This window comes from Pararhizobium sp. O133 (assembly GCF_051669845.1).
Classification (GTDB): domain Bacteria; phylum Pseudomonadota; class Alphaproteobacteria; order Rhizobiales; family Rhizobiaceae; genus Pararhizobium.
Window position 1 is genome coordinate 917,501 of record NZ_CP196426.1, and the last position, 230,686, is coordinate 1,148,186.

Genomic DNA, 230,686 nt, shown 5'->3' on the forward strand with positions numbered 1-230,686 from the left:
CCGCAAGTAGTGGCGAGCGAACGCGGACCAGGCCAGTGGCAATGATTGATAAAGTGGAACGGAATGGAAAGTCCGGCCGTAGCGGGTGATAGCCCCGTACATGTAGATGCAGTCATTGTCCTAGAGTAGGGCGGGACACGTGAAATCCTGTCTGAACATGGGGAGACCACTCTCCAAGCCTAAGTACTCGTGCATGACCGATAGCGAACAAGTACCGTGAGGGAAAGGTGAAAAGCACCCCGACAAGGGGAGTGAAAGAGAACCTGAAACCGGTTGCCTACAAGCAGTTGGAGCCATAATTGGTGACAGCGTACCTTTTGTATAATGGGTCAACGACTTAGTGTGACGAGCAAGCTTAAGCCGATAGGTGAAGGCGCAGCGAAAGCGAGTCTGAATAGGGCATTCAGTTCGTCGCATTAGACCCGAAACCGAGTGATCTAGCCATGAGCAGGTTGAAGGTTGGGTAACACCAACTGGAGGACCGAACCCGCATCTGTTGCAATAGATTGGGATGACTTGTGGCTAGGGGTGAAAGGCCAATCAAACTCGGAAATAGCTGGTTCTCCGCGAAAACTATTTAGGTAGTGCGTCGACCGAATACCCTCGGGGGTAGAGCACTGGATGGGCTATGGGGACTCACCGTCTTACTGATCCTAACCAAACTCCGAATACCGAGGAGTACTAGTCGGCAGACACACGGCGGGTGCTAACGTCCGTCGTGAAGAGGGCAACAACCCTGACCTCCAGCTAAGGTCCCCAAGTCATGGCTAAGTGGGAAAGGATGTGAGGATCCCAAAACAACCAGGATGTTGGCTTAGAAGCAGCCATCATTTAAAGAAAGCGTAACAGCTCACTGGTCTAAATAAGGGTCTTTGCGCCGAAAATGTAACGGGGCTAAAGCCATGCACCGAAGCTGAGGATACGTCGCAAGACGTGTGGTAGCGGAGCGTTCCGTAAGCCTGTGAAGGGAGACCCGTGAGGGCTCCTGGAGGTATCGGAAGTGCGAATGTTGACATGAGTAACGATAAAGGGAGTGAGAGACTCCCTCGCCGAAAGACCAAGGGTTCCTGCTTAAAGTTAATCTGAGCAGGGTTAGCCGGCCCCTAAGACGAGGCAGACATGCGTAGTCGATGGGAACCACGTTAATATTCGTGGGCCTGGTGGTAGTGACGGATTGCGTAACTTGTTCAGACTTATTGGATTGTCTGGGCGGGGAAGCGGTTCCAGGAAATAGCTCCACCGTATAGACCGTACCCGAAACCGACACAGGTGGTCAGGTAGAGTATACCAAGGCGCTTGAGAGAACTATGCTGAAGGAACTCGGCAAATTGCACGCGTAACTTCGGAAGAAGCGTGACCTCATCGTACGCAAGTATGGTGGGGTGGCACAGACCAGGGGGTAGCGACTGTTTATCAAAAACACAGGGCTCTGCGAAGTTGCAAAACGACGTATAGGGCCTGACGCCTGCCCGGTGCTGGAAGGTTAAAGGGAGAGGTGCAAGCTTTGAACTGAAGCCCCAGTAAACGGCGGCCGTAACTATAACGGTCCTAAGGTAGCGAAATTCCTTGTCGGGTAAGTTCCGACCTGCACGAATGGCGTAACGACTTCCCCGCTGTCTCCAGCATAGACTCAGTGAAATTGAATTCCCCGTGAAGATGCGGGGTTCCTGCGGTCAGACGGAAAGACCCCGTGCACCTTTACTATAGCTTTACACTGGCATTCGTGTCGGCATGTGTAGGATAGGTGGTAGGCTTTGAAGCGGGGACGCCAGTTCTCGTGGAGCCATCCTTGAAATACCACCCTTATCGTCATGGATGTCTAACCGCGGTCCGTTATCCGGATCCGGGACAGTGTATGGTGGGTAGTTTGACTGGGGCGGTCGCCTCCGAAAGAGTAACGGAGGCGCGCGATGGTGGGCTCAGACCGGTCGGAAATCGGTCGTCGAGTGCAATGGCATAAGCCCGCCTGACTGCGAGACTGACAAGTCGAGCAGAGACGAAAGTCGGTCATAGTGATCCGGTGGTCCCGTGTGGAAGGGCCATCGCTCAACGGATAAAAGGTACGCCGGGGATAACAGGCTGATGACCCCCAAGAGTCCATATCGACGGGGTTGTTTGGCACCTCGATGTCGGCTCATCGCATCCTGGGGCTGGAGCAGGTCCCAAGGGTTTGGCTGTTCGCCAATTAAAGCGGTACGTGAGCTGGGTTCAGAACGTCGTGAGACAGTTCGGTCCCTATCTGCCGTGGGTGTAGGAATATTGACAGGATCTGTCCCTAGTACGAGAGGACCGGGATGGACATATCTCTGGTGGACCTGTTGTGGCGCCAGCCGCATAGCAGGGTAGCTATATATGGAATGGATAACCGCTGAAGGCATCTAAGCGGGAAACCAACCTGAAAACGAGTATTCCCTTGAGAACCGTGGAAGACGACCACGTTGATAGGCCGGGTGTGGAAGTGCGGCAACGCATGAAGCTTACCGGTACTAATCGTTCGATTGGCTTGATTGTTCTCATTGCTCGTGCTCATCGAAGCGCCAAGGGCGCTTCAATGATCCTTTCTTCTGTCCTGACGCGCAATGCGCTCCGGACGGGCCGCGCTAACTAAGCGCGACGGCCGCTTGGCCTTGCGGAGCTCTGCTCCGATAAGTGCCTCAAGCAGCTTAGAAAAAGACGTGTTCAAATGACTAGTCACTAACGACTAATCCCTAATCACTCTCACGAGTGAACCAGCTTCTCATTTGGTTTGTCACCGTCGCCGGTGACATTCTTGCCCTTACTTGACCTGGTGGTTATTGCGGGGTGGCTGCACCCGTTCCCATTCCGAACACGGCCGTGAAACGCCCCTGCGCCAATGGTACTCCGTCTTAAGACGCGGGAGAGTAGGTCGCTGCCAGGTCTAGTAATGGCAAGAAATACCAAATCATGCGCCCGAAGCCGAAAGGCGAAGGAAAGCTGCATGATCAAACAAAATCTATCTTCTCTAAACACCTCCGGCCTAGCCGAAAACAACGGGCCGCCCTCAAGCGGCTTTTTTGCTTCGGTACAATCAAGCCGGAAAATAAACACAAATGGCTGCATTCTCGCTCGAAAGCAGCCAAATCCGCTAAAGGGCCCTGCCTGATACGGTACATCAAGGCGACAAATTCTGCGAATTTGCGCTGATGACGCGACATTTAGCGGCGCTAAATGCACGGTCGCGACAAATCCGGAGGGATTTGCACGGATGCGACAAGTCCATAGGACTTGCACAGACGCGATATTCGGCTTCGCCGAATACGCTGGTAACGCGGGGTGGAGCAGCCCGGTAGCTCGTCAGGCTCATAACCTGAAGGCCGCAGGTTCAAATCCTGCCCCCGCAACCAATCCTTCCAAAAAGCCCCACTGTGGGGCTTTTTGCGTTTCTCCGCCGTCAAACTCGCCGGCGCGACGCTTCTCAAGATAATCGTGCCGGCACAGCGCCTCGAATTATTTCTCCATGATCGTCGCCGCTTCCATGACCGCGAGGACGCTGGCGATTCCGCCGTGGACTTCCAGCGATGCCGGCTGGTGGCATGGGGTCTTGCCAACTACCACCTTCTGGATGAACTGGCGCACGATGTCGATAAAAGGTTGCTTCGTTTCCGTATCAGCGTGTTCGCGCATCTAATTGAAGGCACAATAGCCAAGAACGCGGAGCGTTTCCTCGATGGCAGTCCCCGAGATGGCGCTGATTAACGGGGCCGGGGATGGTGCATCCAAACTGCGCCGAAACAGACAAGGCAGCCGGCATCCATGCACGTATGCACGCGCGATATCGGCTCATGCAACCAAGCTCCCGAAGCGATCCCGCGCATCCGTGCCTTTCCTTCTGACGCGATGGTCAGCAGTGCACCGATGCAGCCACAACCCTTCCTCGACACTGCCGCAAGCCAAATGCAGGCCCCGCTTGGTGGCTGCAAATTTGAACCCAGAGCCTAGATTTCGGATTCCCTGCTCATCACAGAAGAGCCTGCGCCATTATAGTCGCAGGAATGCCACATGTGGCTTTTGGTGTTCTCTGGGGAATTTGCCTCCATCACAGGAGAGAGTGATGAAAATAGTGCTACTGGTTTCCTTGGCCGTTCTATCGCTTGCAAGTTGCACGCCCACTGAAAGGGGAGCGGGTATCGGCGCGGCATCCGGCGCTGTCATCGGCGGGGCGGTTACCAATGATTGGCGCGGCGCTGCCGTCGGAGCAGCCATCGGGGGCGCCTCAGGTGCCGTGATCGGCAATGTGGCGGGCCAGCCCGGCCGTTGCTACTTCCGGGATCGTCATGGCCGGCGTTATGTTGCGGCTTGCCCCCGCTAGTTTGAGGGAATGAGGCTGGACAGCCCTTTGGTTCTTGTAGCGACCGATTGACGATCACCGTCTGTGAATCTCCGCGAAGGATCTGCAGTCCACATGCCGTCAGGTAATGCGGAGCAGATCAACCAAGGGGGTAGCCTCTGGGCCAGTTGAAAAGAGGGAGATTTGCGCTCCAGTCCGACGGGGGCCCTTCCTGAATGAAATTCAACTCAGCCAGTAGGCGCCGGGAAGGTGTCTGTAGTGCGAGTGGCGCTCTGCTGATCGAACACTTGCCTACCCAGAACTGAATTCCGGCGCCTGCCAAGGGCGTAACTCTCAGACCTAACGGAGGCCAGACATGGCAGCTGCCAATGTCGCATCGAAGACCACGATGCAAAGATTCCTCGACGGTGTCGAGAAGGTCGGCAACATGGTCCCCCATCCCGTTGTCATCTTTCTGATCCTGATCGGTATCGTCATCGTTTTGTCGGCGATTCTGGGGGCGTTCGGGACCGCGGTCACGTTCGAGCAGATCAATCCCGAGACGCATGCGATCGAGACCGCATCTACGGGCATACGCAGTTTGCTGAATGTCGAGGGGATACGTTTCATGTATTCCTCGCTCATTCCCAACTTCATGAGCTTCACCGCGGTGGGGTTGATGATCGGTGCCATGATTGGTGCCGGGGTTGCCGAGGAATCCGGCATGGTCACGGCGCTTATCCGCAAGCTCGTCATCGTATCCCCCCGTTGGGCCTTGACCTACATCCTCGCTTTTGTCGGCATCCTGGCCAGCATCGCGGCGGATGCCGGCTACCTGGTCCTTATTCCTCTCGCCGGGGTCGCCTATCTTGCGGTCGGGCGGCATCCGCTCGCGGGCCTTGCCCTCGGTTTTGCAGCCGTGGCTGGCGCGTTCACGGTCAACATGCTGATCAAGCCGATTGATGCGGTCCTTGTGGAATTCACCAACGACGCCGCGCGTCTGGTCGATCCGGCGGCCTCGATCGGCCTGGCCTCCAATGTCTGGTTCTCTATCGCCTCGGTGCTATTTCTCACGGTCGTCATTGCTTTCATCACCGACCGTATGATCGCCCCGCGGCTGGGTGAATACAAGCCGGACACATCGAATGGTGCCGTTCCGGATCAGGGCGCGACACTGTCCGCCGAGGAATCGCGCGGATTGCGGTTCGCACTGTTCGGGCTTTTGGGCCTTGTCGTGGTTTTCGTCCTTCTGACGGTTCCCGCTGGAGCGCCGTTGCGCAATCCCGACACCGGTGAACTGATCGGCAATTCGCCCTTCATGAACGGCCTGATCGCGCTCATCATGCTGGTGTTTCTGGTAACAGGCTGGACCTTCGGCATTGGCGCGGGCACATTGCGTACCCTGGCGGAGGTGATCGCGGCGATCGAGAAGTCGATCAAGAACATGGGTGGCACCATCTTCCTGTTCTTTGTCCTTAGCCAGTTCGTCTCCTATTTTACCTATACCAATATAGGGACGGTCATGGCGCTCAGCCTTTCGGGCGTTCTCCAAGCCGCCAATATCGGTGCGCTCCCCTTGTTGCTCGGCTTCATCGTCGTCGTTGCCATTATCGATCTGTTGCTCACGGGCGCCATTGCGAAATGGGCGATCTTTGCGCCGGTCTTCGTCCCGCTCCTGATGAAGCTCGGGGTCGAGCCAGAGGCTGTCCTGGCAGCCTATCGCGTTGGCGATTCACCGATGAACGCGATTACTCCGCTCAACGCCTATTTCGCCCTCGTCGTCGGCTTTGCCCAGAAATATGACAAATCGGCGGGCGTAGGCACCATCGTCTCCCTGATGCTCCCCTATGTCGTGTGGATGTTCGTCCTCTGGACAGGTCTGTTTGCAATCTGGAAAGCGCTCGGTCTGCCTTGGGGGTTGTGACGACGGGTAGCATCAAGCCAATCAAACGAACGGAGACTATCATGAGCAGCTCCTCAATTCCCCTGGACGTCGCCGCGGCAGAAGACCATCTCATGCGGTTTCTCTCCGTCGAAGGCATCACCGGGCAGGAGGCAAATATCGGCGCATCTGTATCCGAGGCTTTACAGGCAATCGGCGTACCGAAGTCTGCAATCCGTTTCGATGAGGCCAACAAGCGTATCCCCCTTCCCACGGAAACGGGCAATCTTATCGTTGATCTTCCGGGAACGCGCCCGGGGCCGCGGCTTCTGTTCTCCACGCATCTCGACACCGTACCGCTCTGCGCGGGTGCAAAGCCGAGGCGCGAGGGTGACCGCATCGTTTCCGACGGCACCACCGCTCTTGGTGGAGACGCCCGCACCGGCGTTGCCGTGCTGGTTGTGGTCGCCGAGACGCTTCTCAAGCATAAGCTCCCACACCCGCCGATCACGCTGCTTTTCACCGTGCGGGAGGAGAGCGGGCTTCATGGGGCCCGCGAGTTGAACCCGGCCGACCTGAGTGGCGCGACAATGTGTGTCAATGTCGATGGCCAGATGGCTTCGGACCTGATCATTGGCGCCGTTGGGCAGGAAAATTGGGAAGCAGTGATCACCGGCCGCGCCTCCCACGCCGGCGTGGCGCCGGAAAGAGGTATTTCGGCGACAATGGTCGGCGCGGTTGCTCTTGCCGAGGCGCGGCGTGCCGGTTGGTTTGGCAAGGTGGTCAACTCGGATGGCCGGGGCACGAGCAATGTCGGCATCTTCGGCGGCAAGGATAACAAGCCGGCCGGTGACGCGACCAACGTCGTCACCGGCTATGCCTACATCAAGGGAGAAGCCCGTAGCCCGGAAGCCAGCTTCGCGACGAAAATCGCGAATGGATACAAGGAAGCTTTCGCGAAGGCACAGGCCGAGATAACTGATCACGAGGGAGAGACGGCGGAACTCGAATTCAGCCAGGTGGCCGCTTATCCCCCCTTTGAGCTGGGCAAGGACAGCCCGATCGTAAAACGCGCCGCCAAGGCGATGCAGATCCTTGGAATCGAACCCGTCTATGTTTTCTCAAATGGCGGACTGGATGCGAACTGGCTCGACAAGCACGGCGTGCCCACCATTACCATCGGAGCCGGGCAGGCCGAAATCCATACCATCAAGGAGTATGTAAACCTCTCGGAGTTCGAAAAGGGCTGCCGCCTCGGCATTCTCCTGGCCACGCTCGACGACCAGTAGCATGGCGAGGCCACGGCTTCCTGGGTGCGCGCTGCGACGTCGGGTGCCTTCGCGCTTTTCGACAAGACATGACCCCATCCGGATTTCGGGTGAGACCCGAGCGGCGGTTTCGTTGTGGGCATCGGACGTCAGGTAGCCAGCATCGAGCGGCCTCATTCCGTTGACGGTTTTGGTGGGCCGGCAAGTCAGAACAAGGAGCGGAACGTTTGAGCCCGATTGCATACACAGCCACCATCATCGCCGTCGTTGTCTTCCTGTTCGTCTGGAACAAGCTACCGGTCGTTGTCGTCGCCATGGCCACCGCTCTGGCGCTTTGGGGGACCGGAGTCCTCACGATTGGCCAGGCCCTCGGCGGCTTCGGTGATCCGGCAGTCATCTTCATAGCGTCGCTCTTCGTCGTCAGTTCCGGGCTCGAAGTCACCGGCGTCACCGCCTGGGCCGGCCAGCTTTTGATCCGAGGCGCAGGCGAAGAAAGCCGCACGCGCCTTCTGCTTCTCACCATGGGGCTGGTCGCGGTGCTGACCGCGCTGATTAGCGTCAATGGTGCCGTCGCCGCGTTGCTGCCGGTGGTGGTGGTTATCGCCGTCCGCCTCAAGCGGAACTCCTCGCAACTGCTGATGCCCCTGGTTTTCGCCGCCCATGCCGGTTCGATGCTGGCATTGACGGGAACCCCCGTGAACGTCCTTGTTTCTGACGCCGCGGTGGATGTCGGGATTGGCAGTTTCGGCTTTTTCGAGTTCGCATTGGTGGGCGTGCCGCTTCTGGCCGGCACGATGGCGATCATCATCCTGTTCGGAGAGAAACTGCTTCCCAAGCGTGATGGCGCGACCATGCCCGCTGATTTCAGCCGCCACGCCAAGACCCTGGTCGAGCAGTATGGCCTTGCCACCGGCATTTACCAGATGCGTGTGCGTGCGAGCTCGCCCTATGTCGGCACGCCGTCGTCCGGGATCGACCTTACGGCCACTCCCGGGCTGCAGCTTGTCGCCATGCAGGAAGGGGAAACCGCAGGGCCGCTGCGCGGACCACTGATTGCAGAGGGCGACCATTTGCTGATGCGTGGCGATGCCGAGACGGCCGCCGCTTTTGCTGCGGAGAAGCATCTCGCCTTTCGCGACGAGAAGGCTGTCGGCCAGGGTGAAGAAACATTGTTCAATCGCAGTTCGGGTTTGGCCGAAGTCGTGATCCCGCCGCGCTCGGGCCTTATCGGCGAAAGCGTGTTTGCAGGCATGGTCACGGAAAGCGGTGATCTCATCGTCCTCGCAGTGCAGCGGGCGGGTCAGGAAATCGCCGCACACAGCGCAACCAGAGATTCTGGTGCCGTTGTATTGCAGGCGGGTGATACGATGTTGTTGCAGGGAACGTGGAGAGCACTCGATATTCATCTCGATGACCCCGATGTCCTGGTGGTGAACTCGCCCGAACTGGTTCGCCGCCAGGCCGTTCCCATGGGGCCGGGCGCGTATCAGGCGATCGCCATCCTGATCGCTATGGTACTGCTTCTGGCAACAGGCATCGTGCCGCCGGTCGTGGCCGGCCTTCTCGCGGCCGGAGCCATCATTCTGACCGGGATCATGAGCGTCGAGCAATCCTATCGCGCCATCGGCTGGACAACCGTCATTCTTGTCGGTGCCATGATGCCGCTGTCCACGGCAATGGTCGAGACAGGTGCGGCCAAGCTGATGGCCGAGCACCTCGTGAATTTTGTCGGCGACGCCGGTCCGGTAGCCCTGCTTGCGGGACTGTTCGTCCTGACGGCGATCATGGGACAGTTAATCAGCAATACAGCGACTGCACTCATCGTGATCCCGATCGGGGTGGCCGCCGCGACAACAATGGGCATCTCGCCGCGCCCGGTACTGATGAGCACGGCGGTGGCTGCGGCCGCCGCGTTCCTGACGCCAATTGCAACGCCCACGAATCTGATGGTGATGGGGCCGGGAGGGTATGCGTTCAGCGACTATTGGAAGCTCGGACTGCCGCTCCTGATCTGGTTTTTCGTTGTCGCCGTCTTTCTCGTTCCGATGATCTGGCATTTCTGAAGGGGCAAGCTGCAATGGTCGGACCAACCGGCTTTTGGCGCTGCTTCGGATATGAAAAGCGGTGCGGTAAATCCTATTTTGATCTGACAAGTCCGGAGAACCCGGCGACCGCGAGCAGGCTCAGGGCCCAGCCAATCACCGACTGGAAAAAGTAGTAGTTCAGCGTGATCGCTCCAGACGGCTTCATCGGGTTCGGTCTCCAGAAGTCTTTTTGTCCGATCGACAATACCGGCAACAGAACGTCCAGTGAGTACATTACCGAATTGAACTCCGGGTAACTTGAAGCCTCGGGTTGATCGCGGAAACAGGAGAGCTGATTCTGACCGGCTGATGCACGTCCGGGAAAGGCTTGGCCGCTCGACGGCATGTAGCGGCTTTCACTTTGTTCAAGTCCGCACATCGTCCATTCAAGCGAGCGCAGGATAACCGGACTGTTGGGCTTTATCGCGCCGTTTTGCTGGGCGAAGGCGAACACCCCCGTGCCAATTGCCCAGAACAGGATCAGCCAAAGCAAAGCAAGGAGCGGCTGACGCCCATAGCGGACGGTTATGGCAAGGACGCCATCCCTGAATGCCAGGCCGGCACGCAACACCGGATTTTTTGCCCGTGCCCGTCTTGCGCGCCGTTGCAACCGCTCCTTCGCGATAAGGACGGCGCGAGCGTCTTCTTCATGGCCCATCTCTCCCAGAACCGTCGAAAGCTGCTCATAGGGCTGCGGCCAGAAATCCGCTTTCCACCGCTCCGGCGTCTGGCGCGACAGCCAGTCGAGCCTGCTGGCCGCATCCACAGGCCCGCCGATGATTGCACCGTACTGGCACCGGTTCATCAGCAGATCGCCGGTCTGCGGCCAGCTTTCCTGGTCATCGTCGATTGCACCGATCGTCGTTGCCGTGAGATCGAGCATGCCCGCGATAGAAGCACCCTGCCGTAGGAAGAATGCACCGTCGACGGCGGCATGATTGAGCCTCAGTGCATACCCGCCAGGCTGTGAGAGACTGGCCGAGGAGCAATCGATGTCTCCGCGGAAGCGAGCGCCAAGCAGCCTGGACTCGCCAACAATTGTTGCCCCTCTGAGAGCGAAGTCGCCGCCCGCCACGATCGCGTTGCCATTCAGAGCGACTTCACCGGGCCGCTCGATCCTGCCGCCGACCGCATTAACGTCTCCGCCGAGGCGCGCTGCCGACAGGTTGATGCCCCCTCGCACATTGGCGCCCCGCAAGAGAATGCCGCCCCTTACGTCCAGGCCGCCGGCATCAAGGGCTATTGTGTCAGGAGAGATAATCGAGACACCATCGGCCTCGAAGCTGGCGCCGATGCGAGCCCCGGAAAACTCCATCTCTCCAGTGACGGTCGCGCCACGAATCGAAATGCAGCCACGCGCCTCGAGCCGGTCGGCCTGCAGGCCTGGCAATACCGAGCCATCGAGGAACAAATTGTCGATTATCGCCGACCGAAAAATCGGAGAGGCTTCGAACCGGCAGTCCTTCAACCCGATGTCGCGCGGGATCCGGCAGCCCTCAAGGTCGAGTATGCCTGTCACCCAGGCTCCGCTGACCCTGACGCCCTTCTCGTGAGAATAGGAGTTGTTGTTGCCCAGGATAAGAAAGCGCAAAAGTTCCGCGCGCAACGTGCGCTCGGGATCGTCGCTCTCTGGCAGTAAGCCGTCACCCAGCCGGTCGAAATCACCAGAACTCAGATAGGCAACGATCTTGGCCTCGGCGGCGCTCAATGGCTCAAAATTGGCGAGCGTGGGCATAGCGGCTCCGGCGCCTGTCTTCTCGTTCATGAGTTGGATATCCCTCCGGTGCCGGTTAAAGCTCGCCCCAACAACCCGCGCGTTTGAGGGTTCCATTTGATCTCGTGACCCAAGAACCCGGCGATGACGGCCCATTTCACCATGTGAACTTCCTTTCGCCGTTGCAGCCTCCGGAACTGCGGTGCCTCAGCCTCCCGACGAGGTGACAAAATGTCCGCATTTTTCGCCAACGCTGCCAGCGAGCCGATTTACGTTGGGCTGCTTTGTCCTTGGACTCGATTGATTTATCCGTTTTCAGCGCGGGTCAAGAGGCATCGGTCGGATCATATCAGCCAGCGCCCTGAAAGCATTGCATCACAACGACATATCGGACTCGAGGCATATTTTCTGGATTCCATGCCGATCACAACGTGATGCGCGCGGTGTTAAGCTCGGCTTTAGAATTTGCACTTTGCCGCAACCGGGAACGCGTCGGGTTCGGCCAAAGTCAGAAGCACTCAAGAGACGAATTTCCGGCCTTGAATGGGCGTTTAACTGTGATCGCTTTATGAAAGCCTGGCGATGTCTGCACACCAAGGAAAAATGCGGAAGCATGTACTGGAACTGCCACGAGGACTGGTTTTTCTCTGGATTTTTCTGTTTGCCGTTTGGCTGGTGATCAATGCGTCCATGGAACTGCCGGTCGTTGCGAGCGGTGCGCTTGTATCCTTGGTCCTGTCGTGGATCTTCCTTCGAAGAAGCAATGTTTGGCGCATCGAGATGACGCCTCGCAGGGCCCTTCATTTCCTTGCTTATACGGGTGTGTTCTTTACTGAAATGGTGAAGGCGAACATCGAGATGTTACGCTATGTCTATGCTCCGCGCATCGATATCCGGCCGGGCATCGTGAAAATCAACGTTCGACTCACCTCGCCGATCGGCAGGCTGGCGCTGGCCAATTCGATTGCGCTCACGCCGGGTTCGCTTGTCCTGGATATCACTGACAATGCGATGTTCATTCATTGGCTCGACGTCAAGACCACTGATCCGGAAAAAGCCAGCGAGATGATCGCCGGAGCGTTCGAAAAACATTTGGGAGCGGCTTTTGGCTGACATCCTCCTCCAGATCGCGGCCGTTTTGATCTTTTTCAGCATTGTCCTTGGAGTGTTGCGCCTGATCATCGGGAAGACCGTCGTCGATCGCGTCGTCGCCATAGACATGCTGACGGTGGTTTCGATCTCGATGATTGCGCTCTACGCGCACCTGTCCGGACGCTTCCTCTATCTCGACGTCGCCCTCGTCTATGGGGTGCTGAGTTTTCTGGCTGTCCTCGCCATTGCGCGCTTTCTCGAAAAGGGGCCATAGTCGTGCTCGAGCTATTGATCCTGTTGGTCTGCGGCAGCATCCTGGTGAGCGGTTTATTGGCTGTTCTGCTGGATAATCTCATGGCCGCCATGATCAGCGGGGGGCTCGCAAGCCTGTTTGCAGCTGTTTCCTACGTGTTGCTTGCCGCGCCCGACGTGGCCATGGCCGAAGCGGCGATCGGTTCAGGCCTTGCGACCCTGATTTTTCTCTACGCCATCCGCAAAACCAACGGCGGAAAGGAATGAGACATGGCTGAGCTGATCGGTAGCATGGTGATCCTGGCCGGTGCGTTTTTCCTCTTTTCCGCCGGTCTCGGCCTCTTGCGCATGCCCGATACCTATACCCGGATTCAGGCCGGGACAAAGGCCTCGACCCTCGGAAACATCCTGGTTCTTGCAGGCCTCGGTATCTACCATCCCGACTGGGCGCTTAAGCTGCTGATCGTCGCCTACTTTATCCTGATGACCAATCCGCTGTCTTCACACGCCCTTTCACGGGCTGCCTATGCGATCCGGACCCCGATGACGCCGACCACGATGTTCGATGCGTTGCGTGATGAAAACAACAAGACGGAGAAGGAGGATATCGCGCCATGAAGCGTGCTTTCACTCTCCTGGTGCTCGTGGCATTCGGCCTCGTCTTCGCCGGTCTTGTCGGCGACTACAGCGAACGCCAGACGTTGTCCGCTCTGGCTCAATACTATCTGACCGAAGTGCCCCGCGAGCTTGGTGCGCCGAATATCGTCACGGGTATTTTGATCTCGTTTCGCGGCTTCGATACACTCGGCGAGGTCGCTGTGCTTTTCATGGTGGCGGCGAGTGTCGGTACGCTTCTTGACGGCACGAAGGGAGATCGGAAGTCTTCCCAAATCGCGACGGGTGAAAAGACCATCGGCCCGAGCGAACTCGTGCGAAACGGCGCGGAAGTGGTGCTGCCGCTGATTTTTCTTTTCGGCGCCTATGTCATCATGAACGGCCACCTTTCGGCAGGCGGCGGTTTCCAGGGCGGGGCCGTCGTCGCGTCTGGTGTCATGCTGTTCATGCTTGCCTATCCCCGCGGGTTGATCGACCATCGTTTTCTCAGCATTACGGAATCGCTCGCGGGCGTTTTCTATGTCTCCATCGGCATCCTGGGCATGATTCTCGCGGGAGGCTTTCTCGATAGCACAATTCTACCGCGCGGTGAGTTCGGGGCGTTTCTCAGCGCCGGTGCGATCCCGGTCATCTCAGCCTTGCTCGGGATTAAGGTCGGTGCGGAGTTGAGTGTCATCATCGACCGGTTCCGAAGCTAGGCGTCACGGGAGGAGGTAACATCATGGGATTGCCGATATCGCAGATACTTCTTGCCACAGGCTTTGTCCTGGTGCTGACCGGTCTCTGGGGCATCCTCACGCATCGCAATATCCTGCGCATCATCATCGGCTTTTCACTGGTAGACACCGGCCTGCACATCGTCATGGTGGCAACCGGCTACATCACCGGCGGGAGTGCGCCGATCATCGAAAAGCTTCTCGGCCCCGGAGATACAGCCCCGTTGTCGGTCGATCCAATTCCTTCGGCGCTGGTCGTGACAGCCATTGTCATCGGCTTTTCGGTCACCGCTGTCATGCTGTCCTTCGCAATCCGGCTCTACCAGACCAGCAAGACCCTTTCGATCGACGCTCTCACGGAGTCGAAATGGTAGACAGCTTCCTGCAACCGTTGAACATCTTTCTTCTCGGCCTCGGGGGCGGCTTTCTCATTCCGCTGCTTTACCGGACCGCCAAACCGCTGCCGGCGGCGGCGCTCGTCGTCTCGCTCACGGGAATGACGCTGATTTCCGCCGTCTGCCTCTGGAGGCTGCACAGCGGCGCTCCGGTCATCGAGGTGCTGACGGCCGGCAGCGTGCCGCCGTTCTCGATCAACCTGCGCTTCGGCCCCGCGGAAGGCTTCTTTTCCCTTTGCGTCAACATCATTGCGCTGCTTGGCGCATGGCATCTGTGGGACCGCCTGCGGTCGAGCTATCCGGCCCTGCTGCTTTACCTGATCCTCATCATGGGCATCAACGGCATGGTGATGACTCGCGACCTGTTCAACCTGTTCGTCTTTCTCGAAATCGTGTCGATTGGAACCTATGGTCTTTTGGGATTTGAACGGACACCCGCAGCACTTGCCGCAAGTTTCAAGTACATTATGGCGACGGTGCTCGCCTCGTCCTGCTTCCTGCTGGGGTCTGCTCTTCTCTACCACGTCACCGGGACGCTCAACATCGATGAGATGATCGCCAACCGGGCGATGATCACCGGCCCGATCGGAACGACGGCGTGCCTGTTCGTGCTTGCCTGCCTGGTGATCGAATTGAAGCCGTTCCCGGCAAACGGTTGGGGGCTGGATGTCTACGAGACGGCCAACAGCGGCGTTGCCGCGCTTGTTTCGGTTGGCGTTTCCGCGGGCGTGTTCTTCGCTCTGTACAAGTTGCTGCCACTCTTTGAAGATTACCTCGGTATCCTCGCCGTTTCAGGCGGGATAACCTTTTTCTTCTCCAACCTCGCCGGTCTGCGACAAAACAATGTTCAAAGAATGCTGGGCTACTCCTCGATTGCGCAAATGGGCCTGCTGTGCCTCGCGCTTTCGCTGATGCATCAACTGGGTGCCCAGGACACGCTGCCGCTGGTGGTTGGCGGCCTGTTTATCAATCATCTCTTCGCCAAGGCGGGGTTATTCTGGCTGGCTGGCGTGGTCAATCGCAAGGGAATCGGCGGCTGGTCCGACATTGCCGGCCGGCCGCTGCTTTTGTCCGTCTTCGCCCTTCTTCTCGTAGCGATTGCCGGCCTGCCGCCATTTCCCGGCTTCTGGGCGAAGTGGGAACTCGTCCTGCAGGTCGCTGCTGGCGAGCGGTATATCTGGATCGCCGTCATCCTTGCCGGGTCGCTGCTCGAAGCTGCCTACATGTTCCAGTGGTTCAAGCAGGCCATGCGGCCTACAAACGAGGGAATGCCGGTGACACCCGGCCTTGCAAGGTTGGCGCCGGTGATGAGCTGTGCGGTGTTGCTGGCGGCAAGCGGTTATGCGGCGGCGGCTCTTGCAGGCAGCGCATCCTTGCTGATTGTCACGCCGCTTTGCATCGGCGTCGTCCTTTATGCCGTCGACTGGCTTCCCGGCCGTGTCAAATGTGCCTTGCTGCTGCTGGCGGTGTCCTCGGCCGGCTTCTGGATCGCGCGCGACATCGAGGGTACGGGCCGGTTGTTCGCCATGCTCCTCCTGTCCAGCGGGCTCGTCATCGGCTTTGCCGGTTTCTACCGCGCGGATGCGCGACCCGGCTTCTATCCGATGATGGCGATCCTGCTGCTGTCGATCGTCAGCCTGCTACGCGCGACGACCAGCCTCGAATTTTTCTTTCATTGGGAAATCATAACCCTTTCCTCCTATTTCCTGATTACGCTCGGGCGTGGCGCCCATCCCTATGCGCTGCCGTTCCTGCTGTTTTCGCTGGTGTCGGCGTTTTGCCTACTCGCGGGCTTCGGCATGGCGGCAAGTGCGAACGGAACCACGGCGCTTGCGGCGTTTGCCACCGCAGGCCCTGCTGCTGCACCCGCCTTCATGCTGCTGACCGTCGGCTTTCTGATCAAGGCAGGTGCCGTCGGCGTTCACGTCTGGTTGCCCGGAGCCTACGCCGAGGCGGATGACGATTTGTCGGCTATGCTGTCGGCTGTCATCAGCAAGGTCGCCGTCTTCGGCTTGTTCATGACCACCTACCTCGCTATCCGCTCCGAAGTCGGGCTCGAAATGGCGCATGCGATGGGCTGGATCGGCGTCCTGACGACGATCGCCGGTGCGATGATGGCGCTTCAGCAGAGCGACATGAAACGTATGCTCGGCTATTCCAGCATGAGCCAGATCGGCTACATCATCACCGCAATCGCGCTGATGAGCCATCTCGGCTGGGTGACGGCCTTCTACCTTGTCGCCAATCATCTGATGGTCAAGGGGATCCTGTTTCTGGCCGTTGCCGGTGTCATCCTTCGAACCGGAACCAGGTCTCTGGAGCAGACCGGGGGCCTTGCCAGGAAAATGCCCCTTACGTTCGTGGCCGCTGTCGTTGCTCTGGTCTCCATGTCGGGACTTCCGCCTTTGGCCGGCTTCGGCGGAAAATGGCTGCTCATCAGCGCGATGATGGAGAAGGGCTGGTACGGGCTGGTGATCTGCGCCGTCGTGGCGACATTCCTCGGCTTCCTCTATATGTTCCGCTTGGGGCATGCCGTCTTCCTGGCTCCGCCGCGCGGGGGAGACCGGGACATCCGTGAGGCGCCCCTGCCTTTGCTGCTGCCGCAGTTCGTCCTGCTGGCAGGCATCCTGGCGCTGTCTTTCTTTCCCAAGCTCCTCATGAATCCCGTTTCCGAAGCGATCGACCCCTATTTTGCCTCCACGCTGGTATGGCAGGGCATGTCGCTCGAAACCATCTACGGTTACTGGAACCCCGTTCCGGTCATGGCCGTCACGGTGGCGGCTGCGGCAGCGCTGCTGGCAGTATTGCTGCTTCTCTACAAGACGGGACGGGCCCGGTTGGCTCCGGCCGGCATTGCGCGCTTCTACACGTTCTACCGTGTCGTCTTCACGCCTCTCGTGACACCGGTCGCCAACGCATTCTGGGGAGGGATATCCGACCTGACGATCGCTGCGGGAGGCGTTGTCCGTAGAAATTATTCCGGCAATGGCCAGACATATGCACTGCACGTGCTCTGCTATGTTATCGCCCTGTATGCGCTCGGCACATACGGTTTCTAGATCAATTGAACCGGCCCGAGAGCTTTTGAAGATCTTTCAGATTTGTTCGTGCACTTTTGGTCTTTGTTTGCGCATGGTAACGTTGCAAACCGCTGCACAGGTTTGCGCGACGTGCTCTAGCCCTGTAACCGGCGCAGGAGGGCTCCCAGCCGCTCCTCGGCTGCACAATCGTCAAGGGATCTGTCGCGAGGAAGTGGAATCACGTTTTGACCTCCCTTCCTGGCCTGGCTCGGGCTGTAGCCGAATTCGCGTTTGAAGGCCCGGCTGAACTCAGCACCGTCGGAAAAACCGTGCGCTTCAGCAATCCTCAGAATAAGACGTTGGTCGTCGGAATCTGCAAGGGCCGAATGGGCGTCGAGCAGGCGGCGATGCTGAATATAGTGTCTCACACCGCCAAAGGGCTCAAAGAGATTGTAAAGCCTTGTGCGGGAAACGCCGAGTTCCCGCCGCACCGATTCGACGCCCAGTTTCGGATCAAGCAGTTTTGCCTTCACGATTTTCCGCGCCCTCTCCAGAAGAGTTCTCGTGATTGGCTCCTCGGCGCTGTCGATATTGTCAGGTGACGGAGATACACAGGCGAGGATCATCGCGCGAGTGGCAGCAACCAGCCCAGGCAGATCGGCTTCAGTAAGCATTGGCAATCGATTGGCGACCCCTACCAGATAGTCCGAGAACAATCGGCCCATTCCAGTCCCCAGTTTCGAGAATTCCGCCGCGCCGAGAGCAACTGCCGTTTCGTGGCAGAAATCATGCGGCACAAACAGCGTGAGCAACTGGCTTTTTGAGATTTCGCCGGCAAACGGGCAGCCAAGGGGATGAATCTGAACCTCGCCGGGACCACCTGCAAACGTCCCTCTTTGAAAGTCTGTTCTGCTCTTTCCCGACTGCAACAGCGTTATCGCCCAGTGATCGTGCGGCTCCCGCCGGGCATGCCCGGGCAGGCTTGTGAAACCCATCGCGTCTGTGCCGATTTCTGCGAAGACGAGGTTGCCCAAATCCCAGAGTTTCTGCCTGCCATGGAATTCCACCGGCGTGCCATCGACCTCGTTAAGTTCGAGAATCGGCGCAAAACTATTATGCCAAGCGGCAAACCGATCGGATCGCTCGAGTGTCTCGGTCGAAAGTTCGAAGGATGGCAGGTAGGACACCTCCTCCTCCTCCATAGGCTCCGCCCGCAGTATTCCGGACTGCAAACCATGGTCATGTGCGAACATGACGTCGGCACCATTGGCATGTAGGCTGTATTCTTCGGTTCGCATCGTTCACTCCCCATCCGAAACCAAATATGCCGATTTTCAAAGCTCAGGCCGTATTCAGCCTGATGCAGACCATCATCATTCAATGCGAGAAGGGAACCATAGGCCGTTCTGTCGCTCTTATGGCAGCCGCAATCACGCTGAATAGGGCAGCAAACTGGGTCCGGATGAACCGCTTCAGAACAGACGAGAGAAGCGGTATGATGCGGCCATCTACAAAGCCTGCTGCGGAAGCAAGACAAGCACGAGGATCCGGTCGTCCACGAACCGATCAACGGTTTCGCAGCACTCGTCGTCATCGATCCGGAGGGCGTTCAGCAGCATCGGAACGGCGTAGCTGGGCGCCAGAACTCAGAGGAATTTGGCGCGTACCGATGCCTCCGTCAGCGAGCATGTGCCCGTCGACATCCCCAATAGTTTTGTTACTCTCCTGCAGCCAGTTTAGCTGCACCTCCGACCGACGCCGTTTCCGGGCGGGATGCTTGTGCTGAATAGCCGGAAGCGATTGGGCTACGCGATCTTTTGCAATGCGTCCCGCAAAACCTGTTCCTTGGTTTCGTCGAGGGACGTCTTGAGGACAACGCCGCCAAAGCTCGATATTTCCTTAAGTACCTTGTCGGCGGTCATTTCCCGGATCAGAACGAACAAAGCTGCATTGCCCGGCTGGAGGTTGCTCGCAAGATCCTTCATGAAAGCGTCGTTGATGCCAACGTCTGTCAGCGCACCGCCGATAGCGCCGGATGCAGCGCCGACAGCAACGCCCACGAGCGGATTGAGGAATAGCATGCCAACGAGCAATCCCCAGAAGCTACCCGACGTTGCGCCGGCAGCAGTGGCGTTGACCAATTGGTTCAATTTCACTTTTCCGTTGTCAGCCTTGACTGCAATGACGGCGTCACCGAGTTGAATCAGATATTCCTTTTGCAGTTCGAACAGGCGCTGCCGGACCTCCTCGGCCTTCGTTTCCGTGGGATAAACGATTGCAATCAAATCAGACATGGCTGCTCCAATGAACAAACTCTGACGATGCGCATTTGCGCAGGCCTCAGATCATATCGCTGAATGCTGCGAAAGAATTAGCGTGGAATCCCGCGACTGTGTATCGCGTCTCTTTTATGGTATTTTTTCAGTTCAGCCAGCACAGGCGCGCCACGCTGGCTAAGCAAGAATCTCAACCGGGTGCCCCATGTAACGCCCCATGGGTCCCCTTTGCGGCTTAGAATTAGGAACTTGCTGCTATTTCGCCGGTTGCCCCGGGATGCGGCAGTTCCTCCTTGACGGATTCAGCGTCAGCGGGGATTCGGAACCAGAGAACATAAAGCGCCGGCAGGAAAATCAGCGTCAGTGCCGCAGCCACCACCAGTCCGCCGATCACAGTGAAGGCAAGCGGCGACCAGAAGGGATCGCGGATAATCGGCAACATGCCAAGAATTGTCGATCCGGCAGTCAGGAAGACAGGCCGCAGCCGTTGAGCTGTAACATCTATGACCCCCTCCCATGACCGATCCTCTTCCATACGCATGTCGATCTGATCGATCAGTACGACGGAGTTTCGGGTAATCATGCCGATAAGTGCGATCATGCCGAGCACAGCAATGAAGCCCACCGGGGTATTGGTAATCAACATGATCAGCACGACGCCGATCAGCCCCAACGGCACGACACTGATGACGATCAGCAGACGCTGCACGCTCTGAAGCTGGAACATCAGCACGATCAAGATGATGATCCCCATCACCGGCAGCATTTCGACGACGGAGCCAAGGCCATCTTCGGCGCTTTCAACAGCGCCGCCGACAGAGATATTGTAATTCGGGTTTGCCCGGCGCAGTTCATCGATCTTCTCATTCGCTTCTTCGACGACACCGGCCGCCATGACACCGTCGGCCACATCGGCCTGTACGGTGATGGTGGTGGAGCCATCGCGACGCCAGATGATGGGCTGGGTCGTCTGATAGTCGATCGTGGCGATGCTGGAGAGCGGTATCGTATGGTTTGCACCCACGGGAATCTGCAGCTGGCGGAGTGTGTTGACGTCAATGCGCTCCTCTGCCGTTGCCCGCGCAATTAGGTTGACGAGATAGATAGAGTCCCGGACCTGGGTGATCGGCACGCCGGAGGCGGTCGCAAAAAGTGTCTGGGCGATCACCGAGGAATTCAACCCGACAAGTCGTGCACGGTCCTGGTCGACATTGATCACAATCTTGCGGACCGGCTCGTTCCAGTCGAGGTTCGGCTGAACCACTCCCGGTATCTTGGCAATGGTATCGGCGACCTGCCAGGCGAGGTTGCGCACGCCCGAAATGTCTGTGCCGCTGATCCGGTATTGAACCGGCCAGCCCACCGGTGGTCCCATTTCCAACGGGGATACGCGCACGATGATGTCTGGCAGTTTCTCGTCGAGTTCTTCCTGCAGACGCGCTTGCAGCGCATCGCGCGCCTGGACGCTTTTGGCGATCACGACCGCCTGGGCGCGCCAGGGCGCAGGCGCCTGAAGGTCCATCGAGAGGTAGAAGCGGACAGGGTCCGAGCCGATATAGAAGCTCCAGTCGGCCACGTCCTCATCGGCAGCGAGGATCTCCTCGGCCTTCGCGACAGAGGCCCCGGTTGCCTCCTGCGACGCGCTCTGCGGCAGGGTCAACTGTACTATCAGTTCGGGACGATCTGACGCCGGAAAGAACTGCCGGTTCATCGCCGACGACGCGAGAAGCGCGACAACGAACAGCGCGACGGTACCGAGAATGACGGCGAGGCGCAGACGCATGCATGTGTGGAGAACGTTCTTGAAGCCTCGGAGCACGGCGCCGTCATCTTTCTTGCCCGCTGCCGGAGCGGATTTCAGCACCGCAAGGCCAACCACAGGGGTCAGCAACACGGCGACCAGCCAGGAAACAATCAGCGCAAAGCCGATCACAAGAAACAACGAGCGCGCATATTCGCCGGAGGAAATGCTCGCGAAACCGACGGGAATGAAGCCCGCGATCGTTACCAGAGTGCCGGCCAGCATGGGGAATGCCGTCGAGGTGTAGGCATGGGACGCCGCCTTGACACGGTCATAGCCCTGCTCGAGTTTGGCCATCATCGTCTCTACGGTAACCATCGTGTCATCGATCATCAGCGTCAGCGCTATGATCAGAGCGCCGAGAGAGACGCGCTGCAGTGCGATGCCGGTGATGTCCATGAACAGGAATGTCAACGCGAGGACGAGCGGAATGGACACGGCAACGGCAAGACCGGCGCGCACGCCCAGCGCTAGAAAGCTGACGCCGAGAACAATCACGACAGCCTGAAGCAGCGATGTCGTGAAGCTGCGGATTGCCGTCGTGACGACGGCCGGTTGGCTCGCCACCTGCGTCAGGTTGATTCCTATCGGCAGGTCGTTCTCGAACGTCCGCATAGTCGCGGCGATGTTCTCGCCAAGCTGCAGGATATCGCCGCCCGATGCCATGGAGATGGCGATTCCTATGGCGGGTTTACCCTTGATGCGGAACCGCGGTTGGGCCGGATCGACCGTGCCGCGGACGACGCTCGCGATATCCCCGAGCCGAACGAAGCCGGAGGATGTGGGAATATTCAGTTTACGAATATCGTTCTCATCCGCGAGACTGCCGGACACCTGCAAGATCGTTCGATCCTGCGCGGAGGTCATCAGACCGGACGGCAGAACGGCATTCTGCGCCTGGATGGTGCTGATCACAGTCGAAGCACTGAGCCCGAGACTTGCGAGCCGCTCCGTCGAGAACTCCATGTAGATCGTCTCGTCCTGGGTGCCGATCAGTTGAACCTTGCCGATATTGTCGATCTTCAGCAGACGAGTGCGCGCCTCGTACGCCCAGTCACGGACCTCACGGTCACTGAAGCCCTCCGACGTGAAGCCATAGATAATGCCGAACGTGTCGCCGAAATCATCGTTGAAGAATGGTCCCCGCACGCCCGCCGGCAGCGTCGCCTGAATATCGCCGACCTTCTTGCGTGCCTGGTACCAGGATTCCCCGACGTGATCGGGCGGCGTCGAATCGTCGAGCGTCACGTAGATGACGGACTGGCCGGCGGTCGTCAGGCTGCGCAGATTGTCGAGATGGGGAACTTCCTCCAGCGTCCGCTCAAGCCGGTCGGTTATCTGATCGGTGGTTTGCTCGATCGTGCCGCCCGGCCAGGCGGCAGAAACGATCATCGTCTTGAAGGTGAATTCCGGATCTTCGTCGCGGCCGAGATTGATGTACGAAATGACGCCGGCGATCGCGCTGAGAAGGACGAGGAAGATGATGAGGCTTTGCCGCCGGATCGCCCATTCCGAGAGATTGAAACCCTCGTTCATTGAACAGTTCCTTCCAGGAGCCGCACCGTCATGCCCGGGCGCAACTGCTGAACGCCGGCGACGACGACCTGATCTCCGCTTGTCAGCCCCTTGGTGACGAGAAAGTCCTGCGCGTCGAAGCGTTGAACCTCCACCGGCACCAGCTTCGTCGTGCCGGTGGCGGCGTCAACGAGCCAGACGGCAGTCTGGTTATCCTGACTGAACAACGCGGCAATCGGCAACCGTGCGACCGACCCACCCGCGAGACGGATCGTGCCGCGGACAGCGCTGCCGAACCGGAAATCATCCGGCGCCGAATCGAGCCCGATACGGACCGTGAAGTTTCGAGTAATGGGGTTCGCGGTCGGCGCGATCTCGCGAACCGTTCCCGTCGCCTTGCTATTGGCGTTGCTCAGAAGTTGCACATCGACGCGCACGTCGCTGCCGCTCGACTGGATCGTGGTTTCCGGCACCTCGAAGACGGCGTCACGCTCTTCAAGTTGGGCGACGCGAACGACCATCTGGCCGCCACCAACGACTTGCCCGACTTCTCCACCGACCGCCGTGACGACGCCGTTGGCGTTTGCCTTGAGCACGCGATTGTCGAGGTTCGTCTGGGCGATCCGCAAGCCGGCCTGCGCGGCATCGACGCCGGCCTGCGCCACGCTGGCTTGCGCAATGGCATTGTCGAGGGCCTGGCGCGTGGAGGTGCGCGGGTAGAGTTGCTCATGGCGTGCCCGCTCGGTTTCGGCATTCAGCAACTGTGCCTGAGCCGAAAACACGTTGGCCTCGGCCTTGCGCAAGGCGTCCTGGGCATCCTCGGCGTCAAGTCGGGCCAGAACGGTTCCGACTTCCACAAGGTCGCCAACATCGACATCACGCTCTCGGACCTCGCCGCCTTGGCGGAAGCTGAAGCTCGTCTCCGTGCGCGGTCGAATTTCGCCCACGAGCGAACCGAACGTATCTTCCGGATTGAATGAAACGGCAACGGTTCTAACTGGCCTGGGCGGAAGGTCTTCGACCTCGTCCTCCCCTTGGCACCCAGCCAGAAACACGGCCACGATAACCGTTGTCGCCAAGCCAAGGAACGCGTTATTTCCCGAAGTCGCAAGGCGCTTTTTCATGACGAACCCCCAGGTGCAATAGCGCGACGGCCCGGTGCCGCGCATCGATTGTTAATGCAAGTCATTGGAATCGATAAAATTCGTCACCCAGGATCGCACTCGACTAGAACATTGGCCGATCTGACACCGATAACTAAGGACCGGTTGCAAAGGTTCGGACGATGAAAAATGAGTTCGCTTCAATCCTGGCGACGTCCTGATCACCGCGAATGATTTGGGTTTTGTGCAGAAGCTGAAAACATGGTGCTCTCCTCGACGTTTTGCAGTCTTTTCCCGTTGCTCCGGAACCGGGAACCGCAGTATCCCTTCTGGCACTATAGTGTGGTTCAAGCCGCGCTGTGATCAGCACGGAATCCCCCGCCCATGCCCTGCGTCCAGATTTCGCAGCTCATAACCGCAAGCATCGCGGGTCTTCGGACCGAAAACCCGTGCATCGCCGTGGCCGTAAAAACACATTTACTTTCCGGCAGTTGGGAAATGTAGAAAATAACACTTGGAGCCGGTTGCCTGCCCGACACATTACAGTTCATAAATTTTGAAGCTTGTCTGCTAACTCAAGCCGAGACGATTTCGCCATGCGACTGTACCCCCTTCTGATCGTGCTGATATCGCTCACCGGGTGCGGCGGACCGCGCGCAGTGATTGGCCCCCCTTTGGCCTCGGGTGCCGCGCCAAAGTCGATCGAAAGCATCTATGTCGCGACCACGCGCAATCGTGCCGATAATCCTTCACTACCCTATTCCTCGGGAAGATCGATGGCGTTGAATTTTGCGAAGTTCGACATCGGGATTCCCAGAAACCATATATCGGGGAGGATCGAGACAAGTAGCCGCTTGCCAAATCCGGACAGGCATTTTGCTGCGCAGGCATATCGGCCGATCGACGGAAGGCCGCAATTCATCGCACAACTCAATGCGGCGCTGGCTCAGCGTGCGCCGGAAGATCGCGAAATCGTCATCTTCATCCACGGCTACAACAACAACATCGCCGACAGCGTTTTTCGCAACGCACAGATCGCGCATGACTACAGTATCAGGGCGGTTTCACTCCACTATGCATGGTCGTCGGGTGGCTCACTCCCGCTCTACGTTTTCGATCGGGACAGCGCCATCTTCGGCCGGGCGGGGCTTGCCGAGACGATCGAAATCGCCGCACAGACGAAGGCGCGCAGAGTGCTGTTGATCGGACACTCGATGGGCGCTTATGTCGTGATGGAAGCCCTGCGCGATCTGGCGATGACCGGCCGTCGCAAGACCCTGGAGCGAATAGGCGGTGTGGTGCTTGCGGCCCCTGACATCGATGTGGATGTATTCCAGAGTCAGGTGCGCGATATTCGCACACTCCCCAAGCCGTTCACCATCGTTGTTTCGAGACGGGATCGGGCCCTCGGATTTTCCAGGCGTCTGACGGGGGGCCACCCGCGCGTCGGTAGCGGTTCCGACATCGCTATGCTGCAACAGAATGAGATCGCTGTAATCGATGCCTCCGACACTGACGGGGGTACGCACAACGTTTTTGCCAGCTCGCAGACGCTGATGGATGTGGTCAACAACAATGAGCTGATGCGCAGCTTGCTCCGGGATGATCACGGTCCTGCGAAACAGACCGTGCTGGCCGACGGCGCATCCGTCATCGAAGGCGCCGCATCGCTGGTGATTTTTCTCCCGGCGCGCATTCTGGGCGGCATGGCACAGGCTGCCACCACCCGCTAATTACGTCACAAATGAAGCGTCTGTGACGTAACCAGCGCCGTTTAAGCCCCTCAACAAAACCGGCTCACCGGACGCTCACACTTCATCCGAACGCCCAGCTATGCCCCGTTTCCTGGCGCTATCTCGATCATGCGGTTTGCGGCCTCGATGCCGCCCGTATCAGGGCAGGCGAAGTGCGCCAATTTCGCCATCTGCCATGCGCCCGGCATCGCCACGATCGATCCGGCCCTGCAAAAAAAAGGCGGGGTCCAAGCCCCGACCTGCGCGGTCTGGCGCCGTGTCGAGCCACCGGTGCGGTCCTTGCCGAGCCTTAAAATTCCTGCCAGTCGTCTTGCTTGACGGCAGCATTGCCCGAGAAGGCGCCGGCCAAACGGCGGCCGAGTTCACGTACCGGCGATTGGCCGGCGAGTGTGGTCACCCGATGGGCCGGGGCGAGTTGCGGAACATCGGAGAGCTTGAACAAAGTCAGAAGCTCGTTGAGCGAAACCACTTCGCGCGAGAGGCTGTGGGTGGCGGCTGTGGTTTCCTCCACCATGGCGGCATTCTTCTGCGTATCCTGATCCATCTGGTTGACGGCGGTGTTGATCTGCTGGAGTCCGGAGGACTGCTCCTGCGCCGCCTCGACAATGGCACTGACATGCCGGTTGATCTCCTGCACTTCCGTCACGATCGTCTCCAGTGCCCGGCCGGTGTCGCCGACGAGCTGTACGCCCTGCTGCACCTGCGTCTTCGAGGCAATGATCAGCAACTTGATCTCCTTGGCGGCATTGGCGGAGCGCTGGGCAAGTTCGCGCACTTCCTGCGCGACGACCGCAAAACCCTTGCCGGCTTCGCCGGCCCGCGCCGCTTCCACGCCTGCATTGAGCGCCAGCAGGTTGGTCTGGAACGCGATCTCGTCAATGACGCCGATGATGTTCGAAATCTCGCTGGAGGATTTTTCGATCTGCTCCATCGCATCCACGGCACGGCGCACGACGCTGCCCGACTGTTCGGCATGGTTGCGCGCGCCGGCGACAAGCTGGCCCGCCTCAAGGGCGCGCTTGGTGGAGTCCTTGACGACAGTCGTGATCTCCTCCAGCGCGGCTGCGGTTTCCTCGACGGCGGCGGCCTGTTGCTCGCTGCGCTTGGCAAGGTCGTCGATCGCCACCTTGATTTCGTTGGCCCCGGCGCCGATGCCGCAAGCGTTTTCGGCAACCCGCGTCAGGGCCGAATGCAGTTTTTCCGCCGAGCTGTTGAAGTCGCCGCGCACGCCGTCAAGCGTTGCCGTGAACGGCGTGTCGATACGGTGGGAGACGTCGCCATTCGCGAGCCTGGAGAGCCCCTCGGCGAGGTTATCGACGGCGAACTTCACCTCGGCCGCTTCCCGCGCCTTCAGGGCTTCCCGTTCAAGGCGGTCCTCTTCGCTCAGGATGCGGCTGGCTTCGGCGTCCTGCTCCAGACGCGCGCGCTCGATGGCATTTTCGCGGAACACCTGAACGGCTCCCGCCATCGCGCCGATCTCATCATGACGGCCAGTGAATGGAATGTCGCTCTCGATATCGCCGCCGGCAAGCCTGCGCATGGCGGCGGTAATGCGCTGGATCGGATCGGCGACGCGGGTCACGATGATGTAGATGCCGGCAAAGCTGATCAGCACGGCGACGGAGGCGGTGGCCAGCGATAGAAAGAAGGCATCACTTGCGGCCTTGTCGGCGGCGGTGACCTCCTTCTCCGTCTGCGTCATGATGAAGGCGACGAGCTCGGAGATCTTGTCGTTCGTCTGGCTGGCGATCGGCTTCAGCTCCGCCGTGAAGGCAATTCGCGCCGCCTCCAGGTCGCGGTTTCTTGTGTAACCGAGATAGGGTGTGCTGTGGTTGAGGTAGTCTGCAGAGAGCGCGCGAATTTCCGCGATGAGGGCGCGTCCGATCGGCGAGAAGAGGCCAGCCTCGTATTTGACGATCGAGGCTTCTAGCTGTGCCTTCGCAACCTCCAGCAACTGCATTTCGGCCTGGAATCCGGCGTCGTCGTTGACCATGGAAAAGCGCGCCAGCGCGAGGCGCACATCGGCGAAATCACTTTTCACCTCACGCGAGGAGAGCAATCGTTCGATCCAGAAATTACCGACCTTTTCCGCGGACGCGGTGATCGAGCGGATGCTCTGAAGGGCAACGAAGGACGAGATTGCGACAATGACGATGATGGCGCTGATCAGCGCGATCAGCGCGGTTTTGATGGTGAGTTTCTTCATGAGGAAAAGTTCCGAAAACACGATACAAGGCAACTTCTTCATGAGCCATGTGAAGGCCTTTACCCTGCGAATCAAAACAGACGACACGCACATTGAAGCATTCATGTGAGAAGGTAGCCGCGGCGGACATGCGGCTGGAACGTCAACGTGATGTTGAGCGGCTCTCGCTGCACGGCGTGATAAGCCGAGCACTCGATTGCAATCACAGACTAGAAGAATTCTGGCCGGGAACGTTGCGCGAGAACAAACAACGCACATTTTTCTGCGCCGGCATCCGTGACCTTTCGAAGCAGGCCTTCGCTTGTTCTACTGCGCCGCGCGTCAAGCATGACGCGCAAAGGTCGCTGTAACGCTTTAAATGTGCAGTAGCCCGGCGGCCCCGGAATCGGTTTGGGGGCTTCACGAAATTCGCTGTTCCGGAGATGGCGGGATCGCCGGGACCGACATCGACAAGAAGTGCATTGTCGCCGGGCGGCCGGGCAGTTTACGCCTTGTCCCGATCCTGTACCTTGTGCTTTCCTTTGACAAAACGGAAGCTTCGCGCATGGTCTGCACAACCGTTCCACGCTGCGACGACTGCCGTTCGATAGGGCAGCCGTCGCATTTCCCCTCTCAGTGGCCGGTCAGGACGAGCGTCTGTACCGGCATCAGCATGGCCTGGATGCGCAGGATCATTGCATGTACCAGCCCGACGGCATCGACGACATGCAGATAGGTCCACTTCAACGTGCCGATATTCGGATCGGCAAGGGCATCGTGATTGTTCGTATAGGCATTGGCGATGCAACTGCTGCCCGGCGGTACATCGTCCAGCGCGCCCGGATAGAGCGGTTGCAGGAAGACGGTGAGGGTTCCGGGTTTGCCCATCTGCTGGACGTCGATCAGTTGGTCGGTCGGCCGCAACTGGCCGGCGGCGATCACATCCTGGACCTCGGTGACGACAAGCGGGATGATGGTAAACGGCTTGCCGATGCAGGTTGCCTCGGCAATCATTCCCTGCTTCACCACTTGCGCCTCGATTTGCCCGAAGCCGGCAATCAGGGTACCTCGTCCCGCCAGTTCAGGCACGAGAATGCCGGCCGGGCGCAGCATCGAATTGACCACATCGCCGGGGCGAAGCGTGAATTGCTGGACTGTCCCTGCAATGCCGGCGCGCACGATCGTCTTGTCCAGATCGACCTGCGCCTGGGCGAGTGCGGCTTCGGCGCTCGCTTTCTGGGCGGGCAGCAAGGCAGAGATCTTGGTTTCCAGTGTTCTCTTGTTCGCGATCGTAGCGGCCACCGCGCTTTTGCGTCCTTCGATAGTCGTTTCGAGACGTTCGACTTCCCGCCTTGAGACGGCATCGGTTTTCAAGAGCTGAGCCTTCATCTCGTATTCGTCCACGGCCGTCTGATAGGCGCTTTCCGCCTCCTGGATCTGGGCGTCGGCCGTGACGAGTTCGGTCCTGGCGACCTCCATCTGTGCATCCAGTTCCGCGATCTGGCGACGGGCCGTTTCGATCGCGGCGTCCTGCTGGGCGCTGTCGAGCCTGAACAGCGGATCGCCGGCAGCGACCTTCTGATTGATGCCGACGAAGACCTCGTCGACGCGACCGACCGTTTCCGGCAGGATCGTCACCGTGCGGAATACCGCCGTGACGCTCTTGGTCGAGGGGTGGAAATAGAAGATCATGGTGATCAGCGAGATCGTCAGCAGCAGGCAGGCGGTGATGCCCCAGCGCAGTTCGTACCACATGGTATAAAGGGTGATTTCGACCCCGATCCGCTTTCCCTGCGCGTATCTGCGGAAGAGATAATCCGGCAGGACCGTGAGCATGGAGCATAAAATCAATTCAAGCATGTTCAGATACCTCCGCCATGCGCATCGGAACGGACTTCTGGTTCCGTTTTAGCGATCGGCACTCCGTGTCCTGTCTCTAGGGGCGCATCGATCTCGGTATCGACCGGAGGTCGCCCGGACATCTTCGCCAGCGAATCCGCGATGGAATAGATCGGCGTCGAGAAATCCGGAATATGCACGAAGGCGAGCAGCAGGCCGGCGATCCAGAAGAGGTGATTATGGGTGAACAACGAGATCAGCGCCAGGACGGCGACGATTTCCATCTGCACCTTGCTCGTCCGGTGGGCGAGGCGTTCCGGCACGGCGTGCAACTGAAAATACAGGTTGCCGATGACCAGAACGATCACGATCAGGAAGATGATGACCCCGATGAAAAGGTAGTCTGTTTGCCCCGGCGCGGTGACGAATGGGGGTAAGTGTTCAATCGCTGCCGGATGTATCGTATCGGCCATCCAAACTTTCCTTCCAACCTGTTGTCTGCGTATTCGTGAACTGGGCTTGTAAACTGCTGGAATCCTGATGAGCCATCAGGCTTGCCGTGACTGCAGGGATGTTGCATCGATGTCATCCGGCACCTCCGAGGCGGCCTGGCCGGGGCTGTCGTCCATCCAGGCGTTGAGCAGCGTATAGGCAGTCGCGAGGATGACGGGGCCGAGAAAGATGCCGAGGACGCCGAAGGCGATCAGCCCGCCGATGACGCCGGTGAGAATGAGCAGCAGCGGCAGGTCGGCGCCCCTCCGGATGAGGACCGGTCGCAAGAATCCGTCGAGTGTCACGGCAAGGATGGCGAACAGCAGCAGCACCGTTCCCCAGAGATTTTCGCCGGAATAATAAAGCCAGATGACCGCGGGGAAGAGCACCAGTCCCGGGCCGATCTGGATGAGGCAGAGAACGAACATCAGTGCCGTGAGCAAGGCCGCGAACGGCATGCCGGCGACGGCAAGACCGATTCCACCCAAGGCGCTTTGCGCTACCGCCGTTACCATGACACCGAGGGCAACGCCGCGGATGGCCTTGGCGCCGAGGCTGACGGCCATTTCACCGCGATCGCCCCCAAGTCGGCGGCCGAACCGCAGGGCCGTCGCGGCGCCCGTTTCTCCACCGGAATACATGACGGCTGCGATTGCGGTCGTGAGGACGAATTGCAGGAACATGCCGGAGAGATTACCGGCCGCGAGTGCGAACCATTGCACCGTCGCGCCGGCATAGGGCATCAGCTTCGGCGCAATATCGTTGAAGCCGGATGTGGCAAGGCGGGTCCAGGCATCGGTCAGCCGCCTGCCAACAAGCGGAAGCCCCGCCACCCAATCCGGCGGCGACGGGATATTGAAGGTCAGGACCTTCTGCGCGAGTTGGGTGAGGCTGTCGAGATTGGCAAGGATCGTGCTGACGGCGAGCCAGAACGGCACGATCAGAACGAAGAGCAGCGCAAGCGTCATGATCAGCACCGCGATGCCCCGTCGATGGCCGGTGTGGCGTTGAACCCAGAGCATCAGCGGCCAAGTGGCGATGACAAGCGTCATGGCCCAGAGAATGGCCGGCAGGAATGGCTGCAGAACCCAGAAACTGGCCGCGATCAGGCCGCTGACGAACATCACGCTCAGCGTAATCTGGGTGAGGTCTCTTTGTGCCATAGGTCTCTGCCTCATCGTTTCATTGACGAGGGGCGATATCCGGCCCTGGCGGTTTGCCGATATCCGCTCATGCGAGCCCGCAACTGAAAATTGTTTGCCGCTGCGCTCGTCGCGATGCTGGAGTCCGGCAGCGGCATCTCAAGGTCAAATGCCGCCCTGTCCGGAGAGGCGGGGAGCGTGCTTGCAAGCCAGACAATCATGAAAGAGCCCTCGAAGCCGACACAAGCGGCAATCATGGAAAATGTAGCCGGAAGTATATGTAAGCAATCAATTTAATGCGCCATTTTACCCGAAAGTCGTGCTCGATAGTTGAATAAGCTATTGAGAACATACACCCTTGCGCGTTCGTTGCAAGCTGCTAATCTCCTTGGGATGCTCGTAAAATCCGGTTGAAAGAGAGCGATATTTTTATTCGACACGGAAACATAAGCACTGTTTCGAAGGTTTTAGGTTAATCCGGATTTTATCGCAAAGTTGTTCTTGCTGTATTTCGTATATCGTCCACATATTGCTGAATATTTTGAAGTTAAAAATGAGTTTTGTGGGGATATCCAAGTGGGGTTCAGATGATGCGCTCATGGAGCGTTGGATGTAGGTCCGAGGTGTTGTCAACTCCGGGTATCGGATCAAAGGCGGTTCTTTTTGCCTAATGTGTACTTTTTGCAACCTTCATTCGGCTTGAAACTCGAAAATCTGCCGATTGACGGTCGCGTATCGGCTTGGTTGGTTCCCGCATTCGCGTCGACGCAAACGGTTGTTTTGCGGATGAGCCGTCGTTTTCAACTTGTTCGGTGAGGATCATTCATGTCGGGGGCATCCGGTTTCGATCAATCCACCGGGGCGTCGGGCACAACGCTGCGACCGGACATCATCGCCGGCCTGACGGCCTCCGCGGTCATCCTGCCGAAGGCGATGGCCTATGCGACCGTGGCCGGCCTGCCGGTGAGTGTGGGACTCTACACGGCCTTCCTCCCGATGGTCGTTTACGCCCTTTTGGGTACGTCCCGGGTGCTGAACGTCAGTTCCACGACCACTCTTGCTATCCTCACTTCGGCACAGCTTGCCTTGGTGGTTCCCGACGGTGATCCCGCCAAGCTGATCACGGCGACGGCGACGCTGACACTTCTCACCGGACTGCTCTTGTTTTCAGCCTCGGCGTTGCGGCTGGGTTTCGTCGCGAATTTCATTTCCGCACCGGTCCTGACCGGTTTCAAGGCCGGGATCGGACTGGTGATCGTGCTGGATCAGATTCCCAAGCTGCTGGGGGTTCACTTTGCCAAGGAAGGTTTCTTCCGCGATATCGTCAGTCTGGTTACTCATCTTCCGGAAGCCTCGACGATCACCGTCTTGACCGGAGCAACGGCCCTGATCCTGCTGATCCTGCTGGAGCGGGCCTGGCCGCATTCGCCCGCACCGCTGGCCATCGTCGGCGGCGGCATTGCGATTTCCTGGTTGGGCGGCCTGGCCGCGCATGGCGTATCCACCGTTGGCCATATTCCGCAGGCGCTCCCCTCGCTGACATTGCCGAGCGTCGATCTCGTCATTCACCTGCTTCCGGGTGCAATCGGCATCGCCCTTATGAGTTTTACAGAGACGATCGCCGCCGGACGTGCCTTCGCGGCGCTGAGGGAGCCGCCGATCCGAGCGAACCGTGAGCTGATCGCAACCGGTGCCGCCAATGTAGCGGGCGCGCTGTTCGGGGCGATGCCCGCCGGCGGTGGAACGTCGCAAACCGCCGTAGTCCGTGCGACGGGAGGACGCTCGCAGAAGGCATCGCTGGCGGCTGCGGCCGTCTCCGTCGCGACGATGCTGGTGCTCGCGCCATTGCTCGGCCTTCTGCCGCAGGCTGTGCTTGCGGCCATCGTGATCGTCTATTCCGTTGGCCTGATCCAGCCCGCCGAATTCGCATCCATCCGCAAGGTGCGCAAGATGGAGTTCCGGTGGGCCTTGGCTGCCTTCGTCGGCGTCCTGGTCTTCGGCACACTCCAGGGCATCGTCGTTGCCATCATCCTGTCGTTGGTTGGCCTGTCCAGCCAAGCCGCCAACCCTCGAATCCACGTCATCGGGCGCAAGCGCGACGAGGATCTCCTTCGTCCGATCGATGGCGAGCAGGACGACGAGACGTTCGAAGGGCTGCTGATCCTGCGTCCGGAAGGAAGGCTGTTCTTTGCCAATGCCCAGCAGTTCGCCGACCGTATCCGCGAACTCACCCGTGAGGCCAAGCCGCGTGTCCTCATGCTTGACCTGAGCCGTGTCGTCGATATCGAATATTCGGCACTTCAGATGATGATCGAGGGCGAACGCAGCCTCGCGCGGCAGGGTGTCGTGCTTTGGCTGGCGGGGCTCAACCCGGATGTCACTGAATATGTCAGAGCATCCGGATTTGCCGAAACGCTCGGACCGCAACGCCTGTTTTCCAACACGCGGGCAGGAATTCGCCACCACCAGGGTCGTGGCGAGCCGACTTGAGAGGGCCGGCGCCGATGGCCGCGCTTAGTATTTGCGGACTTCGCCCCAGGCCAGGAACAGGCCGACATCGCCGGGCATGCCGTGCGGCCATTCGACGATCATGGCCGATAGGCGGTAGCCGGCGGGCTTCAGCTTGTCACGCCAGATTTCATAGGCCTGGCGTGGAACGCCGGTCAGGGTTTCCGGCCAATCGGATTCGCTGTTGTTGATCGCCCGTCCACCATCGGTGCAAAGCTCGACCGGAAATTGCATGACTTTGAGATCCGTCCGGCCTTCGGTGGCCGCCTGTTTCAGTCGCGACAGGACCCGATTGCGGATTTCGTCGGTTACCTCGATCGGCTTGGAGAAGCGTTCCAAGAGTTCCTTGCGGGCCTCTTCCGCCGATTTCATGCCCTGAAAGGCCTTGGACGCCCGTGCGGTGTCGATCTTGTCGGCATAGTCGCGCAATTCATCCGCGGACATGAACAGCCCGTCTTTCGATTCTGCACCCTGTTGTTGATTCTGCGCAGACATACTTCCTCCAGTTCTGGCTTTCGGCCGTAAAAAGATGACAGTCCAACCGACGGTGGCATTTTACTAAGATGTTGACGAAATGACTTTTTTATCTACGAATGATAGCATCAAGATTGAAGCTGACAACTGTGAATTAGGCGGATCGAGCAAAACAAGCCAAGAGATCAGGGGCGTCACATGAAGATCGAAGTGGACCTGGACAAGAAGCGTGAGATCGCGGTCGGGGATGGAGGCAGCGTCAAATTCAGGCTGCGCGATATCGCCGTCGAGCCTGGCCGAAAGGTCAATCTCAAGAAGGATTTCGATCCCGACTTTACCGGCGGTTACGACGACAAGGCCGGCGCGCTGGAGCACGTGGCGAAGAACGTCCAGCGTCTGTCCGAGATGCAGGAAACGCTCTATGCGCAGGATATCTATTCCGTCCTGTTCATCTTTCAGGCCATGGATGCGGCCGGCAAGGACGGTGCGATCCGCCATGTCATGTCAGGCATCAATCCGCAAGGCTGCCAGGTCACCAGCTTTAAGGCGCCCTCGGCCGAGGATCTGGACCACGACTATCTGCGCCGGGCATCACTCGCCCTGCCGGGGCGCGGCATGATTGGCATTTTCAATCGGTCCTATTATGAGGAGGTCGCCGTCGTTCGCGTCCATCCGGAATTGCTGGTCAAGCAGAAGCTGCCGGCCAAGGCACGTGGAAAGGATGTCTGGGAGAAGCGTTTCAAGGAGATCAATAATTTCGAGAAATATCTGCGCCGCAACGGCACGATCGTCGTGAAGTTCTTCCTGAATGTTTCGAAGGCCGAGCAGAAACGCCGTTTTCTCTCCCGGATCGACGAGCCAGACAAGAACTGGAAGTTCTCGCCCGCCGACTTTGCCGAGCGTCAGCACTGGGACGATTACCAGATGGCTTTCGAGGACATGCTGTCGAACACCAGTACGGAATGGGCACCCTGGTTCGTCATTCCCGCCGACAACAAATGGTTCGCACGCCTTGCCATCTCGGAAGTGGTCACGGGCGTGTTTGAAAAGCTCGACTTGAAAATGCCTGCCGTCAGTGACGCCCGCAAGGCGGAACTGGCGACGATCCGGGAAGCGCTGCTGGCCGAGAAGGCCTGAGCGCAGGCCAGGCAGTTGCGTTTCATGCAGGAGGATGTCTTTGCGACCGGCCAAGGCAATCGCCGCAAGTATGGACGAGGCAGCCGATGGCATGGCTTACAGCGCCGTGCGTCAAATATGACGCGCAAAGGTCGCTGTAGCCCTTTAAACACGCCGCATGGACTGAGGATGTATAACGAATGCCGAAGCGCCGCGGAGAACCATTGTGCTGCTGGTGATTGTCGTCGCGACGGCCCTTCTGCTGGCCACCATCATCGTTCACGGCGGCGCGGTGCTGCTGCTCTATCGTATCGGCCTGACGCCGCTGATGAATGCAGCGAGCATGTCCCCGCTCCGGCGCCTGCACTGGAGCTATTTCTTCGTGGTCGGTTTCGTGGTCGCACATCTGATCGAGATCATGATCTGGGCCGTGGCATATCGGTTGACGGGCGAACTCAAGGATATGGAAGAGGCCATCTATTTCTCGGCGATCACCTTCGCCACAATCGGCTATGGCGACGTGACGCTCGGGGGCAAGTGGCGGCTTGCCAGCGCCATGGAAGGGGTCAACGGGATACTCTTGTTCGGCTGGACCACGGCGTTTCTATTCAAGGTGTCGGCGATGCTGTGGTTTCCCGGGAAGCAGCCCGATGGGGCCGCTGGCATGGATGGAGATTAGAGCATCGTTCCCTTAATACGACCCATTCTGCTGGAAGGAATTTTGGCCAGAACCAAGGCGGCTGGCGAAAAGCGCAGCAAAAGCTGCGGTTGAGACGGCCACCGCCGGTCGTGGCCAAAATTCATCCAGCCCTTCGGGTTGGCTGAAAACGGTCGCCCACTGCGGCGGATGGCTGGACCGATGGATGTCGCATCGCTCTGCGCCATCCTTCTTGTGGATCGGCCGTTTTGAGCCAACAGAATGGGGCGTATTAAGGGAACGATGCTCTAGCTTCGCTTGGCAGCAGAGGGCCTGCCGGACGGCTGGATCGCGTTCAGTAGCCCGGGCTCGTGCCGCCTGAGCGAATGGTGGCGAAATTCGGCTCTGGCGTAGCCCCTTGCCACTGGGCGTAGCTTGTGTTGCTTCCGGCTGTTGCGCATCCTGAAAGGGCAAGGAGCGCGACCGTGACGCCGGCCAACAGATATTTGCGAGACATTGTTTCCTCCAGATGCCGTGTGCACGCGGCCACTGGCCGCAAGAAGATTTTCTTTCAAAGCGTGCAGCACGGCAAGTTGGACCAAGGGCCATGTCAAGCATTCGGGCGCCATCGGGGCGCACGCAATGTGGGATCCCAGATAACAAGGCGCCTCCAGATACCCTAGTCGTGGATATTCCCTTGCGGCGAAGGCTCAGGGCAGGCCACATGTTCTTTCCGAATGATGTGCCAAATTAAAACCTCCCGCGTTGGTATCGCGTGAAAATATTGTCCGGAAATATCCACGTGCCTTGGTCGCTTGATTGCGAGTGCATCGCGGGTTGCGCGCAATAACGATAATCTCAAAGGATGTGAAACACCGAGCAATGCAGCGTCCGATAGAATCCGGCTCAGCCGATTGCTGTCATTGCATTGTCTCGTTTTGATGTTCGCCGGGTGCTTTTACACGGCCATATATTCGTTATAGTCGAAAGTCCGGTTACACGATTTCATGGCTGTTTTCAGTGCATCCTCGCGCACCTTTGTTTCGTTTGACGATATTTCTGGGACTGATCGTGGTTGTCTGCGCCGCCGTGCTTTTTGGCGCGCTGACGCAAAGGGCGATCGACATCCAGCCGGCGGACATCACCGGAGGCGAGGCTGTGGTGACGCGGGACGGGCAGCGCCTGCAGCTTCTGGCGTTATTGAAACCATCCGTCGATTCTACTGGGCTGACGGATCGGACGGCATTGGAGGCGCATCTGGCCTCCACGCCGGCTGACGGTATCCTGATCGATGCCAGCGACTTTATCGAAGAGCCGGACATGCTGCCGAGCTATGATGCGCTCAACGCGTTCTTCAATCACCAAGGTAGGATCAACGCTCTTCTGGAGGGCGACGAGATTTCCGTGGTGCTGCGCGACGCCACTGGGCCGGAGACCCGGCCTCTCCGGATCGAGGCCTTGCCGATTGCGCCGTCCCGAAACATCGGCTCCTTGCCGCCATCCTTCTGGATCCAGTTCGGCGCGGGATTTCTGACGCTGACGATCGCTGCCTTCTTCATGGCGCTGAAACCGTCGCATCCGCCTGTCATCGCCTTCGCGGTGGCCGGCGCCGGCGTGGCGGGCGCAGCGTTTTCCGCCGGGATCTACAGCACCCGCCACCTGGCGCTTGATCCCCCGCTGTTCCTGACGCTATCGACGCTCAACCAGTTTTCCACTTTCGCCTTCGGTGTCGCAACCATCTATCTCTTCGCGCTCTACCCGGTGGCGGTCGTGGCGCGGCGGCGGCTCTGGCCGGTTCCGGTCTTGAGCCTTGTATTCCTGCTGCTCTACCGGATGCAACTGGCGCCGCATGATCTGGTCGCCACGCAGAATGTCATCGTGCTGATGTTGGTTGCGATCATTGCCCTGGTGGTCGCGCAATACCGGGCGACGCGGCGGGATCCGGCAGGTCGAGCGGTGCTTCTCTGGCTCGGGCTTTCCATCATCATCGGTGCCGGCGCTTTCGTGGTGTTCGTCGCCCTGCCCGTGGTGCTCGGCTTCGATGTCCTGATCACGCAGAGCGTCGCTTTCATTCCGCTGGCGGCCATCTATGTCGGCACGGCGCTGGCGATCGCGCGGTTCCGGCTGTTCGATCTCGGCCGCTGGGCCTATCGCATCCTGCTCTACGCGGCGACGATCGGTCTCCTGTTCGCCATCGATGCGTCGATGATCACGCTTTTGAGGATGAGCCCGACGACCTCGCTTGCGGTCGCGGTGGCGCTGGCCGGCATCGCCTATCTGCCGCTGCGCGATTTCTTCTTCGATCGGATTTTCCGGTCCGGTACACCGGATCTCGCCGAACTGTACCGGCGCACCGTTTCGGTGGCGCTCCAGCCGAATGCCACTGCCAGGAATGCGGCCTGGATCGCGGCGCTCGATACGACCTTCAGCCCCATGCATATCGAACGGACCGCAAGCGGCGACCAACTCGCCGCGCCCATCATCATGGACGAGGGCGAGCGGATGCTGGTTCCGTCCGTCGGCGGGCTGCCGGCTTTGACGCTGAGCTATGCCGCGCACGGCCGCCGCCTGTTCAACCGGCAGGATGCTACTCTTGCCGGCGAACTGACGAGCCTGATCGTTCGCACGATCGCTGACCGCACATCCTATGAGCGCGGGGTGGAGGAGGAGCGACATCGCATCGCCCGCGACCTGCATGACGAGGTCGGATCCACGCTCCTCTCCGGCCTGCATGCGACCGAAGAAGCCCGGCGGCAGGAATGCATTGTCGATGCGCTGTCCGATATCCGCCAGATTGCCAGTGGGCTTGCCGGGCGTGATGTGACGCTGTCCAGTCTGGTGGCGCAGATGCGTCATGAAAGCCGCACACGCGCTGAGTTGCACGGCTTCACCCTGGACTGGCCGCTGAATGAAACGGATGAGGGCGTGCTGACCTTGCCCTATCGCCTGCACCGGAATTTCCACGCTATCCACCGCGAGGCGCTGTCGAACGCGTTGAGCCATGGTCTCCAGGGTGTCATCCGCGTGCGCTCGAGCCTGCACAACGATGTCCTGTCGCATGAGGTCGTCAATACTTGCAGCATAGGGGCACCAGTCGCGGAAGAGCGTGGCGATGCACAATTTCGACGCATGGGGTCGCCCAACATGCAGGCGCGCGCCGAGCAACTGGGTGGCGCGTTGCAAATCTGGCGGACCGGCGACCTGCATGGCGTCCGGCTTGAATTTGCCGTCGTGGAGACGGCGCAATGAGCACGGTGCCGCGTCTCTCCACCCAATCCGTTCTCGTGGTCGAAGATAACCGTGAGGTGCGGGCCTGGATTTGCGAGACGCTGAGGACGGCGTTCGAAGGGGTCGCCTGCACGTCGGTCGGGACCTGCATCGAGGCCGAATGTCTGCTGTTCGGGCGCGACGGCGTGCGGCAGGCCTTCGATCTGGTGCTGATGGATATCGGCCTGCCGGATGGCAGCGGTATCGACATCATTCGCAAGATCGCCGACAATCTTGCCCAGACGTTGCCGATCGTCATCACCATCTATGACGATGATCGGACCCTGTTCGATGCGCTTGCTGCCGGTGCCAAGGGCTATATCCTCAAGGGTGTCACCATGGCGAGCCTGGTGGAGCAATTGCGGCGCATCGACCGCGGCGAGCCGCCGCTTTCGCCGCAGATGGCCTTGCGGATGATGGCGCATTTCAAGGCGTTTTCACGGTTGCTGCCGCCGGATGCCGAAACCCCTGTCGATGGCGAGGCTCTCACCCATCGCGAAGAGGAGGTTCTGAGCCTGCTCGGCAAGGGGCTGACCGCGCAGGATATCGCCGGCAAGCTCGGCGTTTCGCGCAATACCTGCGCCACGCATATCAAGGCGATCTACCGCAAGCTCCGGATCGCCTCGCGTGCAGAGGCCGCCCTTGAGGCCGACAGGCGTGGCCTCCTGTAGCTGGCGGCTTCTGCTTTTTTAGCTTTGCCTCACCCATTCGGGGGATGGGCGTTGCCCGCGGTGTCGCCGATAAGTTCCACGGGATTTTCCGGATTCCCTGCTCATGCGGGATTCTGGAAATCGGGATGGGGGACATCATGCAATTTCCGGCTACAAACCCGCCGACACGGCGGATTTGCCTGTTCGCCGAGCGCCTCGGCCGACCTGGAGCGATTCCCCCTGCATTTCACGCATATTCTTAGCGATTTTGGACCGGCACCGCCGCATGGCGGAGCCATGGTCACCTGGCACACTGGAGATTGAAATGGCTTATAAATATGGTACCTCCAAGGGCGAAACGATCACCGGCACCGACGAGTATTTCGATTACATATATGGATATGCCGGCAACGACACGCTCAACGGTCGTTTCGGGCTGGACTACCTCTATGGTGGCGACGACAACGACGTCTTGAACGGTGGCTTTCAGGGCGACTCGCTCTACGGCGAGAGTGGCGACGATACGCTGAATGGCAACAGCGGCATCGACACGCTGTTCGGCGGTCTCGGCAAGGACAAGGTCAACGGCGGTAGCGGCGCCGATCTCATCGGCATAGGCACCTATACCGAAGGCAATGGTGACGTCATTGATGGCGGTTCCGGCATCGACCGGCTGACGATCGATTATTCCAAGTCCGCCACCAAGCTGACGATCAAGATCACCGACTGGATCTCGACACTCACCCTGACGGGCAATATCAAGGTCAAAAATGTCGAGGCCTTCTCCATTACGGGTTCGGCCAAGGACGACACGCTCACCGGAGGCGACTACGCCGATATCTTCACCGGCGGGCTCGGCAAGGACGTGTTGACCGGCGGACGCGGTTCCGACGTGCTGAGCGGCGGCGACGGCAACGATACGCTGCGCGGCGGCACTGGGCAGGACATGCTGAATGGCGACGGCGGCAATGATCTGATCTACGGCGACGGTGGCGTCGATACCCTGAACGGTGGGCTTGGCGACGACAAGCTCTACGGCGGCGACTTGAATGACACACTCTCCGGTGGAGAAGGCAAGGACGCGCTGGATGGCGGCACTGGCGACGACATCCTGAACGGGGATGCGGGCAACGATACGCTGACGGGCGGTTCCGGAAACGATACGCTGGCTGGCGGTCTGGGCGCCGATACATTGAATGGCGGTTCCGGCAACGACGTCTACACATACCTTTTCGGTGAAGGTAAGGACATCATCAAGGATACCAGCGGCAGCGACCGCATTCAGCTCTACGGCCTGAAGGGCAATTTCACCAGCAAGGCGGCGAGCGCAGTCACGACCCTGGCCGGCGGCACGACATTCACCGGCATCGAACATTATACGATCACCGTCGCCGACACGGCCGCCAACAAGATCACCACCGGTGGCGGTGACGATATCGTCTACAGCTACGACGGCAACGACACCCTGACAGGCGGGGGCGGCAATGACACGCTCGATGCCGGCAAGGGCGTGGATACCGTCTTGGGCGGCACCGGCGATGACGAGGTCAACTTTGCCGATGGCGGCAAGGACAAGGGCGATGGCGGCACGGGCATCGACCGCGTCACCCTCAATCGTTCGGCCGATACCGTGGCGCGGACCTTGACGATCACGGGCAGTACGGCAACCCTGTCGGATGGGACCAGCCTGAAGAACTTCGAAAATTACTGGGTCAGTTTTGGCAGCGGCAACGACGTCATCAAGTCGGTTGGTTCGGCCCTCAGCGTCAGTGCCTCTGGCGGCGACGGCAATGATACGCTGCTTGGCACCTCAGGCGCCGACCGGATCAACGGCGATAACGGCAATGACACGATCAAGGCCGGCGGCGGTGACGATTCCATCGATGGCGGGGCCGGTGACGACAAGATCGAAGGCGGCGCCGGCAATGACATGATCAACGACAATGGCGGCACGAACATAATCGACGCCGGCTCGGGCAACGACTCGGTCTATCTGCAGGATTACAATGCCGCAAAGCCCAGCAAGAACACGGTTCTGCTCGGCACCGGCGACGACAGCATGACCGGAGGTTATAACGGTGCGACCCTGACGGCCGATGGCGGAACCGGCATCGACATGGCGACCATCAATCTGGGCCTCTCCACCAAGAACCTGACCTTCACGATGTCAGCAAACGCCAAGGTCACCAATGCCCCGATCACGCTCAAGAACTTCGAGCGCATTTCGATCGCCGGTGGTTCGGGCGCCGACAAGTTCACCGGCGGCAAGCTGGACGACACCCTTAATGGCGGCGCCGGTGCCGATACGCTGAATGGTGGCGCCGGCAACGATGTCCTGACCGGCGATGAGGGCAACGATACGCTGAAGGGCGGCGCCGGCAATGACACGATCTACGGCGACAGCTATCTGATCAATGGCGGCCGCGACAAGATCTACGGCGAAGCCGGCGCCGACACCATCTTCGCGAGTGTCGGCGATACCGCCGATGGAGGCTCGGGCAATGACCGATTGGTCGTGCAACTCTCATACGAGACCAAGAATTTCACGCTGAAGTTTACGACTGGCACCATCGTGCTGAATTCCACAACGACCTTCAAGGCCTTCGAGTCGCTGCAATATCTCGGCGGCTCCGGCAAGGATACGGTGGCCGGTAGCGTCAACGATGACGTCATCGACGGCGCGGCCGGCAACGATATTCTTCGCGGCGGCAAGGGTGTCGACAACCTGACCGATGGCGAGGGCGCCGACCAGGTCTTCGGTGATGATGGCAACGACAATCTCTTCCGCATCGACAGCGGCGCCAACAAGGACATCTTCGATGGTGGCGCCGGCACGGACACGTTCACATTCTCCGGCTACACTACATCGGCCCTCCTCGACCTGGAAAACCAGGCCAAGAATGACGGTCTTGCCAAGGGGTTGACGCTGAAGAACATCGAAATCATCACTGGCAGCTATGCCGACGATGACCTGCGCGGCGATGCGAAGGCGAACGTTCTCAACGGTGGCGGCGGCGACGATGTCCTGCAGGGCCGCGGCGGCAACGATACGCTGAACGGTGGCGGCGGCGATGACTGGCTGACTGGCGGCACGGGCGCCGACAAGTTCCAGTTTTCCTGGGACAGCCGCGGCGGCGAGGGCGATGTCATCACCGACTTCAAGCGCGGGACGGACCACCTGCTGATCGATTCTTACACGTTTGGCGTCGTCAACAACAAGGTCTTGCTGGTCAACGGAGCCGACCCGGTTGCCACCGGCACGCAGGGCACGTTCCTGTTCGAAACCGACAATGGCCGGCTGTGGTATGACGCCGACGGCAAGGGCAATTATGCTGACAAGGAACTGATCGCGATCCTGCAGAACGTGACCAAGCTGTCGACGAGCGATTTCGTCTTTAGCTGATCGGTTTGCGTGCGCATTTGGATTGAACAGCCCCGGTAGACCGAGCAGGTCCGCCGGGGCTGTTGCGCGTCGTGGCAGTGGATCAGGCGCGGTGATCGAGGCGGGCGACGAGGCGGTCGCCCAGCCACTGGATGCCGCAGACCATGATGATCAGCACGATGACGACGGCGATCATGACATTGGTCTCGAAACGCTGATAGCCGTAGCGGATGGCGAGATCGCCGAGGCCGCCGGCCCCGATGGCGCCGGCCATCGCCGATGCACCGATCAGCGTCACCAGCGTCACGGTGAAGCCTGCGACGATGCCGGGAAGGGCTTCCGGGACGAGAACCTCGCGGATGATCGTCCAGCGGTTGCCGCCCATGGCGCGCACGGCTTCGATGAGGCCGCGATCGACGTCGCGCAGCGAAACCTCGGCGATGCGGGCATAGTACGGGGTCGCTGCGATTGCCAGCGGCACGATCGCCGCCCAGGTGCCGAGCGCCGTTCCGACGATCAGCCGCGTCACCGGGATCAGCGCCACCAGAAGGATGATGAACGGCACCGAGCGGAAACCGTTGACGATGGCGCCGAGCAGCCGGTTGACCCAGAGATTTTCCGCGATGCCGCCGCGGTCCGTGGCGATCAGCGCGAGGCCAAGCGGCAGGCCGGCGAGAAGTGAGATCAGCCCGGAGGCGCCGGTCATCAGCAGGGTTTCCCAGATCGAGCGGATGAGGAGATCAAAGAGAACGGGCGTCATAACCAAGGACCTCCACGCGGGCCAAGCGACCCTTCAGAAATTGCAGGACGGGATCGAGCCGGGCCGGATCGGTCACGCCGATGAAGAATCGGGCCACGGGCTGCTCCTGGATATGGTCGATACCACCATGGATCAGCCGGAACGAATTGGGCAGATGGGCCGAGAGATCGGCAAACAACGGCGTGTTGGCTTCAGGACCGGCCAGATCGACGCTCAGCACGGCTTCGCCGCTCGGCGTCTGGCTCAGGCGTTGGGCAATATGCTCGGGCAGTCTCGGCCGGATTGTATTGAGAAGGCTCTTCGTGGTGTCGTTTTGGGGATCGGAAAAGACAGACCAGACGGCCCCCTCCTCGATGATCCGTCCGCCATCGATCACGGCGACGCGGTCGGCGATGGTGCGCACGACTTCCATCTCATGGGTGATCAGCAGGATGGTGAGATCGAGCTTGCGGTTGATGTCCTTCAGGAGGGCAAGGATCGCATGCGTCGTTTCCGGATCGAGGGCGGATGTGGCTTCGTCCGAAAGCAGGAGCGCCGGTCGGCCGGCGAGCGCACGGGCAATGCCGACGCGCTGTTTCTGGCCGCCGGACAGCGACGACGGATAGGCCTTGGCCTTGTCCGACAGGCCGACGAGATCCAAGAGTTCTGCCGCGCGCTTCAGGCGGGCCGCCTTCGGCAGGCCTTCGATCTTCAGCGGCAGGGCGATATTTTCCTCGACTGTCTTTGCCGACAGAAGATTGAAGTGCTGGAAAATCATGCCGATCTTGCGCCGCAGCGGCTGCAACTGCTGTTCGGAAAGACCGGTGATATCGCGCCCCTCGATCTCGACGGAGCCGGAATCAGGCCGTTCCAGGCCGTTGAGGCAGCGAATGAGCGTGGATTTTCCCGCGCCGCTGCGGCCGATAATGCCGAGGATCTCGCCCTTCTTGACGGAGAGCGAGACGCCGTCGAGCGCTGCGGTCTTGCCGAAGTTGCGCCGGACATCCGTCAGCCGGACCACGTCGGGGCTGCCCTTGGCAAGTGGCGACGTGGTTGTGGGAACCACGGTACTATGGGGTTTCATGGAGCGTCCTTTTCCACTTTCGCGGCACTATCTGGTCAACGCCAAAGGCGGCCCGGACAAAAGTCCGAGGCCGCCTCCGCGATCTGCATGCTGGTTCGATCAGTAGGCGCTGATGCCCGTGCCCTTGTAGACCCGGTCGAATTCGGCCTTCACCGTATCGTTCTGGTAGGCGGAAACAAGCGTCTTGACCCAGGGCTCGTTTTCCTGGCCGACCTTCACGGCGATGAAGTTGCGGTACGGATTGTCGGCGACAGGCTCCTGCGCAATGCGATTTTCCGCCGACAGGCCGCTCTTCAGCGCCCAGTCGGTGTTGACGACGGCGGCATCGAGGTCGTCGATGGCGCGGCCGACGACGCCGGCGTCGAGTTCCTTGATTTCGATGTTCTTCGGGTTCTCAACGATATCGGCGATGGTCGCCAGGATGCCGGTACCGTCCTTCAGCTTGATCAAGCCTTCATTCTGCAGCACGCGCAACGCACGGCCTTCGTTCGACGGATCGTTCGGCACGCCGACGATCGCGCCGTCCTTGATCTCCTCGAGCTTGGCGAACTTCTTCGAATAGAGGCCGATCGGCCAGACGGCGGTATAGCCGACGGAAACGATCTTGTACCCATGCGTGTTGATCTGGTTGTCGAGATAAGGCTGATGCTGGAAGGCATTGGCGTCGATTTCGCCGCGCTCCAGCGCTTCGTTCGGCTGGGTGTAATCGTTGAAGACGACCGCCTCGATCGTCAGGTTCTGCTTGGCGGCCTCGGCGGCGACGACGCGCCAGACGTCTTCGTCCTCGCCGCTGATGATGCCGACCTTGATCGTCTTGGCATCTTCGGCAAGCGCGTTTCCGGGCATCGTTGCGAGGCCGGTTGCGAAGGTCGAGGCGAGCAGGGCTGCGAGCACGGCACGGCGCGAGAACGAGGCCGTCTTTAGGAGAGAGGAAACGATGCTGGTCATGGATGGTCCTATGAATTCCGAGGAGGATAAGATCAGAGGCGAGGGAGGATCGTCTCTGATCTCAAGATCGCAAATGCCCAAAGGATAAGCAAAGGATGATTATGTTCTGTGCAGGGTGATCAGGGAAAAAACTTCTGCCCATCTCTTCAGGCGCAAATCTATTTTCTACTGAATTTATATACTACTGTTCCAGTCGCCACTTGCTACGAACCTGCTCCCAGGTCAGCGCCGGCGCTCCAACCAGCGCCGTTTCACTGACGAGGTCTCAGGTGCAATGAAGCACGTTCAGCGGCTGACGGGTTCTGTCGCTGACCATTGGCGATCAGAGTTGGGCGAGAAACCGACCGTACTGGCCATTGTTGTAGACCAGCGAGTGGCCATCGCCGGCGATGATGGAAACAACCCGGCCGATGATGATGCCGTGGCTGTGGCGCTCGATGAGTTCCTCGACCTCGCAGTCGATGGCGGCAAGTGCGCCCAGCAGGACCGGAGCGCCGCTGGCAAGGGTGGTCCACTCGGCGCCGTCATAGCGTTCGACGCCCTTCAACCCGCCTTTTCCAGCGAAACGATCGGCAATGTGCTGGTGTTCGCCAGAGAGGATGTTGACGCAGAAATGGCCGTTTGCGCGGATAATTGGGTAGCTTGACGAGGTCCGATTGATATTGACGATCATCGTCGGCGGCTCGACCGACAGCGCCGTCGCCGAAGTGACGGTGGCGCCGGTGCGGTCATTGCCCCGGCCTGCGGTGATGACAGAAACGCCGCCCGACATACGCCGCATGGCGAGTTTCAGCGTGAGGTCTTCCACTGCGGATGCAACCACGGCGGCGGCGGGAACATCGGCTGTTCTGAGTGCAAGGGTCATCGGTTTTCCTTTTCGGCACTGAAAACTGGAGGTTTCCGCAGTCCGTCCGGGACGGCCGAAACACCTCAGGATGCCCAAGCCTGCATGCCGATTTTTCCATTGTCAACTAATTTTATAGATTAAGTTATTTTGATCGTTCTGGCGTTCCTGGTATGATCAGGCCTATCGATGATCTTGCCAGTGTTTTGAAAGAACGGAGTTTTTCCATGTCCTCGCCCCCGAAAAGATCGCACCAGTTTCCAGCCGGAATCGGAATATAGACATCTACAAACAGAGACGCCGGGAGCGGAGATCCCGGCGTCTCTCTCATGCTTCAATGTAAGATTTCACTTACACGATGACGAAATCGGCATTTGTGATGCCGAGGCCAGCTGTGACCTGGGCAAACAATGTCGAACCACCGGCGGCGTTGCCGTTGGTATCGTAGAAGATTTTTCCGGTGTCGGTTTCGTAGATGATGCGGTCATTGGCATCGCCGGCCGTGCCGCTGGCGTTGGCGACGAACTGCGCCGCCGTCAGGGTTCCGGTCCCGAGGATGGCGTTGAAGATGGCATTTTCCAGGCGGATCGTGTCATTGACGAAGTTGAAGTCAGTTATCGTATCCACGTTGGTGGCACCCAGCGCGGTATCGAACAGGAAGTTATCGTTGCCGGCGCCGCCGGTCATCGTGTCGTTGCCAGCCCGTCCGTTCAGGGTGTCATTGCCGTTGCCGCCAAGAATGACGTTGATGGCGCTGTTGCCGGTCAGTGTATCGTTGAACGCGGAACCGGTCAGGTTCTCGATCGACGAATAGGTGTCGCCCGCTGCATCGCCGGTGTTGGAAGCCGGTGTGGTGAGGCTTGCGATGACGGCTGCGGCTGCCGTCTCGTAGGAGGCGGTATCCGTTCCATTGCCACCGGAGAGGCTGTCAGCGCCGGCTCCACCGATGAGCGTGTCGTTGCCATCCTGGCCGAACAGGTTGTCGCTACCGGCCAAGCCAAAGATCTTGTCGTTACCGGTGCCACCGATGATGCTGTTGGTGCCGGAGGTACCAGTCAGCGTATCGTTGAAGTTGGACCCGGTCAGGTTCTCGATCGAAGCATAGGTGTCGCCTGCCGCTTCGCCAGTGTTGCTTGCAGGGGTCGTCAACGACGCAACGACTGCGGCTGCCGCTGTTTCGTAGGTTGCACGGTCGCTGCCCGCACCGCCGCTGAGGGCATCGGCGCCGGCTCCGCCGTTCAGGACGTCGTTGCCATCCTGACCGAACAGGTTGTCATTGCCGGCGAGCCCGATGACCGTGTCGTTGCCGGTTCCGCCGATGATGCTGTTGGTGCCGGTATTGCCCGTCAGCGTATCGTTGAAGGCCGACCCGGTGAGGTTCTCGACCGACGTGTAGGTATCGCCCGCTGCCTCGCCGGTATTGCCGGCGGGGGCCGACAGGGAGGCGATGACGGCTGCTGCTGCCGTCTCGTAGGTCACCCGGTCGCTGCCAGCGCCGCCGTTGAGAGCATCGGCACCCAGACCGCCGTTCAGGACATCGTTGCCATCCTGGCCAAACAGGTTGTCATTGCCCGCCAGACCAATAACGGTGTCATTGCCGGCCCCGGCAATGATGCTGTTGGTGCCGGTCGTACCGGTCAACTTGTCATTGAAGTCCGATCCCGTCAGGTTTTCGACCGAATTGTAGGTGTCGCCGGTGGCTTCACCGGTATTCTGGGCCGAATCCGACAGATCGACCGTCAGCCCCGTTGTCGAATGGATATAGGTGGCACGGTCGGAGCCCGTGCCACCGGACATGGCGTCGTTCCCGAGGCCGCCATCCAGAAGGTCGTTGCCATCCGTGCCGAACAGTTCATCTCTTTCGTCAGATCCGCGAATGCTATCGTTTCCGGTGCTGCCGATGACGATGATGCGGTCATTCTCGGAGCCGGCGGCATCGAAATCCAGGACTTGCAGTTGGGACAGATCAACGCTGGTGGCGTTGAGCATTTCGACGCGGAACCTGTCGACGGTATTGTTGGCATTGAAGTCGACGATCAGATTGCTGGCAAGGCCTGCTCCGAGCTGGGCCGCGGCAACGGTCACGGAGCGATCGGCGATGACGCTGGCATCGAATTCGATTTCCTCGATGTTGGCAAATGTCGCATCGACGAACGTGACATCCGATTGTGCGAGTACTTTGTCGCTATCTGCGCCGCCATCGATCGTTTCACCGGATTCTGCACCATCGGTGTTGTAGACGAACGTGTCGAAGCCGGTACCGCCATCGAGATCGTCTGCGCCGCTGCCGCCGTCGATCCGGTCGTCGTCTGCATCGCCATCAATGATGTCGCCGGCGACGGAACCGGTGATCGTATCATTGCCGTTGCCACCGGAAATAGTGTCGGAAACGCCCGAGCCATCCGGATCGGCCTGCGTCATCGCGAAGATCGTGTCATTGCCATCATCGCCGAAGATCGTGTCGCCGTTAAAGCCGCCTTCGATCAGGTCGTCGCCGCCGCGGCCATGGATGGTGTCGTCACCGTCTTCGCCTCTCAATGTATCGGCGAAGGCACTGCCGAAGATCGTGTCATTACCCGTTCCCGCATTGACGGTGCCGCCGTCAGCAAAGGCCGTAATGACCTCGCCGGTGCCATCACCGGTAATTGTCGTTTCCCGAGGATCGAAGATCGCGAACTGGACATCGTTGTCGCCACCGGAATTGGCCGTCCAGCCAACGAGCAGGCGGCCATCGTCGGTGAGCGTAATGGAAGGCGTATTATGCGTGACGCCGCCGCCATCGCTGACGACAATTTCCTCAACACCAACCAGGACGCCATTGGCATCAAACCGCTTCATCGCGATCGTGCCAGCTTCATTGTTGTCCCAGACGACGACGAAGCCGCCGTCGCTCAGGCTGACCACGTCGGGTGTACGGTCGTTGTCGGTGCCGCTGTCATCATCGACGTTCACCTGTCCGCCTACGGCGGCACCGGCTGCGTTGTAGCGCTGGAACAGGATATCCGTGTCGCTGGCATCCGTATTCTGCCAGACGACGACGAAGCCGCCGCCGGACAATGCGGTCACGGACGGAGCGACGTCGTTTTCGCCGTCACCAAGCGTGTTCGAGACTTCGGTAAAGCCAAGCACGTTGGCGCCCGCCGAATTGATGATGCGCATGTTGAAGCCGCTATCGCCAGCGATCTGGCGGGCAATAATCACATAGTTGCCGTTTGTGAGGGTCGTGACATCGACCTGTTGGCCGTTTACGCCGACATCGGTAGAGAGGCCTCCTGACAGCAGAAGGAAGGGCGAACCTGCCGTGCCGGACGAGTCGACGATCGTTGCAAACGTATCGGTCTGATTGTTGGGGACGTCGCGTTGCTGATAGGCGACGAGGAAGCTGCCATCCGTATTCACAGTGATCTTAGGGCCACCGATGATGTCGGTGCCCGGATCGAGCGCAATCGTTCCACTCGAAACAAAGCTGCCGTCGGCGCCGCGAATATTGAAGCGTATGGAGGTGCCGTTAGCGTCCGTGTCTTCGAAGACGACCGCGAAATTGCCGTTAGGAAGCCCTACTGCGTCGATTCTGCCTTCGTCATCCGCGTTGAAAGTATCGTTCGCGCGAAATTCGGCGCCGATCGCATTGCCTTCCGCGTCAAAGAGTTGGCCGATGACGTCATTGCCGCCGGTGAAGCCGGCACCGTCATCGGTGTTCGATTGCCACAGCGCGATGAAATTGCCGTTTGCCAGGGCAACCATTCTGATACCGATCTGGTCGTCTCCGTTGGTGCCGGTATCCGTGGTGTTCGCCTGCTGGAATGCTCGCCAAAGCTTCGGAGTCGTGGTCATGTGAATTCCTCCTCTGATCTATGAATGATTGTGTGATGCATGAGTATCTCGGTCACTGTGACGACGCACCGGTGCCGTAAGCATTATGTATCAGGCTATCTCATGGGCAGATGTAACGTTTGGAACAGCGGGAATATTCTGTTCGTGTATTCAGGATTTATGCTGAGAGGATATTTTGTGATTCACAATAATAATCAAACAATTATATAATTGTATTACATAATCCGCGAATTGGTTTTCACAGCTTTCTTATGTGTGGAAATATTGCTGTTTTAATCGGTCATCATATTTTTGAAATAATTAAATTATTAATATATGCTAAACTACTAAATAGATAAGCACAAGGGAATTGTTTCCAGGCGGTTTTTACCGGTCGCCGGCAAAGGCAGCGCAATAGCGCATTGCTAACGTCCTTTTGCTGCACAGATGCAATGCACTCGGTTAACAGGCGGATTTCGATATATTGAGCCTTCTCGTCGTATCTGACGACGATAGTCAATTATGTCGGAATTGTACCATTTCCGCGCGGTTTCGATTTCCGATGTCTCGGCGGGAGAGAAGACAAAATCCCGTGAATGACTGATGCCGACGGCGCGGCTCCGATGGGCCGGAGGCAGGCAAAGACAGGCCCGGACGCAAGCTGACCCGGGCCTGTTCCGATGTATCAGGCAGCGCGCTTCAGGGCTTCGCCGAGGATGGAAACAAGCTTGCCAATCTCTTCCTTTTCGATGATCAGTGGCGGCGACAGCGCTATAATGTCGCCGGTGACTCGGATCAGCAGGCCCTTCTGGAGGCAATCGACGAAGACGTCATAGGCGCGGGTTCCCGGCGCACCGTCGCGCGGCGTAAGTTCGACCGCGCCGACCAGGCCGAGGTTGCGGATATCAGCGACATGCGGCAGGCCCTTCAGCGAATGAAGCGCGTCCTGCCAGGTTTCCGCGAGACCGGCGGCCCGGGTCAGCAGGCCTTCTTCCTCGTAGATTTCCATGGTCGCAAGGCCGGCCGCGCAGGCAACGGGATGGCCGGAATAGGTATAGCCGTGGAACAGTTCGATCTGGTTGTCCGGTCCGGTCATCAGGCCGTCATGCACCTTGCGGCTGGCAAAGACCGCGCCCATTGGTATCGCACCATTGGTCAGGCCCTTGGCGGTGGTGATGATATCGGGGATGACGCCGAAATAATCAGTCGCGAATGGCGTACCGAGACGGCCGAAACCGGTGATGACCTCGTCGAAGATCAGCAGGATGCCGTATTTGTCGGCGATGGCGCGCAGGCGCTCCAGGTAGCCCTTCGGCGGCAGGATGACGCCGGCGGATCCGGACATGGGCTCGACGATCACGGCTGCGATCGTCTCGGCGCCGTGCAACGCCACCAGACGCTCCAGGTCCTCGGCGAGTTCGACGCCATGTTCGGGCAGCCCCTTGGAAAAGGCGTTGCGGTCGAGATCGAGCGTATGGCGCAGATGGTCGGCCGGAATCTGCGGGAAGATGCGGCGGTTGTTGACGAGACCACCGACTGAAATGCCGCCGAAGCCGACGCCGTGATAGCCCTTTTCGCGGCCGATGAGGCGCGTGCGGGTACCCTGTCCGATCGATCGCTGATAGGCGATGGCGATCTTCAGCGCGGTATCGACCGATTCAGAGCCTGAACCTGTAAAGAAGACGCGATCGAGCTGCGCTGCCGGGCCGCCGGGGGAATGTTCGGCCAGCTTGGCCGCGAATTCAAAGGCGATCGGATGTCCCATCTGGAAGGTCGGGGCGAAATCCAGCGTTCGCAGCTGCCGTTCGACCGCTTCGGTGATGCGTTTGCGGCCGTGGCCGACATTCACGCACCAGAGGCCAGCCGTGCCGTCGAGGATCTTGTTGCCATCGACGTCGGTGTAATACATGCCCTCGGCACCCGCCAGCATGCGCGGGGCGGCCTTGAACTGCCGATTGGCCGTAAACGGCATCCAGAAATTTTCGAGGGGCGGGCTGTTTCGCTTGCTGATGTGATCCATGACTCTCTCCTTGGGATTGCCGTCAATGTCTGCAATTTTCGATGTCGAACAAGTCCTTTTCTACTAACGAATAAGCTATTGAAATCTATAGATCGGGATGACAGTGTTTGTTGTATTCCGAACAACAGAAACGGGATGGCCATGTCCGTCGATATCGGTAGCCGCTTGCGTCATCTGCGAACTCTTCACAATCTTTCACAGCGGGAACTGGCAAAGCGCACGGGGGTGACGAATTCGACGATCTCGCTGATCGAGTCGAACGCGTCCAATCCGTCCGTGGGCGCGCTCAAGCGCATTCTCGACGGCATCCCGATCGGGCTCGCGGAATTCTTCGCCTTCGAGCCGGAGAAGCCGCGTAGGGCTTTTTATGCGGCCGAGGAACTGGTCGAGATCGGTAAGGGGCCGATTTCCTACCGGCAGATCGGCGACAACCTGTTTGGCCGCAGCCTGCAGATCCTCAAGGAATGCTACCAGCCGGGGGCCGATACCGGGAAGGTACCGCTTGTTCACGAAGGTGAGGAGGGTGGCATCGTCCTGTCAGGCCGGCTCGAAGTGACCGTGGACGAGGACCGGCGTATTCTCGGGCCGGGCGACGCCTATTATTTCGAAAGCCGGCGACCGCACCGGTTCCGCTGTGTCGGGCCGGTGCCTTGCGAGGTTATCAGCGCCTGCACGCCGCCAAGCTTCTGATAGCCCTGCAGCCCAATAGAAAAGGCCAGATACATCATGATCGTCTGGCCTTCTGTCTAAGATCGAATTGCTCAGTCCGCCGGCTGAGGAGTTGGGGTGCGCAGGCTCTTGGGGCGCAGCAGCCGCAGCGACTTGCCGGTCGGATTGCCCTCCAGCTGCAGGACGCGGGTGAAGAAGCGGTTGCCCGGTTCCTGCCGGCCGATGTTCACGATCGCGGCGGTGCCCACTTCCTTCTCCAGAAAATTCAGGACGCGTTGGTAGGCGTCGCTTTCCAGCGTATCCAGCGCTTCGTCTATGACGATCCAGCGCGGCTTGTGCAGGCCAAGCCTTGCGATGGCGAGAAGCCGCAGCTCGATCTCGTTGAGCTTGAGCTTCGTCTTCATGTCGTGGTCGAGCAGGCCCTGCAGGCGGGCGAGGCCGACGCGGGAGAGAACCTTGGCGAGGTCCGCCTTCGGGAAGCTGCCGGGGTTTTGCGGATAGGACATGACCTCTTCCAGCGTGCCGGGCGGGAAATAGGGCGAGCGCGGGATGAATGCCATCTCGTCCTTCGGCAATGCGATCCTGCCATGGCCCCAAGGCCACAAGCCCGCGATGGAGCGGAAGAACGGTGCCTTTTCGACGCCCGCCGTGCTGGTGACGAGCACGCGGTCACCGGGGGCGATCTCGACATGAGGCTCGGCGAGTTTGATGCATCCGGCCGGAAGCGCGATTTCCAGGCTGTCGATGATCATGCGCGCATTGCCGCTTCGGGTAAAGTCGATACGCTTGCCGCTCTCGTGGCTTTCGTCGGTCATCAACATGGCGGAACGGAAGGCGGCAACGCGCAACAGCGTCGCCCGCCAGTCGGCAAGCGTGTCGATATTATCGACGAACCAGCGCAGCGAGGCGTTGACCTGGTTGAAGGCGCCGACAGCCATCATCAGGCCGCCGAAGCTCAGCGAACCGGAGAAATAGACGGGAGCGGCGATGATGATCGGTGCGACGACGGTGATCCAGCCATAGCCGGAAGTTACCCAGGTGAGACGGGTCAGCGCCAGCATCAGCTTGTTGCTGATTTCGAGAACGGAAGACAGGTCGCGCTGTAGGCGGCGCTTCTCGTTCGGCTCGTCGGCGGAAAGCGAGATCGCCTCGATATGCTCGCTGACCCGCATCAGCGAGAAACGCAGGGCGGCTTCGCGCGCATAGTGGTCGCCATTGATCTTGACCAGCGGCCGGCCGACGAACCAGCTCAGGCAGGCGGCGGTGCCTGCGTAGAGGATCGCGGCCCAGACCATGTAGCCGGGAATGTTGATATCGCGACCGGCGATATGGAACAGGAAGCCTTCCGACAGCGACCAGAGAACGCCGATGAAGCTGGCGAGGAGAATGCCGGACTGGAACAGGCCGAAGCAGATGCCCGCTGTCAGGTTCGCCAGGTGCCGCGCATCCTCATGCATGCGCTGGTCGGGATTGATGCCGATGGAGCCGGCATTGGCGAGGCGGAAGGCGCGGGCCGGCCGCATCCATTCGGTGATGAGGTCGAGCGTCAGGCCTTCGCGCAGCTTGATGCGGATCCACTGATTCAGCCAGGTTTGCACGACGTTGAGGACGAGAAGCCCGCCGGCAATCTGCGCGAAGATCAGCAATTGATGGAGGAAAGCGGGGAAGTCGCGGCGCTCCAGCGTGTCATAGAAGGGTTTGTACCAGCGATTGAGCAGAACCTGGCCGAAGGCGGTGACGAGGATGACCGAGACGATGCCGAGTGCAAGCCAAATGATCACGTTGCGGACAGGCGACGTCATGAATGCGTTCTGCATCATCCTCAGCTGATGGCGAAAAGGTTGTTCGTCGTCCGGCTGGGTCCGGTCGGGTTTCCTCATGCTTTTCTGCTGCGGCATCGGTAAAGAATCTCCACCACTGGCTTAATCGCTCGCGCGTCCAAAATGCTCCCTGAGCTAAAATAACAGCGGGGGATGGGGCGAAACTGTTTAAAAACCGCGTTTTTCTCCTGCGCGGCGACGTTTTCCACACAATATGGGTTAAAATCAGCGTCAGGGTGTGATCGCCGAAACCGTGGCGGATCGTCGACGCAGAGCGGTGCCATTGTCCGCCATGCGCAGGCGCGGTCGGGCAGGAAATGGTCAGGGTGTGTGAGAAATAGACCGCGTCTTCGCATTTGCGTCGAACAGGTCTCCCCTGCCTTCGCAGGGACATTCGCGCGTCATGGTGCCTTGAAAAGCCGCCTGACCTTTTCCCGCAGGATCGCGTCCTGCGCCGCAGCCTCGGGATAGTCGAAATGCCCGGCGTCGAGGATGAAGGTTTCATTGAATCTTGATGGTGGCAGGGCGTTCGCAACGGAGAACTGGCAGGGCGGGGCAACGGCGGGATCAAAGAGGGTGGCCGCGACGAGCATCGGCACCCGGATGCGCTCGGCCGCACTCGCCGCATCGAACAGTCGCAAGGTCTCCAGCACGCTGCCATGGGTCTTCTGATAGGCCTGGACAGACTCGGCGCTGCCGACGGGGGGCAGGCTGAGTCACAAGGGCCGGTTTCCGAAGGATGGAACCACCAGATGACCGCGGTCGATCCGCTCGTCGAACGGAATCGCCATCGCGCCGACACCGCCGCCGAAGCTGCTGCCGCTATAGCCGATCTGCCCGTCGATCCAGGGATAGAGGGCGGTGAGGGCCGAGACGGCGAGCCAGATATCCTCGACGCAGCCGCCGATGATGTAATCCTCCGCCTTGTCGATACCATAGATCACATGGCCCGGCGGATCCGGCGAGATCGGCGGGCGGGCACTCAGCGACAGGCCGCGAAAGCAGGGAAAGAGAATGGCGGTTTCCTCGACAGGGATTTCGAAATCCGGCTGGTCGCGACCACCGTAACCATGCCCGACGACAAGACCGCGCCGAACCGCACCGCTGCGAGGCAGGAGCAGCCAGCCGCAAATCTGGAAACCGCCGGTCGAGATGTAGGTGATGTCGAGCACATGCCAGTCGGGATGGCTCGCCTTGCTCTGGCGCAGCACCGGCTGCGGATCGACGGTCAGGGCCTGCTGGTATCGCTTCTGCCAATAGGCATCAAAACCCTCCGGCGCAGCCGGCGGCCTGATTGCCAGCAGGTCTTCAAGCCGCAGGCCGTAGGTGGGATCGAAGGCGAAGGGATGGACTGTCGGAACGCTCATACCACGGTTTTCCCGTGAAAATCCCGACAATGCAAGAATCGGTAGAGAGGCACCCTGTCAAAGATGATGCAGCACGAACGGTTTTCCGCCCATCCGCGCGATCTGCATCCGGTAGCCGAAAATAGCCTCGAGATTGTCCTCGGTCAGTACGGTTTCCGGCGCTCCGTCGGCGACGACCCGGCCATCGCGCATGGCAACGATGCGGTCGGCGTAGGCGGCGGCCTGATTGATATCGTGCAGGACGACGATCGCGGTGCGCTGCCGCTCGTCGGCGATCGTCCGCAGCGAACGCATCAATTGCCGGGCATGGAACATATCGAGATTGTTGAGCGGTTCGTCGAGCAGCAGATAGTCCGTTCCCTGGCAGAAGGTCATGGCGACCATGGCGCGCTGTCTTTGTCCGCCGGACAGCGTATCGACGAAGCGGCCCGAGAGCGTCTGAAGATCGAACTGTTGTAGAGCTGCCTCGACAAGCGCCAGATCGTCGGCGCCCGGGCGGCCCTGATGATGGGGGAAACGGCCGAAGCCGACGAGTTCGCGCACCGTCAGGCGGCTTGCCACCGCCCCGTCCTGTCGCAGGATGGCGAGGCGCTTGGCCAGTTGCCGGCTGGGCGTGGTGTCGACCGGCAGGTCATCGACCGTGATCCGCCCGCTCTGCAGCGGCTGCAACCGGGCAATCAGCGAGAACAGGGTGGATTTCCCGGCCCCATTCGGCCCGACCAGCGCGATGATGCCGCCCTTTTCAAGCGAAAGCGTGATGTCGCGCAGGATCGGGACATCGCGATAGGACAGCGATACATTTTCGATTCGGATCATCTGCGGCTCCCGAGAATGAGCAATGCGAGGAAGAGCAGGCCGCCGGCGAATTCGATGACGACGCCGAGTGTCGATGCGCCGCCCAGTCCGTGCTGCAGGATTGTCTGGCCGCCGACGAGCACGATGATGGCGATGAAGGATGCGGCCGGCAGCAGCAGCGCATGCCGCTGGGTCTGCATCAGCCGTTCCGCAAGGGCTGCGACCAGCAGTCCGAAAAAGGCAACCGGCCCGACCAGTGCGGTCGAGACGGCTACAAGTACGGAGACAAGCAGGAGAAGGCGGGTGGCGGCCTTGGTCCAATGGACGCCGAGCCCGATCGCGGTTTCGCGGCCAAGCCCGATAATGTCGAGCAGGTGGCGGGCGCGCCAACAGAGAACAGCCGCGCCGAGTGTCACGATCGTGCCGATGATGGTGAGATCGGCGCGCAGCGTGTTGAAATTGGCAAAGCTCGCGGTCTGGACGACCGCGAAGGCGTTGGGGTCGAGCAGCCGCGAGAGCAGGGCCGAAAGGCTGCGAAAGAGCAGCCCGAGCGTCACGCCCATCAGCAGCATCAGGCTCATGTCCATCCGCGTCCTGAGCAGCGGCCAGAGCAGGCCCATCGCGAGCGCGATCATCAGAAGCACTTCCGCGCCGAATTTCAGGCCGCCATCGAGGCTGGCATAGCCGAGGCCGCCGAGGGCGAAGACCAGGGCGGTCTGGCCGAACAGATAGAGCGCGTCGAGCCCCATGATCGATGGCGTCAGGATGCGGTTCGCCGTCACCGTCTGGAAGAGCACGGTGGATATGGCGATGGAGACGGCGACCTGGAGCAGGGCCAGGAGCTTCAGGCCCCGCAATTGCAGGACAAAAGCCATGTTGCCGCGCAGGCCAAGCGTCATGAAGGCGAGGATCGAGGCGAGCGCGATAACGGCAAGGATGATGAGGCGGCGGTCAGGCATGTGTGGCACGCAGGAACATCAGCCGCAGGAACAGGATCGCACCGACGACGCCCATGACGGTCGCGACGGGGATTTCATAGGGATAGCGCAGCAGCCTGCCGAGCACGTCGCAGCCGAGCACCAGCGTCGCGCCGCTCAGCGCGACCCAGGGGATGGTTCCGCGCAGATTGTCGCCCAGTATGCGTGAAACCAGATTGGGGACGACGAGGCCGACAAAGGGGATGATGCCGACGATCACCACCGTCAGGGCAGAGATCACCGAGACGATGACAAGCCCGAGCTGGAGCGTTCGCTGGTAATTCAGGCCAAGCCCGATGCTGGCATCGCGCCCGAGCGAGAGCACCGTCAACCGGTCGGCGACCCACCATGCAAGCGCCACCATCAGCGCGGTACCCCAGAGCAGTTCGTAGCGTCCGCGCACGACGCCGGAAAACTCGCCATTGGTCCAGATATCGATGAACTGCAAGAGTTCCGTCTGCCAACCGATGAAGGTGACAACCGCGCCGATGACGCCACCGTAGACGAGGCCGAACAGCGGCACGAGATAGGGCTGGGTCGGCGGAAGACGATGCGCGGTCATCAGGAAGATCGAGGTGCCGATCAAAGCCAGCACGCTGGCAAACAACGTTTTCACGACCAGTGCTGCCCCGGGAAAAAGAAGGGTCATGATCAGGATGCCGAGCGCCGCACTTTGTGCTGTTCCCGATGTCGACGGTTCGACGAAGCGGTTTCGCACCAGCGCTTGCATGATGAGGCCGGCAATCGAAAGGGCGGCACCGGTCAGGATCGCCGCCATCGTCCTTGGTAGTCGGCTGGCGAGCAAAAGCTGCAGTGATGCGGGCTCATCGACGATTGTCCACGGCGAAAAGTCGCTTGCACCGATGAAGATGCTGAGAACCACAAGCACGACAAAGGCCGCGCAGGCGGCCAGTTTCGTTTTCGGTTTTCCAGGGACGCGTATCTCGGTCATTGGGCCTTGGAATATGCTTCGGCAATCGTCGTGAATACCCGGCTCATGGCCTGGACGCCACCGGCGGCGATATAGAAGTCACCGGCCGGAAGGTAAATGACCTGGCCCTTTTTCCAGGCGGTCGTGCCCGCCACCAGTTCGTTGTCCAGCGTCGCCCTGGCGTTCTGGTCTTCCGAACCGATCGCGGCGGCGCGATCCACGACCAGCAGCCAGTCGGGATTGGCCTTGGCGATGAATTCGAACGAGATGGCTTCACCATGGGTGGCGGCCTCGACATCGGGAACGGCCGGCGGCAGGTCGAGCGTCGCGTGTACCCAGCCGAAGCGCGAGCCTGGGCCGTATGCGGTGACTTTCGGGCCGTTGGTCATGATGATCAGGGCCTTGCCCTTGCCGGCGGTGGCGGCCTTCGCTTTTTCCACGGTCGCATCGAGCGCCTTGGCAGCCGCTTCGGCTTCAGTCTGTTTGCCGAACAGTGCGCCGTAGCTTGCCAGCCGGGTCTTGGCCTGCTGGAAAAGGTCGTCGCCATCCATCGTCATATCGATCGTCGGTGCCACTTGAGATGTGGCCTCGACCTGCGGGGAGGAGCGGCCGCCGAGAATGATGAGGTCCGGCTGCAGCTCGCTCAGGGCCTCGAGATTGGGCTCGAAAATATCGCCGACGACGGCGGAGCCATCCTTCAGACGCGCCAGTTCCGGCAGGTAAAGATTGGACGGCAGACCGGCCATCTCTATGCCGAGGCTGTCGAGCGTGTCGATGGCGGCGATGTCGAACACCGCAACCTTGGCCGGCGTTGCGTTGATCGTGACGAGCCCCTTCGCGGTTTCGATTTCGGCGGCATTGGCGGTGCCGGCGAATGCCAGCGTCAAAATCGCGACGAGAGTCGTGATGGTCTTGGTCAGCATCTTTGTCTTCCTAGAAATTGACGGTCCGGCGGACCGGTTCACGCCCTTCGATCACCTGCCGGACCTGCCGACGGTCGCGCCGGAGAATGTCGAGGCAATCGTTGCCGAACCATTCCAGCGAGGCATCGATCTGCGGATCGCCGGAGATCTCGGAAAGGAAGGCGGTGTAGTCGACAGCTCCCTCGAACAGCGGCGTCATGCCGGTGCGGCGTCCAGCGGCGGCGTAGACATTGGTCGGTTCGAAGACGGAAAGATCGGATCGGTCCAGAATATTCTTCAGGTGGTAATGACGAATGTGTGGCTTCATCTCCCGATGAACGGCAATCGGATCGTCGCCACCTTCCCAGACATGCAGCGTGTCGAAATTGATGGCGAGGAAGGGGTGATCGACTTCGGCGATCAGGCGCATAGTCGAGCCGGCCGTGTCCGCCAGCGTCTGTGGATGGGTTTCCACCAGCAGGTGAATGCCGTAGCTCGCGGTGATCGTGCAGATGTCACGCAGCCGTTCGACGATCCGCTGTCTGTCTTCGGTCGAGGTGGCCAGGCTGCCGCGATTTCCGGCAAAGGTCCGGATCTTCCGTGACCGCCAGCGGCGCGCCAGGCGGCACAGGTCGACTGTCTTGCGCCGCAGGGTCTCGGCATCTGCGTCGATCGGCAGGTAGTCGCTGATTATCGGCACGGACAGGCCGTAATTGTCCAGCCATTCGGCATTGCGATCCGGTTGCTGTGCCAGGTTACGGGCATGCGCACCCCAGAGTTCGATGCCCTGGAAATCATTGGACTGCGCCCAGGCGGCGATTTCACCGAGCGAAATCAGATGGTGGCGGAAAGTGATCGTGCAGAGCGAAACTCTCATCGTGCGGCCCTCTTCAACAAACGGGTCTCGACGTGCGCGGGAATGTTCTGCGCGCACCAGAGGACGAAAATCTCTGCCAGCTTCGATTTCAGCTTCGTCTCCAGCCGGTCGGCCTCATTGAGGCGTTCGAACACTGGAGTGGCCAGCGTGTGATCGCCGGTCTGGGACAGTTTCATGCAGGTGTAGTGCAGCGTCTTCAGCGACTGGACGAGGGCTTCGATCTCCTCGCACCATGTCTCGAACTCCGCCGCCGGCAGCTTCAAGGCCCGCCAGAAGAAGGCGAAGCCATGCTCATAGGCATATTTGCGGATGGTGATGACCGGCAGTTCGCGCACGGCCGCCGTCAGTTCGGAAAGTGTCACGCCGCCCGTCCCGTCCAGATGCGCCGTGACGATGGCACGGACGGCATCGACGAGCGGATTGCTGTCCTTCAAGAAGCAGGCTTCGAAAAAGGCCCGCAGATCCTCCGGATAGGGCGCTCGCGCCTCGGCACTGTCGAAAACGTAACCGCCGCCGACGGTCGGCTGCATGATGGCGTGGATGACCTTTTCGCGCGCAATCACGCCTTCCCAGCGGTAATCTGGGTCATGCACGAACCATGTCTGGGGATCGCCGGTTTCCTGCAGCATCAGGTAGTGCGGAAAGGGATTCTGGTTGAACTTGTTCTCGCGCTCCGGCAGGTGGAACATATCCAGCATCACCATGACGGAGCCGGTCTCGCTGCGGCTGCTGACCAGGTCGAGCAGAACGGCGAGGTTCTCGATCCTGGTCTTTTCCGGATCGTACCATTCGCGCACCGCGACGCCGTAGAGGCGCTGGAACCATTCGCGCAGAAATTCCTGGCTGATCTCCGGTGTGTGATAGAGAAGCTCGAAGCGATCGCTGACGGCGAATTTCGCATCCCAGACGCCGAAGTAGAACGGCCGGTGGTCGAGGCCGCGCCTCTTCAGGCCGTCGCAGACGCAACTGACGAAGCAATGGACCTTGATGTCGTAATAGGCCTCTCCATGCACGCCCTCGTCGGTTGTGCCGCCTGTCATCGGGAAGGACGGGGTGACGACCGTGGCCGTCTTCGGCTCGTAAAGCGAGACCAGATCGGCGACGGTTTCGATATCCTGCTTGGCAATGGCCTCCTCCGGAACGGACAGCCCGTATTCCAACTCAAGATTGAGGAATATCTGCAGGATCAGCACCGAGTCGAGGTAAAGGTCCTCGTTGAGGCGTGCCTCAAGACCGAAGCCTTCCATATGAGCATGCGTCATCTGTTCGCTCAGAACCGTGTGGATGGCGGTCAGGATTTCATTCCCGGTCATGATGCTGCTCCGGCGGCCGGCACGGTAAATTCGCCGGCGGCGTGGCGCGCGGCGACGTCGCGGCGGCTGATCTTGCCGTTGGCCTGGCGCGGGACGGCGCCGATCTGGAGAATTTCCATCGGCAATTGATGGCTGGCGAGGTGACGGCTGCACCATTCGCGCACGGCTTGCGGAGCCACTGGTTCACCGGCGCTGAAGAGCAACGCCACGCGCTCGCCGGCGAACCGGTCGCTCTTGCGGAAGGCGACGGCGTCGGTGACGGCGGGCATGGCCATCACGGCGTCCTCGACATCCTTAGGGTAGACGTTGAGGCCGGAGACATTGATCATGTCGTCCATGCGGGAGATGAACACCAGCATGCCATCCTCGCGGATATAGCCGAGATCGCGGGTGTGAATGGCGATGCCATCGGCATTGGTCACCACGACCTCGCCGGCATCATCGGCGCTCGTTCCCGTCTCTGGGCGCAGATGCGGCAGCACGAAGCCCATGTCTCCGGTCGCGGTCACGTCGGGATTGATGGCGATGCAGCCCGATTCCGAGCAACCGTACTGTTGGAACATGTGTTGGCTGCGGGCGCGGATCAGCGAGAACCAAGCGTCCGGCAGTAGCGTGCCGGATGTCATGGTTGCGTGGATCCGCTCGCCTTCCGGCATCAGCCGCGCCAGCGTGTGCAGGATCGCCGGCGATGAATAGAGCAGTGGTCGCTCGGTTTCGCGCAGCACTTTCAGCAGATATTTCGGATTGGCGGTGTTGACGATCACCGGCACCTGACGCCGCTTCAATGCCACGAGAATACCGCAGATCAGGCCGTAGGAATGCGTCGCCGGGCAGGCAACGACCGGGGTCATGTCGTCGGGTTCACGGAAGGTCGTGACATAGCTCTCGATTTCCGCGTCGATCTCCTCCCAGCTGCGCGCCACGCATTTGGGTGCTCCCGTCGTGCCGGAGCTCATCTGCAGCAATTGGCCCTTCGGCAAGGAGGTAGCCGGTGCGTCGAGCACTTCCGCCGCCAGGCTATTGTAGAACAGCCGGTCGCAGCCGGCGCCGATCGCCAGCTTGCGTGCGGCTGGATAGGGTGTGCCGGGATGGATCGGCAGAACGCTCGCGCCGGCCTTGCGGATGGCGAAGAACAACTCCAGCCAGTCGATCGTCTCGGCAAAGCAGACGGCGTAGCGTCCACCATCGCGAGCCGAGAGCCCCGCCTGTTCGGCAAGGCGGGCCGAAGCCTGTTCGAAATAGGCATGATCGTAAAGCCTGTCGTCGATCCGGATCATGGCTTTCTCCTTCGTTGCAGCTGGGTCGCGGCAAGAGCATTGGGCACCGTGTGGTGGTACTCCGGCTTCTGCGCGAACAGCTTCCGCGTCATCAGGGATTCGGTGAGGATTTGCGGCTGGTCATGGCCCAGTTGCGCCTGCCGCCCGGCCGCATCGTGCTCCTGCGCATAGACGGCGAGCACGCTGTCGACTCGCTGCCAGAACAGTGTTTCCGGCAGGTCGTAGCAATGGTCGAGCAGGTGGGAAATCTCGGTCAGATTATAGACGAACAGCGTGTCCATCACCAGTTCGCGCAACGAATCCAGATTGTCCGTCCAGTAATACTGGTCCGGTGTCGCTTCGGCATAGACCGGGTTCAGCGACAGGAAGTCCGGCGCCTTGTCCGGTTCGCGCAGGAAAGCCGGAGAGAATTCCATGCTGTCGTGGAAATCGCGCAGGATGAGCCGCACTGGCCAGCCGTCGCGATGAACGAGCAGCATGTTCTGGCCGTGGGCTTCAACCGCGATGCCGTGATGAACGAGCAGGTGCCAGACGGGCAGGACGGAGATTTCGATCAGCCGGTTAATCCACGGCATCAGGCCGAAACGGGCGATCCAATGATCGGCGAACGGCTTGCCGTCTGCTTCCACCATCATCAGCGCGTTGAAGGGAATGACCGCTTCACCCGGCAGCAGCGTGGCCTCGGCGTTTTCGCGCCAGATCGCACCGACCTGGCCAGCAAGCGGACCATCGGCATCGGCGATGATACCGGCATATTCCTCAAGGATGGTCAGCGGAAAGCGATCGCTGAAAAGTGGATCACCCGCAACGATATCGCCGATCCAGCGGGAGATGGCCGGGGCGGTGCAGACCGAATGCGGATCCAGCGTGCGCAACGAGGATGTATTGACCATGTTCAACGGCAGCTTGATGCTCGCTGCCAGTGGCCGGTCGACGTTCATCAGCGAGCGCACCGACTGTGTCGCCGTATAGCGATCTCCGGCCGGGCCAAGGCAGTGGGCTTCACCGGCGGAGATCCAGCCGGCAAACAGCGTTTCGGAGAGAGTGCGCCACTGCCATGGATGCAGCGGCATCAGTCCAAATGTGTCCGGCGGCAGTTCGAGTTCCGCCCGCATCGCCTCGAAGTCTGCCCAGGTTTCGCGGCTCAGTTCGGCCTTCCAGAAGGTGGTCTCGTCGTCCGGCATGGCATTACGAAGATGCTTGCGATCAACCAGCAGCCAGATCAACTGGAAGGGTTTGCCCGTCTCGGGACCATAGGCAGCGTGATCCGCACCGGAGAAACCGGTCCTTGCCTTGTAGCAGGGATGGTACGGATGCCCCTCGTCCAGCGCTCCTTCGAGAGCGGCAAGGGAGAGGGAGCGACGATCGCGGGGTGGGATATGGCGATCGTTCCATTCGGAAAATGCAATGGTCTGCTTCATCTCACCGAGCAGCTTGCCGCGGGAGATGCCCGTGCCGGGCAGGGCGGAGACAAACTGGGCAAGCGGGACATCGCCCCATGTGCCATCACCGTTTTCCACTTCGACAGAGCCTGCCAATACGCGGATGCGACCGAACGGGCCGATCGAGCCTGTGCATCGGTAGGAACGTCCACCCAGCGACCACTGGAACTCGGGCACACCATCCCGAAGGCTCCGGCGCGCGTCGATCACGCCTTCATAGAGAAGGGCGGCAACAAGCTGGCGCAACACCCGTTCGCCGGGCTGCCCTTTGATATCAAGAGGCAATGGCATGGCTTGTCCTTGGAACGGTCAGGGCTGCCGGAATGCGCAGAGGGTTGGCGACTGGACGATAAAGCGTCGGCGCGTGGTCGGATTGCAGTTCATCGACATCGAACAGCCGCGTCGTCAGGTTGGCCTTCGAGGCGATGGTCGGCTGATCGAGGACATGGCGCGCGAAATCGCGACCGGCGCCGGTCATGGTCAGCGCGCATTGCTCCAAATGGGCGCGCATCATCCGCAGCAACTGGCCTTCGTCGCACAGGCCGTCGTGCCCCATGCGGCTGACGATCGAAAACACCTGGTTGACGATCAGGTAATAGGCAAAGCGGTCACGGATTTCGGCTTCTGGGAAATAAAGGGACGCGATGGTCTCTGTTTCGGGAACATGGCCGCACAGCAGGCTGCGATAGCGCTCGGAGAGATAGAAGCCCTGGTTGTCGCGATAATAGCTGACGGTCGGGTAGCCGGCGCAGATGTCCAGCAGGCTGTTCTGCTGGTGCGCCTCCAGGGCGACGCCGTAATCGTCGTAGAGCCGAATCAGCGGCTCGACCGCGCAGGTGAGGTAATGTTGGAACCAGATGAGCGCGGTCTCGGATATCGTCTCCCCATCGCGGGCGGCGAGGTTGCGCACGAGGCGTTCGAGCCGGGAAATGTCACCCGCAACCGGATCGGCGGTCAGGGCGGTGACGGTGATGACACCCTTGCCCTTGTCGCCGCTAAAGGGGTTGTCGCGCAGGATGACCTCGAAGCCGCTTTCGCTGCGTCCGGGCATGTCGAGCGTGATATAGGCGGGGTCCTGGATGATCCGGAAATTCTCCGATCGCCGCGCAAAGCCGATCCGGTCGATCAGCCTGGCCATGGCGACGCCGGCTTCCAGTTCCTGCCGCCGGTTGAGGCGGACGGAATTGGTGATGCGCACCGGCAGCGAAAACTTCAGCATCCAGTCTTGCTGCGGGTGATAGACGGTGCGCACGGAGGACGTCGCGGTGAAGGGCGCACCGGCCGGGCCGAGATGGCGCAGGATGCCCTCCCGCTGCAGCGCCTGGATATCCGGATCCAGCAACAACGCTTCGGCCTGCAGCGGATGCATCGGCAGCAGATATTCGTCCTGTCCGACGGCCAGTGTCTCGCCGGAGTTCGCGACCAGCGAGCGGACGATATCGGGGGCGGTGATGGAGCGGGCCGATGCATGCCGGACATGGCCTGCCTTGGCCGCGAAATAGTGCAGCTTGAACTGGCCGCGCAGTTCCGGGGCGTAGCTTTCCTGCTGCCAGAATGTCATGCCCTGCCGACTCTTCGGTGTCGGATGAAGCCAGTGGCCGAACACGAGCGACTGTTCCGCCTCGATGAAATGATCATCAATGACGGGCAAGGCTTTTTCGATGAACAGGGCGGTCTGCTGGTAGCTTTCCAACACCCGCATCAACAGTTCGAGCTCGAAGCCACGCAGGTGATCGGCATGGCCGTCCTCGACCTGGCGATAGGATTCGTGGACGAGGCTGTGCAGCGCGGACATCAGCTCGAGCGGCCGCCAGATGGCATCGGATGCGCCCCTGCACCAGACGCGGCCGAAATGATGCGGGCCGCACAGGGAGGGAGAGGTGATTTCACCGCGCAGGACGATCTGTTGGCGCGGCAGCGACCATTCCATGCAGTCCACTGGACCAGATGGTGTCCGGTGCAGCACCAACGCGCCGCCGTTCACTTCCCGCATGTAGCAATTGGCGAAACTCTGGAAGGTCGCTGCCTCAGCGATTTGCCTAGACGATTGCATCGTGTCGTTCCTCGGCACGCGACTTGCAAAGCCGCGCAATGGCGTTGTCGTCAACGCATTGAATTTCTTAATCGAAGGGAATGGATGTCTGTATCGTCAGCCGGGCGCTTGCCACTGAAGCGGACCGGTGTTTTCGCGGAAGGCGAAGCGCAGCAGGTGGTCCTCGACCACGGATTTGGTGTCCGCCAGATTGCCCTCGTCGGGGGAGCGTACCCGAATGTTGAGACCGCCGGGGTCGGCGTGCAGAAAGCCCGTCCCGCACGAAAATCTGAGTTCGCCATGGTCGTCGTCCTGGGTGACATCGACCTTGTGGGCGAAATGCTTGCAGAGCTGGGTCAGGTATTTCTGGCCGTTTTCCGTGGCAAAACGGGTTGTCGCTTCTTGCATCGTGAACTCCTGTCTTCCGGCTTTGGGTCGCAGGGAGCGGGGTGTGTCTACCCCGCTCTTAGGTGTCGGTATCCGGTTTGGATCGCGGCGGTCAGAACGTCGCTTTCGCGGTTAGGATGAAGGCGCGGCCCTGCTCGTAGAGCGGGGTAACGGTTCCGAATTCCTGGCCGTAGGTCGCGCGGTCCGAATAGGTCTCGTCGAAGATGTTCTTGAGATCGGCCCGGAAGGTCAGGTTGTCGTGGGTCGGCGGCTTGTATTCGACGAAGGCGTTGAAGACCCGATAACCTTCGAAAGGCTCACTGCCGGCTGCGACATTGTCGTAGTCGAGGGCGATTTCGGCATCGGCGCCGACCGTGACGCCCCAATCCGTGAACGTGTGGACGGCCTGAAGCGTGATGATTTCGCCGGCCGGCGCCGCAAGATAGGTGCCGAGATCGGAATCGGCCGGTGCTCCGTCGATTTCGACGTCGATATTGGCGTATTTCACCTTGAAATAGCCGTCACCCCAAGTGTACCCGCCGCCGATTTCGAAGCCGCGCGAGCGAACGTCATGCGCTTCGATGCCGCGCAAAGCCGCGTATCTGGGCGAGCGGGCGTCGTCGAGGTCGGTCTGGAAGACGCTGCCTTCGATCGTGAAGTCGTTATAGTTCGCCTCAAGGCCGACATTGTAGTTATCCGATGTCACCGGCTTCGGGCCATCGCCATAATCCCAGTTGGGGTTCATGATGAAGTTCTCGGCCAGCGGAATGCCGCCCCAGACATGCGAATATCCGGCCTTGGCGATGAGCAGATCCTCGATCAGATCATATTCGCCGGAAATATTGCCGCTGAATCCGGAATTGGTCCATTCCTCGCCGGTGGTGCCGGTGAAATGCTGGTTGTCGCCGCGCGCACCGAAGGACAGGTGTGTCCGCTCCCAGGGTTCGATCCGTGCCTGCGCATAGACGCCGATATTGCGCGACTTTTCGGTCGCTGGATCAAACAGATCCTCCAGTTCCGCCTTGTCAGTGTAGAAGTCGACGCCGGCGACGATATTGCCGATGTCGAAGGAGAACTTGTTCTCGAACTTGCCGTTGAAGCTTTCGGTCGTGCCTACAGCATCATAGGGCGGGATGGCGAGTGCCGGTGGCAGGAAGACCGGGACTTCCAGTTCGGTCCTGCTATAGGCAAGCACCAGCTTCGGATCCCACCAGCCTTCCGGTGTCGTGTCGGTGTAGGTGAAGACGGTGTTTTGACGGTCCATCTTGTAGTCGCGGACGCGCGGCTCCCATGGCGGGCGACCGTCGATAAATCCCGTATTGGCGCGGTACGGCCGTGGCGCATCGTCATGGACGCGTTCATGGCTGATCTCGAATCGGTCGCCACTATCGGCCTCGAAACCGAGCTTGCCGATACCGCTCAAGAGATCGGTGCTGGTGCCTTCCACCGTGTCGCCGTTGCCGGCCTTGAAGTCGTTGCCTTTTCCGAAATTGAAATAGCCGAGGAAATCGATGCCGTCCTGGACGCCATAGGCTGAAACGCCCGACGTCACCGTGTCGCTGTTGAAATTGTAGCTCGATGTGATGAACCCACCGAAACCATTGCCGTCCAGCAGGTCGCGTGCATCCTTGGTCTCATAGGCGATGGCGCCGCCGAGTGCGCCGGGGCCGGCATCGGCCGGTGCAACGCCAGCATCGACGCCGACAGCCTTCAGGAGACCGGGATCGATCAGGTTGGTGCCGCTGTGGTGGAAAACCTTGTTGTTCTGGCGGCTGCCGTCGATAGTCACGGCGAGGTTGGTTTCCTCGATGCCGTGGACATAGACCTTCTGCGACATGGGCAGCGAACTGCCGACCGAAATGCCCGGTTCGCCGGAAAATACGTCGGCGATGGTCGCGGGGTTCTTCTGCTCAAGCTCTTCCGAGGAAATCTGGATCTCGCCGGCGCCGAGATTGCCGCGGCCGCCAAAGACGGAAATCGGGTCGAGTGCGGTCGCGCCTTCAGCGGAAACTGCGCCTGGGTCACCGCCAGAGGAAGAGGGCGAGCCGATCACGGCCGTGCCGCCCGAAATCTGGTGGGAAATGCCGGTGCCGGACAGAAGCTGCGCCAGTGCTTGCTGCGGATCGAGCGTCCCGTTGACCGCGTTCGAGCGGACGCCGCGAGAGGTGTCGGCGGCCAGCGTTACCTGCAGGCCGGACTGGCGGCCGAAGGCGTTGAGAGCGCCGGCAAGCGATTGGGCGGGAATATTGAATGCCCGGCTGGTGCGCGTGGTTTTTTCCTGCGCCAAGGCTGGCTGCAGGGAGCCCAGTGCGAGAGAAGACAGTCCGACGATCGCCGTTGTGGCAAGCAGACGCAGTCCGATCCTACGGCTGCGATTCGCCCTGTGACATGTATTTCCATTGCGGCATTTCGGCGAACTCATTTTACCCCCGTCTCGGTTTTCCCGCGCAGTGCCCCAGCATGCGCTTCCAACCAAAGACGACCGGCTGCGGATTTTTTTTCATCCGATCCGGATTTTTTCCTGATTATTCTTCTCAGCTTAAAAACGGGTCAGGATACGCCCGTAGGACGTCACCTCCCGAACGTTGCCTCCAAAGGGTTTGACCAGTGCCGCCAGTGCTTGGTCGGGGTTTTTCAGATCGTAGAGTCCCGTCACCCGGCGAGCGGCGAGTGCCGGGTCGGGAATGCTGATCCAGGCGGGATGGTAGCGCTGCAGGCGCTCGACGGCGGCGGCGACACTAACATCGTTGACGAACAACTTGCCGCCTCTCCAGGCAGCGATGTCCTCCGGCGCGATTGTATCGCGTATGACGTCGCCGGTGCGGCGATCGACCGCCGCCATTTCCCCCGGCGCGAGTTCGAAATTTTCCCGGTGCTCCGGTCCGGCATAGGAGATAGCCACTACTCCGCGTGCGAGTTCGACGGTTGTCGTGTCGTTTGCCATCTGTACGTCAAAGGCTGTCCCGAGCACGGCAACCGCCACGCCGCCGGCGTCGACGGTGAAGGGGCGGGACGCGTCATGGGCGACATCGAAAAAGGCTTCGCCAGACAGAAGCGTGACCCGGCGAACGGACGCCGTAATCTCGGTGGCGATCGCGCTGTCGCCGGCCATCTCGATGACCGTGCCGTCCTCCAGCTTCACCGTGCGGCTTTCGGCCGTCTGGGTCATATGATCCGCCCGCAGGCGAATGAGAAGGGAAGGGCCTGCGAGCAGGACGATCGCGCTTGCGGCAAGCGCCGTGATGGCTCCGGCCGTCCAACGCTTCCAAGGGCGACGAGAGCGCAGGGAGACGACGGTCGCAGCCGGCTCCCGCCGCCAGACATGTTCGTAGACCGGCGGCACTTCGCCCAGCAAGGTCCAGGTTTTCAGTGCCTGCTCCCAGGCGCGTCCGTGTGTGGGTGAGCGTGACAGCCACTCCTGAAAGCCCTGTTCGGTCTGCCGACAGTCCGGCCTTGCCTTGAGGTCGAGAAACCAGTCCATGGCTTCTTCCAGAATGGCCGGCGGTATGTGGTTGTCCTGTGTCAAGATTTCTGCACCGCTCGCTTCGCGCCTCTACAGGACATTTCTAGTCGAATCGCCCCGTCCATTACAAAGACGAACTGCGATCGATTTTTTTTCATGCTCATGACGGGTTTTTACGATGCATTGCCGATCAGCATCGTTGCCACCCGCACCATGGCCGTGCGGACGTGACGATGGGCGGTTGCGACGGAAATATCGAGATGTGCCGCGATCTCTTCCAGGGTATAGCCGCCGAAGCGGTGCATTTCCAAAGCGACGCGCACCTCCATGGGCAGATCGCCGAGGATCTGGGCGATCTGGCGCACCTCGTCGCTGACGACCACGACCTCTTCCGGCGTCGGCACCCCGTTGGGCAGGGACCAATAGGGCGGCTCGTTCTGTTGCTCCCGGGTTTCCAGCTTCTGGCGCTTGAGGACATCGAGGGAGAGGTTGCGGACGATCTTGTAGAGATACGCCAATGTCTGGGTGGCGGAGCCCATACTGGTATTGGCAGGGGCAAAACGGAGAAAGGCGTCCTGGACGATATCCTCTGCCGTTTCCCGCGAACCGAGAATGCGCGTTGCATAGGCAATGAGGGCTGTGCGATTGGCGATATAGACTTCGTGGCGCGTTTCTACATCGATCATGCTGTCAATCCGATTTGCAGCGCAGCGGCGGGTCCGCCTGCGCGTCGATCCTCATTGCGGCTTTCCATGCCCTCACTCGGGTTCATATGAGCCAAACTCAAATCATGCGAATGGTCGCCTATAACATGGTAAAACAAACTTGTCTCTTTTCCTCATGTTATTTTTGAATCGCAGATTTTTGGATGACGTCTCCGCAGCCAGGCCATGGTCCGGTTTGCACGATGTGCTTCAAAACGGTCAGCTGATATCCGCACCAATGCAACGGGTGCATGGGTGCGTTGCCGCATTGGCGCTGTTCGTAACCAGGGAGCGGGCTTATATTCCAGCCATCAAATGACGACGGCGCCAAGCACTGGCAGCCGGTCAGACGAGACCTCAGGAAAGGGGATTATCATGAACGTAGCACGCTCTTTCAACAATTGGCGCAAGTACCGTCAGACGGTTTCCGAACTCGGCCGCATGACGACCCGCGAACTGCGCGACCTCGGCATCGACCGCGCCGACATCCAGAGCATCGCACGCGCTTCCGTCGCTCGCTAAGAGCGACTGTCGATATTCAGTATCAGTTTCGTGGAAACGCCCGCTCGCTGCAGCGGGCGTTTTTGCGTTTGCCTACTTTCCGAAACGCTTCTTCTGAATGACCTTGTTGCCGCGCGGGCCGGTCAGCTGTGGCGTGTTGCTGCGATTTTCATCCTGCAGCTTGCGCCAGCGCTCCAGCCTCTCGGCCGGCAGGGAGCCTGCCTTCACCGCCGCCTGAACGGCGCAGCCCGGCTCATGGGCATGGGTGCAGTCGCGGAACTTGCAGGAGGGTGCAAGGTCGGTGATCTCGGCAAACAGCGTGTCGATGCCCTCGGCTGAATCGCTGACATGCAGGGTGCGCATGCCTGGCGTATCGATCACCCAGCCGCCGCTGGCAATCGGATGCATCGAGCGCGCGGTCGTGGTGTGCCGGCCCTTGGCATCGCTTTCGCGGATGCTGCCTGTCTCCTGCCGTTCGCCATGCTCGAGGCCGGCCAGCGTATTGACCAGCGTTGATTTGCCGACGCCGGACGAGCCGATCAGCGCCACCGTCTGGCCTGTGCCGCACCAGGGTGCGAGCGCCTCGGCCGCATCCGCGAGACGGGCATTCAAGGCCACGACGGGGAGATCGCGCTGCAGGCTCTGGGCTTCCCGGATATAAACACTGACATCATCCGCCAGATCGGCCTTGGTCAGCACCATGACCGGATTCGTTTCGGACTGGTTGGCGAGCGCCAGATAGCGCTCCAGCCGGGCCGGGTTGAAATCGGCGTTGCAGGAGGTGACGATGAACAGGGTATCGACATTGGCGGCGCCGAGCTGATGCGTCTTGCGTCCTTCCGTGCGGCGCTGGAGCAGAGTTTTGCGATCGAACCGGCGGCGGAATGCCATGGTTTTCGGGTCGGCCAATACCCAGTCGCCGACGGCGAACTCGGCGGTGTTGGTCTGGATGTCGATCGCCAGCCGTTCCGGGCCGTTTTCGGACATGATACTCAGGCGAGTACGGTGAACTTCCGCGATGCGCCTGGGAAGTAGGCCTGCTTCGTCCGGCTCGATTTGGGACGCGAAGAAATCGGACCAGCCCAAAGAGACGAGAAATGCTTGTTCTGCTTGTGTCGTCACAATTGTGCCCGGGGATACGGTGTTGCGTTCATGGACCATTTCGTCTCGCGCAATGAATTGAAATGCTCATAGCAGAACCATCGGCGACACCCAAGTATTTCCACGCGCTCCCCAATTCGCAACGCAAGGCCGGCACCGAGATGCGGCGAACCAGTCCGAAAATTGGTAGCGTTGCCAAATGCCGGCAGTTGGGCGAAGACTTCTCGCCACCTGCTTCGGGCAGATTCATCTTGAAAACCATGACTGTCGCCACTTGGCGCAGCCACGCGAAAGCACAAGGTTTGTTATGGACTATCTGGTCAATCTTTCGCTGGTGACGCCGGTTCCTGATCTCGATGCGCGGATGACAACGGCCGGGGTGACGATCCGGCGGGCGCTGGCACCTGAACTCGAACTGGTGACCGGCTGGATCCGCGAAAAGTTCGGTGCCGGCTGGGCAAGCGAAACCACGGTCGCCTTCGCCCGCCAGCCGCCGACCTGTTTCCTGGCAATGCGGGCCGGAAAGTTGATCGGCTTTGCCTGCCACGAATCGATCGCCCGCGGCTTTTTCGGGCCGACCGGTGTCGACGAGACGGCGCGGGGCGAGGGGATTGGCCATGCGCTGCTGCTGGCGAGCCTGCTCGACCTGAAGACCATGGGCTACGGCTATGCCATAATCGGCGATGTCGGTCCTTCCGCATTCTACGAACGCACGGTCGGCGCAACGCCGATCCCCAATTCCGCGCCCGGCGTCTATGCCGGCTTGTTGACAAGTGCCGACTGAGATTTCCGGGAGCAGGACAATGGCGAAGACGACACGGGGCAAATTTCGTCTGGAGACTTTCTGGGTGCCGGCGGTAACGGGCGAAGCCCCGGTCTATTCCCTGGCGCTGACCAATGATGGCGATCAGCCGATTGCGGATTTCACGCTCTGCGTCTCCGGCCCGGCGAGGATCGATCCGGCCGCAAGCGTTGAAGGCGGGCAATTGTTGGTGCGTCTGTCGAACCACGCCGAATTTGCGCCGCCGGAAGATTTCGCGCTGCAGCCGGGCGAGACTTGGACCCTGAAGGCGCATGGCATGAGCTATCACCCGAAGCACTGGACCGATGGCGCCAATGCCGGTTACATCGTGCTCGCTGACAGGACGGCGGTTCCGGTGACGGTCGCGCCGACGCGGGCGAAGGGCGACAACGCGGCCCTGACGCGGGGCTCCGTCGTCTATCCGGTTCCGAAAGTTGCTCCAGTCACCGTGTCGATCGTGCCATGGCCCGAGGCGGTTGCCGTCTCCGGCGCGATTGCGCCCCCGTCGGGGCTGGATCTTCGTCCTGAAGATGCGGAAGCCGAGGCTGCGGCGGGCGCCTTTACCGCGCTCGTGCAAGCGCTGTTCCCGGTTGAAGGTCTTGTCCGCCCGGTTGCCGAAGGCGGTTTTCCGGTTTCGGTCAGCCTCCGCAGCGGGTTTGCGGCGGAAGGCCATATGATCCAATTTTCCGCCACCGGCGTGACAATCGCCGCGGGCACGCGCAGCGGTCTCCTCTACGGCCTGATCACGCTCGGCCAGATCCTGCGCGGCGCGCGGCTGTATCCGGAAACATTTGTCTTTCCGGCGGATGGCGAGATTGTCGATGCGCCGGCACTCGGCTGGCGAGGCGTCCATCTCGACGTCGCCCGTCAGTTCTATGGCACGGCCGAGGTCGCGCAGTTCCTCCGCATTCTCGCATGGAACAAGCTCAATCGTTTCCACTGGCATCTGTCGGATGACGAGGCATGGCGCGTCGAGATCGATGCCTATCCTGCCTTGACCGACATCGGCGCCTGGCGTGGCCACGGCTTGAAAATTCCGCCACTGCTGGGATCCGGCCCGCAGGTTACCGGAGGCTACTACACGAAGGCGGCGATCCGCGCGATTGTCGCACTGGCGGTCGACCTCGGCATTGAGGTGGTGCCGGAGATCGATGTGCCCGGGCATTGTTACGCCATGTTGCAGGCGATCCCCGAATTGCGCGATCCCGAAGAGGCGGGCAGCTATTATTCCGTCCAGGGTTTTCCGGACAACTGCCTCAACCCGGTGCGCGAGGAAACCTATCTGGTCTTGGAAACGATCTTCGACGAACTGATCGAGTTGTTCCCGTCGAAGATCATCCATATCGGCGCCGACGAGGTTCCGCTCGGCGCCTGGTCCGGTTCTCCCATGGCCCTGGCGCGGCTGCGCGCGGTCGGTGGCGAGGCGATGGCCGATGCCCATGCCGCGCGCCTGAACGTCATCACCAACACTCATGGCGCCGACGAGATCGACGGATCGGGGGCTGCCGTCCTGCAGGCGGAGTTCCTGGCCCGCATCCAGGCATTCCTCGCCTCGCGCGGCTGCATCACCGGCGGCTGGCAGGAGGCGGCGCACGGCAATGTCATCGACAAGACGAAGTCGACATTGTTCGGCTGGCGCACTGTCGAGGCATCGGCAGCCCTGGCGGGCGAAGGTTACGACATGGTGGTCTGCCCCGGTCAGGTCTATTATCTCGACATGGCCAACAGCCAGGCCTGGTCGGAACCCGGTGCCAGCTGGGCCGGCTGGTCCGATCCGGAAAAGCTATACAACTTCGATCCGGTGAAAGGCTGGAGCGATGCCCAGAAGCGGCACCTGCTCGGTGTCCAGTGCTGCATCTGGTCGGAACCGATGACCGATCGTGGCGTCTTCGACCGGCTGGTTTTTCCCCGCCTGTCGGCGCTCGCGGAAACCGGATGGACGCAGCCGGAGCGCAAATCCTTCGCGCGTTTCGAGGCGCTCGCCGGCCTCATGCCAATTCTCTACGGTATTTATGCGGAGGTTTGAATTGAACGAGGCTCCATCCTCTTGATGTCGTTAACAGGCTGGCGCGGCAGCGAATGTGTGACTGAAAAGATGACAGAATAACGAAACAATTAAAGATTGTATTTTCTGTAGCTCAAACTCGATGCCGTTTGTCGACAGGCATTTGGCGATAACCGGCGCGATGCAGACATTTGCCGTTAAGTATGATATTTCTCGATAAAATCGCCTGGTTTTACAAAAGAATGCGAAAATATAAGTTCCGAATGATGATTTCTTGTGGTTCTTTTGGATCAATTTCAAACAAAGCCAGTTTGTCTCAAATATTAATTGTTCTTTTAGATATTATACCAATAGTTGTGATGTGCAGCCGAGCTTAGGTTCGAGCATGACGCAAATGCACAAGCCGGGAGCCCCGGCATGTTTCCATTGACAGGTCGTTCCCAGCATCCGCCGCCGTTGGGCGGGTTTCAAGCATGACAGCCGCGCGCATGTGCGACTGATTGATTGCTTGCGTATGTTGGGACGGCAACGACGCGAGAATGAGATGCCCAAGGAGGCGTTCGATGAGCAAGCTGTTTCCAGGTTTCGGTGGCGATAGTGCCGCCATCATGGCCGCGATGCACAAGTCGCAGGCGATCATCGAGTTTGACCTTTCCGGCAATATCCTGAACGCCAACGCGAACTTCTGCGCGGCTGTCGGCTATGAGCTTTCCGAGATCAAGGGCAAGCACCACCGGATTTTCGTCGATCCGGTCGAAGCGGCCAGTGCCGAATACAGCGCGTTCTGGGCCCGGCTGGCGCGCGGTGAGTTCGATCGTCGACAGTACCGGCGCATCACCAAGAGCGGCCGGGAGATCTGGATCGAGGCGTCCTACAATCCGGTCTGTCGCGGCGGAAAACCCTACAAGGTCGTCAAGTTCGCGACCGATATCACCGCACTCCGCCAGAAGGCGACCGAGGATGCGGGCAAGCTCAATGCCGTTTCGCGCTCACAGGCCGTCATCGAGTTCACGCCGGCCGGCGAAATCATCACTGCCAACGAGAATTTCTGTGGTGCCCTGGGCTATAGCCTGTCGGAGATCCAGGGAAAACATCATCGGATGTTCTGCGATCCCGCCTATGTCCAGACCGAGGAATACCGGCGGTTCTGGGAGGGGCTCGCGCGCGGTCAGTTCACTGCCAACGAGTTCCTGCGCTTCGGCAAGGGCGGCAAGGAAATCTGGATCCAGGCGGCCTACAACCCGATCGTCGATGATAAGGGCAAGGTGTTCAAGGTCGTGAAGTTCGCGACCGACGTCACCGAGCGCATGGGCGCCGTTTCGGCCCTTGGGGCGGGGCTGAAGGGGCTGGCGGAAGGCGATTTGACACAGAGTATCGATCGTCCCTTCGTCCCGACCATGGAAAAGGTCCGGCAGGATTTCAACGATGCGGTGGCCAAGCTGCGCGCCGCCATGAAGTCGGTCGGATCCAACGCGCAGGGGATTGCCGCGGGTTCGGGCGAAATTCGGTCCGCAGCCGATGACCTTGCGCGACGCACCGAGCAGCAGGCAGCGTCCGTCGAGGAAACCGCAGCGGCGCTCGAGCAGATCACCATGACCGTCGCCGATTCCAGTCGCCGGGCGGAAGAGGCCGGTGCCCTTGTCGCCGCCACCCGCGACAATGCGCAGAAGTCCGGCGAAGTGGTGCGCAACGCCATTACCGCGATGGGCCAGATCGAGCAGTCGTCCGGCGAGATTTCCAACATCATCGGCGTCATCGACGAAATTGCATTCCAGACCAATCTGCTGGCGCTCAATGCGGGGGTGGAAGCAGCCCGGGCCGGCGAGGCGGGCAAGGGATTTGCCGTCGTCGCCCAGGAGGTTCGCGAACTCGCCCAGCGCTCCGCCAAGGCCGCCAAGGAAATCAAGGCGCTGATCCATGCATCCGGAGACCATGTAAAGAATGGCGTCTCTCTCGTCGATGAAACGGGCAGGGTACTGGATGAAATGGTCAAGCAGGTGCAGGAGATCAGCACCAATATCGTCGCCATCGTCGAAGGCGCGCGGGAACAGTCGACTGGGCTCAAGGAAATCAATCATTCGGTCAACGCCATCGACCAGGGCACGCAGCAGAATGCGGCGATGGTCGAGCAATCCACGGCGGCCAGCCACAGTCTGGCGAAAGAGGCCGAGGGTCTGTTCAACCTGCTCAGCCAGTTCCGTGTGGGACAGGAAACCCATGCGCCGCGTGCCGCCGATACGGGTCACCGGGCTGTTGCCTCTCCGGCGCGGAAGATGGTCGGTCAAGTAGCCCGCGCCTTCTCCGGCAATGCGGCGGTGGCACAGGACAGTTGGGAAGAATTCTGAACCCGATTATGAAGGCCAAAAGAAAACGGCACCGCGAGAAAGCAGCGCCGTTTTCGTTGTTGTCTGGCTGATCCGGTCTATTCCGCCGCTTCCAGTCCCGGCAGCAGCGGCTGTTGCGGGTGAAGCTGGGTGACCGTGGCCGAATCGGCCGGCACGGTGTGATGACCATTCTTCTTCAGTGGCCGGTTGCCGGTCAGCGCGCGAACCAGCGTGTAGAAGACCGGCGTCAGGAACAGGCCGAACAGGGTCACGCCGATCATGCCGGAGAACACCGCGACACCCATGGCATGGCGCATTTCGGCACCCGCACCGGTGGACGTAACCAGCGGCACGACACCCATGATGAAGGCCATGGAGGTCATCAGGATCGGACGCAGGCGCAGGCGGCTTGCCTTGATCACGGCCTCGAAGGGTGTCGCCCCCTCGAATTCGAGTTCACGGGCAAACTCGACGATCAGGATGGCGTTCTTCGCCGATAGACCGACCAGCACGATCAGGCCGATCTGGGTGAAGACATTGTTGTCGCCGGCCGTCAGCCAGACGCCGCCAAGCGCTGCCAGAAGCGCCATCGGGATGATCATGATGATCGACAGCGGCAGCGTCAGGCTTTCATACTGGGCGGCCAATACGAGGAAGACCAGCAGGATCGACAGCGGGAAGATCAGGATACCGGTATTGCCGGCGATGATCTCCTGGTAGGTCAGTTCGGTCCATTCGAAAGTGACGCCCGCCGGCAGGGTTTCCGCCGCGATGCGCTCGATAGCGGCCCGTGCCTGGCCGGATGAATAGCCGGGCGCGGTGTTGCCGTTGATATCGGCCGACAGGAAGCCGTTGTAGCGCATGGCGCGTTCCGGTCCGGCGGCCGAGTTGACGGTCAGCACCGCCGACAGCGGGATCATCTCGCCCGAAGTTGAGCGAACCTCCAGCTTGCCGATGTCTTCCGCCTGCGCGCGGTAGGTGGCATCGGCCTGAACGCGGACGGAATAGGTTCTTCCGAACTTGTTGAAGTCGTTGACATAGACCGAGCCCAGATAGATTTGCAGCGTGTTGAAGATTTCCGTCAGCGGAACGTTCAACTGGCGGGCCTTGGCGCGGTCGACGTCGGCATAAAGCTGCGGAACGTTGACCTGGTAGCTGGAGAACATGCCGACCAGTTCGGGCGTCGTATAGGCCTTGGCCATGAAGCCCTTAACGGCGGCGTCAAGCGCCTCGTAACCAAGCCCGGCCTTGTCTTCCAGCTGCAGTTTGAAGCCGCCGATCGCGCCGAGACCCTGGACGGGCGGTGGCGGGAAGATGGCGCTGAACGAATCCTGGATGACGCTCAGCTCCTGGTTCAGCCGTCCGGCAATCGCGCCGGCGGACAGATCGGGCGTGGTGCGTTCCTCGAACGGCTTCAGCGACAGGAAGACGATGCCGGCATTCGACGAATTGGTGAAGCCGTTGATCGATAGGCCGGGGAAGGCGATGGCGCTTTCGACGCCCGGCACCTTCATGGCGATATCGCTGATGCGGCGGATGACGTCTTCGGTCCGGTCAAGCGACGCACCGTCCGGCAGTTGGGTGAAGCCGACCAGATACTGCTTGTCCTGCGGCGGCACGAAACCACCGGGCACGGCCTTGAAGAAGAATACGGTCGCGCCGACGAGGAGCAGATAGACGCCCATCATCAGGGTCTTGCGCGAGATCACGCCCTTCACGCCGGTGCTGTAGGCCTGCGAGCCGCGCGAGAAGACGGCATTGAAGCCACGGAAGAACCAGCCGAACAGGAAATCCATGACCCGGGTCAGGCGGTCCTTCGGTGCGTCGTGCCCCTTCAGGAGAAGAGCAGCCAGCGCCGGCGACAGGGTCAGCGAGTTGATGGCCGAGATGACGGTCGAAATCGCGATGGTCAGGGCGAACTGCTTGTAGAATTGGCCTGTGAGACCGGAAATGAAGGCGAGCGGCACGAACACGGCCACCAGCACCAGCGCGATCGCGATGATCGGGCCTGAGACTTCCTTCATGGCCTTATACGTCGCTTCACGCGGCGGCAGACCGTCCTCGATGTTGCGCTCGACGTTTTCAACCACGACGATCGCGTCATCGACGACGATACCGATGGCCAGTACCAGCCCGAAGAGGCTGAGCGCGTTGATGGAAAACCCGAACATCTGCATGACCGCGAACGTGCCGACGATCGAGACGGGAACGGCGATCAGCGGAATGATCGAGGCGCGCCATGTCTGCAGGAAGATGATGACGACGATGACGACCAGGGCAATGGCTTCCAGCAGCGTGTGGATAACGGCTTCGATCGAGGCGCGAACGAATTGGGTCGTATCGTAGACGATCTCGTAATCGACATCCTGCGGCATCGACGCCTTGATTTCCTGCATCGCGGTACGGACCTGGTCGGCGATCTCGATCGCGTTCGAGCCGGGAGCCTGGAAGACCGGAATGGCGACCGCCTGCTTGTTGTTGAGCAGGGAGCGCAGCGAATATTCGGCCGAGCCGAGTTCGATGCGGGAAACGTCGCGCAGGCGCGTGATCGCTCCAGACGCGCTCGTCTTGATGATGATCTCGCCGAACTCCTCCTCGCTTTGCAGGCGTCCTTGGGCATTGACCGACAGCTGCAGATCGACGCCTTCGAGATTGGGCGACGAACCGATGACGCCGGCTGCGGCCTGGATGTTCTGCGCGCGGATTTCATTGACGACATCCGACGCGGACAGGCCAAGCTGGGCCATCTTCTGCGGATCGAGCCAGATGCGCATCGAATAGTCGCCGGAACCGAACAGCTGGACCTGGCCAACACCGTCGATGCGGGCGAGCCGGTCCTTGACGTTGATCAGCGCATAGTTGCGCAGATAGGTCATGTCGTAGCGGCCTTCCGGCGAGGTCAGGTGGACGACCATCATCAGGTCCGGCGAGCTCTTGATCGTCGTGACGCCGAGACGGCGCACCTCTTCCGGGAGGCGCGGTTCAGCCTGGCTGACGCGGTTCTGGACGAGTTGCTGGGCCTGGTCCGGATCGGTGCCAAGCTTGAAGGTAACCGTCAGCGTCATCAGGCCGTCGGTGGTGGCCTGGCTGCTCATGTAGAGCATGTCCTCGACGCCGTTGATCGATTCCTCCAGCGGCGTCGCCACGGTTTCGGCGATAACCTTCGGGTTGGCGCCCGGATAATTGGCGCGCACGACGATCTGCGGCGGCACGACGTCCGGATACTCGGAAATCGGCAGGATCGTCATCGCGATCAGGCCGCCGAGGAAAATAATGAAGGAGAGAACGCCCGCGAAAACCGGGCGATCGATAAAGAACCTGGAGATATTCATGGCGTGATCCGCCCCTATGCTGAATGCGGAGAAAGGCTTAGTTGGTCGCAGCGGCCTGCTGCTCGGCACCCGGCTTCATCGCGACCATCTCGGGCGCCACGAGAGCACCGGGGCGGATACGCTGAAGGCCGTTGACGACGATACGCTCCTTGGCCTTCAGGCCGGCCGTCACCACCCGCAGGCCCTCGGAGCGGGCGCCAACGGTGATCTCGCGATATTCGATGGTGTTGTCCGGCTTTACGACCATGACATATTTCTTGTTCTGGTCGGTGCCGATCGCCCGCTCATTGATGAGGACGGCGGTTTCCGTCTTCGCCTGACCCATGTTCAGGCGGGCGAATTGGCCGGGAATGAGGGCGCCGTTGGTGTTGTCGAAGACGGCGCGGACGCGGATCGTGCCACTTTGCGGATCGACGCTGTTGTCGACCAGTTGCAGCTTGCCGGTCACATCCGGCAGTCCTGCGACGGCCATGCGGATCGGAACGCGATCGATGAAGTTGCGGGCATTGGCTCCTTCAGGCAGTTCGGAAAGAATGCCGGAGACGATCTGCTCGTTGGCCTCGAAGCTGGCATAGATCGGGCTCAGGGACACGAGTTGCGTCAGGACCGGGGAGGAGGGGCCGGCGGCGATCAGGTTTCCGGCGGTGATCTCGATCTTGCCGACGCGCCCGGTGATCGGGGCGCGAATTTCGGTATAGCCGAGATTGAGGGCGGCGCTCTGCAGCACTGCACGGGCGGCTTCGAGGTCAGCCTTGGCGCTCGCCTCGGCATTCATGCGCTGGTCGACTTCGCTCTGCGACACGGCATTGGTGGCGAGAAGTTGCTGGCCGCGCTTGAGTTCGATGCTGGCCAGTGAAACACGCGCTTGGGCGGCGGTAACGTTTGCCTGGGCGCGGGCCACCTCGGCCTGGTAAGGCGCCTGATCGATGGTCACCAGCAGGTCGCCCTTCTGAACGATCGCGCCTTCCTGGAAATGCACCGACTGGATAGCGCCGGCGGCGCGCGAGCGGACTTCGACGTGATCGACGGCTTCGAGGCGGCCTGAGAATTCGCTCCATTGCGTCACGGGCTTGGCCTCGACGACGGCGACGGAGACCGGCACGGCAACAGGTGCCGCGGCCGTGGAGGCGTCGGCGGCGTTGCCGGACCCGGCCGTGCTGCCTTCAAATTCGAAATAAATTGTCGGCGCGATCGTCGCGACGGCGAGGACGAGGCCGGTGGTGAGAAGCTTGGTTCTGAAAGTTCCGAAAGACATGGCGGCTATCCTGAATTCTGGCCCTGGACGGGGCCGATCCGTCGATCTTGCTTGGGAGGACAAGATCGGAACGGAAGGTTGCATTGACGTTCAATACCGTTCGGTATAGAAATAGGTTCATTAGCCGATTGTTGTCAATCGAATTATATACCGATCGGTATAAAAAAATTCGGGAGGTTAACGTCCATGGGACGGCCAAGAGAGTTTGATGTTGACGAAGCCCTCGAGACGGCGATGGAGCTGTTTTGGCGCAAGGGCTACGAAGGCACGTCTCTGACTGACCTGACCGAAGGCATGGGGATCACCAAGCCCAGTCTCTACGGTGTCTTCGGTAACAAGGAAGGCCTGTTTTTGCAGGCTTTGGAGCGTTACGAGCGCACCAAGATGAGCTTCTTTCACAAGGCGCTGCAACTGCCGCGCGCGCGCGACGTCGCGGAACGGATTTTGCGTGGATTTGCCGATTCGCAGACGCCCGAGACCGGTCCAAGCGGCTGCCTCGGCATTAATGGTGCGCTTGCCTGTAGCGAGGCGGCGGCTGAAATCCAGAAATGCCTGATCGAGAACCGCCATCGTGGCGAACGCGACCTCGGCAAGCGTTTCGAGCGCGCGGCCGAGGAAGGCGACCTTCCGCCTGGGCACGAGCCCCATGATCTCGCGCGCTACATCATGACGATTTCCCAGGGGACCGCAATTCAGGCGGCGTCCGGCGCGGATCGGGCGGCGCTTTACCGCGTCATCGACATGGCGCTGCAATTCTGGCCCCTGCCGGAGAAGCAGGCCGAGTAGGTTCCATATACAACATGGTCAATGTCGTGGCCGATAATCACTCTTCCGAAATTTTTCCGCTGCGCGATTCGAGCCGGTAGCGATTGCCGGGATAGACGAGGCGGGCAAACGAGACGACCCGTTTCGACGACCATGTTCGCCGGCGGATCAGCAGGCAGGGTTCCGTGCGCAGGATAACAAGCAACTTGCATTCCCAAGGCTGCGGCATGGCCGCCTCGACGATATGTTCGGAGCCGCTCAGCGGTGCTTCTGCCGTCAGATAGGCGTTCGGCGTCTGGGTGGTGAAGTCCTGATCGAGATAACCGGGCGCTGCCTCGGGATTGACGAAGCGGTCTTCAATTTGCACCGGAACGCCGTTTTCGCTGTGCACGATCAGCGAATGAAACACGGTGGCGCCGATCGGCAGGCCCAGTCCATCAGCGACATCCGGAGACGCCGTTTCCTGCGCGAGAACCACTACTGAAGCCTGATGAACATGGCCCCGCTCGTCAATTTCCTCGGCGATGTTGCGGACCTCGAAAAGCTCCGAAAAGCCCTTGCGTTCGGCAACAAAGGAGCCGACGCCCTGGATGCGCACCAGTTCGCCTTCGCTTGCCAGTTCCCGCAGTGCCCGGTTGGCCGTCATCTTGCTGACGCCAAGTTCCGCGACGAGTTCGTTCTCGGAAGGGACGCGATGCTTGGGAGGCCATTCGCCGCTCTGGATGCGGTCAAGGATCATCTGCTTGACGCCGGCATAGAGCGGGGCGCCATCGTTGTCGCTGTTGTCCCATTTCAGTTGAGCGGCCTGGTCGTTGCTGCGCTTCATATGCTCAATCCTTGGGCGAAATTAAATTTGCTTCCTAATGCGGCCTCCCTCTTGCATACCATAAAAATTCGCATATGGTACCATATACAACATGGATGTTCAGGATGATTTCTTAGGCGTCGCATCCATCAAGGCATTTATAAAGCCGGCGCAGATCGGCGGACGTTGTTGAAGATAAACCTCAGAGGAACGAGACCATGAAACTGTCAAAATTTCTGATGGCTGGCGCCGTCGCATTCGCAACTTTTGCCGCTCCAATGGCTCAAGCCAAGGACTGGAAAACCGTCACTATTACGCTGGAAGGCGCCTATGCGCCGTGGAACCTGACCAATCCGGATGGTACGCTCGGCGGCTTCGAGCCGGAACTGGCCAAATATCTCTGCGACCACATGAAAGTCGAGTGCACGCTCGTCGCCTCCGACTGGGACGGCATGATCCCGGCGCTGAACGCCGGCAAGTTCGACGTGATCATGGACGCTCTTTCGATCACCGAAGAGCGCAAGAAGATCATCGACTTCACCATTCCCTACGCCCACACCCACGCCGCTTTCGCGACGCTGAAGGACAGCCCGCTGGCAAACGCCGTCGGCACCGGCACGGTCATCAAGCTTGAGCCGGGCGCAACCGGCGTCAAGGAAGTCGAAGCCATGAAGGCGGCCTTCGCCGGCAAGACCATCGGCATCCAGGCGGCAACCGTCTATTCCAAGTTCATCTATGACAATTTCGGCGATGTCGCTACCGTTCGCGAATACAAGACCGGCGCCGAGCGTGACCTCGACCTCGAAAGCGGCCGTATCGATCTCGTCTTTGACGACGCCGTCTACCTGATCTCGGCCTTCGAAAAGGCGAACGGCACGCTCGGCTTCACCGGCCCGGAAATCGGCGGCACGATCTTCGGTTCGGGCGAAGGCCTGGGCATCCGCCAGGCCGACACCGACCTGCGCGACATGTTCAACAAGGCGATCGAAGCTGCTCTCGCCGACGGTACGATCAAGACGCTGTCGATGAAGTGGTTCAAGACCGACGTTACCCCCTGATCGGATCTGCCCGCCGCTTGCTATTTTGCCTGCGGTGGGCACACTTGCTGCGGCAGGCCGCCGCCGGAGCAATCGGCGCGGCCTTCCAACTCCACCCTGACGATCGGCAAGCCGGCCCAGCCTGGAACGAGGACGCCGGAAGCAACGGGACGCCTGCGGCATGGCACTTTTTGAAATTCTGGGTTTTGGCCCCACCGGCTGGGGCGGCTTGCTCCTTGTCGCGGCGCTGATGACGCTCTGTGTCACCGGTGTCGCCCTTGTCATCGGCGCCATCCTCGGCGCTCTCATCGCCTGGGCGAAACTGTCCGGCAGCCGGGTCATGCGGCTCATCGGCGGCACATACACCACGGTCTTCCGGGGCGTGCCGGAGCTTCTGATCATCTATCTCGTCTATTTCGGCGGTTCGAGCGCGGTCACCGCGATCGGTACGGCCATGGGATACGAGGGCTTTCTCGGCCTGCCGTCCTTCGCTGCCGGTGCGCTGGCGGTTGGCATTATTTCCGGCGCCTACCAGGCCGAGGTCTTTCGCGGTGCCTATCTGGCGATCTCAAAGGGCGAGCTTGAGGCGGCGCAGGCGATCGGCATGAACAGGGGCTTGCGCTTCCGCCGCATCATCGGGCCGCAGGTCTTCCGTTTCGCCATTCCCGGCATCGGCAATGTCTGGCAGCTCAGTCTTAAGGATTCGGCGCTGGTCTCCGTCACCGGTCTTGCCGACCTGATGCGCACCAGCCAGGTCGCCGCCGGCTCCACCCGCCAGCATTTCCTGTTCTTCATCGTTGGCGGTTGCCTCTATCTGATCATGACCAGCTTTTCCGACCGTCTCTTCAACAGCGCCGAAAAGCGCGCCAATCGCAGCATGCCGACCAGTCTCGGTCAGGCCTAGGGAGACGCGTGATGGATATCGACTTCATGCTCTCCACGATGAAGACGCTGCTGGCCGCCCTGCCGATGACGCTGGCGCTGTTTGCCCTGTCGGTCTTCTTCGGCGGTTTGCTGGCGCTGCTCATCGTCTGGATGCGGGTCAGCGGCAACACGGTCGCGCGCAATTTCGCCAAGGGCTACATCTTCGTCTTTCGCGGTTCGCCGCTGTTGATCCAGATGTTCCTGATCTTCTACGGCCTCGGGCAGTTCGGCTTTATCCGCTATAGCTTCCTCTGGCCGGCACTGCGCGAACCCGTCGTCTGCGCGGTGCTGTCGCTGGCGCTCTGCACGGCCGGTTATTCCGCTGAGATATTCCGCTTCGGCCTGCGGGCCATTCCGGCTAAGGAGATCGAGGCGGCCCGCTCGATCGGCATGTCCGGCTTTCTCCTGACACGCCGCATCCTGGCGCCGATCGCCTTTCGCCATGCGCTGCCGGCCTATTCGACGGAAGTGGTGATGATGGTGAAATCGACGGCTCTTGCCAGCCTCGTCACCGTCTGGGAAGTGACCGGCGTTGCCCAGCGGCTGATCTCGCAGACCTATCGCACGATGGAGGTCTTCCTTTGCGCTGCGGCCATCTATCTCATCCTCAACTTCCTGATCCTGCAGGCGATGGCATTGCTTGAATACAAGCTGACCCCGCATCGCCGCGCGGCCCCGCTGTTTCCGGTGCCGCAACGATGAGCCCCGCCAACCTCAACCAGACTGGAACGACAATGGCAGGCACGACCCGGCTTTCCGTCCGCAATATCCGCAAGAGCTTCGGCACGCATGAAGTGTTGCGCGGCATCTCGCTCGATGCCCGCGATGGCGACGTCATTTCGCTTCTGGGCGCCAGTGGTTCGGGCAAATCGACCTTTCTGCGCTGTATCAATCTCCTGGAAATCGCCGACCATGGCGAGATTTCCGTCGATGGCGAACTGATCCAGATGCAGCAACGCGGTGGCAAGAACGTTCCGGCCAACCGCAAGCAGGTGGACCGTATCCGCTCAGAGCTCGGCATGGTGTTCCAGTCGTTCAATCTCTGGTCCCACATGACCATTCTCGAAAACATCATCGAGGGGCCGGTGCATGTCCTGAAGCGCCCGCGTGCCGAATGCATCGCCGAAGCCGAGGCGCTGCTCCAAAAGGTCGGCATCGCGGAGAAGCGTCATGCCTACCCGGCACATCTGTCGGGCGGCCAGCAGCAGCGCGCGGCCATTGCCCGCTCGCTGGCGATGAAGCCGAAGGTGATGCTGTTCGACGAGCCGACCTCGGCCCTCGATCCGGAACTGGTCGGCGAAGTCTTGCGCGTCATGCGGTCGCTCGCCGAAGAGGGCATGACCATGCTGGTCGTCACCCATGAAATGAGCTTTGCCCGCAATGTCTCCAATCGCGTCATCTTCATGAAGTCCGGCGAAGTCGACAGCGACGGCGCCCCGGACGAATTGTTCGGTTCCGGCGGTTCACCCAGCTTCCGCCAGTTCATCGGCAATTTCGGAGGCTGAACGTGCAGGATATCAGGCTTGAAACGACGCTCGACTGGCGCGCCGTGGCGGCGGTTGCCGATGGCGCGACACTGTCCCTTTCTGATGCAGCGCTTGAGCGCGTGTCGGTCGCCAGCCGCATCGTGTCCGCGATCGTCGAAAGCGGCGTGCGGGCCTATGGCGTCAACACAGGCGTGGGCGCGCTTGCCGATACGGTGGTCGACCGCCCGTCGCAGAGCCGGCTTTCCCGCAACATCATCCTCAGCCACGCTTGCGGCGTTGGTCCCTTGCTGGATGCGCGCGAGGTGCGGGCCATCATCGCAGCCCAGATCGGCAATTTCTCCCACGGCCATTCCGGCGTGCGGCCGGAGATCGTCGCATTGCTGCAGGCCTTCCTGCGCGAGGATTGCATTCCCGATGTTCCGTCGAAGGGGTCGGCCGGCTATCTCTCGCACAATGCCCATATCGCGCTGGTGCTGCTCGGCGAAGGACGGGCACGGCTGAAGGGAAAGACCATCAGCGGCGCGGAGGCACTGAAAGCACTTGGTGTCGAGCCGCTGGTCCTGCAGGCCAAGGAAGGCCTGAGCCTTGTCAACGGTACTGCATGCTCCATGGGGCTGGGTTCCGTTGCCCTTGCGCGCGCCGAACGATTGCTCAACTGGGCAGACGCCATTGCCGCGCTGACGATAGAGGCGCTCGGCGGCCAGATGACGGCTTTCGATGCCAGCGTTCTTGCACTTCGCAAGTCGAACGGGATTGAAAAAGTAGGCAAGGTTTTGCGCGATCGTCTCGCCGGCAGCGGCCTGATTGCGGTTGCCCGCGGCGCCCGCACGCAGGATGCGCTAAGCCTTCGCTCGGTGCCACATGCGCATGGCGCCGGGTGGGATGTGCTCGCCTTTGCAGGCGATGTCGTCGATCAGGAATTAGCCTCGGTCACCGACAATCCAGCGGTATCCGGCACGCCCGAAGCGCCGGTGGTGTCTTCCGAAGCGCATGCCGTGGCGCCGGCGCTTGGCCAGGCGCTGGACAGCCTCGCGGTCGCCATCGCGCAGATATCCATGATGAGCGAGCGCCGCATCGACCGTCTCGTCAATCCGCTGGTGAGTGGCCTTCCGGCCTTTCTCGCTGCGGATCCCGGCGCTGGCTCCGGCTTCATGATCGCGCAATATACGGCGGCGGCACTGGCTGCCGAAAACCGCCGCCTCGGCGCGCCGGCAAGCCTTGATGGCGGCATCACCTCTGCCCTGCAGGAGGATTTTCTCGGGCATCCGACGGCGGCTGCCAACAAGTTGCTGGCGGTCATCGACAATGCCGAGCAGATCCTCGGCATCGAATATGCGGCCGCTGCACAAGCGCATGATTTCCAGGCCGCGATCGCGCCAAGGGCGGAAGGCACCGATGTGCTCTATCGCCATATCCGCGCGAATATGCCAACCTATGCCGACGACCGGCCGCTCGGCTGGGATCTTGAAAAGGCCCGCGATCACCTGCGCGGATCGCCGCCTCCACATATCTGAAATCTCCTGAAAGGAACTGCCATGACCGCCCATTTCGACGTTGCCGTTGTCGGCCTTGGCGCCATGGGCAGTGCCGCTGCCGCGCATCTGGCGGCCCGAGGCGTCAAGGTTCTCGGCATCGACGCCTACTATCCGGCACATGCCTTGAGTTCGTCGCATGGCGACAGCCGGCTGATCCGGCTCGGCTATTTCGAGGATCCGTCCTATGTACCGCTGCTGCAGCGGGCCTATGAGAACTGGCGGACGCTTGAAGCACGGCTTCGCGAAGACATCCTGACGATCACCGGCGTGCTGCAGATCGGCAAACCGGACAGCAAGATCGTTAGCGGTACGCTGAAAAGCTGCGCGCTGCATAATCTGTCGCTGGAAACCCTCTCGCCAAACCAGATGCGTGGACGGTTTCCGGTGTTTTCGCTGGATGCGGACGAAGTTGCGCTGCTGGATCCCCAGGGCGGGTATCTCCGTCCTGAAGCCGCCGTCATGGGCTATCTGAAGCTCGCCGCCGCCGATGGCGCAATGCTGCATTTCGGGGAAAAGGTGACGGCTATCGAGCCCGGCGGGTCCGGTGTTTCCATCGTCTCTGACACGGGCCACTACACGGCTGCCAAGGTCATCGTCGCCACCGGTTCCTGGATCGGCGAATTGGTGCCGGCTTTGCGCGACCACGCCGTGCCGATCAAGCAGGTCGTCTCCTGGTATCAGCCGATGGATGGTTTCGTCACCCAGCCGCAGCGCATGCCGGTCTTCATCCGTGATGAAGGTGACGACGGTTCATTCTTCGGTTTCCCGGCGATCGGCGTCGATGGTGTCAAGGTCGGTCGCCACGCGCATTTCCGCGAGCCGATCGACCCGAACCAGCCCAATCCGGCCGTCAACGAGCGGGACACCGACCTGCTCGACAGTTTTATCCGTCACCGGCTGCCGGCTGCGGCCGGTCTGCGTGTCCGCTCCACCACCTGCCGTTATACGATGCTGCCGAGCGAGGATTTCCTGCTTGATCTCCTGCCGGGCGACAAGCGCGTCGTCGTCGCGTCGCCATGCTCCGGCCACGGTTTCAAGTTCACCAGCGTCGTCGGCGAAATCCTCGCCGACTTGGCGCTTGACGGCGGCACGGACCTGCCGATCGGCGCCTTCTCCTTCAGCGCGATGGACCACTTCCTGGCGGCGCGGGCGGCCTGATCATGACCTATCGTCTTGTCCCGGCTCCTGAAACCTTCCTCGGTATTCCGACCGCAACACAGGCATCTGCGGGCTCCGTCGCGATTTTCGGGGCTGTCCATGGAACGCGCTATCCCGGCGCCACCATCGAGGCAACCGAACTAGCAGCGCCGGATGCGGTCCGGCAGGCGATTACCGCCGCCTCGGTTCATATCAACCACTGGGATTTCGATTTCGATGGTCCGTTGCTGAACGATGGTGCCTTGGCGGTCGTCGATCTCGGTGATGTCGCGACGAGACCGGATGACAATGCCGGCAACCGGGCGGCGATCGAAGCAGTGACGCGGGATATACGCGCCGGCGGCGCCATTCCGATCCTGATCGGCGGCGATGATTCCGCGGCAATTCCGTTCATGCGAGGCCTCGGCGATGTCGATGCCCTGCATATCCTGCAGATCGACGCCCATATCGACTGGCGCGACCAGATCGGCGATGAACCGCTCGGCTATTCCAGCACGATGCGGCGGGCATCCGAGCTTCCCTTCGTCCGCTCGATGACACAGGTCGGCATTCGCGCCGTGGGCAGCGCCCGCCGTGAAGAGGTCGAGGCCGCCAAGGCTTGGGGCTCACGGCTGGTGACGATGCGTCAGGTCAGGGCCAATGGCGCGGCCGCGATCGCCGATGCCATCCCGCGCGATGGAGCTTTGCTCATTCACATCGATGTTGATGCGCTCGATCCGTCGATCTGCCCCGGCATTAACGCCCTGTCGCCCGGCGGTCTCTGGCTGGAGGAGGTGACCGATCTCATCGCCTCGGCTCTGGCCGGGCGCACGCTTGCAGGTTTTTCGATCGTCGAGTTCCAGCCAAGGAGCGACATCAACGGCATGACCGCGACTGTCGTTGGTCGCCTGATCTGCCACGTCCTTGGCAATCTCGCCCGCAAATAATTGTGCTTAGGCGGGCGTGATACGGATGAGATAGGCCGTCGTCGGCATGTCGGAGGTGATGTAGACGACGCCGTCCAGAACAGCGCAATCGAGCCTACCGAGTTCTTCGGCGTTGCCATAGCTCTCGATCCGCAGGTTGCCGAGCGACAGCAGCATCGTGACACCGCCTTCGGCATCCAGATGATGCTGTCCTTCGACGATGCGCCGCTCGACCTGATGGGTCCAGACGCCGCGCCGCGTCATGATATTCAGATCGACGATGGTGCCGGAGATCAGCCGTGCGGACGTCGGAGCATCTGCGGGAAAAGCGAGAGGCTCCGACGCCTGCGTCAGGATGACGGGCGCACTTCCGGCGATGTCCAGTTCCATGCCGTCGCCCTGAAGGATCGACAAGGTCCGGTCTATGCCGGGAAACACCGAAAACGGCCCATCGCTGGCAACGGTTGCCATGCTGACCCGCCAGCCGAATCCGGCAAGATCGGCATTTTTCGGGAACACCGCAATCTCGGTGGTTTCACCGCCACCATTCTTCCAAGGCATGCGGCGATAATCGCGGGCTCTGAGCACCTGCAGGTTTCCGGAAAGGGGCGAGTGCGCGTCGTGCATTGTAAACCTCCAGTGGGTGGACTAAGTTTAGCGGACTAAGTTCACGGAGCGTGGTGATGGAAACGTTCAACATTCACGAAGCCAAGACACATTTGTCCCGCCTTCTCGAAAAGGTGGCGAAGGGCGAGAGCTTCATCATCGCCAAGGCCGGCAAGCCGATCGGCAAGCTCGGGCCAATCGATGAGCCGGAGAAGCCGAAGAAACGCCGCATTGGGTTCATGGACGGAGAGTTCACCGTTCCGGAAGACTTCGACACCATGATGCAGGAGGAGATCGAGGAAATGTTCTACGGCAATCCTGACAAATTCAAGAACAGATGACCAGATTGCTCGTTGATACCAATATCCTTCTTTGGATGACGGGTTTCTCTCACCGCCTTCCCCCTGCCGCGAGAGAGTTGATTGAAGATAGTCGCAACACCGTTCTGTTTTCGACAGTCAGCATCTGGGAGGTGGCCATCAAGACAGGTCGGGGCCATGCAGACTTCACGATCGATCCCGAACGGCTTCGAGACAAGCTATTAGCCAACAACTACATCGAATTACCATTGTTCGGCGAACATGCCGTCCACGTGAAAGAATTGCCTGATATTCACAAGGACCCGTTCGATCGTATTCTGATCGCGCAAGCGTTGTATGAAGGCATGTCTCTTCTAACCTCGGACAAGACCGTCGCAAGGTACGGCGGCCTTATCCGGTTGGTTTAGCCTCAGTTCCCCAGAATTCCCGGAAGTCGCAAGCCCTTTTCCTTGGCGCAATCCACAGCGATGTCATAGCCCGCATCCGCGTGGCGCATGACGCCGGTGGCCGGGTCGTTCCAGAGGACACGTTCCAGGCGGCGGGCTGCATCGTCGCTGCCGTCGGCGCAGATGACGACGCCCGAGTGTTGGGAGAAGCCCATGCCGACGCCGCCGCCATGGTGCAGCGAGACCCAGGTGGCGCCCGATGCGGTGTTGAGCAGCGCGTTGAGCAGCGGCCAGTCGGATACGGCGTCCGAACCGTCCTTCATCGCTTCCGTTTCTCGGTTCGGCGAGGCGACGGAGCCCGAGTCCAGATGGTCGCGGCCGATGACGACCGGAGCCGAGAGTTCGCCGTTCCTGACCATCTCGTTAAAGGCGAGGCCGAGGCGATGGCGATCGCCAAGGCCGACCCAGCAAATACGTGCCGGCAGACCTTGGAAGGCGATGCGCTCGGCGGCCATGTCGAGCCAGTTGTGCAGGTGCTTGTTACCGGGTGTCAGCTCCTTCACCTTGGCGTCGGTCTTGCGGATATCCTCCGGATCACCCGAAAGGGCGGCCCAGCGGAACGGGCCGATGCCGCGGCAGAACAGCGGGCGGATATAGGCCGGGACGAAGCCCGGGAAGGCGAAGGCGTTTTCAAGGCCTTCGTCCTTGGCGACCTGGCGGATGTTGTTGCCATAGTCGAAGGTCGGGATGCCCATGTCCTGGAAGGCGATCATCGCCTCGACATGGTCGCGCATCGAGGCGCGGGCCGCCTTTTCGACCGCCTTGGGATCGCTCTCGCGCTTTTCCTTCCACTTCGCCATCGTCCAGCCCTTGGGCAGATAGCCGTTGATCGGGTCATGTGCCGAGGTCTGGTCGGTGACCATGTCGGGGCGGATGCCGCGGCGGACCATTTCCGGCAGGATCTCGGCGGTATTCCCCAGCAGGCCGACGGACTTCGCTTCACCGGCGGCCGTCCAGCGCTCGATCATGTCCATCGCTTCATCAAGGGTTTCCGCTTTGGCGTCGACATAACGGGTGCGCAGGCGGAAATCGATCGAGTCCGGGTTGCATTCGATGGCGAGGCAGCAGGCGCCCGCCATGACGGCCGCCAGCGGCTGGGCGCCACCCATGCCACCGAGACCGCCGGTCAGGACCCACTTGCCCTTGAGGTCGCCGTTGTAGTGCTGGCGGCCGGCCTCGACGAAGGTTTCGTAGGTGCCTTGGACGATGCCTTGGCTGCCGATGTAGATCCACGAGCCGGCGGTCATCTGGCCGTACATGGCCAGACCCTTCTTATCCAGCTCGTTGAAATGATCCCAGGTCGCCCAGTGCGGCACAAGGTTGGAATTGGCGATCAGGACGCGCGGCGCATCCTTGTGGGTGCGGAAGACGCCGACCGGCTTGCCCGACTGCACCATCAGCGTCTCGTCTTCGTTGAGATCGCGCAGCGTCTCGACGATCTTGTCGAAATCGGCCCAGGTGCGGGCGGCGCGGCCGATGCCGCCATAGACGACCAGTTCATGCGGGTTCTCGGCCACTTCCGGGTCGAGATTGTTCATCAGCATGCGAAGCGGCGCTTCGGTCATCCAGGATTTCGCCGTCAGCTCCGTGCCGCGGGCAGCGCGGACGTCGCGGATGTTGTGACGAGGATTGGTCATTTGGTTCCCCTGTTTTGCTTTGCCTGGGTTTGTTGTGCGAGTGTCAGCGCGGATGTTTCGATGCGCGTGAGAATGTCTTTGAGATGAATGCGAAGCGCGGCCGCCTTGGCTTGGTCATAGGCGAAGGGCGGTGTCTCGGTGGTCAGATGCGTCGATTGCGCCAGTTCCATCTGGATGGCATGAACGCCGGTTTCGGGCTTGCCATAGTGACGCGTCGTCCAGCCACCCTTGAAGCGGCCGTTCAGAACGCTGGTATGGCCGTCGAGATCGAGGACACTATCGACGATCGCCGCTTCGATTGTTGGATCGCACGTCTTGCCCATATCCGTGCCAATGTTGAAATCCGGCAGGATGCCCTCGAACAGGAACGGAATGTCCGAGCGGATCGAATGGCAATCATAGACGACGGCGACGCCATGGATCGCCTTCACCCGCTCCACTTCCGCCCCCAGCGCCGCATGATAGGGCGCGTGGAAATCGGCGAGACGCGCGGCGATATCAGCCTCCGTCGGCTCTTCGCCATCCTTCCAGATCGGAACGCCGTCGAAATCCGTTGATGGAACGAGCCCGGTCGTGTTCTGGCCGGGATAGAGGCTGACGCCTTCCGGATCGCGATTGGCGTCGATGACGTAGCGATGGAACGTCGCGCGCACCGTCGTAACGTCCGCCAACAGCCCGTCATAGAGGGTGTGGATATGCCAGTCGGTGTCGGCGAGGATGCGGCCGTTATCGTTCAGTCGTTCCCAGATAGCCGGCGGCACGTCGGTGCCGGTATGCGGAAAGCCGAGGATGACGGGGGACGTGCCCTGTTTCGTTTCGAAGGCGGTCATGGTTTCTCCTCTGTCCGTAACGCGGCAAGCATGCCCCTCATCCGCCCTTCGGGCACCTTCTCCCCGTGAACGGGGAGAAGGACCGTGCGGCGAATTCGGTCGTCCCCTCTCCCCGCGTGCGGGGAGAGGGCTAGGGTGAGGGGCAATCTTTCGGCATTCACGGATGTCGTGGCGACGTTCATCATGCTCAAACCTCCAGAACCGGCAGGATGCCCGCCGATACGGCGGCATTGAGCCCGCCCGCGCCGATGAGGTCGCTGGCAGCCTTGAGGTCGGTTGCCATGTAGCGGTCGATTTCAAGCGTCGGCACGACCTTACGGACGGCGGCGATGGCGTTCGCCAGTTCCGGGCTGGTGATGAGCGGCGCGCGGAACTCGATGCCCTGTGCTGCGGTCAGCGCCTCGATGCCGACGATCGAGAAGAGGTTGTCGGTCATCTGCAGCAGGCGGCGAGCACCGTGGCAAGCCATGGAGACATGGTCTTCCTGGTTGGCCGAGGTGGGGGTGGAATCGACGGAGGCCGGGTGCGACATCTGCTTGTTTTCCGACATCAGTGCCGCCGAGGTGACCTCGGCGATCATCAGGCCCGAGTTGAGGCCGGGCGTCTTGGCGAGGAAGGCCGGAAGGCCGTAGGAGAGGGCCGGATCGACCAGAAGCGCGATGCGGCGCTGGGAGATGGCGCCGATCTCGCAGATGGCGAGCGCGATCTGGTCGGCCGCAAAGGCGACCGGCTCGGCGTGGAAATTGCCGCCGGAGACGACGGAATTGTCCGAGAGGACCAGTGGATTGTCTGTGACCGCATTGGCCTCGATCTCGAGCGTGCGGGCAACCGAGCGCAGCAGATCGAGGCAGGCGCCATCGACCTGCGGCTGGCAGCGGATGCAATAGGGGTCCTGGACCCGCTCATCACCCTCGATATGGCTTTCGCGGATGACCGAGCCCTTGAGCAGGCCACGCAGGGCAGTCGCAGCGTCGATCTGGCCCTTGTGGCCGCGCAGCGTGTGGATATCCGGATGGAACGGCGCAGACGAACCCATGGCGGCATCGGTCGAGAGCGCGCCGGTGATCAGCGCCGATTGGGCAGCGCGGTGGGCGCGGAAGAGGCCGGCAAGGGCAAGCGCGGTCGAGACCTGCGTGCCGTTGATCAGCGCCAGGCCTTCCTTGGCGGCGAGCACGACCGGGGTGAGGCCGGCGCGCTCCAGCGCCGTCTTGCTATCAAGCTGTTCGCCGCCGAAGAAAGCTTCGCCTTCGCCCATCATCACCGCCGCCATATGGGCGAGCGGCGCGAGATCTCCGGAAGCGCCGACCGAGCCCTTTTCCGGAATGACAGGGATGACGCCCTTGTCGAGCATGCCCTCGATCAACCGGGTGAGTTCAAGCCGGGTGCCGGACGCGCCGCGCCCGAGCGAAATCAGCTTCAGCGCCATGATCAGGCGGACGATGTTCTCGGCGAGTGGCTGGCCGACGCCGCAGCAATGCGACAGGATCAGGTTGCGCTGGAGGGTGGCGACATCGGCTGCGTCGATCTTGATAGAGGCCAGTTTGCCGAAGCCGGTGTTGATGCCATAGACCGGCGCGTTGCCGGCGGCGATTTCGGCGATGCGGGCGGCGGCCTTTTCGATGCCGGCGTCGAAGGAGGAATCGAGACGGGCGGGCTCGCCGGTCCAGTAGATGGTTTCGAGCGTCGATAGGGGCACGGAGCCCGGCTGGAGAACAAGGGTCATGGCAACTCCTCAATTGCGATGCGCGGAGCGGTGCTCACGCGGCTTGAAAATATCAGTGTCCGTTGCGGATGCGGGCATGGAGCGGGTTGAAGCCCATGCGGTAGACAAGTTCGGCGGGTCGATCGATGTCCCAGATGGCGAAATCGGCCCATTTTCCGGGTTCCAGCGTCCCCACTTCATCGACGAGACCCAAAGCGCGCGCTGCCTCCCGCGTCACGCCAGCAATGCATTCGGTCACCGTCATGCCGAACAGGGTCGCCGCCATGTTCATGGTCAGCAGCAGCGATGTCAGCGGCGATGTGCCGGGGTTGCTGTCGGTCGCGACCGCCATGGCAACGCCGGCCTTGCGGAAGAGATCAACCGGCGGCTTCTTCGTCTCGCGGATGAAATAGAAGGCGCCGGGCAGAATGACAGCGACCGTGCCACTCTTTGCCATCGCCGCTGCGCCGGCCTCATCGGCATATTCGAGATGGTCGGCCGACAGTGCGCCATACTCGGCGGCAAGGGCCGCGCCGTGCAGGTTGGACAACTGGTCGGCATGCAGCTTGACCGGCAGGCCATAGGCCTTGGCCGCATCGAACACCAGCCGCATCTCATCGGTCGAAAAGGCGATGCCTTCGCAGAAACCATCGACCGCGTCGGCCAGGCCCTGTTCGGCGATCGCAGGCAGTATTTCGTCCACGATCTTGGCCACATAGCCGGCCTGATTGCCTTTGAATTCCGGCGGCAAGGCATGGGCGCCGAGGAAGGTGGTGCGGATGGCGACGTCGCGCTCTTCGCCCAGGCGGCGCGCGGCGCGCAGGGTCTTGGCTTCGTTTTCGAGATCGAGGCCGTAGCCGGATTTGATTTCGACAGTGGTCACGCCTTCGGCCATCAGGGCGTCGAGACGCGGCAATGACTGGCGCACCAGATCGTCTTCGCTGGCCTCGCGCAGCGCCCGGACGGAGGAAACGATGCCGCCACCGGCGCGTGCGACTTCCTCATAGGTCGCGCCCGCAAGCCGCATTTCGAATTCGTTGGCGCGGTCGCCGGCATGAACCAGATGCGTATGGCAATCGATCAGGCCAGGGGTGATCCAGCGGCCTTCGCAGTCAATGACCTCGGCTGCGTCGTCGATGGAGAAGGGCAGGCCGGCCTCACTGCCGGCATAGAGAATGCGTCCATCCTGCACGGCTATGACGCCGTTTTCGACAAGGCCAAGGTCCGGCAAGGCCGGGTCGAGCGTCGCAAGCCGGGCGTTTCGCCAGAGGCGATCGCAGACGGTTGGCCGGTTGCTTTGCTGTGCCGATTTTATGGAAGACATCATTTTCCAGCCTTTCCTTTTCGTGTCATTATGTATAGACATAAAGAAAATGAGCGCAAGTGCTTTTTTATGGCGACAGTCAGGAAGGGATGAGGCCTTGACCAGCATTCATGTGAAAGCGGCTCTGTTGCCGGCGGGATGGCAGAAGGATGTGCGGCTTCTAATCGAGCACGGCCGGATTGCCTCGATCGAGGCCGGCGTTGCCCCGCAAGCGGGCGATGAGCGCCACGATATTGTCGTTCCGGGCATGCCGAACCTGCACAGCCACGCCTTCCAGCGCGGCATGGCCGGCCTTGCCGAAGCGCGGGGTCCGGGTACCGACAGTTTCTGGAGCTGGCGCAATGTGATGTATCGTTTCGCGCTGTCGATGACGCCGGATCATGTCGAGGCGGTCGCTGGCCAGCTCTATATGGAAATGCTGGAAGCCGGCTTTTCCCGCGTGGGTGAGTTCCATTATCTCCACCACGATATCGACGGCAGCCCTTACGCTGATATCGCCGAGATGGCGCAGCGCATCGCTGCTGCGGCTTCCGAGACGGGAATCGGCCTGACGCTGCTTCCGGTTTTATACGCTCATTCCACGTTCGGCGGTGCTGCACCGAACGAGGGCCAGCGCCGCTTCATCAACAGCACGGAAAGCTTCGGCCGTCTGCTGGAAGGATGCCGCACGGCAGTGAAGGGACTTGTAGATGGAAAGCTCGGCGTGGCGCCGCACAGCCTGCGGGCTGTGACGCCGGAAGAGCTTTCCGCCGTCATCGCCATGGCCAAGGACGGGCCGATCCACATCCACGTGGCCGAACAGGTCAAGGAAGTCGAGGATTGCATTGCCTGGTCTGGCGCGCGGCCCGTTCAATGGCTCTTGGACAATACGGAGCTCGACGGCCGCTGGTGCCTGATTCATGCGACGCACATGACCGATGACGAGACACGGCGCATGGCCGAGCGCAAGGCGATTGCGGGCCTCTGCCCGATCACCGAGGCCAATCTCGGTGACGGCACGTTCAACACGGTGGTCTTCGGCGAACATGGCGGCAAGTTCGGCATCGGCTCGGATTCCAACGTGCTGATTGGTCTGCCCGACGAATTGCGCCAGCTCGAATATTCGCAGCGCCTGGCGCATCGCTCCCGCAACGTGCTGGCCGCCCCCGGCCAGTCGACCGGCCGTGCGCTGTTCGACGGTGCGCTCGATGGCGGCGGCATCGCGCTATCGACGAAAACCGGGCTTGCCGCCGGCAACCCGGCGGATTTCGTCAGCCTGGCTGTGCCCGATATCGGTGGCCAGACCGACGATGTGATCCTCGATTCCTGGCTCTTTGCCAATGGAACGAAGCCGGATTGCGTCTGGGTTGCCGGGCGTAAGCAGGTCGAGCAGGGACGACACGTCAAGCGGGATGCGATCGCCGCACGCTTCCGCACAACGATGCACGAACTGATGGGCTGATTTTCGGGGCAGGCAGCGGCCGCGGAATTCTGCTAGAGCGTCCTGGAATCGTTGAAAGTGAGAGAATGACGAAAGTGCCGGATGCAGAGGTGGACGCTGATATCGAACCTGTCGGAACGCCGGGCGACCTGTCGCTGCATCAGCGCATCCTCGGCGACATCGAGGCGCGCATTCTCTCCGGCGAGTGGCCGCCGGGATTCCGTATTCCTTTCGAAGTCGATCTCGCCGAGCAGTACAAATGCTCGCGGATGACCGTCAACAAGGCGTTGACCCAGCTGGCAAAGACCGGCTTGATCGAGCGGCGCCGGAAATCCGGCAGCTACGTTACGCAGCCGCGCGCGCAGTCTGCCGTCCTGGAAATCCGGGATATCAAGCTGGAAGTCCAGTCGCTCGGACTTGCCTATGACTACCGGCTGGCAGCCAAGAGCCGCCGGCGCAGCACGGCGGATGACCGGTTGCGGCTGGATCTCGACGGGGCGACGCCAATCCTGGACGTCAACTGCATTCATCTGGCGGGACATCGACCCTTCTGCGCCGAGCAGCGTCTCATCAACCTCGCAGCTGTGCCGGATGCAGCGACCGAAAGTTTCGAGGAAGAAGCGCCGGGACCCTGGCTGTTGAACAGGGTGCCGTGGAGTGCGGCCGAACATACGATCCGGGCTGTCGCTGCGGATGAGGCCATTGCCTGGGCTCTGGGGATTGCGGTGGGAACGGCCTGCCTGACCGTCGAGCGGCGCACCTGGAGCAACGGCGCCTATATCACCCATGTGCGGCTGATCTATCCGGGCGAACGGCACGCGCTGGTCGCTAATTTCACGCCGTCGCAGCCAAAATAGAAACGGGCGAAGGCTGTAGTGCCATCGCCCGCGCGTTTATTTCTTCGGCTTGGCGCCGGAGAGCTTGGGAACTTCCTTCTGGGTCGTCGCGGCGAAAGGCGAGGCTGCCTTGGCTGCAACCTTGTCCTTCTTCGGCTTCCTGGTTTCCTTGTTGCTTTTCACTTGACCTTTGGCCATGGCGCTATCCTCCTGATCTGAATTCGCGAACGGAATGAGTGGTTCACCGGCCGCATCCCGTTCAGCGCTACGCAAACATGGACGATGCCTCGCGCCGAGACAATCGGAAAATTGAGGACGTATCCCGCTTTACGTGACAATTCCGCTAGTTGGCGGTCTTCGCATCGACGCCGCATTCGAGGCTCATCTCGATGAGTTCGTCCCAGAGGCTTTCGGCAAAGCCGCGCAGGACCATGAGCTCGAAGCTGTCCGGCCCGGTACGGGTGATCAGCGCCGAGATATGGCCGATCAGGGTCATGGCCGAACGACCGACCGGATATTGCGAAAGCGCGAGATCGACAGCCGTGCCCTTGGCCAGGACGGTTTCGACAGCGCTGCCGGCGATGCCGATCCGGACGCGGCCATGGCTCTGGTCGGCGATGGAGCCTGCGCCATTGAGCTGTGCCGCCATTGCGAAAATCTCGGCCGAGGAAAACGCAGCATCGCCGACGAGGAACCATTGGCCCGGACCATAGGGGCGTATGGCTTGAACCCCGCCGTCACCGAGTTGGGCGAGCGCCTGTTCGACATCCGCACGTCCCGCCGATGCCAGAACCTGCAGCACATGACCTTCCGGCAAGGCCGTCAGCGTGATGCGGCCCGAGGTTGATCGGGCGCCGAACGCGCCGGACTTTGCGGTCGCAAGGACGGGGCGGTGGAGGAGGGCGAAATCAACCATGGAGCTTACCGTTTTCCGGATCGAAGAAGACCGGGCTGCACAGCTCGGCTTCGGTATATTCGTTTTTCAGGTCGTTCCACACGGTCACGCGTTCACCGTGACGTTGCGGACCGCGCTTGACCAGCGCCAGACCGATGGTCGAGCCCAGATTCGGCGAATAGCAGCTGGAGGAGACATAACCCTGGTCGTTTGCCAGCGACGGTGTCGCCCCCTTGGCGAGGATATGCGATCCGGTCTTGAAGGTCGTCGCCGGATCGATCGGCTTAACGCCGACGAGAGACAGGCGGTCGGCGGCAACCATGCCTTCGCGCGACAGCATCGCCTTGCCGATGAAGTCCGGCTTCGTTGCCGAAACCATTTTGGCAAAACCGAGATCGGTGGGGATGACCGTGCCGTTGATCTCGGAGTGGGTGACGTGGCCCTTTTCGATGCGCATGACGCCGAGCGCTTCGACGCCATAGGGGCAGATGCCGTGCGGGCTGCCCGCCTCCATGATGGCGTCTGCCACTGCCTCGCCATAGCCGGCGGGGACAGCCAGTTCATAGGCCAGTTCACCGGAGAAGGAGATGCGGAACAGGCGGCCGGTCAGCCGACCCCCGAACAGCGAGACTTCCTTGGCGCCTAAGAACGGAAAGGCGGCGTCGGAAATGTCCTCGTCCACCAGCGCCTGCAGGATCGTGCAGGATTTCGGGCCGGCCACGGCGATCTGTGCCCACTGGTCGGTCGAGGAGGCAAACTGCACATCGAGATCAGGCCAGAGGGCCTGCGCGCAGAATTCCAGATGGTTCATGACGCCGGCGGCATAGGCCGTGGTGGTGGTCATGAAGAAATGGTTTTCGCCGAGGCGGCTGGTCGTGCCGTCATCGTAGATCATGCCGTCCTCGCGCAGCATCAGTCCATAACGCGCCTTGCAGACCGGCAGCTTGAGGAAGGCGTTGCAATAGATGCGGTTGAGGAATTCGGCGGCGTCCCTGCCGTAGATTTCGATCTTGCCGAGCGTCGACACATCGCAGATGCCGGCATTCTTGCGAACATTGAGCACTTCGCGATCGACGCTTTCGCGCCATGTCGTCTCGCCGGATTTCGGAAACCAGGAGGAGCGATACCAGAGGCCGGTTTCGACAAAAACGGCGCCGTTCTTCTTCGCCCATTCGTGCAGCGGCGACTTGCGCACCGGCTGGAAATGTTTGGCCTTCGAGGCGCCGGTCAGGGCACCGAAGGACAGCGGCGTGTAAAACGGCCGGAAGGTGGTGGTGCCGACGTCGGCCGGCGAGACCTTCCGCGCTTCCGCCAGAATGCCAATGGCATTGATGTTCGAAAGCTTGCCCTGGTCGGTCGCCATGCCGTTGGTCGTGTAGCGCTTGGCAAGTTCGACATGGCCATAGCCTTCGCTGACCGCCAGACCGAGATCCTTCAGATGCACGTCGTTTTGATAGTCAACGAATGCCTTGCCCTTTGAGCCTTGTACCCGCCAGAGCGGCTTGGAGACGATGGTCTTGTCGGCGGTTGCGGCGAATGCCGCGGATGCATTCGAAAAGCCGAGAGATTGTAGAGCGGAAGCGGCCTTTGCCGCGCCATCGCCGAGGCAGGCTTCGACGCTACCGAGCCCGGCAGCCGAGCCGGCAAGCGTCAGGCCATCCTGCTTCTCCGGGGCAAGGAAGGCGGCTTTCGCATCCGACCAGACCGGCTTTGCGCCGCGATGGCAGGCAAGGTGGATGATCGGGCTCCAGCCGCCGGACATGCCGAGCGCATCGGCCGGAATGGTTTCCGCTCGTCCGTTACTCATAACCGAAACACTCTTCACGGCCTTGCCGCCCTTGACGTCGAGGACGACGGCATTGGTGAGGACCCGGGCGCTGCCGGTCCATTTCGGTGGCGCATCCGGGCGGCTGTCGACGATGGCGGCGACATGCAGGCCGGCGGCTTCCAGATCGCGGGCGGTCGCATAGCCGGAGGCATCATTGGTGAAGATGACGGTGCTGTGACCCGGCGCGACAGCGTGGCGATTGAGATAGGAGCGCATGGCGCCCGCCATCATCACGCCGGGAACGTCATTGCCGCCGAACACCAGCGGCCGTTCTTCCGCACCCGAGGCGAGGATCGCGTGTTTGGCGGCAATGCGCCACAGGCGCTCGACCGGGCGGTTGGGGTCAACGGTTGCGGTATTCTTTTGCACGCTCTCAACCGCGCCGAAGACATTGCCGTCATACCAGCCGAAAACCGTGGTGCGTGAGAAGATGCGGACATTTGGGAGGCTTGCCAGTTCGGCGACCGTATGGGCGAGCTGCTCGGTGGCGCCTTGTTCCATCTCCGACAGCAGCGATCCGCCAAGTGCAAAACCTTCATCGATGAGGATGACACGCGCACCGGCACGGCCGGCCGTCAACGCTGCCGCGAGTCCGGCAGGACCGGCGCCGATGACGAGCAGGTCGCAATGCGCCCAGCACTTCTCGTAACTATCCGGATCAGCCTCGTAGGTGGCCTTGCCGAGGCCCGCCGCCTTGCGGATGATCGGCTCATAGATCTTTTCCCAGAAGGCGGCCGGCCACATGAAGGTCTTGTAGTAAAAGCCGGCGGAGAGGAAGGGCGAGAGCAGGCTGTTCACCGCGCCGAGGTCGAAATCGACCGAGGGCCAGCGGTTCTGGCTCTTGGCCGTCAGGCCATTGTAAAGCTCGACCAGCGTCGCCCGCGTATTGGCTTCCGTGCGCCCGCCTTCGCCGATCGTCATCAGCGCGTTTGGCTCCGCCGCACCGGCAGTCAGGATGCCGCGCGGGCGGTGATATTTAAAGCTGCGGCCGACGAGCTGGCGGCCATTGGCAAGCAGCGCCGATGCCAGCGTGTCACCGGCAAATCCCTGCATCGGCTTGCCGTCGAAGGTGAAGTCGAGCGGCTTGGCACGATCGATGCCGCCGCCCTTGGAGAGACGATAGGACGTCATGCGGTCTCTCCCTGCGCGCTCGCATCCGTGACGGCATAGATCGTGTGGGTCATGGTATCGCGCTCAACCACCAGCCAGCGGCGGCAACCGGATGTGTGATGCCAATGCTCCTTGTGGCGGCCGCGCGGATTGTCGCGCAGGTAGACATAGGCGTACCAGGCATCCTCACCGGCGTCGGGCGCCGGACGTTCGATGCCCGCGTCGCCGCGGATGGTGAATTCTTCCTTGGGGCGCGGCCCGCAATGGGGGCAGGCGATCAGGCTGGCCATGTCTTCCAGGTCCTCAATGCAGGTTCGGTTGGGCGCCGACGCCCTTTTCGTCGATCATCTTGCCGCGGGCGAAGCGGTCGAGCCGGAAGGCCCGGCCCGTCTCGTGCGGTTGGTTTTTGGCGATCAGATGGGCGTAGCAGAAGCCGGAGGCCGGCGTGGCCTTGAAGCCGCCGTAACACCAGCCGGCATTCAGATAGAGATTGTCGATATGGGTGCGGTCGATGATCGGCGAGCCATCCATGCTCATATCCATGACGCCACCCCAGGAGCGCAGCACCCGCACGCGCGACAGAGCCGGGATCATTGCAACGCCGGCTTCGGCCACATGTTCGACCGTCGCGAGATTGCCGCGCTGGGCATAGGAATTGTAGCCGTCGATATCGCCGCCGAAAACGAGGCCCCCCTTGTCGGATTGCGAGACATAGAAATGTCCGGCGCCGAAAGTGACGACATTGTCGATGAAGGGCTTCAGGCCTTCCGACACGAAAGCCTGCAGCACATGGCTTTCGATCGGCAGTTTCAGGTCGACCATGTCGGCGACCGTGGTGGAATTTCCGGCCGCCGCCAGCGCCAGCTTGCCGCAACCGATGAAGCCCTGGCTGGTTTCGACGCCGACCACCCGGCCATTCTCGCGGCGGATGCCCTTCACCTCGCAATTCTGGATGATATCGACGCCCCGGCTGTCGGCGCCGCGCGCATAGCCCCAGGCGACAGCATCATGGCGCACGGTGCCGCCACGCTTCTGCATCAGCGCACCCTGAATCGGGAAGCGGGCATTGTCGAAATCGAGGAAGGGCAACATTTGGCGCACGCCGTTACGATCGAGCAGTTCCGAATCGACACCATGCAGGCGCATGGCATTGCCGCGCCGCGTATAGGCGTCGCGCTGGGCATCGGAGTGATAGAGATTGAGCACGCCGCGCTGGGAGACCATGGCGTTGAAATTGAAGTCTTGCTCCAGCCCTTCCCAGAGCCTCATCGACAGCTCATAGAAGGGATTGTTGCCCTCGAGCAGATAGTTCGAGCGGATGATCGTCGTGTTGCGGCCGACATTACCGGAGCCGATATAACCCTTTTCTAGCACCGCGACATTGATGACGCCGAATTCCTTGGCGAGATAATAGGCCGTGGCAAGCCCGTGCCCGCCGCCCCCGACGATGATGACGTCGTAATGGTTTTTCGGAACGGGGCTTCGCCAGGCCGGCTTCCAGCCCTTGTTGCCCTTCAGGGCATTCAGAAAAACGGAAAAGGCGGAGTAGCGCATGGCGATTTGATCCTATGAGTGCCGCTGATCATGACAGGATTGTTTTTCGCGACTTGCAGAAAAGAGACAAGTTCGCGCATAATCAGGACATGGTAAGTGACGAGCAGAAAAACCTCCAGAAGATCGGATTCATCCTGATTCCGGGCTTCGCGCTGATGTCCTATGCGTCCGCTGTGGAGCCCCTGCGCGCCGCCAATCTTTTGGCCGGCCGCGAAATCTACAGCCTGTCATCTCATGTCGCGGAAGGCGATGCCGCGCTGACGTCGTCGGGCATACCGGTTCCCTCGACGGTCTTGCCCGGTCGTGCCTCCGGTCTCCACACGGTCTTCGTCTGTGCAGGTGGCACGCCCGTCGACTGGACTGTCCCGCCGGTGCTGGCCTGCCTGCGCCAGTTGGCCCGCGAAGGCGTGCGCATCGGCGGCATTTCCGGCGGTCCTTATCTGATGGCGGCGGCGGGGTTGCTGGAGGATCGTGATTTCACCATTCACTGGGAGCATGCGCCGGCGCTGATGGAAGCCTTTCCCTCGCTTGCGCCTCGGCAGGCGCGCTATGTGCTCGACGGCAACCGTATCACGTGTGGCGGCGGCGTCGCACCGCTCGACATGATGCATGCGCTGATCGCCGAGCGCATGGGTTCGGACTTCGCCCGGCGGGTCAGCGACTGGTATCTGCACACCCATGTGGAGGGATCGAGCGCGCCGCAACGGGCCTCACTCGCCGAACGTTATGGCGTCAATCATCCCGGCTTGTTGGCCGTTCTGGAAAAGATGGAGGCAACGATCGAGGCGCCGCTCGACCGCCAGGCCATGGCCGCGCTTGCCGGCCTGTCGCCACGTCATCTCGACCGTCTGTTCTCCACGCAGATGGGCTCATCCTTCCTCAACGAGTATCGAAAGCTGCGGCTCGATCATGCCCGTCGACTGCTGCAGCAGAGCCCTTTGTCGATCTCCGAAATCGCCTTCGCCACAGGCTTTTCCAGCGCAGGTCATTTTTCCCGCAGCTATCGCGCCGCTTTCGGCGCCGCACCGCGTTCGCAGCGGCAAATGACAATTCACGAACCGCTTGAATAATATTCTTCCCGGTTGAGAAAATTTCACTCTCAGGATAGTCTATTCACGGATAGACAGGAGACGGCGCCGGATGGCAAAGAAGCAGCCAATCATCGATATCGGCCGGGTAACGGTTGACGAACACCCGGCGCTGAAGGCCGCCTTCCTGCAGGACCCGCATGCGCTGCGCGAACCGAAGGAAAACAATCTCGAGATTGCCATCGGCCATGAAGTAAGGGCTTTCCGAAAGAAACTCGGCATTACCGTGACCGACCTTGCGACCGCCACCGGCATTTCGCTTGGTATGCTGTCGAAAATCGAGAACGGCAATATCTCGCCGTCACTGACGACGCTGCAATCCCTGTCGCGCGCGCTTGGCGTTCCCGTCACAGCATTCTTCCGGCGCTATGAAGAGCCGCGCAACGCGGTTTTTGTCAAGGCGGGCGAGGGGGTGGAACTGGAGAGGCGCGGCACGCGCGCCGGGCATCAATATAATCTGCTTGGCCATATCGACAACAACACCGCCGGCGTGGTCGTCGAGCCATACCTCATCACGCTGACCGCCGATTCCGATACATTCCCGGCCTTCCAGCACGAAGGCATGGAGTTTCTCTACATGCTCGAAGGCGAAGTGGTTTACCGCCACGGCGACCGGCTTTTCACCATGCAGCCGGGCGACAGTCTGTTCTTCGACGCCGACGCCCGCCATGGGCCGGAAGAACTGATCAAACTGCCGATCCGCTATCTGTCGATCATTTCCTATCCGCAGACGCGGGGTGGAATCTAACAATTCGCAGAGCGCATCAAAGAAGTAACGTTGTTATGCCGAATTGAAGGCCAGCTGCCGCCAGCCTTTTATCCAGCGTGCAAAGCGTGGCTTTGTTCTCCAATGACAAGGCCATGTGAAGAGCGTCGCCGGCTCGCAAACCCGAAGCGTAGTCGTTGGCAAGCTTCGCAGCCTGATTAAAGTGATGTGTCGAGACGGCCAGCTTGGCAATTCGGAGAGAAGTCGCTCGAATGCCGCCAAAGACTTGTCTCGTTGGGCGATATGAATTTGTCCGGTGCGCATCTTTATTGAGAGGGGTGCGGAGAACTCGGTGATCGTCCAATCGCTCACCGCCAATCTTTCGCCACTCCTCTCGCTCAGCCATCGCTTCATTTCCAAAGACTTCGCTTCGGCGGTGAGCGCTGCAACCAAGATGGATGTGTCGATGTAGAACATAATAATGCGGTAGCGATCTCAATAACGTTCGTTGTCGCGCATTTCGCGAATGAATTCGCCGGCGCTTTGCTCCTGATATGGCATGTCTTCTGTCACAGATATCAACCAATCCAGATCGATCGGCTTGAGGGGAGCTTCGATAGCTGTAAGTTGAGCGACCGGTTTTCCAAGCCGGAGAATCTGGACAGTTTCCCCAGCCTCAACTTCAGTGACCAATTCGCTCAAATGTGTTTTGACATCCGCCAGATTGAGCTTTTTCATTGAGATCTCCTGACCAATCAGCTGGTTATATAGCATTTCAGGCTTCCGGTCACAACGAATGAGCCAAGATTAAGCTGCCACAAAAATCTTGCTTTAAAAGAAAATAACTTTCTTCTCAGTTGAAAATCGAAATCACGGGTGCTATCCATCTTTTCATCAACGAAAACGAAGGATTGTCTCCATGTGCGGAATTGTCGGATTGTTTTTGAAGGACAAGAGTCTGGAGCCGAAACTGGGCGCCATGCTGTCCGATATGCTGGTCACCATGACCGACCGCGGGCCGGATAGCGCGGGCATTGCGATCTACGGCGCGCCGTCCGATGGGCGGGCGAAAATCACGGTTCAATCGGCAGCGCCGGCGACTGATTTTGCCGGCTTGGCAAAGCTGCTGAAGCCGGCCGATGCCAGCGTTTCCGTCGCATTGAAGAACACGCATGCGGTCATCGAGGCCGCTGCCGATCAGGCTGCCGCCGTGCGCGAGTTGCTGGCGAAGGAGCGCCCCGAAATCCGTGTCATGGGCTCGGGCGACAGCGTCGAAATCTACAAGGAAGTCGGGCTCCCAAAGGATGTGGTTTCCCGCTTTGGTATTCGCGACATGGCCGGCACGCACGGCATTGGCCATACCCGCATGGCGACAGAGTCGGCAGTGACCACGCTCGGCGCCCACCCGTTCTCGACCGGTGCCGATCAGTGCCTCGTGCACAATGGCTCGCTCTCCAATCACAACAACCTGCGCCGCGAACTGGTGCGCGAAGGCATGACTTTCGAGACGCAGAACGATACGGAAGTCGCCGCCGCCTATCTCACGGCCGAAATGGCCAAGGGCAAGGATCTGGGCCAGGCGCTCACCAGCGCGCTCGATGATCTCGATGGTTTCTTCACCTTCGTCGTCGGCACCAAGTCCGGCTTCGGCGTCGTCCGCGACCCCATCGCCTGCAAGCCGGCCGTCATGGCCGAGACCGACCAGTACATCGCCTTTGGTTCGGAATACCGCGCGCTCGTCAATCTGCCGGGTATCGAGGATGCCCGCGTCTGGGAGCCGGAGCCCGCCACCGTCTATTTCTGGGATCATGAGAAGGCGGCCTGAACGTGAATGTCAGCGTAAAACGAGAAAGTCTGGAAGCGATGCGTACCTTCGATCTTGCCACCACGCCGCTGCGCGAACTGAACGGCGCCCTGCATGCCATTGCCCCTGGAACCAACGATACGAATTTCGAGGTCGTCAATCCGCGCGGCAGCCACGCCGTTGCCGTCGGCATCGACCAGCCGGTCACCGTCGAGGTGCGGGGCAGCGTCGGCTATTACTGCGCCGGCATGAATGACGGCGGCGCCGTTACCGTTCACGGGTCCGCGGGGCCGGGCGTCGCTGAAAACATGATGTCCGGCACCGTCGTCATCGAAGGCGACGCCTCGCAATATGCCGGCGCCACCGGTCGCGGTGGTCTTCTGGTCATCAAGGGCAATGCCGCCTCGCGTTGCGGCATCTCGATGAAGGGCATCGATATCGTCGTTCACGGCAATATCGGCCACATGTCTGCCTTCATGGGGCAGTCCGGCCATCTCGTCGTGCTCGGCAATGCCGGCGATGCGCTGGGGGATTCGTTGTACGAGGCCAAGCTCTTTGTGCGCGGCGAGGTCAAGAGCCTGGGTGCCGATTGCGTCGAGAAGGAAATGAAGCCGAAGCATATCAAGGTGCTGGCCGAGCTTCTGGAAAAGGCCGGCGTGACCGGTGTCGCTCCGGAAGAGTTCAAGCGCTACGGCTCTTCCCGCAAACTCTACAATTTCAACATCGATAACGCTGACGCGTACTAAGGCAGGGATCATTTCATGAGCTATCACAACCCCTATACCCCGCCGCGCAAGTCAGCCACATTCGACGATTATACGCTTGCCGAAATCCGACGTGCTGCGGCAACCGGCATTTACGACATTCGCGGTGCCGGCACCAAGCGCAAGGTTCCGCATTTCGACGACCTGCTGTTCCTGGGTGCGTCGATCTCCCGGTATCCGCTCGAAGGCTATCGCGAGAAATGCGACACGTCCGTCGTTCTCGGCTCACGCTTCGCCAAGAAGCCGATCACGCTGAAGACGCCGATCACCATTGCCGGCATGAGCTTCGGCGCGCTGTCGGGCAATGCCAAGGAAGCGCTCGGGCGTGGTGCGACGATCGCCGGCACTTCGACCACCACCGGCGACGGCGGCATGACGGACGAGGAGCGCGGGCATTCGCAGACGCTCGTCTATCAGTATCTGCCGTCGCGCTATGGCATGAACCCGCGCGACCTGCGCCGCGCCGATGCGATCGAGGTCGTGGTCGGCCAGGGAGCCAAGCCCGGCGGCGGCGGCATGCTGCTCGGCCAGAAGATTTCCGATCGCGTCGCCAACATGCGCAACCTGCCAAAGGGCATCGACCAGCGCTCGGCCTGCCGCCATCCCGACTGGACCGGTCCGGACGATCTCGAGATCAAGATCATGGAACTGCGCGAAATCACCGATTGGGAAAAGCCGATCTATGTGAAGGTCGGTGGCGCGCGTCCCTATTACGATACCGCTCTGGCGGTAAAAGCCGGCGCCGACGTCGTCGTGCTCGACGGCATGCAGGGTGGCACGGCGGCAACGCAGGACGTCTTCATCGAGAATGTCGGCATGCCGACGCTCGCCTGCATTCGCCCGGCCGTCCAGGCGTTGCAGGATCTCGGCATGCACCGCAAGGTGCAACTGATCATCTCGGGCGGCGTCCGCTCGGGAGCCGACGTTGCCAAGGCGCTGGCGCTCGGCGCTGACGCGGTCGCGATTGGCACGGCCGCTCTCGTTGCCATCGGTGACAACGACCCGCACTGGGAAGAGGAATACCAGAAGCTGGGCACCACCGCTGGCGCATACGACGACTGGCATGAAGGCAAGGATCCGGCCGGCATCACCACGCAGGATCCGGAGCTTGCCAAGCGTCTCGATCCGGTCACAGCCGGCCGCCGCCTCGCCAACTACCTCAAGGTGATGACGCTGGAAGCGCAGACCATCGCGCGCGCCTGCGGCAAGAACCACCTCCACAACCTGGAGCCGGAGGATCTCGTCGCCCTGACGATCGAGGCCTCCGCCATGGCGCAGGTGCCGCTCGCCGGCACCAGCTGGATCCCGGGCAAGGGAGGTTTCTGACAATCGATAAAAATCGGCCGTCGTTGATCTCCCAAGACAGCGGCGGTCATTCCCATGAAAAAGTGTCTGAATAATCCAAAGGGGAACACAGTGACACTCGATCTTTTGACATTCGCGAAGGAACGCGACATCAAATATTTCATGATCAGCTATACCGACCTGTTCGGTGGCCAGCGGGCCAAGCTGGTCCCGGCACAAGCCATTGCAGACATGCAGGCTGATGGCGCCGGTTTCGCCGGTTTCGCCACCTGGCTCGATCTCACGCCCGCCCATCCCGATCTCTTCGCCATGCCCGATGCATCCTCGGTCATCCAGCTTCCCTGGAAAAAGGATGTCGCCTGGGTCGCCGCCGATTGCGTCATGGACGACAAGCCGGTCGACCAGGCACCGCGCGTGCTCTTGAAAAGGCTGATCGACGAAGCCGCCAAGGAAGGCCTGCGCGTCAAGACCGGCGTCGAGCCGGAATTCTTCCTGATCTCGCCGGATGGCTCGGTGATCTCGGACCAGTACGATACGGCGGAAAAGCCCTGCTACGATCAGCAGGCCGTCATGCGCCGCTACGATGTCATCGCCGAAATCTGCGACGCGATGCTGGAACTGGGCTGGAAGCCTTACCAGAACGACCATGAAGACGCGAACGGCCAGTTCGAGATGAACTGGGAATATGACGATGCGCTGCAGACGGCCGACAAACATTCCTTCTTCAAGTTCATGGTCAAGTCGATCGCCGAAAAGCACGGGCTCCGGGCGACGTTCATGCCGAAACCCTTCAAGGGGCTGACGGGCAATGGCTGCCACGCCCATATCTCTGTCTGGGATCTCGAAGGCAAGACCAACGCATTCGCCGACAAGGCCATGCCATTCGGCCTGTCCGCCAAGGGCCGTACATTCCTTGGCGGCATCATGAAGCATGCCTCGGCGCTTGCCGCCATCACCAATCCGACGGTCAATTCCTACAAGCGCATCAACGCGCCGCGCACCATCTCGGGCGCTACATGGGCTCCGAATTCGGTGACCTGGACCGGCAACAACCGCACCCACATGGTGCGCGTGCCCGGCCCCGGCCGTTTCGAGCTTCGCCTGCCCGATGGTGCGGTCAATCCGTACCTGTTGCAGGCGATCATCATTGCCGCCGGCCTTTCGGGATTGCGCACGAATGCCGATCCCGGCCCGCACCACGATATCGACATGTACAAGGACGGGCATACGGTGAAGGACGCACCGAAGCTTCCGCTGAACCTGTTGGACGCCTTGCGCGAATACGACAAGGACGAGGAACTGAAAGCCGCGCTCGGCCTCGAGTTCTCCGCATCCTACCTGAAGCTCAAGCATATCGAGTGGAACAATTACGCCTCCCAGTTCACCGAATGGGAACGTCAGACGACACTCGACATCTGAGCTTCGCCTGACGTTCGAAGAAGAGAAGAGACGACATGGCCTGTTCCTGCTATCCGATGTCGCGAAACGGATGGACGGGCGGGCCGGCGTCGCGATAGCTTCCGTTTCACGATGCCGGGCCGGGAGGGCCGGCGAAGACCTCGAGCCAAGAGACTGAGACCCATGAAAAGCTACGTCCTGACCGTATCCTGCAAGTCCACGCGCGGCATTGTCGCTGCGATCACGGGTTATCTTGCGGAAGAGGGTTGCTACATCTCCGACAGTTCGCAGTTCGATGATCTGGAAACAGGGCTGTTCTTCATGCGCCTGACCTTCATCAGCCAGGAAGGAGCGTCGCTGGAAAAACTTTCGGCGGGGTTCGAGGCGGTGAAGACGAAGTTCGGCATGGTGGCCGATATCCGCGACAGCGAGCACCGAATGAAGGTGCTCTTGATGGTGTCGCGGTTCGGCCACTGCCTGAACGACCTTCTCTATCGCTGGAAGATCGGCGCACTGCCGATCGATATCGTCGGCGTCATCTCCAACCATTTCGACTACCAGAAGGTGGTGGTCAACCACGACATCCCGTTCCACCACATTCCGGTGACGAAAGCGAACAAGGCGCAAGCCGAGGCGCGGATGATGGACGTGGTCGAGCAGACCGGCGCGGAACTGATCGTGCTGGCCCGCTACATGCAGATCCTGTCGGACGCGATCTGCCAGAAGATGTCGGGGCAGATCATCAACATCCATCATTCATTCCTGCCGTCGTTCAAGGGCGCCAATCCCTACAAGCAGGCGTACGAGCGCGGGGTGAAACTGATCGGTGCGACGGCGCATTACGTCACCGCCGATCTCGATGAAGGTCCGATCATCGAGCAGGACATCGCTCGAATTACCCATGCGCAATCGGCCGAGGATTACGTCTCGATCGGCCGCGATGTCGAAAGCCAGGTTCTGGCCCGCGCCGTGCATGCCCATATCCACAACCGCACCTTCATCAACGGCAATCGTACCGTCGTCTTCCCGGCAAGCCCGGGGTCGTATGCCTCCGAACGCATGGGGTGATTCCCAGACAATTCCCGACGGTTCAGGCCGTTCTATCTCGCATCCCCGAATGCTCCGGCATTCGGGGATGTTTTGTTTCGGCGTTAGCGGTAAGCGCGCATCAACTGAACTATTTGTTTAGTCGAACATATTTCCATTCAACGAAAACGGCCGTCATTATCGTTGCAGTGCAGTTGTGCGCTGCAGCAACGATTGTCTCTTGTCATGTTGAGTAAATTGATTATCACTAAACATATTGCTCAACACGGCGGATGTGAGGTCGGGAGCGACGGGCGGGGAGCTCAGTAAAATTCAAGCGTGGTGCTGTCCCCGGCAGGTGACGGTGCGCTGGTGCACATCCGTGGGAACGGGATGGGCAACTGCGTGCCGCAGTCGAATTCGCGAAGGCGGCGTGGTGCCGGCTTCTGTATCTGGGAGGATTACATGCGGAAATTGACCAAGGCCCTTCTGGGCGCAACAACGATGCTGACGATGTTCACGGCGCTGCCGTCGGTGTCGCAGGCCGAAGAGCTGACGCTGTGCTGGGCCGCCTGGGACCCGGCGAACGCGCTGGTGGAACTGTCCAAGGATTTCACCGCCAAGACCGGTACGACAATGAAGTTCGAATTCGTGCCGTGGACCAGCTATGCCGACCGCTTCCTCAACGAACTCAACTCCCACGGCAAGCTCTGCGACCTGATCATCGGTGACAGCCAGTGGATCGGCGGCTCGGCGGAAAACGGCCATTACGTCAAGCTCAACGAGTTCTTCGACAAGGAAGGCATCAAGATGGATGACTTCTTGCCGGCGACCGTTGTCGGCTATTCGGAATGGCCAAAGAATACGCCGAATTACTGGGCGCTGCCGGCCATGGGCGACGTCGTCGGCTGGACCTATCGCAAGGACTGGTTCGAAAAGCCGGAATTGCAGAAGGAATTCCAGGAGAAATACGGCTGGAAGCTCGATGCGCCCAAGACCTATGAGCAACTGAAGCAGATCGCCGAATTCTTCCAGAACCGCACGGTCGACGGGCAGACGATCTATGGCGCCTCGATCTATACGGAGCGCGGTTCCGAAGGCATCACCATGGGCGTCACCAATGTCCTCTACGACTGGGGCTTCCAGTACGACAATCCGGACAAGCCTTATGAGATGGAAGGCTTCGTCAACTCGGAGGATGCGGTCAAGGGTCTCGAATTCTACAAGTCGCTCTATGATTGCTGCACGCCGCCCGGCAGTTCCAATGTCTACATGACGGAATCTGCGGATGCCTTCAAATCCGGTCAGGTGGCGATGCAGATGAACTTCGCCTTCACCTGGCCCGGGCTCTACAAGGACGAGAAGGTCGGCGGCGACCGGATCGGCTTCTTCCCGAATCCGGCGGAAAAGAAGCATTTCGCCCAGCTTGGCGGCCAGGGCATTTCCGTTGTCGCCTATTCCGAAAAGCAGGACCAGGCGCTGCAATACATCAAATGGTTCGCACAGCCCGACGTTCAGGCGAAATGGTGGGAACTCGGCGGTTATTCCTGCCTCAACGCGGTCGTCAACGCGCCGGGCTTTGCCGCCAGCCAGCCCTATGCGCAGGCGTTCCTCGACTCCATGGCCATCGTCAAGGATTTCTGGGCCGAGCCGAGCTATGCGCCGCTCTTGCAAGCCATGCAGAAGCGGGTCCACAATTACGTGATTGCCGGCGACGGAACAGCCAAGGAAGCTCTCGACGGGCTTGTGAAGGACTGGACCGAAGTCTTCGAGGACGACGGCAAGATCTGATCCGGATCCTTGCCCTTGGGGACACCTCCCCGGATGGCGGTCCGGACCGGCAAACGACCGGGCCGCCAGCTTGATCATGTCCATGAAGACCAGGTGACGTTTTGACCCTTTCCAATTCTTCCATCGTCGACAAGGCGGCAGAGGTGGCGGCGAAAGCCACGCCGATACCGATTGCGATTCGCGTCAGGGGCCTGTCCGACAGGTCGATCGCCTGGCTGTTCATCGCGCCGGCCATCACCCTGTTGCTCGCCATTAATATCTTCCCGCTGCTCTGGGCCGTCTATCTGTCCTTCACCAATTTTCGCGCCAACCGGCCGAATGCGGTGGTGGAGGGTGTGGGCCTCAGAAATTACGAGCGGGTGCTCAACGATCCTGATATCTGGCAGGCGATGCAGACGACGGCGCATTTCGTGTTCTGGACGATCCTGCTGCAGATGGTGATCGGCTTCGTGCTTGCCTATCTCATCGATCACAAGTTTCGCGGCCATGCCTTCTGGACTACCATCGTGCTGATCCCGATGATGCTGTCGCCGGCGGTGGTCGGCAACTTCTGGCGCTTTCTTTACGAGCCGCAGATCGGGCTGTTCGCCTATGCCGTGTCGTTCCTGACCGGCATTCCGACGACACAGATCCAGATGCTTGGCAATGTGTCGCTGGCGCCCTGGGCCATCATCATCGTCGATACCTGGATGTGGACGCCCTATGTGATGCTGATCTGCCTCGCCGGGCTGCGCTCCATTCCTGACTATATCTACGAGGCAGCAGAAGTGGATCGCGCTTCCGCGTGGCGGCAGTTCTGGTCGATCACCGTGCCGATGGCGCTGCCCTTCATCATGCTGGCCGTGCTCTTCCGCGGCATCGAGAATTTCAAGATGTTCGACATGGTGACACTGCTCACCGGTGGCGGACCTGGCTCAGTCACCGAGGTCGCCTCGATCACGCTGAAGCGCCAGGCCTTCGAGGCCTGGGCGACGGGGCGCTCCTCCGCCTTTGCCATCGTTCTCTTCGTCGCGGTGTTTGGTCTGGCCAACATCTATGTGAAAGCACTCAACAAGGTGAAGCAACGATGAGCGCCGTCAACTCAGCCCATTCGGTCGTCGAGCCGAGCCTCACGACCAAGCGCATCGCCGGTGCGATCGTCATCCTCTATGCGCTGATCACCATGGTGCCGCTGGCCTGGATTTTCCTCACCAGCATCAAGTCGCCGCCGGATTCGATCAGCTATCCGCCGAAGATCCTGTTCTCGCCGACGCTCGAAGGCTATTGCAATCTCTTCACCACCCGCACCCGACAGACGCCCGATTACATCGCTTCCCTGCCGGCCCCGACCAGCACCTGCGACGAAGTCACCCGCAAGCGCAACATGGTGATCGCCGGCCCATCGAATTTCCTGCCGCGCTTCGTCAATTCGCTGGTGATCGCCTTTGGCTCGACATTCCTGGCCGTCTTCCTCGGAACGCTGGCGGCCTACGGGTTCTCGCGCTTCAAGGTGCCGCTGGCGGATGACCTCCTGTTCTTCATCCTGTCGACGCGGATGATGCCGCCGATTGCCGTCGCCATTCCGATTTTCCTGATGTACCGGGAGCTGGGCCTCTCCGATACGGCGCTCGGCATGATCCTGCTCTACACCGCCGTCAATGTCTCGCTCGCCGTCTGGCTGCTCAAGGGCTTCATCGACGAAATCCCGCGCGAATACGAAGAGGCGGCGATGATCGACGGCTATACGCGGCTGCAGGCCTTCTGGAAGGTCGTCCTGCCGCAGGCGACGACCGGGATCGCGGCAACCGCCATCTTCTGCCTGATCTTCGCCTGGAACGAATATGCCTTTGCCGCGCTCTTGACCTCCGGCGAGGCGCAGACGGCGCCCCCATTCATCCCGACGATCATCGGCGAGGGTGGACAGGATTGGCCGGCGGTGGCCGCCGGAACGACCATCTTCCTCGTGCCGATCCTCGTCTTCACCATCCTCCTGCGCAAGCAACTGCTGCGCGGCATAACCTTCGGAGCGGTGCGCAAATGACCGTCGAGACAACGAAACTGACGAAGAAACGGCCGTTCTTTTTCCGGCGCGGGCCGATGGAAAACATTGCGACGGCGCTGATCGCCATCGGCTTCCTCATGCTGTTCCAGCCCTTCGCGCTGATCCTCTACACCTATTCGCTGGTGACGCTTCTGGTCGGCACCGTCATGTTCATCATCGTGTCGAAATTTCCGGAGTGACCCATGGCTGAAATCCGGATTGAAAACCTGCGCAAGCAGTTTGCCGATTTCGTCGCGGTGCAGGATTCGAGCTTTACCGTCGAGGACGGAGAGTTCCTGGCGCTGCTCGGGCCTTCGGGCTGCGGCAAGACGACGACGCTCAGGATGATCGCCGGTCTCGAATTGCCGACCAGCGGCAAGATCTATCTCGACGGCGAGGACGTCACCTTCAACCGCGCCAGCGAACGCGACATTGCCTTCGTGTTCCAGCTGTTCGCGCTCTATCCGCACATGAACGTGCGCAAGAATATCGGATTTCCACTGTTGTCGCAGGGCGTGCCGAGGGCGGAAATCAAGGCGCGCGTCGAGGAGACGGCAAGGCTCCTGCAGATCAGCCACATTCTCGACAAATCCGTCTCCGGCCTTGCCGGCGGCGACCGCCAGCGGGTGGCGCTCGGTCGTGCGATCGTGCGGCGGCCGAAATGCTTCCTGATGGATGAGCCACTGGGCACGCTGGATGCGGAATTCCGCGAGGTCATGGTGCATGAACTGCGCGAGCTTCACAACCGCATTCACGCCACGACTGTTTACGTCACCCATGACCAGCACGAGGCGATGGCCATGGCCGACAAGATCGCCGTCATGAACCACGGCATCATCGAGCAATTCGGAACACCGCAGGAAATCTACAATCGCCCGGCGTCGATGTATGTCGCCGATTTCATCGGCTCACCACCAATGAACTTCCTGAAATTCACGTCAGGTCTTCAGATCGGCGTGCGGTCGGTTTCGGTGGATGGCGTGGAGATCGCTCTTCCGGAAGTGCGCCAGGACATGGCGGTCGGTGAGCTGGCGCTCGGCGTGCGCCCGGAACATATTCGTTTCAGTGACAGCTCGGCGCTTCGCGGCTCGGTCTATGGTGCCGAATATCTCGGCACCAACCAGATCGTTGCTGTCGAAACCGGCAAGGGCCTGCTCAAGGCGCGCGTCCCGGCTGACCATACCTTCAAGATCGGCGAGACTGTCGGGCTGGAATTGAACAGCGAGAAACTGTCGCTGTTCGATTGTGCCTCCGGTCGCGCGGTCAAATCCTCTCTTTATACGGAGGCCCGTCATGGCTGAGGTCTCGCTCCAGAACATTTCCAAGTCCTTCGGTGACAGCGAGGCCGTCCGTAACCTGACGCTGACCATTCGCGACGGCGAGTTCGTCGTGCTGCTCGGCCCGACAGGGGCCGGCAAGACCACGACATTGCGCCTGATCGCCGGTCTGGAAAAGCCGGACAAGGGACGCGTGACCATCGGCGGACAGGACATGGCCGATGCGGCGCCAGCCGGGCGCGACGTTGCCTTCGTCTTCCAGCAGTATTCGCTCTATCCGCATCTGACCGTTTACGAGAACCTGGCTTTTCCGCTACGTTCGCCCGCGCGGCGGCTCGGCAAGGACGAAATCGACCGGCGCGTCCGCGACGTCGCAAGGATGGTGCGGATCGACCACAAACTCGAAAACCGCTCGACCCGGCTGTCGGGTGGCGAGATGCAGCGCGTCGCCATCGGGCGGGCACTGGTGCGCAAGCCGTCGATCTACCTGATGGACGAGCCGCTGTCCTCGCTCGACGCCAAGCTGCGTGGCGAGTTGCGGCTGGAACTGAAGCGCATCCAGAGCGAACTCGGCTCTACGCTGCTCTACGTCACCCATGACCAGATCGAGGCCATGACCATGGCGGATCGGATCGGCATCCTGAATGAGGGCGAACTCGTCCAGCTCGGCACGCCGCGCGAGATCTACAGCAATCCCGTCAACCTGCACGTGGCGGCAAGGCTCGGTCAGCCGCACATCAATCTCATCCCGGAAGGGTTGGTGCCGGGCGGCCAGCCGCCTCGAGGAACCAAGACCATCGGGGCGCGCACCGAGCATCTCGAAATTCATGCGGCAAACGGGAATGCCAATGCCGAGATCGACTGGATCGAGCATCTGGGCGACCAGAGCCATCTGCACATGCGCATCGGCGGGCACAAGCTGGTTACGCTGGCCAACCCCTATGTGCCGGTCATGCCGGGCGACAAGATCACCTTGATGTTGAAGGATCCGCTCTATTTCGGATCGGACGGACAACGGATTGTATAATCAAACACGGAGGTTGCATCATTCACGCCACGGCGGAAGGATGCAGGTCGAAAACGGACTGGATGACTGCCATGAAACATTTCTTCAACCGCAGGGAAACCATCGTCACCGAGGCGCTGGACGGGCTGTTGCGAACGTCGGCGCCGGGCACTCTGGCGCGCCTCGACAGCTATCCGGATATCAAGGTGATCGTCCGTGCGGATTGGGACAAGTCCCGCGTCGCCGTGATTTCCGGCGGCGGCGCCGGCCATGAACCCTCGCATGCCGGCTTTGTCGGCAAGGGCATGTTGACGGCGGCCGTGTCGGGCGAAATCTTCGCCTCGCCCAGCGTCGATGCGGTGCTGACCGCGATCCGGGCTGTCACCGGCAAGCCGGGCTGCCTGCTGGTCGTCAAGAATTACACCGGCGACCGGCTGAACTTCGGCCTTGCCGCGGAAAAGGCGCGGGCCGAAGGTTTCGATGTCGATATGGTGATCGTCGCCGACGACATCGCCCTGCCGGAGATAAACCAGCCGCGCGGCGTCGCCGGCACGCTGTTCGTCCATAAGATCGCCGGTCATTTGGCCGAAAGCGGGGAGAGCCTCGCGTCGGTCGCGGCGGCGGCGAAGGCTGCGGCTGGCGATATCGTTTCCCTTGGCGTGTCCTACTCGTCCTGCTCCATTCCCGGCCAGCCCTACGAGGACCGGCTGGCGGATGACCAGGGAGAGCTGGGGCTGGGCATCCATGGCGAGCCCGGCGTCGAGAAGATTACGGTTCAGAATGCCGACAGCATTATCACCATCATGACGGAACGGCTGTCTGCCGCGATGAAGTCCGATGGTGACTATGCGCTGCTGATCAACAATCTCGGTGCCGTGCCCCCGGTGGAAATGTCGCTGATCGCCAATGCTGTTCTCTCCTCGCCTTTTGCTTCCCGTGTCGCGTTGACGATCGGGCCGGGGCCTTTGATGACGGCCTTGAACATGAACGGCTTATCGTTGTCGCTGATCCGGCTCGACGCGGAGCGTCGGAAGGCCTTGCTCGCGCCCGTTGCGCCGCACGCCTGGTTGCCGGCGGTGGCACCCCGGGATGTGGCGATCCTGCCGGCGCCGAAGGCGGCAAAGGCGGTTGCAGCCGTCTCTGCCAGCCGCGATGCGGCGGTTGAGCGCGTCGTTGCCTCGGTCTGCGAGCGGCTGATCGGACTGGAGGCGGACCTCAACAGGCTGGATGCCAAGGCGGGCGACGGCGATACCGGCTCGACGGTGGCGACCGGCGCCCGCAGCATTCTGGCGCAGGCGGGCAGCTTGCCCTTTGCCGACAGAGCAGCACTCTTGGCCGTAATCGGCGAGACCTTGGCAACCGCCATGGGCGGATCGAGCGGTGTGCTCCTGTCTATCTTCTTCACCGCAGCCGGCAAGGCGAGCGGTGACGGGGCGACACTCTCTGCCGCCCTTCTGGCCGGTTTGGACCGCATGACTTTTTACGGCGGCGCGCATCCGGGGGATCGCACCATGGTCGATGCCCTGTCGCCGGCGCTGCATGTCTTGGCGAACGGTGGCGTTCGTCCCGCAGCGGAGGCGGCGCGAAAAGGCGCGGAGGCAACGAAGGCGATGCGCAAGGCCAAGGCCGGACGGTCCGCCTATATTGGCGAAAGCGATCTTGATGGCGTGATGGACCCCGGCGCGCATGCCGTCGCCGAAGTCTTCGCCGCCGTTGCCGGCATGCTGGAGCCGGCATGATCGCTGTGGACGAACCCCGGCCGGTCATCGACCAGGCGGCATTGATCGGCCGCGTGATCGCGGCGTGCCGGGACGCCATCGTCGAACGGGAAGCCGATCTCTGCGATCTTGATCGCGCCATCGGCGACGGTGATCACGGCACCAACATGCGGCGCGGGCTGGATGCCTTGGCAGGCGAAACTCGGCAACTGGCGGCCATGTCGCTCGCGGACGCGATGACGGCTGCCGGGACGACGCTGGTGATGAGCATCGGCGGCGCGGCGGGACCTCTTTACGGTACGCTCCTTCTGGAGCTGGGTTCTGCCCTGCGGCACACATCCAGTTGGCCGGATGCCTTGTCTCAGGCCGTCGCCGCCGTCGCCCGGCGTGGCAAGTCGTCCGCCGGCGAAAAAACGCTGCTCGATGTTCTTTACCCTGTCCGTGACGAGATGATAAGCCACACGCCTCTTCGCCTGCTGGCTCAGCAAGTTCAAGGTTTTGCCGAAATGACAATCGACATGAAAGCCATGCGCGGGCGGGCTTCGTTTCTGGGCGAGCGCTCCATCGGTCACATGGATCCCGGTGCCGCCAGTTGCGCGCTTCTCGCCGCCGTTATCTGCCGGGAACTGGCGGAGGCAGGCATCGAATGACTGTCAGAGAGAATGTCGGCATCGTCATCGTTTCTCACTCTCCGCTCGTCGCCAGGGGCGCTGCCGACATGGTGCGCCAGATGGTGGGAAAAAGCGTGCCGCTCGCCTGGTGCGGCGGCAATCCGGCCGGTGGGCTCGGAACCGATACCGGCGCGATCCTGAAGGCGATCGACGAGGCCTGGTCCGAGGCCGGCGTGGCGATCTTCGTTGATCTCGGCGGTGCCGAAACCAACAGCGAAATGGCGATCGAGATGAGCGGCGAGGAGCGCGCCTCGCGCATTGTCATCTGCAATGCACCGATCGTCGAGGGTGCCGTCATCGCCGCCGCCGAGGCGTCCGGTGGCGCGTCGCTGGCCAAGGTCGTGGCGACGGCGCAGGAGCTGTCGCCATCATGACGGACAATGGGCACAGGGCTTTGAATGGGACGGGTTCCACCAGTGGCAATGCCGCGGTCGAGCTGCTGATCACCCATGGCGTCGGCCTGCACGCCCGCCCCTCTGTCGTCTTCACGCGACTGGCCAAGAGCTTTCCCTGCACGATCGAGATCGAGGTGAATAGGTCCGGCCTCTGGCTCAATGCCAAGAGCATCGTCAAGGTGATGGGCGCGCGCATCCGCAAGGGATCGACCCTGCGTATCCGGGCGCATGGTCTCAGGGCCGACGAGGCCATTGCCATGCTCGAGGCCCTGTTCGTCAACGATTTCGCCGAGGAAAGACCCCATGTCCGGGGCGCTTAGGCTGCAGGGCCAGGGAAACGGGCAGGGATATGCGACCGGCCCCGCCTATGTTGCGCCTGCCGCCATCAGGCTTTCGGAAGGCCGGGTATCGCCTTCGCTCGAATTTGATCTGCTCCAGGAAGCGATAGGCATTGCTATCGCCGACCTCGGATCCCTGATGACGCACAGTGATCCCTTGAGTGCGGAGATCATCGAGTTCCAGGTGGAGATGCTGCTCGATCCTGCGATTGGCGACATGGCGGTGGAGCATATTGGGCGAGGCTTGAATGCAGCACGCGCCTGGGCGACGGCGCTGGAGGAGTATATTGCCGGCTTCGAACAGTCCGACGATGAAGACGTCAAGGCACGTGCGGTCGATGTAATCGATATTCGCGACCGTGTCCTGAGGGCGCTGGAGGGAAGCCCTTCCGCCGATTTTCCGCTGGGATCCATCTTCGTTGGACGAGACATGGCGCCCACCCTGTTTCTCGGTCATGACTGGACGGGCGGCGGCGGTATCGTGCTTGAAGCGGGCAGCACGGCGAGCCATGTCGCGCTTCTGGCGCGGGCCAAGGGCGTGCCGATGGTCGTCGGGCTCGGCGATCTCGCGGTCGAGGCCGAAACGCCGATGCTTGCGGATGGCGCGAGCGGGCTCGTCGTCGTGAACCCGCAGGCCGGCGATATCGCTGCGGCTGCCAGGCGAGGGACAGATTCTCCGGCTGGTGCTACGGCCAAACCCTTGCCGAGGATGCCGTTGCAAAACGGACCGATCGAGGTATTGGCCAATATCAACGATATCTCCGAAATCCAGAAGCTGGATCCCGGTGCCTGCGACGGCATCGGCCTGTTGCGGACGGAGTTCCTCGTCTCTCCCGCCGATCTCCTCAACGAGGAAAAGCAGGTAGAGCTCTATCGGCAGGTGCTCGATTGGGCCGGTGACAAGCCGGTCACCATCCGGTTGTTCGATCTTGGCGGCGACAAGCCGCTCGGTGGCGTCGGCCTGGAGGAAAGCAACGCCTTTCTCGGTCTGCGCGGCATCCGGTTGCTTCTGGCAAGGCCCGAGATTCTCAGAGTCCAGGTGCGGGCCCTGTTGCGCGTCGGCGTATTAGGGCCGCTGAAGGTTCTTCTGCCGATGGTGACGGTGCTCCATGAAGTGGACGATACGCGGCGCATTTTCGAGGAAGAGGCCACGGCCCTTGAGGCGCAGAAGGTCGCGGTCGGCATGCCGGAAATCGGCATGATGGTCGAGGTTCCCGCCGCCGCAATCATGCTCGACACATTCACCTCGGCCGATTTCTTCTCGCTCGGGACGAACGATCTGGCGCAATACCTGACCGCTGCTGCCCGCGACAATCCCGCCGTCGTCGGTCTCTACCGGCAGGCGGAGCCCGCAGTATTGCGGCTGGTCGCGCAGACGGTAAAGACTGCTCGCGCCATGGGCAAGCCGATCGGGATCTGTGGCGACATGGCCGGCGATCCCGCCAGTTTGCCGGGGCTGCTGGCCGTTGGCCTGACGCAAATTTCGGTTGCTCCCGTGCAACTCGGCGTCATAAGGACGGTGCTGGCGCAGGCGAGGGTGGACGGCTGATGGCACGCGATGCAAACGAAGATGCCATCGTGGCTTACAAGGCAATCCTGGCTGGGATTATCGACAACAGGCCGTCCGGTACGCGCCAGCGCCTTGCCGTGGCGCTCGGCAAACATCGCAGCTTCGTCACCCAGATCACCAGCCCCGGCTATGCCACGCCGCTGCCCGCCCGGCATCTGGCGACGGTTTTCCAGGTTTGCCACGTCAGCAAGGCCGAGCAGGACCGTTTCCTCGAAGCCTATCAGTTGGCGCATCCCGGCAAGCTGCCGGATCTCGGCAATGCCGGCGGCCTGCGGCAATTGACGGTGATGGTCGCCGATTTCGGTGATGAGCGGAAGAACCGGCTGCTCGATGAGGCCATCCAGGACTTCATCCAGAAGATCGTGTCGATCACCGGCGAGGGAGACTGATTTGGTCCATCCCGAAACGCCGAGAACAGCACTGGAAAATTCGCCCTGCTTGGCTACGATTGCGGCAGGGGGCGGGAGATGAAGAAATTCATGAACAGCGCCGGCACGCTGGCGCAGGATTGCCTGGAGGGGCTTGTCGCCGCGCATGGCGATATCATTGCGTTCGGCACGGAAAGGAAGCACGTCCGCCGCCGGACGCTGAGCGTCGACAAGGTCGCCATCATTTCCGGTGGCGGCGCCGGCCACGAGCCGATGCATGCCGGCTTCGTCGGTCCTGGCATGCTGGATGCCGCCTGCACCGGGCATATCTTCACCTCGCCTACGCCTGACCAGATATTTTCGGCGATCCGCGACACCGATAATGGTGCGGGTACGTTGCTGATCGTCAAGAACTATGACGGCGACGTCATGAATTTCGAAATGGCCGCCGAAATGGCGGCGGCCGATGCAAGCCGACGCATCGAGACGGTTATCGTCAGCGACGATATCGCCGTCGAACGGTCAGCGCGCGGAACCGGCCGCCGTGGCGTGGCGGGCACGCTGGTGGTCGAGAAAATCATCGGCGCAGCGGCTGAGGCGGGTGCGGCCCTGCCGGAGTTGAAAAGCCTCGGCGATGCCGTGGTTGCGGCAACCCGGACGATGGGCGTCGCGCTCAAGGGAACAACAGTGCCGCAGACGACGCGCGAAACCTTCGTGCTCGGTCCAAACGAAATGGAGATCGGCGTCGGCATCCATGGCGAACCGGGGCGCGCCCGCGCTCAGATCACCGATGCATCATCGATCGTGACGCTGATCTGTAGCCATATCCTGGAGGATTTTGGCGGGCTTTCCGGGCGATCGATCCTGCTGTTCGTCAATGGCCTCGGCGGCACGCCGCTGTCGGAGCTCTATCTCGTTTTCGGGCTGGCGCGGACGTTTTTCGAAGCGCATGGCGTCACGATCAGCCGAAGCCTTGTCGGCACCTATGTCACCTCGCTCGACATGGCCGGCATTTCCATCACCGTGACTGTGCTCGACGATCGCTTGACCGAACTCTGGGACGCGCCGGTGCACACGGCGTCGCTGCGCTGGTAGCTGTCCCTCAGACCGCAGGGCTATCGCATATGGAAAAGTCCCTCCCCAACCCCTCCCCACAAGGGGGAGGGGCTTAACCCGCTGACCGGCCCGTTGTTTGAAACGAGGGCGGCGGCTGGGTCTCTCCCCCCTTGTGGGGGAGATGGCCGACAGGCCAGAAGGGGTCTTTTCCATATGCGATAGCCCTGCTCAGACCGGCGGTGCGATCTCGAGTGGTGTTCCGTCTGAGAAGCGGCTGAAGCGGAACGGAGTGGGATCGACGATCGGCGTGTTGCCGGTGACGAGGTCGGCCGCCAGATGGCCGGCACCCGGGCCGATGCCGAAGCCATGGCCGGAAAAGCCGGTGGCGATGACGAGGCCGGGCATGTCGTCATGCTTCGAGATCACTGGGACGGCGTCGGGTGTGACGTCGATTAGGCCCGCCCACACCTGCTCTACCTCAGCATTGCGCAACGCCGGCATGACGTCGGCAGCCGCTTTCAACGCCATCAGGGCGGACTTGCTGTCCGGCTTCGGATCAAGAATGCGGTGTTTCTCGAAGGCGCCGGGACGGTCGAGCGGCACGGCGGAGATTTCGAAAAGCTCCTGCCAGCTGCGGGCGCTGAGGCCGACCTGAACCGCTTCGCCCTCGGCTTTCTTCGCCGCCTGGAAGTCCCGGAAGAAAGAGAAGCTGTCGGGCACCAGCGCGTGTTGGTTGATGCCGCCATTGGCGATCGTATAGCCGCCGTCGAGGCGTTTGCGGTAGGCATAGGTGGAGGTCGCGCCGGCGCCATCCGGTCCGCCGGTGATCGGCCCGGTGCGCAGCACGGTGTTGCGCACCTTCAACTGTGGCAGGCGGATATCCAGCCCCTTGCAGAACAGCCGCGACCAGGCGCCGCCGGCCAGAACCACGGCCGAGGTTTCGATCTGGCCTTTCTCGGTGATCACAGCACTGATGCGGCCCGCGCTTTTCTCGATGCCGCGAACGGCGCAGCCGGTGACAATGCTGGCGCCGGCTTTTCTTGCGCCCGAAGCAATGGCCGGCACGGCCTTTTGCGGCTCTGCCCGTGCATCGCTCGGCGTGTAGAGTGCGCCCTTGTAGCGCCGCGTCGCGCCGGGCATCAGACTTAAGGTTTCGTCAGCACCGATCGGACGGGTGTCTACCCCATGAGCCTGCGCCAGTTTCAGCCATCTGGCCTGATTGGCGAGGTCTCTCTCGGTTTCCGCGATATAGAGAATGCCCGAGCGGCAAAATCCGGTGTTTCCGCCGACGCGGGCATCGAGCCCGTCCCAGATTTTCTGGGCCTCGATGGCGAGCGGAATTTCCCGTCGGTCGCGACCCATGACGCGCACCCAGCCCCAGTTGCGGCTGGATTGTTCGCCGCCGAGCGCGCCCTTTTCGCAGAGCACGACATCGACGCCGCGCTCGGCCAGGAACAATGCGGTGCTGACACCGATAATGCCGCCGCCGATGACGACGACATCGGCCTTCTTTGGGAGGGTCTGGTCGGTACCGGTAGGGTCGAGGGTGGGGCCTGGCATAGGGCGATGGTTCCGATGTCGAAAACTGTTCCATCGGTTTGCACCGTCCGGGGCCGTTGTTCAAGTCGCGAAGACTGGCCCGTCCGGTACTGCGGAGAGCCGTCAGCCCGGCAGCGTGAATGCGTCGCTCTCGCCCTCGACGAGATCCTCGCTCCAGACTTTCCTCAAGCTCGCATTCGGATAGAAATGGCTGAATGCCGGCATGGTGGCGAGAAGGGCTTCAGCCAGTGCAATGCCGAGATCGCGCCGTGACAGCTTGAAGCCGGTGAGGCTGGGTGACAGGAAATGTGATTGCGGGCTTTGGCGGCCGATGACGGCGATGTCACGTCCTGGTTTGACGCCGGCTTCGTTAAGTCCGCGATAGAGGCCAAGCGCAATGGTTTCGTTGACCAGCAGGATGGCGGTCGGCCGGTCCTTCCTGGCGAGAAGCTGCCGGGCGATCTGGTAGCCGCCGGCTTCGTTCGGGGTGGAGCTAAAGATCAGGTCGGGATCGAGCGTGAGACCATGGGCCTCCAGCGCCTTGCGGCTCTGGTCGACGAAGAGATAGCCCAGATTGACGTCGTCGTGCGGCCGGGTGATGGCAATGCGGCGGTGGCCCTTCGCCACCAGCCGGTCGATCGATATCTGCGCCATGCCCTCGAAATCGAGGTCGAGCCAAGGCTGGCCGACATCGGTCAGGCTGCGCCCGAGCGTCACGAATGGAATCTTGCGCTTGGCGAGGAATTCGAAGCGGGGGTCGTGGCGCTGGGTGGCCGACAGGATCAGGCCATCGGCGAAACCGCGGCCGACGACGCGGCGGAGATAATTGTCCGGGTCTTCCTCGGATGAGCAGAGCAGAGCGACGAGGTCAAGATGATGGCGGGCAAAGACCGTCTGGACGCCATCGAAGACGCTCATGAAGAAGGTGTCGCCCTGGCCGGTGATCTCCGCGCCGGTCTGCATCATGAAGCCGATGATATTGGTCGTGCCCTGACGCAGGCTACGGCCGGACTGGTTGGGCACATAGCCGAGTTCGGCCGCCGCTTCGAGTACGCGTTTGCGGGTTTCCTCGTTGACGTCTGGGCGGCCGTTCAGCGCGCGCGACACCGTTCCGATCGAGATATCCAGATGCTGCGCAAGCCTGCGTATGCCCGTCATTCCAGCCGCTTCCACCGTGCGATTCCGCTTCCCAACGGCTCATCTCTTGACACGTTTCAAAAATCGTTCATAGTACCGTAAACGTTTACGGTGATCGAAAAGGAGCGAAAACCGTAGATTTGAAGGAGGAGAATCCCATTTTGCGTGCAGTTTTGTGCGGGTGCGGAGCTATGGCCAAAGGCTGGCTGAAGGCGATCGCGGAGACCCCTGAAATCCGGTCCACCGTCCAGGTTGTCGGCCTCGTCGATGTCAATCCGGCGGCCGCTGAAAAGCTCGCCCAGGAGTTCGGACTGGCCGATGCCGTCATCGGGTCAGATCTGGCGGACGTCCTGTCGAAGTCCGCCGCCGATCTCGTGTTTGACGTTGTCATCCCGTCCGCTCGTCATGACGTCGTTTCGACCGCGCTGGCGCATGGATGCCATGTGCTGAGCGAAAAACCGATGGCCTCCTCGATCGAGGAAGGCCGTTCACTGATTGCCCAGTCCGAGGCTGCCGGAAAGATCCATGCCATCGTCCAGAACCGCCGGTTCATTTCCGGGATCCGCCGCATCCGCCGGCTGATCGAAAGCGGCGCGCTCGGTGACCTCACGGCCATCCATTGCGATTTCTTCATCGGCGCGCATTTCGGCGGCTTCCGCGAGCAGATGGACAATGTGCTGCTGCTCGACATGGCGATCCATACCTTCGACGCCGCCCGGTTCGTCGCCGGCAAGGTGCCGGTCGCGGTCTATTGCCACGAGAGCAATCCGCGCGGCTCCTGGTATGCGCACGGTGCGGCAGCTAATGCGATCTTCGAGTTTTCCGACGACGTGACCTTCACCTATCGAGGCTCCTGGAGTGCCGAGGGGGCCAATACCAGCTGGGAAAGCCAGTGGCGGATCATCGGGACGAAGGGCACGCTGCTCTGGGACGGCGCCGATACTTTCCAGGCGGGCGTTGTCGCGGGTTCGGAAGGGTTCTTCAGGGCGATCGAGCCAATCGATGTGCCCATGCCGGCCGACGAGGCGCAGACCCACGGCCATGCCAGTGTCATCGCCGATTTCCTCAAGGCCATCCGCACCGGCGAAAAGCCGGAAACGGCTGGCAATGACAATATCAACAGCCTTGCCATGGTGTTCGCGGCGATCGAAAGCGCCCGCACCCGGCAGCGCGTCACCCTATGAACAGGACAATTTGATGAGCAATCCGGCAAAATCCATCCGCATCGGCACGATGGTCAGCGGCAACAAGGGCGATGCGGCCAAGCGTATCGGCGAGATCGCCGATCTCGGCTTCGAGAGCTTCGAGCCCTTCTTCTGGCAGACGACCAACGGCCAGAACCTGGCCGATCTCGGCAAGCGCTGCGTCGAGGCGATCGGGGACCGCGATATCACCATTTCGACGCTCGGCATGTTCGGCAATCCGCTGGAAACCACCGAGATCGACCAGCAGACGCTTCAGGGCTGGAAAGACTGCATCGACAACGCCCATCATTTCGGCGCGACCTGCATTGCCGGCTTTACCGGCCGCATCCGCAACAAGCCGCTGACCGACAGCCTGCCGCGCTACAAGGAAATCTGGAGCGAGCTTGCCAAGCGCGCGGCCGACAAAGGCGTGAAGATCGCCTTCGAGAATTGCGCCATGGACGGCAACTGGGCGACCGGCGACTGGAATATCGCCCACAATCCGGATGCCTGGGAACTGATCTTCAACGAGACGCCGGATGATAATATCGGGCTGGAATGGGAACCCTGCCACCAGATGGTCTATCTCATCGACCCGCTGCCGCAGATCCGCAAATGGGCGAGCAAAATCTTCCATGTCCATGGCAAGGACGCGACGATCCGCTGGGACGTCATCCGCGAGCACGGCATTTTCGGCAAGGAAAAGTTCGTCTTCATGCGCACGCCGGGCTTCGGCGACACCAACTGGACGGATGTGATTTCCGAGCTTCGGCTTGCCGGCTGGTCCGGTTCGATCGACATCGAGGGCTGGCACGATCCGGTCTATCGCGATGCGCTGGAAATGACCGGCCAGGTGCACGGCCTCAACTATCTGAAGACTTGCCGGGGTGGCGATTTCGTCGTCGATCCTGCCTGAACTGTCAGGCCGGCCCGGTCGCTTGGGCTGGCTCGACTGGACGTGACTGAAAGGAAATGGGAAGGCCGGCATGGAGGATGACGGCCGAAGGATAACCACAAGGAGGAAATCATGGGTATCCGCAAATATGCAGTCATCGGCGCGCTGGCACTGGCAGGCGTCTCGATGTTCGGCCTCTCTGCAAAGGCCGAAGACGTGAAGCTCACCGTCTGGTCGCTCGACCGTGACATTCAGCCCGCTCCCAATCTGGTGGCGGATTTCAACAAGCTCAACAACGGCATCCAGATCGAATACCGCCAGATCCAGTTTGACGATGTGGTGAGCGAGGCGATGCGCGCCTATTCGACCGGCCAGGCGCCCGACATCATCGCCATCGACAATCCGGAACATGCGCTGTTTTCGTCACGCGGCGCCTTCCTCGATCTCACCGACATGATCTCGAAATCGACCGTGATCAAGCCGGAAAACTATTTCCCCGGCCCGCTGAAATCGGTCGAATGGGACGGCAAGTATTACGGCGTGCCGAAGGCGACCAACACGATCGCGCTTTACTACAACAAGGACATGTTCAAGGCCAAGGGCCTCGATCCGAACAAGCCGCCGCAGACCTGGGACGAACTGGTCGAAGCCGCCCGCAAGCTGACCGATCCAGCCGCCAACGTCTATGGCCTGGCTTTCTCGGCCAAAGCCAATGAAGAGGGCACATTCCAGTTCCTGCCCTGGGCGCAGATGGGCGGCGGCAGCTATGAGAACGTCAATTCCGAAGGGGCCGTAAAGGCGCTTGAGGTCTGGAAGACGATCATGGACGAGAAGCTTGCCTCGCCGGACACGTTGACGCGCGGCCAATGGGATTCGACCGGGACGTTCAATTCGGGCAATGCCGCCATGGCGATCTCCGGTCCGTGGGAACTCGACCGCATGACGCAGGAAGCGAAGTTCGACTGGGGCGTGACGCTGCTGCCGGTGCCGCAGGAAGGCGCTGAGCGCTCTTCTGCCATGGGTGATTTCAACTGGGCGATCTTCGCCTCGACCAAGCACCCGGAGGAGGCATTCAAGGCGCTCGAATTTTTCGCCTCGCAGGACGACAAGATGTTCGAGAAATACGGCCAGCTTCCGGCCCGTTCCGACATCACCATTCCCGCGACCGGACAGGCCCTGAAGGATGCCGGCCTCAAGGTGTTCCTCGAGCAGCTGAAATATGCCAAGCCGCGCGGCCCGCATCCGGAATGGCCGAAAATTTCGAAGGCGATCCAGGATGCCATTCAGGCAGCCCTGACGGGGCAAGCCAGCGCCAAGGACGCGCTTGATCAGGCAGCCGAAAAGATCAAGGCTGTTCTCGGTTAAGCTGGTTTTGAGCAAGGGGACTGCGGTCTCCCTCTTCTCCCCGGCGGGGAGAAGTGCCGAGCAAAGCGAGGCGATGAGGGGGCGGCGGCCTTGGCCGACGCACACGGCATAGTCTGGAAGGCCTTCGGCCCCCCTCATCCGGCGCTACGCGCCACCTTCTCCCCGCTGGGGAGAAGAGGTTCACCGGATGATGTCCGTCATCCATCATTTCCTCCCGGAGAGGTCGGTTCGCGCGCGAATGCGCGGGCAGCCCTCACCGGAGCATCGGAGGCCCCATGAAGAGGCTCCTTTCCAGCGTCAGGGATGGCCGCGGTTTCGATATCGCGCTGGTCGCCTTTCCCCTCGGTTTCCTGTTCCTGATGGCGGGCCTGCCGCTGCTCTATAATGTCCTGATGAGCTTTCAGGAAGTTGACATGTTCAGCCTCGGCACGTTCCTGCGGCCCTTCGTCGGCTTCAAGAACTATGCCGATCTCTTTGCCCAACCGGAAACCTGGCCGATCCTCGGCAATACCGCGATCTTCGTCATCGGCTCGATCGCCGGGCAGTTTCTGATCGGTTTCGGACTGGCGCTGTTCTTCTGGGTGAACTTTCCGGGCGCTTCGTGGCTGCGCGGCCTTTTTCTCGTCTCCTGGGTGATGCCCGGCCTCGTCGTCGGCGCCATCTGGAACTGGATCCTGTCGGGTGATTTCGGTGTGCTGAACTTCATTCTGCGGGAAACCGGCATCATCAGCAGCAACATCTTCTGGCGCTCCGATCCCAACTATTCGCTCTATGCGGTCATCATGGCCAATATCTGGCTGGGCACGGCCTTCAACATGATCTTGCTGTCCGTCGGCCTGGCCGGCATTCCCGGTGATCTCTACGAGGCAGCCGAATTGGATGGCGCCAATGCCTGGCAGCGCTTCTGGACGATTACGCTGCCGATGATGCGCTCGACCATCGGTGCGATCATTGCGCTCGGGCTGATCTTCACCCTGCAGCAATTCGACCTCTTCGCCGCGATCACATCTGGCGGGCCGAACAACTCGTCGAACGTCACCCAATACTGGGCTTGGGATCTGTCGTTCCGCCAGTACGATTTCGCCAAGGGCGCGACCATCTCCGTCATCATGATCGTTTTCGTCATGATCGCCGCGATCGTCTATGTCCGCTCCACACGTCATGAGGTGCGCGGATGAGCGAGACCAACCGCAACCGGCTGATGCTGGTGATCGCCATCCTGATGGCGGCGATCTATCTGTTTCCGCTCTACTGGATGTATATCACCGCGCTGAAAAGCGGCTCGGAAATGTTTGCGACACCGCCGAGCTTCTGGCCGTCGGAACCGCAATGGGCAACCTATGCCTATGTCTGGGAAAGCCGGGGCATGGGGCGCTATCTCTGGAATTCGCTGGTCATCGCGTCGGGCGCCGTGGTCCTGATCACGGTGCTCGGTGTCGGCTGTGCCTATGTGCTCGCTCGCTATCGCAATGTCTGGGTCGATATCGGACTGTTCCTGATCCTGATGCTGCAGGTCCTGCCGGCCTCGCTGATGATCACGCCGATCTTCGTCGGTTTCTCGCAGCTCGGCATGCTGAATTATCCGCGTCTTGCGGTGATCATCGCCATCGCGGCCAAGAGCATGCCGTTCTTCGTCGTCCTGGTCAGGGCCACCTTCATGGCCGTGCCGCAGGAACTGGAGGAGGCGGCCCTGGTCGACGGCAATTCGCGGGTCGGCGCCTTCTTCAACATCGTCTTGCCGCTCGCTCGCAACGGCATTCTCGTTGGCGCCATCCTGATCTTCATGCAGGCCTTCGGCGAATTCGTCTATTCGAAGTCGATCATCCAGGCGGTGGAACTGCAGCCCGCCAGTGTCGGCCTCAATTCGTTCATGGGACCGAACACCAACGAATGGAACAATATCATGGCCTATGCCACGATCTACGTGACCCCCATTCTCGCCATCTTCGTGCTGCTGCAGCGGCGCATCGTCTCCGGCCTTACTTCGGGAGCCATCAAATGACCAAGCAGATCGAGCTCTCGGGCGTCAACAAATATTACGGTGCCTTCCATGCGCTGAAGAATATCGAGCTCAGCATCGAGAAGGGAACCTTCGTCGCCCTCGTCGGCCCCTCGGGCTGCGGCAAGTCCACGCTGCTGCGCTCGTTGGCGGGGCTCGAAAGCATCTCGACGGGGGATCTGAGGATCGCCGGCGAGCTGATGAACAACGTGCCACCACGCAAGCGCGATATTGCCATGGTGTTCCAGTCCTATGCGCTCTATCCACATATGACGGTGGAACAGAACCTGACCTACAGCCTGCGCATTCGCGGTATTCCGAAGGCCGAAGCCAAGAAGGCGGCGGAGGAGGTGGCGGCGACCACCGGTCTGTCGCAGCTTCTCGGCCGCTATCCGCGCGAATTGTCCGGTGGCCAGCGCCAGCGTGTCGCCATGAGCCGGGCGATCATCCGTCATCCGAAGGCCTTCCTGTTCGACGAGCCACTGTCCAACCTCGATGCGGCGCTCCGCGTCCACATGCGCAAGGAAATCCGCACCCTGCATGACCGGCTGGGCGCGACCTCCGTCTATGTGACGCACGACCAGATCGAGGCGATGACCATGGCCGATCATGTCGTGGTGATGAAGGACGGCGTCATCGAGCAGCAGGGGGCACCGCTGGAGCTTTACGACCGGCCGGCCAACAGGTTCGTTGCGGGTTTCATCGGCTCGCCGGCAATGAATTTCGTACCGGCAATCGTCGGCGAGGATGGCCGTTCACTGGCTGTCGATGTCGGCGAGAAGCAGACGATCCCTCTCGATCGGCAGTTGGAGCCTGGCCGAAGCGTGACGGCGGGATTGCGGCCGGAACATCTGCACTTCGTCGATGAGGGACAGGGCGTGTTCCGTCTCCCGGTCGGCATCGTCGAAAGTACGGGCTCGGCGACCTATATCACGACCTCGACGGCGGCGGAGGTGACGATCGTCGAAACCTCGCGCCGGGCGGTGAGGACTGGCGATATCATCGACGTTTCCGTTCGCCCGTCCGACGTCCATATCTTCGATGCGAAGACAGGCGTGAGGATCTGATCGGAGCGCTTGCTGGCGATTTCGTTTTTTCTATATAAAAATACGTTTCCCATGCTTGACAAGCGGAGGACGCCGATATTCCTTGTCCGGAAAATCGATGTGGCCGAGCGCCGCGACAGGGAGGAATGACATGGGTGGACTTCTGGCCGGCAAACGCGCGGTGATCACGGCTGCGGCGCAGGGTATCGGCCGCGCTGCCGCCGAAGCCTTTCAGCGCGAGGGCGCGATCGTTACGGCGACGGATATCAACGAGGAAAAGCTCGCTGAGCTTTCGGCGCTGGGCATGTCGGTCGCCAAACTCGACGTCTTGAGCACCGATGCGATCAGTGCCTTTGCCGCCGAGACCGGCACCATCGACGTTTTGTTCAATTGCGCCGGTGTCGTTCATGCCGGTTCGATTCTCGAGGCCAGCGACCGGGATTACGATCTCGCCTTCGATCTCAATGTCAAATCGATGTTCCGGCTGATCCGCGCCTTCCTGCCGGGGATGATCGCCAATGGCGGCGGCTCGATCATCAACATGTCGTCGGTGGCCGGCGTTCCCGCCGGCGTGCCGAACCGGTTTGCCTATTCCGCCAGCAAGGCGGCGGTGATCGGCCTCACCAAGTCTGTGGCCATCGACTATATCAAGCAGGGGATCCGCTGCAACGCGATCGCGCCCGGCACGGTGCAGTCGCCGTCGCTGGAAGAGCGCATGAAGGCGCAGGGCAATTACGAGGAAGCTCGTGCCGCCTTCATCGCCCGCCAGCCGATGGGTCGCATCGGCCTGCCGGAGGAAATCGCCGCCCTTGCAGTCTATCTCGGTAGTGACGTTTCCAACTACACGACCGGTCATGTCCATGTCATCGATGGCGGCATGAGCCTTTAACAGGCCATCCGGCGCTATACACCGGCGGTTCGGCGCGATAGTCTTCTGAAAATTGGAAGATGTCGTCGCCGATCGCATGAGCAAGAAAAATACCACTGGCCTGACCCCTGTCCTCAGGGTCGATTTTCCTCATGCCGAACGGCTGGGGCGTGGCAAGATCATGCTGCTTGAACATATCCGCGAGACCGGGTCGATCTCGGCTGCGGGCAGGGCGATGGACATGTCCTACCGTCGCGCCTGGTTGCTCGTCAGCGCGCTGAACCGGATGTTCGCCCAGGAATCCGTCGCCTCCCAGCGCGGTGGAAAACAGGGCGGGGGTGCGGTGCTCACGCCGTTCGGCGAAGAATTGATCCGGCGGTTTCGGGTCATGGAAGCAAAGGCCGAGGCGGCGCTGGCCGATGAATTGGCTTGGCTCGGGGAAAACCGCAACACAAACCCAGTTGCCGCCGCTCCCGCGATCACAGATCCAGAGCAACACTCTTGATGATGGCATGAACCGGGTTGCCGGCCTGAAGTGCCAGCGCATCGCGCGATACGACCGTGATCCGCGAGACGATCGTCACACCGCCGCAATCCAGCCGGATATCGACCATGCCGTGAGCGGCTTCGCCGATCTCGTTGATGACTGCCGGCAGGATGTTGAGCGCGCTCAGTCCTTCCGGCTTGCTGGTGGCAAGCATGACGTCACGCGCCGCGATCTGCAGCCGCACGGTTTTTCCCGTCGGGGCCTCGAGATAGGGTACAACGATCCGCGCGTCACCGGCCCGGATCGTGGTAATGCGGTGATCGCCATCCGTCGTCTCGACCACGCCGTCGATTACCGCACCCGCCTCCCGGCGGCTCACCGCGGGCGAGGGCTGGCTGAGGATTGTCGCCGCATCGCCGGAGGCGAGGACACTGCCATTTTCCAGAATGATGACCTTGTTTGCCAGCCGCGCAACTTCGCTGACCGAATGGCTGACATAGACGATGGGGATCTCGGTCTCGTCGCGGATGCGCTCCAGATAGGGCAGGATTTCCGCCTTGCGGTCAGCATCGAGCGCCGCCAGCGGTTCGTCCATCAGCAGCAGGCGGGGATCGGAGAGCAGCGCCCGGCCGATGGCGATGCGCTGCTTTTCGCCGCCGGAGAGATTGGATGGGGAGCGACTGAGAAGGGGCGCGACTCCGAGCAGATCGACGATCCGGTCGAAATTGGCTCCGTCATCCTTTGCGGGGCCGAACCAGCGGCCATAGGTAAGATTGCTCCGCACGCTCATATGCGGAAAGAGACGCGCTTCCTGGAAGACATAACCGAAACGGCGCTTGTGCGGAGGTACGAACACGCGGCTGTTGGTATCGACCAGCGTATCACCGTTGAACTGGATGCGCCCGGTCTCGGGCTTTAGCAGGCCGGCGACAATGTTGATCAGCGATGTCTTGCCGGATCCGGAGCTGCCGAATAGGGCCGTGACGCCGCGATTGCAGGAAAATGCGGCTTCGACGGAAAACGAACCAAGCTTATGGCGCACATCAAGGACCAGGCTCATGCGGCATCCACCCGTTTCGTGGCAAGGTTCGCCAGCACTTCGGACACCATCAGCGCCGTCATCGAGATGATCACGGAAATGATCGTCAACCGGAACGCGCCGGCATCACCGCCGGGAACCTGCGTGAAGGTGTAGATCGCAGCCGACAGCGTCTGTGTTTCACCAGGAATGTTGGAGACGAAGGTGATCGTCGCGCCGAACTCGCCCATCGCCTTGGCAAAGGCGATGATCATGCCGGCGATGATGCCTGGAATGATCAATGGCAGCGTTACGGTCAGGAACACCCAGGCGGGACCGGCGCCGAGCGTGGAAGCAGCCTGTTCCAGCTTGCGATCGACGGCCTCGATCGACAGCCGGATGCTGCGCACCATCAGCGGGAAAGCCATGACGGCGCAGGCAAGGGCAGCCCCTGTCCAGCGGAACGAAAAGACAATGCCGGTATATTCCGCCAGAAAGGCGCCGATCGGGCCGCGCTTGCCGAAGAGGATCAGCAGCAGGAAGCCGGTGACGACAGGCGGCAGGACCAGGGGAAGGTGAACGATGCCGTTGAGGATCGACTTGCCCCAGAAGCGGCCCCGGGCCAGCAGCATTGCGATCGCGATGGCGAAGGGCAGGCTGGCCAGCATGGCAACGAGCGAAACGCGAAGACTGAGGCGGATCGCCGTCCATTCCGCATCACTTAAAACCAGCCAGTCCAAAATGCGTCCGCCCTTCAATGGCAAAAGTGCTGTTACACAACCTCGCCGACTTGCCCCTCACTCTGTCTAGACCAGGGCCATCGCATATGGAAAAGTCCCCTCCCCAACCCCTCCCCACAAGGGGGAGGGACTTAACCTGCCGCCCGGTCCGTCTTCTGAAACGAGGGGTCGGCGGCTGGGTCTCTCCCCCGTTGTGGGGAGATGGCCGACAGGCCAGAGGGGGTTTTTTCATATCGTGGTGTATCCGTAAGGAAGGTTAGCTGCTCCATCCGGTCTCGGATAGAGCGCGCTTGCGTCTTATTTCAGGATGGTGAAGCCCTGAGCTTCGAACAGGGCCGCAACCTTGGCCGACTTGACGAAATCGACATAAGCGGCGGTATCAGGGTTCTTGCTGTCGGCGGTGATGGCGATCGGGTAGACGATCGGCGGATGGCTGTCTTCCGGGAAGGTGCCGGCGACCTTCACGCCTTTGTCCGCAACTGCATCCGTCTGGTAGACGATGCCGTAGGGTGCTTCGCCCCGGGAAACCAGGAGCAGGGCGGCGCGGACGTTTTCGGCGCCGGCCACATCCTTCTCGACCGAGGACCAGACGCCGAGCTTTTCGAGTGCAGCCTTGCCGTATTTGCCGGCCGGAACGGAATCGACCGCGCCCATGGCGAGCTTTCCGCCGCTGAGCAGACCCTTCAGGTCGAAACCTTCCTTGATCTCGACCGGGGTGGCATCCGGCTTGCCGGTGACGAGAACGATGCGGTTGCCAAGCAGGTTGGCGCGCGTGTCATCCTTGATCAACGTCTTCTCGGCGACGTAATCCATCCAGGCGAGGTCAGCCGAGACGAACACGTCGGCCGGCGCACCGGATTCGATCTGCTTGGCCAGCGCCGAGCTTGCTGCGTAGGAAACCGTTGTTTCCTTGCCGGCTTCCTTCTGCCACTCGGCATTGACGGCATCCAGCGCGTTTTTCAGGCTGGCCGCTGCAAAGACGGTGACCTTGTCGGCGGCTGCTGCCGGCTGGGCGAATGGCATGCCGCCGATCCACAGGGCGAGCGCGGCCGCTCCCAGAAATTTCAGCATGGTTCGACGTTCAGCGCGCATGCGGGACCCCCATCGGCTTCGAGATATTCCTCTAGATATAACGGTGTATCGCAATTGGCCAGCGCTATATTCGACAAAATATATTGAAACTCATTCACTGCCATTCCGGCATTGCCGCTTGCCATGCGATGTCCCGGCGTTAAATTCGGTCTCCGATGAGGATCGAATGAAGGATTGCGCCGCACCATGGAATCGACTGTCAAAATCGAGGAAAGCTGGAGGGCGGCGCTTGCATCGGAATTTTCCAGCCCTTACATGGCGGCGCTGAAGCAATTCCTTCTCGACGAGAAGCACAATGGCAAGCAGATTTTCCCGAAAGGCACCGAGTATTTTCGCGCGCTCGACCTGACGCCGCTCGACAAGGTGCGTGTAGTGATCCTGGGCCAGGATCCGTATCATGGCGACGGCCAGGCGCATGGCCTGTCCTTCAGCGTCAAACCTGGTGTGCGCACGCCGCCATCGCTGGTCAATATCTACAAGGAATTGCAGAGCGATCTCGGCATTGCGCCCGCCCGCCACGGTTTTCTTGAAAATTGGGCAAAACAGGGCGTGTTGCTGCTCAACAGTGTGCTGACCGTCGAGCGTTCCATGGCCGCCTCGCATCAGGGCAAGGGCTGGGAAAAATTCACCGATGCGATCATCCGTGCGATCAACGAACAGGAACATCCCGTCGTCTTCATCCTATGGGGCTCATATGCGCAGAAAAAAGCTGGTTTCGTCGACCAGTCCCGCCATCTCGTCATCCGCTCGCCGCATCCCTCGCCGCTCTCGGCGCACAATGGCTTCTTCGGCAGCAAGCCGTTTTCCAAGGCCAACGATTTCCTGATTTCGCAGGGACGCAAGCCGATCGACTGGGCCTTGCCGGCCAATCCGGATGCCTGAGGAAATCAGGTCAGCGTCTGTGATGAAGGTGGCTCGGGCTTGCGGGCATCGCGTCGGGCGACGACGCTTTCGCGCCAGACGGTGAATATCCCGGCCCCGACGACGATGACCGAACCGGCGATCATGTTGAGGTTCAGCGTTTCGCCGAAGATGGAGACGCCGATGATCGAGGCGAAGACCAGTTGCAGATAGGTCAGTGGCTGGACCTCGGAGGCATCCATCAGTTCATAGGCCTTGATGAGCGCGAAATGGCTGCTTGTTCCTGTGATGCAGAGCATCAGCATCCAGCCCCAATCCCCCGGCGCGAGCATGGTCCAATAGAAGGGGCCGACCAGGGTGATCGCCACGGCGCCGGCCACACCGGTGTAGAAGAAGCTGGTCATCGAGGAATCGTCGCGGCTGACCAGCCGTGTCGAAATGACGTAGACCGCGAACATCACGGCGCATGTGATCGGGATCAGGAATTTGGTGTCAAAGGCGCTGTCATCCGGCTTCAGGATCAGAAGCACGCCCAGAAGCCCGACGATGATCGCCGTCCACCGTCGCCAGCCGACGCGTTCGCCCAGAAGCGGCATGGCGAGCAGTGCCACGAAAAGCGGCCCAGCGGAAAAGATCGCCTGCGAGTGGGCAAGCCCGACCGTGGAGAAGGAAGTGATGACGACGACGATCTGCACCGCCAGCAGGATGCCGCGCAGGACCTGGAGTACCGGCCGTTTGGTCCTGACCGCTGCGGCAAGGCCCCCGCGCGAGCGGGCAGCGAGAACGATGGCAAAGCTTGCAAACGCCCAGTACCGGATCATGGTAATGAAAATCGGCGGGTAGAGGCTGCCAAGATGTTTGGAAATGGCGTCCTGTATCGAGAAAATCACGAGGGCCGTGAAGACGAAGATATAGCCGGTGCGCTTGGAGGTCATGAAGCGGTCATACACCCGCACCGCAAGCATGCCACGATATTTCCGCAGTGCAGCAGCCTTTGTTGCCGGCAGGCGTTTTCCGGCAACAGGCGCTGAATGCCGCGCGTGTTGCCGCTATATCAATCCTCGCGGAAGGTACGCGCCATCTGCTCGGTCAGTGGCTTCGCCAGATAGGAGATCACGGTGCGGTCGGCGATCTTGATATAGACTTCCGCCGGCATGCCCGGATAGAGCGACATGCCCTTCAGTGCCGCCAGGCTCTCCGGCTTCGGCTTGATACGCAGCGGATAGTAGCTGACGCCGGTACGCTGGTCGGTAACGAGGTCCGGTGCGATGGTCACCACCTCGGCTTCGACGATCGGCGTCGTGCGCTGGTTGAAGGCGCTGAAGCGGATTTCGACCGGCTGGCCGAGGCGAATCTGGTCGATGTCGTGGGTTGCGACCTTGGCTTCCACCGTCAGAGTGTCGGCGCCGGGAACGACCAGCATCAGCACCTCGCCCGGATTGATGACGCCATTCACGGTGTGCACGGCCAGCTGGTAGACACGGCCATCCAGTGGCGCGCGGATGTCGATGCGCTTCAGCTGGTCCATGGCGGCGACGCGGCGGTCCTCATATTCGGCGATCTTGCCTTCGACGTCGGTCAGCTCCTTGGCGTTCTCGGTGCGACGGTCCTCGTCGAGCTGCAGAATCTGCAGATCGATTTCGCTGGACTTGCCGGCTGATTGCGCGCGCGCCGCAATGCGGGCGCCACGATCACCTTCGAGCTGGGCGCGGTCTCGCTTCAGCTCGGTCAGGCGCTGCATGGAGACGAGGCCCTGGCCATAGAGCTTGTCGAGACCGGTTAGTTCTTCGCCGATCAGCTTCAGTGCATCCTCGATGGCGTTCAATTGGACAGTGAGGCCCTTGGCCTCGTCGGCCAACTGCTCCTTGCGGGAGGCGAGCTGGCTCTTCATGCCCACAAGTGCATTCCTGCGGCTGAGGAACAATGTGCGCTCGCTCTTTTCCAGGACCGCGCCGGGGGTGCTGGTTCCGGATGTCAGCTCGGTCAAATCCTCCGGGATCGTGAAATCCTCGGCGCCGAGCTGTTCGGCCAGCAGGCGGGCGCGGCGGGCATAGAGCTGTGCCAGCGTGTTCTGCACGATCGACAGGTTGGCGCGAACGGTAGTGCCGTCGAGCTTGATCAGGATCTGGCCCGCCTTGACGCTGTCGCCTTCCTTGACCAGGACCTCGCCGACAATGCCGCCGGTCAGGTGCTGGATCTTCTTGACATTGTTTTCCACCACGACGGTACCGCCGGCGACGACCGCACTCGACAGTTCCGTGGTTGCCGCCCAGCCGCCGACACCGACGACCAGCGCGATGGCGAGAACGGAAACGGCGGTGATGTGCCTGCCAAGCGAATGACGCGAACTCAACGGCTTTTCTTCCATGGAGAGATTGGTCACGATGCGGACTCCTGTCCTTCGCTCACGATTTTAAGCGGCGCCGGGCTTGTCACTTGCGGCTGGCGGTTTTCCTTGCGCAGGATCTGCGCCAGGACCTCTTCCTTCGGACCGAAAGCCTGCATGCGTCCTTCGTTCATCATCAGCACCATATCGACGGCGGCGAGCGCGCTCGGACGATGCGCGATGACGATCACCATGCCGTTGCGGTTTCGGACGCTCATGATCGCTTCGCTGAGAGCCTGTTCGCCTTCGGCGTCGAGGTTTGAGTTCGGTTCGTCGAGAACGACGAGGAAGGGGTCTCCGTAGAGCGCCCGGGCAAGGGCCACGCGTTGGCGCTGACCGGCGGAAAGCGCGGCGCCACCGTCGCCGATTTCCGTCTCGTAACCGTTCGGCAGCTTGAGGATCAGGTCGTTGACCCGGGCGGCGCGGGCGGCTTCGACGATGCTGTCCGACGAGGCGTTCTCGGTAAAGCGGGCAATGTTCTGCGCCACGGTGCCGGCGAAGAGCTCGACGTCCTGCGGCAGGTAGCCGATATGGCGGCCGAGGCGGTCGCTGTCCCATTGGTCGAGCGCCGCGCCATCCAGGCGGACGGAGCCTCTGAATGACGGCCAGATCCCAATCAGGGCGCGGGCGAGCGAGGACTTCCCGGAGGCACTCGGGCCGATGATGCCGAGCGCGCTGCCGGCCTTGAGTGTGAAGTTGACGTCGGCGAAGGTCAGGCGCTGGGCGCCGGGAGGGCCGCCGGCAAGCGCTTCGGCGGTCAGCCGATCCCTGGGGGCCGGTAGTTCCAGCGGTGCCGAGCGCTCCGGCAGGGCTTTTAGCAAATCCTTGAGACGCGCCCAGCTCTGGCGGCAGGCGACATAGCCGCGCCAGTTACCGATGGCCAGTTCAACCGGCGCCAATGCCCGGGCGGTGAGAATCGAGCCGGCGATGATAATGCCTGGCGAGGCCACGCCCTCGATCACCAGAACGGCACCGGTTGCAAGCACGGCGGACTGCAGCGCCATGCGGAAGACCTTCGACAGGGCGCCGTAGCCATTGCCAACGTCGGAGGTCGTGCGGTTCTGTTCGCGGTAGTTGTTGTTGCGCAGATCCCAGAGCTGCGACATGCGGCCGAGCATGCCCATGGCCTGCATGACCTCGGCATTGCGCTGCGAGGCCTGGGCGAAGGCATTTCGGTGGTTGCCGGCTTCCGACGCGCGCTTCGACGGTCCCTGGGTGCCGCGATTGGTGAGGAATGTCAGCGCGATCAGGATGATCGAGCCGACGACCGCGACATAGCCGATCATCGGATGGAAGGCGAAGCAGATGAGGAGGTAGAAGGGCAGCCATGGCAGGTCGAAGAAGGCGGCCGGACCGGTGCCCGACAGGAACGAGCGGACCTGGTCGAAATCGCGCAGCGCCTGCAGGCCGTCGCCTTGGGTGCGCAGCTTCAGCGGAGCCTGGACGACGGAGCGATAGATGCGCGCGCTCATGGCTTCGTCGAGCGCGCCGGCGATGCGCACCAGCATGCGTCCGCGCACCATTTCGAAGGCTCCCTGGAATGCATAGAGAAGCAATGCAAGGGCGCAGAGCGCGATCAGTGAGGGAATGCTGCGGCTCGGCAGGACCCGGTCATAGACCTCCAGCATGAAGAAGGAGCCGGTCAGGTAAAGGATGTTGACCAGGGCACTGGCGATGAAAACGCCAATGAAGGCGGCCTTGCATCGCCACAGCGCTTCTGCCGGATCGGATGCGCTTATCTTGCTGTTTGAACTGTTCGTCACTGTAGAGGCCCTCGCGAGACGCGTTTCGTCTCAAATGCACCGTCGTGCGATAATTTCTAAAGCCGGCATTACCTGGGGGTCTGTCACCTGGGAAACATGCTGTTTGCGCTCCCGTTTCCGGGTTCCGCGCCTATATAAATGAAGTTTGCGACCTCATAGTGGAAAGCCCTAATTATTGCCACGGTTTCTTTTCCGAGTCCTAAAAATATTTATTGTGCTTAATCGGTTACTTGGCCACTCCAGTCTAGCGCCAGATGCCGGCCAGCGGCGCGACCGGCCGCAAATGCGCCGTGCCGGAAATCGGCCACTCTTGCATCCGTTGCGGCAATCGGCCAAAGACGCGGAAAGATCCGAGAAAGCCGTGACATGAAGACCGTTCTGATCGTAGGCATAGGTGCCGGCAATCCCGAGCATATGACGGTGCAGGCGATCAATGCCCTGAACCAGGCCAACGTGCTTTTCATTCCCCGCAAGGGCGACGAGAAGGTGCAGCTTGCGGATGTCCGACGGACTATCGTGTCGCGTTACGTCACCCGCGCCGACAGCCGGACGGTGGAGTTTGATATTCCCGTTCGCCAGACGGCGGATCGTTCCTATCACCAAAGCGTCGATCAATGGCATGCCGCGATCGCCTCGGCTTACGAAAAATTGCTTTCCGAGGAGCTTGCCGAGGGAGAGACTGCTGCGTTTCTCGTCTGGGGCGATCCGATGCTCTATGACAGCACGATCCGCATCGTCGAGCGTGTCCGCGCGATGGAAACCGTGGCTTTCGACTATTCCGTCATTCCGGGCATCACCAGCGTCCAGGCATTGGCCGCAAGCCACCGCATTCCGCTCAATCTGGTCGGCAAGCCGGTGGAGATCACCACGGGCCGGCGCCTTGCAGAAAGTTTCCCGGGCCGGGTGGAGACCGCCGTGGTCATGCTCGACGGCGAGCAGGCCTTCATGGCAATCGAGGATCTGGATGCGCGGATCTATTGGGGCGCCTATCTCGGCACGGACCAGGAAATCGTCATTTCCGGGCGGCTGGCGGAGGTGAAGCAGGATATCCTGACGACCCGGGCAGAGGCGCGCGCGCGCCATGGCTGGATCATGGATATTTACCTCTTGCAGAAGGGCCGCGATTTCGAGGAGTAGCGGGCCATAGTGCGGCGTTTCGCGTCAGAGCTATTCGCAACGGGAGATGGCGGGTTGGTTTCTGCTGCTGTAGGATAGTCCGAGCGCGTGTCGGCAGTTCCCTGACGACGAAAGACCGCTTCCCGAAGAATAGAGAAATGCCGCCTGCAATGACGACCTGTATCGCGCCAGCCAAGAGCCGGACGGACGCCGCGCATCCAGCGTCGATGCGCCGTGGCGCCTGTCCGTCGCTGGCCACGCCGATGGTCACCGGCGACGGGCTTCTGGTGCGCCTGCGGCCGTCGGGCCAAGGTTTCAGCCTGCGCGAGTTGCGCGACGTGGCAGATGCAGCCTTCACCTGCGGCAATGGCATCCTGGAGGTTACCGCGCGTGGTAACCTGCAAATCCGCGGGCTGACGGACGAGACCGTGCCGGTCCTTGCCCGCATGATCGCGGATGCGGAAATAGAGATCTCGGAAGGTCTGGCGATCGAGACGCCACCGCTTGCCGGATTTGATCCTACAGAAATCGCCGATTCCCGGCCGCTGGTGAGCGGTCTCCGCGCGGCACTTTCTGCCCGGGGTTCCGCCTTGTCACTTGCGCCGAAACTCTCGGTCATCATCGACGGTGGCGGGCGGCTGCATCTCGGAGGCGTGACCGCTGACATTCGCGTTCATGCCATTCAAGCGAAGGACCGCATCCTGTGGCTGCTTTCCGTCGTGGGCACCGTGCTTTCGGGCCAGCCGGTTGCATTGTTCGACGCAGCGGCGGTCGTTCCAGCGATCATGGATATTCTCGATATCCTCGCCGCCATCGGCCCGTTCGCTCGGGCAAAAGAGCTGGATGTCGCTGTGTTGCGCGGTCGTTTTTCATCTGGTGACGATATACGTGGGTTGCCTTCAATCGCACCCGCTCCAAGCCCTGCCGGCATTCATGATTTTGACGAACATGGCGCTGTCCTAGGCGTCGGGCTGGCCTTTGGTCAGATTCATGCCGACAATCTCAAGGTATTTCTGGAAGCGCTCGATAGTCTCGGTGCGACGGACATTCGGCTTACTCCGGGCCACGGCATGCTGGTGATGGGGATCGGTCGCGACCGTATGGAGGCCGCACAGGCATTGGCGCTCGGACATGGGCTGCGCGCCTTTCCGGGCGATCCGCGCAACCATATCGCAGCATGTGCCGGATTTGGCGCCTGCGCCTCATCGCGGATCGATACGCGCGGCGTTGCCCGCATGCTGGTCGAGGCGGCGCGCTCTCTGCTCGATGGATCGATGACCGTGCATGTGTCCGGTTGCGCCAAGGGATGCGCCAGACCGTCCGCCGCGCCGCTGACGATCACGGCTTCGCCATTCGGGTATGGACTTGTCGTAAATGGCCCAGCCTCTGCCGCACCAAACGCATACATCGAAGAAAACAACATAAGAGCCGCGATCGAACGGCTCGACAAGCTGGTGCGCGAAGGCAAGCGGGCTGGCGAATCGGCCCGCTCCTGCCTTACACGGCTTGGAGCGGATGTGATCACGGCCGCGGTTCAACAGGGATAGAGATGCCTGAATACGATTATATCCGGGATGGCGACGCCATCTATGAGCGTTCATTTGCCATTATCCGCAGCGAAGCAGACCTGTCCCGCTTTTCCGAGGAAGAAGCCGATCTCGCCGTCCGCATGGTGCATGCCTGCGGGCTGGTCGATGCCGCCCGCTTCTTCGAGTTTTCGCCCGGTTTCGTCGCCGCCGCGCGGCAGGCTTTGAAGGGCGGAGCGCCGATCTTCTGCGACGCTTTCATGGTCTCGCACGGCATTACCCGCGCACGTCTTCCGGCCGACAATGACGTCATCTGCACGCTACGCGATCCGCGGACCCCCGACATCGCCCGGACGGTCGGCAATACCCGTTCGGCCGCGGCCTTGAAACTTTGGGTCGAGCGTCTGGCCGGCTCCGTTGTTGCCATCGGCAACGCCCCCACAGCCCTGTTCTTCCTGCTCGAAATGCTGCGCGATGGCGCCCCAAAACCCGCAGCGATCATCGGCATGCCCGTCGGCTTTGTCGGTGCGGCCGAATCCAAGGATGCGCTGGCCGAGAATTCCTATGGTGTGCCCTACGCCATCGTGCGTGGACGTTTGGGAGGCAGCGCCATGACCGCCGCCGCCGTCAATTCGCTGGCGAGGCCGGGTCTTTGAGCGCGGTATTGCAAGGAAAGCTGATCGGCGTCGGCACCGGCCCCGGTGATCCCGAGCTCCTGACCCTCAAGGCTGTGCGCGCGCTCGAGAAGGCCGACGTGCTCGCCTATTTCGCCAAGGAAGGCCGGCGCGGCAACGGTCGGGCCGTGGTCGATGGGCTGTTGAAACCGGGCCTCGTAGAACTGCCGCTCTATTATCCGGTCACCGTCGAGATCGACAAGGATCACGACGATTACAAGAGCCAGATCACCGGCTTCTACGACGCATCGGCCGCCGCTGTCGCCGAACATCTTGAGGCCGGACGCACGGTTGCTATCCTCAGCGAAGGCGATCCGATGTTCTACGGTTCCTACATGCATCTGCATGTGCGGCTGGCCGGACGGTTCCCGGTCGAGGTCATTCCCGGCATTACCGCCATGTCCGGCTGCTGGTCGCTGGCCGGTCTGCCGATCGTCCAGGGTGACGACGTGCTCTCCGTGCTTCCCGGCACGATGGCCGAGACGCAGCTGGTGCGCCGCCTTGGTGATACGGAAGCCGCCGTGATCATGAAGGTCGGCCGCAACCTGCCGAAGATTCGCCGCGCGCTGGCGGCTTCCGGCAAGCTGGACCGGGCCGTCTATGTCGAGCGCGGCACGATGGCGAACTCGGCGATGATCCCGCTGGCCGAGAAGGGTGACGATATCGCGCCCTATTTCTCGCTGGTGCTGGTTCCCGGCTGGAAGGACAGGCCATGAGCGGCACGCTTTACGTTATCGGCACCGGCCCCGGCGGCCCGCAGCAGATGACCCCTGAGGCGGTTGATGCCGTTTCGAAATCGACGGATTTCCTCGGTTACGGCCCCTATCTCGACCGGCTGTCGCTGCGGCCGGACCAGAACAGGATCGCCTCCGACAATCGCGAGGAACTCGACCGCGCGCAGGCGGCACTTGTGCGCGCAGCAGGCGGCGTCAATGTCTGCGTCGTCTCCGGTGGCGATCCCGGCGTCTTCGCCATGGCGGCTGCCGTCTGCGAGGCGATCGACAACGGACCGCAGGAATGGCGGGCGATTGACCTCGTCATCCTGCCGGGCGTCACCGCCATGCTTGCCGTCGCCGCCCGTATCGGCGCGCCGCTTGGCCATGATTTCTGCGCCATCTCGCTGTCGGACAATCTGAAGCCCTGGGATGTCATCACCCGCCGCTTGAGGCTGGTGGCCGAGGCGGGCTTGGTGATCGCGCTCTACAATCCGATCAGCAAGGCGCGTCCCTGGCAGCTCGGGGAAGCCTTCGCGCTTCTGCGCTCGGTGCTGCCGGCTGAAACTCCCGTCATTTTCGGCCGTGCCGCCGGGCGCCCCGACGAGCGCATGCTGGTCATGCCGCTCGGCACGGCGGATGCGCAGAAGGCCGACATGGCGACTTGCGTCATCATCGGCTCGCCGGAAACGCGGATCGTCCCGCGCCCCGGCAAGCCCGATCTGGTCTATACGCCACGCTTCATTTCAGGGGAGAAAAGGTGATCGACGAAGCCGAGCGCGTCTTCGACGGTATCCGCCGTGCTGATCTCGGCCGGTGGCCGGCGCTCGACCATGATTACTTCGATACCCAGTCGCCGCGCCGCCGCGATCTTGCCGTAAGTGGCCGCGCCGCCGCTGTTCTTGGCAACGATCACATCGACCATGTTTCTTTCCAGAAGTTCCCGCTCCGCCTCCTCCTCGAAGGGGCCGGTTGCGAGGATATAGCTGGCATCGGCAACAACGAGCGGCGGGGTGACAGGATCGACACTGCGGATGATATAGCGATGCTGTGGGGCGCCGTTGAAATGAAAGGCCTCCTGCCGGCCGATCGCAAGGAAGACATTGCGGGGCGCGGTGCCGAGCGCCGGAACGGCCTCGGCAATCGTGGGAACGCGGGTCCAGTGGTCGCCGGATTGCTGTTGCCAGACGGGACGGCGGAGCGCGAAAAAGGCGATGCCGGTCGCGCGCGCCGCGATCACCGCATTGTGGGATATCCGAGCGGCGAAGGGATGGGTCGCATCGATCAGAAGATCGAATTTTCCCTCGCTCAGGTAAGCGGCGAGACCGTCGCTGCCGCCGAAGCCGCCGCTGCGCACCGGAACCGGCTGCGCCATCGGTTCGGCCGTGCGACCGGCAAGCGACAGGAGCAGATCGCAATCCGCGCGCTGCGAGAGGGCGCCCGCCAATTGGCGGGCTTCCGTGGTGCCGCCGAGGATCAGGATACGGTGTCTGCGCATGGGTAACGGTCAGGCCTTTTCATCCGGCGGAAACGCGCCCTGGCTGACGATCATCGGCCTGGGCGAAGACGGTTTAGCGGGTCTCGGCGACGAGGCCAAGCATTGCATTGCCGAGGCAGCGATTGTCTTCGGCGGCGTCCGTCACCTTGAGCTTGCCGCCCCGCTGATCAAGGGCGAGAGACATGCCTGGCTGAGCCCCTTCGAGCGATCTGTCGAGGCCGTCGCCGCCGCGCGCGGCATGCCCGTCGTGGTGCTGGCATCGGGAGATCCCTTTTTCTTCGGCGTCGGTGTCACCCTGATGCGACGGATAGATCGATCCGAAATGCATGTTCTTCCCGCGCCATCCTCGTTCAGCCTTGCCGCTGCCCGCCTCGGCTGGGCGTTGCAGGATACGGTGATTGTTTCGCTGCATGGTCGGCCGCTGGATCTCATCCGCCCGCATCTGCAGCCGGGCAGCCGCATCCTCGCCCTGACCTCGGATGAAACCGGTCCGGCTGCGCTCGCGGCGCTTCTGTCGGACAGCGGCTTCGGCCAGTCCCGGCTAACGGTGCTGGAGGCGCTTGGCGGTCCGCAGGAACGGGTGACATCGCAGCATGCCTCCGAATTCTCGCTGACAGCGGTAAACTCTCTCAATGTCTGCGCCGTCGAAGTTGTCGCCGGAACCACGGCCCGCATTTTGCCGCTGGTGGCAGGGATCGACGATGGCCTGTTCGAACATGACGGTCAGATCACCAAGCGTGAAATCCGTGCGCTGACGCTGTCGGCACTCGCCCCCCGCCGTGGCGAGTTGCTCTGGGATATCGGCGCGGGCTCCGGCTCGATCGGCATCGAATGGATGCTGTGCGATCCGGCCATGCGGGCAATCGCCATCGAAGGTTCGCCGGAACGGGCGGAAAGGATCGGGCGCAACGCGGCCCAGTTCGGCGTTCCTGGGCTGACCGTCGTGCAGGGGACCGCGCCGGCTGCACTGGCCGGTTTGCCGCGTCCGGATGTCATCTTCATCGGCGGCGGCGGCAGCGAGGCGGGCGTGATGGAGGCCGCGATCGCCGCTTTGTGCTCGGGCGGACGTCTGGTCGCCAATGCCGTGACGACGGAAATGGAAGCGGTGCTGCTGTCGCATCATGCAAGGTTTGGCGGCTCGCTCACCCGTATCGATATTGCTCGGGCATCGCCGGTCGGCGCCATGATAGGCTGGCGTCCGGCCATGCCGGTGACGCAATGGTCATGGGTCAAGCCGTGACATCGGAATTTCAGAAGGAACGATCATGACCGTCCATTTCATCGGCGCCGGCCCCGGAGCCGCAGACCTGATCACAGTTCGCGGCCGCGATCTGATCGCGCGCTGCCCGGTCTGCCTCTATGCGGGCTCGATCGTGTCTCCCGAACTGCTGCAATATTGCCCGGAAGGTGCCCGCATCGTCGATACCGCGCCGATGTCGCTGGACGAGATCGAGGCGGAATATGTCAAGGCGGCTGAGGCCGGACAAGACGTTGCCCGGCTGCATTCGGGCGATCTCTCGGTCTGGAGCGCCGTTGCCGAGCAGATCCGCCGGCTGGAAAAGCATGGGCTGGATTATACGATGACCCCCGGCGTTCCCGCCTTTGCCGCCGCGGCATCCGCGCTCGGCCGTGAACTGACCATACCCGCCGTCGCCCAGAGCCTCGTGCTCACCCGGGTTTCCGGACGTGCCTCGCCGATGCCGAATGCCGAGACGCTGGCCGGGTTCGGGGCGACCGGCGCGACGCTGGCAATCCATCTGGCGATCCATGCGCTCGGCCAGGTGGTCGAGGACCTCACGCCGCTCTATGGTGCCGACTGCCCGGTCGCCATCGTCGTCAAGGCGTCGTGGCCGGATGAGCGCGTCGTGCGCGGCACGCTGGGCGATATCGAGGCCAGGGTGGCCGCCGAGCCGATCGAGCGCACCGCGCTGATCTTCGTCGGCCGGACGCTCGGAGCGACCGATTTTCGCGAGAGTTCGCTCTATGACGCCGCCTATCAGCGCCGGTTCCGGGGACGTGACGGACTTTAAAGTTCCGTCAGATATCCGTGCCCGTCGTATCCACTGGTGCGCCGGTCGCCTTGCGCGGCACGCCGTCATTGCCTTCGATCCGGTCGCGATAGAGCGCGGACTGGCCGAGCAGCATCAGCGTGACCGGTGTCGTCAGGATAACGAAGACGACAATCAGGATTTCATGGAAAATCCAGCGGTTCTGCAGCACGGCGAAGGTGATCATCGAGGCCAGGCAGATCAGGACAACGCCGGCGCTGGCGCCGAGTGTCGGCGCATGCAGGCGGCCATAGAAGGTTTTGAGCCGGATCAGCCCCATCGAGCCGATCAGCGTGATGCCGGAACCCAGCAGCAGGAGAATGCAGACTGGAATGGCGGCCCAGGTCGGAAGGTCGGTCAGGTGGCTCATTCGATCACCTCTCCGCGCATCAGGAACTTGGCAAAGGCGATCGATGACACGAAGCCGAGCAGGGCGATGATCAGGGCCGCTTCGAAATAGATCGTGTTGGCGGTGCGAATGCCGAAGGTCAGGAGAAGCAGCATCGCGTTGATGTAGAGCGCATCGAGACCGAGGATGCGGTCCTGCGCCCGCGGTCCACGCACGACGCGAAACAGCGCGCATCCCATGGCGAGACCGAGAAGTACCTGTGAGGCGAGCATCGACCAGATGATGAAGAGTTCGGTCATTCGAAAATCTCCTTCAGCGGTGTTTCGTAGCGGGATTTGATCAGGGCCGCCCAGTCGTCGCTGTTTTCGAGGTCGAGGATATGGAGCAGCAGGACGCCGGTTTGCCGATCGAATTCGACCCAGGCGGTGCCGGGCGTTGCCGTCAGGATGCAGGCCAGCAGCGCCAGCGCGTTTTCATCCTTGAGGCTGATATCGATCCGGACGAAGCCGGAATTTGCCGGCTGCGTTCGGGTGCGCAGGATGACCAGCATCACCGCGATATTCGAGCGAAAGATGTCAATGATGACATGCCCGGCGAGGGAGAAGATGCGGACGACCGTCTTCAGCCTGGTCTTGTCCGGCTGAAGATTGACCGTCACCCAGGCCGACGAAATACCGAGTATGCTGCCGAGGATGATCTGGCCTGGCGCGAAAGACTGGTTGATCAGCAGCCAGAGGACGAGCAGCGCGAGCGACAGAAGCGGGTAGGGGAACCAGTAGCGCATCATTCCGCTCCCGTCTGACCGGCGCGAGGCGCCGCCATGACCCGGCCGATATAGTTCTGCGGCTCGGAGAGGGCTTTGGCGGTCGCATCCATATAGCGCATCGCGGGGCCGGCCTGCAGGCTCAGGAATATGCAAGTTGCCAGAAGCAGGAGGACGGGCGTGATCTCGATCAGGTAGACACGCGGGACTGTGCCTTCGATCGATGTCCAGAAGGTGCGGATTCCGACCCGGTTCATGGCGATCATGGCGGCCAGACCGGAGAGGATCAGCAGGCTGACATAGGCCCATTGCGCGCCGCTGATCGCCACGTCGGCACCAAGGCCGCCCGGATTGAAAAGCCCGTTGAGCATGGCGAATTTTGCCAGGAAGCCCGAGAGCGGCGGCAGGCCCGAGAGGAGGACGGCGCAGGTGCAGAAACAGAGGCCGAGCACGGCCATCGTGCCAGGCACGGCGACACCGATTTCTTTCTCCTCCTCGTTCTCATCGACGTCGCCATAGGCTTCCATCGTCACCGCCAGAACGTCGGCACCGGCATCGCGGGCGCGCTCGACCAGTTCGATCAGCAGGAAGAAGGCGCAGATCGTGAGAGTCGAACTGACGAGATAGAACAGCGCGCCGCCGATCACGGCACCGTTGCCGAGGCCGATCGCCGCCATCAGCGTGCCGGAGGAAACCAGCACACAGTAGCCCGCCAGGCGACCCATGGCCTGCGAGGCCAAGACGCCGATGGCGCCGAAACCGATCGTCAGCAAGCCGCCATAGAGCAGGACCGCTTGCCCGAATCCGGCCGAAATGCCGGCGTCACTGCCGAACAGCAGCGTGGACAGGCGCAGCAGGATATAAACGCCGACCTTGGTCAGGATCGCGAAGATCGCGGCGACTGGCGGGGTCGCCGCCGAATAGGTGGCCGGCAGCCAGAAGCCGAGCGGCCACATGCCTGCCTTGACCAGGAAGGCGATGCCGAGAAGAGCGGCACCCGCCTCCATCAGCACGCGGCTTTCCGGGCCGATCGTGGTGATCCGGAGCGCAAGGTCCGCCATGTTCAGCGTGCCGGTCGCGCCATAGATAAGGCTGACGCCGATCAGAAACAGCGAGGATGCGGCAAGGTTGATCGCGATGTAATGCAGGCCGGCCTTGACGCGTATCATGCCCGAGCCGTGCAGCAGCAATCCGTAGGAGGCAGCAAGCATCATCTCGAAGAAGACGAAGAGATTGAAGAGATCGCCTGTCAGGAAGGCACCGTTGAGGCCCGCCAGCATCAGTTGGAACAGGGAATGGAAATGATGACCGGCCCGATGCCATTTCGCCATCGAGAAGATCTGCGTCGCGAGCGCCAGCACTGATGTCAGGACCAGCATCAGCGCCGACAGGCGGTCAAGCACCAGGACGATACCGAATGGCGCCGGCCAGTTGCCGAGCAGATAGACGCCGGTTCCCGGTGTCCCGGTCGCAGCCGCTCGCATCAGAAGCACGCCGACCAGGAAGACCAGGATGGTAGAGCCAAAGGCGATCACGCCCTTCAGTGTCCGGTTGCGCTCGTCGATTGGGATCAGTCCGGCCGCGGTGATGATCGGCAGGAGGATTGGCAGGATGATCAAGTGTTGAAGCCAGTTCACGCGTTGCTACTCCCTGCCGTCCACGTGGTCGGTGCCGGTAAGGCCGCGCGATGCGAGCAGAACGACGAGGAAGAGCGCGGTCATGGCGAAACCGATGACGATGGCGGTGAGCACCAATGCCTGCGGGATCGGGTCGGTATGCGTCAGTAGTCCACCGGCGCCGCCCTTCTCCAGGATCGGCGGTGCATTGACCCGCAGCCGCCCCATGCCGAAGATGAAGAGGTTGACCGCATAGGAGAGCAGCGACAGACCGATGATGACCTGATAGGTGCGCGGTCGGAACAGGAGCCAGACGCCCGAAGCGGTGAGAACGCCGATGCCCACGGAGAGAACGAGTTCCATCAGCCAGTCTCCTTGGTGGCCATCTTCGCCGCGCGCATCTGGGCACGGGGCGCGCGCACCGACTGGTGGGCCAGTGCGATCAGGATCAGCACCGTCGCGCCGAGCACGAGCGAGAACACGCCGAGATCGAAGAGAATGGCGGTGGCGAGCGGGATCTTGCCCAGCACCGGCAGCGACGCATATTGCGCATGCGAGGTGAGGAAGGGATAGCCGAACGCCCAGGAGCCAAGACCGGTGGCGGTCGCGACCAGAAGCCCGATCGCCATCCAGCGCAGGGGATGGATGCGCAGCCGTTCCTCGACCCAGCGCGTGCCGCCAGCCATGTATTGCAAGATGAAGGCGATCGACATGGCGATCCCGGCCGCAAAGCCGCCGCCCGGCAGATCGTGCCCACGGAAGAAGAGGAAGGCGGCCAGCATGCCGATGACCGGGAACATCCAGCGCATGATCACCGACGGGACCAGCAGGTATTCGGCGATGCTGTCGCCCTTCTTGCGGTCCGGATGATCGTCATCGAAGGCGTTCTGCATGCGCTGCTGTTCCGGTGTTTCCAGGCTTTCCACCGCAGGGCGGAAGCGCAGCAAGAGCGCGAAAACGGTCAGTGCGACAATGCACAGGACAGCGATTTCCCCCAGTGTGTCGAAGCCGCGGAAGTCGACCAAGATGACGTTGACGACATTGGTGCCGCCACCTTCGCTGTAGGCACGCTCGAGGAAGTAACTGGAAATGGTTTCCGGCAGTTCGCGGGTCATCACCGTGTAGGAGACGAGCATCATGCCGATGCCGGCAAAGACCGCCGTCGCAAGGTCGCGCAGGCGGCGCAGGCGGGTCGAGATCGTCATCATTTCCGGATCGTCGGGATCCTCGATCCGCTTCGGCAGCCAACGCAAACCCAAGAGGATCAGTACGGTCGTGACGATCTCGACGAGAAGTTGCGTGGCGGCAAGGTCCGGTGCGGAAAGCCAGACGAAGGTGAGGCAGGTGACGAGCCCCGCACCGCCCAAAAGCACCAATGCTGCCAGACGGTGGAACTTCGCCTGATAGGCGGCGCCGATGGCGCAGATCATGCCGATCAGCCAGATCAGGGCGAAGGCCGGATCGATGCTTCGGAAAGCGATTGCCGCAGGCTTGAAGCCTTGCAGGAGCAATGTCACCGCGCCGGCAATCACCGCGACAGCCACGAGGATGCGCATCTGCGGCTGCAGGCGGCGGGTGCCGGCGCGCATCTCGATCGAACGTGCCCATTTCCACGATAGCGTGACCAGCACGCGCTCGAAGATGCGCTGGCCTTCGAGGCGACGGAAGAAGGGAGGGCCTTCGATGCTGGTCGCCAGATAGGGTTTCATCGCGAGGAACAGGCCGACGCCTCCAACGAGTGCAAGCAGGCTCATGAACAGAGGCAGGTTCCATCCATGCCAGACGGCAAGGCTGTAGACCGGCGTCGCATTGCCAAGCACCGACTGGACCGCCGTATGCAGGAAGGGCCCAATGGTCAGCGCCGGTATGACGCCGACGACGAGGCAGGAAAAGACAAGGAAATAGATTGGCGCCAGCATCCAGTGCGGCGGCTCATGCGGCGCCTTTGGCAGGTCGTTCGGCGGCGGACCGAAGAAGACGCTGTAGATGAAGCGGATCGAATAGGTGACGGAAAACATGCTGGCGAGCGTTGCCACATAGGGCGTCAGCGTATCCAGGATGTTGTATTTGTGCGTTTCGATTGCTTCCGCGAAGAACATTTCTTTCGACAGGAAGCCATTGAGCAGCGGCACGCCGGCCATCGAGGCGCTGGCGACCATGGCCAGCGTCGCGGTAATCGGCATGTAGCGGAACAGACCACTCAGCCGCCGCATGTCTCGGGTACCGGTTTCATGATCGATGATGCCGGCGGCCATGAACAGCGAGGCCTTGAAGGTCGCATGGTTCATGGTGTGGAAGATCGCGGCGACGGCGGCAAGCGGGCTTCCGAGGCTGAGCAGCACGGTGATCAGGCCGAGATGGCTGATCGTCGAATAGGCAAGCAGGCCCTTGAGGTCCTGCTGGAAAATGGCGAAATAGGCGCCGAGGAGCAGCGTCGACAATCCCGCCAGGCCGACGATCCAGAACCATTCATCCGTGCCGGCCATGACCGGCCAGAGCCGCGTCAGGAGAAAGACGCCGGCTTTGACGAGCGTGGCTGAGTGCAGATAGGCCGAAACCGGCGTCGGCGCGGCCATGGCGTGCGGCAGCCAGAAATGAAACGGAAACTGCGCGCTCTTGGTCAGCGCTCCCAGCAGGATCAGGATCAGCACCGTGGTGTACAGCGGGTGGTCGCGGATCACGTTGCCGGATGAGAGCACGACATCGAGATCATAGCTGCCGACGATATGGCCAATCAGCATCAGCCCGACGAACATGCACAGGCCGCCGGTGCCGGTAACCGTCAGTGCCATGCGCGCGCCATCGCGGGCATTGGCGTTGTGGTGCCAATAGCCGATCAACAGGAAGGAGATGATGCTGGTCAGCTCCCAGAAGATGGCGAGCAGGATCAGGTTGCCGGACAGCACCACGCCGAGCATCGCGCCCATGAAGGCGAGAAACAGCGCGAAGAAGCGCGGCACCGGGTCGCTCGCCGACATGTAGTAGCGCGCGTAGATCACCACGAGCAGGCCGATCGCAGCGACCAGGCTTGCGAACATCCAGGCGAAGCCATCCATGCGCAGGGTGAAATTGAGCCCGAGTTCCGGCAACCAGGGAATGTCATAGCGAAGCGGCGTGCCGGACGAGATGACGGTGTAGAGGCCGGCGGACGTAACGAGGCAGAACAGCGCGATCGCACCGGCGAGCCAGGCGGCGGCGGTGCTTTTATGCGTCGGAATGCAGATTGCAGCGAGGCTCCCCGCAAACGGTGCAAGTACCAGAATCAAAAGCAATGTCGCTGCGGTTTCTATCTGCCCGTTCCCTAAATCTTTCTACCTGAGAAGGACCGCAGGGGTCCGCGAAGGTCTTGCCGTTGCCACATCGTGACCGGCCCCCGAAGCGCATCGCAAAACGACGCACGGGCATGTGTTTTTATGTCTGCTTTCCTGCATGATGCCAACCCGCAACGGCAATAAAATTGGCGTTCTGCGGCAATTCGGTGCACCGCTTGAAGCGAGAGCAGGTTTTGCGACGATGATCGCTGCCTGTTGGTACCCTTCGCACCGGAAATGTTCGCAGGTTATTTTGTAACAAAATGTAAGCGGCCTATATCAGGAAATGTTTCGACACGGAAAACGTCCACGCGTCGATAGCGGATTGCGTGCGTTTTGACCTGCGGCTGGTATAAACGGGCAATGGATATTACACCGCACATTCTGGTCGTCGATGACGATCCTGAAATTCGCCGCCTGCTCGGGAAATATCTCGACGGGCAGGGCTTTCGCGTTAGCCTGGCCGGAAGCCGGGGCGAATGCGAGGCAAAGCTTGCCGAACTCAAGATCGACCTGCTCGTTCTCGACGTCATGCTGCCGGACGGATCGGGGCTCGATCTTTGCCGGGCCTTGCGCGGGCGCATGCCGCAACTGTCGATCATCCTGCTGACGGCACTGAAGGAAGATGTGGACCGGATCATCGGTCTCGAATTCGGCGCCGACGATTACCTCGGCAAGCCTTTCAATCCACGCGAACTGGCCGCCCGCATCCGGGCCGTCCTGCGGCGTGGTCGAAGCGAGCCGCAGCCTGCCGGCAGCCGGCAATATGTCTTTGCCAATTATGTCGCCGACATCGAAAGCCGGACCTTGGTTGCGCCGGACGGAAGCTCCGTCGATCTGACCGGTGGTGAGTTCGAATTGCTCATGGTTTTTCTCCAGCGTCCAGGCCGGGTGCTTTCACGCGATTCGCTGCTGGACCTGACGCAGGGTCGCACGGCAGATCCTTTCGATCGATCGATCGACATCCTCGTTAGCCGGCTACGGCGCAAACTCGGCGATGCCAGCGTCTTCAACATGCTGAAGACCGTTCGCAACAAGGGCTATCAGCTGGCTGTTCCCGTCGAACGGAGCAACTAGCCATGTGGTCCCTGCGTACCCGGTTCACGGTGCTTCTCGTCATCTCTGTCGTGCTGGTCTTGGTGATCGCCGCTTTCGTGACGGCGCAGCTTGTCCGCAAGCCGCCGGAGGCCATGTTCGATCGCGTCCTCGCCGAAAAGGCCGAACTCGCGGTCATGCTGTTGCGCGCCGATCCGACGGCGGCCGAGACGATGAAAATTCCCGTTCGACCCGAACCCGCAGAGGATCGCGTCGATCAAGAGCGGACGGACAATCTGATGTCGGAAGCCCGACGCCTCGGATACAAGTCCGAGTCCGTCGTCCTGAAAAGCTTCAACATGCATGCCAAGGACATTGCCGTGCGTCTCGATGATGGGCGCTGGGCCTATCTCGATTTTCCCGGTCCCGGTCCCTTTCCTTCTCTGTCGCTCGCCTTCTATCTGGCGCTGGTTGCGATCGGCATGGCTGCGATTGCCGCCTATGTCAGTAACGTTATGATGCGCCCCTTACGTCTTCTCGACGAAACCATCGCCAAGATCCGGCCCGACGGGATCATTCCCGAATTGCCGGAAACGGGGCCGATGGAGGTTCGCACCACCGCAAAGACCATCAACCGCCTGGCAACGCGGCTCAACGCGGCCGTCTCCAGCCGCATGCGGATGATCGCAGCCGCGGGTCACGACATGCGCACGCCGATGACCCGGATGCGTCTGCGGGCCGAATTCGTCGGTGATGGTGATGACCGGCAGTCCTGGCTGAAGGATCTTGACGAGCTCGATCATATCGCCGACAGCGCTATCCGGCTCGTCCGCGAGGAGGTAAGCCCTGCGGCGCGCGAAAAGGTGGCGCTGGATGCCGTGCTCAAATCAGTCGCCGAGGAAATCCGCGAGACCGGTCTGCCTGTCGAGCAGGGCTCGTTCCTGCGCGCCGATGTCGAGGGGTCGCCGTTTGCGCTGAAGCGGGCGGTGCGCAATCTGGTGGTCAATGCCGCGACGCACGGGCTCGGCGCGCGCGTCTCTCTGTCCAATACCGGCGGGGAGGCCATTCTGATGGTGCGAGACAGTGGACCCGGCATCCCGCAGGACCTGCTCGACCGCGTGTTCGAACCGTTCTTTCGCGTCGACCAGGCGCGTCGCCAGCTCGTGCCCGGTGCCGGACTCGGCCTCGCCATCTCCCGTGAAATCATCGAGAACCATGGCGGCACGATCACCATCGTCAACCGCCGTGAAGGCGGGCTGATCCAGACCGTGCGCCTGCCTCTCTGCGCCGCTGCGCAGGACTGATTGCTTCTACGTTCGAGGTAGCTTGACCGAAGCCCCCACGATCGTTTGATCGGTGGGACGCTTCTTGGCGCCTCGGTTGCTCGCCGTTGACGGGGGTTAGCTGTCGGAAGGTCGCGTCGGAAATCCGAGACGCTTAAAGACGGGGGAGTTCTTGTGAAGGCACTTACAAAGCAATCCAGGCCCTGGTCATCACAAACGAAAACGCGCGGCAGGTGAAAACCGGCCGCGCGACTCTGTCTCTCTTATAAACCCGCCAATCTGGTGGCAGGTTCCTTATTACTTCTTGGCAACCTCGACGACAGGGCTATCGCCGACACTGGAGCCGCCGCCGATGGCGACGTTCAGGGCCACATAGTTGTTGGATAGATTGCGAATGCTGGCTGCGAGTGCAATGCGCGAGTTCGACAGATTTCGTTCAGCGTCCAGCACGTCCAACAGCGATGTTGCGCCGCCCTTGTAGCTTTCACGCGCCAGGCCGAGGGCTTCCTCGGAGGAATCGACCACTTTGCGCAATGCCGCAACGGTCTGGTAGTTGTTGCGAAGTGCAACCAGCGCGTTCTCGACTTCCTCGACCGCGTTCAGCACCGTCTGTTTCCAGGCGAGGTACTGCTGCTGCGCGCCGGACTTGGCGACATCGACATTGGCCTTCAGGCGACCGCCGTTGAAGATAGGCAGGTTCAGGCTCGGGCCGAAGGACCAGCTGCCAAGGCCGCCAGTCGCAGCGGACGCAATGATGCGCGAACCGTCGATCGTGCCGCTGAGGCTGAGGCTCGGATAAAGCTGTGCTTCGGCAACGCCGATAGCAGCCGTTTGTGCCGCCAGAAGACGTTCCGCGCGGCGGATGTCTGGACGGAAGCGGATAAGGTCGGCCGGTACGCCGATCTTCGTGTTGTAGCGCGGCGAAGGCTGCGAGCCGCCGCGTGTCAGGCCGGCCGTGACCGTTGTTGCCGGCAGGCCGAGCAGGGTGGCAATGTGATTGGCTGCTTGGTGGAAACCAGTCTGATAGCCCGGCAATTCGGCAAGCGTCGTATTGACCAGACCTTCGGCTTGAACCACGTCGAGGTTGGAGGCAGCGCCAGCCGCCTTGATGTCGTTGGTCAGCTTCAGGGTCTCGCGCCGGGACGCGAGGCTTTTCTGCTGCAGGGCGTACGCTTCCTGATTGTAGCGAGCCTCAATGTAAGAGGTTGTCAAGTCTGACAGATAGGCGAGGCGGGCGACGTTGACGTCGGCATAGGCGGCGTCGAGTGAGGCGTTAGCCGATTCCTTGGCGCGGCGATACTGGCCGAACAGGTCGATCAGCCAGGATGCATCCGCACCGGCAGCGAGCGTCTTGGTCTGGCTATGGTCACGGACGCCGTTCGTGCTGTTACGCAGGTAAGAACCGTCCTGACCCTGCGCGGTTGCCGAGGCGCCGGCATTGATCTCAGGCAATCCTCCTGCTGCAGCAAGGATTACGTTGGCGCGGGCCTCCATGATGCGTTCGATCGACTGCTGGACGTCAAGGTTTTCATTCATGCCCTGCGCGACGAGGTCGTTCAGCTTCTTGTCGCGAAAGGCTTCCCACCAGGGTGTTAGGGTCACATCGTCAGATGCTGCCTTGGCGCCTGCGGAGAATTTTGCTGGGAGAGCGGCGTCCGGTGACTGGTAATCAGGGCCGACGACGCAGCCCGAAAGGAGAAGCAGGCTCAAGGGAAGGAGCGCTTTAACAATTTTCATGTGGGTCCCCATCCGGCACCGTCACGCGCCGGTAACAAACGATTCACTTTTTTCGTCTTTAACACTTTATGCGCCGGATGCGAGGGGACAATGCAAAGATGGGGGTTCAAAACGAACATCCCCAGGATTGGTGTTTCCCAAGTGCCACGGCTTGGCTATTGCGTCCGTAATTTCAAGAGTGATGACGAAAATTTCCCGATAGTCCATTCGCACCTGCCAGCCTTCCATCTTCACGGAGCGGCGGGCAGCCTGACCATCTACAGCGGCTGCATGTCTGGCGTTTGTCGGGTGGGTGTCGATTTGTTTCTCTAAGCTGCCCCGCGGGGGAAGGCTGCATGAGCGACCCCGGATTCCGGCAATCATTGCCGAAGATGGGTCGGACCGCTCATGGATATGCGCCTGGGCTTGTCATCAGCCCACGGGTGTAACGAAAGTCAGACCCGGATTTCGCGATCGACCTGGGCGTCGACGAACCGAGTTGATGCGGAGCGAGACCGGGGAGATGCCCAAGCGCGCGAATCACGAAATGACACGGTGGTTCAGGCCGCCAGCCAGCGGCGTTCCCGGGCGAAATTGGCGAGGTCGTTGGCGCTCATCGGCCGCGCAAAGGCATAACCCTGAAGACCATAACAGCCGAGTTCCCGCAGGATTCTCGCATGTTCCATGGTTTCGACACCCTCGGCGATTACTTCGATGCCGAGCGACGTGCCGATATCGATGATGGAAGCCACCAGCTGCCGCTGCTTCGCCGAGGTCAGGATCGGCAGTACCAGCTGCCTGTCGATCTTCAGGCGGCGTGGCGTCAGCTTTAGCAGGCTGACGATGGACGCGTATCCGGTGCCGAAATCGTCGATCTCGATGTCGATGCCGAGGCTCTTGATCTGCTCGATATTCGACAGCACCGTCATGTCGCTTTCGTCGAAGGAGATCGATTCCAGCAATTCGAACGATACCTTGCCCGTCGGAATATCCATCTGCTTGAGGCGATCGATCAGCTTTTCGTCGTGCAGGCGGTGATAGGAAAGGTTCACCGAGATTTTTGGAATATTGATGCCGCTCGCTTCCCAGCGGCAGGACTGGAACAGTGCCTGCTCAAGGATGCGCTGGTCGATTTCCGCGAGCGCGTTGATATCTTCCGCCGTCTTCAGGAAAGCGTAGGGCGCGAGCAGGCCCTTGGTCGGGTGATCCCAGCGCGCCAAGGCCTCGACGCCGATGATATCGAGCGTCGTCGGACAGAATTGCGGCTGGAAATGTGCGACAAATTCGTTGTGTTCGAGCCCGCGCAGAATTTCGTCGGCGGTCTGTTTCGTCTGGATGACGGCCGTCTTCAGTGAGTGGGTGAACACTTCGTGCCGATTACGGCCGCGGCGCTTGGCTTCATAGAGCGCGATGTCGGCATTGACGAGAACCTGAGTCAGTTCCTCGTCCGCATGGCTCTGGTGGGCAATGCCGATGCTGACGCCGATCCGGCATTCCTTTTCCTTGTAGAGAACGGGAACGCTCATAGCCAGAATAATGCGTTGGGCAAGATCGGTGTCGTGACCCTCGACGCCGCCATTGTGCGAGATGATCACGAATTCGTCGCCACCGATCCGACCGACGAAGTCATTGGCATCGGTATTGGCGCGCAGAATGCCAGCGGCATGACGCAGGATCTCGTCGCCGGCGGCATGGCCGAGCGTATCGTTGATCTCCTTGAAGCGGTCGAGATCGATGTGGAACATGCTGGCGAGGCCCTGGGTCGCGGCCTTGGGCTGCTTTTCCGCCAGGATCTGGTCGAGATAGCGCCGATTCGGCAGTACCGTCAGCGGATCGTGCAAGGCGTTGAATTCCATGCGATGTCGGGCGGCTTCCAGCTCGGCGCTATGCGCCTCGGCCTGCCCCTTTGCCTTTTCCAGCCGCTCGTTCTTTTCGACATCCGCGGTTACGTCCAAATTGACGCCGACGATCTTTTCACGGCCACCGGCGCCGATATATTTCGAGCCGACGGCACGGATATGACGGGTGCGGTTCCCGCTGAGGCGGACGCGGAACTGCGATACGTAGCTGTCGCCGTTCCGCACGGCGCCACGGAATTCCTCCTCGGCCCGTCCCAGATCGTCGGGATGCAGCGCGTCGCGCCAGTCCTCGTAGACTTCGCGGGCTTCGGTCTGGAGACCGTACAGCTCTTTCATCCGGTTATCCCACAAGAGCTTGCCGGAGTTGATGTCCAGTTCCCAGATGCCGATCTCGGATGCATCAAGCGCGATCTTCAGTCTGTGCGACAGTTCTTGCAACTGGTCCTTGTTGTGCTCCAGCACATGGATGTTGCGCTGCCGCTCTTCCATCAGGCGGCTGGTAATGAACATCGGTACGAGGATGAAAAGTCCGCCGAGCACGATCAGGGCGCGGACCAGCCAGGCATTGTCAGGCGTTGCGACCCAGCCACCTTTAGGGACGGCGCTGATAACCCAGGAACCACCTGGCAGAAAGACGCTGACCTCGACCGGATCGGCGCCCCTGATTCGGCTTTCCCCGAAGAACAGGGCGCCGTCTTCGCCCAATCCGTCGCGCCCGGAAATAGCGATGTCGAGGCCGAGGTTCTCCGATAACAGGCCGCTGTCGCGATACAGGCGCTCCACGTCGATGACGGCTGAAACCATGCCCCAGAATCGGTTCGACTGGCCGCCGACCGACACGGATACCGGAAACCGGCCGATCAGTCCCTGGCCGCCCTGAATAAGATCCAGCGGGCCGGCAAGCACCATCTTGCCGAGATCGCGGACCCGCATGGCGGCAGCGCGCTGGTTCTCATTCTTGCGGTAGTCGAGGCCGAGCGCCTTCTGGTTGCCTTCTATCGGATAGACCATCGAGACAATGAGGTTTGGTGCCGCGGCAATGCTGCGCAGTCGTGTACGGTCGCTGAAGAGATTTTGGGCGAGATCGGAGAACCGTTTCTGGTTCATGTCCGGTTCGGTGGAGATCGTCGCGATCAGGCCGCGCACGAGCTGGATATCACCATTGATATTGGCTTCGAGTTTGGAGCGGATCGGATTGAGTTCGGCGGTGACGGCCGCGCGCATTTTTGCCGCATGAACAGCACGGTTCTGCTGCTCGGCGAATACGCCGGCAATGATGACGACCACCAGCGCTACATAAGTCGGCAGATAGCTTGGTTTCAGCAGGCGGGCGATTGTTGATGTCCTGAGCATGCGCGACAGTCCCGAAAACACGAAATCTCCAATGCCGTTCCATAGGCTGACAGCAATTGGCGTGCAGTGTCGCAAACCCGTCTTAACAATATGTGCTCGCAACACCCCTGGATACCGGGGGGTTACTTGGACTTCTTCTTCTCGGGCAGCTTCTTGCGGTCGGTTTCTGCTAAGTCCTTGAGTTCTTTTTCGGTCATGGATTTCTCCATGCCTTTCGACGCTCCCTTTAATTCGGATTTCTTGGTGTCTCCGCGTTTTGCCGACAGGGCGGCTCCGGCGGCTTTCTGCTGGGCTTGCGATTTTGCAGGCATCGTCCTTCTCCTCTGGTGTGACGCTGCCGTTTAACAATCGATCGCAAAATTGGTTCCGCCGGTTCGGGTCAGGTCGGATCAGACCGTTTCCGGCTGGCCGATCATCGCCAGCAGCGTTTCCAGCCGGTCGGCGTCGCGCGGCAGTTTGTCGGTTCGCAGGCGGGAAATGCGCGGAAAGCGCATGGCGACGCCGGATTTGTGCCGAGTGGAGAAATTGATGCCCTCGAAGGCCACTTCCACCACGAAACCATGGTCAGCCTCCGCCCTTATCGAACGAACCGGGCCGAAACGCTCGATCGTGTTGTTGCGGACATAGCGGTCCAGCACTTCCAGTTCCGCATCCGTGAAGCCGAAATAGGCCTTCCCGACTGGCACCAGCGCATCCTTGCCGTCACTCTCCGTCCAGACGCCGAAGGTGAAGTCGGAATAATAGCTGGAGCGCTTGCCATGTCCGCGCTGCGCATACATCAGCACCGCATCAACATTGTAGGGCTCGCGCTTCCACTTGAACCACGGCCCCTTCGAGCGACCGGATGTGTAGGGTGAATCCAGCCGCTTGAGCATGATGCCCTCGATGACCGGATCGGGCGGGTCAGTCCGCAGCCCGTCAAGCTCCTCCCAGCTGGAAAACGGCACCAGCGGCGACAGATCGAAATGCGAAGGTGCCGCCGTCTCGATCAGGGCTGAAAGGGCAGCGCGCCGGGTCAGGAATGTTTCGGGACGAATGTCCTGCCGGCCGGAAAACAGCAGATCATAACCACGGATGAAGGCGGGATAGTCCTCCAGCATCTTACGGGTTACGGTCTTGCGGTTCAGCCGCTGCTGCAGGTCGGAAAAGGTGCGGGTGGCGCTGTTGGAGCGCAGGGTGCCGCCGACCAGCAGTTCGCCATCGATGATGCCCTCGAAATCGGCGGCTTCCAGGATATCCGGAAAGGCGCCGGAAATATCGTCGCCGCTGCGCGAATAGAGCCGCCGCGTGCCGCCGACATTGGCAAGCTGCACCCTTATGCCGTCCCACTTCCATTCGGCGGCAAAATCCGCCGGGTCAAGCGATGCGAGGTCATTATCACCGACGGGCGTTGCGAGCATGACGGCGTGGAAAACGGCCGGCATATCCAGTTCCGGTTTTTCGCCGCTGCCATCGAGCCAGCGGAACAGGGACGTGTAGGGCGGCGACAGGCCGTGCCACAGGGTTTCGATTTCCGTGACATCGACAGTGCCGACATCGGCCAGCGCCTGCTTGACGAGGCGGGCGGACACACCGATCCGCAGGCCGCCGGTGATCAGCTTCAGGAAGGCGAAGCGGCTCGATCCTTCCAGTTGGTCGAGGAGATTGCGGACGAGGCCGTGGACATTGGCCCGGCCGGCCGTTTCAAGTTGATGGACCACGGCGCCGAGCGACAGGTCGAGCGGCGGCGTGTCATCACCTTTCGGTTTTTCCCAGACCAGCGATATCGTCTCGGCGAGGTCGCCGACATAGTCGTAGGAATAGCGGAACAGCACCTCGTCCATCTGCTCCAGCACCAGCTGGCGCAGCACATTCGGCTTCACCGTCTTCAAGGTCAGCGTTCCGGCGATCGCGGCCAGTGCATAGCCCCGGTCCGGATCGGGTGCCTGGCGGAAATAATCCGCCATCAGCGTGATCTTGGCGTTGCGCTGCGGCGTGAGAACGAGGCGATCGAGAAGCTCGGCAAAGGCACGCATTTCTATTCCCCCTCGTCGTCATAACCGACAAGGTGCAGCGGTCGTGCGGCGATGCCCTGCAACTCACACCAACGCACCAATGCTTCCTCGCGCCCATGCGTCACCCAAACCTGGCCGGGCTTGATCTCCTTGATCGTGTCGAGCAATTCCGGCCAGTCGCAGTGATCCGAGATGATCATCGGCAGCTCGACGCCACGTTGTTTTGCCCGCTGGCGCACCAGCATCCAGCCGGAGGCGAAGATCGACACGGAATCTGGAAAGCGCCGCGCCCATTTGTCGGCGAAGGCCGAGGGCGGACCGATGACGACGGAACCGGCAAAGGACTGTTTTTCCTTCGGCTCCAGCGTTGCCGGCCGAATGTCGCCAAGCGCGATGCCTTCGCTTTCATAATAGTCGCAAAGCTTCGTCAGGGCGCCGTGGATGAAGATCGGCTCGTTATAGCCCGCTTCCCGCATCAGGGCGATGACGCGCTGCGCCTTGCCGAGCGCATAGGCGCCGACCAGATGCGCGCGCTCGGGAAATTGACGGAGCGAAGTCAGGAGTTTCACGACCTCGCCCTTGTCGTCGGGATGGTGAAAGACCGGCAGTGCGAAGGTCGCCTCGGTGATGAAGACATCGCAAGGGACCGGTTCGAAGCCGCGGCAGGTTGGATCTCGCCGTCTTTTGTAGTCGCCCGAGACGACGATGCGCATACCGCCGAATTCGACGGCGATCTGGGCGGAACCCAGCACATGGCCGGCGGGGTGGAAGCTGACCGTTACATCGCCGATGGTGGTGCGTGCACCCAGCACGGCTTCCTGGGTTTCGACGCAGAACGTCTCGCCATAACGGATGCGCATGATATCCAGCGTTTCGCGCGTCGCCATCACATGTGTGTGGCCGGAGCGTGCGTGATCGGCGTGACCATGGGTGATCAGCGCCCGTTCGACGGGCTGGACGGGATCGATATAGAAGCCGCCCTTCTCGCAATAGAGACCCTTGGGCGTGGGGTAGAGCAGCGTTTCCGGTTTCATGGAAACGAAGATAGCCGGCAATCGACGGGCTGCCAGCTATCACGGCAGAATTTTATGCTCAGGCGGCGGGTTCCAGCGCCAGCGTCTTCGAGATCAGGTCGAGCACGGCTTCCGCCTCGATGCCGGTGCAGACATTCTGGCTCGGCAGGTTGTCCCACGCGCTCGGCGGAAAGAGCTGGTCGTCGATCTTCTGAATGGTTTCGCCATCGGCAAGGCCGCCGCAGACGACGCGGATCGAACCGCTGCGCAGGGTGAACAGCTGCGGCGCGACGACATAGACACAAGCGCAGCTGTCATGCACGACCATGCCGTCCTCGACATGCTGTTCATAGAACTCGATGTAGAACTGCGAGATGTCGGAAAGCAGTTTCGCCTGCCTGCCGCCGGCAGCGACGATGTCGGCCAGCCGCTTGCGGGTCATGACGGTCTGTTCGGTGACGTCGAGACCGACAACGACGACAGGCCAGGGCGCGGTCATCACGACGTCGGCCGCTTCCGGATCACCGTGGATATTGGCTTCGGCCGCCGGCGTGATATTGCCCGGCACGTCGAAGGCGCCGCCCATGATGACGACTTCCTTGACGAGAACGGCGATGTCCGGATCGTCCCGCAGCGCCAGCGCCAGGTTCGTCATGCGGCCGACGGCGACAAGGGTCACTTCACCGGGATTGGCACGCACGGTGTCGATGATGAAGCGGTGCGCCGGGCGGGGATCGCAGGCGAGATCCACCGTTTCCGGTACCCCGATATTGCCGAGACCATCGTCCCCATGGATGCTCGTCGGCCATTCGACATGCGGCCGGGTCGGGTCGAGCGTTTCGCCCAGCCCCTTGGCGACAGGGGCTGCGATATTCCACTGCTGCTTCAGATAAAGCGCATTGCGGGTCGTGGTCTCGATCGAGGCATTGCCGAATACGGACGTAATGCCGATCAGGTCGATCTCGGGGTGATTGTGCAGGAAAAGCAGCGCCATGGCGTCGTCGACGCCCGGATCCGTATCGAAAATTACCTTGTGCATGATGTCTTCTTTTCGTTGTCTTGAAATATGTCGGCAGTTTGCGCGAGTGAAATCGGCGCGACTTCGAAAGTCAACCGGCCTATTGGAACCGGGCGATGCTAAAGGGCGCGAGATCGGGACTTGGACCTGTTTCCAGCACTTCGGCGATCTTCCGGCCGGTGATCGCCGACAGTGTCAGGCCGAGATGACCGTGACCAAAGGCGAGAGCGATGCGCGGGTCGTTCGGGCTGAGACCGATGACCGGCACTGAATCCGGCGTCGAGGGCCGGCGTCCCATCCATTCCTTGCCGCCTGTTTCCGGCAGGCTCGGCACATAGCGGCGCATCTTCTGGCGCATGGCGGCGGCGCGTGCAAAATTCGCCGGCGCATCGGGCTTGGCCAGTTCCACCGCTCCGCCGACACGCAAAGCCCTGTGCAGCGGCGTGGCGACGAAACCGTGTTCGGCAAAGAAAACCGGCAGTTCGAGCGTCACCTGCGGGTCGGAAAAGGTGGTGTTGTAGCCGCGCTCGTTTTCCAGAAGCACCTTGAGCCCCAGCCCGCGCACCAGGTCGCGCGACCAGACGCCCGCTGATATCACCACTTTGTCGAAGGTCTTCTGCTCATGCCCGGTCGCCTTGATCGTCACGCCGTTGGCGTCGGAGCGAACGGCATCCACCGGCGCATCGACCAATGTCGCGCGTTGGCGAATATGGGCCTGCAGGTGGCGCAGCAGCGAGAGCGGATCGAGGAAGGTCTGGTAGCCGCTGGAAAAGACGCCGCCGGCGAACTGTCCTTCAAGCGCCGGAACGCGGGAGCGTGCCTGCGTGCTGTCGAGCTTCTCGACCCCATATCCGATGAGGGCGGCGTTCTCGCTCTCATGACGATAGGCGGCTTCCACGGCCTTGGGCGTATCGAAGATCGTCAGGGCGCCGGTCTGCTTCATATGGCCGGAAAGGCCGGTCATGCGCGCCAAGTCCTCATGGGCGCCGAGCGCTTGCCGCATCAGGCCGAGCAATGCGGTACGCGAGCGGGCGACCCGCGCGGGTGTGGCCGACAGCAGCAGGTTGACCAGCCAGGGGGTGAGCGCCGGCAGGTCCTGCCAGCGCAGGGTCAGGGGGCCGAGCGGATCAAGCAGCCATTTCGGGGCGGACAGGATCATGTCCGGGCGCGCCAGCGGATCGATTTCCGGCACGGCCAGGATGCCGGCATTGCCGACGGAGGCCGGCAGGCCGTCGATATCCTTTTCGAACATGGTGACCTCATGGCCCTGTTCGATCAGATGAACGGCGGTGGCACACCCGATAATGCCTGCCCCTGCAATACCAATGCGCGCCATGATGCTGGAAATGTCCTGTGTCGATAACCCTAAGAGCACGGTTTTAGCGGCGCGGCGGCCAAGAGCAACCGATTTCGCGAGAGCCACCGGGCCAAAGTGTCAGAACGGCGCAAATCCTTTCACGGGAAGGCTCAAACCGCCGTCATGCTTAAACTTTCCTAAACGTCGCAGGGTTAAGGTCGGCTGTTCAATCAAATGCGGGGCGGGCCCTGCATCCGTCCGGATGCGCGGCATTGCGATGAGCGGCATGGAGGAGATGAGATGACGGAGCGGTTCGCGTGAAGTCGATCTTCAAGAAGATACGCCTTCCCCGGAAGGTCATGTTCGTCCTTTCCGGCGTCCTGGTCCTGGGCGGCGCTTCGGGTGCCTATGCCGTCTATTCCGGCAAGGAAAGCTTTCTCGGCGCGGGCAAGGCGAGTGAGCCGGCTGTTTCCGGCATTGCCTGCACCGATGTCGAAACACTGAAGATGCGCCGCAACGGCCAGCGTTGGATCCGCAAATATGTCAGCACCGAAACGACTGATGGCGTCGATCGCGTCCGCACGGCGCTGCGGATCGCTGCCCTGCTGGTCAAGGCGGAAAAAGCCGATCTCTATCAGGTGGCGATCCTCGACCAGGCCGGGCCGACCGACCGCGCGGCTCGTCGCGGACCGGCGATCGGTGCCGAAGTCCTGTTCGCACCGGATCCGACGAAGGTACCGGGCATGACGACGTCCTTCGTTGCCCGCTACAACAATGCCAAGGCCAACCAGGCCGGCCTGTTCCATGGTCGCGAGATTGACCTCTCGACGGAAGAGATCAAGACCACGCTGATGGCGATGGACGACAAGTCCGAATGCTTCGATCCGGTTGCCGCCGCTGCGGCCGAAGCTGCCGCCGCAGGCGGCCATGACGCAACGCCCGCCGAGGGCAGCGAGGTGCATGGCGATGAGGCCGCAGCGCCGGCCCATGGCGAGGACGCTGTTCCGGCGCATGAAGAAAGCAAGGCGGAGGAAAAAAGCTTCCTCGGTTCAATGATTGCGATGGTTTGGGGCGGCGAGGAGAAGCCTGCCGAGGCTGCGGCATTCGCAGCCGGCGGGCATGACGCCGCCGGAACTGGACATGGCGAAGCGACGGCCGAGCAGGTATCCCCGGCACATGAGGCTTCGGCAGAAGACGCCGGCCATCAGGGAAGCGCTGAAGCGCATTAATTCGGTTTTCGACCGTTCAACTCTGAGATCGGGGAGGCTTACCCCCTTGTCACTTCGTGACATCTCCCCCTCAAGGGGGGAGATCATTCTTTTCCCTCAGTCGCTCCTCTTGTAAGGCGGGCAAAAGGCTCGCGGCCAATCTCCCCCCTTGAGGGGGAGATGTCGGCGTCGCCGACAGAGGGGGGTAAGCCTCACCGATTTCGGAGGCGGCGGAACACATCACGTCCAAACCCGCGAGGTGGGCTCGCTCAGTCCGCCTTGCCGCGTCGGGCCGGAAACAGGATGATATCGCGGATCGAGGGGGCGTTGGTCAGAAGCATGACCAGCCGGTCGACGCCGATGCCGAGCCCGCCGGCGGGCGGCATGCCCTGGTCGATGGCGTCGAGGAATTCATCGTCCAGCTGCTTGGACTTTTCGCCGCGGGCATGGGCCTGTTCCAGCTGCTCGACCATGCGCTTGCGCTGCTCTTCCGGATCGTTGAGTTCCGAAAACGCGTTGCCCAGTTCCCAGGCGTTGCAATAGGTCTCGAAACGCTCGACCAGGCGCGGTTCACCCGGTACTTCCTTGGCAAACGGCGAGATGTCCTTCGGGAAATGGGTGACATGGCTTGGCTGGATCAGCGTGCTCTCGACCTTTTCCTCGAAGATGAAGGCCAGGCATTCACCCCAGGTCCAGTCCTTTTCTATCTCGAAGCCGGCGGCGAGCGCTGCCGCACGGGCTTCCTCGTCCGTCTTCATGGCGAGGAAGTCGATGCCGGTCGCTTCCTTGACGGCATCGGGCATGGGCACGCGCTTGAACGGACCCTTGAACGAGATTTCCTTGTCGCCGAATGTGAATTCCGTCGTGCCGTGGATCGAAAGCGCCAGCTTCTCGAACAGGCGCTCGACGAGGTCCATGATGTCCTCGTAGTCGGCATAGGCCCAGTAGCATTCCATCATGGTGAATTCGGGATTGTGCCGGGTGGAAACGCCTTCGTTGCGGAAGTTGCGGTTGATCTCGAACACCTTGTCGGTCAGGCCGGAAACCAGCGTGCGCTTCAGGAACAGTTCCGGCGCGATGCGCAGGAACATGTCGAGCTTCAGCGTGTTGTGATGCGTCTTGAACGGCTCGGCGGTGGCGCCGCCATAGACCGAGTGCAGCATCGGCGTCTCGACTTCCATGAAGCCGTCGTCTTCCATGAAGCGGCGGATGCCGGAGACGATCTTCGAGCGTTGCTGGAAGCGGATCTTGGATTCCTCATTGGTCATGATGTCGAGGTGACGCTTGCGATAACGCTGCTCGATGTCGGACAGGCCATGCCACTTCTCCGGCATCGGCAGCAGCGACTTCGTCAGCATGGTGATCTCTTGCGCATTGATCGACAGTTCGCCGCGCTTGGTGCGCCGCACCACGCCGGTCACACCGATAATGTCGCCGAGATCGATCATCGGCAGCAGCGCGCGCGCCTCTTCCGGCGTCGTGTCCTTGTGAGAAAAGATTTGGATCTTGCCGCCGGCGTCATGGATATCCATAAACATGCCGGAATTGCGCGAGGAATAGACGCGACCGGCGACCGTGACGACGTCATCCGTCACCACGTCCGCTTCCAGGGTCTCGTATTTCTTCGCCAGATCCGCATTGGTGATCGTGCGGTGAAAATGCGCCGGATAGACGTCGCCGATCTTTTCGCGCAGCAAGGCCAGCTTCTGGGCGCGCACTTCGGTGACGTCGGAGGAGAGGGTGGTTTCGGTCTTGTCGGTCATTGGGCTCGCCTTATCGATGCGGCATATTTGAAATTGTTTTGTTCGCAGCCAGTGCAGCTTGCTCGGACTAACCCTCCCCCTTGTGGGGAGGGTCGGAGCGAAGCGGAGGGGGAGGGGTTTTCTTGTCTGTGAAAAGAAAGACCCCTCCCCAACCCTCCCCACAAGGGGGAGGGGGTTACCGCGCAAGCACTACTTCCCGCTGCCCGCCATCGACGCCGCCACCTGGCCGGCGACCTTCAGGCGCTGGCGCACGACCGAGCGGCCGAGGATCGCCATGGAATCGAACAGCGGCAGCGAGCGCGACGAGCCCGAGACGGCCACGAACAGCGGCGCGACGATGACTTTCAGCTTCTTGTCCATCCGCTCGGCAATCGCCCGTAGCTCGGCTTCGATCGATTCGACGTTCCATTCGAGGATCTTTTCGAGGTCCGGCTGGACCGTGTTGAAGATTTCGACCAGTTCTTCCGGAGTCGATTTGACCTTGGCGAAGGAAGCGGCGTCAAGCGCGAGATCGGACTTGAATAGGAAGCCGGCCAGATCCGGCAGCTCGCCCAGCTTGGAAATGCGCGACTGCGACAGTTTCAGGCCCTGCCGGATGCGGTCGTTTTCCATTGCCCAGGAGAGCACGCGGGCGGCGAATTCGTCTTCGCTCAAGCCTTCGCGCAGCCAGCGGCCGTTCAGCCAGTCGAGTTTCTGCACGTCGAAGATCGCGCCGGCCTTGGAGAGGTTGGCCGGATCGAATTTCTCGGCCAGCTGCTCCATGGTCAGCATCTCTTCGCCCTCGGCGATCTGGATGAAGAACAGGCCGAGGAAGTTCATCAGCGCTTCCGGCAGATAACCGAGCGCGGTGTAATAGGAGATCGAGGTCGGGTTCTTGCGCTTCGACAGTTTCGACTTGTCGTGATTGCGCATCAGCGACAAGTGCATGAACACCGGTGGCTCGAGACCGAGATACTGGTAGATCAGGATGTGCTTGGGCACCGAGGACAGCCATTCCTCGCCGCGCGCCACATGGGTGATCTTCATCAGGTGGTCGTCGACGACATTGGCCATGTGATAGGTCGGCATGCCATCGGCCTTGAGAAGAACCTGCATGTCCACCGCATCCCACGGGATATCGACTTCGCCATAGACGCCGTCGACGAACTTGCAGGAGCCTTCGGTCGGGATTTTCATGCGCACGACGGTTGGCTCACCGGCGGCCATGCGGGTCGTGACTTCCTCGGCGGAGAGGTTGAGGCAGCGGCCATCATATTTCGGCTGCTTGCCGGCTGCGCGCTGGGCCTCGCGCATTTCGGCCAGCCGTTCGGGCGAGCAGAAGCAACGGAAGCCGTGACCGTTGGCGACAATCTTCTCGACGAAAGGCAGGTAAAGGTCCTTACGGTCGCTCTGGCGATAGGGACCATAGGGGCCGCCGATATCCGGGCCTTCCGACCATTTCAAGCCGCACCATTTCAGCGCATCCAGCACCTTGGTCTCGAATTCCGGCGTCGAGCGGGTCGCGTCGGTATCCTCGATGCGCAGGATGAACTCGCCACCCATTTTTTGCGCGAAAAGATAGTTGAACAGCGCAATATAGGCCGTGCCGACATGGGGCTCGCCGGTGGGTGAAGGTGCGATGCGCACCCGGACTGGTCTGTCTGTCATGATCCTGGCCCGTGTTTGACGTGCTTTCGGCCTTCCTGCCGGGGAGGAGTGTCCGGATGTGAAGGCGCATGCATTTAAGGGAAGGAAATGTCCGGTTGTTGCCTGCAAGGGCGGAAATACCGGTCATTCCACGTGGCTGGCGTGAGACCATATTCAATCCGGCGCGTCAAGGAAAACCGCGCCGGAAAGCAAGGGGCTGGTTTGGAAATTGAGCACGGCGTGGTTGACAGTGGCCTTCATTTGATTTACTTAACCTATAAGTTAATTAACTGATTGGTTTAATGCGATGCCTCAAGATCGCCTCAGCATGACGCTTTCGGCGCTGGCCGACCCAACGCGGCGGGCCATCCTGGCGCGGCTTTCGTCCGGCGAGGCCTCCGTCAATGAACTGGCGGAGCCATTCGACATGAGCCTGCCTGCCGTTTCGAAACATCTGAAGGTCCTGGAAAAGGCGGGGCTGATCAGCCGTGGGCGCGAGGCGCAGTGGCGCCCGTGCAAGCTGGAGGCGGGGCCTTTGCGTGATGTGAACGCCTGGCTGGAAAATTACCGACAATTCTGGGACGAGAGCCTCGATCGGCTCGGTCTCTATCTGCAAAAGCTGCAAAAGGGAGATGGAAATGGACGCCCGAGCTGAATACGTGCCTGCCGACAAGGCCAACCTTGTCCTGAAGCGAACCTACGATGCGCCCGTCGCGCTGGTCTTCAAGGTCTGGACCGATCCCTATCATCTTGCCCAATGGTGGGGGCCGCACGGCTATACGACCCCGGTCTGCGAGGTGGACCTGCGGCCCGGCGGCATCATCCGCCTGCACATGGAAGGCGAGGATGGCGTGCGCAACCCGTCCAACGGCGTGGTCAAGGAAGTGGTCGAGAACGAGCGCTTCGCCTTCACCACCACCTGGGACGACGGCGACGGCAAGCCGATGATCGAGTTGTTGAACACCGTCACCCTGCGCGCCGTCGGCGACCGTACCGAGATGACGTTGCACACCCAAGTGTTGCAGATCACCCAGGAGCTGGTGCCGCAACTCGATGGCGGCATGGAAGCGGGCTGGAGCGAGAGCCTCGAGAAGTTCGCTTCCGTCGTTGCCGCGCTCAAGAAGGCCGGCTGAGTTATCGAAGCCTTCGGGGGGCGCATCATCATGCGCTCTCCTTCATGAGCCGGCTTTGGATGTTCCGGCCGGTCGACAATTTCAACGCGTTTCAGGAACCCGATATGCTGAAAATCCTGCTGATCATCCTTGCCATCATCGTCGTGCTCTTGTTGGCCGTCGTCGTCTTCGCATCGACCAAACCCGATACTTTCCACGTCGAGCGCAGCGTGGTTATCAACGCGCCGCCGGAGAAAATCTTCCCGCTCATCGCCGACTTCCGTGAGTGGCAGGCCTGGTCGCCATATGAAAAGAAAGATCCGGCGATGACACGGACAGTCAGCGGGGCGGACAGCGGCCTCGGCGCAGTCTATGCCTGGGATGGAAACAGCAATGTCGGTGCCGGCCGCATGGAGATTGTCGAAGCGACCCCGCCCTCACAAGTGCAGATCAAGCTCGATTTCAGCCGTCCGATCGAAGGCCACAACGTCGCGACCTTCACGCTTGCTCCGGCGACGCAAGGGACCACCGTCACCTGGGCGATGGACGGCCCCAGCCCGCTGATTGCCAAGGTCATGGGGCTGGTTTTCAACATGGACACGATGATCGGCGGTGACTTCTCTCAGGGACTGCGGAATCTGAAGGCTCTTGCCGAGAAATAAAAAATGGAACCATCCTTGGCATCACCCGTTGTTCCATAGCGAGGAAAGCGGGCTGTGCCAACCGGACTCGAGGGAGATGGAGAACGCGGAGATTTTTCCGGTTTCTCTTCGCGGCCAACGAAAAGGCAGTCGAGCTCCTCTACCCCTTCGGCCCGTGTCCTCGCACCGCGCAGACTTCGAATTGCCCCGGGAATGATTCCCGGGGCATTTTGATTCCCGACGTCTATTGCTTTCGGCTACACCACCAAAAAACAGGGGAGCGCGGCCGATGACTGCGCTCCCCTCAATCTTCTGATGATTGGCAGTTCAATGCTTCGCTTGCTTGTCTTTCTGCCGCTTGCGCCGTGACAGCATGTTGAGGACCTCGACCAGCGCCGAGAATGCCATGGCGGCGTAGACGTAACCCTTCGGAACGTGGAACCCGGCGCCTTCGGCAATGAGCGTCGTGCCGATCATCAGCAGGAAGCCCAGTGCCAGCATGACGATGGTCGGGTTCTTTTCGATGAAGCGGGCCAGAGGACCGGATGCGACGAGCATGACGGTCACCGCGAACACGACTGCAATGACCATGATCGGGAGATGCGGGGTCATGCCGACAGCGGTGATGATGCTGTCGATGGAAAAGACGAGGTCGAGAACCAGAATTTGGCCGATGGCCGCAGCAAATGTGGTCGTGCCGGCCTTGGCGATGATATCTTCTTCATGGTCCACCGGGTCGACGGTGTGATGGATTTCCTTCGTCGCTTTCCAGACGAGAAAGAGACCGCCGGCAATCAGGATCATGTCCTTCCAGGAATAACCATGTCCGAAGAGGTCGAACACCGGCTCGGTCAACTGGACGATCCAGGCAACGGTTCCGAGCAGTCCGAGCCGCATGATCAGCGCCAGTCCGATGCCGATGCGACGCGCCTTCTCACGGTTTTCCGGCGGCAGCTTGTTGGTCAGGATCGAGATGAAGATGAGGTTGTCGATGCCGAGCACGACCTCCATCACGATCAGGGTAATCAGGGCAATCCAGGCGGTCGGATCTTGCAGCAGTAGCAAAGTATCCTGCATCGGGGGAGGTTCCTTCCTCGATTCGAGATGCGCATAGGTTAACCCGCGTCTCCAGCGGAAAACGCGGGCGAATGATGCCCTTGTATGTATGGGGAAATGTCGCGATGGCAAGCGGTTCGCTTGCGCTGGATACCGTTAATTGCTGGCTGGAATCCAGACTTGACGCCCGAGCCGGTTTTCAGGCGTTGGCCGAAGCCTTTACCCCATAGGCAGCAAGGAAGACGCGTACGGCCCCGGTAATGACCCGGTCGATCTCCTGCGGTGGCGGCGCGTGTTCCATGGTTCCGAACAGGCGGACCTTGAAAAAGCCGCCACTGGAAAGATCGAGAAACTGCCCGGCCGCCAGATCGAGGTCTTCGATCTTGAGATTGCCGAGATCGACCTGATGCTCGAGGAACCCCTGCAAGACGGTTCGCAAGTTCTCCGGCCCCTTGAAGAAGCGCCGACACAGATCCGGCATGCGGTCGCGAACGCCGAGCACGGTGCGCATGGCATTGATGACCTTTTCACCGGTCATATGGGTGACGAAGCTGACGCCGAATTTGTAAAGGCCTGTCTCGACATCCTCGTTGGACGCGAGGACGGTGCGGACGGTGGCAAGGAAAATCGCCCGTTCGCGCTCGATCATCGCCGAAAACAGGTCTTCCTTGTTTTCGAAATAAACATAGATCGTGCCTTTGGAGACACCGGCCTCGCGGGTGATGTCGTTCATGCTGGCGGCGTCGAAGCCGACGCTCATGAAGACGCGCTTTGCGCCCTCGATGATCTGCTCGCGCTTTGCCGGGTCTTCTCCCGCGACTTTTCGGCCGGCAGGCCAGCGATCGTCGGGGCGCTCGGAGCCTTCGAGCAGATTTTCCCGTGCATTGTTTTCGGTGGCGGACATCTTTGTCTCTTTTTTAACTTTTCGAACCGCTTGGTTCGATTTGGCTTGATATGTGCATTGATTAGCACTATGTCAATCGAACTGAACGGTTCGGTCCGAATTTCTCATATAAGGTCTGGTTGCGCAATATGTCCGTTTCAAGCAAATCCGGTGCTGCCCACGTTCGTCCCGTCGGCGATGATTTCAACGTGGAGGACGACCAGGCCATCGCGACCGAACCGGTCGCGGAAGCGCCGGCTGCAAAGCCCGTTGAAGCCGCTGCGCCTGCGCCTGCCGCGGCGTCCAAGCGCAGCAAGTTCGTCTTTCCAATCATCGTTCTGGCCGCGCTCGCTGCGGGTGGCTGGTACGGTTATGATTGGTGGACCAATGGCCGCTTCATGATCTCGACCGACGATGCCTATATCGAAGGCGATATAGCTTCGATCTCGCCGAAGGTTTCGGGTTATATCGAGAAGGTCAATGTCGTTGCCAACCAGCATGTGAAGGCCGGCGACCCGCTGATCACGCTCGACAAGGAAGATTACCGCATTGCCGCCGATCAGGCGCAGGCGCAGATCGATACGGAAAAGCTCTCCTTGCAGCGCTTCGATGCGCAGATCGTCGGTGCCGAAGCCAGCGTGCAGCAGGCGCAGGCCCAGAAAACAGCCCTTCAGGCGACCGTGCGGGGTGCCGAAATCACGCTCAAGCGTGCCAGCGACCTCCAGTCAAAGGCAGTCGGCACGGTCGCCTCCCTCGACAGCGCGACGATCGCGCTTGACCAGGCAAAGGCAAACCTGATCGGCGCCGACGCCGCCATCGCGACGGCGACGGCCAATATTGCTGTCCTGAAGGCACAACGCGCCGAGGCCGAAAGCACGATCCAATCGCTTGAACTCGCCCGTGAAAAGGCGCAGCGCGATCTGGGCTTCACGGTTCTGAAGGCGCCCTATGACGGCATCGTCGGCAACCTGGCCGTCCAGGATGGCGATCTCGTCTCCGCCGGCCAGCGTCTTGCGGCCCTTGTTCCGGTCGATCAGCTCTATATCGACGCTAATTTCAAGGAAACGCAGATCGCTCACATGGTTCCGGGCTCGAAGGTCAACATCCATGTGGATGCCTTCGACGAGGAGCCGATCGTCGGCACGGTCCAGTCGATCTCACCGGCCTCCGGCTCGGTCTTCTCGCTGCTGCCGGCTGAAAACGCCACGGGCAACTTCACCAAGGTGATCCAGCGCGTTCCGGTGCGCATCGTGTTCCCGAAGGACGTGCTGGAAAGCGGCCGCCTGCGTGCCGGCCTCAGCGTCGTCGTCGATGTCGATACGCGCACCGCGCCGAAGACGCAGGATACCGCGGCGGTCCAGTAACTAGCCCGCCACGCCGGTCTGAAGAACGCCCCTCACCCTAGCCCTCTCCCCGCATGCGGGGGGAGGGGACTGGTTCGGAATGTGCGGCTTGTCCCTTCTCCCCGTCTCGACGGGGAGAAGGTGCCCGACAGGGCGGATGAGGGGCCTCTATGATGGCCCCGGCATTTGAAAGCCGCTCGAGACAATGCATTCAATATTCACATTATGATGACCGTCTCGCTCACAATGAGGAGAAGGCCGGGAGCAAAGCCGATGGCTGCCACCGCAACCGCAGGAACGATGCCTGTCTCCACCGCCAACGCGGAAGAGCGGATGGATCCGAAGCGCCTGATCGCGTTCTTCGCCATGGTCTTCGGCATGTTCATGTCGATCCTCGACATCCAGATCGTCTCGGCCTCGCTTGCGGAAATCCAGGCGGGTCTCTCGGCCGGTTCGGACGAAGTCGCCTGGGTGCAGACCGCCTATCTGATTGCCGAGGTCATCATGATCCCGCTCTCGGGCACGTTGGCGCGTATCGTCTCCACGCGCGTACTATTCTCGGTTTCCGCCGCGGGTTTCACCGCCGCCAGCGCGCTCGCCGCCACCGCGACGAATATCGACCAGATGATCATCTACCGTGCGCTGCAGGGATTCATCGGCGGCGGCATGATTCCGTCGGTCTTTGCAGCCGCCTTCACCATCTTCCCGCCGTCGAAGCGCAGCATCGTATCGCCGATCATCGGTTTGGTCGCGACGCTTGCGCCGACCATCGGACCGACCGTCGGCGGCTATCTCAGCCACGCCTTCTCCTGGCACTGGCTGTTCCTCATCAACGTCATTCCGGGCATCATCGTCACCATCGTCACATGGAACTTCATCGATTTCGACAAGCCGGAACTGCATCTGTTCAAGAAGTTCGACTGGTGGGGCCTGTTCTCGATGGCGGTGTTCCTCGGCACGCTCGAATATGTGCTGGAGGAAGGCAACAAGAACGATTGGTTCGCCGACGAAACCATCTTTATCGCCGCCATCGCCTCGGCCATCGGTGCCATAGTCTTCTTTTATCGAGCCTTCAAGATCGAATTTCCGATCGTCGATTTGAGGGCTTTCGCCAATCGAAACTTCGCGTTCGGCTCGCTGTTCTCGTTCATCATGGGCATCGGGCTTTACGGCTTGACCTATCTCTATCCGGTCTATCTAGGGCGCATCCGCGGATACGATTCGCTGATGATCGGCGAGACCATGTTCGTATCCGGCCTTGCCATGTTCTGCACCGCGCCGATCGCCGGCCGGCTGTCGACCAAGCTCGATCCGCGCATCATGATGGCCATCGGCTTTTCGAGCTTTGCCGCTGGCACCTGGCTGATGAGTGGGCTGACGGCCGACTGGGATTTCTACGAATTGCTCGTGCCGCAGATCCTGCGCGGTTTCGGCCTGATGATGTGCATGGTGCCGATCAACAACGTCGCGCTCGGAACCCTGTCGCCGGAACGTGTCCGTGGCGCCTCCGGCCTGTTCAACCTGACGCGTAACCTTGGCGGCGCCGTCGGTCTCGCAGCGATCAACACCATGCTGACCCAGCGCCAGGAAGAACATTACGCACGCCTGCAGGAACATGTGCAGTGGGGCAATCCAGAAGCCATGGATCAGCTGAACAACATGATCGCCAAGTACAATGCCCATGGTCTCGACGGTGCGACGATCGCGATTCAGAAACTGTCGGGCATGGTCACCCAGCAGGCAGTCATCCTGTCGTTCATCGATGTTTTCAACATCCTCACCGCCCTGTTCGGTGCCTTGGTTTTCTGCGCCTTCCTGATCAAAAAGCCGCAACCCGTCCCAACGGGCGCCGGTGGCGGCGGTCACTGATATCAGTCTATGAAGCACCAGAATGCCCTGAAGCCGGACGCTTCGGGGCATGTGCGTGAATGGCGCTTCTCCGATTGTTGCAGCTTTTCTCCCGGCCGGCGATGGCCGTGCCCGCCTGAACGTCCCGCAATCCGGTCACAGTCCGGCGCCAATCCGTTGTGGCCTGGCGGGCAATCGGCATGCGTTGAAATTTCTGATTTACGTACATCAAAATTTCCTCTAAGGCTCGTTCCTGGAGGAAACATGCGCCCGACAGTTCACGATATCGCTGCTGCTGCAGGCGTCAGCCTGGCCACCGTCGACCGCGTGTTGAACCAGCGCGCCGGTGTCCGGGCCGTGACGCGCGAGAAGGTCGAGCAGGCGATCGAGCGCATTGGCTACGTCAGGGATGTCGCGGCTGCCAACCTCGCCAAGAGCCGTGTCTATCCTTTCATCTTTATCCTGCCCGCCGGCGACAATTCGTTCATGCGCGGGCTGGAAATGCAGGTGCGCGCGGCAATCGCGCGGTCGCCGGTCGAGCGCACCGCGATTTCCATCGTTACCGTTCCGGCCTTCAACGTCGAAGCGCTGGTGGCGGCATTGGACGATGCGCGCGCAGCGGCACCTGCCGGCGTTGCCGTCGTTGCCATCGATTCTCCCGATGTCATTGCCGCCGTGGACCGATTGCGGGCGGCACGCATTCCCGTCGTCACGCTGGTCTCGGATCTTCCCGGTTCGCAGCGCGATCACTTCGCCGGCGTCGACAACGTCGCGGCGGGCCGCACGGCCGGCAGCCTGATGGGGCGCTTTCTCGGTGGGCGTTCGGGAGCGGTCGCGGTGCTGGCTGGCTCCATGCTGGTGCGCGACCACCGCGAGCGGCTCGATGGCTTCAATGCGGTGATGAGTCAGGATTTTCCCGGCCATCCGTTGCAGCCCGTTCTCGAAGGACAGGATGATCCGGCCCGGGTGGAGCGCCTGATCGGCGAACTGCTGGCTGGAAAGGATACGATTACTGGTATCTACAGCCTCGGCGCCGGCAACAAGGGACTGATCGCCGCCTTGAAGAAGCGCTCGGGCAAAACGCCGATCTGCGTCATCGCCCATGAACTGACGCCGCACACGCGGGCTGCGCTCAACGACGGCCTGATCGATGCGGTGCTGAACCAGGATGCGGGTCACGAGGTGCGCAGCGCGATCCGCGTGCTGAAGGCCAAAGCCGATGGCGTCGCGGTGCTCGGCGCGCAGGAGCGCATCCGGATCGACATCTTCCTCAAGGACAACCTGCCGTTCGAGCGGGATGCCGCGACAGACACGCCCCTCGACCGGGGCAGCAACCAGATGCCCGACCAGGGCGAAGAAGACTAGGGAGACCATCATGTATCTCGGTTTGGATCTCGGCACGTCCGGGGTGAAGGCATTGCTGATCGACGACAACCAGAAGGTTGTCGGCTCGGCCTCCGGTGCCATGGATGTTTCCCGGCCGCATCCGGGCTGGTCGGAACAGGATCCGGCCCAGTGGGTGCGCGCGACGGAAGAGGCGATCGCCGGGTTGAAGGTGTCGCATCCGAAGGAACTGGCCGCCGTCAAGGGCATCGGCCTGTCCGGTCATATGCATGGCGCCACCCTGCTCGACGATCAGGACAAGGTCCTGCGCCCCTGCATTCTCTGGAACGATACGCGCAGCGCAGCGCAGGCCGCCGCGCTCGATGCCGACCCGCAGTTCCGAGCCTTGACCGGCAATATCGTCTTCCCCGGTTTTACCGCGCCAAAACTCGTCTGGGTCGCTGAAAACGAACCGGATATCTTCGCCAAGGTCCGCTGGGTCCTGTTGCCGAAGGACTATCTGCGTCTCTGGCTGACCGGGGAGCATATTTCCGAAATGTCGGATTCCGCCGGCACGTCCTGGCTCGACACCGGCAAGCGCGCCTGGTCCGACAGTCTTCTCTCCGCAACCGGCCTTGAGCGGCGTCAGATGCCGGATCTCGTCGAAGGCACAGAGCAAGGCGGCATGCTGAAGGGCGACCTGGCCACCAAATGGGGCATGGGCGCCAATGTCGTCGTGGCCGGCGGAGCAGGGGACAATGCGGCTTCCGCCTGCGGCATGGGCACGGTCGGTGAAGGTCATGCCTTCGTCTCGCTCGGCACGTCCGGCGTTCTGTTCGCCGCCAATTCCAGCTATCTGCCGAACCCGGAAAGCGCCGTTCACGCCTTCTGCCACGCGCTGCCCAACACCTGGCACCAGATGGGCGTCATCCTGTCGGCGACCGATGCGCTCAACTGGCATTCCGGCGTGACCGGCAAGAGCGCCGCCGATCTGACGGCGGAACTCGGCGATAGTCTCAAGGCTCCATCGGGCGTCACCTTCCTGCCTTATCTTTCCGGCGAGCGTACGCCGCACAATGATGCCGCCATTCGTGGGGTTTTTGCTGGTCTCGGCCATGAGAGCAGCCGGGTCGTGCTAACCCAGGCCGTGCTTGAAGGCGTCTCCTTCGCGCTGCGTGACAGCCTCGAAGCGCTGAAAGCCGCCGGCACCAACCTGTCTCGCGTCACCGCTATCGGCGGCGGCTCTCGCTCGCGCTACTGGCTGAAGTCGATCGCCACGGCGCTGGGCCTGCCGGTCGATGTTCCCGCTGATGGCGATTTCGGTGCCGCCTTCGGCGCCGCCCGCCTCGGTTTGGTCGCCGCCACCAAGGCGGATCCGCTCTCGGTCTTCACCGCACCCGCAACGGCGGAAACTGTCCAGCCGGACGCTGCCCTGTCCGGCGCCTACGAGGATGCCTACCAGCGCTATCGCCGGCTCTACCCGGCCATCAAGTCCGCGACCCAGAACTAGAGAATTGCCCCTCACCCTAACCCTCTCCCCGCATGCGGGGAGAGGGGACACCGGAAGGTGCGGCATCTCCTTCGCCCCGCTGGCGGGGAGAAGGTGCCCGAAGGGCGGATGAGGGGCCGAGCAACAAATTCGAACGTTAATTGAGGAAGGAAAATCCCTATGAGCACCGGTTTCTTCGGCGATATAGCCAAGATCAAATATGAAGGCCCCGACAGCACCAACCCGCTGGCCTATCGTTATTACCAGCCCGACGAAATCGTCATGGGCAAGCGGATGGAAGACCATCTGCGCTTCGCCGTCGCCTACTGGCACACCTTCACCTGGCCGGGCGGCGACCCCTTTGGCGGCCAGACCTTCCTGCGCCCCTGGTTCGAAGACACGATGGCGGCTGCCAAACTGAAGGCCGACGTCGCCTTCGAATTCTTCCAGCTGCTCGGCGTACCCTATTACTGCTTCCACGATGCCGATGTGCGTCCCGAAGGCAGGAACTTCGCCGAGAACACCAGGAATCTCAACGAGATCGTCGATTACTTCGCCGAGAAGCAGGCTGCCACCGGCGTCAAGCTGCTCTGGGGCACGGCCAACCTCTTCTCCAACCGCCGCTTCATGTCGGGTGCCGCGACCAATCCGGATCCGGATGTCTTCGCCTTCTCTGCCGCGACCGTGAAGACATGCATGGATGCCACGCAGAAGCTCGGCGGCGAGAACTACGTCCTCTGGGGTGGCCGCGAAGGCTATGAAACGCTGCTCAACACCGACCTCAAGCGCGAACTGGATCAACTCGGCCGCTTCCTCAACCTCGTGGTCGAGTACAAGCACAAGATCGGCTACAAGGGCGCGATCCTGATCGAGCCGAAGCCGCAGGAGCCGACCAAGCACCAGTACGACTACGACGTCGCGACGGTCTATGGCTTCCTCAAGAGGAACGGCCTTGAAAACGAGGTGAAGGTCAATATCGAGCAGGGCCATGCGATCCTTGCCGGCCATTCCTTCGAGCATGAACTGGCGCTTGCCAATGCGCTGGGCATCTTCGGCTCGATCGACATGAACCGCAATGACTACCAGTCCGGCTGGGATACCGACCAGTTCCCCAACAACGTGCCGGAAATGGCGCTGGCCTATTATCACGTCCTGGCGGGCGGCGGCTTCACGACCGGGGGCACCAATTTCGATGCCAAGCTTCGCCGCCAGTCGCTCGATCCGGCCGATCTGCTGATCGGTCACATCGGCGGCATGGATTGCTGCGCCCGCGGCCTGAAAGCTGCTGCCAAGATGATCGAGGACAAGGCACTCTCCAAGCCGCTCACCGACCGTTATGCCGGCTGGGATTCGGCCGAGGGCCAGAAACTGCTCGCCGGCGGTTTCTCGCTGGAAGAGATCGCCCAGTGGGTCGAGGCCAAGGACATCAATCCGCAGCCGAAATCCGGCCGGCAGGAACTGCTCGAAAACGTCGTTAACCGCTACGTCTGATGTGTTTTCACGGGTAGAAAAATGACGGAAGGGCGCTACGGCGCCCTTCTTTTTGCCTGCACCTGTTCCGGGCAATTTTACTTTAGAAAGCAATACATTAGAAGGAGTGATGGGGCAGATTTCCGTGCGGTTTTAAAGGTATTCTTAACCACCCGGTTCTACTTGTCGTCAAAACCCGCGCCTTTCTCTGCCGACATGACGTCGAACACGCAGCCCGCATGTCCTCCTTCACTCCCAAAGGATATCCGGCATGACTGGTACTTCTGCTCTTACGAAACAGCTCAACGAACGGCTCGACTTTGTCGGTCTCGGCGCCGAGGAGCGGGAGATTCTCGCCAAGGCCCAGCCCGTCATTTCAGCCTCCCTTGATGGCGCGCTCGACAAGTTCTACGCCAAGGCGACGGCCCATCCGGAGACAGCGAAATTCTTCTCCAGCGACGCCCATGTCAAAAGTGCGAAGGCGCGGCAGGTGCGCCATTGGGACAAGATCGCGTCCGGCAACCTTGACGGTGCCTATGTCGAGGCCGTCACCGCGATCGGCAAGACCCATGCCCGCCTCGGGCTGGAGCCGCGCTGGTATATCGGCGGTTATGCGCTGATCATGGAAACCATCGTCAAGAATGTCGTGGACGCGCACCTGCAGGGCTTTCTGCATCGCCGGAAGGCCCAGGCTGTCAGCGGCGATATCGCGGCCATCATGAAAGTCGCCTTCGTCGATATGGACTACGCGATCTCCGTCTATCTGGAGGCGCTGCAGGACGAGCGCGCCAAGGCGGAAGCGGAACGCAAAACCCTCGCCGACCAGCAGGACGATGCCCTTTCGGCATTGGACATGTCGCTCAACGGCCTCGCCGGCGGCAATCTGACGGCGCATATCGACGCGGCGCTGGCGCCGAAATTCGATGACCTGAAATCCAATTTCAACTCGGCCCTCTCGACGCTCGACAAGACGCTCGGCGCCATCGTCGCCGGTGCGGACGAAACGTCAAACAATGCCGGCGAGCTTGTCTCTGCAATCGACGACATGGCGCGGCGCACCGAGCAGCAGGCGGCGTCCCTGGAAGAAACCGCTGCGGCCCTTGAAGAGATCACGACGATTTCCAAGGAGGCGGCCGTGCGCACCGAGGAGGCCCGTCGTGTCGTCGGCACGGCGACCGAGGAAGCACGCCGTTCCGGCGAAGTGGTCGAGAAGGCGGTGTCCGCGATGAGCGCCATCGAGGAATCCTCGCGCAAGATCACCCAGATCATCAGCGTCATCGATCAGATATCGTTCCAGACCAATCTTCTGGCGTTGAACGCCGGCGTCGAAGCGGCCCGCGCCGGCGATGCGGGCAAGGGCTTTGCGGTTGTTGCCCAGGAGGTGCGCGAACTCGCGCAGAAGTCGGCCGACGCGGCCAAGGAAATAAAGTCGCTGATCGACAAGTCCTTCGAGGACGTCCTGACCGGCGTTTCGCTCGTCAACAACACCGGCGAAGCCCTCAAGACGATCGGCGAGCAGGTCACCCACATCAACGGCCACATTGATGCGATTGCAGGCTCGGCGCGCGAGCAGGCAATCGGGATTGCCGAGATCAACACGGCCGTCACCGGCATGGACCAGATGACGCAACAGAATGCCGCCATGGTGGAGCAGACTGCAGCGGCAACGCACAATCTGATGCGGGTCAGCATGAGCCTGAAACAGATGGCCGGCCAGTTCACGGTTTCCGACAGGTCGGCATCGGCGCAGGGCGCCGGTCTTTCGCGATCGCGCCGCCGCGCGGCTTAGTATCCGGTAACTGGCGCTATCGCTTCGTCCATTCGCGTGACGGCGCCGCGACGGAGTTTCGGACAATCAGATCGGGTCGGAGCAGGATTTCTGTTTCGGCCGGTTGTCCATCCGACAAAAGCTCCAGCAGCAGCGCCATGGCGTGCTTGCCGATCAATGTGCGCGGCTGGCGGATCGTGGTGAGGGCGGGCGACATGAAGCTTGCCTGCGGCACGTCATCAAAGCCGGTGACGGAAAAATCCCTCGGAATATCGTAGCCGCGCGCGCCAAGACCGATCATCACGCCGATAGCCGTCTGGTCGTTGACGCACATGAAGGCGGTCGGCAGCGTATCGCGCATGAACAGTTGCTCGACGGCCAGGCGCCCGCTTTCGATCGTACCGTCGCCTTCGAAGACAACGCGCAGTTCGGCCGGAACATTGGCCGCGTTCAAGCCAGCCTCATAGCCTTGCCGGCGCCGGCCATAGGCAAGCCGCGTGCGCGAATCGCCGATGAAGGCGATCTTGCGGTGTCCTTCCGCGAGCAGAAGGTCCACCACCTTGCGGGCGCCCTCGATATCATCCACGCCGACATAGGGGATACCGCCGTTGAACACGGGTTCGAAAACGCCGACGCTGGGTGGTAGCCGCGCCGTCATCGTCTGATGGCCGAAAGGCAGGATGCCCGTAAACAGGATCAAACCCGCCGCCTGGTTCGAATTGAGGAATTTCAGATATTCCAGCCCGCGCTGGGCGTCGTTCTGCGTATGGCCGATCAGCACGCCATAGCCATGCGACCGGGCCTCGTTCTCAAGACCAATCAGGATATTGGAAAAATTCGGGTCTCCGATATCGGGCGCCACGACCAGAATCATGTTCGAGCGACCAAGCCTGAGGCTGCGCGCCATGGCGTTGGTCGTGTAGCCGGTAACGGCAATCGCCTGGTTGACCTTCAGTCGCGTCGAGTTCGCCACCTTCTCCGGCGTGTGAATGGCGCGCGAAACAGTCGCGATCGAAACTTCGGCGATCCGGGCGACATCTTCGATTGTTGCGGGCGTGGAATTCGACACGGAATCTGCCTTGGGTCTCGTCTGCGCGGGACACTACACAGACTCACCCGGAGGTCAAAGCCCGGTAGCAACAATTCTGCTATATCCCCCGATGTAAACCTTTACATGCCCTATGTAAAGGTTTACACAACGTCTCAAGCGGATGGGAGCCGCAGGGAGGACATCATGAATTCGCAGGTCATCGACGATGGCGCTCCAGTGCTGTCTGCGAAGAGAATAGCCAAGTCTTTCAATGGCGTGCAGGTTCTCTTCAGTGTCGATTTCGATCTGCAGGCGGGTGAAGTCCATGCCCTGATGGGTGAAAATGGCGCCGGCAAGTCGACGTTGGTCAAGATTCTCTCCGGTTTCGAGCAGCCGACCTCAGGCGAAATCCTCCTTGATGGCCAGCCAGTCAAGCTGCCGCCGAACGGTGCCGCGGAAGCGTTGGGCATCGTCATCATTCACCAGGAATTCAACCTCGCTGAACATCTGACAGTGACCGAGAGCCTGTTCCTCGGTCGCGAAGTCACTCATTATGGGATGCTCGATCGCAAGTTCATGCGCGCCGAAACCCGCCGTGTGCTCGACCTGCTCGGTTCGCATGTCGATGAGAACGCCATGATCAGCAGCCTGGCGATCGCCGACAAGCAGATGGTCGAGATCGCCAAGGCGATCAGCCGGGATGCCCGGATCATCTTCATGGACGAACCCACGGCGGTTCTGTCGCGCGAGGAAACCAATTACCTGTTCAAGCAGGTGCGCAAGTTGCGCGACAAAGGTACGAGCTTCGTGTTCGTGTCCCACAAGCTTGACGAGGTCATGGAGCTGACCGATCGCGTCACCGTGCTGCGCGACGGTCAGTGGATCAAAACCTCGCCGACGGCTATCCTTGATGGTGAGTCCATCGCCCAACTCATGGTCGGTCGCGAATTGTCGAAGCTTTTCCCGGCCAAGAGCGAGCCGGATGTCGATGAGAAAATCGTTCTCAGCGTCAGCGGCCTCACGACCGGCTATGTGCAGGGCGCTAGTTTCGAGGTCCGCAAGGGCGAGATTGTCGGCTTTTCCGGCCTGATCGGCTCCGGTCGGACGGAGCTGATGGAGGCGATTGTGGGCTTGAGAAGCCGGACAGGGGGCGAGGTTGTTGTTCATGGCGAGCACATTCCCGCCGGCGATCCCCATGCCGCCAATCGCAGCGGTCTTGCCTACATGACCAAGGACCGCAAGTCGAAAGGCCTGCTGCTCAATTCCCGCATGACCGCCAATCTCACGCTGCAATCGCTGGAGAAGCACGGCAAGCTTGGCTATCTCAGCCCCGCCAGCGAGGCGGCCGCACTTGAAAAAGCCCGCCGTCGCTTCGACATCCGCGTGCGCGACGGCAATGTCGTTGCCGGTCGCATGTCCGGCGGCAACCAGCAGAAGCTGCTGCTCGCCAAGGTCATGGAGACCGAGCCGCAGATCATCATCATCGACGAGCCGACGCGTGGCATCGATGTCGGCACCAAGCAGCAGATTTATCATTTTATCTCGGCGCTCGCCCGTGACGGCCGCTCGATCATCGTCGTCTCCTCGGAAATGCCAGAGGTCATCGGCATGTGTACCCGCGTCGCGGTCATGCGCGAAGGCCGCATCGTCGGCATGCTGGAAGGCGACGAGATCAACGAGCAGGAAATCATGCGCTACGCGGCGGGACTGAAGAAGAAGGCCGCCGCCTGAAAGGGCAAGGCGCAAAGCAAGAACAAGTTCCTTTCAGGGAACGGGACGGGAGGCTGGTTTGGACATGAGTGCGAATGAAGAAGTGCGGGCGATCCGCCGCCGTAGCTGGCGCGATATCGACCTTCGAGCGGTGGCGCCGTTTGCGGCGCTGATCCTGCTCTTGATCGTCGGCGCACTCGTCAATCCGAACTTTATCGGTATCACCAATCTTGCCAATGTCGCGACGCGCAGTGCCTTCATTGCGATCATCGCCGTGGGCGCCACCTTCGTCATTTCCTCCGGCGACCTCGATCTGTCCGTGGGCTCGATGGTGGCTTTCGTCGCCAGCCTGATGATCCTGTTCATGAATTCCGGCGTGATCGCCGATCCCGCCCTGATGCTGACGGCTGCGATCGTCTTCACCGTCGCTGCCGGTGCCGCCTGCGGCCTGCTGAACGGCCTGATTACCACGGGGGGCAAGATAGAACCCTTCATCGCCACGCTGGGCACCATGGGCATCTATCGCGGCCTCACCACATGGCTGTCGCAGGGCGGCGCGATCACGCTGCGCGAGCCCACACTGCAGGAAATGTATCGCCCGGCCTATTTCGGCTACATCCTCGGCGTGCCGGTGCCGATCGTCGTGATCCTCGCCGTCACCGCGGTCGCTGCCTTTATCCTCTATCGCACCCGTTATGGCCGCCATGTCGTGGCTGTCGGTTCCAATAGTGACGTCGCCCGCTATTCCGGCATTCCGGTCAACCGCGTGCGCACCATCGCCTTCGTCATTCAGGGCCTCTGCGTGGCGATCGCCGTGCTGCTCTACGTGCCGCGCCTCGGCTCGACCTCGGCGACGACCGGCATTCTCTGGGAACTGCAGGCGATCACGGCTGTCGTCGTCGGCGGCACGGCGCTGAAGGGCGGCGCTGGCCGTGTCTGGGGCACGATCTGCGGCGCCTTCATCCTCGAACTCGTCGGCAACATCATGCTCTTGTCGAACTTCATCAGCGAATACCTGATCGGCGCCATTCAGGGTGCGATCATCATCATCGCGATGCTTGTCCAGCGCTCGCTGGTCAGGAAATCATAAACCCGCGCCTCCGGTCGCGTGCCGGAAATTCGGGACACTAGAGATAAAGCATTTCCGGTTCGGAGAAACCGGAAGGCTTGAGCCGGGTCTTAGGGTCGCCCGGCGCTGATGAGAGACCCGAAACACTAGGGAGAGAGAAACATGCGTAAAGGACTATTGGGCGTTGCAGCCATCGCCATCATGGCGTTTGCCGGCGTGGCCCACGCGCAGGAAGAAAAGAAGGTCACGATCGGCGTTTCGATCCCGGCCGCCGACCATGGCTGGACCTCGGGCGTCGTTTTCCACGCCGAGCGCGTCGCCAAGCTTCTGATGGAACAGCATCCGGGCCTCAACGTCATCGTCAAGACCTCGCCGGATCCGGCAAGCCAGGCGAACGCCGTACAGGACCTCGAGACACAGGGTATCGACGCTCTCGTCATCCTGCCGTCCGATCCGGATCCGCTGGTCAACGCGATCAAGGAAGTCAAGGGCAAGGGTACGTTCGTCGCCATCGTCGACCGTGCACCGTCGGTCAACGACAACACGGTCCGCGACCTCTACGTCGCTGGTAACAATCCGGCGCTTGGCCAGACGGCCGGCGAATACATCAAGGCAACGACGCCGGACGCTGAAGTCGTCGTCATCCGCGGCCTGCCGATCCCGATCGACCAGCAGCGCCAGGACGGCTTCGACAAGGGTATCGAAGGTTCCAACGTCAAGGTTCTCGATCGCCAGTTCGGCAACTGGAACCGCGACGATGCCTTCAAGGTCATGCAGGATTACCTGACCAAGTACCAGAAGATCGACGTCGTATGGTGCCAGGACGACGACATGGCCGTCGGCGTGCTGCAGGCTATCGAGCAGGCCGGCCGCAAGGACATCCAGTATGTCGTCGCCGGCGCAGGCTCCAAGGACATGATCAAGAAGGTCATGGACGGCGACAAGATGATCCCGGTCGATGTTCTCTATCCGCCGGCAATGGTTGGCACCGCGCTCGAAATGACTGTTGCCAATTTCTACGGCCAGGTTCCGGTTCGCGGCGTCTACACGATCGACGCGACGCTCGTGACCAAGGACAATGCCAAGGACTTCTACTTCCCGGATTCCCCATTCTGATCCGGATTTGAGGCATGCACTGCCCGTGGCTTGATGCCGCGGGCAGTTTTCTTTTGGTTGCGGGTTTGTGAAATTTTCGACCCGCGCCGGATTGTCCCCCAGCTCAAACATGATAGCTTCCAGCCTCGCTGCAACGTTTCAGGTTTAGAGACTGCTGTTAGATGTACGTACCGCAGAAACGGTTTTAAAAGAATTCTGGTTCGCCGGGGTTGAGCGGCGACAATCGACGGAGGAGACGACAGATGAAGACGATCAAGGGCCCGGCCCTATTCCTGGGACAGTTCGCGGGCGATGCCGCCCCCTTCAATTCATGGGATTCGATCACCAAATGGGCGGCGGATTGCGGCTATATCGGCGTTCAGGTGCCGACCTGGGCCGGCCAGCTTTTCGACCTCAGGAAGGCGGCTTCATCGAAGGACTATTGCGATGAATTCGCCGGCAAGGCGCGCGAAAACGGTATCGAGGTGACCGAGCTTTCGACCCATCTTCAGGGGCAACTGGTCGCGGTCAATCCCGTCTATGACGAGGCCTTCGACGGCTTTGCCGCTCCCGAGGTGCGCGGCAATCCGAAGGCGCGCCAGGAATGGGCGGTCGAACAGGTCAAGATGGCGCTGACAGCATCGAAACATCTCGGCATCAAGGCGCATGCGACCTTCTCCGGCGCGCTCGCCTGGCCCTTCATGTATCCCTGGCCGCAGCGACCGGCGGGCCTTGTCGAGACGGCCTTTGACGAACTGGCCCGCCGCTGGAAGCCGATCCTCGACCATGCCGACGATTGCGGCGTCGATATCGCCTACGAAATCCATCCCGGCGAAGACCTGCATGACGGCGTCACCTTCGAGATGTTCCTCGAACGTGTCGGCAACCATCCGCGCGCCAACATGCTCTACGATCCCTCGCACTACATCCTCCAGTGCCTGGATTATCTCGACAATATCGACATCTACCACGAGCGCATCAAGATGTTCCACGTCAAGGATGCCGAGTTCAACCCGACGGGGCGTCAGGGCGTCTATGGCGGCTATCAGGGCTGGGTCAACCGGGCCGGCCGGTTCCGTTCGCCGGGCGATGGTCAGGTCGATTTCGGGGCCGTCTTCTCGAAACTGACCGCTAATGACTTTGACGGCTGGGCCGTGGTCGAATGGGAATGCGCGCTGAAGCATCCCGAAGACGGCGCCCGTGAAGGTGCCGAGTTCGTCAAGCACCACATCATCCGCGTCACCGAAAAAGCCTTCGACGATTTCGCCGACGCCGGCACGGACGACGCGGCCAACCGGCGCATGCTGGGGCTTTGATCTTCCCGTCTCCCCGCTTGCGGGGAGAAGGTGCCCGAAGGGCGGATGAGGGGCGAAACCGATAATCCGGGATTGCCCCTCACCCTAACCCTCTCCCCGCAAGCAGGGAGAGGGGACGACAGAGTTTGCCGCTTGTCCCTTCTCCCCGTAAAACGGGGAGAGGGTGCCCGCCAACCGTCATTAAGCGGGCGCAAATGAGGGGCGGTATCCGCACAACAAAATTCAAGGGAGACACTCAATGGCAATCGAAGGAAGCTCTTCGGAAAATCGCGAAAAGCGCATCCGTCTCGGCATGGTCGGCGGCGGCTCCGGCGCGTTCATCGGCGCTGTCCACCGCATGGCCGCCCGGCTTGACGATCATTTCGAGCTGGTCGCCGGCGCCCTGTCATCGACGCCGGAAAAGGCGTCTGCATCTGGCCGCGAACTCGGCCTTGATCCCTCGCGCAGCTATTCCGATTTCAAGGAAATGGCGATTCGCGAAGCCAAGCTCAAGAACGGCATCGAGGCCGTCGCCATCGTCACGCCGAACCATGTGCATTATGAGGCGGCACGCGAATTCCTGAAGCGCGGCATCCATGTCATCTGCGACAAGCCGCTGACCTCGACGCTCTCGGACGCCAAGAAGCTGAAGAAGCTGGCCGACGAGAGCGATGCGCTGTTCGTGCTCACCCACAATTACACCGGCTACCCGATGGTCCGCCAGGCCCGCGAAATGGTCGCCAATGGCGATATCGGCGCTGTGCGCCTCGTCCAGATGGAATATCCGCAGGATTGGCTGACCGAGAATATCGAACAATCCGGCCAGAAGCAGGCCGCGTGGCGCACCGATCCGTCGAAGTCGGGCGCAGGTGGTTCCACTGGCGATATCGGCACGCACGCCTATAATCTCGGGGCCTTCGTTTCCGGCCTTGAACTGGAAGAGCTTTCCGCCGATCTCGACAGTTTCGTCGAGGGCCGCGCGCTCGATGACAATGCCCATGTGATGATGCGTTTCAAGGCCCGGGACGGTCAGCGGGCAAAGGGCATGCTCTGGTGCAGCCAGGTTGCACCGGGTCATGAAAACGGCCTGATGGTCCGCGTCTACGGTACCAAGGGCGGTCTCGAATGGACCCAGAAGGACCCGAACTATCTGTGGTATACGCCGTTCGGCGAGCCGAAGCGCCTGATCACCCGCGCCGGCGCCGGTGCCGGTCCTGCCGCCGCCCGCGTCTCGCGCATCCCGTCCGGCCATCCGGAAGGCTATCTCGAGGGTTTTGCCAACATCTACACCGAGGCAGCCCGCGCAATTTACGCCAAGCGCCAAGGGCAGGCCGTCGATCCGGCTGTCATCTATCCGACAATCGATGATGGCATGAAGGGCATGGTGTTCGTCGATGCCTGCGTGCAGTCGTCGAAGCGCAATGGGGCTTGGGTGAAAGTCTGATTGACAGAGCAGTTGATACCACCGGCCGAAATTTCGGCCGGTGCAGACTTTTTCCGTGTTGGCTGGCCGGCCCGCCGAAGGTTGGTTTCGACCATGATTTTTGTGTTGGTTGAAGTCTATGTATATTTTGGTAATATACACCCATGATTGACTGGTCACGCATCACAGGGTTTGACTGGGACGATGGAAATGCGCGCAAGAATTCGCAGAAACACGATGTAAGCCAAACGGAAGCCGAGCAGATATTTTTTAATGAACCTCTGCTAATGATTACCGATGTGAAACATAGCTTGGGCGAGCATCGCGTTCACGCCCTTGGGAAAACCGACAGCGGGCGGCGGCTTCATATCACGTTCACTCTTCGCGATGGCGGCACGAAAATACGTGTGATATCGGCTCGCGGCATGAGTCGAAAGGAGCGAATTTATTATGAGCAAGTCGAATGATGACGTTCCCCGCTTTGACAGCGAAGCTGAAGAGCGGGCATTTTGGGAGCGTCAGGATTCTAGTGAGCATCTAGACTGGAGCAAGGCCGAAAAGATATGGCTCCCCAATCTAAAGCCATCCGCGACGTCAATTTCGCTTCGATTGCCTAACTCGCTTCTTGAGCAGATAAAAATCGCGGCTGGTAAGCGTGATGTACCCTATCAGTCACTCATCAAAATCTGGCTGGCGGAAAAGCTGGAAGCGTCGCGTCGACAGGGATAGCCGAGGTGATGCAATGGCCTGTCTCGCCGATGTGGGAACATAGGCACCCTTGACATTTTCATGGAGCGTTCTACTGCAACGTTGCAGTTTATGCCGTTTATCCGGAGTGTCCCATGATCGACCCCAAGAGCCTCGCAGCCCGTTTCCCCGGCGATTTCATCTTCGGTGTGGCGACGGCCTCCTTCCAGATCGAGGGTGCGACCAAGGCAGACGGCCGCAAGCCGTCCATCTGGGATGCCTTTTCCAACATGCCCGGACGGGTGCACAATCGCGACAATGGCGACATGGCCTGTGATCACTATAACCGGCTGGAGGAAGACCTCGACCTGATCAAGAGCCTCGGCGTCGATGCCTATCGCTTCTCCATCGCCTGGCCGCGGATCGTTCCGGAAGGCACCGGACCGATCAACGAGAAGGGGCTGGATTTCTACGACCGCCTCGTCGATGGCCTGAAGGCGCGTAACATCAAGGCTTTCGCGACGCTCTATCATTGGGACCTGCCGCTGGCGCTGATGGGTGATGGCGGCTGGACGGCGCGCACCACCGCCTATGCCTATCAGCGCTATGCCAAGACGGTGATGGCTCGGCTCGGCGACCGTCTCGATGCGGTTGCGACCTTCAACGAGCCCTGGTGCTCGGTCTGGCTCAGCCATCTCTACGGCATCCATGCGCCGGGCGAACGCAACATGGATGCGGCGCTTCATGCGCTGCATTTCACCAATCTCGCCCATGGCCTCGGTGTCGCCACGGTGCGCGAGGCGCAGCCGAACCTGCCGGTCGGCATCGTCATCAACCCGATGCACATCTACGCCGGCAGCGACAATGCCGCGGACAAGGCGGCCGCCGAGCGCGCCTTCGACTTCCACAACGGCGTCTTCTTCGGGCCGATCTTCAAGGGCGAATATCCCGAGAGCTTCCTCTCGGCGCTTGGCCATCGCATGCCTGAAATCGAGGATGGCGACATGGCGACGATCAGCCAGAAGACCGACTGGTGGGGCGTCAACTATTACACACCGATGCGCGTCAGCCACGACCCGGCCGAGGGTGCGGAATATCCGGCAACTGTCAGCGCCAGGCCGGTCAGTGACGTCAAGACCGATATTGGCTGGGAGATCTTTCCGCAGGCACTGGGCGACCTCATCCGTACCGTCAATGAGCGTTATGCGCTGCCGGACTGCTACATCACCGAGAACGGCGCCGCCTACAATATCGGCGTCGAAAACGGCGTGGTCGATGACCAGCCGCGCCTCGATTATGTCGCTGCGCATCTGTCCGTCGTCGCCGACCTGATCACCGAAGGTTATCCGATGAAGGGCTATTTCGCCTGGAGCCTGATGGACAATTTCGAATGGGCGGAAGGCTACAAGATGCGCTTCGGCATCGTCCATGTCGATTATGAAACCCAAGTCCGCACCATCAAGAAGAGCGGCCACTGGTACAAGGAACTGGCCGAGCAGTTTCCGAAGGGCAATCACAAGGCGGGATGACAGGTACGGAATGACGGGCGAGGGATGACAGGCGAGCGCCAAACTGCATCATGGCCGGGACCGATTCTCTGGCGGAGCCCCTGATGTCCCATCCGCTCGTCCTGTATGCGCTTTGTGGCAGCCTGCGAAAAGCGTCGAGCAACCGTGCGCTGCTGGAAGCACTGCGGGACACCGCGCCGGCCGGCATCACGATCGAGATCTGCGAACTGATCGGCGATTTGCCGATTTTCAATCCGGATCGCGAAGCCGACGACATGCCGGCTTCGGTTCTGGCGCTCGCTGCAAAAATCCGAGCTGCCGATGGCCTCATCGTCTCGTCGCCGGAATATGCCCATGGCATTCCCGGCGGCCTGAAGAATGCGCTCGACTGGCTGGTGTCGCGTGATGAAATTCCGCACAAGCCTGTCATGCTTATCCATGCCTCCCATCGTGGCGATGATGTGCTTTCTGCCTTGATCGAAGTGCTGAAGACAATTTCCGTCCGGCTGGTGGACGACAGCTTTCTCCGGATCAACCTTCTCGGCAAGTCACTTGATCAACGCACGGCGATCCTGGCGGAGCCCGAAACAACGGCGCTGCTTTCGGCTAGGCTGCAGCGGTTTGCGGAAGCGATCATGGCCTTCGAAACAGACGGCGTCCGGTGAGGGCGGCCGCGATTGACACGGGTCAAGTGGCGGCCATAACTGGCATTCATGGTCCTTCACCTCTCTTCCTTCGACAAAGAACTGCTGGATGGCGCGCATGGCGAGGCGGCGGCTTTCTGCATGCGGTTGCTCACCCGTTTCGCCGAGGCGGTCGGGGCCGAAGGCCTCATCGATATCGATGGGGCGCATATTGATGGCTGCCTCTATCTCGGGCAGGTCAGCCTCGATTTCGTCGAGCACCTGGTGCGTCTCAAGGGCCGCGTCCGCGTGCCCACCACACTCAATGTCGGATCGGTCGATCTCATCCATCCCGAACTGTTTCATGGCGAAAGCGAGATCGGCACCAATGGCGCGCGGCTGATGATGGCGCATGAAGGACTTGGCTGCATGCCGACCTTCACCTGCGCGCCCTACCAGACGATGTTCCGGCCACGGTTCGGCGCGCAGATTGCCTGGGCGGAATCCAACGCCATTGTCTTTGCCAATTCGGTGATCGGTGCAAGAACCAACCGTTACGGCGACTTCATCGATCTTTGTTGCGCGCTGACGGGCAGGGCGCCGTACTACGGGCTGCATTTGCCTGAAAACCGGCGCGCGCGTGTCTTGGTGGAAATCGAAAGCCTGCCCGGGGAGTGGGCCGATGCCGGACCTGCCTGCGTCGCGGTCGGACACATGATCGGCAAGCGTTGCGGCAGCCTCATTCCGGCGATCACCGGCCTGCCAGCTCACACGCGGGAAGACGACCTGAAGGCGCTCGGCGCCGTCGCAGCCTCCTCCGGCGCGGTGGCGCTGTTTCATGCCGTCGGCCTGACGCCGGAGGCGCCGACGGTCGAGGCTGCTTTTCAGGGACATGCGCCTGATGAGACAATTCGGCTGACGGCGGATGACCTGCGAGCGACCGTTCGCAATCTCTCCACCGTGCCCGACGACACGCCGCTGGTCGGCGTCAGCCTTGGAACGCCGCATTTCTCGCTTCAGGAATTTGCCCGGCTCATGCCGCTGATGCACGGTTCCAGGCCGGTGGTCGATGTTTATATCAACACCAATCGCGGCGTTCTCGAAGAGCTTGCGACGCATGGCTGGAAAGACATCCTGGAGGCGCAGCGAGTGACGCTGGTCATCGATACCTGCACCTATGTCACCGCGATCATGCGCGACATGTCCGGCGCGATCATGACCAATTCCGGAAAGATGGCCTATTATGCGCCCGGCAATATCGGCGTCGATATCGCCTTCGGTTCGCTTGCCGAATGCATGGCTTCGGCGCGGGCGGGAAGGGTGGTGCGACTATGACCGAGACGATCGACGCCGTCACGCTTGTCGCCGGATCAGCCGAGGGGGCGGCATTCGTGCTGTCTGAGCCGCTCAGCTTCTGGGGTGGACTGGATTCCGCCACCGGTGCCATCATCGATCAGTGGCACCCGCAGAAGGGCCAGATCATGTCGGGCAAGATCCTGGTCATGAAGGCCGGGCGCGGCTCCAGTTCCGGTAGTTCGGTGCTGGCGGAAGCCATCCGCCGGGGAACCGGGCCTGCGGGTATCGTGCTGATGACGCGAGACGCGATCGTCACGGTCGGGGCGATGGTCGCAGCCGAGCTTTATGCCATTCATTGCCCGGTCGTGCTGGTGGCGGAGCGTGACTGGCGATGGATCACAGCCAGCGGACGGCTCGTCCTGCATGCGGATGAAACGGGGGCCAAGCTCCATCTGCTGGACGGGATAGATTAGCCCCCCTTTTCCAAGGGGGTTGGCGTAAAGACTTTGGAATGCATTTTCTGACAGCGTGGGCGCATCCGGAGTGCCTGATGCGTAAACTGTCCAATATCCTTCAGAAAATCACGCGGCTGAAGCGGCAGAATGTCGTGCTGCTTCTGCTGGTTTCGTTTGCGCTGGTCGTTGTCGTCGTTGTGGCCATCGTGCTCACCGCGCTGCAAACCATTGCCTCTACCACCAATGCGCTGGATGAACGCCGCTCCCGGCAGGCGATGTCCGGAGCGCTTGCCATGATGCGCAACCAAATGGCGACGACGATGCATGATTATGCCGTCTGGGACGATGCCGCGCGCGCGGTCTATGTGCCGGATTCGCAAGAGTGGATCGTCGAGAATTTCGGTCTCGCCAGTGATGCCTCGGATCTCTTCGACACCGCCTATCTGCTCGGCCCCGGCAACACGGTCGTGATGGCGTATCAGCGCGGCGCGCGGTTCACCGTGCCGCCGTCCGAATTCCTGTCGTCGGCTTTCGACGTGATGATGAAGACGGTGCGCGATGCCGGCACGTCCGATGAAGCGGAGGCGTCCGGCTTCCTGCAGACAAAAGAGGGTGTCGCGGTCGTCGGCATCTCGACCATCCGCGCCGCGTCCACCGACGTGACCGTACCGATCGACCGTCTGCAGCAACTGGTCTTCATCCGCCATCTCGATCGACACAAGGTCGCCGAGATCGCCAAGACCTATCTGATCCGTGATTTGCGTCTGGTTGATGCCGCTAATCTTCATCCCGGCGCGGCCCCGATCAAGGATCCTGCCGGCAAGGTGATCGGCGGGCTTGCCTGGATCGCGCAGGCGCCGGGAGACGTCAGCTATCGCCAAGTGCGGCCCTATATTTTTGCCGCCATGTCAATTGTCGGCATCTTCGTCGTGCTTCTCGTCATTGCCGGCGGGGCCGTCATCGGCCGATTGCGCGGCGATGAGATCGCGGCGCGCCGGGCGGCGTTGAAGGACCGGCTGAGCGGACTGCGAAATCGGACAGGATTGTTCGATGGACTGCAGGCGATGATCGACCAGGCCAAGGATCGCCGCGATGATGTCATGCTGTTCTATCTCGACATGGATGGCTTCAAGGAGGTCAACGATGTCTACGGTCATGCGACGGGCGATCGCCTGATCAAGAGCGTCGCGGCCGGCCTCTCGCATCTGGTTCCCGAGGGCGGTATCCTCGCCCGCCTCGGTGGCGATGAGTTTGCGATTGCCTTGCCGATCAAACGCGGTGACGGCGGACCGCCGCCGCTCGAAGCACATATTCTCGATTTCTTCTCCGAACCGTTTGTAATCGGCGACCTGATCGTGGTGGCCGGCGTCAGCGTTGGCAACGCGATTTCGCCGCTCGGGTCGATCGACGCGGAAGAATTGCTGCGGCGGGCCGATATCGCCATGTACAAGGCCAAGGCAGAAGGGCGAGGTCGTGCCATCGCCTATGATGCCGAGATGGACGCGGTGCTCGCCGAACGCAAGGCACTGGAAGCCGCTTTACGTTCGGGCATCCATTCCAACGAATTTTACGTCGTCTACCAGCCCGTGGTCGATGCCGTCTCCCATTCGATCGTCGGCCTCGAAGCGTTGCTGCGGTGGAGGTCGCCGGTCATGGGCATGGTGTCGCCCGACATCTTTATTCCGCTCGCCGAGACCACCGGGCTGATCGACAAGCTCGGCCTGTTTGTCATGGAAGAGGCCCTGCGGGTTGTACGCACCTGGCCGCAGATCGGTATCTCGATCAACGTGTCGCCCGCGCAATTTCGCAATCCGTTCTTCATTCCGAAAGTATCGCATCTCCTGGAAGAAAGCGGGGTGCGCCCGTCATCGGTGACGCTCGAAGTCACCGAGGGCTATTTCATCCACAATCCGGAACAGGCTCGCCACATGATCGGCGCGCTCAACGGGCTTGGTGTTCGCATGGCGCTTGACGATTTCGGCGCCGGCTTTTCCAGCATAGGGTATCTGCGCCAGTTCGGGTTCGACCGGTTAAAGCTCGACCGCTCGATGATCCGGGCGCTGGAAGACGGTCCGCGCGGCCGTGACATGCTGCAGGCAACGTTGGCGCTCGCCGCCGCCCTCGATATCCCCGTTACGGCCGAGGGAATCGAGACCGAGGAAGAGGCTGTCATCCTGCGGCTCTGCGGCTGCGACCATCTGCAGGGCTATTATTTCTCACGCCCGGTGGAGGCGTCCGCGCTGCCAGCCCTTCTGGCCGACAAGGCCGCGCCGGGGATAGTGACGCTCTCCGCGTAATCTTGCGAACGATCCTGCCCCGATAACAATCCGCCTTCAGCTTCCCAGATGCCGTTCGCCGCGGCGTTTTGCCAGGTCGATCTGGTGCTGCCGCTGACGATAGCGCAGACGGTCTTCTTCCGTGCGGATCTCGTGGCAATGGATGCAGGAGACGCCGTCTTCGTGATGCGGGGAGAGCAGATCCTGCTGCGTGAGCGGTTGGCGGCAGGCGTGGCAGAGCGTGTGCTCGCCTTCCTTGAGGCCGTGCGTCACGGACACGCGTTCGTCGAAGACGAAGCAGGCGCCGTCCCACAGGCTTTCCTCTTCCGGCATTTCCTCGAGATATTTCAGGATGCCGCCCTTCAGGTGATAGACCTCGTCGAAACCCTGTTCCTTCATGAAGGCCGTGGCCTTTTCGCAGCGGATACCGCCGGTGCAATACATGGCGATCTTCGGTTTGGAGGCGAGGGCAGCGTTGTTCTTCACCCAGTCGGGAAATTCGCGAAAGCTCTTGGTATTCGGGTCGACCGCGCCGCGAAACGTGCCGATAGCGGTTTCATAGTCGTTGCGGGTATCGATGACGATCGTGTCGGGATCGGAAATCAGCGAATTCCAGTCCTGCGGCGCGACATAGGTGCCGACGATCTTGTTGGGGTCGATATCCTCGACGCCCATCGTAACGATTTCCTTCTTCAGCCGCACTTTCATGCGCAGGAACGGCATGGATGAAGCCCAGCTTTCCTTGTGTTCGAGGGCGGAAAATTCCGGCTGGCTGCGCAGGAAGGCGAGGACCGCGCGAATACCGTCCTCAGGCCCGGCGATCGTGCCATTGATGCCCTCATGGGCGAGAAGCAGCGTTCCCTTGACCCCGTTGTCGTCACACATCTGCTGCAACGGTTGCCGGAAGTCGGCGAACCGCTCGAACGAAACGAAATGATAAAGCGCCGCCACCAGAAACTGGCCTTCTGCTTCCGGGCGAGGGGTGTGCAAAGTATCTGTCATGCGGCGTGAAATACAGCTTTCGGCCCCTTCGCGCAATTCCCATCACCGCATGGCAGGTCTGCCGCCCGGTGGTTGGGCCGGGCTTGGCGTAAGGTCAGGCGGCCACTTGCGTGGAGACACGCAGGCGATGCCCGTCCGGGTCGGTGCAGGTGAACGTATAGTCGGTGTCCGACGGGACGGGCTCCTGCAGGATGGTAACACCTTTCCTGCGCCATTCATCATGAAGGGCATCGACGCCTTCGCGGCCGGCAACGTGGATAGGAAGCTCCACGTCGCGCGTGTTGGCGATGGCGTGCGACTTGCTTCTCCGTGCCAGGCCGAGTTTCAGCGCATCGTTCATCAGAACCACCGCATAGCTTGGCGACAGTTCGAGCGGCAGGGCGCCGAACATGGCCATGTAGAAAACAGCGCTCTCGGCCGGGCTTTCGACAGGCAAGATAAAATCGGTTTTCACGGCAGTCTCCTCTTCATGTTGACGAAGACTGTTCTAAACATGATTGCTGTCAGTTTATGGCAGCAGGATCACATGTCGTGGTGAAGCTTGACCGTCTTGCGCCATGCGGCCAAAAGATGCTGGCGTTTGCGCGGCGAGCGCTGCTCCGTCACCACCAGAGAATTGATCCGGTCGGCGCGGAAGTGACGGAAATCGTTGCGCAATTCGCACCAGGCGATGAGAATGCGGACTTCCTCGAGATAGCCGAGCGCAAACGGCCAGACGCGCCGGGTCGTCGCCTGTGCATCCTTGTCGGCGTAGTCGAGATCGAGTTTCAGCCCTTGCCGGATCGCGTCGCGGATGACGGCGAGATCCATCGTTCCGACATCGGGTCTGCGGACCGATGGCACCAGAAGGGAATTGGTTTCAAGCTCGTGTCGCAGGTCAGGGGGCAGCACCGCCGCGATCTTGGACAGCGCATTGCCGGCCGCCTCACGCAGACCGTCGTCCGTTCGTGCCGCCACCCAGCGCGCGCCGAGCACAAGCGCCTCGATCTCCTCCTCGCTCAGCATCATCGGTGGCATCAGGAAGCCGGGCTTGAGCACATAACCGAAGCCCGGCGCGCCCTGGATATCGGCGCCCTGCGCCTGCAACGTGGCAATGTCGCGGTAGAGTGTGCGGATACTGACGCCGAGCCGTTGCGCAAGCGTGTTGCCGCTCACGGGTCGGCGATAGGTGCGCAGGAGTTGGATGAGATCGAGCAGGCGGGTGGAGCGGGACATGCCCGAGCTTACTGCCGCAATCTGGCAGGATCAACAGTCGCGAGTTTAGCTATTCCTGCGGTCTGCCATCCTGCGCGAGGAACTGGTTGGAATAGCGCTGTTCGCCGGTTACCTCACGCCCGAGCCAGGCCGGCAGGCTCGGATTGTCGTCTTCCGACTCCATCTCGACCTCCGCGACGACGAGACCCTCGAGTGCGCCGGCATAGACATCGACTTCCCAGATGAAGCCACCCACCGGCACGCGGTATCGCGTTTTCTCGATGATGAAACCGATCGCCTGGGAAAACAGCTCTTCCGCATCGGCTATGGGCATCTCGTATTCGAATTCGTCGCGCACGAGCGCGCTCTTGCCGATCTTGATGGTCAGTTGGGCGCGTTCGCCACCTGCCGTGCGGACACGCACGGAGCGGTCTTCCATCGCGACGACATAGGCTTGCCTGAGCAGGATTCCGCCATCGCTGCCCCAGCGCCAGGTATCGGAGGCGACGAGGAATTTCCGTTCGATTTCCTTTGCCATTCCGTCCCCGATGGCCCTCTGATTGCACCGTTTCGCGGAGACTATAGGGACCAGTGCTCGCGCGTAAACCCGCTTTCTTGAGAGTTCAGTGACAATATCCAAGACCCGATTGCCTCTCTTGGGTCTCGACATTAGAAGGGGAGAAGAGTATTCGAGCCTCCATTCAATCGTTTTAAAAAAGGTTGCCGGCATGAGCGAGAAAACCGAGAAGCTTCTTTCCGTCCTGAAACTGCAGCCGGTCGTCCCGGTTCTGATCATTGATGATCTGGCAACGGCGGTACCGCTGGCGCGCGCACTGGTCGCAGGCGGTCTGAAGGCGATCGAGATCACCCTGCGCACGACGGCAGCACTGGAAGCGATCCGCGCCGTAGCCAACGAGGTCGAAGGCGCCGTCGCCGGTGCCGGCACGATCCTCAATGCCGCCCAGTACGAGGCAGCCGTCGAAGCCGGCTCGCAGTTCATCGTTAGCCCCGGCACGACGCAGGAACTGATCGATGCCGCCAACGATTCCGAAATCCCGCTGCTTCCAGGTGCCGCTACCGCCAGCGAAGTCATGGGCCTGCGCGAAGAAGGCTACAAGGTGATGAAGTTCTTCCCGGCCGAACAGGCTGGCGGCGCCGCTTACCTCAAGTCGCTGTCCTCGCCGCTTGCCGGCACGTTCTTCTGCCCGACCGGTGGCATCTCGCTGTCGAACGCGAAGGACTATCTTTCGCTCTCCAACGTCGTCTGCGTCGGCGGCTCCTGGGTCGCCCCGAAGGATCTGGTCGCCAAGGGCGATTGGGCCGGGATCACCAGGCTCGCGGCCGAGGCTTTCGCTCTCAAGAACTGAAACAGGCAGCCTATTCTTTTCGAAGGCCGGAGCAATCGCTTCGGCCTTTTTCGCGTCCGGCTTCTTTTATTTGTATTCTTTTCGTCGCATTCCTATGTCTCAGTTCGACCAGTTCAACCGGCCAAGGGAGTGTGACCGAATGTTTGACGCGAAGAAATTGCTGGACCAGTTCCTGGGCTCGCAGATCCCGGGTGCCGGTGGCACCGTCCGTGACCGTGCCGGACAGGCGACGCAAATGGCTAAGGATAATCCGCTGGCTGCCGGCGCGCTTGCCGCCGTTCTTCTCGGCACCGGTACGGGTCGTGCCGTGACGGGCTCGGCCCTCAAGCTTGGTGGTCTCGCCGCCATCGCCGGCCTGGGTTATCAGGCCTACAAGAATTACCAGGCGGGAAAGGAACCGGCCGCAGTGCAACCGGATGTCCAGGCCCAGCCGGAGCTCCTGCCACCGCCAGCCGATTCCGGCTTCAGCACTGAGCCTTCCGCCGTCCGCAATGATTTTGTCCTCGTCCTGATCCGCGCGATGATCGCCGCCGCTCGCGCCGATGGTCATATCGACGATGCCGAGCGGTCCCGTATCATGGATAAGGTCAAAATCTCGGGACTCGATTCGGAGGCCGAAAGTTTCCTGAACGACGAGTTGAACAATCCCGTCGATCTCGACAGCATCGTCTCGGCTGCACGGACCGAGGAAGAGCGCGTCGAACTCTATACGGCGTCACGGCTGGCGATCGATGCCGACACCCGCGCCGAACGCGGTTATCTCGATCTTCTGGCTGGGCGCCTCGGTCTCGCCGATGCGCTGATTGATCATATCGAGGCGACAGTCTCGGCGGCGAAAGGGCCGGTTGTCGAGGTCCAAGCCAATGCGCCGCAGACATCGGTTCCGCAGGTCGGCGAACCGCCGATCAAGTCGCCTTGGTGATCGATCCATCACGACTTTGCATTTGTGCGGTATTCGGGCCTGTCCTATGCCTGAGGTGAAATGAGAAGCCGGTTCGACGTTCGCTCGGACCGGCTGTCTCTTCAGCCATAGGGAATTCAGGAGCAAACGATGTCCGATCTCGCGAATTGGAAAGCCCGCCCAGCGCCCCAGCCGGTGACGCTTGAAGGCAGATACGTATCGATCCGGCCCTATGATCGCGAGGCACATCTGGCGGCTCTCTGGAATGCCTTTGGCGGGCTGGATATCAATGCCCGGCTGCAATATTTCGCGCAGGATGATTTTGGCGGCATCGAGGATTTCGATACCTGGCTGACCGCCGTGCAGAAGTCCGGCTGGGTCAGCGAGGTCTTCATCGACAAGGCCAGCGGCGATGTCGTCGGCATCGCCAATTACATGCGCCCCGATCCGGCCAATGGCGTGGTTGAAGTGGGCGGTGTTGCCCATTCCTTCGCCATGGCGCGCTCGCCGCTCTCGACCGAGGTGCATTACCTGATGGCCAGGCATGCCTTCGAGGATCTGGGCTATCGGCGTTACGAATGGAAATGCGACAATCGCAACGAGGCGAGCAAGAAGACGGCCGTCCGGCTCGGCTTCACGTTCGAAGGCGTTTTCCGTCAACACATGCTGTCGAAGCGCGAGAACCGTGATACTGCCTGGTTCTCGATGATCGACAAGGAATGGCCGCTGTTGAACGCGGCCTTCGAAGCCTGGTTGTCGCCGGACAATTTCACCGCCGATGGCACGCAGAAGCGCAAGCTTGAAGATATCCGCGCGGAACTTGCATGAAAGGAAACGACATGACCGAACCGCAGAAAAAGGAACGCTCGCCGGCAATCGCCGCCGCGATCATCCTCCTCGTGGTCGGGCTGGGTTTCTTCGTCCTGCCGAGGATCATGCTCTGGCTGGGCGATTTTTCGCCCTGGCTGGCTGGCGCGTTCGGCACGCTGTTCGTGCTCGCTTTCTTCCTGCTCTTCTGGCTGCGCGCCCGCTACCAGCGACGGCGCGGGCTTTAATTTCGAAAATAATCTTGGCCGATTGCCCCTCACCCTAGCCCTCCCCGCAAGCGGCAGGGCTATCGCATATGGGAAAGTCCCCTCCCCAACCCCTCCCCACAAGGGGGAGGGACTTAACCCGCCGCCTCGTCCGAGGCTGAAAACAGGGCGTTCGGTCGGGTCTCTCCCCCCTTGTGGGGGAGATGGCCGACAGGCCAGAGGGGGTCTTTACTCCATATGCGATAGCCCTGCCGCAAGCGGGGAGAGGGAACGATGGAGGTTGCCGCTTGCCTCCTTCTCCCCATCACAATGGGGAGAAGGTGCCCGACAGGGCGGATGAGGGGCGGTGTTCCTGATATGGTGGATTGAAATTGGACGTCGTAAGCTTCAGCCCTGCAGTGAGGCGCCGAGCAGCACGAAACCCAGCACCAGAACCAGCAGGGCGCCGGAAATCTCGATGCCATTGCTGATGCGCATGGCCGCTGTCCCGCTCGAGGCGTAGCGCACGGCCAGATCCTTGGCGGTGACGGCAAGAGTTGCCAAGATCGATACGGTGATGGCGGTCCCGATCGACATGGCGAACACCGAAAGCACGCCACCGAGATAAAGTCCGTTCAACAGCGCGAAGCTGAGCACGATGAGCGCGCCGGAGCAGGGGCGCAGGCCCACCGCGATGATCGCCGACCAAGCTTCCCGGAGCGCGAACCGGTCACCCTTCAGCATGGAGGGATCCGGAGCATGCGCATGGCCGCATGTATCGCAGACCTCGCCCGGACCATGGCTGTGGGCATGCGAATGGCCGTAATCATGGTCGTGAGATGCGTGATGGTGATGACCGTGGTCATGATGGCCATGATCGTGGGCCGATGCAGTGGCGAGACGGCGTTCGCGCATGCCCTTCAGCTTGCGAAACAATAGCCAGCCGCCGAAGACCGCGATCAGGGCATAACTGACGATTTCGAGGAAATGCGTCGCCTCAGTCATCGAGATCGATGAGCCGCGCAAGACGAGATAGGCGGCGCCGACCAGCAGGATGGCGACGCCGCCCTGCATCATCGAGGACAGGAAGGACAGAAGCACGCCGCGCTTGAGTTCGGTTTCGTTGGCGATCATGTAGGACGAGATGACCGCCTTGCCGTGGCCGGGGCCGGCGGCGTGGAAGACGCCATAGGCAAAGGACAGGCCGATCAGCGACCAGAGCTGCCACGGGTTTTCCCGCATGCCTTTGATGGTGTCGGTCAATGTATGGTAGAAGCGCTGCTGCTCCATGTTCACGAAGGCGAAAAAGCCACCGAACAGGCCATTGGTCTGGAAGGCCGGCTCCGCGGTGCCGATGCCCAGCGGCGACTGCGCATGGGCAACGGTGGTGCAGATGGCAAGCGCCATGGCGGTCATGCCGAGAAGGTGCATCGTGCGGCGCTGCATCAGCATGAGAATTCGATCCGGGTTGCAAACATCTTCGACATGTCGGTTCCCGTCGGGTCGTTGAAGAAGGCGTCGGTCAGGCTGGCCTGGTTCTGCGCGAGCACCTCGTCCGGATCCGGACGCACCACCTTATGCTGGCAGGCGTTCAACTGGTCACCGATCGGCGCCAGATCATCATCGGTCGGAAAATCCATCGCCGTGTACATGGTCGGATCATAGACCCCGAATGTCATCTTGCCCTTCAGCGGGATGGGCTCGGCCGGCTTGACGGCGAACATCAGCAGAAGCTGGCCGTCCTTGTAGTCGGCGGTGATCGCGTCCGGCTTGGAAACCTTCACGCTTTTGCCGTTGTCGGTGATGGTCGTGTAGTAATTGTATTCCGCCAGCGAATCCAGAACGGTCTGGCCAACCTCCTGCAGTTCGTCGGGATCGAGCTGCGCATTCGAATTCTTGTCGAAATCCATCACGACGCTGGCGGAAAACAGCTCGTCGAAGCGCCAGACATTGCGCAGCTCGGTGATCTGGTTGCTGGCGTCGGCAACGATCTCGAGGCGTGCCTCGGCGTAAATATGCGGATGGGCGAGGACAGCGGAAGGCGCAAGCACTGTCGCTGCCGCCAGGATCAGGGACGATGGTTTCATGCAGTCGTGATTCCCGTGAATGTTGCGGCGCAAACCGGCTATCATGCAATGAATGGCAAATGGGACGGAATTGGGACTTTCAACCCGAGGCGATGACGTCAATTTCCCGTGTTCTTGCGAAACCATGTATGCAGGAAATCGACAAGGGTTCTAACCTTGGTCGGCAGATATCGCCGGTGCGGATAGATCGCATAGATGCCGCGATCCTTGGGCAGGAAATCTTCCAGGATGGAAACGAGCGCGCCGGAAGCTATCTTGGGCCGGGCAATGAACTCCGGCACGCCGGAAATGCCGATGCCGGATTCCGCCGCGCGGATGGCCGCCAAGGGACTGTTGACCTCCATCGGCCCGCCGACGGGAACGCTGAAGCCGGTGCCGTCGGCCTCGACGAAACGCCAGTTGCTGTAGGATCGCCCGTTGGTGTCGATGATGCAGGCGTGTCGCGACAGTTCGGAGGGATGGCTTATCGGCCCGTTCTTTTCAAGGAATTCCGGCGAGGCGCAGATCTTGATCTGGAAATCGTCGAGCTTGCGGGCGATCAGCGTCGAATCCTCCAGCTTGGTGATGCGGATCGCGACGTCAAATCCTTCCTCGACCAGATCGACAAAGCGGTCGTCGGAAACGATTTCCAGCGACAGTTCCGGATGAGCCTTGCCGAAATCGATCAGCGATTGCCCGATCTCGGCATCGACGAAGGTGCGCGGCGCGGAAATGCGCAGGCGGCCCTTGAGGTCGGAATTGCTGGCCCGCACGAGATCGGCGAGGTTGTCGATCTCCTTGAGGATTTCGGAGGCGGTCCGGTAATAGGTATGCCCGGCCTCGGTCAGCGAAAACTGTCGCGTGGTCCGGTTGAGGAGAAGGGCACCGAGTTCGTCCTCCAGTTCGCGTACGTATTTCGACAGAAGCGCCTTGGACCGGCCGACGCGGCGGGCGGCAGCGGAAAACCCCTCGGCATCGACGACGTCGATAAAGGCGCGGATGCGGGTCAAGGTATCCAAGTCGTCCCTCGCTTCTCGGGCTGCTGCCCATATTCTGATTCGTCGCTGTAGCCCTGAAACGTCCATGTGCAGGCTGTGGATGCGGAATGGTCGTTGTGCAGCGTTAACGTTTGGCCTGCGGACGGATATCGCTGACCGCCGCCAAAAACGACCTTAAAACAAGATGTTGCTTTCCGCGACAGCTCAAGTCGAATTGTTCGAGAAATGTGACATCTTAATTGGGTCGTCGATATGGAAAAATTCATCGGTCAATTTGAAAAAAGTCTTGATTACGACAATGTTTTTTCTTATCTCCCCTTCAGCCCAAAGTCGCACGTGCCCATGGGTGTCCGCCGACCCTCGAACTGGGAGAAATCCCTAAGGTGAGGTCATCGGTAAGGTACCTGGAACTAACCCCTCCAGTCGCTATCCCGGCCAACCGGAAATGCGAGGACATCTGAAGCAACGACGGTGCGGGCCTTTTTGTTCTCTTCCGGCTTTCCATCAGCCGGGATTACTAAGAGGCACACCTTCATTGCCCGAAGTGCGGTAGGGTTCTCCCACCAATCAAAGGCAGACAAAGCCGAACAAAGCTCTTGGCGGAGCATTGTTCAACCAACCGCGCACTATGCGCATGTCTGGATCCGGGGTCTCCACCGGCTGGTTCCAGAACATGATCGCGTATGCCCTTTGTCCTCCGGTTTTCCGGAGCCTAACAGATTGGGGAATACCATGACGACTGCACGCATCATCGACTTCCTGAACACCCGACGTCCCGAAGGTCCCTGCCTCGTGGTTGACCTCGATGTCGTGCGTGACAATTTCAAGGCTTTCCGTCATGCCCTACCGGATAGCTCGATCTATTATGCCGTCAAGGCAAACCCGTCGCCGGAAATCCTGCACCTGCTCGCCTCCATGGGCTCCAACTTCGATTGCGCCGGTGTCGCTGAAATCGAAATGGCGCTCGATGCCGGCGCGACCGCTTCGCGCATCTCCTTCGGCAACACGATCAAGAAGGAACGCGATATCGCCAAGGCGCATGCGCTCGGCGTTTCGCTCTTTGCCGTCGACAGCCATGAGGAAGTCGAGAAGATTTCCCGTGCTGCCCCCGGTGCCCGCGTGTTTTGCCGTGTCCTGACGGATGGCGAAGGTGCTGAATGGCCGCTGTCGCGCAAGTTCGGTTGCGTTCCGCAGATGGCCGTCGACGTGCTCGTCTACGCCCATCAGCTCGGCCTCGTGTCGCACGGCGTCTCGTTCCATGTCGGCTCGCAGATGACCAAGGTCGATGCCTGGGATTCGGCCCTTGCCGATGCCAAGCGCGTCTTCGTGCAGCTGGCCAAGCAGGGTATCGAACTGAAGATGGTCAATATGGGCGGTGGTTTCCCGACCAAATACCTGCGCGACGTGCCGTCGGCCGAAGCTTACGGCAAGGCGATCTTCGGTTCGCTGCGCAAGCACTTCGGCAACAACTTGCCCGAAACGATCATTGAGCCGGGCCGTGGCATGGTTGGCAATGCTGGCGTGATCAAGGCGGAAGTCGTCCTGATCTCGAAGAAGTCGGACAATGACAACCACCGCTGGGTGTTCCTCGACATCGGCAAGTTCGGCGGTCTCGCCGAAACCATGGACGAAGCGATCCGTTACCCGATCCGCACCGCGCATGACGCCGACGAAATGGAGCCTTGCGTGCTGGCCGGCCCGACCTGCGATTCGGCCGACGTGCTGTATGAGAAGAACATGTATCCGCTGCCCGTCTCCCTGACGATCGGCGACGAGGTTCTGATCGAAGGCACCGGCGCCTATACGACGACCTATTCGGCTGTCGCCTTCAATGGCTTCGATCCGCTGAAGGCCTACGTCATCTGATTGGCGTCATCTGATCAGTCTGCTCCGGTTAAACGCCGGAGCAGCAAACTCACAATTTGTCATAACCGCCGCTTATCACGGTATTGGGTACGGGAGGCCAAGATGGCCGCTGTTCTTGATTCTGTCCGCGCTTTCTTTGCGCAGAATGCCTTTACCATCGACATGGAAAATGCCGGCGACGTCGTCGCGCGCGAAAACCTTCTTGATCGCGCCATGGGTCCAAACCGTCGCCGCAAGTCGTCGGAAGCCCTGCGCCGTGGCCGCGTGCCGGCCGAAGGCCTGGCGCTGGTCGCCCGTGATCCGGATGGCCATGTCATCGGTACCGTGCGCCTGTGGAATGTCGAAGCCGGCGTGACCCGCGATGGTGCGGCTGTCGATGCCCTGCTGCTCGGCCCGCTTGCGGTCGATAGCGCCCATGAAGGCAAAGGCATTGGCGCGGCGTTGATGCGCGCCGCCATCGGCGAAGCCAAGACCCGTGGCCATGGCGCCATCCTGCTGGTGGGCGATGCGCCCTATTACGAGCGTTTCGGCTTCTTTGCCGAAAAGGCCCGTCATCTGGTCATGCCCGGTCCGTTCGAGCGCAGCCGCTTTCTGGCGCTGGAGCTGAAGGAAGGCTGGCTGGACGGCGCTGCCGGCATGCTGGTCGCCAACGGCCGCAAGCTCGCCATGCCGAAACTGCGCCGCGCCGCGTGAATGCTGCGATTGCTGTGTGGTTACATTTGTAGTATCATTTGATGAATGTTTGAGTGGGATGACGATAAGAACGCTGCCAATCTGCTCAAGCATGGCTTGAGCTTCGATGAAGCGCGGCTGATTTTCGATGGACCTGTTCTTTCGAAAATTGATGCCCGCTTGAATATGGTGAGATTCGGATCGTTAGCATAGGGTTGATTCAGTACGTCTTGGCCGTGGCTGTCGTGCATACGGATCGAGACGGCAAGAAAAGAATTATATCTGCCCGGTTGGCCAATCAGAAAGAAAGGAGGCTTTATAATGAGTATTTCGGATAAACGCCTCAACGGTCTCGCCGCACATGGGGACACGCAAATCGACTATAGCGATATTCCCGAACTCGGTGATGATTTCTGGAAAAATGCGGTTCTGGTTGAACCGGAGGGTACGCAACAGGTAACGTTGCGCGTGAAGAAATCGGTCCTTGAAGCGTACAAGGCGACCGGAAAAGTCTATCAGACCCGAATGAATGCAGTTCTGGAATCATTCGCTCGCACCCTTGCAAAATAATATCATCCCCGTTGATCCCCGCCCCCCGAAAGCCATGTCATTCTGTGATGGTCTTCAGGGCGGGAAACCGGGTTCGCGAACCGGCCTCGTCACTGGCGCGGTCCGGGCCTGAAGACGGCATTGGTCAAGGGGGCAAAACGCCCGCGAATTCCAGTGCCGGCAGGCAGCAAAGCCTGAAATATTTACCAAGCCGATACCGCTGCCTGCCATTTCCTGAAGCAGCACCGCTCCGGAGTCCCGACTGTCTCCGGAGCGGGGTTTGTCGTTGCGCGAAATTGACAGTGCGATGAAGATGAACTACACGCCAGGGCCACGGGTGAGAGCCCCCGCCGTCCGCAAGCGTATGCTTTGGGTGAAGTCTCTCGTTTCTCTTCGGTCGTCCCTGATTGTGGCGTGCGAATGGTGGCAAGGCGGGCTCCCTCCGATAGACTGCACGCTCCATGTTGGAGACTTGAAGATGCGTGGATCCGTCCCGCTTCCCTCGCTTGATGCCCTGAAGGACCAGGCAAAACGGCTGCGCGCCGGCCTGGCTGCCGATGGGCAGGACATTACCCACTCGAAATCGCTGGAGTTTCTGGCCGCGCAATACGGTTTTCGCGACTGGAATACTCTGCATGCCATGGTCGGAAACCGGCCGCCGCTCAATCCCTGGATGCTCGGATCACGGGTGAAAGGCCATTACCTTGGCCAGCCGTTCGAGGCCAAGATCCTCGGCGTACAGGCGCTCACCACCCAGCCTGGTCGCTATCGGCTGGTACTGGATTTCGACGAGCCGGTCGATGTCGTCACCTTCGAAAGCTTCTCGGCCTTCCGAAAGCGCGTTCATTGCACGATCGATGAGACAGGTCGCACGGTCGAGAAGACATCGAACGGCCGGCCGCAGGTAGAGTTGATGTGGTGAGAACCGGCGCGGGCTCCTTGAAAGGTCCGCGCTGTATACACGGGTTAATATCAAGAATGTATGTTCAGTTCCTTCAATCTTTTCAGGGCAAGGCGAAGATTCAACCTGCGAAGTGACGCTGATAGCATGGCGACGAAGATTGTTCAGGAATGATGTATATTTGTTGTATTTCCTCTAGGGCGTGTCGTCAGTTGAGTTGTTTCGGGCTTGAGATTCCCAAATCAACTTTGATGTGATTCATAGCAGACCGGCTATTGGAGGGCTGGTTATGGCACGTCGTTATGGATTGCGGGACGATCAGTGGGATCGGATCAAGGACCTTCTGCCTGGGCGTGAAGGTCATGTTGGGGGTACGGCGGCGGATAATCGCCTGTTCGTGGAAGCGGTGCTTTATCGATACCGCGCCGGGATACCTTGGCGCGATCTTCCCGAGCGGTTCGGAGACTGGAAGAATGTCCACAGGCGGCTTCGGCGATGGTGCGAAAGCGGCGTCTTCGAGCGTATTTTCAAACACTTGGCTGCCGACCACGACAACGAGTACATGATGCTGGATTCTACCATCGTGCGCGCCCACCAGCATAGTGCCGGCGCGCAAAAAGGGGGTGCCAGGCGATCGGTCGATCCCGAGGCGGATTGACGACAAAGATTCATGTGATCGTCGATGCGCTCGGCAATCCGGTGGCGATATCCCTAACTCCGGGCCAAGCATCAGACCTTGCGCAGGCCGAGCCTCTTCTGGAAGCGGTTGATCCCCAAGCCTTCCTTGCGGACAAAGCCTATGACGCCGACGCGCTTATCGACCATCTCAAAGAACGACATATCAACCCGGTGATTCCACCAAAAGCCAATCGCATCAAGCCGAGGTCAACAGACTTCGCGCTTTATTGCGAGCGCAATCTCATTGAGCGTTTCTTCAATAATCTCAAGCAGTTCAGAGCCATTGCAACGCGATACGACAAGCTTGCCAACACTTTTCTCGGAGCCGTTCAGTTCATCGCTGCCTTCATTTCACTCAACTGACGACACGCCCTAGTGGTTGGTTAGATTCCCGTTGATTTAACCGACTTTGGGATATCCGATTGTGGATTGGGTGCTTGTCTTATTTGGCGTCGATGCGACAACGGGAAATTTACCTGAAAAAACTTTAGCGAGCGCTGATTTTGGCTGCTTTCTCGGCCCTTGTGGCTGCGGTATCATGGGGAGCGAAGCTCATTGCAGCCGGGATTTCTGCCTGGTGGCTCCAACGATCGGCAATCATACGCTTTTATAATGACGTTGAAATCTGGATACAGGATGTCAGGCCGTTATTAACTGCTGGCGAATTCAACCGGTTGGCTGATGCCATCCTCCAGGCCCCTCGTGATTTCCGGTTCCAGATTCCGATTTCAGGTGAAGCGGATACCAAAGAGATTATGAAATATATTCATTGGCTTCGGCCGCCGGAAATCAAAGCGATACGCAGCTATATGATGCTTGACGACCTCTATGAGAGCATTTCCTTCACACTCGGTAGCGAAGCTTTTGCCAAGTTTAGTCGCAAGCGGAAGATTTCCGCGGTCGCCGAACGGTTCAATATCGGATTGGATACCTTCGCCGCTGCGAAACTGTCCACTGGCTTATTGTCATCCCGCTTCACATATCTGCAAACTGATCAAGCTGAGACAAAAGCAAGGCTTGAGGATCATGCGAATGACGAAGTAGCAAAGGCTGCCCTCAAAAATGCCATCAGAGAGCGACTGAACACAGTTTAACGAATCTACTCGTCAAGCAGGGGAGGTTGAGGTTTAGACATGATGCGGTTCTCCAACTTCAATAAATATAAGTTTTCCTGTCGTGAGATGCAAGTTTTCCGCCATCATCCGGCAATATCGATGACACCGCAATCACCCGCTTCGGAGCCGAAGGCGAGTTGGCGGCCGTTCCGGTTCCAGGCCATGGCCGTGATGGCGCCCTTGCCGGGACGGCGCAGCAGGACTTCCTTGCTGTCGGCGAAGCGCACGACCATGATCATGCCATCGGCATAGCCGATGGCGACGATCTCCTCGACCGGATGGCAGCAGACCTGCGTCACCATGATGTTGGCGCGGGTGCCGAGTTCGAGCGGCGCCTTGCCCATCGGGCCGTCCTTGGCCTGGAACGGCCAGACGATGGCGGCCGGTGCGCCGGAGGAGGCGAGCCACTTGCCCTTGGCCGACCAGGAGACCGACTTGATCTTGGCCGGATATCCGGTCATCCGCATATGGCGCGTCTCGGTGCCGGGCTTGCTGTCAAGCTTCCAGCCATGCAGCGCATTTTCCTGCATCGAGGTGACGACGAAGCGGCCGTCGGGCGAGAAGGTGACGCCGGTATGGGCGCCCTTCCATTCGAGATCGACGGGTTGGCCCGCCATCGCCACCCAATGCAGCGAGACGCCATTGTAGCGCGCGAGGGCGATCCGCAAGCCCTTCGGCGCAAAGGCGATGCCTTCGACCGTCCGCTCCTCGGTGAAATCCTTGACGGTGCCGTCTGCCAGCCGCACATGCGCCGTCTTGCCATAGGCATAGGCGACCGCGCCCTGCGGGCCGGCTGCGACTTGAGAAATCCATTTGCGCGGAACGCTTGCGATCTCGTTTACCGTGCCGTCGGCCTGGATGCGCAGAACCTTGCCGTCCTCGCCGCCGGTCAGAAGCGTATCGGTCGCCTCGTCGCGAATGGAGGACAAAAGCCCTTCATGGGCTTCGATCGTCTTCTGGCCATGGTCGAGGCGGTGAATCAGGCCGGAGGATTCGGCAAAGAACGGCACGTCGCCGAGAAAGGCCACGCCGGCGACGTGACCTTCGAGATCAAGGGGGGCAACTGTGGGCATCAGTGAGCTGTGGCCTCAACGGGGGCGGCCGCGCAGGCGTTGAACGTCCGTTCCAGCTTCTCGCGGTCCAGTTCGCGGCCGATGAAGACGAGGCGGCTTTCGCGCTTTTCGCCGTCTTTCCAGGCGCGCTGGTGATCGCCTTCGATGATCATGTGCACGCCCTGGACGACATAGCGTTCCGCGTCACCCTTGAAGGCGATGATGCCCTTGAGGCGCAGGATGTTCGGACCTTCCGTCTGGGTGATCTTCTGGATCCACGGGAAGAAGCGGTCCGGGTTCATCTCGCCGCCGCGCAGCGAGACGGACTGGACCGTGACGTCATGGATCGGCGACGGAGCATGATCGTGATGCTGGTGATCATGTCCGTGGTGATCATGCCCGTGATGATCGTGGTCATGGTGGTGATGGTCATGATCATGGTGATGATGATCGTGGGTGCAGTCCGGACCGCAGGCATGATCGTGGTCGTGATGATCGTCATGGTCGAGGAAATGCGGATCGTTTTCCAGCGCGCGCTCGAGGTTGAAGGCACCCTGGTCGAGAACCTTGGTCAGGTCGATCTCCGAGCGCTGTGTGCGATGGATGCGGGCCGACGGGTTGATGGCGCGCACGGTCGCTTCGATCTTCGCGAGTTCTTCCGGCGTCACCAGGTCGGTCTTGTTGAGCAGGACGACGTCGGCAAAGGCGATCTGGTCTTCGGCTTCGCGCGAATCCTTCAGGCGCAGCGGCAGGTGCTTGGCATCAACCAGCGCGACAACCGCGTCGAGTTCGGTCTTGGCGCGCACGTCGTCGTCCATGAAGAAAGTCTGGGCGACCGGCACGGGATCGGCAAGGCCGGTGGTTTCGACGATGATCGCGTCAAAGCGACCGGGGCGGCGCATCAGGCCTTCGACGACGCGGATCAGGTCGCCGCGCACGGTGCAGCAGACGCAGCCATTGTTCATCTCATAAATTTCCTCGTCGGATTCGACGATGAGATCGTTGTCGATGCCGATTTCGCCGAACTCGTTGACGATGACGGCGTATTTCTTGCCATGCGCTTCCGTCAGGATACGGTTGAGCAGCGTCGTCTTGCCGGCGCCGAGATAGCCGGTGAGCACGGTAACGGGAATAGGCTTGATGGCGGATGCTTCGGTCATGGGAACCTCGGAGATTTGGGCGCCTTCCGGCATGGATGATGCTGATATAGGAGATGCAACGCGCCAGCGCAAATCCTGGCCACGGCCCTGGCGAATAAAATCACCCCGTTTGCTTTTTCCCTAGCGAAGGACGGAAACGTCGAAGGCGGCGACGTCCTCGAACAGTTCGATAATTCCTGTCACGGCATGGGCGATCAGGATTTCGCCCCGCTCGGCCGTTGCCGCGGACGCATCCCCAGCAACACCTTCGCTGTTCAGGTCGCTCATCTTCCAGCCGAAGGCGTGCGGGCCGTAGGCGCGCAGATGCTTGTAGCTCTTGGCAAAATCGGCCTGCTTCGATCCGAAGCGTGCCGCCTTCGCCATGTCGACCTTCGTCGGATCAAGCGCCAGCATCACGGATGTCTCGATATCGCCGCCGTGGATATCGATCGCCTTATCTGCCTGGCTGATCCAACCTTCCGGCTGCCCGAAGCGCGTCCAGCTCGTCGCGACCGCCAGCATGTTGAACCGCACGCGTGCCTCGGTGGCGACGATTGTCAGGAGCGGTGAGTTGCCGCCATGCGCGTTCAGCATGACGAGTTTGCGGATGCCTTTGCTGTTCAAATTCTCGGCGATATCAAGCCAGCGGCTGATGGCTTCGTCGAAGCCTAATGAGCGGGTGCCGGTGACATCCATATGTTCGATCGAGTAACCGATAGGCTCCGTCGGCAGAAACGTGACGGGCAGGGTGGAAGGCAGGCAGGCGATCAGCCGGGTCACCAGACCGTCGGCGATCAGCGTGTCTGTATCGAAGGGCAGGTGCGGTCCGTGCTGTTCGTGCGCCCCGAGTGGAAGCACGGCGATCCAACCTTCCCGCGCTGAAGCGGGAAGATCGGAATCATTGTCTTTCCAACGGGCTGCGGGGAATGTCATGCTCTTGTAAGCCTTCGGTTGTACTTGCGGTCGAGCTGTCATTCGAGTCATACAGGGGACGCAGGGCCGCGCAAGAACTTTGGGGGAGGACCGATGGGAAAGAAGAGCAAGGCCGAAAAGAAAGCCAAGGGAAAGAAGAAGCATGACATCGACGTGCACGCACAGGACCTCGCTTCGGTTCTGGTTCAGGCGGCGCGTTCGATGCGCACCGTGCTGTCGCGCAATCTTCTCGAAAGTGGCCTCTATGCCGGCCAGGACGGCGTGATGCTGGCGCTTGCCGAAACCGATGGGCTCACCGCTGGCGTGCTGGCGATGAAGCTTGGCGTCAAGGCGCCGACCATGACCCGCACCATCGGCCGCATGGAAGCGCAGGGGTTCCTTGAGCGCCGCGCCGACGAGGAAGACGCGCGCCTGACCAAGGTCTATCTGACCGATGTCGGCCGCAACCGGCTGCAGATCATCGCCGATGCCGGCAAGACTTCGGAGGAAATGGCGACCAAGGGACTGACGGAAAAGCAGATCAAGACCCTGATGAAACTGCTGCGCGCCGTCGACGGAAATCTGCAAGGCACTGCCGTCGCCGAGTGACGTTGTAAAGCCGGCTTATGATTTTGTTGATTGCAGCCACAATTTAAAGAGTTTAAAGAGGTTTTAAAAATGGCGGCGCGCAGCCGATAATTGCAGGGGGAAACGTGGCGCAGAAGATCAAGCTCTCCACCATTGCGGAAACGCTTGGTGTGTCCACGGCAACCGTATCCCTGGCATTGCGTGACAGTCCCCTCGTTGCCGCTATGACGCGCGACAAGATCAAGGACCAAGCTCGCGCTCTCGGCTACATCTATAACCGGCGTGCCGCCAGCCTGCGCACCTCAAGGTCCGGCATTATCGGTGTCGTCGTGCATGACATCATGAACCCTTTCTACGGTGAAATCCTTAAGGCGATCGAGGCGGAACTCGACCGCGATCGGCAGACCTTCATCCTGTCCAACCACTACGATTCCGTCGAAAAACAGCGCGCCTTCATCGAAACCCTGCTGCAACTGGGCGGCGACGGCGTCATCATGTCGCCGGCGATCGGAACGCCGCCGGAAGATATCCAACTGGCGGAAGACAATGGCATGCCGGCCATCCTGATCGCCCGTTCGATCGAAGGCCTCGACGTGCCGATCTTCCGGGGCGATGACGCCTATGGCATTTCGCTCGCCACCAATCACCTGATCAGCCTCGGCCACCGCGTCATCGCCATGGTTGGCGGCACGGACCAGACATCCACCGGCCGTGATCGTTACCAGGGCTATGTCACCGCCCTGCGCAAGGCGAATATCGAGGTTGATCCGGATCTGCGCATTCCCGGTCCGCGCTCCATGCAGGGCGGGTTCGAGGCGGCGGTGCATCTCCTGTCTCTGCCGCAGAAGCCGACTGCGGTCGTCTGCTGGAACGATCTTGTCGCCATCGGCATGATGAACGGCATCGCCCGCGCCGGCCTCGTGCCCGGCCGCGATGTGTCGGTGACCGGTTATGACGATCTCGAGGAAGCGTCGATCGCGACGCCGGCGCTCACCACCGTCTGGAACGGCCAGTCGGATGTCGGCCGCAGCGCTGCCCGCGCTTTGCTCGACAAGCTCAACGGCAGCCATGAGCCGGATGGCATCCATCTCATCAAACCCGAAATGCGGATTCGTCAGTCGACCGGCCCGCTTCGGTCCCATACATCCGAATAGCCGGGTCCTATCCCGGAAAGGAGCGAACCATGTCGCACGGCCGCCCCCGTATTCTCGTGCCCGGAAAGATGAGCAAGCGTGTGCTTGACCGTTTGCCCGAAACGTTCGACCTGATTTTCGTCGAGGCCGCCGATCCCTCGCTGGTGACGGCTGAGATGTCGTCGAACGTTCAGGGCATCGCCGTGTCGGGCAAGCTTCCGTCCGCCTTCGCCGATCTCTTCCCCAATCTCGAAATCATCGCCAATTTCGGCGTCGGTTATGACGGGATCGATGTGGGACATGCGGCCAAGCGCGGCGTCGTCGTCACCAATACGCCGGATGTGCTGACGGAAGAAGTGGCGGATACCGCCATCGGGTTGCTGCTCAACACCGTGCGCCAGTTGCCGGCTGCCGAACAATGGCTGCGTCAGGGGCGGTGGGCCAAGGACGGCGCCTTTGCCCTCTCGCCGCTGACCCTGCGCGGACGCACCGTCGGTCTCTACGGCCTCGGCCGCATCGGTCTTGCCATCGCCCGGCGCCTCGAAGCCTTCGATGTGTCGATCGCCTATCATACCCGCACGGCGCGCGAGGGCCTTGCCTATACCCATTACCCGACCCTGAAGGGCATGGCCGAGGCCGTCGATACGATCATCGTCATCGTGCCCGGCACGGAGGCAACCCGACGGACGATCAATGCCGACGTGCTGCAGGCGCTGGGGCCGCAGGGCGTACTGATCAATGTCGGGCGCGGCACGACTGTCGATGAGGCGGCTCTCGCGGACGCGCTGGCGCGCGGCGTGATCGCCGCTGCAGGTCTCGATGTCTTCGAAAACGAGCCCTATGTGCCCGACGCGTTGCTGACGCTGCCGAATGTCTCGCTGTTGCCACATGTCGGCTCGGCGTCGCAGGCGACGCGCAATGCCATGGCCGATCTCGTCGTCGATAATCTCGTCGCCTGGTTCAGCACCGGCGAGGCGCTGACGCCGGTGGAAGAGACGCCCTTCAAGCGGAAGAGCACCTGATAATTTCGGCTGGCAGGTCAGCGGATCAGGCTTTTGCCTTCGCGGCGGCATAGGCGCGCACGGCCTCGCCGAAGGCCTGAAACAGGTTCGATGACGGACCGTCCTTGCCGACCCAGTATTCCGGGTGCCACTGCACGCCGACGGCAAAAGCCTTCGCGTCGATGACCGATACCGCCTCGATCGTGCCGTCCTCGGCCACGGCCTCGACGGCGAGACGTGGTGCGGCTTTTGAGATCGCCTGCCGGTGCAGCGAGTTCACCTGGATCTCGCCGGTGCCGAGCACCGAGGCGAGACAGGTGCCTTCCTTGATCTTCACGCTCTGGCGAATGCCATAGGCGATGTCGAGTTCGTGCACGTCCGGTTTGCGATGGTCCCACATGCCGGGCAGATCCTGGATTTCATTGGCGAGCGTGCCGCCGAGTGCGACGTTGAGTTCCTGGATGCCGCGGCAGATGGCGAGCAGCGGAATGCCGCGCTCCAGTGCCCGGCGGATCAATGGCAGGCTCGTGGCATCGCGGCCCGGATCGAAGGGACCTTCGGCCTCCGTCGCCTCTTTCCCGTAAAGCGACGGGTGGACATTGGTGCGCGATCCGCTGACGAGAACGCCATCGACCCGGTCGAGGATCTCATCGGTGTCATTGCCGGTTTCAAGGGCGGGGACGAGAAATGTCATCATCCCGGAGCCTTCCACGGCGGCGCGCACATATTGATGCGGGGTTGCGTGCCAGACATTGCCGTCGAAGGCTCGGAAATCGGCCGGTATCGCTACCACGGGTTTGGGCATTGCTGGTCTCCATCGGCGGCGCCGCCGCCATCTGCTGCACGAGTCGTCGCTTCACGGGCTTAAGCCATTGCCGCCAGCTGCATCGTAAAGTCAACCGGGGTGGAAATGAAACAGCTTTCGATCCGGTTTTCGAGGGCGTGGCGAAATCTGGCCTGTGGACCTTAGAGTTGCAGTAACCATCCGCAAAGATTACGCTGCCCGCGTGTCCTTGAAGGATGCCGCAACCCGAATGGAACCAAAAATCAGTCTGCGGTTGAATCTAGGCAGGGTTGCATAATGCAGATATTCTTGCGCTCGCACTGCAATATTGGGTTGAAATCTTTCAGCAACGCGGAATTTTGGTCGCTTGGCTCAATATATGAAGAGTTTTTTGCGCTCACAGCGCGAAATCTTTCGTTAAACCCTGCGGAATAACACTTCGCCAAACCGGAGCAGGGGGTTCATGAAATCAGGTGAACAGAGCGCTCTTCCGACCGATGTCTACCTTTCGTTCGTAAGCTCTCTCTACGATTATCGCCAGACGCTTTTGATCGGCATGCTGTCGCATGCCGTCACGTTTCTGCTCGTCCTGGCGAAGACCGGTGATTTTTTCTATCTTGGCTGCACCGTCGCGATCGCGCTGATCTGGTTCGTGCGCCTGATCGGCATGCGCCGGTTCGATCGTGTCGATCTTGCCGCATTGGACGTCGAGGGCATCCGTCGCTGGGAGAATCGCTATAATTTTGGCGGGGTCTGCGCAACGATCACGCTTGGTACGGCCTGCGGATACTCCATTCTCGTCAGCCGCGATCCGTTTGCCGAGTTCGCCTGCATCTCCGTCACTCTCGCGACCATGGTATCGCTTGTCGGCCGCAATTATGGTTCGGCGCGTGCTGTTGTCGTCATGTCGCTGTCCGCCTGCGGCCCGATCATCCTTGGCCTGCTGGGGCTGAAGGATGGTTTCATGGCTATCCTGGCGCTGCTGATGGTGCCGTTCATCCTGACCACCTGGTCGATGGCAAAGGGTGTGCGGGAGACACTGCACAAGAATGTGCTCGCCGCGCGCGAAATTTCGACGATTGCAGGACGCTTCGATCTGGCGCTCAACAACATGCCGCATGGCTTGTTCATGCTGAATGCCGACAACCGTATTCTCGTTGCCAACCGGCGCGCCTGCGAGCTTCTCAATCTCGGCGACCAGGCCCGGCTCAAGGATTGTCATCTCGATGCCGTGCTGCGCTATGGTGTCCGTCACACATTTCTGGAGCAGGATCAGGCCAAGCAGGTGCTGAGACAGCTCGACCGTTTGATGAGGGGTATCGAGTCGCAAGCCCTCATTCCGTTTTCCGACGACCTGTTCCTGGAATTCACGGCCAGTCGGCGCGCCAGTGGCGGCATCGTTCTGATTTTCGAGGATGTCACCGCACGCGTGCGGGCAGAAAAGAAGATTCTCCAGATGGTGCGGTTCGATACGCTGACCGGCCTTCCCAACCGCGATTATTTTGCCGAACTCGTCGGCAATGCGCTCGCCGAGCGCAAGCCGAACGCCGAGGTCGGCTTCATGGTTCTCGATGTCGCCGAGTTCAAGCATGTCAACGATACAAGAGGCCATGTGATCGGTGACAAGCTGCTCTGCTCCATTGCCGAACGCCTGAAAAAGGTTGCCGGCGACCGAGCGATCGCCGCGCGCCTGATGGGCGATGAATTCGTCCTGCTTTTTGTCGATGAAACCAACAGGCGGGAGCTGGAAGAGCGCATCCGCTCGCTGCACGCTCAGATGCGCGGCACTTATCAAGCCAGCGGCTTTACTTTCAACATTGCCATGAGCGCCGGTTACGTCATTGCCGGCATCTCGGATTTCCGGCTGGAGGACATGCAGATCAAGGCGGATCTGGCATTGTTCGAGAGCAAGAACCGCGACAAGGGAAGCTGCACCGCCTTCGAGGCGGAAATGGATGCGAATTATCTCGACCGGCAGCAGTTGAAAGCCGATTTACGCGAGGCGGTGGAAAACGACGGCCTGTCCGTCGCCTACCAGCCGATGTTCGTGGCAGACGGGTCACGCATCGAATGCTGCGAGGCGTTGGCTCGCTGGACGCATCCTGAGCGTGGCCCGGTATCGCCAGTGGTCTTCATCCAACTGGCGGAAGAGATCGGCGTCGTCACGGACATCACCAGATTCATGCTGCGTCAGGCCTGTGTCGATTGCCTGACCTGGCCGCAGCATATCGCCGTCTCCGTCAACCTCTCTGTGCTCGACCTGCGCAACAGCGAAATCGTCGCCGTCGTCATGGATACGCTGACGGAGACCGGGCTCGATCCGGCCCGCCTGCATCTGGAAGTGACGGAAAGCTGTCTGATGGAGGAGGCCGCCAAGGTACAGACGATCCTGCAGGAACTGCGTGCCCGCGGCATCACCATCGCCATCGACGATTTCGGTACCGGCTATTCCAGCCTGAGCTATCTCGACGCGCTGCCGCTGGACATCATCAAGATCGACCGCTCCTTCGTCCGCAACATTCGCGAAGACGCCCGGCGCTTCAAGCTTTTGCGCGGCACGGTCAACCTTTCGCGTGAGCTTGGCTTGAAGATCGTCATCGAGGGCGTCGAGACCGAAGACCAGCTTGCCCTGATCAACGAGTACAAATGCGCCGATCTGGTACAAGGTTATGTCTTCGCGGCCCCTATGCCGTCACTGGCCGTCGACAGCTTGTCGGATACGCTCTCCAAGAAGATCTCCGCGCCCAAGCGGCGCGGCCGCCGCATCGCCTGATCTTTTTGCTCCGCCATATGCCAAACGGCAAATGCTTGTTTATTTTAGCATTAACGATTTGTTAAGGTTAACAAATCGTTTTTGGTTAAGTTTCCGTTAAGATGTTGTGAGGGTCCTCCCTTTCCTAGATGAATACTCCGTTCACAGGGGTAGTCGTTCATGGATGCGCGTACGGCGCCGCAGATCAAGTTTGCGGACAGATTGCTGGAGCTTTTGGATCACGTCGAATATCGGCGGGTGGAAACGGGCGAGGACATGGAGGATGTCGCGCGCGTCCGCTTCAAGGCCTACAAGATGGCCGATATTCTGCCTTTGTCCGGCAACATGCTGATCGATGACATCGATTTCGACAGCCACGCCTATGTGTTCGGAATCTACTTCGAGGAGCGACTGATCAGCACGGTACGGGTGCATCACGTCACGCCGGATCATCGCGTCAGTTCCTCGGGCTCGGTTTTCGGGGCCGAGATCGGAAGTCTTCTCGATTCCGGCATGTCGCTGATCGATCCCGTCCGGCTGGCCGCTGATCCGGAGATCCTCAAGGAAATGCCGGCCATTCCCTACCTTACCCTGCGCGTCGCGACGATGGCCTCGGAGCATTTCGATGTCGACCGCTGCCTGTCCCTGGTGAAGCCTCAGCATGCGGCCTTCTACAAGCGTGTCTTCGATGCGGAAACCATCGTTACTCCGCAGAAAAATTGCGGCAGCTACAAGATCGACCTGACCTTGCTCGCCGCCCGTGTCCGCGAAATCCGCCCCTGGCTCTATACGCGTTTTCCCTTCTTCGATTCGGAAGCGTTCGAACGGCGGATGATGTTCGGTGGGGCAGGGCCGGCCTACCACTCGCCGCTGACGGTTCTGCCGACGGCTAGGTTGGCGCTGACGACGCAGAGCCGGTCGAGGGGACAGCCCTGAAGTGGGCGTCCACCTGGTAAAAGGATGCCGACAACCCTTATGCCGCGGGTCTTCACTTCGGGTTTTCGTTGCGCTTGACCGCCGCTTTGTGTAAGGGCACTTATGCGTGATCGCGGCCGTCCGGCAGGCGAATCCGCTAAGGATGGATTTGAGACGAGATGCGGTGCTCGCCGCGCAGTTGGTTGAGCGCAGTGCCGCGGCATTTTGGGAGACATGACGATGGCTGAACATCACTCCGGACCGGCCGAACTTGGCGCGCCGATGGACTACGCCGAGCACGAAAAGACCTATTCCTTCTTCCTCAGTGCAGCGAAATACGGCACGCTCTTCTGCGTCGCCCTCCTGATTGCAATGGCTGCCGGTTTCTTCACCAGCGCCGGCTTCTTCACTGCGCTCGTTCTGTTCATCCTTCTGAACGTTGCCGGCTTCGTGCTTCTGCGCTGATCGGCTCCTTGCCCCTGTGACAATCGACCCGCTAACGATACCGGGTTATAGTCCACGCGTGGCGCAATGATCAAATCAAAATGCCCGCCGGCAAGGCGGGCATTTTTTTGTCTGGATGTTCGCCGCACCGCCAAATTCACGGCAACAAAAAACCCGCTGCGGCTGGCAGCGGGTTCGGTTTCTCTCAAGTACAGGTGGCCTGTTTTTCAAGCGCCGCCGGCTTTGACGCGGGCCAGACCGGCGCGGGCAGGCTCATACTTCGTGTCCAGCGACAGGGCGTGCGAATAGGATTTCGCGGCTTTCGCCTTCTCGCCCTTGCGCTCGTAAACCAGAGCCTGGTTGGCCCAGGATTCGGCGATCTTGCCGTTCAGCGTGATGGCTGTATTGAAATCCGAAAACGCGTTGTCGTCGTCGTTGAGTGCGACATAGGAAATACCGCGGCCGTTGTACGGTTCCGGCGAGCTCGGCGACAGCGAAATGGCGGTCGAGAAGTCCTCGATCGCCTGCGCGTGCTGTTTGCGGGCCTGATAGATCAGGCCGCGATTGTGATAGGCGCGCGGGTCGGTGGTGTCGAGTTCGATCGCCTTGTTGAAATCGGCGAATGCCTGATCCAACTGGCCGGCCTGGCGATAGAGATTGCCGCGACCGATGAAGGCGACGTCATAGCGCGGGTTGATCTGGAGCGCCATGTTGTAATCGCCCTGCGCGGCGGCCTGGTCACCCATGTTGCGCTCGACCAGCGCCCGGTTGGCATAGGCCTGGTAGAAACGCGGGTTGAGCTCGATCGCCTTGTTGAAGTCGGCAAGCGCCCGGCGGAATTCACCGGCGCGGCCATAGGCGGAACCGCGAACATTGTAGCCTTCAGGATCGCTCGGATTGGCCGCGATCACGCCGGACAGCGAGGCGATGTTTTCTTCCGAACCCTGTGCCCGCTCGACGCGCAGCGTGTCGGTCGAAGTGTCGCCCGTCGTGCAACTCGAAAGCGTCAAGGCGGCAACCGCCAGCAGGGAGGCAAGGGCGAAGCCGCGTCGATTGGAACGCTCGGCGCTGGTGCCGGTATGGTCGGAAAAATCCGCAGTCCTGGCAGTCGATGTCAAGATTGATCCCTCAATTAAGCGAAGCTTCGCGGCATGCCTCGTGCCTAAGAACGGCGGATTGGGCCAGCATGCACAGTTTCAAAGTCGAGGAGCATATCAGGTGCACCATCCGGGGTGCCGGCTCCATGTCTTAAAGACAGTGTAGCACGCATCGCGTGCTTCTCGCATGCATCCGGCATCATCTCCGGCCGCATCAAGCTTGAATCGGATGACCGTCATCCTCCTCAAACAGAAAGAGCGGCGGCGACCATGTCGCCCCCGCCCGAATTACGCGTCTAATGCGCTGAAGGCGCGGATCAGCGTGCTGCAGCCGCGGCGGGGCGACCGCCGGTGACAACGCCACTCTCGCGCTGTGCGCGCTTGCGGGCCAGCTTGCGAATGCGGCGAACGCCTTCGGCCTTTTCGCGGGCGCGCTTCTGGGACGGCTTTTCGTAGGCTTCGCGCATCTTCATTTCGCGGAAAATGCCTTCGCGCTGCATCTTCTTCTTGAGTGCGCGAAGCGCCTGATCGACATTGTTGTCGCGGACTAGTACCTGCACGTTAATCCCGTTCCTTTGGTTTCGAGTTATGCCTCACAAGTCATGCGACGAGGCAAAAAAATAATGTTCGCGGAGCCCGAGAGCTTTACGATTGGCAGAGCGGATAGCAGATCGATCGCTCAAAGTCCAGCCGCGAGTATCGTCGATGCTGAAATTGCCGGTATCGGCATGTTTCATGCGCCGCAATCGATACTGGCCGCAGGCCAATGTCGGAAAATGAACATGGGTCGCGGCATGTCGCAATTCGTACGAACAGCGCCGAAGCGCGTCGCAAAAGAAACGTTGCGGAAGTTCGGGATTTGCGATTTCTAGCGAAGACCACAAGGAATTCACCGGCCCTCGGGCAGGACCATGGAGTGTGAAGGCGGATGCGCAAATATTCGGTTTTTGCTGTCGCTCGAGAAGCGATGCGCGGCCACAGGGGTTGGGAGGCGCAATGGACCTCGCCCGAGCCGCGCAAGGACTATGATGTCATCATCATCGGCGCCGGCGGCCATGGGCTGGGCACCGCCTATTATCTCGCCAAGGAGCACGGCATCACCAATATTGCCGTGCTGGAAAAGGGTTGGCTCGGCGGTGGCAATACCGGCCGCAACACGACCATCATCCGCTCCAACTATCTCTATGACGAGAGCGCGGGGATCTACGACCATTCGCTGAAGCTGTGGGATGGCCTCAGCCAGGACCTGAACTACAATGTCATGTATTCGGCGCGCGGCGTGATGATGCTGTCGCACAATGTTCATGACCAACAGGTGTTCAAGCGCCATATCCATGCCAACCGGCTGAACGGCATCGATAACGAATGGCTG

The 230,686-nt window shown here is 60.9% G+C and carries 200 protein-coding genes, 1 tRNA gene, 2 rRNA genes and 3 pseudogenes (2 of these 206 cut by a window edge); 118 read left to right on the top strand and 88 right to left on the bottom strand.

What is annotated here, in order from left to right:
• The 8 genes from ACST81_RS04285 to ACST81_RS04320 all read left to right on the top strand — a co-directional run.
• A 23S ribosomal RNA gene (locus ACST81_RS04285) occupies positions 1-2,511 on the top strand (it extends 374 nt beyond the left edge of the window).
• Positions 2,512-2,784: 273 nt separating this feature from the next.
• Positions 2,785-2,899, top strand: a 5S ribosomal RNA gene (rrf, locus tag ACST81_RS04290).
• A 389-nt stretch (positions 2,900-3,288) separates the two neighbouring features.
• A tRNA-Met gene (locus tag ACST81_RS04295) sits at positions 3,289-3,365 on the top strand.
• 31 nt (positions 3,366-3,396) lie between these two features.
• On the top strand, positions 3,397-3,717 hold the full coding sequence (locus tag ACST81_RS04300; protein ID WP_438751602.1) for a hypothetical protein: 321 nt from the start codon (positions 3,397-3,399) through the stop codon (positions 3,715-3,717).
• Between the two features lie 355 nt (positions 3,718-4,072).
• Entirely contained in the window at positions 4,073-4,330 is a 258-nt protein-coding gene (locus ACST81_RS04305; RefSeq protein ID WP_438751603.1) for a glycine zipper family protein, read from the top strand.
• A gap of 334 nt (positions 4,331-4,664) precedes the next feature.
• A complete protein-coding gene (locus ACST81_RS04310) occupies positions 4,665-6,212 on the top strand; it encodes an AbgT family transporter (RefSeq protein ID WP_438751604.1) in 1,548 nt (515 codons plus the stop codon).
• A gap of 41 nt (positions 6,213-6,253) precedes the next feature.
• Positions 6,254-7,459 carry a M20/M25/M40 family metallo-hydrolase gene (locus tag ACST81_RS04315; RefSeq protein WP_438753374.1) on the top strand — a complete coding sequence of 402 codons (1,206 nt, stop codon included), beginning with the start codon at positions 6,254-6,256 and terminating at the stop codon, positions 7,457-7,459.
• Positions 7,460-7,665: 206 nt separating this feature from the next.
• Positions 7,666-9,501, top strand: a complete 1,836-nt coding sequence (locus tag ACST81_RS04320) for an SLC13 family permease (protein ID WP_438751605.1) — start codon at positions 7,666-7,668, stop codon at positions 9,499-9,501.
• A gap of 73 nt (positions 9,502-9,574) precedes the next feature.
• Here the strand turns inward: ACST81_RS04320 and ACST81_RS04325 are convergent, their stop codons facing one another.
• Positions 9,575-11,287, bottom strand: a complete 1,713-nt coding sequence (locus ACST81_RS04325; protein WP_438751606.1) for a hypothetical protein — start codon at positions 11,285-11,287, stop codon at positions 9,575-9,577.
• A gap of 531 nt (positions 11,288-11,818) precedes the next feature.
• On the opposite strand from ACST81_RS04325, the gene ACST81_RS04330 reads away from it, so the two are divergent.
• The 7 genes from ACST81_RS04330 to ACST81_RS04360 are packed head-to-tail and all read left to right on the top strand — an operon-like array spanning position 11,819 to position 17,365.
• Positions 11,819-12,349: a Na+/H+ antiporter subunit E gene (locus ACST81_RS04330; protein WP_438751608.1), complete on the top strand. Its 531-nt coding sequence runs from the start codon at positions 11,819-11,821 to the stop codon at positions 12,347-12,349.
• The gene (locus tag ACST81_RS04335; protein ID WP_438751609.1) at positions 12,342-12,602 is read left to right on the top strand and encodes a monovalent cation/H+ antiporter complex subunit F; all 261 of its coding nucleotides are present in this window, start codon (positions 12,342-12,344) and stop codon (positions 12,600-12,602) included. The genes ACST81_RS04330 and ACST81_RS04335 overlap by 8 nt, the downstream gene beginning before the upstream one ends.
• A gap of 2 nt (positions 12,603-12,604) precedes the next feature.
• Positions 12,605-12,847, top strand: coding sequence for a hydrogenase subunit MbhD domain-containing protein (locus ACST81_RS04340; RefSeq protein ID WP_438751610.1), 243 nt, complete (start codon positions 12,605-12,607; stop codon positions 12,845-12,847).
• A 3-nt stretch (positions 12,848-12,850) separates the two neighbouring features.
• The gene (mnhG, locus tag ACST81_RS04345; RefSeq protein WP_438751611.1) at positions 12,851-13,198 is read left to right on the top strand and encodes a monovalent cation/H(+) antiporter subunit G; all 348 of its coding nucleotides are present in this window, start codon (positions 12,851-12,853) and stop codon (positions 13,196-13,198) included.
• Positions 13,195-13,893, top strand: coding sequence for a hydrogen gas-evolving membrane-bound hydrogenase subunit E (gene mbhE, locus ACST81_RS04350; protein WP_438751612.1), 699 nt, complete (start codon positions 13,195-13,197; stop codon positions 13,891-13,893). Before mnhG (ACST81_RS04345) ends, mbhE begins: the two co-directional genes overlap by 4 nt.
• Before the next feature lie 23 nt (positions 13,894-13,916).
• A complete protein-coding gene (locus ACST81_RS04355) occupies positions 13,917-14,285 on the top strand; it encodes a sodium:proton antiporter (RefSeq protein WP_438751613.1) in 369 nt (122 codons plus the stop codon).
• Complete coding sequence (locus ACST81_RS04360; RefSeq protein WP_438751614.1) at positions 14,279-17,365, top strand: complex I subunit 5 family protein; 3,087 nt, start codon at positions 14,279-14,281, stop codon at positions 17,363-17,365. Before ACST81_RS04355 ends, ACST81_RS04360 begins: the two co-directional genes overlap by 7 nt.
• Positions 17,366-17,481: 116 nt before the next feature.
• On the opposite strand, the gene ACST81_RS04365 is transcribed toward ACST81_RS04360, so the two are convergent.
• The 4 genes from ACST81_RS04365 to ACST81_RS04380 form a co-directional block, all read right to left on the bottom strand.
• Positions 17,482-18,624: a helix-turn-helix transcriptional regulator gene (locus tag ACST81_RS04365; protein WP_438751615.1), complete on the bottom strand. Its 1,143-nt coding sequence runs from the start codon at positions 18,622-18,624 to the stop codon at positions 17,482-17,484.
• Positions 18,625-19,131: 507 nt separating this feature from the next.
• On the bottom strand, positions 19,132-19,620 hold the full coding sequence (locus ACST81_RS04370; protein ID WP_438751616.1) for a DUF1269 domain-containing protein: 489 nt from the start codon (positions 19,618-19,620) through the stop codon (positions 19,132-19,134).
• A gap of 223 nt (positions 19,621-19,843) precedes the next feature.
• Positions 19,844-22,939: an efflux RND transporter permease subunit gene (locus ACST81_RS04375; protein ID WP_438751618.1), complete on the bottom strand. Its 3,096-nt coding sequence runs from the start codon at positions 22,937-22,939 to the stop codon at positions 19,844-19,846.
• Positions 22,936-24,042, bottom strand: coding sequence for an efflux RND transporter periplasmic adaptor subunit (locus ACST81_RS04380; RefSeq protein ID WP_438751619.1), 1,107 nt, complete (start codon positions 24,040-24,042; stop codon positions 22,936-22,938). The genes ACST81_RS04375 and ACST81_RS04380 overlap by 4 nt, the downstream gene beginning before the upstream one ends.
• 575 nt (positions 24,043-24,617) lie before the next feature.
• On the opposite strand from ACST81_RS04380, the gene ACST81_RS04385 reads away from it, so the two are divergent.
• Positions 24,618-25,754 carry an alpha/beta hydrolase gene (locus ACST81_RS04385; protein WP_438751620.1) on the top strand — a complete coding sequence of 379 codons (1,137 nt, stop codon included), beginning with the start codon at positions 24,618-24,620 and terminating at the stop codon, positions 25,752-25,754.
• Positions 25,755-26,064: 310 nt separating this feature from the next.
• Here ACST81_RS04385 and ACST81_RS04390 read toward each other — a convergent pair whose 3' ends face one another.
• The 4 genes from ACST81_RS04390 to ydiK all read right to left on the bottom strand — a co-directional run bounded on the left by ACST81_RS04390 (position 26,065) and on the right by ydiK (position 31,454).
• Positions 26,065-27,981 (bottom strand): methyl-accepting chemotaxis protein, encoded by a 1,917-nt coding sequence (locus ACST81_RS04390; protein WP_438751621.1) that lies wholly within the window; start codon positions 27,979-27,981, stop codon positions 26,065-26,067.
• A gap of 612 nt (positions 27,982-28,593) precedes the next feature.
• Positions 28,594-29,820: an HlyD family secretion protein gene (locus ACST81_RS04395; protein WP_438751622.1), complete on the bottom strand. Its 1,227-nt coding sequence runs from the start codon at positions 29,818-29,820 to the stop codon at positions 28,594-28,596.
• A 2-nt stretch (positions 29,821-29,822) separates the two neighbouring features.
• A complete protein-coding gene (locus ACST81_RS04400; protein WP_438751623.1) occupies positions 29,823-30,272 on the bottom strand; it encodes a hypothetical protein in 450 nt (149 codons plus the stop codon).
• 75 nt (positions 30,273-30,347) lie between these two features.
• Positions 30,348-31,454 (bottom strand): AI-2E family transporter YdiK, encoded by a 1,107-nt coding sequence (gene ydiK / locus ACST81_RS04405; RefSeq protein ID WP_438751624.1) that lies wholly within the window; start codon positions 31,452-31,454, stop codon positions 30,348-30,350.
• 804 nt (positions 31,455-32,258) lie between these two features.
• Between ydiK and ACST81_RS04410 the strand changes: the two genes are divergently transcribed.
• On the top strand, positions 32,259-33,923 hold the full coding sequence (locus ACST81_RS04410) for a SulP family inorganic anion transporter (RefSeq protein WP_438751626.1): 1,665 nt from the start codon (positions 32,259-32,261) through the stop codon (positions 33,921-33,923).
• 24 nt (positions 33,924-33,947) lie between these two features.
• Here the strand turns inward: ACST81_RS04410 and ACST81_RS04415 are convergent, their stop codons facing one another.
• Positions 33,948-34,436: a hypothetical protein gene (locus ACST81_RS04415; RefSeq protein ID WP_438751627.1), complete on the bottom strand. Its 489-nt coding sequence runs from the start codon at positions 34,434-34,436 to the stop codon at positions 33,948-33,950.
• 177 nt (positions 34,437-34,613) lie between these two features.
• On the opposite strand from ACST81_RS04415, the gene ACST81_RS04420 reads away from it, so the two are divergent.
• Positions 34,614-35,552 carry a polyphosphate kinase 2 family protein gene (locus tag ACST81_RS04420; protein ID WP_438751628.1) on the top strand — a complete coding sequence of 313 codons (939 nt, stop codon included), beginning with the start codon at positions 34,614-34,616 and terminating at the stop codon, positions 35,550-35,552.
• A 205-nt stretch (positions 35,553-35,757) separates the two neighbouring features.
• Entirely contained in the window at positions 35,758-36,210 is a 453-nt protein-coding gene (locus ACST81_RS04425; RefSeq protein ID WP_438751629.1) for a potassium channel family protein, read from the top strand.
• A 313-nt stretch (positions 36,211-36,523) separates the two neighbouring features.
• Here ACST81_RS04425 and ACST81_RS04430 read toward each other — a convergent pair whose 3' ends face one another.
• Positions 36,524-36,685 (bottom strand): hypothetical protein, encoded by a 162-nt coding sequence (locus ACST81_RS04430; RefSeq protein ID WP_438751630.1) that lies wholly within the window; start codon positions 36,683-36,685, stop codon positions 36,524-36,526.
• A gap of 554 nt (positions 36,686-37,239) precedes the next feature.
• Here ACST81_RS04430 and ACST81_RS04435 point away from each other — a divergent pair.
• From ACST81_RS04435 to ACST81_RS04445, 3 genes are all read left to right on the top strand, one after another.
• On the top strand, positions 37,240-39,417 hold the full coding sequence (locus ACST81_RS04435) for a hypothetical protein (RefSeq protein WP_438751631.1): 2,178 nt from the start codon (positions 37,240-37,242) through the stop codon (positions 39,415-39,417).
• The gene (locus ACST81_RS04440; protein ID WP_438751632.1) at positions 39,414-40,106 is read left to right on the top strand and encodes a response regulator; all 693 of its coding nucleotides are present in this window, start codon (positions 39,414-39,416) and stop codon (positions 40,104-40,106) included. Before ACST81_RS04435 ends, ACST81_RS04440 begins: the two co-directional genes overlap by 4 nt.
• Before the next feature lie 304 nt (positions 40,107-40,410).
• Entirely contained in the window at positions 40,411-43,488 is a 3,078-nt protein-coding gene (locus ACST81_RS04445; RefSeq protein WP_438751633.1) for a calcium-binding protein, read from the top strand.
• Positions 43,489-43,570: 82 nt separating this feature from the next.
• Here ACST81_RS04445 and ACST81_RS04450 read toward each other — a convergent pair whose 3' ends face one another.
• The 6 genes from ACST81_RS04450 to ACST81_RS04475 all read right to left on the bottom strand — a co-directional run bounded on the left by ACST81_RS04450 (position 43,571) and on the right by ACST81_RS04475 (position 52,915).
• Entirely contained in the window at positions 43,571-44,227 is a 657-nt protein-coding gene (locus ACST81_RS04450) for a methionine ABC transporter permease (protein WP_438751634.1), read from the bottom strand.
• Complete coding sequence (locus ACST81_RS04455) at positions 44,208-45,290, bottom strand: methionine ABC transporter ATP-binding protein (protein WP_438751635.1); 1,083 nt, start codon at positions 45,288-45,290, stop codon at positions 44,208-44,210. The genes ACST81_RS04450 and ACST81_RS04455 overlap by 20 nt, the downstream gene beginning before the upstream one ends.
• 99 nt (positions 45,291-45,389) lie before the next feature.
• Positions 45,390-46,238 carry a MetQ/NlpA family ABC transporter substrate-binding protein gene (locus tag ACST81_RS04460; protein ID WP_438751636.1) on the bottom strand — a complete coding sequence of 283 codons (849 nt, stop codon included), beginning with the start codon at positions 46,236-46,238 and terminating at the stop codon, positions 45,390-45,392.
• A 322-nt stretch (positions 46,239-46,560) separates the two neighbouring features.
• A complete protein-coding gene (locus ACST81_RS04465) occupies positions 46,561-47,103 on the bottom strand; it encodes a flavin reductase family protein (RefSeq protein WP_438751637.1) in 543 nt (180 codons plus the stop codon).
• A 330-nt stretch (positions 47,104-47,433) separates the two neighbouring features.
• Positions 47,434-50,916 carry a beta strand repeat-containing protein gene (locus ACST81_RS04470; RefSeq protein ID WP_438751638.1) on the bottom strand — a complete coding sequence of 1,161 codons (3,483 nt, stop codon included), beginning with the start codon at positions 50,914-50,916 and terminating at the stop codon, positions 47,434-47,436.
• Positions 50,917-51,580: 664 nt separating this feature from the next.
• Entirely contained in the window at positions 51,581-52,915 is a 1,335-nt protein-coding gene (locus ACST81_RS04475) for an aspartate aminotransferase family protein (protein WP_438751639.1), read from the bottom strand.
• A gap of 141 nt (positions 52,916-53,056) precedes the next feature.
• On the opposite strand from ACST81_RS04475, the gene ACST81_RS04480 reads away from it, so the two are divergent.
• Positions 53,057-53,605, top strand: coding sequence for a cupin domain-containing protein (locus ACST81_RS04480; protein WP_438751641.1), 549 nt, complete (start codon positions 53,057-53,059; stop codon positions 53,603-53,605).
• A 71-nt stretch (positions 53,606-53,676) separates the two neighbouring features.
• Here the strand turns inward: ACST81_RS04480 and ACST81_RS04485 are convergent, their stop codons facing one another.
• The 15 genes and pseudogenes from ACST81_RS04485 to ACST81_RS04555 form a co-directional block, all read right to left on the bottom strand.
• Positions 53,677-55,482, bottom strand: coding sequence for an ABC transporter ATP-binding protein/permease (locus ACST81_RS04485; protein WP_438751642.1), 1,806 nt, complete (start codon positions 55,480-55,482; stop codon positions 53,677-53,679).
• A gap of 323 nt (positions 55,483-55,805) precedes the next feature.
• A pseudogene (locus ACST81_RS04490) lies at positions 55,806-56,771 on the bottom strand (acetylxylan esterase).
• Positions 56,772-56,828: 57 nt separating this feature from the next.
• Positions 56,829-57,587 (bottom strand): iron ABC transporter ATP-binding protein, encoded by a 759-nt coding sequence (locus tag ACST81_RS04495; RefSeq protein ID WP_438751644.1) that lies wholly within the window; start codon positions 57,585-57,587, stop codon positions 56,829-56,831.
• The gene (locus tag ACST81_RS04500; protein ID WP_438751645.1) at positions 57,584-58,525 is read right to left on the bottom strand and encodes an iron chelate uptake ABC transporter family permease subunit; all 942 of its coding nucleotides are present in this window, start codon (positions 58,523-58,525) and stop codon (positions 57,584-57,586) included. The genes ACST81_RS04495 and ACST81_RS04500 overlap by 4 nt, the downstream gene beginning before the upstream one ends.
• On the bottom strand, positions 58,518-59,495 hold the full coding sequence (locus tag ACST81_RS04505) for an ABC transporter permease (protein WP_438751646.1): 978 nt from the start codon (positions 59,493-59,495) through the stop codon (positions 58,518-58,520). The genes ACST81_RS04500 and ACST81_RS04505 overlap by 8 nt, the downstream gene beginning before the upstream one ends.
• Entirely contained in the window at positions 59,492-60,397 is a 906-nt protein-coding gene (locus ACST81_RS04510) for a siderophore ABC transporter substrate-binding protein (RefSeq protein ID WP_438751647.1), read from the bottom strand. The genes ACST81_RS04505 and ACST81_RS04510 overlap by 4 nt, the downstream gene beginning before the upstream one ends.
• Positions 60,398-60,407: 10 nt before the next feature.
• Positions 60,408-61,253, bottom strand: coding sequence for a sugar phosphate isomerase/epimerase family protein (locus ACST81_RS04515; protein WP_438751649.1), 846 nt, complete (start codon positions 61,251-61,253; stop codon positions 60,408-60,410).
• Positions 61,250-62,566: a DUF6005 family protein gene (locus ACST81_RS04520; RefSeq protein WP_438751650.1), complete on the bottom strand. Its 1,317-nt coding sequence runs from the start codon at positions 62,564-62,566 to the stop codon at positions 61,250-61,252. The genes ACST81_RS04515 and ACST81_RS04520 overlap by 4 nt, the downstream gene beginning before the upstream one ends.
• Positions 62,563-63,843, bottom strand: a complete 1,281-nt coding sequence (locus ACST81_RS04525) for an AMP-binding protein (RefSeq protein ID WP_438751651.1) — start codon at positions 63,841-63,843, stop codon at positions 62,563-62,565. Before ACST81_RS04525 ends, ACST81_RS04520 begins: the two co-directional genes overlap by 4 nt.
• Positions 63,840-65,576, bottom strand: coding sequence for an IucA/IucC family protein (locus ACST81_RS04530; protein ID WP_438751653.1), 1,737 nt, complete (start codon positions 65,574-65,576; stop codon positions 63,840-63,842). Before ACST81_RS04530 ends, ACST81_RS04525 begins: the two co-directional genes overlap by 4 nt.
• Entirely contained in the window at positions 65,560-67,338 is a 1,779-nt protein-coding gene (locus ACST81_RS04535; RefSeq protein WP_438751654.1) for an IucA/IucC family protein, read from the bottom strand. The genes ACST81_RS04530 and ACST81_RS04535 overlap by 17 nt, the downstream gene beginning before the upstream one ends.
• A 96-nt stretch (positions 67,339-67,434) precedes the next feature.
• Complete coding sequence (locus ACST81_RS04540; RefSeq protein ID WP_438751655.1) at positions 67,435-67,725, bottom strand: DUF2218 domain-containing protein; 291 nt, start codon at positions 67,723-67,725, stop codon at positions 67,435-67,437.
• Positions 67,726-67,816: 91 nt separating this feature from the next.
• Entirely contained in the window at positions 67,817-69,991 is a 2,175-nt protein-coding gene (locus ACST81_RS04545; protein ID WP_438751656.1) for a TonB-dependent receptor domain-containing protein, read from the bottom strand.
• Positions 69,992-70,243: 252 nt separating this feature from the next.
• Complete coding sequence (locus ACST81_RS04550) at positions 70,244-71,230, bottom strand: FecR family protein (protein ID WP_438751657.1); 987 nt, start codon at positions 71,228-71,230, stop codon at positions 70,244-70,246.
• A gap of 110 nt (positions 71,231-71,340) precedes the next feature.
• Positions 71,341-71,853 carry a sigma-70 family RNA polymerase sigma factor gene (locus ACST81_RS04555; protein ID WP_438751658.1) on the bottom strand — a complete coding sequence of 171 codons (513 nt, stop codon included), beginning with the start codon at positions 71,851-71,853 and terminating at the stop codon, positions 71,341-71,343.
• A gap of 393 nt (positions 71,854-72,246) precedes the next feature.
• Between ACST81_RS04555 and ACST81_RS04560 the strand changes: the two genes are divergently transcribed.
• Positions 72,247-72,393 (top strand): DUF1127 domain-containing protein, encoded by a 147-nt coding sequence (locus tag ACST81_RS04560; RefSeq protein ID WP_082478435.1) that lies wholly within the window; start codon positions 72,247-72,249, stop codon positions 72,391-72,393.
• 72 nt (positions 72,394-72,465) lie between these two features.
• Here ACST81_RS04560 and rsgA read toward each other — a convergent pair whose 3' ends face one another.
• Entirely contained in the window at positions 72,466-73,533 is a 1,068-nt protein-coding gene (rsgA, locus tag ACST81_RS04565) for a ribosome small subunit-dependent GTPase A (RefSeq protein ID WP_438751659.1), read from the bottom strand.
• 247 nt (positions 73,534-73,780) lie between these two features.
• Between rsgA and ACST81_RS04570 the strand changes: the two genes are divergently transcribed.
• The 3 genes from ACST81_RS04570 to ACST81_RS04580 all read left to right on the top strand — a co-directional run bounded on the left by ACST81_RS04570 (position 73,781) and on the right by ACST81_RS04580 (position 78,625).
• Positions 73,781-74,257, top strand: a complete 477-nt coding sequence (locus tag ACST81_RS04570) for a GNAT family N-acetyltransferase (protein WP_438751660.1) — start codon at positions 73,781-73,783, stop codon at positions 74,255-74,257.
• 19 nt (positions 74,258-74,276) lie between these two features.
• A complete protein-coding gene (locus ACST81_RS04575) occupies positions 74,277-76,301 on the top strand; it encodes a beta-N-acetylhexosaminidase (RefSeq protein ID WP_438751661.1) in 2,025 nt (674 codons plus the stop codon).
• Positions 76,302-76,843: 542 nt separating this feature from the next.
• A complete protein-coding gene (locus ACST81_RS04580; RefSeq protein WP_438751662.1) occupies positions 76,844-78,625 on the top strand; it encodes a methyl-accepting chemotaxis protein in 1,782 nt (593 codons plus the stop codon).
• 77 nt (positions 78,626-78,702) lie between these two features.
• On the opposite strand, the gene ACST81_RS04585 is transcribed toward ACST81_RS04580, so the two are convergent.
• Entirely contained in the window at positions 78,703-81,936 is a 3,234-nt protein-coding gene (locus ACST81_RS04585; protein ID WP_438751663.1) for an efflux RND transporter permease subunit, read from the bottom strand.
• A 37-nt stretch (positions 81,937-81,973) separates the two neighbouring features.
• Complete coding sequence (locus tag ACST81_RS04590) at positions 81,974-83,191, bottom strand: efflux RND transporter periplasmic adaptor subunit (protein ID WP_438751664.1); 1,218 nt, start codon at positions 83,189-83,191, stop codon at positions 81,974-81,976.
• A 186-nt stretch (positions 83,192-83,377) separates the two neighbouring features.
• Here ACST81_RS04590 and ACST81_RS04595 point away from each other — a divergent pair, with 186 nt between their 5' ends.
• Positions 83,378-83,977, top strand: coding sequence for a TetR/AcrR family transcriptional regulator (locus ACST81_RS04595; RefSeq protein WP_438751665.1), 600 nt, complete (start codon positions 83,378-83,380; stop codon positions 83,975-83,977).
• A gap of 37 nt (positions 83,978-84,014) precedes the next feature.
• On the opposite strand, the gene hutC (ACST81_RS04600) is transcribed toward ACST81_RS04595, so the two are convergent.
• Entirely contained in the window at positions 84,015-84,782 is a 768-nt protein-coding gene (gene hutC, locus ACST81_RS04600) for a histidine utilization repressor (RefSeq protein ID WP_438751666.1), read from the bottom strand.
• 197 nt (positions 84,783-84,979) lie between these two features.
• Here hutC (ACST81_RS04600) and ACST81_RS04605 point away from each other — a divergent pair, with 197 nt between their 5' ends.
• The 7 genes from ACST81_RS04605 to ACST81_RS04635 all read left to right on the top strand — a co-directional run bounded on the left by ACST81_RS04605 (position 84,980) and on the right by ACST81_RS04635 (position 91,828).
• The gene (locus ACST81_RS04605) at positions 84,980-85,819 is read left to right on the top strand and encodes a transporter substrate-binding domain-containing protein (RefSeq protein ID WP_438751667.1); all 840 of its coding nucleotides are present in this window, start codon (positions 84,980-84,982) and stop codon (positions 85,817-85,819) included.
• 160 nt (positions 85,820-85,979) lie between these two features.
• Complete coding sequence (locus ACST81_RS04610) at positions 85,980-86,702, top strand: ABC transporter permease (protein ID WP_438751669.1); 723 nt, start codon at positions 85,980-85,982, stop codon at positions 86,700-86,702.
• 11 nt (positions 86,703-86,713) lie between these two features.
• Positions 86,714-87,424 (top strand): ABC transporter permease, encoded by a 711-nt coding sequence (locus ACST81_RS04615; protein ID WP_438751670.1) that lies wholly within the window; start codon positions 86,714-86,716, stop codon positions 87,422-87,424.
• A gap of 32 nt (positions 87,425-87,456) precedes the next feature.
• Positions 87,457-88,227, top strand: coding sequence for an ABC transporter ATP-binding protein (locus ACST81_RS04620; protein WP_438753375.1), 771 nt, complete (start codon positions 87,457-87,459; stop codon positions 88,225-88,227).
• 2 nt (positions 88,228-88,229) lie between these two features.
• Positions 88,230-89,723, top strand: coding sequence for an HAL/PAL/TAL family ammonia-lyase (locus tag ACST81_RS04625; protein WP_438751671.1), 1,494 nt, complete (start codon positions 88,230-88,232; stop codon positions 89,721-89,723).
• A 21-nt stretch (positions 89,724-89,744) separates the two neighbouring features.
• The gene (gene solA / locus ACST81_RS04630) at positions 89,745-90,902 is read left to right on the top strand and encodes an N-methyl-L-tryptophan oxidase (protein WP_438751672.1); all 1,158 of its coding nucleotides are present in this window, start codon (positions 89,745-89,747) and stop codon (positions 90,900-90,902) included.
• 2 nt (positions 90,903-90,904) lie between these two features.
• Positions 90,905-91,828 (top strand): arginase family protein, encoded by a 924-nt coding sequence (locus tag ACST81_RS04635; protein WP_438751673.1) that lies wholly within the window; start codon positions 90,905-90,907, stop codon positions 91,826-91,828.
• Positions 91,829-91,834: 6 nt separating this feature from the next.
• Here the strand turns inward: ACST81_RS04635 and ACST81_RS04640 are convergent, their stop codons facing one another.
• Positions 91,835-92,401, bottom strand: a complete 567-nt coding sequence (locus tag ACST81_RS04640; protein WP_438753376.1) for a HutD/Ves family protein — start codon at positions 92,399-92,401, stop codon at positions 91,835-91,837.
• A gap of 89 nt (positions 92,402-92,490) precedes the next feature.
• Between ACST81_RS04640 and ACST81_RS04645 the strand changes: the two genes are divergently transcribed.
• Positions 92,491-92,754, top strand: coding sequence for a type II toxin-antitoxin system Phd/YefM family antitoxin (locus ACST81_RS04645; RefSeq protein WP_438751674.1), 264 nt, complete (start codon positions 92,491-92,493; stop codon positions 92,752-92,754).
• Positions 92,751-93,140, top strand: a complete 390-nt coding sequence (locus tag ACST81_RS04650; protein ID WP_438751675.1) for a type II toxin-antitoxin system VapC family toxin — start codon at positions 92,751-92,753, stop codon at positions 93,138-93,140. Before ACST81_RS04645 ends, ACST81_RS04650 begins: the two co-directional genes overlap by 4 nt.
• A 2-nt stretch (positions 93,141-93,142) precedes the next feature.
• On the opposite strand, the gene hutU is transcribed toward ACST81_RS04650, so the two are convergent.
• The 4 genes from hutU to hutI all read right to left on the bottom strand — a co-directional run bounded on the left by hutU (position 93,143) and on the right by hutI (position 98,672).
• Positions 93,143-94,816, bottom strand: a complete 1,674-nt coding sequence (hutU, locus tag ACST81_RS04655; protein ID WP_438751676.1) for a urocanate hydratase — start codon at positions 94,814-94,816, stop codon at positions 93,143-93,145.
• Positions 94,813-95,646: an N-formylglutamate deformylase gene (gene hutG, locus ACST81_RS04660; RefSeq protein WP_438751677.1), complete on the bottom strand. Its 834-nt coding sequence runs from the start codon at positions 95,644-95,646 to the stop codon at positions 94,813-94,815. Before hutG ends, hutU begins: the two co-directional genes overlap by 4 nt.
• 187 nt (positions 95,647-95,833) lie before the next feature.
• A complete protein-coding gene (hutH, locus tag ACST81_RS04665; RefSeq protein ID WP_438751678.1) occupies positions 95,834-97,369 on the bottom strand; it encodes a histidine ammonia-lyase in 1,536 nt (511 codons plus the stop codon).
• A 52-nt stretch (positions 97,370-97,421) separates the two neighbouring features.
• Positions 97,422-98,672, bottom strand: a complete 1,251-nt coding sequence (gene hutI, locus ACST81_RS04670; RefSeq protein WP_438753378.1) for an imidazolonepropionase — start codon at positions 98,670-98,672, stop codon at positions 97,422-97,424.
• Between the two features lie 97 nt (positions 98,673-98,769).
• Here hutI and ACST81_RS04675 point away from each other — a divergent pair, with 97 nt between their 5' ends.
• Entirely contained in the window at positions 98,770-100,113 is a 1,344-nt protein-coding gene (locus ACST81_RS04675) for a formimidoylglutamate deiminase (RefSeq protein WP_438751679.1), read from the top strand.
• A gap of 65 nt (positions 100,114-100,178) precedes the next feature.
• The gene (gene hutC / locus ACST81_RS04680) at positions 100,179-100,949 is read left to right on the top strand and encodes a histidine utilization repressor (RefSeq protein ID WP_438751680.1); all 771 of its coding nucleotides are present in this window, start codon (positions 100,179-100,181) and stop codon (positions 100,947-100,949) included.
• Between the two features lie 36 nt (positions 100,950-100,985).
• On the opposite strand, the gene ACST81_RS04685 is transcribed toward hutC (ACST81_RS04680), so the two are convergent.
• From ACST81_RS04685 to ACST81_RS04705, 5 genes are all read right to left on the bottom strand, one after another.
• Positions 100,986-101,126 carry a hypothetical protein gene (locus ACST81_RS04685; RefSeq protein WP_438751681.1) on the bottom strand — a complete coding sequence of 47 codons (141 nt, stop codon included), beginning with the start codon at positions 101,124-101,126 and terminating at the stop codon, positions 100,986-100,988.
• 145 nt (positions 101,127-101,271) lie between these two features.
• Entirely contained in the window at positions 101,272-101,844 is a 573-nt protein-coding gene (locus ACST81_RS04690; RefSeq protein ID WP_438751682.1) for a sarcosine oxidase subunit gamma family protein, read from the bottom strand.
• Positions 101,837-104,782 carry a sarcosine oxidase subunit alpha family protein gene (locus tag ACST81_RS04695; RefSeq protein ID WP_438751683.1) on the bottom strand — a complete coding sequence of 982 codons (2,946 nt, stop codon included), beginning with the start codon at positions 104,780-104,782 and terminating at the stop codon, positions 101,837-101,839. The genes ACST81_RS04690 and ACST81_RS04695 overlap by 8 nt, the downstream gene beginning before the upstream one ends.
• Positions 104,779-105,051 carry a sarcosine oxidase subunit delta gene (locus ACST81_RS04700; RefSeq protein WP_438751684.1) on the bottom strand — a complete coding sequence of 91 codons (273 nt, stop codon included), beginning with the start codon at positions 105,049-105,051 and terminating at the stop codon, positions 104,779-104,781. The genes ACST81_RS04695 and ACST81_RS04700 overlap by 4 nt, the downstream gene beginning before the upstream one ends.
• Positions 105,052-105,064: 13 nt before the next feature.
• Positions 105,065-106,315 (bottom strand): sarcosine oxidase subunit beta family protein, encoded by a 1,251-nt coding sequence (locus ACST81_RS04705; protein ID WP_438751686.1) that lies wholly within the window; start codon positions 106,313-106,315, stop codon positions 105,065-105,067.
• Between the two features lie 89 nt (positions 106,316-106,404).
• On the opposite strand from ACST81_RS04705, the gene ACST81_RS04710 reads away from it, so the two are divergent.
• Both ACST81_RS04710 and ACST81_RS04715 read left to right on the top strand, forming a co-directional pair.
• A complete protein-coding gene (locus ACST81_RS04710; protein ID WP_438751687.1) occupies positions 106,405-107,385 on the top strand; it encodes a GlxA family transcriptional regulator in 981 nt (326 codons plus the stop codon).
• Positions 107,386-107,455: 70 nt separating this feature from the next.
• Positions 107,456-108,151: a helix-turn-helix domain-containing protein gene (locus ACST81_RS04715; protein ID WP_438751688.1), complete on the top strand. Its 696-nt coding sequence runs from the start codon at positions 107,456-107,458 to the stop codon at positions 108,149-108,151.
• 16 nt (positions 108,152-108,167) lie between these two features.
• Here the strand turns inward: ACST81_RS04715 and ACST81_RS04720 are convergent, their stop codons facing one another.
• Positions 108,168-108,515 (bottom strand): PIN domain-containing protein, encoded by a 348-nt coding sequence (locus ACST81_RS04720; RefSeq protein WP_438751689.1) that lies wholly within the window; start codon positions 108,513-108,515, stop codon positions 108,168-108,170.
• Positions 108,516-108,604: 89 nt separating this feature from the next.
• Positions 108,605-108,847 carry a type II toxin-antitoxin system Phd/YefM family antitoxin gene (locus tag ACST81_RS04725; protein WP_438751690.1) on the bottom strand — a complete coding sequence of 81 codons (243 nt, stop codon included), beginning with the start codon at positions 108,845-108,847 and terminating at the stop codon, positions 108,605-108,607.
• A gap of 181 nt (positions 108,848-109,028) precedes the next feature.
• On the opposite strand from ACST81_RS04725, the gene ACST81_RS04730 reads away from it, so the two are divergent.
• The 18 genes from ACST81_RS04730 to dhaK all read left to right on the top strand — a co-directional run bounded on the left by ACST81_RS04730 (position 109,029) and on the right by dhaK (position 126,655).
• On the top strand, positions 109,029-109,934 hold the full coding sequence (locus ACST81_RS04730; RefSeq protein WP_438751691.1) for a class II glutamine amidotransferase: 906 nt from the start codon (positions 109,029-109,031) through the stop codon (positions 109,932-109,934).
• 38 nt (positions 109,935-109,972) lie between these two features.
• Positions 109,973-110,659 (top strand): protein GlxC, encoded by a 687-nt coding sequence (locus tag ACST81_RS04735; RefSeq protein WP_438751692.1) that lies wholly within the window; start codon positions 109,973-109,975, stop codon positions 110,657-110,659.
• Between the two features lie 15 nt (positions 110,660-110,674).
• Positions 110,675-112,003 carry an FMN-binding glutamate synthase family protein gene (locus ACST81_RS04740; protein ID WP_438751693.1) on the top strand — a complete coding sequence of 443 codons (1,329 nt, stop codon included), beginning with the start codon at positions 110,675-110,677 and terminating at the stop codon, positions 112,001-112,003.
• 90 nt (positions 112,004-112,093) lie between these two features.
• Positions 112,094-113,401, top strand: coding sequence for a type III glutamate--ammonia ligase (glnT, locus tag ACST81_RS04745; RefSeq protein ID WP_438751694.1), 1,308 nt, complete (start codon positions 112,094-112,096; stop codon positions 113,399-113,401).
• A 162-nt stretch (positions 113,402-113,563) separates the two neighbouring features.
• Complete coding sequence (gene purU, locus ACST81_RS04750) at positions 113,564-114,448, top strand: formyltetrahydrofolate deformylase (RefSeq protein ID WP_438751695.1); 885 nt, start codon at positions 113,564-113,566, stop codon at positions 114,446-114,448.
• A gap of 423 nt (positions 114,449-114,871) precedes the next feature.
• On the top strand, positions 114,872-116,197 hold the full coding sequence (locus ACST81_RS04755; protein WP_438751696.1) for an ABC transporter substrate-binding protein: 1,326 nt from the start codon (positions 114,872-114,874) through the stop codon (positions 116,195-116,197).
• Positions 116,198-116,298: 101 nt separating this feature from the next.
• Positions 116,299-117,267 carry a carbohydrate ABC transporter permease gene (locus tag ACST81_RS04760; protein ID WP_438751697.1) on the top strand — a complete coding sequence of 323 codons (969 nt, stop codon included), beginning with the start codon at positions 116,299-116,301 and terminating at the stop codon, positions 117,265-117,267.
• The gene (locus ACST81_RS04765; RefSeq protein ID WP_438751698.1) at positions 117,264-118,217 is read left to right on the top strand and encodes a carbohydrate ABC transporter permease; all 954 of its coding nucleotides are present in this window, start codon (positions 117,264-117,266) and stop codon (positions 118,215-118,217) included. Before ACST81_RS04760 ends, ACST81_RS04765 begins: the two co-directional genes overlap by 4 nt.
• Positions 118,214-118,417, top strand: a complete 204-nt coding sequence (locus ACST81_RS04770) for a hypothetical protein (RefSeq protein WP_438751699.1) — start codon at positions 118,214-118,216, stop codon at positions 118,415-118,417. Before ACST81_RS04765 ends, ACST81_RS04770 begins: the two co-directional genes overlap by 4 nt.
• A gap of 3 nt (positions 118,418-118,420) precedes the next feature.
• The gene (locus ACST81_RS04775; protein WP_438751700.1) at positions 118,421-119,518 is read left to right on the top strand and encodes an ABC transporter ATP-binding protein; all 1,098 of its coding nucleotides are present in this window, start codon (positions 118,421-118,423) and stop codon (positions 119,516-119,518) included.
• Positions 119,511-120,521 (top strand): ABC transporter ATP-binding protein, encoded by a 1,011-nt coding sequence (locus tag ACST81_RS04780; protein ID WP_438751701.1) that lies wholly within the window; start codon positions 119,511-119,513, stop codon positions 120,519-120,521. Before ACST81_RS04775 ends, ACST81_RS04780 begins: the two co-directional genes overlap by 8 nt.
• Before the next feature lie 71 nt (positions 120,522-120,592).
• Positions 120,593-122,239: a dihydroxyacetone kinase subunit DhaK gene (locus tag ACST81_RS04785; RefSeq protein WP_438751702.1), complete on the top strand. Its 1,647-nt coding sequence runs from the start codon at positions 120,593-120,595 to the stop codon at positions 122,237-122,239.
• Positions 122,236-122,868 carry a dihydroxyacetone kinase subunit DhaL gene (gene dhaL / locus ACST81_RS04790; RefSeq protein WP_438751703.1) on the top strand — a complete coding sequence of 211 codons (633 nt, stop codon included), beginning with the start codon at positions 122,236-122,238 and terminating at the stop codon, positions 122,866-122,868. The genes ACST81_RS04785 and dhaL overlap by 4 nt, the downstream gene beginning before the upstream one ends.
• A complete protein-coding gene (dhaM, locus tag ACST81_RS04795) occupies positions 122,865-123,263 on the top strand; it encodes a dihydroxyacetone kinase phosphoryl donor subunit DhaM (protein WP_438751704.1) in 399 nt (132 codons plus the stop codon). The genes dhaL and dhaM overlap by 4 nt, the downstream gene beginning before the upstream one ends.
• Positions 123,260-123,604 (top strand): HPr family phosphocarrier protein, encoded by a 345-nt coding sequence (locus ACST81_RS04800; RefSeq protein ID WP_438751705.1) that lies wholly within the window; start codon positions 123,260-123,262, stop codon positions 123,602-123,604. Before dhaM ends, ACST81_RS04800 begins: the two co-directional genes overlap by 4 nt.
• The gene (locus ACST81_RS04805) at positions 123,588-125,171 is read left to right on the top strand and encodes a putative PEP-binding protein (RefSeq protein WP_438751706.1); all 1,584 of its coding nucleotides are present in this window, start codon (positions 123,588-123,590) and stop codon (positions 125,169-125,171) included. Before ACST81_RS04800 ends, ACST81_RS04805 begins: the two co-directional genes overlap by 17 nt.
• Complete coding sequence (locus tag ACST81_RS04810) at positions 125,171-125,581, top strand: hypothetical protein (RefSeq protein ID WP_438751707.1); 411 nt, start codon at positions 125,171-125,173, stop codon at positions 125,579-125,581. The genes ACST81_RS04805 and ACST81_RS04810 overlap by 1 nt, the downstream gene beginning before the upstream one ends.
• 78 nt (positions 125,582-125,659) lie before the next feature.
• Complete coding sequence (gene dhaK, locus ACST81_RS04815) at positions 125,660-126,655, top strand: dihydroxyacetone kinase subunit DhaK (RefSeq protein ID WP_438751708.1); 996 nt, start codon at positions 125,660-125,662, stop codon at positions 126,653-126,655.
• Positions 126,656-126,844: 189 nt separating this feature from the next.
• On the opposite strand, the gene ACST81_RS04820 is transcribed toward dhaK, so the two are convergent.
• Together ACST81_RS04820 and ACST81_RS04825 are read right to left on the bottom strand one after the other, a co-directional pair.
• A complete protein-coding gene (locus tag ACST81_RS04820; protein WP_438751709.1) occupies positions 126,845-128,176 on the bottom strand; it encodes an NAD(P)/FAD-dependent oxidoreductase in 1,332 nt (443 codons plus the stop codon).
• Between the two features lie 102 nt (positions 128,177-128,278).
• A complete protein-coding gene (locus ACST81_RS04825; RefSeq protein ID WP_438751711.1) occupies positions 128,279-129,313 on the bottom strand; it encodes a LacI family DNA-binding transcriptional regulator in 1,035 nt (344 codons plus the stop codon).
• A 170-nt stretch (positions 129,314-129,483) separates the two neighbouring features.
• Here ACST81_RS04825 and ACST81_RS04830 point away from each other — a divergent pair, with 170 nt between their 5' ends.
• The 8 genes from ACST81_RS04830 (at position 129,484) to ACST81_RS04865 (ending at position 137,154) form a co-directional block, all read left to right on the top strand.
• Entirely contained in the window at positions 129,484-130,476 is a 993-nt protein-coding gene (locus ACST81_RS04830; protein ID WP_438751712.1) for a Gfo/Idh/MocA family protein, read from the top strand.
• 13 nt (positions 130,477-130,489) lie between these two features.
• Positions 130,490-131,392, top strand: coding sequence for a sugar phosphate isomerase/epimerase family protein (locus tag ACST81_RS04835; protein ID WP_438751714.1), 903 nt, complete (start codon positions 130,490-130,492; stop codon positions 131,390-131,392).
• Between the two features lie 111 nt (positions 131,393-131,503).
• On the top strand, positions 131,504-132,736 hold the full coding sequence (locus tag ACST81_RS04840) for an ABC transporter substrate-binding protein (protein ID WP_438751715.1): 1,233 nt from the start codon (positions 131,504-131,506) through the stop codon (positions 132,734-132,736).
• A gap of 275 nt (positions 132,737-133,011) precedes the next feature.
• On the top strand, positions 133,012-133,914 hold the full coding sequence (locus ACST81_RS04845) for a carbohydrate ABC transporter permease (RefSeq protein ID WP_438751716.1): 903 nt from the start codon (positions 133,012-133,014) through the stop codon (positions 133,912-133,914).
• Positions 133,911-134,738, top strand: coding sequence for a carbohydrate ABC transporter permease (locus ACST81_RS04850; RefSeq protein ID WP_438751717.1), 828 nt, complete (start codon positions 133,911-133,913; stop codon positions 134,736-134,738). The genes ACST81_RS04845 and ACST81_RS04850 overlap by 4 nt, the downstream gene beginning before the upstream one ends.
• Positions 134,735-135,802, top strand: a complete 1,068-nt coding sequence (locus ACST81_RS04855; RefSeq protein ID WP_438751718.1) for an ABC transporter ATP-binding protein — start codon at positions 134,735-134,737, stop codon at positions 135,800-135,802. The genes ACST81_RS04850 and ACST81_RS04855 overlap by 4 nt, the downstream gene beginning before the upstream one ends.
• A 130-nt stretch (positions 135,803-135,932) precedes the next feature.
• Positions 135,933-136,670 carry an SDR family oxidoreductase gene (locus ACST81_RS04860; protein ID WP_438751719.1) on the top strand — a complete coding sequence of 246 codons (738 nt, stop codon included), beginning with the start codon at positions 135,933-135,935 and terminating at the stop codon, positions 136,668-136,670.
• A 76-nt stretch (positions 136,671-136,746) separates the two neighbouring features.
• Complete coding sequence (locus ACST81_RS04865) at positions 136,747-137,154, top strand: winged helix-turn-helix domain-containing protein (protein WP_438753380.1); 408 nt, start codon at positions 136,747-136,749, stop codon at positions 137,152-137,154.
• On the opposite strand, the gene modC is transcribed toward ACST81_RS04865, so the two are convergent.
• The 3 genes from modC to modA form a co-directional block, all read right to left on the bottom strand.
• Positions 137,129-138,196 carry a molybdenum ABC transporter ATP-binding protein gene (gene modC, locus ACST81_RS04870; protein ID WP_438751720.1) on the bottom strand — a complete coding sequence of 356 codons (1,068 nt, stop codon included), beginning with the start codon at positions 138,194-138,196 and terminating at the stop codon, positions 137,129-137,131. The genes ACST81_RS04865 and modC overlap by 26 nt on opposite strands.
• A complete protein-coding gene (modB, locus tag ACST81_RS04875) occupies positions 138,193-138,894 on the bottom strand; it encodes a molybdate ABC transporter permease subunit (protein ID WP_438751721.1) in 702 nt (233 codons plus the stop codon). The genes modC and modB overlap by 4 nt, the downstream gene beginning before the upstream one ends.
• Positions 138,895-139,191: 297 nt before the next feature.
• Positions 139,192-139,986: a molybdate ABC transporter substrate-binding protein gene (gene modA, locus ACST81_RS04880; protein WP_438751722.1), complete on the bottom strand. Its 795-nt coding sequence runs from the start codon at positions 139,984-139,986 to the stop codon at positions 139,192-139,194.
• A gap of 186 nt (positions 139,987-140,172) precedes the next feature.
• On the opposite strand from modA, the gene ung reads away from it, so the two are divergent.
• The gene (gene ung, locus ACST81_RS04885) at positions 140,173-140,868 is read left to right on the top strand and encodes a uracil-DNA glycosylase (protein ID WP_438751723.1); all 696 of its coding nucleotides are present in this window, start codon (positions 140,173-140,175) and stop codon (positions 140,866-140,868) included.
• A 5-nt stretch (positions 140,869-140,873) separates the two neighbouring features.
• Here ung and ACST81_RS04890 read toward each other — a convergent pair whose 3' ends face one another.
• The 3 genes from ACST81_RS04890 to ACST81_RS04900 all read right to left on the bottom strand — a co-directional run bounded on the left by ACST81_RS04890 (position 140,874) and on the right by ACST81_RS04900 (position 144,996).
• On the bottom strand, positions 140,874-141,782 hold the full coding sequence (locus tag ACST81_RS04890; protein WP_438753381.1) for a DMT family transporter: 909 nt from the start codon (positions 141,780-141,782) through the stop codon (positions 140,874-140,876).
• Positions 141,783-141,901: 119 nt separating this feature from the next.
• Positions 141,902-143,215: an HlyD family type I secretion periplasmic adaptor subunit gene (locus tag ACST81_RS04895; protein WP_438753382.1), complete on the bottom strand. Its 1,314-nt coding sequence runs from the start codon at positions 143,213-143,215 to the stop codon at positions 141,902-141,904.
• 11 nt (positions 143,216-143,226) lie between these two features.
• Positions 143,227-144,996 (bottom strand): type I secretion system permease/ATPase, encoded by a 1,770-nt coding sequence (locus tag ACST81_RS04900; protein WP_438751724.1) that lies wholly within the window; start codon positions 144,994-144,996, stop codon positions 143,227-143,229.
• Positions 144,997-145,362: 366 nt separating this feature from the next.
• Here ACST81_RS04900 and cobF point away from each other — a divergent pair, with 366 nt between their 5' ends.
• From cobF to ACST81_RS04925, 5 genes are all read left to right on the top strand, one after another.
• Positions 145,363-146,133, top strand: a complete 771-nt coding sequence (cobF, locus tag ACST81_RS04905) for a precorrin-6A synthase (deacetylating) (RefSeq protein WP_438751725.1) — start codon at positions 145,363-145,365, stop codon at positions 146,131-146,133.
• Positions 146,134-146,282: 149 nt separating this feature from the next.
• Positions 146,283-147,659, top strand: coding sequence for a precorrin-3B synthase (gene cobG / locus ACST81_RS04910; RefSeq protein ID WP_438751726.1), 1,377 nt, complete (start codon positions 146,283-146,285; stop codon positions 147,657-147,659).
• Positions 147,660-147,661: 2 nt separating this feature from the next.
• Positions 147,662-148,294, top strand: a complete 633-nt coding sequence (locus ACST81_RS04915; RefSeq protein WP_438751727.1) for a precorrin-8X methylmutase — start codon at positions 147,662-147,664, stop codon at positions 148,292-148,294.
• Positions 148,291-149,028 carry a precorrin-2 C(20)-methyltransferase gene (locus ACST81_RS04920; protein ID WP_438751728.1) on the top strand — a complete coding sequence of 246 codons (738 nt, stop codon included), beginning with the start codon at positions 148,291-148,293 and terminating at the stop codon, positions 149,026-149,028. Before ACST81_RS04915 ends, ACST81_RS04920 begins: the two co-directional genes overlap by 4 nt.
• Positions 149,025-149,789 carry a precorrin-3B C(17)-methyltransferase gene (locus ACST81_RS04925; protein ID WP_438751729.1) on the top strand — a complete coding sequence of 255 codons (765 nt, stop codon included), beginning with the start codon at positions 149,025-149,027 and terminating at the stop codon, positions 149,787-149,789. The genes ACST81_RS04920 and ACST81_RS04925 overlap by 4 nt, the downstream gene beginning before the upstream one ends.
• Here the strand turns inward: ACST81_RS04925 and ACST81_RS04930 are convergent.
• Complete coding sequence (locus ACST81_RS04930; protein WP_438751730.1) at positions 149,753-150,523, bottom strand: cobalt-precorrin-6A reductase; 771 nt, start codon at positions 150,521-150,523, stop codon at positions 149,753-149,755. The genes ACST81_RS04925 and ACST81_RS04930 overlap by 37 nt on opposite strands.
• Here ACST81_RS04930 and cbiE point away from each other — a divergent pair.
• Entirely contained in the window at positions 150,522-151,763 is a 1,242-nt protein-coding gene (gene cbiE, locus ACST81_RS04935) for a precorrin-6y C5,15-methyltransferase (decarboxylating) subunit CbiE (RefSeq protein WP_438751731.1), read from the top strand. The genes ACST81_RS04930 and cbiE overlap by 2 nt on opposite strands.
• A gap of 25 nt (positions 151,764-151,788) precedes the next feature.
• Positions 151,789-152,553, top strand: coding sequence for a precorrin-4 C(11)-methyltransferase (cobM, locus tag ACST81_RS04940; protein ID WP_438751732.1), 765 nt, complete (start codon positions 151,789-151,791; stop codon positions 152,551-152,553).
• Positions 152,554-152,560: 7 nt separating this feature from the next.
• Here cobM and mnhG (ACST81_RS04945) read toward each other — a convergent pair whose 3' ends face one another.
• From mnhG (ACST81_RS04945) to ACST81_RS04970, 6 genes are read right to left on the bottom strand one after another with little or no spacing between them, the layout of a single operon-like run.
• A complete protein-coding gene (gene mnhG / locus ACST81_RS04945) occupies positions 152,561-152,941 on the bottom strand; it encodes a monovalent cation/H(+) antiporter subunit G (RefSeq protein ID WP_438751733.1) in 381 nt (126 codons plus the stop codon).
• On the bottom strand, positions 152,938-153,219 hold the full coding sequence (locus ACST81_RS04950) for a K+/H+ antiporter subunit F (protein ID WP_438751734.1): 282 nt from the start codon (positions 153,217-153,219) through the stop codon (positions 152,938-152,940). Before ACST81_RS04950 ends, mnhG (ACST81_RS04945) begins: the two co-directional genes overlap by 4 nt.
• Entirely contained in the window at positions 153,216-153,704 is a 489-nt protein-coding gene (locus ACST81_RS04955) for a Na+/H+ antiporter subunit E (RefSeq protein WP_438753384.1), read from the bottom strand. Before ACST81_RS04955 ends, ACST81_RS04950 begins: the two co-directional genes overlap by 4 nt.
• A complete protein-coding gene (locus tag ACST81_RS04960; protein WP_438751736.1) occupies positions 153,704-155,320 on the bottom strand; it encodes a monovalent cation/H+ antiporter subunit D in 1,617 nt (538 codons plus the stop codon). The genes ACST81_RS04955 and ACST81_RS04960 overlap by 1 nt, the downstream gene beginning before the upstream one ends.
• A gap of 6 nt (positions 155,321-155,326) precedes the next feature.
• Positions 155,327-155,662 carry a Na+/H+ antiporter subunit C gene (locus ACST81_RS04965; protein ID WP_438751737.1) on the bottom strand — a complete coding sequence of 112 codons (336 nt, stop codon included), beginning with the start codon at positions 155,660-155,662 and terminating at the stop codon, positions 155,327-155,329.
• Positions 155,662-158,571 carry a monovalent cation/H+ antiporter subunit A gene (locus tag ACST81_RS04970; RefSeq protein ID WP_438751738.1) on the bottom strand — a complete coding sequence of 970 codons (2,910 nt, stop codon included), beginning with the start codon at positions 158,569-158,571 and terminating at the stop codon, positions 155,662-155,664. Before ACST81_RS04970 ends, ACST81_RS04965 begins: the two co-directional genes overlap by 1 nt.
• 402 nt (positions 158,572-158,973) lie before the next feature.
• Between ACST81_RS04970 and ACST81_RS04975 the strand changes: the two genes are divergently transcribed.
• Both ACST81_RS04975 and ACST81_RS04980 read left to right on the top strand, forming a co-directional pair.
• Positions 158,974-159,687, top strand: a complete 714-nt coding sequence (locus ACST81_RS04975; protein WP_438751739.1) for a response regulator — start codon at positions 158,974-158,976, stop codon at positions 159,685-159,687.
• A 2-nt stretch (positions 159,688-159,689) separates the two neighbouring features.
• Positions 159,690-160,949, top strand: a complete 1,260-nt coding sequence (locus ACST81_RS04980; RefSeq protein WP_438751740.1) for an ATP-binding protein — start codon at positions 159,690-159,692, stop codon at positions 160,947-160,949.
• Positions 160,950-161,225: 276 nt separating this feature from the next.
• Here ACST81_RS04980 and ACST81_RS04985 read toward each other — a convergent pair whose 3' ends face one another.
• The 7 genes from ACST81_RS04985 to ACST81_RS05015 all read right to left on the bottom strand — a co-directional run bounded on the left by ACST81_RS04985 (position 161,226) and on the right by ACST81_RS05015 (position 171,217).
• Positions 161,226-162,665 (bottom strand): efflux transporter outer membrane subunit, encoded by a 1,440-nt coding sequence (locus ACST81_RS04985; RefSeq protein WP_438751741.1) that lies wholly within the window; start codon positions 162,663-162,665, stop codon positions 161,226-161,228.
• A gap of 539 nt (positions 162,666-163,204) precedes the next feature.
• Entirely contained in the window at positions 163,205-165,856 is a 2,652-nt protein-coding gene (locus ACST81_RS04990) for a bifunctional diguanylate cyclase/phosphodiesterase (protein WP_438753386.1), read from the bottom strand.
• Positions 165,857-165,978: 122 nt separating this feature from the next.
• On the bottom strand, positions 165,979-166,167 hold the full coding sequence (locus ACST81_RS04995; protein WP_438751742.1) for a DUF3008 family protein: 189 nt from the start codon (positions 166,165-166,167) through the stop codon (positions 165,979-165,981).
• A 78-nt stretch (positions 166,168-166,245) separates the two neighbouring features.
• A complete protein-coding gene (locus tag ACST81_RS05000; RefSeq protein WP_438751743.1) occupies positions 166,246-167,871 on the bottom strand; it encodes a cisplatin damage response ATP-dependent DNA ligase in 1,626 nt (541 codons plus the stop codon).
• Between the two features lie 2 nt (positions 167,872-167,873).
• Entirely contained in the window at positions 167,874-168,884 is a 1,011-nt protein-coding gene (locus tag ACST81_RS05005; RefSeq protein WP_438751745.1) for a ligase-associated DNA damage response exonuclease, read from the bottom strand.
• Positions 168,885-168,942: 58 nt separating this feature from the next.
• The gene (locus tag ACST81_RS05010; protein ID WP_438751748.1) at positions 168,943-169,902 is read right to left on the bottom strand and encodes a nucleoside hydrolase; all 960 of its coding nucleotides are present in this window, start codon (positions 169,900-169,902) and stop codon (positions 168,943-168,945) included.
• Positions 169,903-169,981: 79 nt separating this feature from the next.
• Positions 169,982-171,217 (bottom strand): NAD(P)/FAD-dependent oxidoreductase, encoded by a 1,236-nt coding sequence (locus tag ACST81_RS05015; protein WP_438751749.1) that lies wholly within the window; start codon positions 171,215-171,217, stop codon positions 169,982-169,984.
• Between the two features lie 278 nt (positions 171,218-171,495).
• Here ACST81_RS05015 and ACST81_RS05020 point away from each other — a divergent pair, with 278 nt between their 5' ends.
• Positions 171,496-172,407: a hypothetical protein gene (locus tag ACST81_RS05020; protein WP_438751750.1), complete on the top strand. Its 912-nt coding sequence runs from the start codon at positions 171,496-171,498 to the stop codon at positions 172,405-172,407.
• Between the two features lie 248 nt (positions 172,408-172,655).
• Here ACST81_RS05020 and lysS read toward each other — a convergent pair whose 3' ends face one another.
• Together lysS and gltX are read right to left on the bottom strand one after the other, a co-directional pair.
• Positions 172,656-174,149: a lysine--tRNA ligase gene (lysS, locus tag ACST81_RS05025; protein WP_438751751.1), complete on the bottom strand. Its 1,494-nt coding sequence runs from the start codon at positions 174,147-174,149 to the stop codon at positions 172,656-172,658.
• Between the two features lie 189 nt (positions 174,150-174,338).
• Positions 174,339-175,796, bottom strand: a complete 1,458-nt coding sequence (gltX, locus tag ACST81_RS05030; protein WP_438751752.1) for a glutamate--tRNA ligase — start codon at positions 175,794-175,796, stop codon at positions 174,339-174,341.
• A gap of 286 nt (positions 175,797-176,082) precedes the next feature.
• Here gltX and ACST81_RS05035 point away from each other — a divergent pair, with 286 nt between their 5' ends.
• From ACST81_RS05035 to ACST81_RS05045, 3 genes are all read left to right on the top strand, one after another.
• Positions 176,083-176,430, top strand: a complete 348-nt coding sequence (locus ACST81_RS05035) for an ArsR/SmtB family transcription factor (RefSeq protein WP_438751753.1) — start codon at positions 176,083-176,085, stop codon at positions 176,428-176,430.
• Positions 176,414-176,908, top strand: a complete 495-nt coding sequence (locus tag ACST81_RS05040) for an SRPBCC family protein (RefSeq protein WP_438751754.1) — start codon at positions 176,414-176,416, stop codon at positions 176,906-176,908. Before ACST81_RS05035 ends, ACST81_RS05040 begins: the two co-directional genes overlap by 17 nt.
• Before the next feature lie 104 nt (positions 176,909-177,012).
• Positions 177,013-177,549 (top strand): SRPBCC family protein, encoded by a 537-nt coding sequence (locus ACST81_RS05045; RefSeq protein WP_438751755.1) that lies wholly within the window; start codon positions 177,013-177,015, stop codon positions 177,547-177,549.
• A gap of 306 nt (positions 177,550-177,855) precedes the next feature.
• Here ACST81_RS05045 and ACST81_RS05050 read toward each other — a convergent pair whose 3' ends face one another.
• Positions 177,856-178,605 carry a TerC family protein gene (locus tag ACST81_RS05050; protein WP_438751756.1) on the bottom strand — a complete coding sequence of 250 codons (750 nt, stop codon included), beginning with the start codon at positions 178,603-178,605 and terminating at the stop codon, positions 177,856-177,858.
• Between the two features lie 178 nt (positions 178,606-178,783).
• Positions 178,784-179,488, bottom strand: coding sequence for a TetR/AcrR family transcriptional regulator (locus ACST81_RS05055; protein WP_438751757.1), 705 nt, complete (start codon positions 179,486-179,488; stop codon positions 178,784-178,786).
• Positions 179,489-179,616: 128 nt separating this feature from the next.
• Here ACST81_RS05055 and ACST81_RS05060 point away from each other — a divergent pair, with 128 nt between their 5' ends.
• The 6 genes and pseudogenes from ACST81_RS05060 (at position 179,617) to ACST81_RS05085 (ending at position 188,729) form a co-directional block, all read left to right on the top strand.
• Entirely contained in the window at positions 179,617-180,831 is a 1,215-nt protein-coding gene (locus ACST81_RS05060; protein WP_438751758.1) for an HlyD family secretion protein, read from the top strand.
• Between the two features lie 252 nt (positions 180,832-181,083).
• The gene (locus tag ACST81_RS05065; RefSeq protein ID WP_438751760.1) at positions 181,084-182,679 is read left to right on the top strand and encodes a DHA2 family efflux MFS transporter permease subunit; all 1,596 of its coding nucleotides are present in this window, start codon (positions 181,084-181,086) and stop codon (positions 182,677-182,679) included.
• A 243-nt stretch (positions 182,680-182,922) separates the two neighbouring features.
• Positions 182,923-183,957, top strand: a pseudogene (locus ACST81_RS05070) (LacI family DNA-binding transcriptional regulator); the annotation flags it as partial.
• 76 nt (positions 183,958-184,033) lie between these two features.
• Positions 184,034-185,491 (top strand): xylulokinase, encoded by a 1,458-nt coding sequence (gene xylB, locus ACST81_RS05075; protein ID WP_438751761.1) that lies wholly within the window; start codon positions 184,034-184,036, stop codon positions 185,489-185,491.
• 159 nt (positions 185,492-185,650) lie between these two features.
• On the top strand, positions 185,651-186,961 hold the full coding sequence (xylA, locus tag ACST81_RS05080) for a xylose isomerase (RefSeq protein WP_438751762.1): 1,311 nt from the start codon (positions 185,651-185,653) through the stop codon (positions 186,959-186,961).
• A 250-nt stretch (positions 186,962-187,211) separates the two neighbouring features.
• Entirely contained in the window at positions 187,212-188,729 is a 1,518-nt protein-coding gene (locus ACST81_RS05085) for a globin-coupled sensor protein (protein WP_438751763.1), read from the top strand.
• Positions 188,730-188,745: 16 nt separating this feature from the next.
• Here ACST81_RS05085 and ACST81_RS05090 read toward each other — a convergent pair whose 3' ends face one another.
• Positions 188,746-189,777, bottom strand: a complete 1,032-nt coding sequence (locus ACST81_RS05090; protein ID WP_438751764.1) for a LacI family DNA-binding transcriptional regulator — start codon at positions 189,775-189,777, stop codon at positions 188,746-188,748.
• Between the two features lie 165 nt (positions 189,778-189,942).
• Between ACST81_RS05090 and ACST81_RS05095 the strand changes: the two genes are divergently transcribed.
• The 12 genes from ACST81_RS05095 (at position 189,943) to ACST81_RS05150 (ending at position 203,196) form a co-directional block, all read left to right on the top strand.
• Positions 189,943-191,469: a sugar ABC transporter ATP-binding protein gene (locus tag ACST81_RS05095; protein ID WP_438751767.1), complete on the top strand. Its 1,527-nt coding sequence runs from the start codon at positions 189,943-189,945 to the stop codon at positions 191,467-191,469.
• Positions 191,470-191,533: 64 nt separating this feature from the next.
• The gene (locus ACST81_RS05100) at positions 191,534-192,538 is read left to right on the top strand and encodes an ABC transporter permease (RefSeq protein WP_438751768.1); all 1,005 of its coding nucleotides are present in this window, start codon (positions 191,534-191,536) and stop codon (positions 192,536-192,538) included.
• Positions 192,539-192,679: 141 nt separating this feature from the next.
• Entirely contained in the window at positions 192,680-193,633 is a 954-nt protein-coding gene (locus ACST81_RS05105; RefSeq protein ID WP_438751769.1) for a substrate-binding domain-containing protein, read from the top strand.
• Positions 193,634-193,875: 242 nt separating this feature from the next.
• Positions 193,876-194,928, top strand: a complete 1,053-nt coding sequence (locus ACST81_RS05110; RefSeq protein ID WP_438751770.1) for a sugar phosphate isomerase/epimerase family protein — start codon at positions 193,876-193,878, stop codon at positions 194,926-194,928.
• 238 nt (positions 194,929-195,166) lie between these two features.
• A complete protein-coding gene (locus tag ACST81_RS05115) occupies positions 195,167-196,351 on the top strand; it encodes a Gfo/Idh/MocA family protein (RefSeq protein WP_438751771.1) in 1,185 nt (394 codons plus the stop codon).
• Positions 196,352-196,494: 143 nt separating this feature from the next.
• Positions 196,495-196,797 carry a BrnT family toxin gene (locus ACST81_RS05120; protein ID WP_438751772.1) on the top strand — a complete coding sequence of 101 codons (303 nt, stop codon included), beginning with the start codon at positions 196,495-196,497 and terminating at the stop codon, positions 196,795-196,797.
• Positions 196,781-197,059, top strand: a complete 279-nt coding sequence (locus ACST81_RS05125) for a BrnA antitoxin family protein (RefSeq protein WP_438751773.1) — start codon at positions 196,781-196,783, stop codon at positions 197,057-197,059. Before ACST81_RS05120 ends, ACST81_RS05125 begins: the two co-directional genes overlap by 17 nt.
• Positions 197,060-197,172: 113 nt before the next feature.
• Positions 197,173-198,546 (top strand): GH1 family beta-glucosidase, encoded by a 1,374-nt coding sequence (locus ACST81_RS05130; protein ID WP_438751774.1) that lies wholly within the window; start codon positions 197,173-197,175, stop codon positions 198,544-198,546.
• An 83-nt stretch (positions 198,547-198,629) separates the two neighbouring features.
• Positions 198,630-199,190, top strand: coding sequence for an NADPH-dependent FMN reductase (locus ACST81_RS05135; RefSeq protein ID WP_438751775.1), 561 nt, complete (start codon positions 198,630-198,632; stop codon positions 199,188-199,190).
• A 48-nt stretch (positions 199,191-199,238) separates the two neighbouring features.
• Positions 199,239-200,483, top strand: a complete 1,245-nt coding sequence (locus tag ACST81_RS05140) for an aconitase X (RefSeq protein ID WP_438751776.1) — start codon at positions 199,239-199,241, stop codon at positions 200,481-200,483.
• Complete coding sequence (locus ACST81_RS05145; protein WP_438751777.1) at positions 200,480-200,917, top strand: aconitase X swivel domain-containing protein; 438 nt, start codon at positions 200,480-200,482, stop codon at positions 200,915-200,917. Before ACST81_RS05140 ends, ACST81_RS05145 begins: the two co-directional genes overlap by 4 nt.
• Positions 200,918-200,994: 77 nt before the next feature.
• Entirely contained in the window at positions 200,995-203,196 is a 2,202-nt protein-coding gene (locus tag ACST81_RS05150) for a putative bifunctional diguanylate cyclase/phosphodiesterase (RefSeq protein ID WP_438751778.1), read from the top strand.
• 36 nt (positions 203,197-203,232) lie between these two features.
• On the opposite strand, the gene trhO is transcribed toward ACST81_RS05150, so the two are convergent.
• From trhO to ACST81_RS05170, 4 genes are all read right to left on the bottom strand, one after another.
• Positions 203,233-204,177 carry an oxygen-dependent tRNA uridine(34) hydroxylase TrhO gene (gene trhO, locus ACST81_RS05155; protein WP_438751779.1) on the bottom strand — a complete coding sequence of 315 codons (945 nt, stop codon included), beginning with the start codon at positions 204,175-204,177 and terminating at the stop codon, positions 203,233-203,235.
• Positions 204,178-204,271: 94 nt separating this feature from the next.
• Complete coding sequence (locus ACST81_RS05160) at positions 204,272-204,631, bottom strand: VOC family protein (protein WP_438751780.1); 360 nt, start codon at positions 204,629-204,631, stop codon at positions 204,272-204,274.
• Positions 204,632-204,699: 68 nt separating this feature from the next.
• The gene (locus tag ACST81_RS05165; RefSeq protein WP_438751781.1) at positions 204,700-205,392 is read right to left on the bottom strand and encodes a helix-turn-helix transcriptional regulator; all 693 of its coding nucleotides are present in this window, start codon (positions 205,390-205,392) and stop codon (positions 204,700-204,702) included.
• Positions 205,393-205,441: 49 nt separating this feature from the next.
• Positions 205,442-205,909, bottom strand: a complete 468-nt coding sequence (locus tag ACST81_RS05170) for a CYTH domain-containing protein (RefSeq protein ID WP_438751782.1) — start codon at positions 205,907-205,909, stop codon at positions 205,442-205,444.
• A 190-nt stretch (positions 205,910-206,099) separates the two neighbouring features.
• On the opposite strand from ACST81_RS05170, the gene ACST81_RS05175 reads away from it, so the two are divergent.
• From ACST81_RS05175 to ACST81_RS05190, 4 genes are all read left to right on the top strand, one after another.
• On the top strand, positions 206,100-206,738 hold the full coding sequence (locus ACST81_RS05175) for a 2-dehydro-3-deoxy-phosphogluconate aldolase (RefSeq protein ID WP_438751783.1): 639 nt from the start codon (positions 206,100-206,102) through the stop codon (positions 206,736-206,738).
• Between the two features lie 139 nt (positions 206,739-206,877).
• Positions 206,878-207,660 carry a tellurite resistance TerB family protein gene (locus tag ACST81_RS05180; protein WP_438751784.1) on the top strand — a complete coding sequence of 261 codons (783 nt, stop codon included), beginning with the start codon at positions 206,878-206,880 and terminating at the stop codon, positions 207,658-207,660.
• Positions 207,661-207,789: 129 nt separating this feature from the next.
• Positions 207,790-208,467, top strand: a complete 678-nt coding sequence (locus tag ACST81_RS05185; RefSeq protein ID WP_438751785.1) for a GNAT family N-acetyltransferase — start codon at positions 207,790-207,792, stop codon at positions 208,465-208,467.
• 11 nt (positions 208,468-208,478) lie between these two features.
• Positions 208,479-208,694, top strand: coding sequence for a hypothetical protein (locus ACST81_RS05190; protein ID WP_438751786.1), 216 nt, complete (start codon positions 208,479-208,481; stop codon positions 208,692-208,694).
• A gap of 366 nt (positions 208,695-209,060) precedes the next feature.
• Here ACST81_RS05190 and ACST81_RS05195 read toward each other — a convergent pair whose 3' ends face one another.
• The 3 genes from ACST81_RS05195 to ACST81_RS05205 form a co-directional block, all read right to left on the bottom strand.
• On the bottom strand, positions 209,061-210,104 hold the full coding sequence (locus tag ACST81_RS05195; RefSeq protein WP_438751787.1) for a nickel/cobalt transporter: 1,044 nt from the start codon (positions 210,102-210,104) through the stop codon (positions 209,061-209,063).
• Positions 210,098-210,739, bottom strand: coding sequence for a DUF1007 family protein (locus tag ACST81_RS05200; RefSeq protein ID WP_438751788.1), 642 nt, complete (start codon positions 210,737-210,739; stop codon positions 210,098-210,100). The genes ACST81_RS05195 and ACST81_RS05200 overlap by 7 nt, the downstream gene beginning before the upstream one ends.
• Before the next feature lie 98 nt (positions 210,740-210,837).
• A complete protein-coding gene (locus ACST81_RS05205) occupies positions 210,838-211,737 on the bottom strand; it encodes a LysR family transcriptional regulator (protein WP_438751789.1) in 900 nt (299 codons plus the stop codon).
• A gap of 711 nt (positions 211,738-212,448) precedes the next feature.
• On the opposite strand from ACST81_RS05205, the gene odc2 reads away from it, so the two are divergent.
• From odc2 to ACST81_RS05245, 8 genes and pseudogenes are all read left to right on the top strand, one after another.
• Positions 212,449-213,582, top strand: a complete 1,134-nt coding sequence (gene odc2, locus ACST81_RS05210) for an ornithine/lysine decarboxylase (RefSeq protein ID WP_438751790.1) — start codon at positions 212,449-212,451, stop codon at positions 213,580-213,582.
• Positions 213,583-213,684: 102 nt separating this feature from the next.
• Entirely contained in the window at positions 213,685-214,275 is a 591-nt protein-coding gene (locus ACST81_RS05215; protein WP_438751791.1) for a GNAT family N-acetyltransferase, read from the top strand.
• A gap of 45 nt (positions 214,276-214,320) precedes the next feature.
• Positions 214,321-214,467: a BrnT family toxin gene (locus ACST81_RS05220; protein WP_438751793.1), complete on the top strand. Its 147-nt coding sequence runs from the start codon at positions 214,321-214,323 to the stop codon at positions 214,465-214,467.
• Between the two features lie 23 nt (positions 214,468-214,490).
• Positions 214,491-214,592, top strand: coding sequence for a hypothetical protein (locus ACST81_RS05225; protein ID WP_438753389.1), 102 nt, complete (start codon positions 214,491-214,493; stop codon positions 214,590-214,592).
• Positions 214,576-214,824, top strand: a complete 249-nt coding sequence (locus ACST81_RS05230; RefSeq protein WP_438751794.1) for a BrnA antitoxin family protein — start codon at positions 214,576-214,578, stop codon at positions 214,822-214,824. Before ACST81_RS05225 ends, ACST81_RS05230 begins: the two co-directional genes overlap by 17 nt.
• A gap of 457 nt (positions 214,825-215,281) precedes the next feature.
• Positions 215,282-215,725, top strand: a complete 444-nt coding sequence (locus ACST81_RS05235) for a glyoxalase superfamily protein (protein ID WP_438751796.1) — start codon at positions 215,282-215,284, stop codon at positions 215,723-215,725.
• Between the two features lie 268 nt (positions 215,726-215,993).
• Positions 215,994-216,745 (top strand): annotated as a pseudogene (locus tag ACST81_RS05240) (IS5 family transposase).
• Positions 216,746-216,885: 140 nt separating this feature from the next.
• Positions 216,886-217,476, top strand: coding sequence for a hypothetical protein (locus tag ACST81_RS05245; protein ID WP_438751797.1), 591 nt, complete (start codon positions 216,886-216,888; stop codon positions 217,474-217,476).
• A gap of 104 nt (positions 217,477-217,580) precedes the next feature.
• Here ACST81_RS05245 and ACST81_RS05250 read toward each other — a convergent pair whose 3' ends face one another.
• The 3 genes from ACST81_RS05250 to ACST81_RS05260 all read right to left on the bottom strand — a co-directional run bounded on the left by ACST81_RS05250 (position 217,581) and on the right by ACST81_RS05260 (position 220,621).
• The gene (locus tag ACST81_RS05250; protein ID WP_438751798.1) at positions 217,581-218,570 is read right to left on the bottom strand and encodes a WD40 repeat domain-containing protein; all 990 of its coding nucleotides are present in this window, start codon (positions 218,568-218,570) and stop codon (positions 217,581-217,583) included.
• Entirely contained in the window at positions 218,570-219,709 is a 1,140-nt protein-coding gene (locus ACST81_RS05255; RefSeq protein WP_438751799.1) for a CobW family GTP-binding protein, read from the bottom strand. Before ACST81_RS05255 ends, ACST81_RS05250 begins: the two co-directional genes overlap by 1 nt.
• 120 nt (positions 219,710-219,829) lie before the next feature.
• A complete protein-coding gene (locus ACST81_RS05260; RefSeq protein WP_438751800.1) occupies positions 219,830-220,621 on the bottom strand; it encodes a creatininase family protein in 792 nt (263 codons plus the stop codon).
• 93 nt (positions 220,622-220,714) lie between these two features.
• Between ACST81_RS05260 and ACST81_RS05265 the strand changes: the two genes are divergently transcribed.
• From ACST81_RS05265 to ACST81_RS05275, 3 genes are all read left to right on the top strand, one after another.
• A complete protein-coding gene (locus ACST81_RS05265) occupies positions 220,715-221,209 on the top strand; it encodes a MarR family winged helix-turn-helix transcriptional regulator (protein WP_438751801.1) in 495 nt (164 codons plus the stop codon).
• A 104-nt stretch (positions 221,210-221,313) separates the two neighbouring features.
• The gene (locus tag ACST81_RS05270; RefSeq protein WP_325462409.1) at positions 221,314-222,342 is read left to right on the top strand and encodes a LacI family DNA-binding transcriptional regulator; all 1,029 of its coding nucleotides are present in this window, start codon (positions 221,314-221,316) and stop codon (positions 222,340-222,342) included.
• 29 nt (positions 222,343-222,371) lie between these two features.
• A complete protein-coding gene (locus ACST81_RS05275) occupies positions 222,372-223,343 on the top strand; it encodes a 2-hydroxyacid dehydrogenase (RefSeq protein ID WP_438751803.1) in 972 nt (323 codons plus the stop codon).
• Between the two features lie 25 nt (positions 223,344-223,368).
• Here ACST81_RS05275 and ACST81_RS05280 read toward each other — a convergent pair whose 3' ends face one another.
• Positions 223,369-224,127 carry a gamma-glutamyl-gamma-aminobutyrate hydrolase family protein gene (locus ACST81_RS05280; RefSeq protein WP_438751804.1) on the bottom strand — a complete coding sequence of 253 codons (759 nt, stop codon included), beginning with the start codon at positions 224,125-224,127 and terminating at the stop codon, positions 223,369-223,371.
• Between the two features lie 442 nt (positions 224,128-224,569).
• On the opposite strand from ACST81_RS05280, the gene ACST81_RS05285 reads away from it, so the two are divergent.
• The 3 genes from ACST81_RS05285 (at position 224,570) to ACST81_RS05295 (ending at position 228,238) form a co-directional block, all read left to right on the top strand.
• A complete protein-coding gene (locus ACST81_RS05285) occupies positions 224,570-226,879 on the top strand; it encodes a putative bifunctional diguanylate cyclase/phosphodiesterase (protein ID WP_438751805.1) in 2,310 nt (769 codons plus the stop codon).
• A gap of 159 nt (positions 226,880-227,038) precedes the next feature.
• Positions 227,039-227,794: an N-acyl amino acid synthase FeeM domain-containing protein gene (locus ACST81_RS05290; protein ID WP_438751806.1), complete on the top strand. Its 756-nt coding sequence runs from the start codon at positions 227,039-227,041 to the stop codon at positions 227,792-227,794.
• A 219-nt stretch (positions 227,795-228,013) separates the two neighbouring features.
• Positions 228,014-228,238, top strand: a complete 225-nt coding sequence (locus tag ACST81_RS05295; protein WP_438751807.1) for an aa3-type cytochrome c oxidase subunit IV — start codon at positions 228,014-228,016, stop codon at positions 228,236-228,238.
• Positions 228,239-228,444: 206 nt separating this feature from the next.
• Here ACST81_RS05295 and ACST81_RS05300 read toward each other — a convergent pair whose 3' ends face one another.
• Together ACST81_RS05300 and rpsU are read right to left on the bottom strand one after the other, a co-directional pair.
• The gene (locus ACST81_RS05300; RefSeq protein WP_438751808.1) at positions 228,445-229,335 is read right to left on the bottom strand and encodes a tetratricopeptide repeat protein; all 891 of its coding nucleotides are present in this window, start codon (positions 229,333-229,335) and stop codon (positions 228,445-228,447) included.
• Positions 229,336-229,631: 296 nt separating this feature from the next.
• A complete protein-coding gene (rpsU, locus tag ACST81_RS05305; RefSeq protein ID WP_438753390.1) occupies positions 229,632-229,904 on the bottom strand; it encodes a 30S ribosomal protein S21 in 273 nt (90 codons plus the stop codon).
• Between the two features lie 338 nt (positions 229,905-230,242).
• Here rpsU and ACST81_RS05310 point away from each other — a divergent pair, with 338 nt between their 5' ends.
• Positions 230,243-230,686 carry the 5' portion of a sarcosine oxidase subunit beta family protein gene (locus ACST81_RS05310; RefSeq protein WP_438751809.1) on the top strand. Its footprint extends 810 nt past the window's final position, so 444 of the gene's 1,254 nt are visible here — the first part of the coding sequence; the start codon lies at positions 230,243-230,245; the stop codon falls past the right edge of the window.

What these genes read in the sequence shown, in the direction of transcription:
- dhaM (WP_438751704.1), top strand. Translation starts at nt 122,865, where the DNA reads ATGACTGTCAGAGAGAATGTCGGCATCGTCATCGTTTCTCACTCTCCG.
- ACST81_RS04780 (WP_438751701.1), top strand. Translation starts at nt 119,511, where the DNA reads ATGGCTGAGGTCTCGCTCCAGAACATTTCCAAGTCCTTCGGTGACAGC.
- ACST81_RS04775 (WP_438751700.1), top strand. Translation starts at nt 118,421, where the DNA reads ATGGCTGAAATCCGGATTGAAAACCTGCGCAAGCAGTTTGCCGATTTC.
- ACST81_RS04315 (WP_438753374.1), top strand. Translation starts at nt 6,254, where the DNA reads ATGAGCAGCTCCTCAATTCCCCTGGACGTCGCCGCGGCAGAAGACCAT.
- ACST81_RS04820 (WP_438751709.1), bottom strand. Translation starts at nt 128,176, where the DNA reads ATGCCAGGCCCCACCCTCGACCCTACCGGTACCGACCAGACCCTCCCA.
- ACST81_RS04520 (WP_438751650.1), bottom strand. Translation starts at nt 62,566, where the DNA reads ATGACCGGGAATGAAATCCTGACCGCCATCCACACGGTTCTGAGCGAA.
- dhaK (WP_438751708.1), top strand. Translation starts at nt 125,660, where the DNA reads ATGAAGAAATTCATGAACAGCGCCGGCACGCTGGCGCAGGATTGCCTG.
- rsgA (WP_438751659.1), bottom strand. Translation starts at nt 73,533, where the DNA reads ATGGTCCATGAACGCAACACCGTATCCCCGGGCACAATTGTGACGACA.
- ACST81_RS05055 (WP_438751757.1), bottom strand. Translation starts at nt 179,488, where the DNA reads ATGTCCGCCACCGAAAACAATGCACGGGAAAATCTGCTCGAAGGCTCC.
- ACST81_RS05275 (WP_438751803.1), top strand. Translation starts at nt 222,372, where the DNA reads ATGTCGCACGGCCGCCCCCGTATTCTCGTGCCCGGAAAGATGAGCAAG.
- mnhG (WP_438751733.1), bottom strand. Translation starts at nt 152,941, where the DNA reads ATGAGCCACCTGACCGACCTTCCGACCTGGGCCGCCATTCCAGTCTGC.
- ACST81_RS04455 (WP_438751635.1), bottom strand. Translation starts at nt 45,290, where the DNA reads ATGAAACCCCATAGTACCGTGGTTCCCACAACCACGTCGCCACTTGCC.
- ACST81_RS04410 (WP_438751626.1), top strand. Translation starts at nt 32,259, where the DNA reads ATGTCGGGGGCATCCGGTTTCGATCAATCCACCGGGGCGTCGGGCACA.
- ACST81_RS05065 (WP_438751760.1), top strand. Translation starts at nt 181,084, where the DNA reads ATGGCTGCCACCGCAACCGCAGGAACGATGCCTGTCTCCACCGCCAAC.
- ACST81_RS04530 (WP_438751653.1), bottom strand. Translation starts at nt 65,576, where the DNA reads ATGCCATTGCCTCTTGATATCAAAGGGCAGCCCGGCGAACGGGTGTTG.
- cobG (WP_438751726.1), top strand. Translation starts at nt 146,283, where the DNA reads ATGACGACCTGTATCGCGCCAGCCAAGAGCCGGACGGACGCCGCGCAT.
- ACST81_RS05165 (WP_438751781.1), bottom strand. Translation starts at nt 205,392, where the DNA reads ATGTCCCGCTCCACCCGCCTGCTCGATCTCATCCAACTCCTGCGCACC.
- mnhG (WP_438751611.1), top strand. Translation starts at nt 12,851, where the DNA reads ATGGCTGAGCTGATCGGTAGCATGGTGATCCTGGCCGGTGCGTTTTTC.
- odc2 (WP_438751790.1), top strand. Translation starts at nt 212,449, where the DNA reads ATGACGACTGCACGCATCATCGACTTCCTGAACACCCGACGTCCCGAA.
- ACST81_RS04605 (WP_438751667.1), top strand. Translation starts at nt 84,980, where the DNA reads ATGAAACTGTCAAAATTTCTGATGGCTGGCGCCGTCGCATTCGCAACT.
- ACST81_RS04355 (WP_438751613.1), top strand. Translation starts at nt 13,917, where the DNA reads ATGGGATTGCCGATATCGCAGATACTTCTTGCCACAGGCTTTGTCCTG.
- ACST81_RS04580 (WP_438751662.1), top strand. Translation starts at nt 76,844, where the DNA reads ATGAGCAAGCTGTTTCCAGGTTTCGGTGGCGATAGTGCCGCCATCATG.
- ACST81_RS04830 (WP_438751712.1), top strand. Translation starts at nt 129,484, where the DNA reads ATGGCCAAAGGCTGGCTGAAGGCGATCGCGGAGACCCCTGAAATCCGG.
- ACST81_RS05135 (WP_438751775.1), top strand. Translation starts at nt 198,630, where the DNA reads ATGTCCCATCCGCTCGTCCTGTATGCGCTTTGTGGCAGCCTGCGAAAA.
- cobM (WP_438751732.1), top strand. Translation starts at nt 151,789, where the DNA reads ATGACCGTCCATTTCATCGGCGCCGGCCCCGGAGCCGCAGACCTGATC.
- ACST81_RS05100 (WP_438751768.1), top strand. Translation starts at nt 191,534, where the DNA reads ATGAGTGCGAATGAAGAAGTGCGGGCGATCCGCCGCCGTAGCTGGCGC.
- ACST81_RS04990 (WP_438753386.1), bottom strand. Translation starts at nt 165,856, where the DNA reads ATGCTCAGGACATCAACAATCGCCCGCCTGCTGAAACCAAGCTATCTG.
- ACST81_RS04855 (WP_438751718.1), top strand. Translation starts at nt 134,735, where the DNA reads ATGACCAAGCAGATCGAGCTCTCGGGCGTCAACAAATATTACGGTGCC.
- ACST81_RS04415 (WP_438751627.1), bottom strand. Translation starts at nt 34,436, where the DNA reads ATGTCTGCGCAGAATCAACAACAGGGTGCAGAATCGAAAGACGGGCTG.
- ACST81_RS04850 (WP_438751717.1), top strand. Translation starts at nt 133,911, where the DNA reads ATGAGCGAGACCAACCGCAACCGGCTGATGCTGGTGATCGCCATCCTG.
- ACST81_RS05150 (WP_438751778.1), top strand. Translation starts at nt 200,995, where the DNA reads ATGCGTAAACTGTCCAATATCCTTCAGAAAATCACGCGGCTGAAGCGG.
- dhaL (WP_438751703.1), top strand. Translation starts at nt 122,236, where the DNA reads ATGATCGCTGTGGACGAACCCCGGCCGGTCATCGACCAGGCGGCATTG.
- ACST81_RS05115 (WP_438751771.1), top strand. Translation starts at nt 195,167, where the DNA reads ATGGCAATCGAAGGAAGCTCTTCGGAAAATCGCGAAAAGCGCATCCGT.
- ACST81_RS04440 (WP_438751632.1), top strand. Translation starts at nt 39,414, where the DNA reads ATGAGCACGGTGCCGCGTCTCTCCACCCAATCCGTTCTCGTGGTCGAA.
- hutG (WP_438751677.1), bottom strand. Translation starts at nt 95,646, where the DNA reads ATGACCGCCTTCGAAACGAAACAGGGCACGTCCCCCGTCATCCTCGGC.
- ACST81_RS04890 (WP_438753381.1), bottom strand. Translation starts at nt 141,782, where the DNA reads ATGACCTCCAAGCGCACCGGCTATATCTTCGTCTTCACGGCCCTCGTG.
- ACST81_RS04645 (WP_438751674.1), top strand. Translation starts at nt 92,491, where the DNA reads ATGGAAACGTTCAACATTCACGAAGCCAAGACACATTTGTCCCGCCTT.
- mbhE (WP_438751612.1), top strand. Translation starts at nt 13,195, where the DNA reads ATGAAGCGTGCTTTCACTCTCCTGGTGCTCGTGGCATTCGGCCTCGTC.
- ACST81_RS04450 (WP_438751634.1), bottom strand. Translation starts at nt 44,227, where the DNA reads ATGACGCCCGTTCTCTTTGATCTCCTCATCCGCTCGATCTGGGAAACC.
- ACST81_RS04470 (WP_438751638.1), bottom strand. Translation starts at nt 50,916, where the DNA reads ATGACCACGACTCCGAAGCTTTGGCGAGCATTCCAGCAGGCGAACACC.
- ACST81_RS04495 (WP_438751644.1), bottom strand. Translation starts at nt 57,587, where the DNA reads ATGATCCGAATCGAAAATGTATCGCTGTCCTATCGCGATGTCCCGATC.
- ACST81_RS05120 (WP_438751772.1), top strand. Translation starts at nt 196,495, where the DNA reads ATGATTGACTGGTCACGCATCACAGGGTTTGACTGGGACGATGGAAAT.
- ACST81_RS04865 (WP_438753380.1), top strand. Translation starts at nt 136,747, where the DNA reads ATGAGCAAGAAAAATACCACTGGCCTGACCCCTGTCCTCAGGGTCGAT.
- lysS (WP_438751751.1), bottom strand. Translation starts at nt 174,149, where the DNA reads ATGACCGACAAGACCGAAACCACCCTCTCCTCCGACGTCACCGAAGTG.
- ACST81_RS05040 (WP_438751754.1), top strand. Translation starts at nt 176,414, where the DNA reads ATGGACGCCCGAGCTGAATACGTGCCTGCCGACAAGGCCAACCTTGTC.
- ACST81_RS04360 (WP_438751614.1), top strand. Translation starts at nt 14,279, where the DNA reads ATGGTAGACAGCTTCCTGCAACCGTTGAACATCTTTCTTCTCGGCCTC.
- ACST81_RS04715 (WP_438751688.1), top strand. Translation starts at nt 107,456, where the DNA reads ATGGCAAAGAAGCAGCCAATCATCGATATCGGCCGGGTAACGGTTGAC.
- ACST81_RS04725 (WP_438751690.1), bottom strand. Translation starts at nt 108,847, where the DNA reads ATGAAAAAGCTCAATCTGGCGGATGTCAAAACACATTTGAGCGAATTG.
- ACST81_RS04500 (WP_438751645.1), bottom strand. Translation starts at nt 58,525, where the DNA reads ATGCCTGACCGCCGCCTCATCATCCTTGCCGTTATCGCGCTCGCCTCG.
- ACST81_RS04305 (WP_438751603.1), top strand. Translation starts at nt 4,073, where the DNA reads ATGAAAATAGTGCTACTGGTTTCCTTGGCCGTTCTATCGCTTGCAAGT.
- ACST81_RS05045 (WP_438751755.1), top strand. Translation starts at nt 177,013, where the DNA reads ATGCTGAAAATCCTGCTGATCATCCTTGCCATCATCGTCGTGCTCTTG.
- ACST81_RS04930 (WP_438751730.1), bottom strand. Translation starts at nt 150,523, where the DNA reads ATGCGCAGACACCGTATCCTGATCCTCGGCGGCACCACGGAAGCCCGC.
- ACST81_RS05015 (WP_438751749.1), bottom strand. Translation starts at nt 171,217, where the DNA reads ATGGCGCGCATTGGTATTGCAGGGGCAGGCATTATCGGGTGTGCCACC.
- ACST81_RS04700 (WP_438751684.1), bottom strand. Translation starts at nt 105,051, where the DNA reads ATGGCCAGCCTGATCGCCTGCCCCCATTGCGGGCCGCGCCCCAAGGAA.
- ACST81_RS04710 (WP_438751687.1), top strand. Translation starts at nt 106,405, where the DNA reads ATGGTAAGTGACGAGCAGAAAAACCTCCAGAAGATCGGATTCATCCTG.
- ACST81_RS04955 (WP_438753384.1), bottom strand. Translation starts at nt 153,704, where the DNA reads ATGCGCTACTGGTTCCCCTACCCGCTTCTGTCGCTCGCGCTGCTCGTC.
- ACST81_RS04560 (WP_082478435.1), top strand. Translation starts at nt 72,247, where the DNA reads ATGAACGTAGCACGCTCTTTCAACAATTGGCGCAAGTACCGTCAGACG.
- ACST81_RS05195 (WP_438751787.1), bottom strand. Translation starts at nt 210,104, where the DNA reads ATGCTGATGCAGCGCCGCACGATGCACCTTCTCGGCATGACCGCCATG.
- hutU (WP_438751676.1), bottom strand. Translation starts at nt 94,816, where the DNA reads ATGACCAATCCTCGTCACAACATCCGCGACGTCCGCGCTGCCCGCGGC.
- ACST81_RS04620 (WP_438753375.1), top strand. Translation starts at nt 87,457, where the DNA reads ATGGCAGGCACGACCCGGCTTTCCGTCCGCAATATCCGCAAGAGCTTC.
- ACST81_RS04860 (WP_438751719.1), top strand. Translation starts at nt 135,933, where the DNA reads ATGGGTGGACTTCTGGCCGGCAAACGCGCGGTGATCACGGCTGCGGCG.
- ACST81_RS05220 (WP_438751793.1), top strand. Translation starts at nt 214,321, where the DNA reads ATGTTTGAGTGGGATGACGATAAGAACGCTGCCAATCTGCTCAAGCAT.
- ACST81_RS05130 (WP_438751774.1), top strand. Translation starts at nt 197,173, where the DNA reads ATGATCGACCCCAAGAGCCTCGCAGCCCGTTTCCCCGGCGATTTCATC.
- ACST81_RS05175 (WP_438751783.1), top strand. Translation starts at nt 206,100, where the DNA reads ATGAGCGAGAAAACCGAGAAGCTTCTTTCCGTCCTGAAACTGCAGCCG.
- ACST81_RS04610 (WP_438751669.1), top strand. Translation starts at nt 85,980, where the DNA reads ATGGCACTTTTTGAAATTCTGGGTTTTGGCCCCACCGGCTGGGGCGGC.
- ACST81_RS04505 (WP_438751646.1), bottom strand. Translation starts at nt 59,495, where the DNA reads ATGACCGAGATACGCGTCCCTGGAAAACCGAAAACGAAACTGGCCGCC.
- ACST81_RS04840 (WP_438751715.1), top strand. Translation starts at nt 131,504, where the DNA reads ATGGGTATCCGCAAATATGCAGTCATCGGCGCGCTGGCACTGGCAGGC.
- ACST81_RS04755 (WP_438751696.1), top strand. Translation starts at nt 114,872, where the DNA reads ATGCGGAAATTGACCAAGGCCCTTCTGGGCGCAACAACGATGCTGACG.
- ACST81_RS04650 (WP_438751675.1), top strand. Translation starts at nt 92,751, where the DNA reads ATGACCAGATTGCTCGTTGATACCAATATCCTTCTTTGGATGACGGGT.
- ACST81_RS05010 (WP_438751748.1), bottom strand. Translation starts at nt 169,902, where the DNA reads ATGCACAAGGTAATTTTCGATACGGATCCGGGCGTCGACGACGCCATG.
- ACST81_RS04570 (WP_438751660.1), top strand. Translation starts at nt 73,781, where the DNA reads ATGGACTATCTGGTCAATCTTTCGCTGGTGACGCCGGTTCCTGATCTC.
- ACST81_RS04525 (WP_438751651.1), bottom strand. Translation starts at nt 63,843, where the DNA reads ATGATCCGGATCGACGACAGGCTTTACGATCATGCCTATTTCGAACAG.
- ydiK (WP_438751624.1), bottom strand. Translation starts at nt 31,454, where the DNA reads ATGGCACAAAGAGACCTCACCCAGATTACGCTGAGCGTGATGTTCGTC.
- ACST81_RS04460 (WP_438751636.1), bottom strand. Translation starts at nt 46,238, where the DNA reads ATGACCAGCATCGTTTCCTCTCTCCTAAAGACGGCCTCGTTCTCGCGC.
- hutC (WP_438751680.1), top strand. Translation starts at nt 100,179, where the DNA reads ATGACGAAAGTGCCGGATGCAGAGGTGGACGCTGATATCGAACCTGTC.
- ACST81_RS05035 (WP_438751753.1), top strand. Translation starts at nt 176,083, where the DNA reads ATGCCTCAAGATCGCCTCAGCATGACGCTTTCGGCGCTGGCCGACCCA.
- ACST81_RS04400 (WP_438751623.1), bottom strand. Translation starts at nt 30,272, where the DNA reads ATGGCCGATACGATACATCCGGCAGCGATTGAACACTTACCCCCATTC.
- ACST81_RS04330 (WP_438751608.1), top strand. Translation starts at nt 11,819, where the DNA reads ATGTCTGCACACCAAGGAAAAATGCGGAAGCATGTACTGGAACTGCCA.
- ACST81_RS04420 (WP_438751628.1), top strand. Translation starts at nt 34,614, where the DNA reads ATGAAGATCGAAGTGGACCTGGACAAGAAGCGTGAGATCGCGGTCGGG.
- ACST81_RS04375 (WP_438751618.1), bottom strand. Translation starts at nt 22,939, where the DNA reads ATGAACGAGGGTTTCAATCTCTCGGAATGGGCGATCCGGCGGCAAAGC.
- ACST81_RS04740 (WP_438751693.1), top strand. Translation starts at nt 110,675, where the DNA reads ATGAGCTATCACAACCCCTATACCCCGCCGCGCAAGTCAGCCACATTC.
- gltX (WP_438751752.1), bottom strand. Translation starts at nt 175,796, where the DNA reads ATGACAGACAGACCAGTCCGGGTGCGCATCGCACCTTCACCCACCGGC.
- ACST81_RS04370 (WP_438751616.1), bottom strand. Translation starts at nt 19,620, where the DNA reads ATGTCTGATTTGATTGCAATCGTTTATCCCACGGAAACGAAGGCCGAG.
- ACST81_RS04395 (WP_438751622.1), bottom strand. Translation starts at nt 29,820, where the DNA reads ATGCTTGAATTGATTTTATGCTCCATGCTCACGGTCCTGCCGGATTAT.
- ACST81_RS04695 (WP_438751683.1), bottom strand. Translation starts at nt 104,782, where the DNA reads ATGACGTCCTATCGTCTCTCCAAGGGCGGCGGCATCGATCGTGCCAAG.
- ACST81_RS05235 (WP_438751796.1), top strand. Translation starts at nt 215,282, where the DNA reads ATGCGTGGATCCGTCCCGCTTCCCTCGCTTGATGCCCTGAAGGACCAG.
- ACST81_RS04980 (WP_438751740.1), top strand. Translation starts at nt 159,690, where the DNA reads ATGTGGTCCCTGCGTACCCGGTTCACGGTGCTTCTCGTCATCTCTGTC.
- ACST81_RS04385 (WP_438751620.1), top strand. Translation starts at nt 24,618, where the DNA reads ATGCGACTGTACCCCCTTCTGATCGTGCTGATATCGCTCACCGGGTGC.
- ACST81_RS04510 (WP_438751647.1), bottom strand. Translation starts at nt 60,397, where the DNA reads ATGCTGACCAAGACCATCACGACTCTCGTCGCGATTTTGACGCTGGCA.
- ACST81_RS04325 (WP_438751606.1), bottom strand. Translation starts at nt 11,287, where the DNA reads ATGAACGAGAAGACAGGCGCCGGAGCCGCTATGCCCACGCTCGCCAAT.
- ACST81_RS04915 (WP_438751727.1), top strand. Translation starts at nt 147,662, where the DNA reads ATGCCTGAATACGATTATATCCGGGATGGCGACGCCATCTATGAGCGT.
- ACST81_RS04810 (WP_438751707.1), top strand. Translation starts at nt 125,171, where the DNA reads ATGGCACGCGATGCAAACGAAGATGCCATCGTGGCTTACAAGGCAATC.
- hutH (WP_438751678.1), bottom strand. Translation starts at nt 97,369, where the DNA reads ATGACCCTTGTTCTCCAGCCGGGCTCCGTGCCCCTATCGACGCTCGAA.
- ACST81_RS04690 (WP_438751682.1), bottom strand. Translation starts at nt 101,844, where the DNA reads ATGGTTGATTTCGCCCTCCTCCACCGCCCCGTCCTTGCGACCGCAAAG.
- ACST81_RS04805 (WP_438751706.1), top strand. Translation starts at nt 123,588, where the DNA reads ATGTCCGGGGCGCTTAGGCTGCAGGGCCAGGGAAACGGGCAGGGATAT.
- ACST81_RS05295 (WP_438751807.1), top strand. Translation starts at nt 228,014, where the DNA reads ATGGCTGAACATCACTCCGGACCGGCCGAACTTGGCGCGCCGATGGAC.
- ACST81_RS04430 (WP_438751630.1), bottom strand. Translation starts at nt 36,685, where the DNA reads ATGTCTCGCAAATATCTGTTGGCCGGCGTCACGGTCGCGCTCCTTGCC.
- ACST81_RS04975 (WP_438751739.1), top strand. Translation starts at nt 158,974, where the DNA reads ATGGATATTACACCGCACATTCTGGTCGTCGATGACGATCCTGAAATT.
- modC (WP_438751720.1), bottom strand. Translation starts at nt 138,196, where the DNA reads ATGAGCCTGGTCCTTGATGTGCGCCATAAGCTTGGTTCGTTTTCCGTC.
- ACST81_RS04390 (WP_438751621.1), bottom strand. Translation starts at nt 27,981, where the DNA reads ATGAAGAAACTCACCATCAAAACCGCGCTGATCGCGCTGATCAGCGCC.
- purU (WP_438751695.1), top strand. Translation starts at nt 113,564, where the DNA reads ATGAAAAGCTACGTCCTGACCGTATCCTGCAAGTCCACGCGCGGCATT.
- ACST81_RS05200 (WP_438751788.1), bottom strand. Translation starts at nt 210,739, where the DNA reads ATGAAACCATCGTCCCTGATCCTGGCGGCAGCGACAGTGCTTGCGCCT.
- ACST81_RS04365 (WP_438751615.1), bottom strand. Translation starts at nt 18,624, where the DNA reads ATGCGAACCGAAGAATACAGCCTACATGCCAATGGTGCCGACGTCATG.
- ACST81_RS04465 (WP_438751637.1), bottom strand. Translation starts at nt 47,103, where the DNA reads ATGACCCTTGCACTCAGAACAGCCGATGTTCCCGCCGCCGCCGTGGTT.
- ACST81_RS04765 (WP_438751698.1), top strand. Translation starts at nt 117,264, where the DNA reads ATGAGCGCCGTCAACTCAGCCCATTCGGTCGTCGAGCCGAGCCTCACG.
- ung (WP_438751723.1), top strand. Translation starts at nt 140,173, where the DNA reads ATGGAATCGACTGTCAAAATCGAGGAAAGCTGGAGGGCGGCGCTTGCA.
- xylB (WP_438751761.1), top strand. Translation starts at nt 184,034, where the DNA reads ATGTATCTCGGTTTGGATCTCGGCACGTCCGGGGTGAAGGCATTGCTG.
- solA (WP_438751672.1), top strand. Translation starts at nt 89,745, where the DNA reads ATGACCGCCCATTTCGACGTTGCCGTTGTCGGCCTTGGCGCCATGGGC.
- ACST81_RS05060 (WP_438751758.1), top strand. Translation starts at nt 179,617, where the DNA reads ATGTCCGTTTCAAGCAAATCCGGTGCTGCCCACGTTCGTCCCGTCGGC.
- ACST81_RS05125 (WP_438751773.1), top strand. Translation starts at nt 196,781, where the DNA reads ATGAGCAAGTCGAATGATGACGTTCCCCGCTTTGACAGCGAAGCTGAA.
- ACST81_RS04485 (WP_438751642.1), bottom strand. Translation starts at nt 55,482, where the DNA reads ATGCCGCAGCAGAAAAGCATGAGGAAACCCGACCGGACCCAGCCGGAC.
- ACST81_RS05105 (WP_438751769.1), top strand. Translation starts at nt 192,680, where the DNA reads ATGCGTAAAGGACTATTGGGCGTTGCAGCCATCGCCATCATGGCGTTT.
- ACST81_RS05145 (WP_438751777.1), top strand. Translation starts at nt 200,480, where the DNA reads ATGACCGAGACGATCGACGCCGTCACGCTTGTCGCCGGATCAGCCGAG.
- ACST81_RS05095 (WP_438751767.1), top strand. Translation starts at nt 189,943, where the DNA reads ATGAATTCGCAGGTCATCGACGATGGCGCTCCAGTGCTGTCTGCGAAG.
- xylA (WP_438751762.1), top strand. Translation starts at nt 185,651, where the DNA reads ATGAGCACCGGTTTCTTCGGCGATATAGCCAAGATCAAATATGAAGGC.
- ACST81_RS05290 (WP_438751806.1), top strand. Translation starts at nt 227,039, where the DNA reads ATGGATGCGCGTACGGCGCCGCAGATCAAGTTTGCGGACAGATTGCTG.
- ACST81_RS05180 (WP_438751784.1), top strand. Translation starts at nt 206,878, where the DNA reads ATGTTTGACGCGAAGAAATTGCTGGACCAGTTCCTGGGCTCGCAGATC.
- ACST81_RS04985 (WP_438751741.1), bottom strand. Translation starts at nt 162,665, where the DNA reads ATGAAAATTGTTAAAGCGCTCCTTCCCTTGAGCCTGCTTCTCCTTTCG.
- ACST81_RS05280 (WP_438751804.1), bottom strand. Translation starts at nt 224,127, where the DNA reads ATGCCCAAACCCGTGGTAGCGATACCGGCCGATTTCCGAGCCTTCGAC.
- ACST81_RS04845 (WP_438751716.1), top strand. Translation starts at nt 133,012, where the DNA reads ATGAAGAGGCTCCTTTCCAGCGTCAGGGATGGCCGCGGTTTCGATATC.
- ACST81_RS04555 (WP_438751658.1), bottom strand. Translation starts at nt 71,853, where the DNA reads ATGATCGATGTAGAAACGCGCCACGAAGTCTATATCGCCAATCGCACA.
- ACST81_RS04720 (WP_438751689.1), bottom strand. Translation starts at nt 108,515, where the DNA reads ATGGCTGAGCGAGAGGAGTGGCGAAAGATTGGCGGTGAGCGATTGGAC.
- cobF (WP_438751725.1), top strand. Translation starts at nt 145,363, where the DNA reads ATGAAGACCGTTCTGATCGTAGGCATAGGTGCCGGCAATCCCGAGCAT.
- ACST81_RS04475 (WP_438751639.1), bottom strand. Translation starts at nt 52,915, where the DNA reads ATGGATCACATCAGCAAGCGAAACAGCCCGCCCCTCGAAAATTTCTGG.
- trhO (WP_438751779.1), bottom strand. Translation starts at nt 204,177, where the DNA reads ATGACAGATACTTTGCACACCCCTCGCCCGGAAGCAGAAGGCCAGTTT.
- ACST81_RS04785 (WP_438751702.1), top strand. Translation starts at nt 120,593, where the DNA reads ATGAAACATTTCTTCAACCGCAGGGAAACCATCGTCACCGAGGCGCTG.
- ACST81_RS04965 (WP_438751737.1), bottom strand. Translation starts at nt 155,662, where the DNA reads ATGGAACTCGTTCTCTCCGTGGGCATCGGCGTTCTCACCGCTTCGGGC.
- ACST81_RS05215 (WP_438751791.1), top strand. Translation starts at nt 213,685, where the DNA reads ATGGCCGCTGTTCTTGATTCTGTCCGCGCTTTCTTTGCGCAGAATGCC.
- ACST81_RS04595 (WP_438751665.1), top strand. Translation starts at nt 83,378, where the DNA reads ATGGGACGGCCAAGAGAGTTTGATGTTGACGAAGCCCTCGAGACGGCG.
- ACST81_RS04800 (WP_438751705.1), top strand. Translation starts at nt 123,260, where the DNA reads ATGACGGACAATGGGCACAGGGCTTTGAATGGGACGGGTTCCACCAGT.
- ACST81_RS04770 (WP_438751699.1), top strand. Translation starts at nt 118,214, where the DNA reads ATGACCGTCGAGACAACGAAACTGACGAAGAAACGGCCGTTCTTTTTC.
- ACST81_RS05140 (WP_438751776.1), top strand. Translation starts at nt 199,239, where the DNA reads ATGGTCCTTCACCTCTCTTCCTTCGACAAAGAACTGCTGGATGGCGCG.
- ACST81_RS04895 (WP_438753382.1), bottom strand. Translation starts at nt 143,215, where the DNA reads ATGGAAGAAAAGCCGTTGAGTTCGCGTCATTCGCTTGGCAGGCACATC.
- ACST81_RS04535 (WP_438751654.1), bottom strand. Translation starts at nt 67,338, where the DNA reads ATGCAATCGTCTAGGCAAATCGCTGAGGCAGCGACCTTCCAGAGTTTC.
- ACST81_RS04575 (WP_438751661.1), top strand. Translation starts at nt 74,277, where the DNA reads ATGGCGAAGACGACACGGGGCAAATTTCGTCTGGAGACTTTCTGGGTG.
- ACST81_RS04590 (WP_438751664.1), bottom strand. Translation starts at nt 83,191, where the DNA reads ATGTCTTTCGGAACTTTCAGAACCAAGCTTCTCACCACCGGCCTCGTC.
- ACST81_RS04925 (WP_438751729.1), top strand. Translation starts at nt 149,025, where the DNA reads ATGAGCGGCACGCTTTACGTTATCGGCACCGGCCCCGGCGGCCCGCAG.
- ACST81_RS04380 (WP_438751619.1), bottom strand. Translation starts at nt 24,042, where the DNA reads ATGAAAAAGCGCCTTGCGACTTCGGGAAATAACGCGTTCCTTGGCTTG.
- ACST81_RS05190 (WP_438751786.1), top strand. Translation starts at nt 208,479, where the DNA reads ATGACCGAACCGCAGAAAAAGGAACGCTCGCCGGCAATCGCCGCCGCG.
- ACST81_RS05110 (WP_438751770.1), top strand. Translation starts at nt 193,876, where the DNA reads ATGAAGACGATCAAGGGCCCGGCCCTATTCCTGGGACAGTTCGCGGGC.
- ACST81_RS05255 (WP_438751799.1), bottom strand. Translation starts at nt 219,709, where the DNA reads ATGACCGAAGCATCCGCCATCAAGCCTATTCCCGTTACCGTGCTCACC.
- ACST81_RS04310 (WP_438751604.1), top strand. Translation starts at nt 4,665, where the DNA reads ATGGCAGCTGCCAATGTCGCATCGAAGACCACGATGCAAAGATTCCTC.
- ACST81_RS04615 (WP_438751670.1), top strand. Translation starts at nt 86,714, where the DNA reads ATGGATATCGACTTCATGCTCTCCACGATGAAGACGCTGCTGGCCGCC.
- ACST81_RS05170 (WP_438751782.1), bottom strand. Translation starts at nt 205,909, where the DNA reads ATGGCAAAGGAAATCGAACGGAAATTCCTCGTCGCCTCCGATACCTGG.
- ACST81_RS05185 (WP_438751785.1), top strand. Translation starts at nt 207,790, where the DNA reads ATGTCCGATCTCGCGAATTGGAAAGCCCGCCCAGCGCCCCAGCCGGTG.
- ACST81_RS05260 (WP_438751800.1), bottom strand. Translation starts at nt 220,621, where the DNA reads ATGACATTCCCCGCAGCCCGTTGGAAAGACAATGATTCCGATCTTCCC.
- ACST81_RS04950 (WP_438751734.1), bottom strand. Translation starts at nt 153,219, where the DNA reads ATGACCGAACTCTTCATCATCTGGTCGATGCTCGCCTCACAGGTACTT.
- hutI (WP_438753378.1), bottom strand. Translation starts at nt 98,672, where the DNA reads ATGTCTTCCATAAAATCGGCACAGCAAAGCAACCGGCCAACCGTCTGC.
- ACST81_RS04585 (WP_438751663.1), bottom strand. Translation starts at nt 81,936, where the DNA reads ATGAATATCTCCAGGTTCTTTATCGATCGCCCGGTTTTCGCGGGCGTT.
- ACST81_RS04480 (WP_438751641.1), top strand. Translation starts at nt 53,057, where the DNA reads ATGTCCGTCGATATCGGTAGCCGCTTGCGTCATCTGCGAACTCTTCAC.
- ACST81_RS05050 (WP_438751756.1), bottom strand. Translation starts at nt 178,605, where the DNA reads ATGCAGGATACTTTGCTACTGCTGCAAGATCCGACCGCCTGGATTGCC.
- ACST81_RS04515 (WP_438751649.1), bottom strand. Translation starts at nt 61,253, where the DNA reads ATGAGAGTTTCGCTCTGCACGATCACTTTCCGCCACCATCTGATTTCG.
- ACST81_RS04635 (WP_438751673.1), top strand. Translation starts at nt 90,905, where the DNA reads ATGACCTATCGTCTTGTCCCGGCTCCTGAAACCTTCCTCGGTATTCCG.
- ACST81_RS05285 (WP_438751805.1), top strand. Translation starts at nt 224,570, where the DNA reads ATGAAATCAGGTGAACAGAGCGCTCTTCCGACCGATGTCTACCTTTCG.
- ACST81_RS04685 (WP_438751681.1), bottom strand. Translation starts at nt 101,126, where the DNA reads ATGGCCAAAGGTCAAGTGAAAAGCAACAAGGAAACCAGGAAGCCGAAG.
- cbiE (WP_438751731.1), top strand. Translation starts at nt 150,522, where the DNA reads ATGGGTAACGGTCAGGCCTTTTCATCCGGCGGAAACGCGCCCTGGCTG.
- ACST81_RS05000 (WP_438751743.1), bottom strand. Translation starts at nt 167,871, where the DNA reads ATGCGTGCCTTTGCCGAGCTTCTCGATCGCCTCGTTCTCACGCCGCAG.
- ACST81_RS05005 (WP_438751745.1), bottom strand. Translation starts at nt 168,884, where the DNA reads ATGAAACCGGAAACGCTGCTCTACCCCACGCCCAAGGGTCTCTATTGC.
- ACST81_RS05265 (WP_438751801.1), top strand. Translation starts at nt 220,715, where the DNA reads ATGGGAAAGAAGAGCAAGGCCGAAAAGAAAGCCAAGGGAAAGAAGAAG.
- ACST81_RS04730 (WP_438751691.1), top strand. Translation starts at nt 109,029, where the DNA reads ATGTGCGGAATTGTCGGATTGTTTTTGAAGGACAAGAGTCTGGAGCCG.
- ACST81_RS04825 (WP_438751711.1), bottom strand. Translation starts at nt 129,313, where the DNA reads ATGACGGGCATACGCAGGCTTGCGCAGCATCTGGATATCTCGATCGGA.
- ACST81_RS04705 (WP_438751686.1), bottom strand. Translation starts at nt 106,315, where the DNA reads ATGCGCTACTCCGCCTTTTCCGTTTTTCTGAATGCCCTGAAGGGCAAC.
- ACST81_RS04995 (WP_438751742.1), bottom strand. Translation starts at nt 166,167, where the DNA reads ATGCCTGCAAAATCGCAAGCCCAGCAGAAAGCCGCCGGAGCCGCCCTG.
- ACST81_RS04835 (WP_438751714.1), top strand. Translation starts at nt 130,490, where the DNA reads ATGAGCAATCCGGCAAAATCCATCCGCATCGGCACGATGGTCAGCGGC.
- ACST81_RS04540 (WP_438751655.1), bottom strand. Translation starts at nt 67,725, where the DNA reads ATGCAAGAAGCGACAACCCGTTTTGCCACGGAAAACGGCCAGAAATAC.
- ACST81_RS05250 (WP_438751798.1), bottom strand. Translation starts at nt 218,570, where the DNA reads ATGCCCACAGTTGCCCCCCTTGATCTCGAAGGTCACGTCGCCGGCGTG.
- modA (WP_438751722.1), bottom strand. Translation starts at nt 139,986, where the DNA reads ATGCGCGCTGAACGTCGAACCATGCTGAAATTTCTGGGAGCGGCCGCG.
- ACST81_RS04735 (WP_438751692.1), top strand. Translation starts at nt 109,973, where the DNA reads ATGCGTACCTTCGATCTTGCCACCACGCCGCTGCGCGAACTGAACGGC.
- ACST81_RS05230 (WP_438751794.1), top strand. Translation starts at nt 214,576, where the DNA reads ATGAGTATTTCGGATAAACGCCTCAACGGTCTCGCCGCACATGGGGAC.
- hutC (WP_438751666.1), bottom strand. Translation starts at nt 84,782, where the DNA reads ATGAAGCGCAGCAACGACCAGGCCGCTCAACTGAAATGGGACAACAGC.
- ACST81_RS05085 (WP_438751763.1), top strand. Translation starts at nt 187,212, where the DNA reads ATGACTGGTACTTCTGCTCTTACGAAACAGCTCAACGAACGGCTCGAC.
- ACST81_RS04445 (WP_438751633.1), top strand. Translation starts at nt 40,411, where the DNA reads ATGGCTTATAAATATGGTACCTCCAAGGGCGAAACGATCACCGGCACC.